The organism is Hyphomicrobium zavarzinii ATCC 27496 (assembly GCF_000383415.1).
In the GTDB taxonomy this organism is placed as follows: domain Bacteria; phylum Pseudomonadota; class Alphaproteobacteria; order Rhizobiales; family Hyphomicrobiaceae; genus Hyphomicrobium_C; species Hyphomicrobium_C zavarzinii.
Genome location: NZ_KB911256.1, coordinates 396,026 through 599,075, shown reverse-complemented (window position 1 = coordinate 599,075; position 203,050 = coordinate 396,026). Strand labels below are relative to the sequence as shown.

Sequence of the window (203,050 nt, the reverse complement as noted above, 5' to 3'; positions counted from 1 at the left end):
TTCACGCTTCGGACTGATAGGGTCCGAAGCGATCATGGTCTAAATCCCCTGCCCTTCCACCTCGACCTTGAGGTCGTCGCGCGCCTTCTTGGCGCCTGGCGCGTTGGGGTAGACCTTGAGCAGGCTCTCGTAAGCCTCGAGGGCCGCTTTCTTCTCCCCGAGGTGCTGCAGGATGTTGGCGAGCCCTTCGAGGGCCTTGAAGTGATGCGGCTCGAGAGCGAGCACGCGGCGGATGTCGCCGAGGGCGCGCTTGTAGTCGTCCTCCAGATAGAAGAGGTACGCGCGGCGGTTCCAGGCTTCCGCATAGTCCGGCTGAAGCTCGATCGCGGCATTGAGCAGCTTCATCGCGAGATCACGCCGCTCGGCTTCCGTTGCGGCCGTGGCGCGCGCAACCAGCAAGTCCGCCGTGGCGCTTCCCGAATGCTGCCAAAGCTGCTCGACGGCGGTCGCGATCTGCGCGGCGGTCGCTTCATCCGGCGCGCTCGCCAAACGGGCATAGAGCTCGGCCAGGAGCTTTTCGCGCTGCTCGGGCGTCGACTCGGTCCCTCCGGCGGCGCCCTTGCCCGGCGGCGCTCCGTTGTTGTCACCCTCGGGCTGCTTACCCGCCTGAGGCCGCTTCTCGGGCGCGGGAACGGGGCCCGTCACGGCGGGAGGGCCTTGATCGGGCAATGTGAGCTGGGGTGGAGCGACGCCCGGCTCCTGCTGGGCCAGGACGGCGGACGGGGCGGCCATTGCCGCGAGGCCCGCGCAGAGGAGGCCGCTCGCGCGGCTCAGGACGGTGACTGGGAAAATCTTACCTTTTGCCATAGGCCGAAGATAGGGAGGCGCACCAGCGGCGTCAAAGGGCTTCGGCGGAGAGTGCGCTCGCTGAAAAGGCTCCAGACAAGCGAAACCGCCCGTACACCTTGAGGTGCCGGGCGGATCATCCCCCACGCGAGAAATTCAGATATACGCGATCAGCCCTGGCGCGCCTTGAAGCGGCGGAGGGTCTTGTTGATCACGTAAACGCGTCCCTTGCGCCTGACGAGGCGGTTGTCGCGATGACGCGAGCGAAGAGACTTAAGCGAGTTTCTTACTTTCATTGTTCTCAACCGTTTGAGGGCACGGCGGACGGATGGTGGGCACTAGAGGGATCGAACCTCTGACCCCTACCATGTCAAGGTAGTGCTCTACCGCTGAGCTAAGTGCCCATCCGTGCCGAGAAAGTCATTCGGAAGCGCCTCCTATACTGGCATTGCCAGCGGTCCGCAAGGGCGGAAACCAATTATCCGCGAAGCGGTCGCAGGGGGGCGCCCCGGTTTGGCGAAAGACCCCGAAAATCGGGGCTCAAGCGCCGGGAGCTAGGCCGCCAGGAGACGCTCCACCTCGCGCACCAGGTCCTTGAGGTGGAAGGGCTTGGAGAGCACCCGGGCCTCCTTGGGCGCGGTGGCCTCGTTGTTCAGGATCACGGCGGCGAAGCCGGTGATGAACATGATTTTGAGCTCGGGATCGATCTCGGCGGCGCGCCGCGCCAGCTCGATGCCGTCCATGCGGGGCATGACGATATCGGTCAGCAGCAGCGTGAAGGGCTCCTGCTGCAAGCGCTCGTAGGCTTCCTCGCCGTTGGCGAACGAGATCACCTCATAGCCGGCCTTGCCCAGCGCGCGCTCGAGGAAGCCACGCATGGAGTCATCGTCCTCTGCGAGCAAGATTCTGCACATCGGAAGGCGGGAGGGCTTGGCGGTCATGGGATTTATTACTCGAAATATCCACTTATCGGTGATAGCGCCAGATGGCACGGGAATCTGACGCCAGTTTGGTAAACGGAGCGTGAAGCCTCGACAGTGTCCGGGTGGTTGCCCACATAACGGACAGCACAGCAAAAGGTGGGCCAGGATGTGCCGCGGGCGCACTCTAGCTCATTTTTCCACGGCGGGTATGCGAAATGCCTCGCGTGACGTGGACAGGGCCGTGCGGCATTGGCACACTATGCGTGCGTCGTCCTGTCGGCAGCGGCGCTGCGGTTCGATTGATAGACAGGTACGAGCCGTTCGGACGTGCCATCATGAGACGGTGAGGCCCTCGACGTGATCAGGACCAGATGACCGCGCAGAAACCTTTCACGCTGAGCCCCGAACTCGCGCCGCCGTTCACGATCCTGACGCCCAAGGTTCAGAGCGCGCCGTTCGTGCTGTGCTCGCCGCATTCTGGACGCGTCTATCCCAAGGAATTCCTCGCGCAGTCGCGCCTAGACCCGCTGACGCTCAGAAAGTCAGAAGACTGCTTCGTGGACGAGTTGTTCCAGGGGGCGGCGGAGCTCGGTGTTCCGCTCATTTCGGCGCAGTTTCCGCGCGCCTATCTCGACGTCAATCGCGAGCCTTACGAGCTCGATCCCGAGCTTTTCGCGGACCCGCTGCCGGACTACGCCAACAGCCAGTCTGTGCGTGTCGTCGGCGGTCTCGGCACCATCGCCCGCATCGTCGCCGACGGTGAGGAGATCTACCGCACGCGCCTCAGCGTGGACGACGCGCTCGGGCGTATCGAGCAGTTGTATTTCCCGTTCCATGCAGCGCTCGAGGAACTGATCGAGCAGACGCGCGCGCAATTCGGCTATGCCATCCTCGTCGACTGCCATTCGATGCCGTCGGCGCAGATGACCCAGAGCAGCGGTCCGCGCCCGGACTTCGTGATCGGCGACCGGTTCGGGGCCGCTTGCGATCCGCGGCTCACGCGCTATCTCCGCGACATGCTCGCGAGCGAAGGTTACGACGTGCAGCTCAACCGGCCTTATGCCGGCGGCTACATCACTGAGCATTATGGACGCCCGTATCGCGGCGTGCAGGCGGTTCAGGTCGAGATCAACCGCGCACTCTATCTCGATGAGCGGACATTCACGCCGTCGCGGCGTTTCCACAGGCTGAAGACGGATCTCACGCGCTTCGCGGCCATGCTGTTCTCGGCCATCCCGGCGATGATCGAGCAGCGCGCAGCCGCCGAATAGCGCGCGGGCGCGGGACCTCTCAAAAAAAAATCGGACGGAATAAAAAAAAAGGGCCGTCCAATGGACGGCCCAAGTCTAGGGAGGAAACGCCCAAGGAGGGCTTGTGATCACGCGGGGATGGCGAAAGCCATGGCCACGTTCTCACCCTTCAAATCTATGCTGCAGCGCCGCAATCCGCAACCCCCGCCCTCAGCTATTTTTGCTGCGATGCGCCAAGCGCGCTTATTGGGCCACAGTGAGGAAATAAGCCCAAACCGGCCAAATCCCAGACTCCGAAGCAAATCTTGACGAGGGAATTTCCGCTGTAGTTTCCATGCGCTACAGCGTCGCACGAGCGACAGAAAAGAAAAAAGGGCCGTCCGGATACGGACGGCCCAAGTCTAGGGAGGAAACGCCCAAGGAGGGCTACGACGGCCAAGCCTTGCTCGGCGATGTCGCACTGCAAAATATCGTCGGTGACCCCTGAAAAGGAAGTGCAAAAACTGCAGAGCTGCCATTACAGAGGCGTGGGGCACGTTGTGCCCAATCAACAGGCTGATTTATCTGCACAAGAGGCGCCGCGCGCCGGTCGAGATCTAGTATTGTCGCGGCGCCGACAGTAATCTCGGCTCGAAATCTTGCCCTAGCCGTCAAAAAGAGGCCGTTCGAGCGAGCGAACGGCCCAAGTCTAGGGAGGAAACGCCCGTAATGGGCTGCGGTGGCGAAGAAGTGGTCCCTCGAAACCGCATAATTTGTATGCGCCTGTTCGCTGAATGCAGCAACTTCACGCACGATATGTGGCTCTATTTATAGTGAATATGATGCGGCCCCGCAACACAACCGCCTCATCTAGACCTTTCTACTCTAAACAGGTGTATTTCTGAACACCGTTGCTGCACTTAGAATGCCCGAACATCGGCTTCAACTTAAGTCCCGGATATCCATTGTGACTTTCCCGAACAACGCGCAATTCAAAGAGCTTCTCGCCCTGGCCCATGATCTGGCGGACGCTTCGCGGGGGGTGATCCTTCCGCATTTCCGCAAGCAAATGGCGGTGGCCAACAAGGCGGGCGAGCAAGCCTTCGATCCCGTGACGAAAGCCGACCGGGCGGCCGAGCGCGCGATCGCGCGACTCATTCGCTCGCGCGCGCCGGAGCATGGGCTCATCGGCGAGGAATTCGGGCAGGAGCGCAAGGACGCCGCGTTTCAGTGGGTCATCGACCCGATCGACGGAACGCGCTCGTTCATCACCGGCACGCCGATGTGGGGAACGTTGATCGGCCTGCTCTACGAAGGCGCGCCGGTGCTGGGCCTGATGGACCAGCCGTTCACGGGCGAACGCTTCTGGGCCGCGAAGTCTGCCGCCTATACGCAGGGCACGGCCCAGAAGGCGCGTCGCATTCACACGCGCGGCTGCTCGCGGGTTGCGGATGCGCTCATGATGACGACGACGCCGGATCTCTTCGAGAAAGGCGCGGAGGCCAGCGGCTTCGAGCGCATCCGGCGCGAAGTGCGCATGACGCGCTACGGCGGCGACTGCTACGCCTATTGCCTGCTCGCGCACGGGCTCGTGGATCTCGTGGTGGAAGCGGGCCTCAAGAGCTACGACGTGGTCGCGCTGATCCCCATTGTCGAGCGGGCGGGCGGGCGCATGACGACGTGGGACGGACGCCCCGCCACATCGGGCGGGCGCATCGTGGCCTCCGGCGATCCGGCACTGCACGACAAGGTGCTGAAGCTGCTGAACCGCTGACCGGCCGCAATCTGGGCGGTCCTTTTTCTCAAGCCGCCGCTTCGTCGAGCCCCATGTAGGCGTCGAAGGCTGCCCAGAAACGAAGCCGGATTGAATCCGCCTCCTGCAGGATCTCGTGGCGTGCCGACGGCAGCAGAACATGCGTGCCAACCTTGAGGCCTACCGCGAAATCCTCGATGGCGCGCGACGAGACGATCTCGTCCTTGCCGGCCACGAACACCATCATCGGCACCCGCACGGACGCGGCGTAGCCGTCCGCCGATACGAGCCCCATGGACCTGTATGCCGCCCGCAGCCAGCCTATGGTGGGGGAGCCCAGCGCGAGGCTCGGGTCCGCATCCAGCACCGCCTTGTTGCGGAACCAGCGCTCACGATCGGAGGTCAGCTGGTTGCCTTCGAACGGTCCCTGCTCCACCACGTCGTCCGACCCGCCCTTGATGTAGCTGCGGCTGAAACCGAACAGGCAGCCAGCCTCGGCGTAGGCGCGTGCCAGCGTCTGCGGATAGCCGACCTTGGCGTCGGCAAAGGCGATCATGGGAGCGCAGAGGATCATCCTGTCGAACCAGGAGCCGGGGCGGGCCGCATTGCGCAGGAGGATGTTGGCGCCCATGGAATGGCCGAGCGCCATGAACGGCGGCGGACAATCCGGCAGCACGACCTCCTTCATGAAGAGCGTGAGGTCGCTGTCGTACTCGCTGAAGGAGTGGACATGGCCTTTGCGGGGATTGGCGAGAGGACGCGAGGACCCGCCCTGGCCGCGCCAGTCCATCGTCGCAACGGCAAAGCCGCGACGGCGCAGGTCCGCGACCACCTCGAAATACTTTTCCGCGAACTCACCGCGGCCGCCGAACAGACAGACCGTTCCACGCCGGGGACCACGCGTCGCCTCCCAGCGCACGAATCTCAGCCGCGCGCCGTCCCGCGTTTTAAGCTCTCCCGGTACAGCGCCGCCGGGCACGGGATTCTTGGCCAGCGCAACAAGCTTCATGAGAGACCCCGCTTCGCAAATCACCGGTGCGAACAATAGCACGGAGCGGCGTCGGTCGAGCGCGCGACGGCAGGTGAAAGCCGGCAGTGCGGCAAGCGGGTGATCCGAGATCGCGCCCGCCTGCCGACTGCCGCCTTAAGGAAATCAGTAACCGCGCTGCACCCAGCGCCGCTCAGGCCAATATCTGTCGCGATGGGCGAAGGTTCTCAGATAGTGCGGACGTGCTGCCAGGATCTCGCCCGAGCAACGATCGACGCGCAGCATGAACACCCGCCCCGAGTCGACGCGGCGAGCCCGCACGCCGACCTCGCGGCCGTCACCACCGACTGGCTGCAGATCGACCCAGCCGTCGCGGCGCAACTGGCGCTTGATCTGCCAGCGCTCGAGGCAGGCATACCGCTCAGGGCGCACGTCGCCATAGCGTGGGGGCGGCATGGGAACAGGATAGCCATCCTTGATGGATCCGCGCGGCGGCTCGATCGGCGGAGCGCGGTCGTAGGGCGCTGAATACCGGTCAGGAGGAGGCGCCTCGCTGTAGCGGCCCGGAGGCGGAAGGTCCTCGTCATCGTAAGGCCCGGGATCGCGCTCTTCGGCGTATCCTCGCTCGTCGTATGGCGGCTCGCTACCGTAGCCGTCCCCATAAAGGTCCGCAGCGGACGCCGCGCGCGACCCGACAACGTGTGACGAGGCAAGGACGAGGGCCGTCATCAGGCTCGCCGTGATGAATGACGCTCTCATAAATCTACTCCCGTGTTGGCCCGACTGGCGCCGGGTTGCACAGGGTCCGCCTTCGAACATGAATGCGAGATGAAGGGCCGCTATTTTCTCTTTTGAGAGCAGAGTTTGGGCGAAACGCCTGTGGCGGATTTCTCACGTTCACTCGCCCCCTCTTGAAGCCGCCTGAAGCGCTCCTAAATGCTGGAGTGCGCACGCCACGGAGTGGGTGCGCGTCCGGGGCTCGGACATCCGCGCCCCGGGAAAGTGAGGCTTTCGGCCATCGCTTCTCGAAGCTTGGCCGGGAGTTGCAGCCGGAGATCCGGCCCATTGCGGGCGGGTCCCATCAGTCGCTTCTTATGGAGGACTTAAGTCATGCGACACTTCGATCTTACTCCCCTTTATCGTTCGACCGTCGGCTTCGATCGCCTCGCGCAGCTTCTCGACAGCGTGACCGGCGCGGAGGTCGATGCGCCCTATCCGCCCTATAACATCGAGCGTCTCGGCGAGAACGAGTACCGTATTACGATGGCGGTCGCCGGCTTTACCGCCGATGAAATCCACGTAGACGTGAAAGAGGCCACTCTCTCCGTTCGCGGCGAGAAGAAAGCCGAAGCGAATGAAGGCGAACGGCGTTTCCTGCATCGTGGAATTGCCGCACGCAGCTTCGAGCGCCGCTTCCAGCTCGCCGACCACGTGGAAGTGAAGGGCGCCGATCTCAAGGACGGCCTCCTCAACGTGGACCTCGTCCGTAACATCCCTGAGCGGATGCGGCCGCGTTCAATCCCGATCGGCACCGGCTCCGAGCCGAAGCAGATCGAGCAAGCTGCGTAACTCCTAGACCTTCCCAATCCCTCCCAACGGCGGCGGCGGCTTTCGGGCCGCCGCCTATTTTTTAGGCATATTCTCTGCGTCGCATTGTTATCTTTGAGAGCTTCTAATCGCACTTGTGTTGCAGGGGAAAATCTGCAACATTTGATCGAAAGGTCAGCATTGCTGTCCTTTATGTCCAGTCCTTGCTTCCGACGCTACGAAAGCGAGGATGGGTTTTTTTGGCTTGGCGGCAGCCGACTGCGCGAGGATCGCGGGTCTGCTACTGTCGGCGGAGATCAATTGCGGTGGTCGCAAAGCTGTCACGTCTCGTGAGTGGGTGCCCCCCGGATGCCGGGGCGGCTTGCTTTGCGCAGGCTCTCGTTCAGCGCCGCTAAGTTCGGCGCGGGCGCACACGACCCGAAAGCATCGCCTACACGCTTATTGCGGCCCACGGCCCTGAGGCGATGCGTTACGATGCCGGCATTGCGATGCCGGTCCGGCGTTGACACCCGAGGACCAATTCCATGACCAACGACACGCCATTTCATGGCAGCTATGAGCGTCCCCAAGCGCAGGGTCTGTTCGACCCCAGCTTCGAGCGTGACGCCTGCGGCGTCGGGTTCATCGCGAATCTCAAAGGCGAAAAATCGCATCGCGTCATCTCCGACGCGCTCAAGATGCTGTGCAATCTGGAGCATCGCGGCGCGGTCGGCGCCGATCCGCACGCCGGCGACGGCGCGGGCATCCTGATTCAGATTCCGCACGACTTCTTCAAGGAGGACTGCGCGAAGCTGGGCTTCAAGCTTCCGGATCCGCGTTTCTATGCCGTGGGGCAGCTGTTCCTGCCGCAGGACGAGCGCCTTGCTGCGCATTGCGAGCGCGTGTGGGAACGCATCCTGCGCGAGGAAAAGCTAGACCTCATCGGCTGGCGCAGCGTTCCGGTGGACAGCTCGTGCCTTTCCGAGCTCGTCCGGGCGACGGAGCCCGTGCAGCGGCAGGTGTTCATCGCCCGACCCAAGGGCATGAGCGAGGACGACTTCGAGCGCCGCCTGTTCCTGGTGCGCAAGATCGTCTCGAACGCAATTCACAACGCCTACAAGGGGCGCGACATCGGCCACTACACCGTGAGCCTCTCGTCGCGCACCGTGGTCTACAAGGGGATGTTCCTCTCCTATCAGGTGGGCGACTACTACAAGGATCTCTCCGATCCGCGCACCGTGTCGGCGATGGCGCTCGTTCACCAGCGCTTCTCGACCAACACCTTCCCTTCGTGGAAGCTCGCCCATCCCTATCGCATGGTCGCGCACAACGGCGAGATCAACACGCTGCGCGGCAACGTGAACTGGATGGCGGCCCGTCAGGCTTCTGTCTCGTCTCCGCTGTTCGGCGGCGACATCGAGAAGCTGTGGCCCATCTCTTATGAGGGCCAGTCGGACACGGCCTGCTTCGACAACGCGCTCGAATTCCTGACCATGGGCGGATACAGCCTGGCGCACGCCGCCATGATGCTGATCCCCGAAGCGTGGGCCGGCAATCCGCAGATGGATGCGAAGCGGCGCGCGTTCTACGAATATCACGCCTGTCTCATGGAGCCGTGGGACGGCCCAGCCGCCATGGCCTTCACGGACGGGCGCCAGATCGGCGCCACGCTCGACCGCAATGGCCTGAGGCCGGCGCGCTATATCGTGACCAAGGACGGCATGGTGATCATGAGCTCCGAGGCCGGCGTGCTGGTCGTGCCGGAGGAGAACATCGTCAAGAAGTGGCGTCTCCAGCCCGGCAAGATGCTGCTCATCGATCTCGAGAAGGGCTGCATCATCTCCGACGAGGAGCTGAAGGCGGAAATCAGCGCGAAGAACCCTTACGAGACGTGGGTCAAGCGCACGCAGATCATGGTTTCGGACCTGCCGCTTTCCAAGAAGAAGGCGGAAGCGCGCCGGAGCAACGTGTCGCTGCTCGATCTGCAGCAGACGTTCGGCTACACGCAGGAGAGCCTCAAGTTCCTCATGACGCCGATGGGCGCCAGAGGCGAGGAGGCCGTCGGCTCCATGGGCAACGACACCCCGCTGTCTGCGCTCTCGTCCAAGCCCAAGCTGCTCCACACCTACTTCAAGCAGAACTTCGCCCAGGTCACCAACCCGCCGATCGACAGCATCCGCGAGGAGCTGGTGATGAGCCTCGTCTCGTTCATCGGGCCGCGGCCGAATATCCTGGATCTCGAAGGCACGTCGAAGGTGAAGCGGCTCGAGGTGTCTCAGCCCATCCTCACCAACGAGGACCTGGAGCGCATCCGCCAGATCGGCGAGGTGCCCGACAATCACTTCGCGTCGATCACGATCGACATCACCTTCCCTGTCGATGCAGGCCCGTCTGGCATGGCGTCAGCGGTGGACGTGGTGTGCGCGGAGGCCGAGGAGGCCGTGCGCTCGAAGGAATACAACATCATCATCCTTTCCGACCGGCGCACGGGTCCAGACCGGATTCCGATCCCGTCGCTGCTCGCGACGTCGGCGGTTCACCATCACCTGATCCGCCAGGGCCTGCGCACGTCGGTCGGTCTCGTGGTGGAGACGGGCGAAGCGCACGAGGTGCATCAGTTCTGCACGCTCGCAGGCTACGGCGCGGAGGCGATCAACCCTTACCTTGCGTTCGACACGCTCGCCGGAATGGCCCCGCAGCTCGGCGCCGGGCTCACGGCAGAGGACGTCACCAAGAAGTACATCAAGGCCGTGGGCAAGGCGCTGCTCAAGGTCATGGCCAAGATGGGCATCTCGACCTACCAGTCCTATTGCGGCGCGCAGATCTTCGACGCGGTTGGCCTGCGCTCGACGTTCGTCAAGAAGTACTTCACGGGCACGCACACGCCGGTGGAAGGCGTCGGACTGCGCGAGATCTCGCGTGAGACGTTCGATCGCCATGCGGCTGCTTTCGGCGATGCGCCGGTGCTGGCCAATGCGCTGGACGTGGGCGGCGAGTATGCCTATCGCGTGCGCGGCGAAGCCCATGTCTGGCGGCCCAACGTGGTGGCGGACCTGCAGCATGCCGTGCGCGCCACCGAGAACGCGGACGCGATGAGCGGCAAGATCCCGCAGAAGTATCGCGACTTCGCGAAGGCGATCAACGAACAGTCCGAGCAGCTTCTCACGCTGCGCGGCATGTTCCGCATCCGCTCGGCCGAGGGCATGGGGCGCAAGCCGGTGCCGCTCGATGAGGTGGAGCCCGCCGCCGAGATCGTGAAGCGCTTCTCGACCGGTGCGATGAGCTTCGGCTCGATCTCGCGCGAAGCCCACACCACGCTCGCCATTGCCATGAACCGCATCGGCGGCAAGTCGAACACGGGCGAGGGTGGCGAGGAGGCGGATCGCTTCAAGCCGCTTCCCAACGGCGACAGCATGCGCTCGGCGATCAAGCAGATCGCCTCGGGCCGCTTCGGCGTGACGACGGAGTACCTCGTCAACTCCGACATGATGCAGATCAAGATGGCGCAGGGCGCCAAGCCCGGCGAGGGCGGCCAGCTTCCCGGCCACAAGGTGGATGCCACCATTGCGAAGGTGCGCCACTCGACGCCGGGCGTGGGCCTGATCTCGCCGCCTCCGCATCACGACATCTACTCGATCGAGGATCTCGCCCAGCTCATCTTCGACCTCAAGAACACCAATCCCGAGGGCAAGGTCTCGGTGAAGCTGGTGTCGGAGGTCGGCGTCGGCACGGTGGCCGCGGGCGTCGCCAAGGCGCGCGCCGATCACGTGACGATCTCGGGCTACGAGGGCGGCACGGGTGCTTCGCCGCTGACGTCGCTCAAGCACGCAGGCAGCCCGTGGGAATTCGGCCTCGCCGAGACGCACCAGACACTGGTGATCAACAGACTGCGCGGACGCATTGCCGTGCAGGTGGACGGTGGCCTGCGCACAGGCCGTGACGTGGTGGTGGGCGCGCTGCTGGGTGCCGACGAGTTCGGCTTCGCGACGGCGCCTCTCATCGCGGCTGGCTGCATCATGATGCGCAAGTGCCATCTCAACACCTGCCCCGTGGGCGTCGCCACGCAGGACCCTGTTTTGCGCGCGCGCTTCACCGGCAAGCCCGAGCACGTCATCAACTACTTCTTCTTCGTGGCCGAGGAAGTGCGCGAGTACATGGCGCAGATGGGCTACCGCACCTTCGGCGAGATGGTCGGCCAGACCGAATGGCTCGACAAGGACCGCGCCATCAACCACTGGAAGGCACGCGGGCTCGATTTCTCGAAGGTGTTCCACGTGCCGCACGTTCCCAAGGGCGTCGCGATCCACCATTGCGAAGAGCAGGATCACGGCCTCGAAAAGGTGCTCGACAACCAGCTCATCAAGGTTGCGCTGCCTGCGCTCGAGTCCAAGAAGCCCGTCAAGCACGAGGTCTCGATCAAGAACACGGATCGCACCGCGGGCACGATGCTCTCGGGCCAGATCGCCAAGCGCTATGGCCACGCGGGCCTGCCCGAGGACAGCATCTGGATCACGTTCAAGGGCACGGCGGGCCAGAGCTTCGGCGCGTGGGCTGCGCGCGGTCTCACGCTCGATCTCGTGGGCGAGGGTAACGACTACGTCGGCAAGGGTCTCTCGGGCGGCAAGATCATCGTCCGTCCGAACGCGGTCTCCGGCATCGTGCCGGAGGAGAGCATCATCGTCGGCAACACGGTGATGTACGGCGCGATCACGGGCGAGTGCTACTTCCGGGGCGTCGCGGGCGAACGCTTTGCGGTGCGCAACTCCGGCGCCTACGCGGTGGTGGAAGGCACGGGCGATCACGGCTGCGAGTACATGACGGGCGGCTGCGTGGTGGTGCTCGGACGCACGGGGCGCAACTTCGCGGCTGGCATGTCGGGCGGTGTCGCCTACGTGCTCGACGAGGCCGGTGATCTCGAGATCCGTCTCAACAAGGAGATGGTGGAGATCGAGCCGCTCACGGGCGATGCCGCGCTGATCGAGAAGCTCGCCAAGGGCAACGGCGAGACGACGCGTCAACTCGCCGAAGTGATGCTCGACATGCGCGAGCAGGATCTCGAGCGGCTGCATGCGCTGATCGTGCGTCATGCGCACTACACCAACTCGACCAAGGCGAAGGCCATCCTCGCCGATTGGGCGAACACCGTGCCGAAGTTCAAGAAGGTGATGCCGACCGAATACCGGCGCGCCCTCACGGAGCTGGCGAAGGCGAAAGCGGCCGCCGCGGCTGTCGGTGCGCAGGCGTAAGCCACCTCAACTCATGCTCGCCCCGTCATTGCGAAGCGCAAACTTCTCGATGACGGGCGGGCGACGAAACCACGAGGCAGCGAGGGGCTGCCCTTTACCCTGACCCCTCCTCTGTCGGAGCGACGGAGAGGGAAGCAAGATGGAAAGAAGAGTCCACGATGGGAAAGCCGACGGGATTTCTTGAGTTCGAGCGCGCAGACCGCAAGTACGAGCCGGTCGAGACACGCATCAAACATTGGCACGAGTTCGTCGTGCCGCTGTCGGAGCCCGACGTCAAAACGCAGGCTTCGCGCTGCATGGACTGCGGCATCCCCTATTGTCACAACGGCTGCCCGGTCAACAACCAGATCCCGGACTGGAACGACCTCGTCTATCAGGGCGACTGGAAGACGGCAGCGGAGAACCTGCACTCGACCAACAATTTCCCCGAGGTCACGGGGCGTGTGTGCCCGGCGCCGTGCGAAGCCTCGTGCACGCTCAACATCGACGACGTGCCGGTGACCATCAAGACCATCGAGTGCACGATCGCCGACAAGGCTTTCGAGGCCGGATGGATCACGCCGAAGCCTGCCGAGACCAAGACCGGCAAGAAGGTCGCGATCGTGGGCTCAGGACCCGCCGGCCTCGCCGCGGCCCAGCAGCTCGCGCGCGCGGGTCATGAGGTTCACGTCTACGAGAAGAACGCGCGTCCGGGCGGCTTGCTCGTGTACGGCATTCCCGACTTCAAGATGGAGAAGAGCATCATCGCGCGCCGCCAGGCGCAGATGGAAGCCGAGGGCGTCGTGTTCCATTGCAACGTGAAGGTCGGCACGGACGTGTCGCCGCGCGATCTCGAGGAGAAGCACGACGCCGTGCTGCTGGCGATGGGCTCCGAAACTCCGTTCGACTTCTTCGCAACCTCACCGGGGCGCGATCTCGACGGCATCCACTACGCCATGGATTTCCTGACGCAGCAGAACCGCCGCGTCGCGGGCGAGGCGCAGCTTCCAGGCACGAAGGAGATCTCCGCCAAGGGCAAGCACGTGATCGTCATCGGCGGCGGCGACACCGGCTCCGACTGCATCGGCACCTCGATCCGGCAGGGCGCGAAGTCCGTGACGCAGTTCGAGATCATGCCGAAGCCGCCTGTGAAAGAGGACAAGGCACTCTCGTGGCCGAACTGGCCGCTGAAGCTCCGGATCTCGTCCTCGCAGGCCGAAGGCGCGCAGGTCGAGTACTCGGTTTCCACCACCGGCTTCTCCGGCGAGGGCGGCAAGGTGAAGAAGCTGCATTACGTGCACGTCGATCAGAAGCTCGCACCGGTTCCCGGCTCGGATACGACGCTCGATGCCGATCTCGTGCTGTTCGCCATGGGCTTCTCCGGCCCGAGCGACAGCGGCGTGCTTTCCGGTCTCGGGCTCGACGCCGTTGCACGCGGCCGCTTCAAGGGACTCAACGCGACCGAGCGCGACTACCGCCTGCCCGGCAACGGCAAGCTGTTCGCTGCAGGCGACGTGCGGCGCGGACAGTCGCTCGTGGTGTGGGCGATCCGCGAAGGCCGCCAGGCTGCCTCCTCGATCGACAAGTTCCTGATGGGGAAGACCACCCTGCCGCGCTGAGCGCGCAGGCGGCGCTTTCTAAACACCGCTTTCGGGCGATGAGACTTTTAAGGGCGTGCCGGATGGCGCGCCCTTTTTCTGTCTCCGGCATCGGCAAGGCTTCCCTAGGGGCAAGGCGGGAGGTTTTGCGTGACGCTGGACTTGGCATTTGAGTTGGATCAGCTTGGTATCGGGTCGAAGCGCCTACCCTTGACCCGGGACCTCACGATCCCCAGCTCCTTGAATGGGGGCCTAGAAACTAAACAACTTGGCTAACCAACTGGGAAATCAAATGAACACACCGCTCGAGATCTCGTTCAAAGGGCTCGATAAAAGCCCGGTCATCGAAGCAAAAATTTCGGAGCGGGCCGCCAAGCTCGAGAAGCATTTCGATCGCATGACCCACTGCCGGGTCGTGGTGGCCGCGCCGCATAAGCATTCTCACAAGGGGAAGACTTACGAGATCAAGATCGACATCGGAATCCCGGGAGCCGCGCCGCTGATCGTCACGCATGAGTCTGCGGTTGGTCAGGCGCAGGAAGATCTGAAGATTGCGCTCAGGGATGCGTTCGATGCCGCGGACCGTCGCCTGGACGAGCTGATCGACAAGAAGAACGGCGCGGCCCGCGCGGAGCGCTCGCGGCGCCGTCCGGCTCGCACCTCCGACGAGGAATAATCGTAAACCCGGGCGCTCGAGCCGAAAGCGGTTCGGGCGCCCGGACTCCGTCAGGCTGCAGAATTGCCGGATCCGCGCGGCCGATCTACTCGCGCGATTTACGCCGGTCCGAGTTCGCCGGCTGGCGCGGCGCGTCGGGCTTGGACGTGGTGCCGGTCTCGACCGGATCGGCCTCGGCCGGAAGGTAGGCTGCTTCCGGCGGCGGCGCGGGGCGCGGCCATGAGGCATCATCCGCCCTGCCCGGTTTCGGCGCCAGGCGCTCGCCCTTGAACAGGACCCTGAAGTACGGGGCTTGCGAGGGCGAGAGGCGGCGTCGTCCTCCGCCCGCCTGACCGCTGCCAGTGGCCAACGCCACCGTGCTCATGACGGTGAGCCCGCCGGAGATCTGATCGATGATGGCCTCGCCGAGCTGCGAGGGCCGATCCGGGCTTTCACGCCGCGTGACCAGCGCAATGACAGACGCCGGGATCGCCGGACGCACGATGTCGAGGGCCACCACTTCCTCGCGGCCTCCCTCGCTCACGATACGCAGGTTGATCTTGCCGTTGTCGGCCTTCTGGTCGCCCGCGCCATCGGTCTCAGCGTTCTTCGCCTTGGCAGCATTGGCAGCCGTGTCCGCGCTCTTGGCGGCAGGCCCTGCCGTGCCGCCCGCGGCGGGCGGCGAGAATTTCACGCTTTCCGGATTGATCTTCGCCTGCTCGGCCTCGCTGCCGTCCAGGGGTATAGCGCGATCGGCCTTGGCTTGCGTGATGTCGCGGCGCAGCTCGCGATCGACGAAGTAGGCGAGCTTGCGGTTGCCTTCCGCCGTGAAGTAGACGCCGTCGCCCGCGCGCAGCAGGCGGATTTTGCCGGTCACGTCCGGACCATAGGCGCTATAGCCGCCGTTCTCGTCGGCGAAGCCCGCGTAGGTATCGATGTACTTGGCGCCGTTCAGGTACACGCGCTCGCGCAGGATGTTGTTCATCATCTGCACGTCCTCGTTGGCGTCGTAGCGGCGCACGTTGGGGAGGCCGAGCCAGTAGACGGCGATGTTGCGCTTCTTCAAGAGCTTCAGCAGGCGGTCCGCGCGGGAGGCGTACTCTCGGCGCCAGCCCTCGGTGCCGACCAGCACGCGTTTGCCGGATTCGTCGCGCACGGATACGCGATCCCACGCGCCCAGCATGACGATGGCGATCTGCGGCGCCGCCGCCTTCAGCTCCTCGTCGAGCTCGACCATGCGCTGGTGGTACTCGTTGCGCATGAGCCCGCCGACGGAGATGTGGGTGTTGCGGATGATGACGCGCGGATCCTTCTGGAAGATCTCGAGCGCTCCGCCCAGAAGTCCTTCGGCGAGATCGTCGCCGATCATCACCAGGTTGTAGGTGTCGCCCGGGGGGAAGGGCGTGATGAAGCTCGTGCCGCCGGTATCCTCCTGCGCAAAGCCCGGCGCGGCCGCAGCGAAGAGGGCTGCGAGCAAAGCGATGAGCGGCAGAGTGAAACGAGCGTGCATGCCTTCCCGGCTCATGTGTTTCGACTTCGGCCGCCAGACGATCGGAAATCCGGATCCTATCGCGTGCCGGCTTTGCGTATGTGCTCAAGAACGGTATCGGACGGCCAGCAGTCAACCTTCAGCTTGTTGGCTCTCTCATAGAGACCAATCACCTTGCGGGTGTTCGAGCCGACCTTGCCGTCGATCTTCTCGACATCATAGCCCAAGGCCCTGAGTCGTTCCTGGATTTCCTCGATGTTCCGCGTCTTCTGCGGACCGGTGCCACCCCACGGCGTCACGAAATCGCCGCCGCCTGCGATGCGATCCGCGAGATTGCCGACAAAGACCGCATAGAGATCCGACATGTTGTAGCGGCGGATCACCTTGTAGTTCTCGAGCACCAGGAACGATGGGCCGTAACCGCCGGCCGGGCTCATGAGATAGGCGCTGAGGCCGAGTTGCGCGTCCGTCCATGGGCGTCCGTTGGCCCGTTTCAGGCCGAGCTTGGCCCATTCCGAGATGGGGCGCTCCTGAGTGGGGCCTTCGTAGCCGCAGTCGGCCTTGCTGGTGAGGATCACCTCGTAACCCCAGGTCTGGCCCGCAACCCAGCCCTTGCCCTTGAGCTGGCTCGCCGCGGAGGCCAGCGCGTCGGGGATCGAGTTCCAGATGTCGGTCTTGCCGTCGCCGTCGAGATCGTGGGCGTGCTTGAAGTATTCGCTCGGCATGAACTGCGTGAGGCCCATGGCGCCCGCCCAGGACGCGCGCATCAGGCTGCGCGGCACGCCGGATTCGAGCATCTTCAACGCCGCGATCAGCTCCGTGCGGAAAAGCTCCTTGCGGCGGCCGAGATAGGCTTGTGTGGCGACGACATTGATTGCGTCGTGGGGGAGCTTGTGATGACCGAAGGCGGTCTCGCGGCCCCAGATGGCCAGCACCGAGTAGCGGTCCACGCCCAGCTCGCGCTCGATCTTCTCGAGGGTGGCCTTGTGCTTGGCGGCCAGTTCCTTGCCGGTGGTGGCGAGGCGGATGAGATAGGCGCGATCCAGGTATTCGGCCGGTGCGCGGGTGAACTCGGCCTGGCCGGTCGAATCGTTGGAGGGGCGGCCGGGCAGATCGAGATCAGGGAGCTTGAGGTTCGGAGTGAAGTCCTTGAGCGCCTTGTCGAAGGTCGCCCGGGAGACGCCGGCCGCCTCTGCTTCCGGCCAGAGGCCCTCGATCCACGCATCGAGCTTGGCGTCGGCGGCCGCAGTGCCCGGCAGAGCCACGAGCCACGCCGCCATGGCCGTCATGCAGGCGAGAAACAGCGCAACTTTGCGAAAGGGCATCATTGGAGGCCGGGCGTAGACGGTTGGTTCATGCGGTAACTTCACGCCCACCCCGAAACTCCAGTACCTCGCGCCTCGGCCGGACCGGACCGCCAAGCGGGGGGCGGTGCTATCCACCCATTAACCGATCCCGGAGAATATCGCTCCTTCCCGTGTCTGCGATTCGGGGCTTTTTTACGACCCCTGTGCTCATTCTTCGCCGCTTTCCGGGGAACACTTTGGCTCCCCGCTCATTGTCCCGTCGCAATCGCACGGCACCCCTAGCAGGGCACGCCCGTGCGCGCTCCGCGATCGGCTATAATCGCGGTTCATCTTCTCGCCTTCCCTCCGGCTTATCCGGCCGGCCTCTCCACAATCATCGGTGTCCTGATGTCGAAACCCAAGCGCATTCGCAAAGCCGTCTTCCCTGTGGCCGGGCTCGGAACCCGTTTCCTGCCGGCCACCAAGGCCGTTCCCAAGGAAATGCTGACGGTCGTCGACCGGCCGGTCATCCAGCATGTTGTGAACGAGGCGCGGGCGGCGGGCATCGAGCATTTCGTGTTCGTCACTGGCCGCGGCAAGGCCTGCATCGAGGATCACTTCGATCATCAGTTCGAGCTGGAAGCGACGCTCTCCTCCAAGAAGAAGACGCGCGAGCTCGAAGACCTGCTTTCCGAGCTGCCCGACGCGGGGCGGACGAGCTTCACGCGCCAGCAGGCTCCGCGCGGGCTCGGACATGCCGTCTGGTGCGCCCGTGACATCGTCGGCGACGAGCCGTTCGCGCTGCTGCTGCCGGACATGCTCCACCACGGAAAGACGCCGTGCCTCGCCGAGATGATCGAGGCCTACGACAAGACCGGCGGCGGTAACTTCGTGGCTGTGTCCCCCGTGCCGGAGGACCAGACGCATCAGTACGGCATCGTGGGCGTCGAGGATGCGAAAGCGAAGGTGAGCCGCATCACGCAGATGGTGGAAAAGCCGCCGAAGGGCACCGCGCCTTCGAACCTCCACATCACCGGGCGCTACATTCTCGAACCCGAAATCTTCCCGCTGCTCGCGCGGCAGGAAGCCGGTGCGGGTGGGGAAATTCAGCTTACGGACGCCATGATCACCCTGAGCAAGGATGCCGGCCATCCTTTCCATGCCGTGCGCTTCGACGGCGAGATCTACGACACCGGCTCCAAGATCGGGTTTCTTGTAGCCAACATCGCCTACGGCCTCGAACGCGAGGACCTCGCACCCCAGCTCAGGGCTGCCATCAAGGACCTTCTCTAATGACGGCTGGCGCACAAAGCGCCGCCCTTCCACCCGCCTAAAAAAGGCCCCATTCCCCGAGCTTTGGCATCATGTTGCCGGTTTCCGGTGGCATGGCGTTCCGCTATGGTCGGGCGCGCGACGCTGCGCGCACGATCGACAGTGCATGGCCGGAGACTTTTGGAATGGCACGTAAGCGACCCGACCCGACCTCCGCCTCAGTGCACAAGTCACTGACGCCGCCCGGCGTTTTTCTGATCCGCATGCTCGTGTTCCTGACGCTGGTCGCCTTTCTCGCGGCGATCCTTCATGAGCAGCTTCTGGTCTCGCTGATGACGAACCCGGGCCTCAACGGCCTCATCATCGGCGTTCTGTGTCTCGGCATCATCTACGCCTTCCGCCAAGTCATCCGGCTCTACCCCGAGATCCGCTTCGTGAACGCGTTCCGCATTTCCGATCCGGGCCTCGTCGGCGCGCATCAACCCGTGCTGCTGGCCCCGATGGCGACCATGCTGCGCGACCGCACCGGCGCGCTTTCTCTCTCTACCGTCTCGATGCGGACGATCATGGACAGCATCGGCTCGCGCCTCGACGAAGCGCGCGACACGGGACGCTACATGGTGGGTCTGCTGGTGTTCCTGGGCCTGCTCGGCACCTTCTGGGGCTTGCTCGAAACCATTCAATCGGTGGGTCTCGCCATCAACACGCTCAACACGTCCGGCGAGACGGTCGCGGTGTTCGACGAGCTTAAGCAGGGCCTCGCAGCACCCCTCAAGGGCATGGGCACGGCGTTCTCGTCCTCGCTGCTCGGCCTTTCCGGCTCGCTGGTTCTCGGCTTCCTCGAGCTGCAGGCGAGCCACGCGCATAGCCGCTTCTACAACGAGCTCGAGGAATGGCTCTCCGGCATCACCGAGCTTACGCCGGGTTCCTCAAGCGCCACCGAGCAGGCGAGCCGCCAGCTCATTTCCGCCGTCTACGAGATGCAGCGCGCCGTCGAGGAGCTTTCAGGGCGGCTGAAGGCCGGAGGCAGCGCACCGTTTCTTCCCGCCTCGCCCCCGGGGGGTGCGGGGGGCGAGGACACCGTTCGCGATCTCGCACGCGGCGTGAACCAGCTCGTCACCCAAATGCGCGCCGAGCAAAAGGTGGTGCGCGAGTGGGTGGACGAGCAGGCCTCACAGCAGTCGGAAGTGACGAACGCACTCCGCGAGCTTGCTCAGACCATGCTCAAGAAAGGCGGCTAGCATGGCGCGTGGGCGTTCGCGGCGCGGCGGCGAATACGGCGAGTTCTGGCCGGGCTACGTGGACGTTCTGTCCACGCTGCTGCTCGTCGTGACGTTCCTGATGTCGATCTTCATGATCTCGCAGTATTTCGCGACGCAGGAGGCCAGCGGCAAGGATACCGCGCTGAAGCGCCTGACGCGTCAGATCTCAGAGCTCACCAATCTTCTCTCGCTCGAAAAGGGCAAAGCGCGCTCGGCTGCCGACGAGCTTGCCTCGCTGCAATCCACGCTCGCAGATCTCAAGGCGGAGCACAGCAAGCTTTCGGGCTTCGCACTCTCGGGCGATGAAAAGGCCAAAGCGGCCGAGGGCAAGATCCAATCTCTCACCGCGGACCTCGAGGCGCAGAAGAACATTTCCAACGAAGCCCTCGCCAAGGTCGATTTGCTGAACCAGCAGATGCTGGCGTTGCGCCGTCAGCTCGCCGCGCTGAACGAGGCGCTGGAAGCTTCCGAGAAGAAAGACAAGGACAGCCAGGATCGCATCAAAGACCTAGGCCAGCGCCTCAACGCGGCACTCGCCCGGCAGGTGCAGGAATTGCAACGCTATCGCTCCGACTTTTTCGGACGGCTTCGCGAGCTCTTGAAAGACCGCAAGGATATCCGCGTCGTCGGCGATCGTTTCGTATTCGAGTCCGAGGTGCTGTTTCCCTCCGGCCAGGCGACGCTGACGCCTGAAGGCCTCGCCGCTATGGATCAGCTCGCCATCGCCATCGTGGACCTCGCCAAGACCATTCCGCCCGAGATCAAATGGGCGCTTCAGGTGGACGGCCATACGGATATCCGTCCGATCGCGAGCGCGCAGTTTCCTTCCAACTGGGAGCTTTCGACAGCGCGCGCCGTTTCAGTGGTGAAGTATCTCGTCTCGCGTGGCGTGCCGGCCGACAATCTCGTCGCCGCTGGCCATGGTGAGTTCCAGCCGCTGGAATCGGGCGTGGACGAAGAAAGCCTGCGCAAGAACCGGCGCATCGAGCTCAAGCTGACGAACCGGTAGGGAAGAAAGGCAGGGGGCAGCCGGCAACTGGCAGCCCCCGCCAGACTGCGTGACGGAAGGCGGCGAGGGCGGATCAGCCGCCAGCGCGCGGGCGTGAGGTCGGGGCGAAATCTTCGGGCGCGGCTCCGAACAGCTCGTAAGGCAGCTTCCGCTGCTGCCGCCACCAGTCCCAGGCCACATCTGTCGGGCCGATGGCATACTCGACCAGCGTCCAGCCGTTGGGGCCTTCCTGCAGCAGGAACAGATTGTGCTCCGTCTCGAGCATGCCCTGCGCGAGATCCTCGGCGAACTTCGTCTTCCTCCAGTTGATCGGCTGGCCGCCGGGGCGTTGCAGCTTCACGTCTCCGTAGGCCCACTGCCCCCAGACGTTGAGAGTGCTCACCACGAACTCGATCGGGCCGCCGATCTCCTGCTCGAAGGTGGGACGCGCCACGTTCAGGAGTGTCGTGCGCAAGGGAGACCCCTTCGGCGGGCTTTCGATGTCGGCCGCCCACGAGGGGTTGGCGCCCGCACCCGTCAACAGCGTCGCGAGGCATAGGGCTAGAAAGGCAACGGCGCGCATACGGCTCTCCCCGGAAGGGCTTCGGAAGGCGAGCACTGTGCCTCTGTTCCCGCGCGGCGTCGACTGCCGCCGTCCAGGCGGGTCACCTCCCGGCGCGAGGGATGGGCCACGGATTATGGCTTGGCATCCGGTAGCGTGTGCGCCGGATCGACGGGATCGCAGTCTACCCTCGGACCACATGCCGAAGGCACGACAGTGTAAAACTGAAACGTGTTTCAAAATATTAGCTGAACAACGAGAATGGCGCGCGCCATATTCAAAGGATGAGAAAATAGAAACGCATCTTCGCGGCTTACTTTTGCGAGCAGCCCCCCAAAGGCCAAACCCACGCTTTCTGAAATGATATAACACGGCGAAGTCGGGGAGCCGGGGAGAAGGAACGGCCTCGCTTCGCGGCGTAACACCCAGATCAGATCTTAGCGTAACGGCCGGCCGGACGGCATGACCAGCGCTTCGCGACCCAGTTCGGATGCCCCTCGGTCCACTTCGCGATTTCAGCCTGGCTCTGCATCATGCACTGCATGGGCGTGACGCTCTCGGCCAAGTAGACCAAGCTTACATCCTTGCATCTTGTCGGATTGTCCACGAGGCAGACAGAGACGATGAGCTCTAGCATTTGCAAACCCCAGATCGAGTTATCCGCTTTCGGCGGTTCATAACCCTCGGGGCGCGTCGTCCCTTTTTCTTTTCTTCTTGCTGTAACGGTAGGCGGCGAATCAACGCCACACAAGAAACAATCCTAAGCAGCAAATGCTAATGTTTTGAGCTGAGACGTTTGCGCATCAATCGCGGCCAACTGAATTGGCCCGGTAAATTCACGGGGGGAACAAGGCATTTTCAGCGCCCAGACCGGTGCGATCTCCATTTCCGTCAGCTCATTTTTTGAGCATGGGGCGAGTTGTCTCATCGGAGACGTGACTTTCCGGTTCGCCCGAAAGCGTTTTCAGGAATGCCACCAGGGCGGCCTTTTCCTCTGCCGTCAGTTCGAGGTCGCGGACCACGGTTGCCGCGAGGGATGGGCGCTTGATCAAGTTGCCGGTGTAGTGGGCCACGACATCCTCCAGCGTCGCCAGGGAGCCGTCATGCATGTAAGGCGCAGTGCGCGCGACCTCCCTCAATGAGGGTGTCTTGAACTGCGGCAGGCCCTTCGCGCTGGCCACGAGAGCGCCGCGGCCGAGATCCTGGCTCGCCAAGCCGATGTCGTGGAAGTTGTCGTCGGTGAAGCGCCAGCCACCGTGACAGGATACGCATCCGCCTTTACCGACGAAGATGTCGAAGCCCTGAAGCTCGGTTTCGGTGAGCGCCGCGCCGTCCCCCGCGATCCAGCGATCGAAGCGGCTTTCGGCCGAGACGAGCGATCGCTCGTAGGCGGCAAGCGCATCCAGGATGGCACTCTCCGTCACGCCCGGAGCCTCCGGGAAAGCCGTGGCGAAGTGGGCCTTCACCGCCGGGTCGGCGGAGAGGCGTTGCGCGATGGTGGTGAAGTCACCGGCCAGCTCATCCTCGGCAAGGATGGGAAAGCGGGCTTGGGCGGCGAGCGTAGGCGCGCGTCCGTCCCAGAAGAAGGACACCGCCCAGGCGAGGTTGTAGAGCGCGGGGGCGTTGCGGGGGAGAACAGCCCCTCCCGGGCCAACGGCCGTGCGGCGTCCGTCGGTGAAGGCGTGGTCCGGATCGTGGCAACTGGTGCACGCGGCCTTGCCGGAGCCGGAGAGGCGCGGATCGCGGAAGAGATCCCGCCCCAGCTCGATCTGCGCCGCGGTGTCTCCGACGGCGCTGGCGGACACGCCATGCGGACGGGCAAAAATCGCGCGCCAGACAGCTTCGCGGCTGATCTCCGCGACGGGGGCATCGCGGGTTTCGCTGGAGGTCTCGGCCAGTACCGGGCCCGCCCATGCGAGCGCGCCCAACAGGGCTGCGGCAGCCCATTTCCTGGCGTGGCCAAAAGCTGATTTCTTCATGGGGTCATTATAGGCAGCTTGCCGAAGGCCTGCCCTCTGGCATGTGGGCGCGCCGCGCCTGACCTGCGGGCGGAGGTGCAACTTCCGGTGTCATTGTCCCCTTTTTTTGCGTGTCTGGCCTCGCCGCCGTGAAAAAACCGGGAACCGCAGCCACAACAACCGTGGCTCGCGCAGCACGCCCATCCGCCTGAAAGCAGGCTTCGCCAAACGCCCCCTTGACCCAGGGGGCAACCTCTTTCATCCAAGATGGGATAAATGTTCAATAGGGCCTGCCGGACATTCCGGTGGGCGCCGGTTCGGGAGCCGGAGGCGGCTGGATCATACTCTCCAGCCGTGTTGTGGGGGAAGTTCATGGCAATCAGTGTCGAGGATGCACAGTCAGTGCAGCGGACCTCTGTGCGGCCTGTGACTGTAAGGTGGTTTCTCAAGCGCACCCTCATCGGGATCGCGATCTTGATGGTTGCCATGGGCGGATTGGCCTGGCTCACCTATGCCTCGATCGATCCAGATCTCGACGGGGATTTGGCACCCAAGGCTGCCAAAGCCGTTCGCGGCACCGCGCAGAATATGGTTCCCGTCGAGCTTTGAGCTTGCCAGGTTGCGCAACCCGCATCCTGTGATTTAGGCTTGCAGCCAAGACCTTAAACTCCGGCCTCAGTGACCGGGGCAGCTCGCGCATTTCCGGATACCGCCATGTCCGCCTATGATCTCGTGCTCATCGTCCTCGTTGCCGGCGGCGCCTTTTTCGCAGGCTATCAGATCGGACGCTTCAAGGCGCTGAGCGAACGAGGCTCCGCGGCCCCCTCCGGCGCCGATCAGCCGCTTCCCGGCCCGAACCTCGACGGCCCGTTCTCCGATCGCTCCGAGGCCCCGTCACGGCCGCGCGGGCCCGCGCCGCCCGCCTCCGCCGGAAACGACGGCGGCTCATGGTCCGGCTCGGATGCGCCGGCTTCGGGCGGGCGCGGCCCGGTTCGCCGCTCGACGACGCCTCCGCCCGCAGCGGCCGGACTAATGAGCAAAGGCTCTGCGGACAAGCCGGACAAGGGACAAAAATAAAACTCAATTGCCCGGCGAGGTCCCCGCGATCCGCTGCTCCCATCTACCAGAGCGGGTTCATAGTTTTCGCGCCCAGCCCTCCCGGAGTGACCGGATCGAAGGCGTCGCTCGCAACAGGCTCCTCCCATGCGTCTCGTCATGCTGGCCCGCAATCCGGGCCTCTACTCGCACAAGCGCCTGATCGAGGCGGCGGAGGCGCGCGGGCACACGCTCGACGTGATCAATACGCTGCACGTGCACATGAACATCACGTCGAACCGGCCGGTGCTGCGGTTCGGCGGCAAGTCGCTTCCTCTCTATGACGCGGTGATCCCGCGCATCGGGGCCTCGATCACCCACTACGGCCTCGCGGTGCTCAGGCAGTTCGAGATGCAGGGTGTGTTCCCGCTTAACGAAAGCGTCGCGATCGGGCGCTCGCGCGACAAGCTCAGGGCGCTCCAGTTGCTTGCGCGCGCAGGCATTGGCCTTCCCGTGACCGCGTTCGCGCACGGCCCGAGAAAGGCCGAGGATGTCATCAAGGAGGTCGGCGGCGCTCCCGTCGTTATCAAGCTGGTGGAAGGGACGCAGGGGATGGGCGTGATCCTCGCCGAAACCGAAGCCTCCGCGAAATCCATCATCGAGGCTTTCAGCGCGGCCAACGCGAACATTCTGGTGCAGGAGTACATCGCAGAAGCCGAGGGCAGCGACGTGCGGGCGCTGGTGGTCGGCGGAAAGGTGGTGGCGGCCATGCAGCGGGTCGGTAAGACCGGAGAATTCCGCTCCAACCTGCATCGCGGCGGCATCGCGCAGGAGGCCCACATTACCGACGAGGAGCGGGCGACGGCGGAACGCGCCGCGGCTGTCCTCGGCCTCAATGTGGCGGGCGTCGACATGCTCCGCTCCAACCGGGGGCCGATGGTGCTGGAGGTCAACTCCTCGCCCGGGCTCAAGGGTATCGAGCGGGCAACCAACGTGGACGTGGCTGGAGAGATCATCGCCTTCATCGAGGCCTCGGCCGCACCTGGGCAGACCGCGACCAAGGGCGCCAAGGGCTAGCACGCCCGATTTTAAGGCTGCTGCTGTGTTGCAGCGCGGATTTATCGCTGATGCTTGATCGAGGCCGCGAAGCTCGACTATCCTTCGTGACCGGCAGCCTCTTACCTGTCCGCCCGACTAACGAGTGCGCGTTTCGGGGTGATACCGCCACTCCGCCATGATGTCCGGCGATGCTCGGACCTGCGGCGTCGGCGGCAAGGATTTTATCGGATGACGGAACAGCAAAAGCACTTTCCGGAATTCTACGTCACCACTCCGCAGCCTTGTCCGTATCTTCCGGGCAAACTCGAGCGCAAGCTCTTCACGCACCTGACGCACGACAAGCCGCTCGCGCTCGTCGACAACCTGCTCAAAGGCGGCTTCAGGCGAAGCCAGAACATCGCCTACATGCCCTACTGCGAGGGCTGCCACGCCTGCGTATCGGTGCGCATTCTGGTCGACGAGTTCAAGCCCGGCCGCACCATGCGCCGGACGCTCGAGCGCAACCGCGATCTCGTGAGCCGTCGCGTCTCGGCGGTGCCGACGTCGGAGCAGTTCTGCCTGTTCCGCAGCTATATCGACGCGCGCCATTCCGACGGCGGCATGGCGGACATGAGCGTGCTCGACTATGCGATGATGGTGGAGGACAGCGTGGTGCGCACCTTCCTCACCGAGTATCGGGCCAAGCCCGAGAATCCGCTCGACCGGCACATGGACACCTGGCCGCTCGCGGGCGTCGCGCTTTGCGACCGGCTCTCGGACGGCATCTCCATGGTGTACAGTTTCTACGAGCCGCTCGAGGAGGAGCGCAGTCTCGGCACCTACATGATCCTCGAGCACGTGGACTATGCGCGCCGGCTCGGCCTGCCCTACCTCTATCTCGGCTACTGGATCGATGGCTCACGCAAGATGAGCTACAAGACGCGGTATCAGCCGCAGGAGCGGCTGGGGCCCAACGGCTGGGTGCGCGCGCCGGAGCGGTGAGATTGCCCGTCTGCGGACTGCAGCGGCGCTACTTCGCGAGCTCGTCGTCCAGCTTCTTGAACATGTAGGCCCACTTCGAGCCCTGGGTCTCGATCAGCACGCCCATGAGGCCGCGCAGCTCCTGCAGCACGGCGCAGTTGGGCTCCTTGGCGTTGGCGCCTTCCTGGCCCATGGACGAGATCGACGCCAGAAGCTCGTTCGACTTGTCGTCGAACACGGTGATCTGGTCGTCTTTCACGAAGGGCGCGGCCTCCTTCATGAACTGGTCGTTGCTCCAGCCCCGCTTTTCCTTCAACTGGCGCAGCTTGACCTGGAACTCGGGGCGGTTGCGGTTGTTGAGTTCGCGCAGCTTCTCGGCGGCCTCGTCCACGGCGCTCTCGAACTGCGACTTGGCGCATGAAGCCTGATCGGGGGCGGGAGCAGGCGTCTCCTGCGCGGCTGCTGAGCCCGCAAAGCCGGGCGCGACCGCGGAAGCGGCGAGCGCCACGACGAGACCCAGGAAATATGCCGCCCCTAAACGCAACTGCCTCATCCTAGGGTGTTTTCGCTTCCCACTGAACCGCTGCAACACCCTAGCCCTTCACTCGACGAGCGCGCCTCTCCCCGTCGGATAAGCGCGCCACCCCTCCATGTCTCTTGTCCTACCGGGGCTCATCACCCGACGCAAGGCTCGCCCTCGCGCCCGAGACTTAACCCCTGAGTTTTTGAGCAAAAGTGCCTTGTCAGCGGAAGGCCGGCCCGAACTTGTTGGAGCGCGGGAAGCCCTTGGGCGCAATCTTGCCGGACTGCGAGCGCTGGCCTACCCACTCCTTCACCTCGGCCCACGGCAGCGTGAAGGTGCGGCTGGCTGCATCGAGCCAGGTCAGACCTTCCTTCTTGTGGAACACGACGGCGTCGGCCAGGGCGCCTTCCTTGAAGCGCTGGAGGATGGTTCCCTTGCCGCGGGTCATCTCGTTGACCTCATCGAGCGGGAACACGAGCATCTTGCGGTTCTCGCCGATGGTCGCGACGTAGTCGCCATCGACGGGCACGCAGACGCGCGCCTCCTCGTCCACACCGACGTTGAGCACCTGCTTGCCCTTGCGCGTTGCGGCGACGACCTCGTCCTCGGGCACGATGAAGCCGTTGCCGGCCGTGCTCGCCACCAGAAGCTTGCGCCCCGGCTCGTAGACGAAGCATTCGGCGAAATCCTGGTTCTCCTCCAGGTCGACGATGAGGCGCACCGGCTCGCCGTGACCGCGGCCGCCGGGAAGCTGGCTCGCCTCCAGCGTGAAGAACTTTCCGTTGGTGGCGAACAGGATCAGCTTGTCGGTGGTCTGCGCTTTGATGGCGCGCTTCAGGCTATCGCCCTGCTTGAAGTCGAGCTTCGAGAGATCGTCCTGGTGGCCCTTGAGCGCGCGGATCCATCCCTTGTCGGACAGGATGATGGTGATCGGCTCCTTCTCGACGAGAGCGGCTTCGAGATCGAGATCGACCTCGGGCGCGTCGGCGAAGCTCGTGCGGCGGCGGCCAAGCTCGGTCTTCTTCGAGTAGCGCTCGCGCGTCGCGCGTACCTCCTCGGAGATGCGCTCCCACTGAAGCTCGTCCGACTTCAGGAGCTGCTTCAGCTCACGGCGCTCCTTGGAGAGCTTGTCGTGCTCGGCCTTGATCTCGACCTCTTCGAGCCTCGAGAGCGATTTCAGGCGGAGGTTCAGGATGGCGTCCGCCTGCACTTCCGAAAGCTTGAATCGCTCGATGAGCTTGGCCTTCGGATCGTCCTCGAAGCGGACGATGCGGATCACCTCGTCGATGTTGAGGTAGGCGATCAGATAGCCGTCGAGCACCTCGAGCCGGTGCTCGATCTTCTTCAGGCGATACTCCGAGCGGCGCACGAGCACATCGATGCGGTGCTCCAGCCACTGGCGCAGCACATCGCGCAGCGAGAGCACGTTCGGGATCTGACCGCCGGACAGCACGTTCATGTTGAGGCCGAAACGGACCTCGAGCTCCGTCAGACGGAACAGGCTCTCCATAAGCAGCACGGCATCGACGGTGCGGGTCTTCGGCTCCAGCACGAGGCGCACCTGCTCGGCGGACTCGTCGCGGATGTCGCCGAGCAGCGGCAGCTTCTTCTCCGTCATCAGCTCGGCGATCTTCTCGACGAGCTTGGCCTTCTGCACCTGATAGGGGATCTCGGTGACGACGATCTGGTAACCGCCGCGCCCCGTCTCCTCCTTCTCCCAACGCGCCCGCAGGCGGAATCCGCCGCGGCCGGTGCGATAGGCTTCGAGAATGGATTCGCGCGGCTCGACCATCACGCCGCCGGTCGGGAAATCAGGCCCCGGGATCATCTCCACGAGCTTCTCGATGGTGGCGCCGGGATGCTTGATGAGATGCAAGAGCGCCGCGCACAGCTCGTCCACGTTGTGGGGCGGAATGTTGGTGGCCATGCCGACGGCGATGCCGGCAGCACCGTTGGCCAGCAGGTTCGGGAAGGCCGCAGGCAGAACGGTCGGCTCCTGCTCGCGCCCGTCGTAGTTGGGGCGGAAGGCAACCGTATCCTCGTCAATGCCGTCGAGAAGCTCCGCGGCAACGCTGGTCAGGCGGGCTTCCGTGTACCGGTCGGCGGCCGGGTTGTCGCCGTCGATGTTGCCGAAGTTGCCCTGGCCGTCCACCAGCGGATAGCGGACTGCGAAGTCCTGCGCGAGGCGCGCGAGGGCGTCGTAGATCGCCTGGTTGCCGTGCGGATGGTAGTTGCCCATCGTCTCGCCGACGATCTTGGCGCACTTGCGGTAGCCCTTGTCGGGATCGAGGCCCAGCTCGCGCATGGCGTAGAGAATGCGCCGGTGCACGGGCTTCAAGCCGTCGCGGACGTCCGGCAGCGCACGGTGCATGATGGTGGAGAGAGCATACGCAAGATAGCGCTCCTCGAGCGCATCCTTGAGCGTGACCGGCTCGATGGGTCCGGCTCCCGGCAGAATCGGTTTGTCTGTCATGGCGTCTGGTTACTGCTCCCGGCGGCGGCTCTCAAGTGCAGCCGCGCCACAAGGCTCTTTCAAGTTGCAACAACACACAAATCTCTGTTCGGGGCAACCTAAGGCGCCGATTTCCACAGCGGGCGCGCCATTTTGCGCAGCCATTTTCGTGTGGGCTTTCCCGGACCGCCGCCTTGTGTTCGCCGCTGTCGCGGACGATTTTGAGCAGGATCGTCATAACCCGCAGCGAGCCATGCCCGCCGTTCTTCCCGATACGCCGACCGTCGAAGCCGCAATCATCGAAATGACAAACGCCTATCGCGGGCGCCAGCAGCTCGGCTCGCTCCGGCAGAGCCCGGCGCTTACCCGCGCCGCGCGTGCCTATGCGGCCTATCTCGCGAAGAACGGGCAATTCTCGCATACCGCCGACGGCCGCCAGGCCGGCGACCGCATCACCTCGGCGGGCTACGACTGGTGCCAGATCGGCGAGAACCTCGCCCTCAACGAGGACAGCCGGGGCTTCGAGCCGCGGGCACTCGCGCAGCGCTCCGTCGAAGGCTGGATCAATTCGCCGGGCCACCGCGCGAACATGGTGGCTCCCAACGTCACCGAGATCGGCGTAGGCGTTGTGAGCGCGCCGGGCAAGTATCCGAAGTTCATCTCCGTGCAGCTCTTCGCGCGGCCGAAATCGCTCGAATACGAGTTCCAGGTTTCGAACACGACACGCCAGAGCATCGGCTACACGTTCAACGGCGAGGCGCACGAGATCAAGCCGTCGTATGCGGTCACGCACTCCTCATGCAATCCGAGCGAGATCTCGTTCGACAGCTACGGCGAGGGTTTCAGCGCCCAGCGGCTTTCCATGCGCTACGAGGCGCTGGACGGGCTTGTCTACATGCTCAAACCCGACCCAGCCAACGGCGTGCGCGTCGAGATCGCGCCGCGCGAGCGCATCCGGTAGCGGCGTCTCTGTCCGAGTGACACGTCGACAGGCCCGACAGCAACCCCTGCTTCAGGCATGTCTGGATCCCGATCTTCATCGGGATGACGTCGAAGGTGGGTATATGGCGCAGACAAATAACATCGTCACCTCGACGGAGGTCGGGGTCCAGACACGTATGCAGAAGGATCGGACTTCTCGCCCATCTCGTAGCAGCGCCGACACGAAATGAAGGCCTCCAAGCCTTCGACAGAAACTCTGCTTCCGGCGCGTCTGGATCCCGGCCTGCGCCGGGATGACGGTGTTTGTTGTCCGTGCCGCATGCCCATTTTCAACGTCACCCCGACGGAGGTCGGGGTCCAGACACGTATGCGGAATAGGATCGGGCCACAGTGCGCCATTCGGGAACGGCTTGCGGAGGCCGAGGGATGTGGCCTTCGGCAGGTTAGCAGTCTCACCGCGTGCCGTGGGGCTCGGCGAGGCGTTTCAGCAGCGCGAGCATACGGCTTCGGGCTTCCGGCATCTCCTCGTCTCTCTGGCGAAAGACGCGCGTTTCCAGGAAGTGGCCCGTCAGCGCGAACCCGCCTTCGATATCGCCCGGCCCGAGCGCCGACTGCCGGCCGGGGCGCAAAAACTGCGGGAGAGGCAGGAGCTTGTCGCGGTAGGGCTCTCCGGCGGACGCAGACACCGCGCGGCCGGTTTTGGGAGACACATAGATCAGATCGTCGTTGATGCCGGTTGCGGCGCATTGCGTGAGATCGAGGCCGAAGCCCAATTCGTCCAGCAGCGCCAGCTCCCAGCGCGCGAGCAGCGCCGGCCAGACGCTCACGTCATCCAGGTAGGCGAGCACGAACAGCGTCACCTCGTAGAGATTGGGATGCGGATCGCGTTCGGGCAGCAGGCGCGCCAACGCGCAAAGCGACGTGAGCCCGGCGAGGGCTGCCGCATCGTCCATGGCGGAGGCGGCATAGCCGCGGATCAGCTCGACGTTCATGTGGCCCAGATGATCGGCAAGACGCGCTTTCCAGGCGACATCCACGTGATTGCCGATCTGGAGCACGGGGCGCGTGCGACGCGAGCGCCCGCCGTGCACAAGACCCAGATGGCGGCCGTGCGCGCGCGTCAGGATCTCGACCACCGCCGCGGTCTCGCCATGGGCGCGGACTGAGAGAATCACACCTTCATCGGACCAGTTCATAGGCGGGTTATAGCCGACTTACCCCGTTTCGCAGCATTTCGCGCGTGGCGGCGGGCTCGCTCAGATGCCGATACGGTTCTTGCGCAGCTCGCGGCGATCGGGCGCCTGCTCGATGGTGCAAGGGGCGGCACGGGCCAGGCACTCGAAGGACCCATCGCTCCGCGGCAGACAGGCCAGCGTCTTCTCCGCCGCAAGCCGCCAGCTGCCATATTCCTCGCCGTGGGCGAGCGCCTTCGATTTCCAGACCGCCAGCGCTGCCGCCCGCGCGGTGTCCTCGGAGGTTCCGGTCACGAGCCCGCTCGAAACATGCGGCTCGCAAATGCGGACGGCCGCGCCCGCCTTCCGCGTGCCCGACACACCAGCCGCCGCCGTGATGAGCGCCAGGCCGAAAAGCGGCACGGTGCCCGGGCGGGGCGGCATCAATCCTCCTTCGGGAATTCGAGCCCCATCTCGCGGTACCGCTCAGGATCGCGATCCCAGCCTTCGCGCACTTTCACGAACAGAAAGAGATGGACCGGCTCGCCAACGATCTCGGTCAGCTCCGTGCGGGAGGCTTGCGAGATCTTCTTGATGGTCTGGCCGCCCTTGCCGAGCACGATGCTCTTCTGGCTGTCGCGCTCGACGTAGATCACCTGCTCCACGCGGACGGACTTGTCGCGCAGCGTCTTCCAGGACTCGGTCTCGACCGTGATCTGGTAAGGCAGCTCGTCGTGCAGGTAGTTGTAGATCTTCTCGCGCGTGACCTCGGCCGCGAGCTGGCGCACGGGAATGTCCGACAGCTCGTCCTCGGGATAGAGCCAGGGTCCTTCCGGCACCTGCTGTGCCAGATAGCGCTTGAGCTCTGCGACGCCATCGCCGTTCAAGGCCGCAATCATGAACACGCGCTCGAACGGGAGGCGGCCCGAGAGATCCTGCACCAGGGCGAGCAGCTTCCCCTTGTCCTCCACGCGGTCGATCTTGTTGAGGACAAGAATGGCCTTTTTCCGCGTCTCGGCAGCCAGCCTGGAGACCAACTGCTCCACGTCCTCGTCGATCCCTTTCGCGGCATCGACCAGAACAAGCACCTGATCGGCATCGGCCGCGCCGGCCCAAGCGCTCGCGACCATCGCTTTGTCGAGGCGCCGCTTCGGCGCGAAGATGCCTGGCGTATCGATGAGCACGAGCTGGCTCGCGCCTTCCATGGCGATGCCACGGATCTGGATCCGGGTCGTTTGCACCTTGCGTGAGATGATCGTGACCTTGGCGCCGACCAGCGCGTTGACGAGGGTCGACTTGCCCGCATTGGGCGCACCGATGATGGCGATCACGCCGCAGCGGTGCGGCTCATCCGTTTGCGGGGGCGCCGCGGCTTTGGGGGCATCAGCCAAGAGGACGTTTCTCCATCACACCTTCGCGCTCCAGTAGCGCAGTCGCGGCTGCCTGCTCGGCTGCCCGTTTAGAGGCGCCTTCGCCCCGGGCTGGCGCCTTGCCCTTGATGCGCACCTCGGCGGTGAAGCGCGGCGCGTGATCGGGCCCGGTCCGCTCCACCTCGACGTAGTTCGGAAGCTGCAGCCCCTGCCCCTGCGCCCACTCCTGCAACGCAGACTTGGGATCGGCGGCGGCATGGCCGAACGAGACTTCCTCATTCTCCCACAGACGGCGAACCACGTCGCGCGCCTTGTTGAAACCGGCTTCGAGAAAGATGGCGCCGAGGACGGCCTCGACGGCGTCGGCAAGGATGGTGCCCTTAAGTCGTCCGCCGCTCCCCGCCTCGCTTTCCGAGAGCATGAGATAGTCGCCGAGCCCAAGTGCGCGTCCGACGTTCGCACAGGTTTCGCCGCGGACAAGGCGATTGAGATGGCGGGCAAGCTCGCCTTCCGTCGCGGCCGGATAGGCGGCCTCCAGCATCTCGACGATGGCGAGGCCCAGCACGCGGTCGCCTACGAATTCGAGCCGCTCATTGTCCTCGCGCACCTTCTTCGCGCCGCGCAGGCTCGCATGCGTGAGAGCGCGCTCGAGCAGCGCTTCGTTCTTGAAGCGGTAGCCGAGCTTTTTCTCGAGATCCTTGTACTTGCGGGCTTTGAACATCGAGCCGGTATCCTGGCTCAGATCTCCGAGCCGAGCCTTCAAAAATCAGCGAACGAGATTAAAAAAGCGGCTCCAGCGGATGTCGAACGGCCACGTCCAAGGGGAGAGCCAGCGCATGGCGTCGGGCTCGTCCACGGCGGCCGAGAAGAAGATGATCTCGGCACGTCCGATCAAATTCTCGAACGGCACATAGCCCACGGACGCGCGGCTGTCGGCGGAGTTGTCGCGGTTGTCGCCCATCATGAAGTAATGACCGGGCGGCACCTTGAAGACTTCGGTGTTGTCGAAATCGCCGGCCGGCTCGAGATCGAGCACGGTGTACTTCAGACCTTCGGGGAGGGTCTCCTCGAAGCGCTTGTAGACCACGCGGCGGCAGTGACGGAAATACGGGTCGCACTCGGTGTTGGCGAATTCGTCCTTGTACACCTTCGGCACCGGAGTGCCGTTGATGTAGAGGATGCCGCTCTTCATCTGGATCTCGTCGCCCGGAAGGCCGATCACGCGCTTGATGTAGTCGAGGCTCTCGTCCTGCGGCAGGCGGAAGACGACCACGTCGCCGCGCTTGGGCTCGGCGGCGAAGATGCGGCCCGAGAACAGGTGCGGGCTGAAGGGGAACGAGAAACGGCTATAGCCGTACGACAACTTCGAGACGAAGAGATAGTCGCCGATCAGCAGCGTTGACTTCATCGAGCCGGACGGAATGTTGAACGGCTGGAAGAAGAACACGCGCACGACCATCGCAATGGCGAGGGCCTGTACGACGATTTTCGCGGTCTCAGCCCAGCCGGATCCCGCGCTGGCCTTGGAGTTCGTTTCCAGGCTCATCTCCTGCTCCCAAGAGCGCGATCATTTTTGATCGAAGCGATCCAACATGGTCGCGCTCTACATCAAAAGTTCCGGCCCCGGTTCACACATCGGAGTGATCGATCCGACGTGGCCCCAGTCTCGCCTTGCCAGCCACGCAGCAGGCGCCCGCAAAAGCCCTGCTCGCTATAGCGATTAAGCGAGCTCCGTGCAAACAGGGGTGCGGCGTGGTGACGCCCAGCCCCCAAGGACATCCCTGCTTCGCCCCCGAATGTCAGCCCGCCGTGTGGCTAAATCCAGCCGGGAGCGCAGATATGATGACGACGGCTTCCGCGAGCGGAAAATCGTCCGTTAGTGTCAGGTCGATCCGCGCGATGAATCCCGAGGGCGTAATACTGGCCAATTGCTGCGCTGCACCACCCGTCAGCGCCAGGGTCGGACGCCCAGACGGCAGATTGATGACACCCATGTCGCGCCAGTAGACGCCGTTATGGAATCCGGTGCCTAGGGCCTTGGCGCAGGCTTCCTTCGCGGCAAAGCGCTTGGCATAGGACGCTGCGCGGGTGGCGCGGCGGTCGGACTTGGCCCGTTCGATATCGGTGAAGACGCGCTCGAGGAAGCGCTCGCCGAAACGCTCCAGGGTGGACTCGATGCGACGAATGTCGACGATATCGTTGCCGAGTCCGATGATCACGCGCTGACCTGGCCCGAGACCTTGAGCCTCGCCTCGTCCATCAGAGAGCGCATACGCTTCACCGCGGCGTGCAGACCGCCGAAGATGGCTTCGCCGATGAGAAAATGGCCGATGTTCAGCTCGACCACCTCGGGCATACGGGCAAGGGGCGCCACGGTATTGAAGGTGAGGCCATGGCCGGCATGCACCTCGAGGCCCAGGGCCGCGGCGCCGGTCGCCGCTTTCGACAGGCGCTCGATCTCGGCGGCAACGCCCTTCGCGTCGTCGGCGGCCGCGTGCTCGCAATAGGTGCCCGTGTGCAGCTCCACGATGTCCGCGCCGAGGGCCGCGGAGGTCTCGATCGCGCGCATGTCGGGCTCGATGAACAGGGAGACGCGAATGCCCGCCGCCTTCAAGTCGCCGATGATGGGGGCGAGCGACGCCTTCTGGCCGACCACGTCCAGGCCGCCTTCCGTGGTGCGCTCCTCGCGCCGCTCGGGCACGAGGCAGCAGGCGTTCGGCACGTGGCGGAGCGCGATGGCGAGCATCTCGGGCGTTGCGGCCATCTCGAGATTGAGCGGGCGCGTCAGCTCCGATTTGAGGCGCGCGATGTCCGTATCCGAGATGTGGCGGCGGTCCTCACGCAGATGTGCCGTGATGCCATCGGCGCCTGCCTCCACCGCAAGATGGGCGGCGCGGAGCGGATCGGGATGACGGCCCCCGCGCGCGTTGCGGATGGTGGCCACGTGGTCGATGTTCACACCCAGACGTAGAACGTTATACGGACTCCGCGTCATAGCCCCTTCATCCTGGCTCTAGCTTCTCTCGCTCGTGGCGCATTCCACGGCCCTCCGGCGGGCCGGGGCGCATTATTCAAACACACGTTCAACCTTGCTGACCACCGCTTTTGCCTTGAGCCCGTTGATGATCTGGTTCAAGTGCGCCAGATCCCAGACCTCGAGACCGATACGGAGCTCGGTGAAATCCGATGCCCGGCGGATCATTTTAAGGTTGTCGATGTTACCGCCGGACTGGCCGATGACGTCGGCGATCTCGGCAAGCGTGCCGGGCCGGTTGGGAGCCGTCACGCTGATCAATGCCGGGAAACGCTCGGGATTTTCGGGGTCGATGTCCCAGGCCACGTCGATCCAGCGCTCGTGCTCGAACTCCTGGAGGCGGGGCGAGTGGATCTGGAACACGCGGATGCCCTCGCCCGGCGCCAGAACGCCCACGATGCGGTCGCCCGGCACCGCGCCACCGGCCTCGAACAGCACGGGCATGTCGTTCCTCACGCCGCGGATCGGAATGCCGCGGACCCGGCCGGTCGGTGCCGTGCCGGTATCAGAATCGGAGGAGCCGCCGAGGCGCAGCTTGTTGGTGGCGGCACGCGTGAGGCTGAGCCAGCCCTTCGCGGATTTCGAGGTGTCTTCCGCACGCGGCGGCGCCGCAAGCGCAGCGGCGGCGAGCTCCGGCGCGATAGCCCGCAGCACGTCTTCGATCTTCACCTCGTTGCGCGCCACAGCGGCCAAGGCATCCTCGAGACTTTTCTGGGAGAGGCGCGGCAGCGCCTTCTTCAGGCGCTCATCCGAGTAGGCCTCTCCGATGCGTTCGAAGGCGGAGATCAGAAGCCTGCGGCCAAGCTCTGCGTACTGGCGGCGAATGGCGTCGCGTGCGGCGCGGCGGATGGCGGAACGCGCGCGCCCGGTGACCGCGAGGCTTTCCCAGGCGGCAGGGGGCGTGTGGGTCTTCGAGGTTTGGATCTCGACCTCATCGCCGTTGCGCAGCCGCGTGTCGATCGGCACGTGGCGGCCGTTGACGTAGGCGCCGACGGCGGCGTTGCCCACGTCGGTGTGGACGGCGTAGGCGAAATCGAGCGGTGTCGCGCCACGCGGCAACGCGATGAGGCGGCCCTTGGGCGAAAAGCAGAAGACCTGATCCTGGAACAGCTCGAGCTTGGTGTGCTCCAGGAACTCCTCGGGGTTCGATCCTTCGAGCAGTGTTTCAACGAGATGGCGCAGCCACTGATACGGCCCGCTCTCCTTGTCGGAGAATGCGAGGGTCGCGGTGTTGCCGCCGTTCATCTTCTGCGCGTCCTTGTAGACGGCATGGGCCGCCACGCCGTACTCGGCCACGTTGTGCATGGCGCGGGTGCGGATCTGAAGCTCGACGCGCTGATGGCGGGGGCCGACCACGGTGGTGTGGATCGACTGGTAGTTGTTCTGTTTCGGCGTCGAGATGTAGTCCTTGAAGCGGCCCGGCACGGTGCGCCAGGTCGTGTGGGCGACGCCCAGAACGCGGTAACAGTCGTCGATGGTGCCGACGACGACGCGGAAGGCGTAGATGTCCGAGAGCTGCTCCAGGCTGATCTGCTTGTTCGCCATCTTGCTCCAGACGGAGTAAGGCTTCTTCTCGCGCCCCGACACCTCCGCATCGATGCCGACGTCGGCGAGCCGCTTCTGGAGCGCGTTGGCGATGTCCTCGACCAGCCCTTCGTTCTTGGCGCGCAGCTCCTCGAGCTTCTCCGTCACCGTCTTGTAGGCTTCGGGGTGCAGCCAGCGGAAGGCGTGCTCCTCGAGCTCCTCGCGAAGTGCCTGCATACCCATGCGGCCGGCGAGCGGCGCATAGATCTCGAGCGTCTCCTCGGAGTTGCGCTTGCGGCTCTCGGGCTTCATGTGCTCGAGCGTGCGCATGTTGTGCAGGCGATCGGCGAGCTTCACCAGAAGCACGCGGATGTCGCTCGAAATCGCGATCAGGAGCTTGCGGAAATTCTCGGCCTGCTCGGCCTTCTTCGAGACCAGATCGAGCCGCTTGATCTTGGTGAGCCCATCAACGAGGGCGCCGATCTCGGGCCCGAAGAGCTGATCGATCTCGGCGCGGGTCGCGTCGGTGTCCTCGATCACGTCGTGCAGCAGCGCGGTGACGATAGTGGCGTCATCGAGCTTGAGATCCGTCAGGATCGCAGCCACTTCGAGGGGATGGGAGAAATAGGGCGCGCCGGAAGCGCGCTTCTGGGATCCATGCGCGCGCATCGCATAAACGTAGGCACGGTTGAGGAGCGCCTCGTCTGCAGTCGGGTCGTATTTCTGTACTCGCTCGACGAGCTCGTACTGACGCATCATGGGCCGCACACACTCCCGGCGTCGAAGAGGGCGCCCTCAGGTCCGTCGAACCGGACCCGGGCGCCCTGAAGAGAGCCACTCACATCGGTGGTCGAGCGATATGCCCGCGATGCGGTTTTAGCGGCCGCGCTCGCGGGGACCGCCGCTGCCGCCGTTGGAGGACGGCTCGGACGGGGTCATGCTTTCAAGGCCGCGCAGAAGCTGCTCCTCGGTGAGCACGTCGACCTGGGTATCCGCGGACTGGTCGTCGCGGCCAAGGATCGGGCTGCGGCGCTCCTGCGGCAGAACGGGTGCCGCGGCCGCTTCCGGCTCGTCGACCTCGACGTTCTTCTGGATCGAGTGGATCAGAGACTCGCGCATGTCCTCCGGCGGAATAGTCCGCTCGGCGATCTCGCGAAGCGCCACCACCGGGTTCTTGTCGTTGTCGGGGTCGACGGTGATTGCGCTGCCGTTGGCAATCGACCGGGCCCGATGAGCCGCCAGAAGAACCAGCTCAAACCGGTTCGGAACCTTGTCGACGCAATCCTCGACTGTGACGCGTGCCATTCGCTAGCACCCCTCTCTCGTCTTGCTCATGATGCGGAATGAAATCCGATAGCTGCCAGGATCCTTAACAGGGTCCGGCGCGCCGCTCCAGCCCGCTTAAGTGACATGAAATCGGCAGGCTCGCAAGTCGGCGGCCAGAGATACGGACCGCGAACGCCCCTTGCGGATACAAAATGCGAATTAATCAATTGCAAACGCGCGCACGCACCCCATCTAGAAGTAGCATAAAGAAACTAAACACTGTGCGCGAACTTGGCGCGGCAGGTGTTCGTCGGGTGGGGCAATTTTTTCCGCCTGCCCAATGTCATTCGTGACAGATTGCGCTTAGTCTTCCGATCGTCGATGATGATCCGCTCTCGTGAGCTAGACTGGATGGCGCAGTCTCGCTTTTGCCGGCGCGCAGCGGACGCTGTGGGCGCCTGGTCCGTTCAAGGAACATAAGAAATGCACTTTTATCAAGGCGAACGCGTTGCTCTTTTCATTGATGGGGCCAATCTTTACGCCACTTCCAAAGCCTTGGGATTCGACGTCGACTACAAGCGCCTGCTCGCGCTCTTCCGTCAGAAGGCCCACTTGGTGAGAGCACTCTATTATACCGCCCTGTCGGAGGATCAGGAGTACTCCTCGATTCGTCCTCTGATCGATTGGCTCGACTACAACGGCTTCACCATGGTCACGAAGCCGACGAAGGAGTTCACCGACGCCTCGGGCCGCCGCAAGGTGAAGGGCAACATGGACATCGAGCTGGCCGTGGACGCCATGCGGCTCGCCGATACGCTTGACCACATCGTTCTGTTCTCGGGCGACGGCGATTTCCGCGGCCTGGTGGCGGCTCTTCAGCAGAAGGGCAAGCGGGTCAGCGTCGTTTCGACGCTGCAGACCCAGCCGGCCATGGTCGCCGACGAGTTGCGGCGCCAAGCAGACCAGTTCATCGACCTTGCCGACCTCGAACAGCTCATCGGGCGGGACGCGTCCGCGCGTGTGAGCCGCGAATCGCGCTCATCCTCGGGCCGTGGCCTGGGGCAGAGCCGTCGCGAGACCCACGCCTATCACGACAACGACGACGTTTCGCAGGAAGAGGTCTAACCGGCAGCGGGTATCCGGCATACGGCGAGCGGAGAGCCACAGGCTTCCGCTCGCCGCGTGCTTCCTGCCAGCCATCCAGGGCCACTCAGCTCGTTACTCCGGCACTCACGAACCCGGCCATGGCCCGCCCCTCTTCTCCCACGCTCCCCGACTATACTCCCGAGGCGCCCCGCGACTGTCCGCGGTGCCCGAGGCTCGTGGCGTTCCGCAACGAGGCCGCCCAGGCGCAGCCCTCGTGGTTCAACGGCGCGGTGCCCTCGTTCGGCAACGCTGACGCACGTCTGCTGGTCGTCGGTCTCGCGCCGGGGCTGCGGGGGGCCAATCGCACCGGACGCCCCTTCACCGGGGACTATGCAGGCGATCTTCTTTATTCGACGCTTCTCGCCTTCGGCTTCGCGCGCGGCACCTATCGGGCCGATCCCAACGACGGGCTTCGCCTCGTCGATTGCATGATCACGAACGCGGTGCGCTGCGTGCCGCCTGGGAACAAGCCGCTGCCGGAGGAAATCCACACCTGCCGCGGCTACTTCTCTGCCCGGCTCGCCGCACTTCCGAAGCTCAAAGCGCTGGTGGTGCTCGGCCGGGTCGCCCACGACCAGACCCTTTCCACGCTTGGCCTCCGCAAATCGCAGTTCGCGTTTCGGCACGGCGCACGCCATCAGGCGGGTACGCTGACCATCTTCGACAGCCTCCACTGCTCGCGGCTCAATACCAACACGGGCCGGCTCACCACCGAGATGTTCCACGCCGTCTTCCGGGACGTGCGACATTTTCTCGACGAGCTTCCGTAGCTGCCGCGGCCGCTTTCCTGCGCGTCTCCCCCTTCAACGCCGGGCGCTCAACGCTTATCATCGCGCCGGTCACATGCGGAGAGACCGGGAGACACGCTCTATGGCAGCCAAAGCATCGCTTGAAATTGCACCCGAGAAGGTGGCGCACGTCATCATCAAGGCACGCGAGCTGGATGCCAAAGTGGGGGCCTGGAACGCCTCCACCGAAGAGGGCGATGCCGACGAGGACCCGAGCGCCATTCTCGAAGATTTCGCATCTGATCCCACTCTCGCGGAGTTTGCGGGCTTCATCGATGCGCTGAACGACGACGAGCAGGCGAACCTGGTGGCGCTGGCCTGGATCGGGCGCGGCACGTTCGAGGCGGAAGAGCTGGAAGAGGCCGTCGAGACCGCGCGGGCCGAGAAGGTGAATTCGACGGCGAGCTATCTGCTCGGGCTGCCTTTGCTTTCGGATTATCTCGAAGAGGGCCTCGAGAAGCTCGGCTTCTCGGCAGGCGATATCGAAAGCGACGTGCTTTAGAGGCAGTAGGCAGTAGGGGATGCGAGTTTCGCTCGCTGAAGCGCAACAAGCCCCTCTCGTCCGCCGCTACCGGACGTCCAGCACCGCGAGCAGGTCACCGGCGTGTGTATGTGGCGGGTGCACGGGATAGATCGTGCGCTCGATCCTTCCGTCGCGCAGGACAAGCGTGAGCCGCTTCAAGTAGGTCACGCCACCCGTCTCGAACACCGGCAGACGAAGCGCTTCGCGCAGTGCGCCGGATGCATCCGACAGCAAGGGAAACGGCAGGCCCACGCGCGCCGCGAACTCCTGCTGATCGGCTGTCGTCTGTCCGCTGAGGCCCAGCACTCCGAAACCGGCGGAACGGAAATCCTGCCAACAATCACGGAACCCCTCGGCTTCCGGCGTCGAGCCGTGAGCACCCTTGATGTCGTCCCAGTGAGGCGGATTAGGGAGGCCGGGACGGCCGGTCCAGGGATAGACGAACAGGACAGTGCGCCCGCCGAGCTGTGCGAGATCGACGGCCGTTCCGTCAGTCGCGGGCAGCGGCAGGCTCGGCAGCGCGAGACCGGCTGCGAGATGGCGGGCGCCCTCATCGCCGTCGGGCGCGGGATAGGGCCAGGGTGCCGTCATTTCGGGTTGGCCGCGAGCCAGGCGAGAACGTCGCCCGCGTTCCGGTCCGGCGGGAATACGGGGTAGAACACGCGCGAAATGACGCCGTCATCGACGATCAGAGACATGCGCCGGATCATCGCTTTGCCTTCGACCTCCATTGTCGGGAGCATCATGGCACGCGTCAGCGCCAGCGCGTCGTCCGAGAGCAGCGGGAACGGAAGATGCAGGCGCTCGGCCGCCTCTTTCTGCTCGGCCACGGTCTGGGTGGACAGGCCGAACACGGCGGAGGCGCCCGCGCGTTTCAGCTCCTCGTGCAGATCGCGAAAGGCACAGGCCTGCGGGGTGCATCCGCGCGCGCCCGGAATGCCGTCCCAGCCGTCGGGAAGCGGGACGCCCGGTGTCGCCGTCATGGGATAGGCAAAGACGACTGTTCGCCCCGCCATGTCGGCAAGAGTGATCTCGCCGCCGGATGTCGAGGGAAGCGCGACGCGCGCGAGGCGGGCTCCGGCGAGATGGCTGGCCCCACCGTCGTCCACCGGAGGCGGCAGCTTGGACCAATCGATGCCTGGCAAGCCTGCGGCCTCAGCCATCAGCCCTTTTCCCGCATGATGCGGGCCTTCTGCCGGTTCCAATCACGCTTGGCGGCGGTCTCGCGCTTGTCGTGCAGCTTCTTGCCCTCGGCGAGCGCGAGCTTCAGCTTCGCACGGCCGCGTGCGTTGAAATAGAGCTCCAGGGGAACGATGGTCATCCCCTTGCGGTCGACGGCGTTTAGCAGCTTCGCGAGCTCGCTCTTGTGCAGGAGAAGCCGGCGCTTGCGGCGCGGCTCATGCTGAAAGAAGCGGCCCGCGTCCTGATATTCGGGGATGTACGCGTTGATCAGGCAGAAGCTGCCGTCGTCCTCGAAGGACGCGTAGCTTTCCGCAATGTTGGCCTGGCCCGAACGCAGGCTCTTCACCTCGGTGCCCTTCAGCTCGATGCCGGCCTCGTAGGAATCGGAGATGAAATACTCGTGGCGGGCCTTCCGGTTCTCTGCCACGAGCCGGCGGCCGTCGTCCTTCTTGGCCGACATTGTTCTTTCCTGCGCTCGGCTATTCGGCGGCAGCGGCCTGCAGCAAACCGACCTTGATCAGCACCGCATCCACTGCCTTCTTCGTCTGCTCCGAGACCGGCGTCAGGGGCAGGCGCATCTCGGCCGAGCAGATGCCCAGGCGCGAGGCCGCATACTTCACCGGACCCGGGTTGGTCTCGACGAACATCACGTCGAACAGCGGCATCAGCCGGTCCTGCATCTTCAGGGCGCCCGCGAAATCGCCCTTCATCAGCATGTTCTGGAACTCGGCGCAGAGGCGCGGCGCGATGTTCGAGGCAACCGAAATGCAGCCATGGCCGCCGTGCGCGGTGAAGGCCAGCGCGGTCGCGTCCTCGCCGGAAAGCTGGTTGAACTCGGGACCCATTGCGGCACGCTGCTGGGAGACGCGCGCGAGGTTGGCGGTGGCATCCTTCACGCCGACGACGTTCTTCAGCTCGTACACGCGCGCCATAGTCGATACCGACATGTCGACGTTGGTGCGGCCGGGAATGTTGTAGATCACGATCGGAATGCCGACGCGATCGTTGATGGCCTTGAAGTGCTGGTAGAGGCCTTCCTGCGTGGGCTTGTTGTAGTAGGGGTTCACGATCAGGATCGCATCCGCACCTGCCTTCTCGGCATGGGTGGACAATTCGATCGCCTCGTCCGTCGAGTTCGAGCCCGTGCCCGCGATCACCGGGACGCGTCCCCGCGCCGCCTCGATGGTGATATCGATCACCCTCTTATGCTCGTCGAAATTCAAAGTGGGGCTCTCACCGGTGGTTCCCGTCGGGACCAAGCCGTGCGTACCCTCGGTAATCTGCCAATCGACAAAGCGGCGCAGAGCCTCCTCGTCTACAAGGCCGTTCTTGAACGGCGTGATCAACGCCGTGATGGAGCCCTTGAACATGCGCTCTCTCGATGTCCTTCGCTAGCAACGGTCGCGGCAGGCGCGCCGATCGCGTTCGTATTGGTCTTGCCGCAGCCGTACGCCCCTGTGCGAAGCGGGGGATACCTTGAACGCACGCGCTCGAATTTGTACCCTCTCCCCGGATCGCCCGTCTCGGCCACGGCCCCTTGCGGCTGGGATGGTGGACATTATGCGCTCAGGCGGCAGCCTGCAAGCCAAGTGGCGTCCGGTTGGTGGTGGGGCCGCGTTCGCTATACTAATGCCATGAACGGGCCAAAAAGGGGCTGCAACTGCCTATCACTCTTGGATTGAACCGGCGCATTTCCCGCGCCGCGGCGAGGATAAGCGTGACGGGACGAACCTCAAACTGGATATCCGGGCTCAAATACCTGGGGGGCGGCACGGGCACAGCGATGGCCGGGCTTCCGCTCCTTCTTGCATTGAGCCTGACGGCCGCCACGGCCCCCGTGCAGGCCGACCCCAAAACGGCCGCGGCCACACCGGCCGCCGCTCATCCGGAGATGCCGAAGCCCGCCAAGCCCTCTAAGCCGGAGCGGGAGCACACGGCGCGGCTCGATGCGGCTATCGCGCCGCTCCGCTCCTACACGCTGAGCGCTGCGGATGCCCAGAGCCTGCGCGAGGCCGTGAAGGCAATTGCCGCCGGCCAGGGTGACGCCGACAAGGCCAACGCGATCAAGGGACAGATCGAGGATCCGGTGGCGCGGAAGCTGGTGGACTGGTTCCGCCTGCGCAAAGGCCTCGGACGGCCGGAAGAGTATCGCGCCTTCCTGGAAGCCAATCCGGCCTGGCCCGACCGCACCACCCTCAACCAGAAGCTCGAAGAGATCCTCTTCACCCAGGGCGGCAGCTCGGGCGAGATCAAATCCTACTTCAACGGACGGGAGCCTCAGAGCGGCGTCGGCTTCGCGGCGCTGGCCTCCGCCTATCTGGCCGAAGGCAACAGCGACGAGGCCCGCCGGCTCGCAGCGAAGGCTTGGCGCGAGAAGATGCTGCCCGCGAGCCTCGAAGCCGGATTTCTGACGCGCTTCGGCGCCTTGCTCACGGTCGCCGATCACAAATGGCGCCTCGACCGGCTGTTGATGGACGACATGCGGTGGGCGAGCGAGAAGACTGCGCGCGCTGCCATCGTGCGCCGGGTCATTCCGCTGCTGCCGGCGGGCGAGCAAAAGAAAGCGGAAGCACGGCTCGCCGTCTTCCTCGGCTCGAACGGCGCGAAAAAGGGGATCGAGGGCCTGCCGGCCGAGCGGGTGCCGGATTGGGGACTCGTGTTCCATCGCATCCAGGCGCTGCGCCGGTCGGGCAACAGCGAGGAAGCTTCGAAGGTTCTGCTCGGCGCACCGACGGAGGAAGCGCTGATCGTCTCGCCCGACGACTGGTGGCTCGAACGGCGCGCCAATGCCTACGAGGCGCTCAAGGCAAACAAGCCGAAGCTCGCTTACGAGCTCGTCCGCGAAGCGGGGCCGCTGAGCGCAAACCCGCTCAAGGACCAGTCGTTCATGGCGGGCTGGCTGGCGCTGCGCTACCTCAAGGATCCAAAGACGGCCGAGCGTCATTTCCAGGTGATGAACAAGGCGGCGGATGGCCCGCTGAGCCGCGCGAAAGCGCGCTACTGGCTGGGGCGCGCGGCGGAAGCCCGGGGCGACAAGGCGGCCGCGGACGAATACTACCGCCAGGCGCTCGCGGATCCCGACACCTTCCACGCCCTGCTCGCGCGACAGAAGCTCGAGCCGGGGCGGCTCGCGATCACCACCTCGCCGCCCGCCGAGCCGACCGCCGATCAGATCAACGCGTTCGTCAATATCGACGCTGCGAAGGCTGTCGTGATCGCCAAGAACGCCGGGCTCGATGTCAGCATCCCGCGCCTGTTCATCGTGCAGCTTCGCCAATACGTGAAGACGGAGGCCGAGAGCGCAATGGTCGCGCATCTGGCGGAGGCAATCGGCGACACGCAGTCGGCGGTGCGCGCGGCGAAGGCCGCAATCGCGCGCGGCCAGAATCTCTACTACTACGCCTACCCGGTTCATCCCTTCCCGGCCTACAAGCCACTCAGGAAACCGCCGGAGACGGCGTTCCTGCTGGGCCTTGCGCGGCAGGAGACCGAATTCAACACGCTGATCGTCTCGGGCGCCGGCGCCAAGGGCCTGTTGCAGGTGATGACCGTGACCGCGAAGCACGTTTGCCGCGACTACAAGATCAAGTGCGACATCAACCGGCTTCTCTCCGACCCCTCCTACAATGCGATGCTGGCCTCGGCCTATGTGGGCGATCGCATGGAGGAGTTTTCGGGGTCCTATATCCTGACGCTCGCGGGCTATAACGCGGGGCCGGGACGCGCCCGGCAGTGGATCCGCGAGTTCGGCGATCCGCGCAATCCGAAGGTCGATCCCATCGACTGGATCGAGCGCATTCCGATCCAGGAGACGCGCGAATACGTGGCGAAGGTTCTGGCCAACATCCAGATCTATCGCGCGCGCCTTGGCGAAGAGAAAGCGGCATTGAGGCTGGAGGAGGATCTGAACCGGGCCCGCATGGCGGCGCGGCAACCGGGCTCTCCGAGCGGGGGACGTTCGGACGGCTAGCAACACGACGCGAGTTTTTTTCATTCTCCACCGGGCTGGGCGGCCCGGCCGGAAATTTTCAGCGGGGTAAGTGGCATGACGCGTACAGCGCCGGCGCTTCGAGACATTTATTTCACAGCCCGCGACGGGCTCAGGCTCTACGGCCGGCACTATCCAGCCGCTTTCCATGATGGCGTCGTGCGCCGCCCCGTACTCTGCCTCGCGGGCCTCACCCGCAATTGCCGCGATTTCAACGTGATCGCCGAAGAGCTTTCGCAACGGCATGACGGGCCGCGCGACGTCTACACGTTCGACTACCGCGGGCGCGGGCTTTCGGAAGCCGATCCGGACTGGCGCAACTACGCCGTGCCGATCGAAGCGCTCGACGTGCTCGATTTCATGATCGTCACGGGCGTGAAGACGGCGTCCGTCATCGGCACCTCGCGCGGCGGTCTGATCGCCATGGCGATCGCCGCCATACAGCCCCGCGCGCTCGGCGCGGTCGTGCTGAACGACATCGGCCCGGTGATCGAGCAGAAGGGCCTCGGCCGCATCTCGGCCTATGTGGGGCGCATTCCCCTTCCGGGCACATGGGCGGAAGCAGGCGCGCTGGTGCACGATATGAGCCGCCGCGCATTTCCGGCCGTGCCGCCCGAGGACTGGGTCGAAGTAGCGAAGCAATGGTTCAACGAGCACAAGGGGCGCCCGGCACCCGGCTACGATCCCGAGCTTTCCAACGCGCTCTCCGTGCTCGATGGGCCCATTCCGGCGCTGTGGCCGCAATTCGAAGCGCTGAAACGGGTTCCGGTGATGGTGCTGCGCGGAGAAAAGTCCGACATCCTCTCGGCCGAGACCGTGGAAGAGATGCGGCGGCGCCATCCCGCTTTCACCTCGTTCGTCGTTCCCGGCCAAGGCCACGCGCCGCTTTTGAGAGATGCGGAAAGCATCGATCAAATCGCGGGCTTCCTCGGTGCCGCGGAAGCGTCCGAGTGGCAGCCCCGGCTCGCTTACGGCTGAGCGTCACCCGCTTCACTCCGGCGGCGGCGCGAAGGTGTCACCGCGCTCACGAGCAGCAGAGCGAGAAGACCGGCAGGCACGCCGAACACGGCGGAGGATGCGCGATCGACTCCCGCCCAGTTGGCGAGCCCCTCGCGCGAGGGAGTTCCGCCGATCAGATCCTGCAACGCCTTTGCCGCGATCTCCCTGGCCTCGTCATTCTCGCCCTCGCGCGCTTCCGTCTCGAGGGTCGAGAACTCCTCGATCGCTGCTTCTCCCGCATTCGAAAGCTGCGGCCAGGTCGCGTAGAACGTTGCGGGAAAGAACGTCGTCGCCACGATGTAATAGCCCGTCGTGCCAGCCCCGGCGATCATCGCTGCGACCACGCCCGCAGCCGTCGCCCGGCGCCAGGAAAGTCCCACCGATAACGCCGGGAACAATCCAGCGGCTGCAATGGCGAACACGCAAACGACAAGCGTGACCAGATCCTCACGCCGTAGCAAGGCCACGCCGACAGCGGCCGCAACCACCACCAGTGCCAGCAACGGATGTGAACGGCTTTTCTCCCCGCTCGGCGCGGCGAAGCCGAGGTCCGAAACGCTCCGGGCGAGGCTTGCTGCCATCACGACACCGGCGCATACGGCAGCAGCCGCAAAAAGGAGCGAGATCTCCGCCGGGTGCTCTGTCAGGGCGGGTATGGCGAACACCAGCCCGAGTGGCTCGATAACGAGCGCTGCCTGGGTGAGCGCTGCCGTCTCGTTTCCGGCCGCCGCGCTGGCCGCGGGGAGAACGCTCGTGAGGTAAATGGTCCACGAAGACGCCGAAGGCTCTGCGACGAGCGTGCGCGCGGACGCCACCATCGCCTCCTGAATCTGAGGATCGAGTGCCTGCCAACGGCCGAGCGCTTGCGTATCGGCGGAGAAAGCGCCCGCAATGGCATCCGCATTCTCGCTGCCCGCGCGCACGGCGTCCGTCACCTGATCGAGCAGATGCAGGGAGGTTCCGTAGAGATGCACGAAGCCCGAGCGCAGCGGAGCTTCGAGCCAGGCGGGTAGCTCCGCGAGGGGTGTCGCCTTTGCAACGAGCCCGTAGATCTCAAGCTTCACGAAGGCCACGAGGGCAGGAACGGTGACGAGGAGGAGCATCATGAAAAGTGCGGTCCAGGCGCCTGCGAGCCGTGTGACGGCGGGGCGCTTCCGCGTCGCGAGGGCAGCGAGAAGCTGGGGTAGCACCGCAACGCCGAGTGCGAGCGTCACGACGAGCGCAAACACGTCGAGCTGCGAGAGGCGGATGAAGGGTGCCGTGTGGGCGCTGAAGGTGTCGAAATCGACGACGCCCGCTTCGAGAAGCTGCTCCTCAATGCCGTGCAAGTCGGCCAGGGCGTGACCAAACGCGAAGTGCGGAAACACCAGGCCCTGTGCTTTTACCGCGATCAGGCAGAGGGGCACGATGAGGCTTGCCGCGAGCAGGAGATATGCGATCGCAGAGAGCACGCGGAGCGGCGCCTCCCCCAACGCGACCGTAGCTAGCGCGATGAGAAGCGCCATGCCGAGTACGGCCCAGGTCTCTGGAACGGCAACGGCGTTGGCCGCAACGCGCGCGATGAACGACACTTCCGCCCCGATGAGCGGAATGGTGGTGAGGACCAGGATGAGAGCCGCGACGGCTGCGGCGGTGCGTCCATGCCTCTCACGCAACGCCCCCGCCGCGCTCGAAGCACCCAGCGCGCTGAGCTTCGGCGCGATCAACAAGCCCGCCAGCACCACGCCCGCCAGAATGCCGAGGCCGTAAGCCAAATGATCGTAGCCCGCGAAATAGACGAGGCCGGGAAGTGCTGCGAGAAGCGAAACGGGAACCGCCCGTCCCGCCGCCGACAAGCCTGCGAGCGACAGCGGCGTCGATCTCTCCGCGACGGGATGGGCCGCGATGTCACTCATTGCCCGCCCCCTCCGCATCGATGCGGTTCTGCCGGCCGGCCCAGACAAACGCCAGAATGACGAGACCGATCAGACCGCCTTGGGCGGCGAGATAATAGCCGACGGGAAATCCTTCGAGGCGCAGCAGGTTGAAGGGCTCGGCGGCAAGCGGCAATCCCACCGCGAGGCTTGCTGCGCCGAGAAACGCCGCAGCCGTGAGGCGTGCGCTCCGGATGGTGTGGCGACGCTCGTGATGGCGCTGCATGGCCCTGCGGGAGAGGCCAGCCGCGATCAACAGTATGCCGAGAGCCAGGATGAACCCGGTGCCGCCATAGCCGAGCAACGGAAAAAAATCGATGTTCGAGAGACCGAGCGTATCTCCAGCACCCGTGAGGATGATGAACGCGCCCGCGACCAGCAGAAGCCCCAGAACGATCTCGATCATGCAGCACTCCCTACGACGCTGACGCCGACTATCCTCGCAGAAGCAGGCTCGCCGCAATCGCTATCGAGACGATCACGACGAGAGGGCGGATCAGGGGCGCGCCGCGCAGCATCGCGGTGCGGGCCCCGGCCCGGGAGCCCACGACCTGCCCGAGCGCCATCGCCAATCCCACCGTGTAATCGACGTTGCCCGCCGCGGCAAAGACGGCGAGAGCGACGGCGTTCGACGTCAGATTGAGGAGTTTGGTGCCCGCTGTCCCCTTCAAGAGGTCGGTGCCGAGCAGGGCAACGAAACCCATCAGGTACATGGAGCCGGCGCCCGGCCCCAGGAAACCGTCATAGGCGCCAATGGGCCCGGCAACGCCGAGCACGAAGGAAAGCGGCCCGAGACGGGCCTTGCGCGGGCCCGCGCCCAGATGCGGCGCGAGAGCGAAGTATCCGGCCACGACCAACAGAATGGCAGGCACCGCGAGGCGCAGCCTATCGGGATCGATCCACTGCACGGCGGCGCTGCCGAGCAGCGCGCCTGCGGCGACCGCCGCGATGGCGGGCGCGAGCGCACGCACGTCGATGTGGCCCGCGCGCCAGAAGGCGAAGCTCGACGCGGCAACGCCGAACGTTCCCTGCAGCTTGTTGGTGGCGATGGCCTGCACGGGCGGCATTCCCGCCATCAGCAGAGCGGGCAACGTGATCAGGCCGCCGCCGCCCGCGATGGCGTCGACAAATCCGGCGCACGCGGCTACGGCGACGAGCAGACCAAGGATCTCGAGTTCCAACGGAGCTTTTCCCTGCTCAGTCCCCGCACGATTTTCGCCCTGCCCTGCATACGGGAAGGGCGCAGCAAATCGGGGCGGCGCCCGTGGCACCACCCCGATGTCTTCTCCCTAGACTTGGGCCCTATTTTGCTTGTTCCGGTGCGGCTTGGCCCCTCCTCGCCCCGATAGTGCGCACAATGAAAGTACCGCTCCGGCCTGTCAAGGCGAAGCGGTCATGCAACGGGCTTCTCTGCCCTGGTAATTCTTTCGATGAGACTTGCCCGGCGGTCCGTTTTCTTGGGCGCTTCTCCGTTGGGAGCGCCCGCGGCCGACGCGGCGCCGTTAGCAGGCTCCGGGTTGCCGTTCGCCGTTGCGACCTGAGTGCCCGAGACGCCATCGAGGGCACGAAGGAAGCCGCTTACCCGCGCCTGATCGTTGCCATCCCGGCGCGCAGCGGAAGCGGCTGCCCCGACGGCGGGTTGAACGGGGCGGGGCGGACGCGGCGCATTGATGCGCTCGACGAGCGGTTGCGGGCGGCCTGTCGTCTCGCGGCGGGCGCCTGCCGTGGGAAGGGTTCCCGCGCCGAGGCGGCGCATCTCGTCCATGAAGTGGGCAGCCTGACGCGCGAGCTTCTCGTTCGCAGCGGCGATCTCGGCCCGGAGCCGCTGGATCGTGCCGCTCTGTTCCTCGGCCTGGGCCTGCAGCGCACTGACACGCGCGCGCATCGCCACCTTGCTGTCCTTCATCGTGCGGTCGTCGGCGTCCTCCGCCTCGTAGGTGGCGAGCGCCGCCTTGAGACGCGCGACCTCAGCCGACTGATCCTGGTTGGCCGAGGTGAGCGCGCGAATCTCGGCTTCGAGCGCAGCCTGGCCGGCATGGCCCGCCTCGGCCATGCCGCGCGCGGAGCGCAAGGCGTTCTCGGCGTCGGCAAGATCCTTGCGCAGGCGGGCAAGCTCCTCGGTGTGGTCGATGGCCGACTCGGAGGCGGGCGCCGGTTGAGCCGGTGCCTTCGGCGCGCTGGCGGCGGCCTGCGTCGCGGTTCCCGCATTCGACAACGCGCTTTGGAGACGGCTGATGACAGCCGACTGATCGCGCGTCTTGGTGCGCAACGCCTCGATCTCGGCCCGCAGCGCAACCTCGCCGTCGAAGCGCGGATCGGCCAGCGTCTCGCGGTTGCGCGCCGCGCGGGCGGCGAGCGTGGCGTTCAGGCGATGTATCTCGTCGCGCTGCTGAGCGTTGATCTGCGTCGCCTCCTCGAGCGCATGCGTCTGGCGCTGCGAGGACTGCGTGAGGCTGCCGATCTCCCGATCGCGGTTGAACAGGAGCTTCTTGGCTTCGTTGAGACGGAACTCCACCTTGGGCATGCGCTCCGCGATGGTCTGCTCCAGAACCCGGCGGGCGTTCTCGTGCTCCTCAAGCGCGCCTCTCAGGCGCTCGACCTCACCTTCGAGCTCGCTGATGCCAGCGTCGCGGCGATTGAGCTCGACGCGCTGGCGGGCGGCGAGATACGCGGCCTTCTCCACCTTCTGCTCGAGCTTATGAATCGTAAGGGCGTAGGTCGCGCGCAGGCGGTCCTTGTCGGCAGCGATCTCGGCAGACGACAGCGGCATCGTCGCGCGCAGCGCCTCGGTCGCGAGGCGCGCGGAACGCCGGCCGTAAAGCGGCGCCAGCAGAAAGCCGATGAGGCCTGCCGTGAAAAACCCGAGCGCCACCAGCATGGCGGATTGGATCGTGATCACCGGCGCATCCCCCGGGCCACTCCTCTCATGTCCATCCCCGCAGACGAAACAACACGACGTGGGCGACTAAAGCCGCCCCCGCTGTCCGGCGCAAGCGGATTGCTCCGGTCCGGATTCATCACCCACTTATAAAGGATTCCAAGTCGGTGTGCGGGTATACTTGAGGTATCCCACGTTGGCGCCCAAGCGCACGCCGACGCCGGAGCGGATCACGGCGAGTGTCACGTCTCCGTATTTCTGGAACTGCACGCTCAAGCCGCCCACGAGATAGGCAGCTCCCTGAACGCCTCCAAATCTATTATAGATTTCCGAGGGATCGCGGAGATTGTACACGAGCACCATCGCCTTCGAGCCTTCGGCGCCGGCATCGTAGCCGACGGAAGGCCCCTGCCAGAACACTTTGTGGTCACCCGCGTCTTTCGTGTAGAGGCGGCCCTCGCCGTAACGCAACCCAACGACGAAAGCGCCACCGGCGTCTTCGCCCAGGATGTAGCCGTTCGGACGTCCCTGGCTCTTGAAAGCGTATTCCACAGCCTGCGCGAGGTTCTGGCTGATGGCGCCGAAGAACCCGTGCCCTGCGGCGATGATCTCGTTCTGCTCGTAAGTCGAGCCGCCGCCTTGCGCGGGAGCCGCTTCGCGGTAGGGCTGGCCGGTGTCACCGGGGGGAGGCGCATAGGGCTCACCGTAGCCACCACTGTCCGCCGGTTGACCCGGGTCTGTGTAGCTGTCGCTGCGTCCCTGACGGCTCGGCGAATAGACGTCGCCGCCCCCGCCTCCGGAATAGGTGTCCTGGCGTGGCGGCGGAGCGTAGGCGTCGTTGCCTCCGCCATAGCCGCCCCGGCTCGGGGAGTACGCGTCTCCATTCACGCCGTATCCGCCGGAGTTGCCCCCCTGCGGATAGGCGCCACCGCCCTGGGAGTAACCGTTGCCGCTCTGGGGGTAGTTGCCTTGCGAATAGGTGTCGTTCGAGCGGGCGTAGGGATCGGCGCGCCCGTTCGAGCCGTAGCTCCCCGAATTGTAGTTCCCGGAATTGGTATTGCCCGAATAGTTCGATGTGCTGCCGCCGCTGCGGTAGCTGTCGACCGAGAACTCGCCGGACGGCGCTCTCCACGGCTGACTGTCCTGGGCACTGGCGGGGAGGGTCGCGAGAATAAGAAGCGCGGCTCCCGCGAAATGAGGCAGGCGGCGCAAGAGAGAAAAGGCGGTCATTGGTTTCCGACGTCCTCGGGGTTTCCGAAATCCTTGGATCTCGCGCATGAAGCGACGACGACGCAGATGCACGCAGACCGTACCGAACCCCCAAAGATACTTCGCTTAAAGTGTTACCAAAGTGTGGCCGCTTGGCCCGCATCGGAAGTCCGTCGCGGAGCTCATGCGAGCAAGCCTCCGGGATGACTCACGAATCCGCCGCGATCACAAATTGCGGGTATCGCGTGCTTCGTGGGACGGTTAGTCCTCGGCGCGCGGCGGGATCGGCTCCCGGCCCCAGGCGACGAAATTGGGATTGAGGTAGCCGTCGTCGGCATTGCCGCAGGTCAAGGGATGCCCGGCGAGCGTGGTGACCATGCCGCCCGCTGCTTCCAGAATGGCTTGGCCCGCCGCGGTATCCCACTCCTTCGTCGGTCCCAGGCGCACGTAGAAGTCGGCATCGCCTCGGGCGATCTGGCAGAACTTGAGCGACGAGCCGGCGCGCTTTACTTCCGTGATGGCGTAGCGTGACAGGAACGCCTCGATCTGCGGCGTGCGGTGGGAGCGGCTTTCGAGAACCGTCAGCGCATTGACGTTGGGCGTGCGCGTTCTGAGCTCCCGAAGCGGATAGCTCGCCAGCGGCTCGGCCTTGGCGGTGACGGGAATGTGCGTGCCGACCGACCTTCCCGGACCGAGCGTGACATAGAGCTCACCCAGAGCGGGCGCGTAGATCATTCCGAAAACCGGCGACTTTCCGACCACGAGCCCGATATTGACGGTGAACTCGCCGCAATGGTTCACGAATTCGCGCGTGCCGTCGAGAGGATCGACGAGGAAGAATGCGGTTCCCCTTGGCGGGGCCTCGCCCAGCGACACGCTCTCCTCGGCCACCACCGGAACACCGCGCGCGGCATGCCAGAGGCCGTCCAGCAGGAGCGCTTCCGCCTCGCGATCGGCAGCGGTGACGGGGGACGAATCGGGCTTCTGCTCGACCAGCACGCCGCATTCATAAAGGTGCATCTGGGCTGCGCCCGCCGCGAGAACAGCGGGCAACAGCTTGTCGGCCAATGCTGGGAAATCGAATGTTCTCATCAGAGCGTCCCGAATCGCCCGTTATTTCCCTTGGCCACAGCTCCACTCCAATCCGGCGTGGCCGTCGAGACTCATTCATAGCCCAAAATGGGCGTGCGTCCCGCTTGCCGACCGGCCAGCCTTTGCAGATCCACAGGTGGCGTGTATCAGAGCAGACAAGGTGTTTGCGAAGCAAGATCAACTGCGCGATCCGGCAGAAGACAAGGCGACCGGCAGGCAGACTACTGCGGGACATGGCCGCTGCCTAAAAACCGATCGCTCGTTAGGGGGCAAATTTCCATGACCGAGGCTACTCAGCGCGTCCATCCGACGGATCTCGAACTTGCCGCTCTGATCTCGAGCAAGATCTGCCATGACGTGATCGGCCCCGTGGGCGCCATCTACAACGGGCTCGAGATCCTGAGCGAGGACGACGACGCGGAGGCGAAGACCTATGCGCTGAGCGTCATCCGCAATGTCACGGAACAAGCCTCTGCGCGCCTTCAGTTCGCGCGCTTCGCATTTGGCGCGGCAGGCTCTGCCGGCTCGCTGATCGACCTCGGCACGGCCGAGCAGATTTCCCGCGGCTTCATCGGCCAAGGCAAACACAAGCTCGGCTGGCAGGGCTTGGGCGGCCACATGGCGAAGGACAAGGTCAAGCTGCTGTTGAACCTCATCGCGGTCGCGGTCACCGCGCTGCCGCGCGGCGGCGAGATCACGGTCCTGATGTCGGGAACGAACGAGGCGCCCAATTTCGTTCTGCGCTGCCAGGGCACCGGGGCGCGCCCGCCCCAGCATCTTGGCGAGTTCATCTCAGGGGAAGGCCTCCCCGCGCTCGATGCCATGACCATCCAGGCCTACTACACGTGGCGGCTTTCGCTGGCCGCGGGCATGACGCTCTCGATCGTGAAGGACGGGCCGGACATTCTTCTTTCCGCGCTCGGTTAACTCGATCCGCCGACCCCCTTTTACTTTTCGCCCCGCAGGCCGCGGCGCGGGTTCCGGCGTTATCGCGCATCAATTCCAAGGCTTCCAGCGCGGACACGCGTGCCGCCGACGCGCGTTCCTCAACCAGTCGTTAACTCCTTTAAAGCACAAATGACTTTGGAGACGCCCGCGCAGGTTGCGTGTCGTCTGCAACGAAAGTCGCGTGAGCGGATTTCACTGGTGCTACTCAATAGATAGGTCGGAGCCACGACATCCATGAAGCGGTGCCTGATTGCCGATCAATCCGAGGTCATTCGCAAGGTCGCGCGGCACTACCTCGAAAAGATGCAGTTCGAGGTGCTGGAGGCCGATTCCGCAGACCCTGCCCTGCTGCTCTGCCGCGACAAGGGCGTGGACGCCGTCATTCTCGACGCGCGCCTTCCCGGCAAGACCACCATCGAGTTCCTGTCCGCGCTGCGGTTTGCGGGCAGCGCCCAGCGGCCGCTGATCATCTATGCGACGACCGAAAACGATCCCGCTGACATCTCGCGCGCTTTCGCAGCCGGCGCCGACACCTACATGATGAAGCCGTTCGACCATAACGCGTTCGTCGAAACGATCACCAACACCGGCCTCGCCAGCTAACTCGGCCCCCGCGCTGACAGCGTCCCGGGAGGGGCAGCGCGCCGGCGATCCGCCCCCTTTCCGCAAATTCCGTTTTCAGTTCGATGAAAGCGCTCTATGCGTCCCTATCCGGCGCGTGCATGCGCGCGTGATTCTTCTTTTCCGGGCCCTTCCCCGGCGTGCGGATTTCGGCTGACGGTAGAGACCTGTCTTGCTTCGCGTTGAACATCTCAGAATAGGCGCCCTGCCGCCCCTTTCCTTTGCAGTCGCGGACGGCGAATGCCTTGCGATCGAAGGGCCGTCGGGCTCCGGCAAGACGCGCATCCTGCGCGCGATCGCCGATCTCGATCCGGTCGAGGGACAACTCTTCCTGGACGGCACCGAGCGGCGCGAGATGCCCGCCACCGAATGGCGCAGGCTTGCACGGTATGCTGCGGCCGAGCCAGGCTGGTGGGCCGACACGCCACGCGGGACGTTGCCGGCGGCCGCTGCGGTGCAGCCGCGCATCGTCCGCCTGCTCGCTGCCGTCGGCCTCGACGAAGATGTGCTGGACCGGCCGGTGAGCCTTCTTTCGACAGGCGAGCGGCAGAGAATTGCGCTCGTTCGCGCGCTCGTCGACGAGCCCCGGGTGCTGCTGCTCGACGAGCCGACAGGCGCGCTCGACATCGGCTCGACGGCGCTCGTGGAGGAGTTGATCCGGTTCCAGCTTCTCGCGGGACGCAGCGTGCTGATCGCGAGCCATGACACGGCGCTGATCGGCCGGCTCGCGCACGCGCGCCTTCAGCTTGCGCCTTCAGCAAGAACTCCGAAGACAGCCAGGATGCCGCCGCCATGAGCTATGTCGAGCTTTCGTTCTGGGATCTGGCGCTCGCCGCGTTGCTCCTGATCGCCAACGGCGTGGTGTCGGTCTGGTTCCGGCTCGGTCTCGAGCGCACGCTCGCGGTCTCGGCACTGCGCATGGTGATCCAGCTTTCCATCGTGGCGCTCGCGCTCAAGTTCATCTTCACGCTCGATGCGCCGATCTGGACCATTCTGTTTGGTCTGTTCATGACGGCCGCAGCGGCATTCGAGGTGGTCTCGCGGCAAGAACGGCGGATCATGGGGCCGCTCGCCCTGGCGCTCGGCGCAGGCGCGCCGTTCTTCGCGGGGCTCCTCGCCACGATGTTCGCCGCGATCGCGGTGATCGGTCCCGAGCCCTGGTATGCGCCGCGCTACGTGCTGCCGATCTTCGGAATGATGCTCGGCAATGCGCTCTCGGGAACGACACTTGTCCTCGACGCGATGACCTCAGGCGTGGTTCGCGAGCGGCCGGCGATCGAAGCTCGGCTCGCGCTCGGCGCGGGGCGATACGAGGCACTCGACGCAATCCTGCGGCGCGCGCTGACGACCGGGCTCATGCCGATCCTGACCGCGATGGCGGCAACCGGTGTGGTTTCGCTGCCGGGCATGATGACAGGACAGATCCTCGCCGGCATCGACCCGGTCTCGGCGGCGAAATACCAGGTGATGATCATGTTCCTGATTGCCGGGTCGACCGGGATCGCGGTGGTCGGCGCCGGGCTCGGGTCCGTGCTGCTGCTCACGGACGAGCGCCACAGGTTGCGGCTGGACCGGCTGGCGAAGGCGTAAAAGGAACGGCCTCCAAAAGAGAAAACGCCGGACGGAGCTTCTCCGTCCGGCGTTCTTGTTTTGCGTGCCTCTCGCCCGATGATCAGGGCGTCGGCGTGACCGGTGCGACCGGAGCGGTTGCCGCCGTGGCCGGAGGCGTCGCGGCAGCCGGAGGCGTTGCCTCGGCGGCAGGAGCCGGAGCCGCGGCTGGTGCGGGACGCTCGGCAAGAGCGGCAGCGGCCCGCTCGGCGGCCTGGGCAGCGCGTTCGGCAGCGGCGGCGGCACGCTCGGCGGCGGCGGCAGCGGCCTCGGCAGCGGCCGTTGCCTTGCTGTTGGCTTCGGCGTCGGCAGCAGCATCGACCTTCGCGGGTTCGACGGCGGCTGCCGGAACGCCAGCGGCCTCAGCCGTTGCGGCAGCGGCAGGCGCCACCGGGATCGTGCCCGTCTCGACAGGAGCCGGAGCGGCTGCCGGGGTTTCCGGCGGCGTCGAGTCCGGCTTCTCCTGACGCGGCGAAGCCTCAGCCGACTTCTGCTCTACGGCAGGGGTGGTGGCGGGAGCTTCAGCGGGCTTGGTCTCAGCCGACTTCTTCTCCTCGGGCTTGCTTGACCCGGACTTGTCAGCCTCGGTCTTGGCCGGCTCGGACTTCTCCGCCGTCTTCGAAGACGACTTGCCCTCGGAAGACGACTTGCTTTCGGACGACGTGTCGGCCGCCGCTTCCTTCTTCGCAGGAGACGACTTCGTGGACTTGGCGTCCTGCTGCTTCTGGATGTCGCCACCCCAGCAGACTGTCGCCGAGGCGGTGCAGGTGTGCTCGTCGAAGACGATCAGGTTGAGGTAGAGCTCGCAGCTCACATCCTTCTTGCCGACGCTGTACTTCTCGATGCCCTGCTCGGCGGCCCAGGTCGAGATGTGCTTGTCGAGCAGCTCCTGAGCGTCCTTGGTCGGGCCATCCTTGCCGTAGTCGTTGACCGTGAAGCCCATGCGCTTGCAGCCCGCCAGCGCCGGATGAGCGAAGGCAAGGGCACCGGTCAGCGCGGTGGCAAGGGCTAGCTTGGACACGAAACTCATCAAGTTTCTCCGTAACGGCCGAAAATCATTTGGTCTTCGTGCTGCTATAGCGGTGTCCAGCCAGCATGCCTAGACCGCTTGGCAACATTATGCGCAGCTTTACTAATAGAGCAAAAGTGACGCTGGTCAGGCCTGCAGCCCCGCGACCTGGTAAATTCCCCCGCGAGATCAGCCCAGAAGACGCGCATGTTCATGTCATGTCCCCGTGTCACAATAAGCGCGCATCGGGCAAAAAATCACCGCGCCCTTCAGTAAAGGACGCGGTGTTGAACTCCGTCGGTCTTTCGTCTGCTTGATCAGAGCTTGCAGATCGTGGCCGAGCCGCGGCAGGTCCAGCCCCAAGATCCGCCCTGCTTGCAGCTATAGGTGCGCGGACCGTAGGTGTAGCCCGGCAGGTTCGCCGCGGCGCCGACCTTGTTGTTCGATCCCATCCACGCAGCCCAGGCGCCCCAATCGACAGCCTGCAGCAGCGCTTCGTCGACCTGCAGCTTGGCATCCTGCTGGCTGCCCGCTTCGCCAATCGCACCCTTGCGCACACAGGTCTTGGCCTCGGCCGTGGTGGCCGTGACTGCGAGGCCCGCGACCGCCGCAAGCGCCATCACTGAACGCAGAGCTTTCATTGATTTTCTCCCTGGAAGAATGAACGCAGTTCCTGCGCGTAGCGGAACTGGAGGGACTCTGCCCCACTTGATGGACGCTCACCATCCGTCATTCACAGGAAAGCGAGAGCCCGATACGTTTTTCGGTTTCTCGTGGCGCGGGCACAACTCGCGCTTTCGCGCGATCGCAAACGGGCTGTGAAGCTTCTCCAGACGAGCGCAAATCACATCGCTCTAAGAAGACGTTATGCGCTCGCCCGTAAGCCATTCCACACGGCTTTCCGCACCCTTTGCCCGGGCTAGAACACGCGTGAGATAAGGAAGAAGCGTTCTAAGCTTGGCCTCGAGCGTGAACGGCGGGTTGAGAATCAGGAGCCCCGTGCCAGACAGCTCGCCTTCGCTGAACGGCGTGCGAACGAAGAGCTCCACCGACAGCATCTTGGGTATTGCGAGCGCCGCTGCATCACGCAGGAACGCGCGAACGGCGCGGGTGTCCTTCACTGGATACCAGACGATGACGGTTCCCGTGGCGAAGCGGCGATGCGCAGCGGAAAGCCCCTCGACGATACGGCGAAACTCTCCCGGCTCCTCAAACGGCGGATCGATCAGCACGAGGCCGCGACGCTCCTTCGGAGGCAGCACGGCCTTGAGTGCCGTCCATCCGTCGATCGCGAGCGTCTTGGTGGCAGCGTCCTTCGCGAACAGCGCCTTGAGGCGTGCGGCATCCTCCGGATGGGCTTCGTTGACGACGAGCGCATCGCCGGGACGCATGAGACGGCGTGCGACGCGCGGACTTCCGGGATAGCGCACGATCTCGTTGCGCCCTTCGTTCTCAGCGCGCACCACGTCGAGATAAGGTGCAAGGATTTCGGCGACCTCGGCCGGGGGCGTATCGGCGAGAATGCGACCGATGCCGTCGCGCCATTCTCCAGTCTTCTGCGCCTCCTCACTCGCGAGATCGTAGAGGCCGATGCCGGCGTGGGTGTCGACGATGCGGAACGGCTGCTCCTTGAGCTTCAGGTGCTCGACGACGAGAGCGAGAACGGCGTGCTTCAGGACGTCCGCGAAATTGCCGGCGTGATAGATGTGACGATAGTTCATGCTTGGGTCCAAACGATCCGGGGGACGGCCGAGCGGCCATCCCCCGAAGCTTGGTAGCATATTCTCTTGCTTCGTGCGGCCCCCCGGAGCCCCACGGTTACCGGCGTTGCGCGAGAGCTAGCCAGCCATCGGATGGATGTGGGACGGGATCGTCGCACCGCTGCTGTAGGTGCGGTCAACCTCGCCCTGGACGGGGCCTCCCGTGCGCTCGAGCTGCGGGGCGATCTCGGCGGGATCCTTCACGCGGCGCGAGCGGCCGTCGAATGCGGCGCCCTGCTCGATCGACAGCAAATGGCTGTGAATATCGCCCTCGACCTCAGCGCCGGCATGAAGAACGACGTGCTGGCCCATGATGGCGCCGTTGACGCGGCCGAACACGTCCACGGTCTCCGCGGCGATGGCGCCCTGGATGATCGCTTCCTTGCCCACCTCGAGCTGGCGGCTGTGAAGGTCGGCCTGGATGTTGCCGAGAACCTTGAGCGAGCCCTTGCAGCGGATGGTGATGGTCTGTCCCTCAATCGACAGATCGTTGCCGATCACGGATTGGGTTGGAGTGCCTGCCGATGCGACGGCGTGCAGATGCTGTTTCTCGACACCGGGACCGCGGTCCATTCTGCGCAACTGAGGTGCGGGGGCTTCGGCTGGAACGGGCTCGGGCTTGCGACTGAAAACCATACTCACTCTCCCTGACGCTACACATGATCCGCACGCGCCATGCTTGCGGCTTGAGTTCGTCGAATTCATGTCAAGACTTTTGCTCGCCGCGAGACCATGGCGGAGGTATGTGGAAAGCTCGCGAACGGCCCGTTTCGGATTGCGAAGATTCGATGCCATGATGCGGCGGGCTTCCCATCCGCGCCCGGCGGGTGGACGTTCGGAGGCCATGTTTTCATGACCGCCATCGACGAGGAGATGAGACCGGCGCGCGAGGCCATGGCGCGCGAGGTCGCGCGGCTGATGGCGGAGCTGGCTCCGCGCCTCAACCACAAAGCTCTCTCTGATCGCGTGCTCCGCGTTCTGGCCGACGTGCCGCGCCACCTTTTCGTTCCGCCCGATCGCATGTCCGAGGCGTATCTCAACCGGCCGGTGCCGATCGGATACGGCCAGACGATCTCTCAGCCTTTCATCGTGGCCCTGATGACGGACCTGCTCGACATCGGGCCGGACGACAGGGTCCTCGAGATCGGAACCGGATGCGGCTACCAGACCGCCATTCTGGCCGGGCTCGCCCGCTCGGTGTTCACGATCGAGCTTTGCCGGCCGCTCGCGGAGCGCGCGGCGAAAACCTTCGAGGCCATCGGACTTACCAATGTCACCACCCGCGTCGGGGACGGCTATCTCGGGTGGCCGGAGGAAGCGCCGTTCGACGCGATCGTGGTGACGGCCGCTCCGCCGAGCATTCCCGACGCCCTGCTCGACCAGCTCAAACCGGGCGGACGCCTGGTCGTGCCGGTCGGCGATCGCTCGCAGCAACTCATTCTCGTCGAAAAGAGGAGAGATCAATCGACGATCTTGAGAGAGATTATTCCGGTGTGCTTTGTTCCGCTGACGAGGCGGGACGACCGGCCGGGATAGGTCAGCGGGCTGAAACCTGGACCACAATCCGGCACCGCGACGGGCGCGCGTGGGGGAGCTTTTCAGGGAGACGACGGAATGGACGATCTCGACAGGTTCGAACCGGGGGTTCACAGCTTCAGCGGCACGGTGCGCACCTGGGCCATGAGCACGGCGGAACTCGTGACGGACAGCGGGCTGGTGGTGTTTCTCGATACGCGCGGGCAACAGCCCCTGCCGCCGGGCACGCGCGTCGCTATCGACGCGCGCAAGTACCGGCCCTGTCATTTCGTCACGAAAGTGACGCCGATCTAGTGTCTCTTCGTGTTGTCTTAGCTTCGTTTCAGATCTTGGCGACGAAGCTGTCGACGACGCGCTTCCGTCCGGCGTGATCGAACTCGATGGTGAGCTTGTTGCCGTCGACCTCGGTGACCGTGCCGGGGCCGAACTTCTGATGGCGCACGCGATTGCCCACCTTGTAGCCGGCGCCCTCCGCAGACGATGAGGCGATGAGCTGACCTTCGATGGTGATGGTCGGCTTCATGGGGCGCATGCCGGCCTGGCGCTGGCGGTCCGCGTCCCGCGACCAGTTGCTGCTCTGAGACTGCTCGTAGGATTTCGCGCGCTGCCAGCCCGGCGTGTCGTAGGTCGAACCAAAGCGGGGCTGGGCGTCGTCGAAGCGGCTCTTGCCATATCCGCCCCGGCCGAAATTCCCGCCTTCGAACGGGTTTCCGAAGTTCTGATAGGCGCCGCCGAAGGGGCTCTTCGTCTCCTGCACCTCGGTGTCGCCCTCGGGCAGATCGTCCACGAAGCGCGAGGGAATGGCGGACTGATAGAGCCCGCGCGTGCGGCGGTTTTGCGCGAACGAGACCTTTGCCCGGCGCCGCGCGCGCGTGATGCCGACGTAGGCCAGACGGCGCTCCTCCTCGAGGCCCTTCTCGCCGCTTTCGTCGAGCGAGCGCTGGTGCGGGAAGAGGCCTTCCTCCCAGCCGGGAAGGAACACGGTATCGAATTCCAGCCCCTTGGCGGCATGAAGCGTCATCAGGCTCACGCGCTCGCCGTCGTCGCCCTGCTCGGTATCCATGACGAGGCTGACGTGCTCCAGGAACCCTTCAAGCGTCTCGAACTCGTGCATGAAGCGCACGAGCTCCTTCAGGTTTTCGAGACGCGACTGGGCCTGCGGGCTCTTGTCGGCCTGCCAGTGCGCCGTGTAGCCGCTCTCGTCGAGGATGAGCTCGGCGAGATCGGTGTGCTTCATGGTCTCGATCAGGCCGCGCCAGCGCTCGAACTGGAAGACGAGGTCCGAGAGCGATTTGCGGGCCTTGCCGCCCAGCTCCTCGGTCTCGACAATCTCGCGGGCCGCGCGGAACAACGGGACGCCGCGGGCGCGCGCCAGGGTGTGAATACGCTCGACGCTGGTGTCGCCGAGACCCCGCTTCGGCACATTGATGATGCGCTCGAACTTGAGGTCGTTGGCGGGATTGTGCGCCACCTCGAGATAGGCAAGCGCATCCTTCACCTCCGCGCGCTCGTAGAAGCGCGGGCCGCCGATCACGCGATAGGGCAGGCCGGTGGTGACGAAACGGTCTTCGAAGGCGCGCATCTGGAACGAGGCGCGGACCAGAATGGCGATCTGGTTCAGCGAGTGGCCGTTCTTGCGCAGTTCCTCGATGGTGCTGGTGATGGAGCGGGCTTCCTCCTCGTCGTCCCAGACACCCATGACGGTGACTTTGTCGCCCGCCTCTCCGTCGGTGAAGAGGGTCTTGCCGAGGCGGCCCTTGTTGCGCGCGATGAGGCCGGAGGCAGCGGAAAGGATGTGCCCTGTCGAGCGATAGTTGCGCTCGAGACGGATGACGCGGGCGCCGGGGAAATCCTTCTCGAAGCGGAGGATGTTGTCGACCTCGGCGCCGCGCCAGCCGTAGATCGACTGGTCGTCGTCGCCCACGCAGCAGACGTTCTCCGAGCCCTGGGCCAGGAGGCGCAGCCAGAGATACTGCGCGATGTTCGTATCCTGGTACTCGTCGACGAGGATATAGCGGAAGCGGCGATGATAGTCGGCCAGCACATCGGGATGCTCCATGAACAGCCGTAGCGTTTCGAGCAGCAGGTCGCCGAAGTCAGCCGCGTTGAGCTCCTTCAGGCGCTTCTGGTAGGCCGCATAAAGCGCGGCGCCCTTGCCGCCCGCGAAGGCGAAGCTCTCGCCTGCCGGCACCTTGGACGGCGTGAGGCCACGGTTCTTCCAGCTGTCGATCAGGCCTGCGAGCTGACGGGCGGGCCAGCGGTCCTTGTCCAGCCCCTCGGCCTCGATCACTTGTTTCAGGAGCCGGAGCTGGTCATCGGTATCGAGGATGGTGAAGCCCGACTTGAGGTCCACCAGCTCCGCATGGCGGCGCAGGATCTTGACGCCGATGGAGTGGAACGTGCCGAGCCAGGGCATCGCCTCGACGGCCCCGCCGACCAGGCCGCCGATGCGATGCTTCATCTCGCGGGCGGCCTTATTGGTGAAGGTAACAGCGAGGATCTGATGGCTCATGGCCCGGCCGGTCGCCAGGATATGGGCAATGCGCGTGGTGAGAACGCGCGTCTTTCCGGTGCCGGCGCCCGCCAGAACGAGCACAGGGCCATCGAGCGCCTCGACGGCTTCGCGCTGCTCGGCGTTGAGGCCCTGGAGATAGGGCGGCATCATCGCGGCGCGCGCGCGCTCGGAGATCGACTTGCGCGGCGGCGCCGCGTCCGGCGCCAACGGCAGATCGAACGGCGGAAGATCGTCCTCTCCGCCTGCGTGCGAATGGCCCGGGGTCGCGTCCGAGTGCAAAGGACGGCGGGCAGCCTGTTTGTCGTCGTGCATGGGGGGCATCTATAGCACGTGCTCGGCGGCATCAATCGGGCGCGCAAAACCGCCCACATGACAAAAATATAGGATGTTCCTGGGCTTCCGCGAGGGAGGTTCGGAGCCGCAGCCATCGAATCAGTGGAATTCCCGGAAGCTCCGCCATTCTCGCGCTTTGTGCGGCGATCCGGTGTCCATATGCCGAAAAATGCTTTCGGGTGAGGCTCCTCCCCAGGAAAATGCCCCAATTGGGGGTCACACTTTTCTTCACTGTTGAGCTATGGTGTTGCGCAGTTGGCCGCCGCGTCGTTATGGCGGCCGCGCATCCGATCGGCCCCCTCTGCCCCGGACCAGCCGGCGGCGCACGGTGAGGAATGGCCGCCCGGCGCGCTTTCTGGAGCGTGCTTCGGCCCGGCAAGGGCCGGACGCTCCAAGTCATTTGCTTGTCGCATTTTCCAAGACGATTGGGGGTCTATTTCGTCGGAAAATGCCCAAGGGGAGCCAACCTCTACGGCGTCGGGGCCTTCGGGTCCCAGAGGCAGAGGTGCGAAACGGTTTTGAGCAGATAAGACGCGGATGAACAACGCCCTTCTCTATCTCGGCGGAATTCTCATCACGGCCTTGGCGGTTCTCTTCGCAGTTCCGCGTTTCGTCGATTGGAACAGCTACCGGGGCATCTTCGAGGAGGAAGCCTCCCGCATCCTCGGACGCGAGGTTCGCGTCGGCGGTGCCGTGAACGTGCGTCTCCTGCCCGCGCCTTACGTGAGCTTCGAGCGCCTCAGGATCGCCGACCTCGGCGACGACGGCGGCAACTCCATCATCCGCGTCGAAAGCTTCACCATGTGGCTCTCGGTGCCGCCCCTGCTCAGAGGCGTGCTCGAAGCGCATCGGGTGGAGCTGCGCCGCCCGGTCATCAACCTTGCCACCAACGAAAGCGGCAGCGGCAACTGGCGCACACTCGCTATCACGCCCGGCGCCTTCCGCTTCGCGCCGAAGGAAGTGGCACTGCAGTCGGTGCAGATCACCGACGGAGCCGTGATCATCGCTGGGCCTGCACGGAACGAACTGGCCCGCTTCGACGCCATCAACGGCGAGTTCAATGCCGAAGCGCTGGAAGGGCCGTTCCGGTTCAAGGGCGAGGTCAACTGGGACGGCGCGCCACGCAATCTGCGCGTCTCAACCGCGAAGATCGACAACAACGGCGATCTCAGGTTCAAGGCCGCCGTGGACGTGGTGGGCAGCGCAAACTCCTACGTGCTCGACGCGCGCCTGAGCGACATCAAGAACACGCCGACGCTCGACGGAGAGCTGACGGCGAAACTGGCGCTCGGTTCGGGCGCGCAGGCTGCCTCCACCAAAGGCGCCCCCTCGCTCGAACCGGTGGCGGCACCGGCTGCCGAGGCGCCACACGCGGGTGGCGCCGAGGCGATTCCTCCGCTCGCGCCTGCTTCCAAGACCGCGGCCTCCCCCGGCGGGGCCAGCGGCTTCGAGCTCAAATCCAAGATCAAGGGGACGACGCTCGGCTTCGAGCTTTCGGACATCGCCGTTTCCCTCGAAGCGGGCGCCACGCCCCAGCTCATCACGGGAGACGCCAAGGTCGGCTGGGCCGACAAGCTCAGGCTCGACGTGCAGCTCGCCTCGCGGTGGCTGGATCTCGATCAGCTCTCTCATGCGGCCGATCCCCGTATGCCGCTCGAAGCCGGGCGCAGCTATTTCGAAGCGCTGGCCTCCGTGCTTCCGGTGGAAGCCGATACCAATGCCCAGCTCGATTTCGACCAGCTCACGCTTGGCGGCGAGCCGATCAGCAACGTGCATCTCGCGGCTTCGCGTGCAGGCGGCCCTCTCGAACTCAAGGGCGTGCGGGCCGATCTGCCTGGCGGAGTGCGGCTCGAACTCGACGGCATCCTGACGCCCACGGGGAAAGTGCCGCGCCTCGACGGCGCGCTGTTCGTCTCCGGCAAGAGCCTCACACGCTTCCTCGCGTGGGGGTTCGGAGCCACCAACGTCGCGCGTGACCGCAACGACGGATCGTTCTCCATCGACGGCAAGTTCGCGCTCGGCGACGAAACGCTGGCGCTGACGGACACGGCGGTCGAGTTTGCCGGAACGCCGCTCACCGGCGAAGTGAAGCTCGATCTCGGCCAGCGCAAGAAGCTCGCCATGACGATCGAGGGACCGCGCGTGGACGTGGCGCAATTCGGATCGGGGCTCGTGGGGCTAAACGCCTTGCGCGGGCTGCTGTTCGGGGGTGACGCCCCGGCAGCTCCAGCCGATGCCGCAGCGGCTGAGCCGCAGGTGAAGTCCACGCTGTTCGACCCCGCGACCGCCGATCTCTCGCTCGATCTCAAGGTCGCCAAGCTGCTCGACGGGCCGCGCGTCCTCAAGGATGTCGACGCCGTGGTCCGGCTGGAGCGCGGCACGCTGTCGATCCCCCGCCTCCGGTTCTCGACGCCGGAGGGGCTTTACATCGAGGCGGAAGGCGAGGCGAAGGATGTTCCCGCCCGCCCGCAGGGTGCGATCCGCGGCCTGATCTCAGCGCCGAATGCCGCGGCAGGCCGCGCGTTTCTCACGCTTCTCGACGTGGAGGACGCCTCTCTTCCCACCTTCGACCGCTTCGCGCGGCTCGCGCCGTTTCGCCTTGCCGGTGCGCTCGAACTTTCCGGCGGCGCCGCAAACGCCAGCACGCTCGACCTCGACGGTACGCTCGGAGGCGGGCGCGTGAGCGCATCTCTGCGTCTGGATGGCGGCATCGGCCAATGGCGGACAGCGCCCCTCGACGTGCAGGCCAGCGCCGAGAACCCGGATGTCGCCGCGCTTGTCGCGACGTTGTTCGATACGCAGATCAAATCCACGGCCGCCGAGCCGCCCCGCAGCGGACGAGTCGTGATCAAAGCCACGGGCGTTCCTGCACAGGGTCTTCTTTCCCTTGCGGATGTGACGGCCGAAGGGCTGTCACTCGGCTATCGGGGGCAAGTGAAGCTGCCCGCTCCCGGCGACACGCAGCTTGCCGGCGATCTCAACGTTTCGGCTGCGGATGCACGCGTGGCGCTCGCGCTGGCAGGCGTCTCCGCAGCGGAAGGCGCCGCCGGTGTTCCGATCGGGGGCACGGTGCACGTTCGCCGCGAGGGACCTCTCCTGACGCTCGGCGGAGAAGCGATTACGCTCGGCGACAGCACCGTTTCGGGCGACGTGGCGCTCAAGAGCGAAAGCGGCAAGCAAACGATCGACGCGAAGCTCGTGGCCAACAAGGCCTCGTTCGCCGCCCTGCTCTCTCCCGTTCTCGGCAAGACGGACGCGCTCGCACTGGATGCGCTCAGCGAGCCCCCTGCTCCGCAACCGGCGATCCGTGGCCAGACCGGTAAGAGCGGGCAGGCGGCGCGGATGCAGGCGGGCGCGGAGACACAGGCTCCGCGCATCGTCTGGCCGGAGCAGTCCTTCGATCTCGCTCTGCTCGATCACCTCAGCGGAACGGTCGACGTCAAGATCGGCGCTCTGGCTGTGGAGCCCGGGCTTTCCATCGGCAACGCGCACGTGATTGCAGAGCTTCAGCCCGCCGCGATCAGAATTGCGAAGCTCGAAGGCGAGGCCGTCGGCGGACGGCTCACATCCGAGCTCGAACTGGGCAGGGCACCTGCGGGCGTGACGCTTACCGGCTCTCTCAGGATCGACGTTGCGAGCAAGTCGGCCCCGGCTGCGCCCGACGCCACCACTGCCCCGGCGCAACCGGGTGATGCGGCGGCGTTTGCCGTCTCCTTCACCAGCCGCGCCTTGAGCCCGGCTGCGTTGCTCTCCGCCGTCAGCGGCAAAGGCGAACTCACGATCGGCGACGCGACGCTCAACGGCAATTCGCCCGCAGCGGTCTCGGCGGTTGCACGCGCCGCGCTCACCGGGCAGGGGCCAAGCAGCGGCAACGCCCTTGCCGAGGCCGTGAAGGCCTCCCTCAAGCAGGGCGAGGTGAACCTCGGCAAGATCTCGATCCCGGTCGAGATCAGCGACGGTGCGTTGAAACTCGAACGGGTGCGCGTCGAAATGGGCGAAGGCCGCTCCACCTTCAACACCGCTGTCGAGCTTGCTACCATGAAGGTCGACAGCGAATGGCAGATCGAGCCCAAGCTCGACAAGGGACTGGCCGTCAATCCTTCGCGCGCCTTCCTGCCGGCCGTGACCGTCGTCTACACGGGCAAGCTCAGCGAGTTTGCAAACCTCATTCCGCAGGTGTCGACCGGCGCGCTCGAACGCGAACTCGTCGTGCGCAAGATGGAGCTTGACGTGGGCGAACTCGAACGCCTGCGCAAGCTCGACGAGGAGCGGGCGCGCCAGGATGCAGAGCGGCGCAAGGCGCTGGAGGAGGATCAGGCCCCGGTCCAGTCGGCGCCTTTCCCGCTCGAGCCGCCGCCGGGCGGCGCGTCTCAGATCCCCGACAACGGCGAGCTTCCGCAGGGCGCTGTGGCAGCACCCGGTGCGGAAGCTGCCGCGCCCGAGGTTGCGCCTTCGCCTGCAGCGCAACGTCCCGCGCCGCGGCGCAAGCGGCCAGTCGAGGAGAACTGGCGTCCATTCCAGACGCCTTACTGATCGTGGGAAGATCCAAGCCGGAGGCGCGCGATCAATCGCGGTTGCCGCCGTCGTAGCTGGTGACCGCACCGGCCATGCGCACATAGTCCAGGATCCACACGCGCACGGCACTCGAAAGGCCGGCGTCGCCGCGCCGCTCATCGATGCGTGCGATCAATCCAGCGAGCGACACGCGCTCACGGGCTGCCGCTTCCTTGAGGGCCTCCCAAAAGGCGTGCTCGAGCGAGATCGACGTCCGGTGGCCACGGATCGAGAAGGAGCGCTTGACCGGGCGGACCGAACTCTCGGTCATGAGCCGGCCCCGCCGCCCTTGCTGTCGTCATCGTCGGGGTCGCTGCCTGGACGCTTGTGCGCATCGAGCCGGCGAAGCGTGAGGGTCTTTTCCGTTTCCAGCCGCTCGCGCTCGGCCTTGGTGCGGCCGAACTTCACCCGGTTCTCTTCCGCCTGCTTCACCTTCGCCAGGCGATCGCGCGCCTTGCGGGCCTTGCGGAGGTTCACGATCTCTGCGGACATGGCGGTTGATCTCAGCAACGACAAGATCGGGTACGGCGCGAAGCTCAGGCTCTCCTGCCGCACCAGACCCTATCACGGATTCGACCTCACGCACCGCGACGGCCAGCGCGATGCTCCAACGCTCACTCCGGTCCGATCATCCGTTCCGGGCGCACGATGGCGTCGAAATCCTCGGCGGGAATGCCATCCGCGATGGCCTCCTCGCGCAGGGTCGTGCCCTTTTTGTGCGCCGTCTTGGCGATCTTGGCGGCGCGGTCGTAGCCGTACTTCTCCTTGAGCGGCGTAACCAGCATCAGCGAGTTCGCGAGGCCCTTGGCGATGTTGTCGAGGCGCGGCTCGATGCCGACCACGCAGTTGTCGGTGAACGACACGGCCGCATCCGCCAAGAGGCGCACGGACTGCAGGAAGTTGTAGGCCATCATCGGATTGAAGACGTTGAGCTCGAAATGGCCCTGGCTGCCCGCAAAACCGATGGCGGCGTTGTTGCCGTGAATGTGGGCCGCGACCTGCGTCATGGCCTCGCACTGCGTGGGGTTCACCTTGCCCGGCATGATCGACGAGCCGGGCTCGTTCTCGGGAAGCGCAAGCTCGCCGAGGCCGGCGCGCGGACCCGAGCCGAGGAAGCGGATGTCGTTCGCGATCTTGAAGCAGCTCATGGCAACGGTCGTGATTGCGCCGTGCGTCATCACCATCGCATCGTGCGCGGCGAGCGCCTCGAACTTGTTGGGCGCCGACGTGAACGGCATCTTGGTGATGGCGGCGATGCGCTGCGCCACAAGCTCGGCAAAGCCCTTGGGCGAGGCAAGGCCGGTGCCGACCGCCGTTCCGCCCTGGGCCAGCTCCATGAGCGCGGGCATCGTCATCTCGATGCGCTTGATGCCATTCTCGATCTGTTGGGTATAGCCGGAGAATTCCTGCCCGAGCGTGAGCGGCGTCGCGTCCTGCGTATGGGTGCGGCCGATCTTGATGATCTTGGCCCAGGCCTGCGCCTTGTCGTTCAGCGCATTGCGCAGGTACTGGAGCGCTGGCAGGAGGCGATGGTGGATCTCCTCCGCGCAAGCGATATGCATGGCCGTCGGGAAGGTGTCGTTCGACGACTGGCTCATGTTGACGTGGTCGTTCGGGTGCACGGGCTTCTTGGAGCCCATGGTGCCGCCCATCATCTCGATGGCGCGGTTCGAAATCACCTCGTTGGCGTTCATGTTCGACTGAGTGCCGGAACCGGTCTGCCAGACGACGAGCGGGAAGTGCGCGTCGAGCTTGCCCTCGATTACCTCCTGAGCGGCCTTGACGATCACGCCGCCGATCTGCTCGTCGAGCTTGCCAAGGGCCATGTTGGTCTCGGCTGCCGCCTGCTTCACGATGCCGAGGGCACGGATCACGGGTGCAGGTTGCTTTTCCCACCCGATCTTGAAGTTGCCGAGACTGCGCTGCGCCTGGGCGCCCCAATACTTGTCGGCGGGTACCTCGATCTCACCGAAGGTGTCGGTTTCGACGCGAACGGCTTGCTTGGCGGCGGTCTTTTTCTCGGTCATGAGCGGCTGTCCGTGATGGAGCGGTTAGCATTGGGCGTGGCCATAGCACGGGAGCGCGCCGGGAACCAAGGCGACATGGCGTGAAGAAGACATGTCGCATGGGGGGGGGGGGGTGAAGGGAGGAATGCGCCCGGGGCGGGCCGTTCAGCCTCATGCGGCGGCGGGCAGGGACGGCCCTCGAATTTCTCCCGCCACTGGCTTGCTCGGGCCTCCCGGGCGCGCACCGGAGATCAGCCGTTCTCTGAATATTTACAGGGTAGCGGATATAGTCCCCACGATATTTGTCCAATCGGCGCGCGGCGTATCAGCGTGATTCATTATGTCAGTTCTTGTTAAGATATTCGTCTCGGGCCGCTATCGGCGGCTCATCGATTTAACGCTGTGGCTGATCATCGCCGTGGCGTTGCTCGCGGCTGCCTTCCTCTTCGCGCGCCATCAGCTTCGTGACTCGCTCAAACGCGATGTCGCGGCCGATCTCGCTCAGCTCGACAAGCTTCACCAGGACGTGACCTCCGCCTTCGACGTGCTCGATAGCGAAGCGACGGCTCAGCCTTGCAGCGAAGAGTTCCTGCGCCAGCTGCGCCGCGTCGCGTTCAGGCCCGACGGTCTCAACGAGTTCATCTACGCGCCGGGCGGGATGGTGACGTGCTCAACCAGCATTTCGGGAACGCAGCGCCCTCTTCCCCTGGGAGAGCCGGACATTCCTCAAGTGTCGCCGGGTTCGATCTCCTACTGGATCGATACACGGCTCGAGCATGTCGGCCTACTCGGCATGTCCGGCATCGTCGTTCATCGCGATCCTTTCGCGATCGTGATCCCGCTGCAAACGTTCCGCGCCGGCATCGATGGAGCGGGGGAGAAAGAATTGGTCGCCGTCGGACCGAATGGCCACGTGTGGCATGTGAGCGGCACGCGAGATCTTTATCAGGAGGCCGCCGCCGCACCCGACGACGGGCTGATGACGGCGCGCGAAACGCTCTGCGGAAAAGACCACTCCTATTGCATCACCACGAAGTCGAACCTCGCCAGCATCATGGGAGAGTGGCAGGGTGAAATCCTGATCGCCATCTTCCTCATCGCCTTCTACGCCGTGTGGCCTGCCAGCACGCTTCAGCGCTGGCTCAACTCCTACTGGTCGCTTCCGGCCCGCTTCCGCCGCAACCTCAATATCGACTCCGTGATCTGCGCCTATCAGCCGATACTCGATCTCAGGACCGGACAGATTTCGGGCTGCGAGGTGCTTGCGCGCTGGCGGGACGTGGACGGCTCGGTCGTCGCGCCGGACAAGTTCATCGACATCGTCGCGCATTCCGGACAGACGCTTGCCTTCACGAAGATGGTGGCGGATCGCGCGCATCTCGAGCTTTCGCAGGCACTCCCTGCCGCGACGCGGCTGCAAGTGAACTTCAACATTTTCCCGCGCGACCTCGACAGCGAAGAGCTCAAGTCGGTTTTCAGCGCCTTCGACGGCGACCGCGAGCGGTTCCAGATCGCGCTCGAAATCGTCGAAAGCGACGCACTCAGCGTGGAGGTGGCCGAACGGGAGATCGAGGCGCTCGGACGTCTCGGATTCCGCACCTACATCGACGACTTCGGAAGCGGGTATTCCAGCATTCATCGCGTGGCGTCGCTCGCGATCCACGGCGTCAAGCTCGACCGCTCGTTCGCCATGGCGCCAAGCGAAAGCATGATGGCGCGCATGCTGGTTCATGCGCTCGACATGGTGGGAAGCTGCGACCGGGAGATCGTGGTCGAAGGCGTGGAAACACAGGAGCGGCTGGATCTTCTGCTCGAAAGCGGCAGGGTCGCCTACGCGCAGGGTTACCTGATCTCGCGTCCCCTGCCGATCGAGCGGCTGGCGGAATTCCTTGCCAAGCACGATCCGGCCGCGTTCCTTTCGCGCGAAGCCCGCGAGGCGGCCTAAGGCCGTGCGCGAGGCCGTATCGCCGCAAACGGGTCAAGGGCCGCAAGCGGCGCGGCCCTTTTCCGTGGTGAGCGGCAAATCAACCATCCCATCGAGGCTGGCCGATCAACTACGAGCGGTAGGCGCGGCGCACGAGCGCGGCGTGACGCTGCTCGGCATTGCGGATCTGAATGCGCTCGGAGAAGGTGAGCTTGCCGTCGCGCCAGGCGCGGGCTTTCAGGGCCGAGAGGTTGGCGGCGCTGCGCGCGATGGCAGCCCGCTCGAAGCCGGAAACGCCCTTGTGCTTCATGGCGTACTGCGGGCCCGGCTTATAGCCGTTGGTGTGCTTGTAGCTCGGCGCGGCGACCGATACGCCGGCGGTCATCACCAGCGCGGCGAACGTGAGAAGGGCAGTCTTGGTCTTCGTATGCATTTGTCGTCTCCACTCTGTTTCTGGCCCGGCTGCCGGTGGATGCCCCGGCTTCTCTCTCGGGCTTACAAAGAGAAGAACGCCAGGCACTGCGCGCTTCCGTCTCGAAAAAATGAAAAAATTTCAGCCACTTAGCTGCCATCTTCCTGAACATCCATTCATCTGCGCGATAGGCGCGGATCGCACCTAAGGAACCTTCCGGGCGAGTGCGTTTTGTCTTGTTGCGCCGGGTCGCATCTGCGCTCGGCCCAAGGAGATTCCGTCATGCGTATCTTCAAGATTTTCAGTCCCGCGATCGCAGTCTCAGCAGTCCTGATCTGTATCGCTTCATTTGCCTCCTCCTCCCTCGCAGGCCCGCTCGCTCCCGCTCAAGCCGCCGCCACGGCCGAGGCCCAGCGCGCAGGCGCCCTCCCCGTCGAGAGCATTGGTCATCGGCGCTGGTATGGTGGCGGCTGGGGATGGGGTGGCTATGGCTTCTACGGCCCGAGCATCTACATCGGACCCGCCTATAGATATGGCTACGGCTATTACCCGCGCTATTACGGCTACTACGGCGGTGGGTATTATCCCCGCTACTATCCGCGCTACTCCACCTACTACGATGACGGTTACTATTACCGGCCTTACCGCGCCTACCATCGCCGCTGGGCGCGCGAGCGCTTCGAGCATCCGCTCGGCCGCCGCTGAACGCAGTCGGGCCTCCGCACAAAACATAACGCTTCGGACCTTGGGGTCCGAAGCGTTCTCATGAGCGGATGCTCGCGATCTCTATTTCTTGCGAAACTTGTCGAGGCTGACGATCTCGGCGCCGCCCGATTTGGCGGGTGCCTCGGCATCGGCACCGCCCTCGCCGGCCTCATCGCTCGCGGCGGCCGGGCGCTTGGTCGCGGACTTGGCGGCCAGCGGTGTCGGCGAGGGAGGCGCTGCGTTGGCAGCAGACGTCTCGATGGATGCCGGAGCGGCCTCCTCCTCGGAGGCGGGCGACTTGGTGTCTGCCCCATCCTCGGCGACCTGAGATTTGCGTGCGCCGCGCGGCGTCTTGCGCGTGTGGCTCGCCCGTGTCGCGCCGGGCCGCGGTGCCACCATGCCGTCGAAGGAGTTGCCTTGCGCCTGTGCGCGGCCCTCAGGCGTGGCGTTCGGATCCTCGAACTGGAGGCCAAAACGCACGGACGGATCGAAGAACACCTTGATGGCCGCGAACGGCACCACGAGGCGCTCGGGGATGCCATCGAACGTCAGCTTCACCTCGAAGCGGTCCTCGGTCACGGCGAGGTCCCAGAAGCGGTGCTGAAGGACGATGGTCATCTCGCGCGGATATTTCTCCTTGAGGCGCTTCGAGAGCGAAACGCCAGGAGCCTCCGTGTCGAAGGAAATGTAAAAATGGTGGTCGCCTACCAAGCCGGACTTCGCCGTGCTTGCTATGACCTTGCGTACGACTCCGCGCATCGCTTCTTGCGCGAGTCCCTCATAGTCGATCGTCGACTCAACCGTCATGCCGTGCCGCTTCGTCCCCGATCGCGCCTCGCGTCCCCCAGGATCGCAAAGATGAGAGCGCAAAGAATGAGTGGGAGGCTTCTGTTGCCCGGTGCCCCCCAGACCGCGCCTTGCTCGGCTAGGAGCGAGGACTTTAGTAGTTAGGCATTTCGCGCCGCATTACGCAGCGAGAGCAGCCTCAGCATAGTTGTCATTGGCAACTATTCTGAATGACCCGATGACGGTGGTATCATGCCGGGCAAAAGCTAAACCCTTTACACCCTCGTCGATCCTAGTTCGCCCCCATCACCAGCTCACGGAGGAGGGTCCGTGGCCAAGTCCCAGGAGGCCTTTGAAACCCCATGAGCTTGTGGTGGAGGCGCCGGGTACTGCCCCCGGGTCCGAACGGCTTATTACGGTCGCGTTTATCGCCATAGCCGGACGAATCCGGCGATCTAAATATATGCCGGGAGGATTAGAAATAAAAGTGCCTCAAACCCGGCCCTTCCGCTGCCAAGTTGTCGCCGGATAGCAGCAAATGGCATAAGGCATCCCTCCCATCCACCTCGAGCCCTCACGCGCAAGGTATTCCCGCCATGTCCGACCCCACACTCGCCGACGGTGACAGCGCGACTTATCGGCCCGATACGCCGTGGCGGCCGGCGGGCGCGCTCCTGGTTGCACTCGTCGTGAGCCTTGCGCCCATCCTGGTCGGAATTGCCGGCGTGTTCGTCGAGAGGGCCGGTCTCCTGGGGGTAGACGGCGAAATCATCCCGCAGGGCGGAGCGTCTCTCGCCTCGCCGTTCCTGCTCGCGCAAATGATCATCGGCCAGCTTCTCTCGCTCGCCATTCTCTGGGGAGCTGCGGGCTGGCGCGGGGCCAGGGCGCAGACCTTGCGGCTCGCCACGCCGCCGACGCCGTGGCTTACAGCCGTCGGGCTCGGGTTGCTGCTCATCGTTCTCATCGGGCCCGTCGAGATCCTGCTCTACCGGCTGGCGGGGCTCGAGCTTTTCACGGACGGGCGGTGGCTTCTCGACGGCTTGCGCTCTCCCTACTGGTGGGGCGTCGCGATCGCGGCAGTCATTCTGGCGCCGCTGTGGGAGGAGCTGACCTTCCGGGGCTTCCTGCTTTCAGCGCTGGCCAAGACCGCGCTCGGGTTCTGGCCGGCAGCCGTGCTCTCCTCCCTGCTTTGGACGCTGCTCCATTGGGGGTATTCTTGGCCGGGCCTCGTGAGCGTGTTCCTGGCCGGTATCGGGCTATCGTGGATCATGAAGCGCACGGGGTCGATGCGGGCCGTCGTGGTGGCGCACGCCGTCATCAACGCGTTCTCGCTCTCGATCGTCTCTCTGTTCGCGCCATAGCGGAATCGGGCTAGGACGCCACCATGCAGCAATATCTCGATCTCCTGCGCCGCGTGCGCACCGAAGGCACCGCCAAGTCCGACCGGACGGGGACGGGCACGCTGTCGATCTTCGGGCATCAGATGCGGTTCGACCTCAGGGACGGGTTTCCGCTGGTCACGACCAAGAAGTTGCACGTCAAATCTATCATTCACGAGCTGATCTGGTTTCTCGCGGGCGACACCAACGTCGCCTATCTCAAGGCGAACGGCGTGCGGATCTGGGATGAGTGGGCACGCCCCGACGGCAGTCTCGGCCCGGTCTACGGAAAGCAGTGGCGAAGCTGGGCCGCGCCGGACGGGCGGACGATCGATCAGATCAGCGAGGTCGTGGAGACGCTGAAGACCAATCCCGACAGCCGCCGCATCATCGTCTCGGCCTGGAACCCGGCCGACATTCCGGACATGGCGCTCGCGCCGTGCCACTGCCTGTTCCAGTTCTACGTGGCCGAGGGGCGCCTCTCGTGCCAGCTCTACCAGCGCTCGGCGGACGTGTTCCTTGGCGTGCCGTTCAACATTGCGAGCTATGCGCTGCTCACGATGATGATGGCGCAGGTGACGGGGCTAGAGCCCGGCGAGTTCGTGCATACGTTCGGCGACGCTCATCTCTACGTGAACCACCTGGAGCAGGCGGACCTGCAGCTTTCGCGCACGCCGCGGCCGCTGCCCAAGATGTCGATCAACCCGGACGTTCGCTCGATCTTCGCGTTCCGCTACGAGGACTTCGCGCTCGAGGGTTACGACCCGCACCCCCATATCGCAGCACCGGTGGCGGTTTAGATGAACAGTGCTCCACAATCTACGTGCCTGGATCCCGGCCTTCGCCGGGATGACGTTAATGTCGAGGCAGGCCGCTTCTCCATCTCACGACGTCACACCGGCGGAGGCCGGTGTCTGGACAAGCATGATGTGGACGGTAGAGATGCTCTCCCCACAGCGCGGACAGCGGTTTAATCCATGCGCGTCTCTCTCATCGTTGCCGTGGCCGAGAACGGCGTGATCGGTGCCAACGGCACCTTGCCCTGGCGGCTTTCGTCGGACCTCAAGACGTTCCGGCGCCTGACGCTGGGCAAGCCCGTGATCATGGGCCGCAAGACCTTCCAGTCGCTCAAGAAACCGCTCGACGGGCGCGAGAACATCGTGCTCACCACGGACCCCTTTTTCGAGGCCCCGGCAGGTGTGAGCGTGGTCGATAATCTCGCCGACGCGCTGACCCTCGCCCGGACGCTGGCGCGCACCGCGCTGTCGTCCGCCGACGAGATCATGGTTATCGGGGGGGCGGACGTGTTCCGGGCCGCTCTCCCGCACGCCGACCGCATCTACTGGACCACGATCCACGCCCGTCCGGAGGGGGATGTTTCCTTCCCGGAGGTCGATCTTTCGGCCTGGAAGGAAGTGGAAAGCCAGCCGCTGCCCACGAGCGAAAAGGACGACGTTACGGCGACCCTCCGGATACTCGAACGCAACTAGACCCGGCCCGCCGAAAGAATTGGCGGAGCCCCGCCTTGACGGGCGGCCTGCGCAAACCAATTTCTACGCGGCGCATTTGCTTCGACCGGTCTCCTCCCCTATAAGCGAAGCGCAATCCCATCCGGGACTTAAGCGATCCAGGGCCCTTGGAAAGGGTCACCTCATTGCGCTTTCCCGGCCATCATCCACAATCGAAGGGCTGAGATCATATGCCTTGGAGCAATCAGAGCGGCGGCGGTGGAAACGGCGGCGGCTGGAAAGGCGGCGGCGGGGGCGGTGGTCCCTGGGGCCAGGGACCCGGCTCGCAACCGCCCGATCTCGAGGAAATGCTGAAGCGCAGCCAGGACCGCATGAAGCAGGTCATGCATGGCGGCGGCATTCCCGGTCCCCTGGCCTTCCTCGCGGCGATCGTCGCCTCGGCGGTCGTGGCCTGGTATGCCTTCTTCTTCCGCGTCGATCCAGATGAGCTCGGCGTCGTGATGCGGTTCGGCGAGTACGTGCGCCAGGAGCCGCCCGGCCTTCATTTCCGCTGGCCTTACCCGGTCGAGGAGGTCATTCGTCCCAAAGTCACGCGCCAGAACATCATCGAAGTGGGCATGCGCTCCGCAAGCTTCGATCGCGGTTTCGGCGGCGCGGGTGTGCAGGACGTCAAGGAAGAGAGCCTGATGCTCACCGGCGACGAGAACACGGTGGACATCGACTTCGTGGTCTACTGGCGCATCAAGGATGCCGCCCAGTATCTCTTCAACATCCAGAACCCCGACAACACCGTGAAGGAAGTGGCCGAGAGCGCCATGCGCGAGGTGGTCGGCCAATCGAACATCCAGCCGATCCTGACGGAAGCACGCCAGAAGACGGAAGCTGCCGTGTTCCAGCTCATGCAGCAAATTCTCGACGGCTATCAGTCGGGTATCCAGATCGACCAGGTGACGCTGCAGAAGGTCGACCCGCCGGGCGAGGTCATCGACGCCTTCCGCGACGTGCAGGCGGCGCGCGCCGACAAGGAGCGCTTGCAGAACGAAGCCTTCGCCTACGCCAACAAGGTGGTGCCCGAGGCCCGCGGCGAGGCAGAGCGCATTCTCCAGGGCGCAGAGGGCTTCAAGCAGCAGACAGTGGCGGAAGCGCAAGGCCAGACGGCCCGCTTCCTCAAGGTTTACGACGAGTACAAGAAGGCTCCGGAAGTCACGCGCAAGCGCATCTTCCTCGAAACCATGGAACGCGTGATGGGCGGCACCGACAAGGTGATCATCGACAGCAAGAGCGGCCAGGGCGTGGTGCCCTACCTGCCGCTGGATCAGCTCCAGCAGCGCCGCCAGACGACCGAGGGAGGCAACTGATATGCGCGCATTCCTCGCATTTCTCGTCGTCGTTCTCGGCGCCGCAGCCGCAGCCGTCTATGCCTCGGCCTTCATCGTGCACCAGAACGAGCAGGCGCTCGTGCTCGAGTTCGGTAAGCCGAAGCGTGTCGTCCAGCAGCCTGGCCTTCACTGGAAGCTGCCGCTGGTCGAGACGGTCGACATCTTCGACAAGCGCATCCTCGACCTCGACACCTCGACGCAGGAAGTCACCGCGTCGGACCAGAAGCGTCTGCAGGTGGACGCGTTCGCCCGCTACAAGATCGTCGATCCGCTCAAGTTCTATCAGACGCTGCGGTTCGAGGGGGCGGTGCGCTCGCGTCTCGGCCCGATCGTGGAATCGGCCATGCGCCGCGCGCTCGGTGCCGCGACCTTCCAGGACGTCGTGCGTGACCGCCGCGAGCAGCTCATGAAGCAGATCGCAGCCAACGTGAACGAAGAGGGCCGCGACTTCGGCCTCGAGGTTGTGGACGTGCGCATCAAGCGTGCCGACCTGCCCGAGCAGAACCTCAAGAGCGTGTTCGAGCGCATGCGCGCCGAGCGCCAGCGTGAGGCTGCCGAGTTCCGCGCGCAGGGCACGGGCGAAGCGAACCGCATCAAGGCGACGGCCGACCGCGAGGTCACCGTCATCAAGGCGGAAGCAACCCGCAAGGGTGAGGAGCTGCGCGGCTCGGGCGAAGCCGAGCGTAACCGCATCTTCGCCGAAGCCTTCGGGCGCGATCCGGATTTCTTCGCGTTCTATCGCTCGATGCAGGCCTACGAGCAGGGCCTGAAGCCGGGCGACACGCGCTTGGTGATCTCGCCCGACAGCGACTTCTTCAAGTACTTCTCCGACCCTGCCGGTGCGGGAGCGGCTCTGCCTAAACAATGAGCGATCTGGTCGTTGCCCTCGGATTGGTGCTCGTGATCGAGGGCTTGATCTGGGCGCTCTCACCCGATCTCGGGCGCTATCTTCTGGCGACGGCCGCCGCCACCCCTGAGCAAAGCCTGCGCAGAGCAGGCTGGGTGGCCGTCGCGCTCGGTGCGCTCATCGTCTGGCTGGTCAGGGGGTAAGCTTCTCCTGACCATCCGCCTCTCAGCCGCGTTGACAGGCTCACGGCGATCTCACACTTTGGAGCGGGCTGGACCTCGTCCTGCCCGCTTCATGCGCTCTAGCTTCGAGCAGAACAAGAAAAGCCCGGAGCCTAAGCGACTTGACGCGCCGGGCGAGGATATGAACGAACACAATTCCGGCCGGCTTGATCATGGGTTTCGGCCATGGATCGCACGCCAGAACCTAAAAGGTCTGCCCCGATCATGGTCTGAGAAGGAGTTCCCGATGACGACCACTCTTGGGCGACGCGTATTCGGCCGGCTCCCGGCCCTCGCCTTTGCGCTCGCCGCGCTCCAGGCCGGCAGCCTCGCTGCGGCGGCCCCGGCGGCGGCAGAGCAAAGGGGGCCGCAATCGGTCGCGCCGATCGCCGAAAAGCTGATCGACGCCGTCGTCAACATCTCCACCAGCCAGATCGCGAAGGGCCCGGAAGGCGTCCCGCTGCCGAAGGTGCCGAAGGGGTCGCCGTTCGAAGACTTCTTCGAGGACTTCTTCAACAAAAAGGGCGGGCGGACGCCGCCGTCGGAACGCAAGGTCTCCTCGCTCGGCTCCGGTTTCGTGATCGACGGAACGGAAGGTCTCGTCGTCACCAACAACCACGTCATCGAAGGCGCCGACGAGATCATCGTCAACTTCCACGACGGCTCGAAGCTCAAGGTCGACAAGGTGCTCGGCCGGGACACCAAGACCGACCTCGCCCTGCTCAAGGTCACGCCCAAGAAGCCGCTGGTCTCCGTGCCATTCGGCTCCTCGGCCAATCTCCGCGTCGGCGACTGGGTGATGGCGATCGGCAATCCCTTCGGCCTCGGCGGCTCGCTCACGGTCGGCATCATTTCCGCCAAGCAGCGCGACATCAACGCGGGCCCCTACGACGACTTCCTGCAGACGGACGCGGCGATCAACAAGGGCAACTCGGGCGGACCGCTCTTCAACATGGACGGCGAGGTGGTGGGCGTGAACACCGCCATCATCTCTCCGACTGGCGGCTCCATCGGCATCGGCTTTGCCGTTCCCGCCGATACGGTCACCGCCGTCATCTCGCAGCTCAAGGAGTTCGGGCAGGTCAAGCGCGGGTGGCTCGGCGTCAAGATCCAGTCGATCAGCGAGGACATCGGCGAGAGCCTCGGCGTGCCGGAGAACACGGGCGCGCTGGTTGCGGGCGTGACGCCCGACTCGCCCGCCGCCAAGGCCGGCGTCGAAGCCGGTGACGTGATCCTCAAGTTCGACGGCAAGGACGTGACCACGATGCGCGGCCTGCCGAAGCTCGTCGCGCAGGCACCGATCGGAAAGACGGTCGATGTCGAGGTTCTGCGGCAAGGACAGAAAAAGACGCTTTCGGTCTCCGTCGGCACGCTTAACGACGAGGAGGACAACCCGCAGCCTGCCTCGACCGACAAAAAGGAAGAGAAACCCGAGCAGCCTTCGACGTCGGTCCTGGGGCTCACGCTGAGCCCGCTCACGGACGACGTGCGCAGCCGCCTCGGCTTCGACGCCAAGGTCAAGGGCGTGATCGTTACCGACATCGACCCCTCGAGCCAGGCTGCGACCAAGAACATCAGAGCCGGCGACGTTATCACGGAGGCTCAGCAGGAGCCGGTGACGACGCCGGCCGATCTCGAGGCGGCCATCGAGAAGGTCAAGAAGTCGGGCGGCAAGAGCGTGCTGCTTCTGGTCGAGGACGTGAAGGGGGATACGCGCTTCGTCGCCATTCCATTCTAACGGCCCGTTTTTTCGATATTCTGCGGCGGACCGGTCCCCGGCCCGCCGCTTTGTGGTAATTTTCTCCCGCGCGGCTCGTGCGCGCTGGATGAGGGATCAGGAGGACGAATGTCCGATCGGCATTCATTGCTCGACACTATCACCGACAGCCTGGCGCCTGTGCACCGCGACGGTCACAAGTTCATCGTCATCGGCCTCGTCGCAACGCTGCTGCTGTTCTACATCTGGCCTGCGCTCGGATGGATCGCAGCGCTGATCACGGGCTGGGTGATCTACTTCTTCCGCGATCCCGATCGCGTGACGCCGCTGCGCGAGGGGCTGATCATCGCGCCGGCCGACGGCAAGGTCTCGCTGATCGAGAAGGTGCGGCCGCCCGCCGAGCTGGGCCTCGGCGACGAGGAGCGCGTGCGCATCTCGATCTTCCTGTCCGTGTTCGACGTTCACATCCAGCGCGCGCCGCTGGCGGGCCGTATCATCCGCTCGCTCTACATTCCGGGCGCATTCCTCAACGCCGCCCTCGACAAGGCGTCCGAGGAGAACGAGCGGCGCACGATCGTGATCGAGACGCCGACGGGAACCAAGGTCGCTGTCGTGCAGATCGCGGGCCTCGTCGCGCGCCGCATCGTGACGCTGGCGGCCGAGGGCGACAACATCGGCGTCGGCGAGCGGTTCGGGCTCATCCGGTTCGGATCGCGCGTCGATACCTATCTGCCGGTTGGTGCGTTCCCGGCGGTTGCCGTGGGACAGCGGGCCATCGGCGGCGAGACCGTGCTTTCAGACCTGCGCTCGACCGAGCCGGAACGCGAAGCACGCCGTCACTAAGTTCGTTGGACGTGAGGCTTGCTTCGGGCCCGCTGGGTCCGAAGCGCTCACTGGCCGGAGCGAGGAGGGCTGACATGGATCCGATCGTACCGCAGCTCGAGAAGGAAACGCGGCGCAGGCGCAGGCGGCGCATGTTCAGCCACGCGCGCATCCCGGTGCGCATGATGGTGCCGAACTTCTTCACTCTGCTGGGGCTATGCGCCGGCCTCACTTCGATCCGCATGTCCATCGAAGGACGCTACGACTTCGCGCTCGCGGCTATCGTGTTCGCTGCGCTGCTCGACGGGCTCGACGGGCGCATCGCGCGCCTGCTCAAGGCGTCCTCGCGGTTCGGCGCGGAGCTCGACAGCCTCGCCGACTTCGTCAACTTCGGCGTGGCGCCCGCCATCATGATCTTCACGTGGGGTCTCGGCGATCACAAGAGCCTCGGCTGGATCGCGGTGATGCTGTTCGCGCTCGCATCCGCGTTGCGGCTCGCGCGCTTCAACACGCTGATCGACGACGAGCGGCCGAAATGGCAATCGGACTTCTTCATGGGCGTGCCTACGCCGGCCGCCGCCATCCTGGTGCTGCTGCCGATCTATCTCGGGCACCTCGGCCTCGATCTCCGCTCCTCACCGGTGCTGCTCAACCTCGTGCTCGCCTACACGATCCTGATCGGCGTGATGATGGTCTCCATCATCCCCACCTACTCCGGAAAGCTGCTCGGCGAGCGGATCGTGCGCGACTGGGTGCTGCCCATCTTCATCCTCGCCATGACGCTGGTGGCCTGTCTCGTGACCTATCCGTATGCCACGCTGACGATCGCGACACTGCTCTACCTGGCGGCCATCCCGATGACGTGGAAGCGCTTCCGGAAGCTCGAGCAGCTCAACGCCGCAACGGCCGGCGGCGGCGCTCCGCAGCCGGCTCCGGCCGCGTCCCGGCCGAGCGAGGCGTCACACGCCGCCCCGGACGACGCCGAGGCGCGTGCGCAGGACGCCTCCAAGCGCGGCCCCATCGGAGAAGGCGCGCGCGTCGTCGAAATCCGGCCTGGCGAGCAAAAGCGATAGCCGATCTGCACGCGGCCGTTGCGCCGATGCTACGCCCCGCTTCCTGCCGGCGGTGCCTCCAAGCTTGCGCCGCGACATCCCGGCCGCTTTCCCCTAAAGTCCGCCCGTTGGGAGCAAGGTACTCGTACCCAGGGGGTGTTGCGTCATGGCCGAAGCCGCATCGAAGCCGACCGGAAGCTGGCGGCGGCGTCTCGACTACATCTTCGGGCGCAACACGCTGATCGGCGTCGCTTCTCTGATGCTGCTGTTCCTGTCAGGCTATGCGACCTGGCACGGCATGCGGGATTTCATCGTCGGCGTGTCGGCCACGCCCACCGGCCCCGAGCCGGGATCCATGTCGATCCCGAACGACATTCTCGTCATCGGCGTGGTGGTGTCGCTCACCTTCCTCATGTGGCTCGCACTGCGTGAAACCTTCGGGGCGGGTCGTGACTTCAGCGACCGCGTCATCATGTTCGTGCTCTATGTCTTCCTCGCAATCTGGTCGATCGGCTTCGGCTACGGCTTCTGGTGGAGCCTGATCTCCGGCCAGGAAGCGACACGCACCGGCCTCTCGGGGCTGCAGGAGGACGCGCGCGACGCGAGCGCGGTGGTGGCCGCACGCCTCGACGCGGTCCGCTCGCAGCTCGACAACGTCGTCTCGTGGTCAGAAAGCCAGATGGCTCGCGAGGAGACGAGCGGCGGGAGCTGCGGCACGGCATCGGGCGCAGGACGGGGGCCGCTCTACAATGCGCGGCGCGGGGTGCGCGATTCCGTGGCCACGCTGCGCGACGGAATGGTGCGGAGCTGGCTCGAGCCGGTGCAGGCCGAGGTGGAGCAGCTCCGCCAGAGCGCGCAATCGCTTGCTGGCGCCAGCGTCGAAGAGCGGCAGCGCAATTTCGAGACCATGGCCTCGCAAATCCGAGGCTCGGCCCGCAACATCGCGGCGCGCTCGAACGAGCTCGGAAAATCGACGGCCGCCGAGATGCGGGCACTCGCGGAAACGGTGTCCGTCGCGCCGGGACAGCCCGGCTTCTCATGCTACGATCCGACGCTCGCCCAACGCCTCACGCAGGCCGCCGACCAGGCGGGTCAGCCCGCGGATGTAAAGCTGCGCGATGCCGCGTTCAGCGAAGGGCCCGCGGGTGTCGCGAACGCGGTGAAGAACCTCTGGAAGAACATCGGCGCGTATTCGTACAGCCTCATGCATTACGTGGTCACGCTCGGCTCGGAGCCTGCGACGACAACGGAGGCGGGCGATCCGATCACGGGGCGCGACCTTATCGCGCTGCTCGCCTCGATCGGCATCGACTTCGGTCTTCTGGTGCTCGCCATTCTCAATCCTCCGGCGCGGCGGCCGGAGATGGCGGGCGACAAGCGGCGCGAAATCCAATCCGCGATCGCGACCGCCATTGCACGCGCGCCAGACGCGGACATCGAATGGGTGCGCCGCCATTTCATCTATCACAAGACGCACTCGTATCTCGTCATCCCGAACCTCTACAGTTGCGACACCGAGACGGAAGGCGCAAAGGCGCTGGCGATGAACCAGCTCGCGGGCGTGCTCGACGATCTCGATCTCGTGGAATGGCCGAAGCCGGGATGGGGCCCGCTAAAGAAGAGCGAGCTGCAGAAACTCAAGGACGAGGAGGCCGAAGGCAGCGATACGGACCTCACCGCCGTTCGCAAGGCTTGGCTGGACAAGCACGGCAAGACGAGCGGGCCCGATGCGGAGGCCCGTGATGCGGCCGTGCGCGATGCAGCGCCTCTCCGCAATCACGGCCTCTTTTCCAAGGCGGAACGGGCGCTCACCATCGCCGGATGGGGCGAAAGCGCGCGGCGCGACGTGGAGGTCTATCGCCTCGTGGATACGGAAGGGCTGACGCCGATTCTCGACGTGCTGAACGATTGGAGAGACGGCCCGGCCGACACCCGCAAGGCAGACGCGTGAGGGTTTTCCAGGCCGCTGATCAGCGGGGAATGGTGGGCTTCAACAGGCGTTCCCTGAGCGCGAGCCGAGGGTTGCTCGGTGCGGAGGCGGCATCTGCCTGAGACAGAGACGGCGGCTCGTTGCGCGACAAGAAGCCGGACGATGCCGGCGCGGTGCGCGGAACGTCCGACGGCGAAAGCGGCCGGCGCAGCTCCACACGCGGGGCGGCCATGGGCTCGCGCGGCGCGCTCGCGACCGGGTGCCCCTGAGGCTCCGGCGCCGGAGCGCGGCGCGTATCGAACTCGTGGCCCTGCCGATCGACGTGGGTTCGCTCGGGGGCGGGTTCAGGCTGGGCTCTTTCAAGACCGAACCGCTCCGTGAGCGCGGGCTCGGCGCGGCGCGGCAATCCAACGGATGCCGGAAGGCTGACGGATTCGGCGAAGAGCTGGGCCTGGCTCGCAGCGTCGAGCTGTCCGCACACGCCGGCTGCGCGCCAGCGCTCGACGACCGCTTCGAGGAACGCCTCGTCGCCTAGCGACTCCTGCCATTTCTCCGAGAAGCGCGCCGTCGTGGAGCGCGGAAGCGCATTGGCGGGCAACTCGTCGAACTTGATGCGCACGGGGATCGGCACGCCGTCGCCGAAGGCGATGGCCTCGCGTGCGCCGAGCGCGGGAAGGAACTCGATCATGCCGGTGCCCGTATCGGCGACTGCGGACTGCACGATCGCCTGGTCACGCTCGTTCGACATGCGGAGCGCGAACACGGTGTTGCACTGGGAAAGGATGGTGGGGTCGATCTCGGCGGGACGCTGCGTCACGATGCAGAGCGAGGCGCCATACTTGCGGCCTTCCTTCGCAATCTTGGCGATGGCCCGCTTGCAGGGCTCGAACCCCATCTGGGAATTGAGAGGGACGTAGCGGTGAGCTTCCTCGCAGACCACCGTGACCGGCACCTTGCCTTCACCCCACAGCGCGAAGTCGAACGCCATGCGGCAAAGCACGGACACGACGACGTTGACGACCTCCGGCGGCAGTCCGGTCAGCTCCAGAATGGTGATCGGCTTGCCGTTCACGGGCACGCGAAAGACGCGGGAGAGCACCTGCGCCATGCCGTCGTAGACGGTGACTGAGCCGAACATGAAGGCGTAGCGGCCGTCCTGAACGAAGGTCTCGATGCGGGTCTTGAGCTGGCGATAGGGCGCGAGATCCCTGCGGTTCTCAAGCTTGCCCATGCGCTCGTCGATCAGATTAGTGAGATCGGAGATGCGGTAGGGAACCGGCGTATCGACGGTGAACTTGCTGCCGTCGAGCCCGGGCTTGCGCAGCTTCTGCGGATCGCTGTTGCGGCCGGCGCTGTAGCGGGCCTTCGCGAGCGGGATCAGATCCTGAAGGATCTCGATCTCGCCCTTGCGCTCGGTGTCGCCGACGAGAACCTCGACCGCCTCCTCGAAATTGAGAAGCCAGAGCGGGAGCTGGAGCGTGCGGGGCGAAATGACCTCGGCGCGATCGCCGAATGCGGTGGCGTACTCGTTGTGGGGATCGAGCAGAACGATATGGGCGTTCGGATTGCGCTCGAGGATGGCGCGCAGGATCAGCGCCGTCGAGCAGGACTTGCCTGTGCCGGTGGTGCCGAGGACGGCGAAATGCTTGCCCAGGAGATCGTCCACGCGGATCATCGCCGGAATGGCGCTGTCCTGGCGGATCGAGCCGATGCGCACGCATTCCTTGTCGTTGCCGGCATAGGTGAGCTGAAGCTCGTATTTGGTGGCAAAGCGAACCCGGTCTCCGAGCGTCGGATAGGTGGTGGTGCCGCGATTGAAGCCGACGGGGCGGCCGTCCGGCGCCTTCTTCAGCTCGCCCACGAGGCCGAGCTCGGCGATGCGGATCTCCTGCTCGGTGCCATGGGCGGGAACGGGAACGCTCAAGGCCGACACGGTCGCGAGCACGGTCGTCGCACCGGCGTCGATGGCGAGAAGCGTCCCCATCTCCGGGCGATCAGCACGGCTCTTGGGATCGTTCTCGTGCGTGACGTCGAGCAGCAGAATAGCCTTCGAGCCCGTGACCGAGGCGATGCGGCCGATCGAACGCGGCAGCACGTGGTACTGGGGTTCCTTTGGTGTGGCCGCGGATTGCATAATCTTGCTCTACTCGATGATTAAACGACGGCGCCGTTGCCGAACACGGCATCACGTCCGCCGAGGGGCGAAACCTGATGGGCCGGCGGAAACGTGACGGTTACGTCGGTTCCCTTGTCCTTGACGCTGGTGATCACCAGCTCGCCGCCGTGCAGCTCAACTAGGGACTTGGCAATGGTGAGGCCCAGTCCGGCGCCCTCACGCCAGCGGGTGCGTGCGCCATCGACCTGGCCGAACGGCTCGAGCGCGATGCGGATCTCATCGGGTGTCATGCCGATGCCGGTGTCGCGGACGGAAATCATGACGCCGCCGTTGCCTTGCGCCAAAGCCTCGGCGGTGACCGTGCCGCCGCGCGGGGTGAACTTCACGGCGTTGGAAATGAGGTTCTTGAAGATCTGGGCGAGCTTGTCGTCGTCGCCACGGATCGGAGGGATCGAGAAGGCCGCGCGCGTCGAAAGCTCCACGCCGGCTTCCGCGGCAGCCGGTGCCGCCTCCTCCATGCAATCGCGCAACACCGCGCCCACGTCGACCTCGAACGCATCGAGCGCGTAGGTGCCGCTGCGGAGCTTCGAGATGTCGAGAATGTCGTTGATCACAGTGAGAAGCCGCTCGGCGGAATCCTGGATCAAGCCCGCGTATTGAACGATGTCGGCGTCGGAGAGCTTGCGCTCGCCGTGCTGTCGCAAAAGCTTCGAAAAGCCCAGAACCGTGTTGAGCGGCGTGCGCAGCTCATGGCTCATGTTGGAGATGAATTCGGATTTGACGCGGTTGGCGAGCTCCGCCTCCAGGCGAGCCTGACGTTCGGCAATACGAGTCCGCTGGCGGAGCACCGCGTCGCCGATCAGCGCCGAGTACTCCTGCAGCAGTGTGTTCGTCTTGCTCTTACCAACGCCACCAGGGAGCATGTCGAAGGAACGCCAAACCTTTCAATCGTGTTCGATACGGTAGTATCCATTGGATAAGACGTGGTTAATTGGCATCTATCGTCGGAAGACACGGTAAGGGGGGCCTGTTCCGTGGCTCCGGGCCGTTGTTTTCGGGCCTGGGTTAGGCTTTGATGCAGCCCAATCGCAGCCTGGACAGCAGACTGGAGACTGGCCGATGGATCGTCGTGAGTTCCTCATCACCAGCGGTGGCGCCGCAGTTGCAGCCGCATCCCCGGCCGTTGCCCAAGCCGAACAAGCGGCCTCCCCGCCTGCCGAGAGGCTGACCGGTGGCGCGAGCCTCCTCAGGTTGTCGATGCCTTGGGCGGACACGCCTCAGGGGCCCGCAGACAGCGCCCGCCGTCTTGCTGCCCGTATCGAGGCCATGACGGCCGGGCGGTTCCGGATCGAGATTGCTGCCGGACCGGGCGGCCTCCAGGAGGAGGCCGATCTCGTGCACGGCACGGCCCACGATTTCTCACGCCTTCACCCTGCCTTCGCCTATTTCGCCGGTCTCCCCGGCGCGGCAGGGCTCTGCGCCGGGGATCTTGCGCACTGGATGACGGTGGGCGGCGGACAGATGCTCTGGGACGACCTTGCCGCGCAGCATGGCTGGAAGCCTCTGCTGGCCGGGCATTCGGGCGGTACCCCTGCGCTCTGGTCGCGCGATCCGATCATCGGCCTCGCCGACCTTTCGGGCCGGCGGGTAGCCGCGATGGGTCTCGGCGCCGACGTTGCACGCGCCCTCGGTGCCGAAGGCCATGATCTTATGCCGGAGCGGGTGGCTGCTTCCCTTCAGGAGGGATCGCTGGACGCGGCCGAGGTTGGAGGGCCCGTCACCAGCCTTGCGAGCGGCGTCGCCCGGTCCGCCCGGTATGCGACGGGGCACGGTCTCAACGGGCATGGCACGGCGCTTTCTCTCAGCATCCGCCTTTCCGTCTGGAACGGCCTATCCGAGGCCGATCGCGCCATCTTCGCGGCGGCGGCGGGCGAGGAATACCAAGCCTCGCTGGCGGAAGCGCGCGTGCACGACCGGCTGGCCCGGCGGGTTCTCGAAAGCTCGTTCGGGGTTCGCTTCGCACCCTGGCCCGCCGAGATCGCGGAGGCGCTGGATCGCGTTGCAGAGGCGACGATCGCGCATGTGGCCGGCTTCGACGCCGACGCGGCGCGTATCGACCAGAGCTACATGGCTTTCCGTAGTGCGGTGCTCGGCTCGGAAGCTCCGCTGCGGCGCGCCTCGCCTCCCCTCGCCTGAGACGTCATCGGGTAACCGGCCGGACAGTCCGGCCGGCTACGCCTTCGCTTCGCTATTTCTTCACCAGCGCGTCGCGGATTTCGCGCAGGTAGATCTCCGACGGCGGCGGGGGCGGGGCCTCGGCCGCGGCGGGCTTCTTGAACTTGTTGATGGCGCGGATGAGCAGGAAGATTGCCGCCGCCGTGATCAGGAACTTGAGAACGGCGTTGAGGAAGAGGCCGTACTTGATCAGCACGCCGTCGCCCGTGGGGGTCGGGAGGGTGATCGCGAGGGCGCTGAAATCTATGCCTGCCAGGATATAGCCGATCGGCGGCATAATGATATTCTCGACCAGCGTGGTGACGATGGGGGAGAACGCGGCACCGATGATCACGCCGACAGCGAGGTCAATAACATTCCCCCGCATTGCAAATTCCTTGAATTCGGACAGTATCGACATCGTAGAATTCCTCTAGACACCTAAAATCCCGACTCGCTCTGAGCCGATGGCCGGATGCTAGGTGAGCAGTTGACCGAGAGCAAACAGCCAGTTGGTCTGAGGCCGGCTGATCCAATAGCGTCTTCAGGCCTCTGCCTCATTGGAACCACATCTGCCCCGCACCTGATGGCGGGACAGGAACGGGGAGACTGAACACCGTCATGATCGAACGGCGCGAGAGAAAACCCTACTGGCGGCACACGAAGTGGCAGATGCTCGCGAGCCTCTTGCCATTTCTCGCGGTGATGCTGGTGCTGCCGCTCTATGCGGACCGGCTGAACTCGTCCAAGTTCATGGGGTTCCCGCTCGGCTACTTCCTCAGCCTGCACGGGCTCGTGCTGATCGCCGTCGTCACGGTCGCGAGCTTCGTGAACCGGCAGGACGCCATCGACCACTGGCACGGCGCGCACGAGGATGCGTAGCGTGCGCCTCGCCCGACCGGCGCCCTCGCGGGCACGGGACATCGCTCGCATGGAGCGCTGAGGCCATGCCGTTCTCGCATCGGACCGGATACGTCAATCCGCGGCTCGGCACCTATTTCGGCATCTTCATGAGCGCGTTCGTCGCGCTCACGCTGCTCGTTCTCATCCTCGAGGGCCTGGGCGTTTCCGACAGCACGCTGCGGCTTGCCATGTTCCTCGGGCCGATCGCGTTCTACGCCATCATCGGACTGGCCGCCTACAGCAGCGAGCCGATCGACTATTTCGCGGCGGGCCGTCGCGTGCCCGCGTTCTATACCGGCCTTGTGCTCGCGCAGACGGCGCTCGGCGCGACGGGGCTCGTGGCGCTGACAGGCGCATTCTTCCTCATTGGGTTCGATGCGCTCTGCATCGTCATCGGCGGGTTAGCCGGCTTCGTGGTGATGGCCGTGCTGCTCGCGCCGTTCTTCCGCAAATTCGGCGCATTCACGGTGCCGAGCTACCTCGGAAAGCGGTTCGAAAGCCGGGCGCTCCGGCTGGTGGCGGGCGGCATTCTCGCCGTGCCGATGCTGCTCGTCATGGCGGCGGAACTCAGGATCGGCGCCCATGCGGCCGTCTGGTTCTATCCGATGCCGTCTGGGCTCGCGGTGATGCTGCTCGTCGCCGTCATCGTGCTGACGCTCGCGGCGGGCGGAATGCGGTCGTTCGCGTGGTCGTCGTCGGCCCAGAGCATCGCGGCGTTGATCGCCCTCCTGGTGCCGATCGCCATCGTCGGTGTGATCGTGACCAACCTGCCGCTGCCGCAGCTTTCGAGCGGGCCGGTGCTGCGCATGATGGGACGCGCGGAAGCTGCCCAAGGCCTGCCCATCATTCTGCCCCCCGCGCTTGCCTTCGACATGCCGGGCGAGGGGCTCGCGCCGATTGCCAAGCGCTACTCGGACGCGTTCGGCAGCGTGGGACCGCTGGCTTTCGTCATCATCATCCTGACGCTGCTCTCGGGGATCGCGAGCGCGCCGTGGCTGTTGCCGCGCGTCGCGGGCACTCCCGGCGTGTATGAAGCCCGCAAGTCGCTCGGATGGGCGACCTTCCTGTTCGGCATCGCAATGCTGACGATCGCCTCGGTGGCCATCTTCATGCGCGACTACCTCACCGATCTCGTGACGGCGGTGGGGCAGGTGCGCTTTCCGGAGTGGTTCGACGCTTTGCGGGAGCGCGGCATCCTGAGCGTGGCCGGCGATGGCCGCCCCACGCTCTCGAGCTTCAACGTGAGCCGCGACGACGTACTCCTCAGTCTGCCCATCGCAGCCGAGATGCCGGCAGCGCTCGTCTATCTGGCGGCAGGAGGCGTGGTGGCGGCAGCGCTGGCGACCGCGGGGGCGGTGGCGCTCGCGCTCGGAAATATCCTGGCCGAGGACATCGTCTACGGGCTGAGCTGGTCGCCGGCACGGACGGGCCCACGCCTCATCGTCTCGCGGCTCGCGCTCGGAACGGCGGCGGCGGTCGCGGGCCTGATCGCGCTCGCAGCCCCCACAGATCCGCTGAAGCTCGTGCTCTGGGCCGTGGCGCTCACCGGCGCATCGACCTTCCCCGTGCTCGTGCTTTCCATCTGGTGGAAGCGCCTCAATGCCTTCGGTGCGGTCGCAGGCATGGCGACGGGGTTCGGCGTCACTGTGCTTGCCATCATCGCGGGTGAAGCGGGGCTCACCGGAACGGACAGCGCCCTCGCGGCGGCCATCGGGCTTCCGGCGGGCGCTGTGGCGACCATCGCGGTCGCGCTCGCAACGCCCGGCCCTCAGAAAACTCTGCTCGAGCTCGTGCGCGATATCAGAGTACCGGGCGGCGAAATCCTCTACGATCGCGAGATGCGCCACCAGCGGCGCAAGAAGGCCCAGCGCACCTAGCCGCCCTGCGGGGCCTTGCGCGCTCAGGGCACCGCAAGTGAATTGGAAAGCCGATGTCGTCCCGAGAGCGTCTTACACTCTATCCGCCGCGCGACCTGTTCAACGACGGGTTTCTCGAAACGGGCGACGGGCACACGCTCTATTACGCGGAGTGCGGAAACCCGCGCGGCGCGCCGGTGCTGATCGTGCACGGAGGGCCTGGCGGAGGGTGCAATCCCGCCATGCGCCGCTTCCACGACCCGAGACACTACCGCATCATCCTGCTGGATCAGCGCGGCTGCGGCAAATCCCGGCCCAACGCCTCGATCGAGAACAACACGACCTGGCATCTGGTCGCGGACATGGAGCGTCTGCGGCACCACCTCGATATCGAGCGCTGGCAACTGTTCGGCGGCTCGTGGGGCTCGACGCTGGCGCTGGCCTATGCCGAAACGCATCCCGCGCGCGTGACCTCGATGGTGCTGCGCGGCATCTTCCTGTTGCGCAAGAGCGAACTCGACTGGTTTTATCAGAACGGCTGCAGCCACCTGTTTCCCGAGGCGTGGGACGCTTTCGAGCGCATCATTCCGCCGGAGGAGCGCGGCGACATGATCGCGGCCTATTACAGGCGCCTCACCGATCCCGATCCGCGCGTCCACATTCCCGCCGCCGAAGCCTGGAGCGTGTGGGAGGGGACGACGCTTTCGCTCATCGAGGATCCGATCCGGGTGCGCTCGTTCGCCAATCCGGCCTATGCCCTCGCGTTCGCCCGCATCGAGTGCCACTACTTCTTCAACCGCGGCTTTCTCTCAGAGGACGGCGCTCTTCTGAAGCAGGCTCACAAGGCAGACGGCATTCCAGCCGTTCTGGTGCACGGGCGCTACGACGTGGTGACGCCTGTCCGTAATGCCTGGGACCTCAAAAAAGCGCTGCCCTCTGCCGAGTTGCGTATCGTAGCCGACGCGGGACACGCCATGACCGAGCCCGGCATCATCCACGAGCTGGTGCGGGCCACCACATCTTTTCGCGAGCCAGGCGCCTGAGATTGACCGGGGATCGCCCGCGGGCCGACGACTCATGCTTAATCCTGCGTACAGCTGACGCGCGGCGCATTCGCCATACCGGCGGTTCGCGCTGGCTCCGGCGCAGCTTGGGCGGATAAAGTAACCATCATGCCGACAGAGAGCCGCCGCAACATCGCCATCGCCGACAAGAACCCCGTCGTTCGCACGGGGCTCGTCGATATCATCTCGCGAGACGGACGTTTCACGGTGGTGGCCGCCGTCGCAACAGGGGCGGCCCTGCTCAACCTCATGGAAAGCCAGGCCGTCGACATCGCCATCATCGGCTGGCAGCTTCCCGACATGATCGGAGGCGATCTGCTGTCCGAGATCAAGAAACGCGACCTCTCAGTCCGCTCCATCGTCTACACGGGCGAGCCGGGCACCGAAGTGCTGCGCCGCACCATCAAGGCGGGCGCGTGGGGCTTCATGTCGAAGAGCGACGAGCCCGAGGTTCTGCTCGAGGCGATCTCGACCGTTTCGCACGGGCGTGTTTCGTTTCCGTACGTAGACATCGATGCAGCGAGCAAGGATCCGCTCGACGTGCTCACTGTGCGCGAGCGCGAGCTGCTCGCAGCGCTGGCGGACGGCTGGTCCAATCTTCAGATCGCGGCCCGTATCGGCATCTCGCGCAATACGGTGAAGTACCACCTGAAAAACCTGTACGATAAGCTCAACGTCAACAATCGCGCGATGGCGGTCGCGCTGTTCATGGCACGGCAATCCGTGCGCGATGACCGTTGATACTTCCCGCGTCTTGTCGGATAACCGGTTTGGGTTTCTGCTCGAAGCACTTAAGCCGCAGGGTGGGTAGGCCTAAAACTACCCAAGTGGGCAATTCCCACCGCAGGCAACACCGCTCATAAGCCTACCCAAGAGATTTTCTGACGTCGCCCCTCCGGGTGTTGTGCACCGTTAAGAGGATGCTTACGAGTTGCCTTCAAGGCGCTCAGCGCATCCAACCGGTAGCTCATCCGGAGACCAATCACGACGCACAGTGAACTCAACGCTCTCGCAATGAAGGACACGGACCTTTTTTGCGCGAGCCGCGCTAGTTTGACCTTTTTGCGCGACGCCCGGCCGCTATGGGCTGACGCTTCGCAACCAAGAAGCTAAGATTGGGGCAAAAAACTCGAAGCTCGACTCTGGAGGAGACGACTATGACCATGGTGACGCCGCACCTCTTCATTCCTGGCCCGACCAATGTTCCCGATGCCGTCCGCATGGCGATGAACATCCCCATGGAGGACATGCGCAGCCCCGAATTCCCGAAGTTCACGCTGCCGATCTTCGAGGACCTGAAGAAGGTCTTCAAGATGAAGGACGGCCGCGTTTTCATCTTCCCCTCGTCCGGTACGGGCGCCTGGGAGTCGGCCATCACCAACACCCTCGCCGTCGGCGACAAGGTTCTGATGAGCCGCTTCGGCCAGTTCTCGCTGCTCTGGGTCGACATGGCAGAGCGCCTCGGCCTCAAGGTCGTTCTTTGTGACGAGGAGTGGGGCACGGGCGTTCCGCTCGAGAAGTATGCCGACATCCTCGCCAAGGACACCGCGCACGAGATCAAGGCCGTGTTCGCGACGCACAACGAGACCGCGACGGGCGTGTCCTCCGACATCGCCGGCGTGCGCAAGGCGCTCGATGCCGCCAAGCACCCCGCGCTCCTCTTCGTCGACGGCGTCTCGTCGGTCGGCTCGCTCGACATGCGCATGGGCGAGTGGGGCGTTGACGCTTGCGTCTCCGGCTCGCAGAAGGGCTTCATGCTTCCGACGGGCCTCGGCATCCTCGCCGTCAGCCAGAAGGCTCTCGACGCCAACAAGAGCCTCAACGGCCGCATGAACCGCTGCTTCTTCTCCTGGGAAGACATGATCAAGACCAACGATCTTGGCTTCTTCCCCTACACGCCGGCCACGCAGCTCATCCGCGGCCTGCGCGCTTCGCTCAACCTGATCTTCGCCGAAGGCATCGATAACATCGTTGCCCGCCACACGCGTCTCGCCTCGGGCGTGCGCGCTGCGGTCGACGCCTGGGGCCTCAAGCTCTGCGCCAAGGAGCCGAAGTGGCACTCGGACACGGTGTCCGCGATCGTCGTGCCTGAGGGCATCGATGCCAACAACGTGCTGAAGACGGCTTACTACCGTTACAACACGTCGCTCGGAACCGGCCTCAACAAGCTCAACGGCCGCGTGTTCCGCATCGGTCACCTCGGCGCCCTCGACGAGGGCATGATCGGCAGCGCCCTGTTCAACGTCGAAATGACGCTCAAGGATTGCGGCGTGCCGATCAAGTTCGGCTCGGGCACCGGTGCTGCGGCTGAGTACTTCAGCAAGACGGCGACCAAGCCCGCTCTCTCCAAGGCTGCTTGATCTTCAAGGCGGCGCGCATCTCGCGCGCCGCCTTTCCTCAATCTCCACCACACATCGACGTGTCCCCCGGTCTCGGGCCGTTTCGGACCGTTCCGCTTTCGTATCCAGAATAAACGTCTTACTCAGAGGAAACGCCCCCATGAGCTTCACTCTCTACCCCACGCGTAAGCAGCGCTTGCAGCGTTCGTATCTCGCCGTTCCGGGCTCGAACCCGACGATGATCGATCGCGCAATCAAGAGCGCCGCTGACTACGTGTTCCTCGATTGCGAAGACGCCGTCGCTCCGCCCGAGAAGGAGCAGGCCCGCAAGAACATCATCCAGGCCCTCAACGATCTCGACTGGAAGGGCGCTGGCAAGAGCGTCTCCGTCCGCATCAACGGCCTCGACACGCACTACATGTATCGCGACGTCGTCGACATCGTGGAGCAGGCCGGCTCGAAGCTCGACACCATCCTCATCCCGAAGGTCGGCGTCCCGGCCGACGTCTACACGGTCGAGTGCATCGTCAGCCAGATCGAGGTTGCCAAGGGCCTCAAGAACCAGATCGGCACCGAAGCCCTCATCGAGACCCCGCTCGGCATGGCCAACGTCGAGGCGATCGCGTCGGCCAACAGCCGCCTCGAGTCCATGCACTTCGGCGTTGCCGACTACTCGGCCTTCAACAAGGCCCGTACCGTCGTCATCGGCGGCCTGAACCCCGACTATCCGGGCGACCAGTGGCACTTCCCGCTGTCGCGCATGACGGTCGCCTGCCGCGCGTTCGGCCTGCGTCCCATCGACGGCCCGTTCGGCGGCATCGACGATCCGGAAGGCTATAAGGCCGCTGCGCGCCGCGGCGCCGCTCTCGGCATGGAAGGCAAGTGGGCCATCCATCCCTCGCAGATCGAGCTCGCCAACGAGATCTACTCGCCCACCGCGAAGGAAGTGGAGCGCGCCGAGCGCATCCTCGTCGCCCTCAAGGAAGCCGAGGCTCAGGGCAAGGGCGCTGCTTCGCTCGACGGCAAGATGATCGACGCCGCCTCAGAGAAGATGGCGAAGAACCTCATCGCCACGGCCGCCGCAATCAAGGCCGCGGAAGCAGCCCGCGCAAAATAAGAACAGGCAGCCTGCAGGAAACACCCAAGGAGGTCCGAAATGGACATTCACGAGTACCAGGCAAAGGAGCTTCTTTCGAAGTTCAACGTGCCCGTTCCGCGCGGTGGCCTCGCCTACAGCCCGGAACAGGCCGTCTACCGCGCCAACGAAATCGGTGGATCGCGGTGGGTCGTCAAGGCCCAGATCCACTCAGGTGCGCGCGGCAAGGCCGGCGGCATCAAGGTCTGCAAGTCCGATAGCGAGATCGAGAGCGCGGCCGAAGGCCTGCTCGGCAAGAAGCTCGTTACGGTGCAGACCGGGCCCTCGGGCAAGCTCGTCTCGCGCCTCTACATCGAGGAAGCGACCGACATCGACAAGGAGATCTATCTCTCCTTCGTGATGGACCGTGCCGCCGAGCGCATCGTCGTCGTCTCGTCGGCGGCTGGCGGCATGGACATCGAGGAAATCTCCCACAGCCAGCCCGACACCATCATCAAGGTGCAGGTCGATCCCGCGGTCGGCATGCAGGGCTTTCAGGCTCGTGAAGTCGCATTCGGTCTCGGCGCAGAGCCGGAGATCATCAGCAAGCTCGAGCGTGTCATCCTCGGCTGCTACCGCGCCTTCCGCGACCTCGACGCCTCGATGCTCGAGATCAACCCGCTCGTCATCACCAAGCAGAAGCAGGTCGTCGCGCTCGACGCGAAGATGAGCTTCGACGAGAACGCGCTCTTCCGCCGTCCGCAGATCGCGGAGCTGCGCGACAAGAGCCAGGAGGATCCGCGCGAGACCTACGCCAACGACCGCGGTCTTTCCTACGTCGGCCTCGATGGCGACATCGGCTGCATCGTGAACGGCGCCGGCCTCGCCATGGCCACGCTCGACATGATCAAGCTGGCCGGCGGCGAGCCCGCGAACTTCCTCGACATCGGCGGCGGCGCAAGCCCCGAGCGCGTGACGAAGTCGTTCAAGGCGGTGCTGCGCGACAAGAACGTGAAGGCGATCCTCGTCAACGTGTTCGCCGGCATCAACCGCTGCGACTGGGTGGCCAAGGGCGTCGTCGACGCCATCAAGGAGCTCGACATCAAGATTCCGATCGTCGTGCGCCTCGCTGGCACCAACGTCGAGGAGGGCCGCAAGATCATCGATCAGAGCGGCCTCACCATGATCAGCGCGGAGACGCTGGCAGACGCCGCGAACAAGGCTGTGTCCGCAGCCAAGAATGCCGCGTAGGGAGGAACGAGAATGGCCATCTTCATCAACGAAAATACGCCGATCCTCGTGCAAGGCTTTACGGGGCGCATCGGTACTTTCCACGCGCAGGAGATGATCGACTACGGCACGAACGTGGTCGGCGGCGTGACGCCCGGCAAGGGCGGCAGCACTCATCTCGGCCGTCCGGTGTTCAACACCATGAAGGGCGCCGTGGACGAGACCAAGGCGGAAGCCTCCATCGTGTTCGTGCCGCCGCCCTTCGCGGCGGATGCGATCATGGAAGCGGCCGACGCGGGCATCAAGTACTGCGTCTGCATCACGGACGGCATCCCCACGCAGGACATGATCCGCGTGAAGCGCTACATGCGCCGCTATAAGAAAGAGAACCGTATGGTTCTCACGGGTCCGAACTGCGCCGGCACCATCTCGCCGGGCAAGGCCATGCTCGGCATCATGCCCGGGCACATCTACATGCCCGGCCGCGTCGGCATCGTCGGCCGCTCGGGCACGCTCGGCTACGAGGCCGCTTCCCAGCTCAAGGCGCTCGGCATCGGCGTCTCGACCTCGGTCGGCATCGGCGGCGACCCGATCAACGGCTCGTCGTTCAAGGACGTTCTCGAGCACTTCGCCGAGGACCCCGAGACCGACGCCGTGATGATGATCGGCGAGATCGGCGGTCCGCAGGAAGCCGAGGCCGGTGAGTACATCCGCGACCACTTCAAGAAGCCGGTTGTGGCCTACATCGCGGGCCTTTCGGCCCCGAAGGGCCGCCGCATGGGCCACGCGGGCGCCATCGTCTCGGCGTTCGGCGAGTCGGCTTCGGAGAAGGTCGACATCCTGGCGAATTGCGGCGTCGCGATCGCTCCTACTCCTTCCGAGATGGGCGCGACGGTGCAGAAGGTCCTGGCAGCGCGCAAGGCCGCGTAGGGCCCTGCGCTTACGTGCTCATTCCTGAGAAGCGGTTCCCACTTCTCAGGATGCACTTTAGGTCAGAGCTGGCGCTGCGCCCGATGGCAGATCCGGCTCAGACGACCCGGCGGTCCGAAAGGCCGCCGGGCCCCTCTCCCTGCCTTGGGACTCTCGAGATGCGAGCCCCGCTATTCCGGGGCGGATGTGGAGAACACGATGTCAAACAAGCCGTCCCCCGGCTATTCCAAGATCGACGAAACCGCCCTTCGCGCCGAGCTCAAGGCGCTTCGCTCGCAAATTCCCGATCAGCCGACGCTCAATCCGATCGTGGCGATCGCCTTCGACCTTTCCAGAAAGCTCGAATCCGGCGCGATCAGCTTCGACGATCTCAAAACGCTCGCAACGCGCCTGATGGACAGCGCCTGCGTCCACCGCGCGCTCCTGCTCAAGGAGCAGATCGGCGTGGAGAGCGAGGCTGCAACCCGCAAAGAATTCTCCGACTTCGTGGCCCAGACCGCAGCGGGCAAGGATTTCGAGGCATTCAAGGCGCGCTTTGCCCGCGCCCGTAACGGCATTGTGTTCACCGCGCATCCGACGTTCGGACTGTCGGAAGCCCTTTCGAACCGGATGGCCGAGATCGCCATCTCCGGCTCGGCCGAGGGCCAGACCATCGGGCTACCGCATCGCCCCGATCCGAACCTGACGCTCGAGTACGAGCACGCACGCGTCCAGAGCGCGATCCGCAGCTTGCGGGATGCCTATTTCGACCTCCTGACCGACTTCTTCGACACCGCCTACGCGAGCTATGGCGCCCAGGCGCTCAAGGCCGACCCGCAGCTCGCAACGTTCGCGTCGTGGGTGGGATACGACCTCGACGGGCGTACGGACATCAAGTGGTCGTTCTCGTTCATCGTGCGCCTCAAGGAAAAGATGGCGGCGCTCGCGGACATCCGTGAGCGCTTTCTCGCGCTGAAGCCCCTGCTCGGCGAGGGCGGCGAGATCCAGCGGCTCACGCGCCAGATGACCGGCAAGCTCGATCTCGCGATCGCGGCAACGGAAGCGCAGATCAAAGCGCTGAGCGCCGTCGGCAAGGACGGGTTCACGCTGGCGCAGGCCGCAAACGTCATCACGCAAAGCGACGGCCACGCCATCACCAGCGCCAAGCCGCTGCTCGCGCTGTTCGAGCAGATCGTGGACACGGTGGAGGACAAGAAGGCCAAGGTCGCCGTGACGGCGCTCGCCGGCCTGCTGCGCGCCACTGGCCTCGGCATGAGCCACATCCACGTGCGCGTCAACGCGGTGCAGATCAACAACGCGTTCCGCGCCTTCGTGCACGAGAGCTGGACGCGCAATCTCACGGAGCGGCAGGCGCAGGCCCGCATCGTCGAGATGATCAACACGGTGAAGCCGGAGGATGTGAACTTCGAGACGCTCGATCTCGAGAACGCCACCGCGATCCGCCAGTTCGCGATGGTCGCCCAGATCGCCAAGCATCTCGACGCCGACACACCCATCCGCTACCTGATCGCGGAGTGCGAAAGCCCGGCCACGATCCTGATCGCCGTCTATTTCGCCAAGCTGTTCGGCGTTTCGGAGATCGTCGACATCTCGCCGCTATTCGAGACGCCGGCCGCGCTCGAGACCGGCCCGCGCCTCATCGAGCGCCTGCTGTCGACCGACGCCTATCGCGAGTACGTCTCGAAGCGCGGCCGCCTTGCCGTGCAGACCGGCTACTCGGACGCGGGCCGCTTCATCGGCCAGATCGCGGCCGGCCTCGCGCATGAGCGCCTGCATCACGGACTTGCGGAAGTGGTGCGGAAGGCGAACGTTCCGGGCGTCGAGACGCTCATCTTCTCCACGCACGGCGAAAGCATGGGCCGCGGCGCGCATCCCGGCCCGCTCCGCCGGCGCCTGCGCTACGTGTTCCCCGGCGAATCTCGCTGGCGCTTCTTCCGGCACGGCCTGCCGGTGAAGCACGAGACGAGCTTCCAGGGCGGCGACGGCTATCTCTATTTTGCCAACCGCCTGTTCGCACAGCGCGCGCTCGCCACCATCGTCATGAGCGGCAAGGACCCGGGCGAGGGCGAGGATCCGTTCTACACGGACACCAATCTCGCGCTCGACTTCCAGCTCCGTCTTCGCGACTACCAGCAGGAGCTCTTCGCGCATCCGGGCTACCGGGCGCTGCTCGGCGCGTTCGGCGCGAACCTGCTGTTCAAGACGGGCTCACGCCCGGTCAAGAGGCAGGGCGAGCATCACTCCGATCGCGGCGATCCCGCCCGCATGCGCGCCATTCCGAACAACGCCATCCTTCAGCAGTTCGGCTATGTGGCGAACGTGGTGGCCGGGCTCGGCGCGGCAGTGGGAAGTGATCGCGAGCGCTTCGTCGAAATGGCGAAGAGATCGCAGCGCCTGCGTCCGTTGATCGAGATGATCGCGCGTGCCAAGCAGCTTTCGAGCCTCAACGCGGTCGGCGTCAACGCCATCGTGTTCGATCCCGGCTTCTGGGCGCAGCGCGCTTCCTGGGCACGGGAGCCGCATCTCGACGGCGCCTTCAAGTTCCTGGCCGAGCACCTGCTCGACGACGACCGGGCCCAGAAGATCAACGGCCTTGCCCACTATCTTCGCCTCGACGCCATCGAGTTGCATGGCATTCTGGAGGAGATCGGCCTCGAAGGCGGCAAGCTGCCCGACGATCATCGCATGGAGCTCGATCTGCTTCAGGCGATCCGCGCGGCGCTGATCATGCGCATCTTCATTCTCACCGCGCAGCTTCCGCGCTTCACGCCGACCAACGAGGTCACCCACGACCAGATCATTCGGCAAGCTCTCGGGCTCGAGATCCCCGAGGTGATCAACGTGGTGCGCCAGGCGTTCCCGCGGCGGGCCTCGGGCGCTTACGACGACGCCGCCTTCAACGAAAAGGCGACGTATCTTCCGAAGGGCATCGACGACTACGGCCGCATCGAGACGGAAATCCTGGAGCCGATGGAGAAGGCCTACGAGCTCGTGCGCGAGATCGGCACGGGCATCTCGCACCACTGGGGCGCATTCGGCTGATGCATCCCGTTACGGACAGACAGCGCCCGGAACGATGATGGTTTGAAATCCTGCAGGGAGGGCGCAAGCCGCGGCACAAGCGGCTGCCTCTCATCCTAACCCTCTCTCCGCAAAGGCGGGGGGAGGGTTTTTCTATCGCATCATGCCGAGCCAGCGCGGCAGCGCGAGCGAGAGGTCCGGCCAGTAGGTCACCAGGAACAGGAAGCCGATCATCGTCACGAGCCACGGAAGAACCGCGCGTGACATGGTGGTGAGGCCAAGGCGCGAGATTCCGCTCGCGACATAGAGATTGAGCCCAACGGGCGGCGTCAGCATGCCGATCTCCATGTTGACCACCATGATGATGCCGAAGTGAACCGGATCGACGCCGAGCTGGGCTGCGACCGGAAACAGGATCGGCGCCAGGATCAGCGTCACCGAAGCGGGCTCCATGAAGCAGCCGGCAACGAGCAGCACGACATTTACCACGGCAAGGAACGAGATCTTTCCGAAGCCTTGCGCCACCAGCCAATCCGCGATCGCTTGCGGGATCTGCTCGTGCGTCAGCAGGAACGAGAACAGTACGGCATTGGTGATGATGTAGAGAAGCATGGCGCTCATGCTGGCCGAGGCGAGCAGCACGCGCGGAACGTCGGAGAGCTTCAAGTCCCGATAGATGTAAACCGCGACGATGAAAGCATAGACCGCGCTTACGGCCGCCGCCTCGGTGGGTGTGAAGACGCCGCCGTAGATTCCGCCCATCACGATCACGATGAGTGCCAGCCCCCAGAAGCAATCCGCCAAAGCCGAAAAGCGCTCACTCCAGGATTCGCGCTCGCTGCGCGGATAGCCGCGCCGCCAGGCGAGCCACACCGTCGTCAGCGCCAGAATGGTGGCGAGCATGATGCCCGGCACCACGCCTGCCATGAAGAGATCGTCGACGGAGGCGGCGTAGACACGCTCTCCGCCGGGACCCTTCACCGCCATTCCGGAGGTTGCGACGGCATAGAGCACCATCACGATCGACGGCGGAATGAGAATGCCGAGGGCGCCCGAGGAGGCAACCACGCCAGCGCCGAAACTTTTCGGATAGCCGCGCGCCACCATAGCCGGGATCATGATCGATCCGATGGCGACGACGGTCGCGGGCGAGGAGCCGGACACGGCCGCGAAGATCGCGCACGCCACCACGGCCGCGAGGCCGAGCCCGCCCGGCCAGTGTCCCGTCATCGCGGTCGCGAAGCGGATCATGCGCCGCGCCACGCCGCCGTGGGTGAGGAAGTTGCCGGCCAGGATGAAGAACGGCACGCACATGAGCTCGAAGCTCTCGATGCCGGTGAAGAGCTTCAAGGCCACGGCGTCGAGCGGAACGTCGGTCACCACGAACAGGACAGTGAGAACCGTGAGGCCGAGCGCGATCGAGACGGGCATGCCGACGAGGAGCAGGGCGATGAGGGCGAGGAATATGAAGGCCGCTGTCATCGGGCGGCCTCCGCGTCGGGCGCCGTTTCAACGCCTTCGACCTTGCCCGGATCGTGATGCGGCCGCTCTCCGGTGTGCCAGAACGTCCAGGCGACCTCGATAAAACGATAGCACATGAGGTATGAGCCCAGCGGAACCGCGAGATAGACGATCCACATCGGCACCTCGAGCACCGCGGATGTCTGGCCCGTCCTGGCGATGTGCCAGACGAGATGCGCACCGAGCGTGCCGATGATCACGGTGAACAATGCGCCCGCGAGCAGCCCCGCCACGATCAGGATGCGCTTCGATTGCCCGGTGAGCCGTTCCACCAGGAGATCGACGCCCACGTGGATGCCGGTGCGAACGCCATAGGCGGCGCCGAACTTCGCCATCCAGACGACCATGAAAATGCAGAGTTCCTGCGCCCAAGTAAGGCGCACATAAGCGATGGTGAAGAACAGGCTGCGCGAGAACCCCGTCAGCCACTCGATCCCTTCGGCGCGCGACCATCGATAGACAGACGCCACACCCGACAGGCCATAGCGCTGCGCCACCGCAACGAAAATGAGCGTCGTTGCTGAGGCGAGCAGCGTCGCGATGATAATTTCCTCGAGCGAATCCAGAATGCGCGCGGGCTTGGCCCTACGTTCGCTCATCGCTTCCCCCTGGCGGCCTTAGGTGACCTGGATTTCTTCTCTCTAGCGAAACCGCTATCGCACGAGTTCGCCGCCGCGTCACGATCCATCCGTGGCCGTGCGAACCCGCCCCTCGGTATTTCACTATCCCTGGCCATCCGGCACGCCGTTTCCTACTTAGGGAACGAAGCAAAAGAGCAAAGAAAGGAAGCGCTATGGCCTATGTGGATGGTTTCGTGCTCATCGTCCCCAAGAGCAACATCGAGGACTATCGCAAGATCGCGAAAAAGGCCGGAAAAGTCTGGCGCGACCACGGCGCGCTCGAATATCGCGAATGCGTGGGCCAGGATCTCGACATGCCGTTCGGCCGGCCGTTTCCCAAACTGCTCAAGCTCAAGCCGGACGAGACCGCGGTCTTCTCATGGATCGTCTATCGCTCGCGCGCTCACCGCGATCAGGTCAACGCGAAGGTGATGAAGGACGAGCGCCTCGCCGGCATGGATCCCAAGACGATGCCGTTCGACATAAAGAAAATGTCGATGGGCGGGTTCGACGTGCTGGTCAGCGCATAGCGGGCTGCCGGGCCGTGTGGCCGGTCGCGGCGTAGATGCGGTCGATCAGATCGCGGCCCACGCGGCCGGCCATCTCGTCGTGAACCGGCAGAAGTGCGGCTCGCCATGCTGCCAGCTCGGCGGGTGTGGGCTCGTGAAATGTGGTGCGGCCGGATTTCCGCATCTGCTCGAGTGCCTGCTCGTTCTCCTCGTGCGCGAGCGCATTGGCAACTGGCGTCGTCTCCGCGATGGCTCGTTCGAGAGCCGCGCGAATATCCGGCGGCAGGCCTTTCCAGAAGGCCGCGTTCGAGATCACGGCATAGCCGAGATAGCCGTGGTTGGTGAGCGTCGCGTGCTTCTGAACCTCGAACATTTTCTGGTTGTACATATTGGCTGGCGTGTTCTCCGTGCCATCCACCACGCCGGACGAGAGGGCCTGATAGGCTTCCGAGAAGGCGGTGACCTGGGGCAGCGCGCCCAGAGCCCACATCTGCGCCTCGATCACCTTCGAAGCCTGGATGCGCATCTTGAGCCCCAGCACGTCATCGGGACCTAGAAGCTTGCTGTTCGCCGAAAGAATCTTGAAGCCGTTGTTCCAGTAAGCGAGGCCGATCAGGCCCTTGCTTTCAAGCTTGTCGAGAAGCTCGCGCCCTACGGGTCCCTGCGTGACGGCGGACAGCTCCTCGTATCCGGCGAAGATGTAGGGCAGATCGAAGACCTCGAAGGCCTTGATGCCGAGGGGGCCGAACTTCGAAACGGAGGGCGCCAGCATCTGCACGGCTCCGAGCTGAAGCGCCTCCAGCTCCTCCTTGTCCTTGTAAAGCTGGGAGTTCGGGTAAAGCTCCACCTTCACGCGGCCGTTGGTGTAGCTCTCCGCGAGTTGCTTGAAGTGCTCGGCTGCGCGGCTTTTGTGCGCCTGCGGGGCCGCCACATGGCTGAACTTGATGACGATGGGTGCGTCTGCCGCGCGGAGCGCAGACCCGGGCGCGAGAAAGCTCAAAACGAGGCTGATGCCCAGCAACGCCGCGAGCCGCGAGCCGAATTCGAGACTGCGCGTCGCGATGCTCATGTGCGTGTGTCCGGCGTTATGAGGGCGCGCTCATGAGCTTCGCGCTCCTTGTCCCAGGCGCGGATGACCTTGCGGGTCAGGCGGAACACGCGCCGCGCGCGGCGCCGATCCTCCCTCGGAAGGCAGACGCAGCAACAGCAGAACCCTGGCCTGCGTGCCACCTTCAACATCAGCTCGCGATGCTTCCAGGCGGTTTCCTGCGGGATGTCGTGGTTCATTGCCGTCACTCCGTCCGAGCGCCAATCTAGACCACGATTCATCCGCGCTATGTCAGACTTATCGCGATCCGCGGCCGATCCGCTTCAGGGCTTCGGCCGGGAGGGCGAACACCTCGCCCTCACTTTGCTCCGTATCGAGCCAAAGAAACGGCAAATCGGGGTATTCGGTTTCAAGCGTATCGCGCGCCATGCCAACTTCAACGACCAGAACCCCCTCGGGAGTGAGATGCGCCGCGGCCTCCGTCAGTATGCGACGCACCAGATCCATGCCGTCCTCGCCGCCCAAGTGGGCGAGCTGAGGCTCGGCCTTGTATTCCGGCGGGAAGGCGTCCACGGCGGCGGCCGTCACATAGGGTGGGTTCGAAATGATGAGATCGTAGGTCTTGCCCGCGAGGCCGGAAAACAGGTCGGAGCGATAGAGGGTCACGCGATCGGCGAGGCCGTAGCCGGCGACATTGCGCTCGGCAACCTCCAGAGCGCCGGGCGAAATGTCGACAGCGTCCACGGCAGCCTCGGGGAAGGTCAGAGCCGCCAGGATGGCGAGGCAGCCGGAGCCCGTGCAGAGATCGAGAACGCTCTCCACACCGTCCGGATCCGAAACCACCGTCGACAATGCATCGTCCAGAAGCTCGCCGATGTAGGACCGGGGCACGATCACCCTCTCGTCCACATAGAAGCGCCGCCCCTTTATCCAGGCCGTATTCACGAGATAGGGAGCCGGTTTGCGGGAAGAGATGCGCTCCTCCAGCACGGCCGAGATCTTGCGGCGCTCCTCGCGCGTCAGGCGGGCTTCGAGCCAGGGCTCGAGCTGGTCGACCGGGAGATGCAGAAGGGTGAGAATGAGGAAAGCCGCCTCGTCCAGGGCGGTTTCCGTGCCGTGGCCGAAAACAAGGTTCGCCTCGCTGAACCGGCTGGTGGCATAGCGAAGCCAATCGCGCACGGTCACGAGATCATCAATGTCGGTATCTTTCGCCGTGCTCGCCATATCCTGCCGTCTTCGCAAATTTTGCAATTTCGTGCCGCCTGCCTACCCGGGCTTGCAAACCGTCCGCGCCATATAGAGCGCTTGGACCGGTCCCTGCAAACGCCGGAACGAGGCTTGCCCGCCGCAAGCCCGGGCAATGTTCACCTTCATTCAACTATCGCACCTGCGAAGTGAAGATTGCGTCGCGTCATCGTGTCCATTTTTTAGTGAACCGCTTGGCGAAGCGCGCGCAAAAAGCCAATATCGCGGCTTGCTCCGGCCCGCATAAAAAGCGGGCCGCATCTACACAGAAACGTCCAATCGGAGGGACCCCCGTGACGGTGAAATCAGATATCGAGATCGCGCGCGAAGCCAAGATGAAGCCGATCACCGAGGTGGCGGCCAAACTGGGCATTCCGGCCGACGCGATCATCCCTTACGGGTCCACGAAGGCCAAGCTCTCATTCGATTTCATCAATGCGCTGAATACGCGCCCCGACGGCAAGCTGATCCTGGTTACGGCCATCAGCCCCACCCCGGCCGGCGAAGGAAAGACGACAACAACAGTCGGTCTTTCCGACGGCCTTAACCGTATCGGCAAGAAGGCCATGTGCTGCCTGCGCGAGCCCTCCCTCGGGCCGTGCTTCGGCGTGAAGGGCGGCGCGGCGGGCGGCGGCTATGCGCAGGTCGTGCCGATGGAGGACATCAACCTCCACTTCACCGGCGACTTCCATGCCATCACCAGCGCCCACAACCTGCTGTCCGCGCTGATCGACAACCACATCTATTGGGGCAATGCCGTCGGCCTCGACAGCCGCCGCGTGGAGTGGCGCCGCGTGCTCGACATGAACGATCGCGCGCTCCGCTCGATCGTGAACTCGCTCGGCGGCGTCTCGAACGGCTTCCCACGCGAGGACGGCTTCGACATCACGGTCGCCTCGGAAGTGATGGCCATTCTCTGCCTCTCCTCGGATCTCAAGGATCTCGAGAAGCGGCTCGGCAACATCATCGTCGGCTATACCCGCGACAAGAAGCCCGTGCGTGCGCGCGACGTGAAGGGCGACGGCGCGATGACCGTGCTGCTCAAGGACGCGCTGATGCCGAACATGGTGCAGACGCTCGAGAACAACCCCGTGTTCATCCACGGCGGCCCGTTCGCGAACATCGCCCACGGCTGCAACTCCGTGCTTGCCACGAAGAGCGCACTCAAGGTCTCCGACTACGTCGTGACGGAAGCCGGCTTCGGCGCCGACCTCGGCGCCGAGAAGTTCTTCGACATCAAGTGCCGCAAGGCGGGCCTGCAGCCGGCTGCGGCCGTTATCGTCGCGACCGTCCGCGCTCTCAAGATGCACGGCGGCGTGGCGAAAGAGGACCTCAAGCACGAGAACGTGGCCGCTGTGGCCAAGGGCTGCGAGAACCTCAAGCGCCACATCGAGAACGTCGGCAAGTTCGGCGTGCCGGCCGTGGTTGCCGTCAACCGCTTCATCACCGATACCGACGCCGAGATCCAGGAGGTGATGAAGGCCGCGGAGAGCATGGGCACGCGCGCCTTCATGTGCACGCACTGGGCTGACGGCGGCAAGGGCACGGAGGCGCTGGCGCACCACGTCGTCGAGGTTGCGAACTCTGGCAAGGCCGCATTCAAGCCGCTCTATCCGGATTCGATGCCGCTGCGCGACAAGGTGAAGACCATCGCGACGGAGATCTACCGCGCGGCCGACATCTCGTGCGACGGCGCGGTGGAAACGCGATTCAAGGAGCTCGAGGCCATGGGCTTCGGGCACCTGCCGGTCTGCATGGCCAAGACGCAGTACTCGTTCTCGACCGATCCGACCAAGCGCGGCGCGCCCACCGGCCACATCGTTCCGGTCCGCGAGCTTCGCCTTTCGGCGGGCGCGGAGTTCGTGGTGGTCATCACCGGCGAGATCATGACCATGCCGGGCCTGCCCAAGGTGCCGAGCGCCGACTCGATCCGTCTCAACGAGAACGGCCAGATCGAGGGCCTCTTCTAAAGGCTCGCTCAACGATCAAGGGCGCCGGATCCATTGGATCCGGCGCCCTTTTCTATTTCCGCAACCGCTCGCTTTCGAAAAAACGCGTCTCAAGCCGCAGGCTTGCCGGGCTCCTCGCCGGTCGCGGGAGGAGGCGTATCCATCGTCGCAGGCGTTTGCTGTTGTCCGGCGGCGGCCGCCCGCTGCTCATCGCGCGCCGAGCGTAGCTCGCGCAGCTTCTGCTCCTGCTGGGGCTTCTTGATGAAAACCTGATAGGCATGAAAGGCGATGCCTGTGCCCCAGCCCAGAATAACCCACTGAATCCAGAAGGCGTCTCCCGAAATCAGATTGATGATCGCAAGGACGGCGATAACGGCGATAAACACGATGAAGTGCGTGTAGAAGCCGTTGATCGACTTGTCGCGCTCACTCTCCATGAGGTGTTCAAAGAGGTCATCCATGGCGAACCTCCCGGTTCCTGATCCAACCTAAAATTCCGGCCACTCTACACCGAACGGCGCGGAGTGACATGTTTCCTACGGAACACTTTGCGGTTCTGTGCTGCCGTCACAAGGACAGCTCGAGCACGGCCGTGGCGGGGCGCATATCCTCGAAGCCTTGTGCCACCAGTCTGCCCTCTGCCGCGTCCGACACCATCACAACACGTGTGGTTGGGTTAAGGATCGGTGGTTTCAGCCAGGAAAAATCGGGAACCACCTCCGGCATGATGCAGTGCATCATGGATGCACGCTCGCCACTCTGCGCGCCACGGGAGCGGCCTCGCCAGCCGGGAGCCTCCCAGTGATTGGCCGCCACGTTCGGCCCGACGTGAACGCGGGCGTCTGTCTCCGTGCGCTCGATGACGACGGTTTCGCTCGCTCGCGTGCCGGCGAGTGAAAAGATCGCCGGGGTCGAGATGGGCTCTGTCGTCAACCGCACCCGGGCTTCGGAGAAATCGGCCGCCGTTTCGAACACCGAACGCAGGAGGTGCGCGGGCGTGGGATGGGGCATCGTCCAGACCCGCCTGCGGCTCACTGCCCAGTCGAGCACATAGAAGCCGATCGCCTTGCGCATCGGCGCCTGATTGAGCGCGGCCGAGAAGCGGCCAGGCGCCATGCCGGTCAGCACGCCGGTGTAGCCGGGCCAGGTGAGAGTCACGAACGGCCCCTTCTCACCCTGCACGTGCGCAGCCAAAACGTGGCGGCCAAGACCTGGCGTGCGCCAATCGAGCACGCGCACGAGGCGGGCGCTCTTGCGGCGCGAATCCGGCGCGACGCGGCAGGTGCAGGCCCATTCGTAGTTCACGGAAAGAAAGTAGGCGCCGGGTCGCGCGAGACGCGCGGCGATGGCGTCGATCTCCGCCAGGTGGACGTTTTCCCATTTGGCAAGCCAGCGCCGGGAGACCTTGTCGAGCTGGCGAAGGGCGGCAGACGGAAGCGGTCCCGTTGCGAGATCGAGGAGCGCATGTGCCCGCGTCTCGTGCGCGACCAGCGTTTCCATCGCGAACGAAGGGCCGGTTTCGAGCACCGGGATCGGCTCGAGCGTGCTGTGCGCTGTGGCGGAGGAAAGCATGGAACGGCGGCCTCCGGCCGCATGTCCTGGTGTTGCAGGGCGAGCGCTAGAGGTAGGCTTTAAACAGCGGCCGTCAAGACAGGATTGTTGCGGTGCACGGAGAAGGCAGGCTGCGGCTCATGCTCCGTCGCGCGGCATGATGAGCCAAAGCAGGAGATAGGTCAGGATTCCCGGAAAGCCGATCGAGGCGACGGTCGCCACGATGTAGACGAGACGCGTGATCGTCGGGTCCCAGCCAAGCCAGCGCGCGAGACCGCCGCAAACGCCGGCAATCATCGCACCTTCGCGCACGCGCCGAAGCGGGGGAGAAGAATTCGACACTGTGGGGTCTGCCATCGGGGGTGCTCGTCTTGTCTCGATTTTGGGTTCATTCCTCAGCCGGACGAACGCTCGGCAGCCGGTCGGGGTTCCGAGGCGCCAAAGCTCGACACCGGCAGGTTGTAGGGCGCATCTTCCCCAACAGATTGACTTTGAACGGGCTTTCCATCATAAGAGCGCCAGCGCGGCAGGCTTTTGGGCTTGCGGCGTCAAGAGCGCTGCCCGAGGCTCAGGTTGCAAATTTTGCAACCCCTTGAAAGTGTGCAGGTAATTGCACCGCCACAGGGCGCGGACGAGACCCAATGCGCTTAAAGCGCGAAGAGAGGCAAATCATGTACGCTGTCATCAAGACGGGCGGCAAGCAGTATCGCGTCGCCAAAGACGACGTTCTCACGATCGAGAAGCTCGACGGAGACGCCGGAAGCAAAATCGAATTCACGGATGTGCTGCTGGTCGGCAGCGGGGCTGACGTCAAGGTCGGCAAGTCTCTGCCGTCGGGTGCCAAGGTCACCGCGGAGCTCGTCGAGCAGACGCGCGGCCCGAAGCTCATCGCCTTCAAGAAGCGCCGCCGCAAGAACTCGCGCCGCAAGCGCGGTCACCGGCAGGACCTCACCACCGTGCGCATCACGGGCATCACTGGCTAAGCAGCATCACGGAGCGCGGCATACGCTGCTCCCAATCGAGGAACTCTCGCTATGGCACAAAAGAAAGCTGGCGGCTCAACCAAGAACGGCCGCGACTCACATTCGAAGCGTCTCGGCATCAAGAAGTACGGTGGCGAGCACGTCATTCCCGGCAACATCCTCTGCCGCCAGCGCGGCACGCAGTGGCATCCGGGCACGGGCGTCGGCATCGGCACGGACCACACCATCTTCGCCGTCGAGGAAGGCACGGTGCAGTTCGACACCAAGAAGAACGGCCGCGTCTACATCTCCGTGCTTCCCGAGAAGCTGGCAGCGGCCGAGTAACGGCCCGCGCTTAACCAACAGCCGAGGGGGGATGGGCACCATCCCCCCTTTTTCGTTCTAGCGACCCGCAGGGTCCGGTACACTCCGCGTCGAGGGCACTCGATTTTCTCAGCTTCCGCCACCAATTTCGCGACGAAGGCCAATTACTCCGTCGACCATCCATGCTGACGAGCACAAACCATCGGACCGTTCTGGCCAAGCCGATCAAAACCCGGCGGTTGGTTCTGCGCGAGCTTACGGATAGCGACACGCCGGAGTTCGCGCATCTGGCGGGTGATTGGGATGTGGCGCGGCAGACCGCCCGGATTCCCTATCCCTACTCGGAAGAGCTCGCGCGCGAGTGGATGGACACGCTCGGCCCCGAAGAGTTCGTGCGCGCGGTCGTGCATCACGGCACGCTGATCGGCGCCGTCGGCTATGTCGCGAACGAGGACCGATCGGCAGAGATCGGTTACTGGATCGGCAAACCCTGGTGGGGGCTCGGCTTCGCCACGGAGGCGGCCTCGGCGCTCGTGCGCCATTGTTTCACGACGGCCGGCTTCAAGCGGCTGACGTGCTGTCATTTCGTGGACAACGCGGCCTCGCGGCGCGTGATTCAGAAGCTCGGCTTTCGCGCGAACGGGCTCTGCACCGCATGGTGCGATGCGCGCCGCGCCGAGTTTCCCACGCAGTCCTATGAGCTCAACCGACCGCTTACGGCGATGTTCTGGAGACGTACCCCATGAAGTTTCTCGATCTCGCCAAGATCTATGTGAAGGCCGGTGACGGGGGCAACGGATGCGTCGGCTTCCGGCGTGAAAAGTTCATCGAGTTCGGTGGCCCGGACGGCGGCGACGGCGGCAATGGCGGCGACGTGGTGATCGCCTGCGTCGACAATCTCAACACGCTGATCGACTATCGCTACCAGCAGCATTTCAAAGCCCAGCGCGGCATCAATGGCATGGGCAAGAACCGCGCTGGCGCGAATGGCGAGGACATCATCGTGAAAGTGCCGCCGGGAACCGTGGTTCTCGCGGAGGACCAGGAAACCGTGCTCGCGGAGATGACGGAAGTCGGACAGCGCTTCGTGGTGGCCCACGGCGGCAACGGCGGCTTCGGCAACGCCCATTTCAAGAGCGCGACCAATCAAGCGCCGCGTCACGCCAATCCCGGACTGCCGGGGGAGGAGCTGACGATCTGGCTGCGCCTCAAGCTGATCGCGGATGCGGGCCTCGTGGGCCTTCCGAACGCGGGCAAATCGACATTCCTCGCCGCCGTGTCAGCGGCAAAGCCCAAGATCGCCGACTATCCGTTCACGACGCTGCATCCCAATCTTGGCGTCGTGCGCGCGGGCGAGCGGGATTTCGTGCTGGCCGACATTCCGGGCCTGATCGAGGGCGCGCACGAGGGCGCGGGGCTCGGCACGCGCTTCCTCGGACACGTGGAGCGCACGCAGGTTCTCCTCCATCTCGTCGATGCGACGCAAGAAAACGTGGGAGAGGCCTATCGCACCGTGCGGCGCGAACTGAAAGCCTACGACGGCGATCTCGCGAAGAAGAAAGAGATCGTCGCGCTTTCGAAGTGCGATGCGCTCGACGAGGAGACGCTCGCGGAGCGCGTGGCCGAGCTGCAGAAGGCGGCGCGAAAGAAGCCGCTCGTGCTCTCTGCGGTTTCAGGCGTGGGCGTGAAAGAGGCGCTTTTTGCCGTCACGCGCGAAATAAACCGTGCACGGACGCATGAAGCCGAGGCTGCTGAAGCGCCTCAGAAGCCCTGGCGCCCGTAAGCGCGGCTACCTCCGGTAATTTCGTCGAACGGTTTTCGGTTTTTCTGCGAAACGCGGCCCAGTCTGCCGCGTTCAGTCCATGATGTGCGCCCATTGTGGAGGTTCGAGACCGCCCACGCGCAAATTTCGGAACAAGTGGAGATAATTCGATAACCGATGCGGGGTAACCTATTGAAGTCTAAATCGTCATGATCCACAAATTAACCGTTGCATGGGGCACTTAGGGTTGCCCAGCCACGGTTTTTCAAGGGCCTTCAGGGGGTACACGGTGCTTTATTTCTCGTCCCATCGCACTCGGGCGAATTTCATGTTTTCCAAGATTGCCTGCGCCTCTGTCGCGCTGGCTTTGTTCACCCAGGTCGCAGTGGTGCCCGCAGAGGCCCAGACCTCAGAGCGCAGAGCGAGGCAGTCCACCCGCGCACCTGTCGAGCAGGCCAAGCCGCTCCAGGCCGACGGTCCGCTGCTCATGCTCGTCTCGCTCAACCAGCAGCGGATGTTCGTGTACGACAAAAGCGGCTTCGTCGTTCAGACGCGCGTCTCGACCGGGCGGCCGGGCCACGAGACGCCGGTCGGCATCTACAGCATTCTCGAGAAGAAGGTCGATCACACGTCGAACATCTATCTCGACGCCAAGATGCCCCACATGCAGCGCCTGACGATGACGGGCATCGCGCTTCACGGCGGCGTCATTCCGGGCTATGCGGCCTCGGGCGGCTGCGTGCGCCTGCCGTTCGACTTCGCCCGCAAGTTCTTCAACCTCACCGACCTCAACCAGCGCGTCGTGATCGCGCCGGATGTGCAGTCTCCGGTGCAGTTCGAGCATCCGTTCCTGTTCACGGCGCTGCCGTCGGTCGGGGCTGAAAAGCCGATCGGCGACAAGGCCGAGACCACCGGCGAGAAGGCGGTGAAGATGGGTGTGGACGTTGCGGAAACGCTGCTGGGCGTCAGCTCGGCCCATGCCGCGACCGAGCCTGCTGGCCGCACACTGGAAGGTGCTGCCGAAGCCCGCCGCGCTGCGCGCCAGGGTCTCGTCGATGCCGTGACGAAGGCCGGCGAGCGCCGGACTGCGGCCACGGCCGGTGAGAAATCCGCCAGCCAGGCGCTGGCCGACGCACGGACAGGCGCGAAGCAGGCCCGCGCGACGGCGAGCAGCGCCGCGCGCGCCGCTTACAAGGCCAAAACCGCACTCGACTCGCAGGAGCGTAAGCTCAAATCCATCCTCTCGCGCATTCCGAAGGACGAAGCGAAGATCCGCGCCGACAAGCTGCAGGAGCTTCGTGCTCAGGAAGCCGCAGCGCGCGAGCGCATCGCCCCGCTCACGGCTGAAGCCCAGAGCACCGCCGAAGCCGCCAAGAGCGCGGACGAGGCTGCGAAGGCCGCCGAGAAGGCGATCGCGACGGCTCAGGAGAACCTGAAGGCCGCGAAGGCTGAGATCAAGGAAGCCGCAGTCGCCGAGACGTCCGCGAAATCGGCGGTGGCGACCTTCGATCGCCAGGAGGCTAACCGCGAGTTGCCGGTTTCCATGTTCATCAGCTCCAAGACCGGCATGATCCACATCCGCCAGGGCTTCGAGCGGGTGCTCGAGCTGCAGGCCACGATTGATAACCCGGACGTGCCGCTCGACACGTTCGTGTTCACCGCGACGGGCTGGAAGGATGAGAGCAAGACAGCGCTCACCTGGACGGCAACGGAGGTGAACGAGTACTCGACGCGCCTCAGCAGCCTCGACGACGACCTCGGCTCGCGCAAGAAGACCCGCAAGGCGGAGCAGATCCCGCAGCCGCAGCAGACCGACACGGCAAAGGCTGCACGCACGCTCGACCGGATCAAGCTGCCGAAGGAGGCATCCGACTTCATCGCGGAAGTGATGAAGCCCGGCTCCACGCTGATCGTCTCGAGCTACGACATGGCCCGCAGCGAGACGCGCTATGCCGGCACGGACTTCGTGGTGCAGATGCCGGAGGTGGTTGCGAAGATCTCGAAGCCCACTCCGCGGCCCAAGCCCGAGGTGGTCGAGGAATCGAGCGGCGGATGCTTCTTCTTCTGCTCGTCGTATTCGTCATCGCCGGCGAAGAAGCGCAAGGTCGGCGGCGCCAAGTCTACCGTCTGGTAGTCGCTCCAAACGCCAGACCCAGATCGACAACAAAGACCCCTGTCAGAGCTCTGACGGGGGTCTTTTCAATTGCACCGGCGGCGGCCGGCTTCAGATGTCCTGATCCTTGGCGGTCAACTGCAAGGAGCCGAGCACCGTGCCGCTCCACCGCTCGACCTTCTCCGGAAGGAAGGTGAAGCTCTGCAGCTTGTAAACGAGACCGTCCTTCATGACGGTCTGCTCCTTGCCTGGAATTGCGAGAACCGGGAGGTACGGCGCGCAGGACTGCTTTGCCACGCCCTTGTTGACTTCATTCGCAGCGATGATCTCCGTCTCGCCCCGCGCTTTGAAATTGAGGAAGGCGATCTGATCGGCCTTGGCGTCACAGAAATAACCACGAACTCGCTCGGCCTGCTCACCGCCAGCCGAAGCACCCTGCGCAAGGCACGCCACGCCGAGCGCAGCGAGAAGAGCCGACTTTTTCAGGGAAAAAGGACCGTTAACGAAGCCACCAGGCATTTGGACCTCCAAGGGTTCGAGACGGATCACGGCGTTGGCCGCGTGCCCTTCCTCGACGTGTCCGTCCCTTTGCAGGCCGTTTCTTATTTTTCCCGATAGGCTAAGTGAAACTTTGCAACGTCACAAGGATGTATTTTCAATACGCGCAGATTTTCGGCAAATGCGGGCCTTCCGTAACTTTATTGCATTGCAGCATAATATGCTGCAGCACAGCACGCGATGCGACACGGCGCTACGTCACGCAATTCGATCCGGGCGGCGCAGTCCGCCGAAGAGAACGCCAAGCACCAGCCCCGCAACGAAGCCGCCGACATGGGCCATGTAAGCGACGCCGCCAGTCTCGGTCTGGGCGGTGTCGGCGATGGAGCCCACGCCACTCACGAGCTGCAGGACGATCCAGAAACCCAATACGATGAAGGCGGGCATCGCGACGACTTGGCGGCCGAGCAGCACATCCACGCGCGCCTTCGGGAACATCAGGATGTAAGCGCCGAGCACGCCTGCGATCGCGCCGGAGGCGCCGACGTTCGGGATCGAGGATGCGGGATTGACGGCGTACTGCGCGAACGAAGCCGCGAGGCCTGCCGCAATGTAAAACAGCAGATAGCGCACGGATCCGAAGCGATCCTCGACATTGTCGCCGAAGATCCAGAGGTAGAGCATGTTGCCGCCGAGATGCAGCCAGCCGCCGTGCATGAACATGGCTGAGAAGAGCGTTGCCGCATCGCTGGCCGGGTCACCCGAGAAGCGCGCGGGGATGAAGGCCCACTTGCGAATGAAGCCTTCGCCTTCCTGCAGCTCCAGCAGGAAGACCAGAATGTTTATGGCGATCAGCGCGTAGGTGACCACGGGAACGGAGCGCCGGGCGCTGTTGTCGTCACCAATCGGAAACATCTACACTCCCCGCAGAGTAGTCTAGGTCCTCAGTGCACCACGATTCACCCAGGAAAATAAGAGACGTGTGATATTTCAGCAGAGATACGGCGTGCATTTGGCACACGCTGTCGACGGCAAGTCACACACGGGTGCGGGAAAGGCGCAATGCGTTTTTGCGCGCTCTAGACGAACCCGCGCCGCAAAGCCTCCGTCATGGTGCCGATGTGGCCTCTATCGACATACGACACCTCGGCCGACGGCAGAACGCGTTGCACCGCGCGCACGAGGCCTTCGCGTCGTGCCTTCGGCAGGAACTCGTCTCTGAGACCGACCACGAAGCGGCTTCCGGGCGCGAGATTGGCAAGATTGTCCACGGTATGCATGCCTTGGAGCGACTGTGTGAAGTCGCTCAAGCGGTAGCCTTTGGCCTCCGCCCGCTCCTTTACGTGACGTGCGGCCGGGCTTTCCCAAAGCGTTAGGTCGCCGCGATCGGCCGAGGCGATGGAGCAGAGACGGGCGCCCAACTTGTTGGCGAGCAGGGTCGCGGCTGCGTTTCCGATGCTCAAACCGACAACCAGAAGCTCACGAGGTGGAATTTTCGCGCGCACGGCAACCTGTGTGGCGTCCTCGATTACGCCGTTGAGCGCGCGAATGCACAATTCTGGCTCCGAGCTGACGATGGCGCGTGGCATCTCATAGCAGGCGAGAAACGGCTTCGGCACGATGCGGGCGGCCTTCGCAAGCCGGTACGGCATCTGCCAGGGGAGGCATACGATCGTCGCCGCGTGCTGGTCGCCGTCCACGCGAACGAACTCGGTGGAAGTGTCATCCCCCGCGAAACGCTCCCACAACGCATCTTGACCCACAGTATCGAGCATGGCCTAGCAAACGCCGGGACGCAGCGTTTGTTCCGGCCTCTCGCGGGTGCCGGCTACGTCAGGTTTCCGTCACCTCGATAACGCCCGGGACGGTCGTCATGCGACCTATGGTTTTGGCCGACAAATCGTATCTCCCTCTCGGAGAAATCGGCACGGGGCGCTCGTAGTCGCGGAGCTGGAGCTCGATCTTGAGCTCGGCCTTGCCTGGGCTGAGGAGAGCCTTCACCTGCTCGATGAGGGCAGGATTTTTCGCGAGCGCGTCGCCATCGAGGATCGCTTTCACGGATCGCGGGATCTGCTCAACCGCCTCGTCGAGCGATTTCACATCCTGAACGCGCATTTTCAACGCGTCGCCGTCGCGCTCGCCTTCGACGTTCAGGAGGACTGCGGTTCCTGCCTCCAGGAGGCCGCGCGAATTGGCCAGCGTCTCGGAGAAGATCACGGCCTCGAACTGTCCGCTGGTGTCCGAGAACATGGCGAAGGCAAACTTGTTGCCTTTCTGCGAGCGGCGCTCGCGCGCAGAAATGACGATGCCGGCGAGACGGCCCGCAGTGACGCCGCGCGCGCTCGCGATCTCGAAGTCCACGTAGCGGTGCACGCCCATTTTCGCGAGCGCCTTCTCGTACTGATCGAGCGGATGGCCGGAGAGGAAGAAGCCGATTGCGTCGAACTCCTCCTGAAGCTTCTCCATGGGCGTCCATGCTTCGGCCGGCTTGAGCTTCAGCACAACGGGCGTTGCGTTCGCCTCCATTCCGCCGAGCAGGCTTCCCTGCCCCGTGCTCTCGTCGTCGGCCTTCTTGCCCGCTTCCGTCATCATCTGCTCGACGTTGGCGTAGACGAGCGCGCGGTTCTTCTCGAACACGTCGAAGGAGCCTGCAGCGGCAAGCGTTTCGAGCGCGCGCTTGTTCACGGCCTTTGTGTTGATGCGGGAGGCGAAATCGGCGAGCGAAGTATAGGGGCCCTTCTTGTTGCGGCTCTCGACGATGGTCTCGACGGCGCTGGCGCCAATGTTCTTCAGCGCAGCCAGCGCGTAGCGGATGGCGCCATGGGCCTCGCCCTTCTTGGGCGCTTCCGCCAGGAACTCCACGCCCGAGGCGTTGACGCAAGGCGGCAGCACGCGAATGCCGCTCTTCTTGGCTTCGGCCGCGAACATGGCGAGCTTGTCGGTGTTGCCCGCGTCGAGCGTCATGGAGGCGGCCAGGAATTCCTCGCGGAAGTTGGCCTTCATGTAGGCCGTGTGATAGCTGACGAGCGCGTAGGCTGCGGCGTGCGATTTGTTGAAGCCGTAGCCTGCGAACTTGTCCACCAGCTCGAAGATGTAGACGGCGTCCTCTTTCTTCACGCCGTTCTTCAGCGCGCCATCGACGAAGCGCGCCTGCTGCTTCGCCATCTCATCCTTGTCTTTCTTACCCATGGCGCGGCGCAGAAGATCTGCATCGCCGAGCGAGTAGCCTGCCATCACCTGAGCGATCTGCATGACCTGCTCCTGATAGATGATGACGCCGTAGGTCTCCTTCAGAATGCCCTCCAGCATCGGATGCAGGTAGTCGACCGGCTCCTCTTCGTGCTTGCGGTTGATGTAGGTCGGGATGTTGTCCATGGGGCCGGGGCGATAGAGCGCCACCATGGCGATGATGTCCTCGAAGCGGTCCGGCTTCAGGCGCTTCAAGCTTTCGCGCATGCCCGTGCTTTCGAGCTGGAACACGCCCGCCGTATCGGCCTTGGCCAGCAGCTCGTAAGATGGCTTGTCGTCGAGCGGCAGTCCGAGCAGGTCGATCTCGATGCCGCGGCCACGCTTCACCAGCTCCACCGCCTTGGTAAGCACCGTCAGCGTCTTGAGGCCCAGGAAGTCGAATTTCACGAGGCCTGCCGCCTCGACCATCTTCCAGTTGAACTGGGTGACGGGCATGTTCGATTTGGGATCTCGATACAGCGGCACCAGCTCGTCGAGCGGCCGGTCGCCGATCACCATGCCGGCGGCGTGCGTGGACGCGTGGCGATAGAGGCCTTCGAGCTTCTCGGCGATCTCGAGAAGGCGCGCGACCAGTGGATCGGCGTCGCGCTCCTCTTGCAGCTTCGGCTCGCCGTCGATCGCCTCGCGCAGCGTCACCGGATTGGCCGGGTTGTTGGGGACGAGCTTGCAGAGCCGGTCGACCTGGCCGTACGGCATCTGCAGCACGCGGCCCACGTCGCGCAATACGGCGCGGGCTTGCAGCTTTCCGTGCGTGATGATCTGGGCTACGCGGTCCGTGCCATACTTTTCCTGCACGTAGCGGATCGTGCGGTCGCGCCGCTCCTGGCAGAAGTCGATGTCGAAGTCCGGCATCGAGATGCGTTCGGGGTTCAGGAAGCGCTCGAACAGCAGGCCGAACCGCAAGGGATCGAGATCGGTGATCGTGAGCGACCAGGCGACGAGCGAGCCCGCACCCGAGCCGCGGCCCGGACCCACCGGCACGCCGTTGGCCTTCGACCACTTGATGAAGTCCGCCACGATCAGGAAGTAGCCCGGGAACTTCATGCGGGCGATGATGTCCAGCTCGTAGGCCAGGCGCTTCCTGTAGTCCTCCTCAGTGAAGCCCGGCGCGATCTCGTTCACCGCGAGGCGCGCGCGCAGGCCCTCCTCGGCCTGGCGATTGAGCTCGGCGGCCTCCGCCGCGAGCATCTCTTCATCACTCATGCCCACAGCGTCGGCGGCAGCAACGAAGCGCGGCAGGATCGGCTTGCGCTTCATCGGGCGATAGGCGCAACGCTGCGCGATCTCGATGGTGCTTTCCAGCGCCTCCGGCAGATCCGCGAACAGCGCCGCCATCTCATCGGCGCTCTTGAAATAGTGGTCCCGCGTGACGCGGCGGCGGTTGTCCTCGGTCACCATGCGCCCGTCGGCGATGCAGATGAGTGCATCGTGGGCCTCGTAGTCGTCGGGCGTTGCGAAGTAGACCTCGTTGGTCGCGACCAGGGGGATTCCGAACTCGTAGGCGAGCGCGATGAGCTGCGGCTCGATCTCCTCCTCCGACTTCAGGCCGTGGCGTTGCAGCTCAACGTAGAGGCTGCCGTTGAAGATGCGCTGGAGCCGCATGAGGCGATCCCGCGCTAGATCGGCCTGCCCTTCCGAGAGCGCCCGGCCGATGGGACCGAGAGGACCACCGGTGAGCGCAATGAGACCCTTGCTGTGCTCGGCGAGCGCATCGATCTTGATGTGCGTGGGATCGACCGGATCGGGTAGCAGGAAGGCCTGGCTCGCGAGCTTGATGAGGTTGGCATAGCCATCGGCATTCGAGGCAAAGAGGGCGAGCGGCCCCGCCGGGCGCACCGGCGGCTCGTTCTGCCCCACCCGCATCAGAGCGGCTGCTCCACCCGCCGGCGTGCCGTCGCCGAAGTCCGTATCGAAAGCACCGCCAGAGATGGGCTGGATGCCTGCGCTCGAAAGCTTGTCCGAGAACTCGAGCGCGCCGAACAGATTGTTGGTGTCGGTGAGGCCGATGGCCGGCATGCCGTTGGCTTCGGCGAGCTTCGCGATCTTGCCGATCGGCAGCGCGCCCTCGAGCAGCGAATAGGCCGAGTGCGTCTTCAAATGGATGAACTTCGGCAGCTTCGGCTCGGCGGTCATTCGTGTCCTTGGGTCTCGTCGCGCACTGTCGGCGCCGTGAACAAAATTCATGGGCTTCAAGGCTTTCTAGCCCGATTCTGGACGCGCCCCCGACTGCTGCAGATCAAGAGTTGTATCATCCCCGTGATCCACAATGGAAATATCGGCAACTCTGTCCGACGAGGCGGCTTGCCAGGGGCGGGCGGGCCAAGTACCGCTTGGGCCAGCATGGCAAACGCAATCACCAATCTTTGGCGGCTTTCGCGGGCGGGCCTGGTGCTCGCCCAGCATGGGGTGCGCTTCGTGCCCAAGGGGCAGCCGGTGCCGCTTGCGCTCCGGTTCGCGCGCCTCCTCACGCTACCGGTCCAGATCGTGGCCGCTCCTTTCAACATGGGGAAGCCGAAGCAGCGCCGCATCTCCTCCGCGCTCGCGGCGCTCGGCCCCTCGTACATCAAGCTCGGCCAGTTCCTCGCGACGCGCGGCGACGTGATCGGGCCGGAGCTGGCTGGCGATCTCGGCCATCTCCAAGACAAGATGCCGCCCTTCAGCATGGCGGAAGCGCGCCGTGCCGTGGAGGAAGCGCTCGGCGGCAAGCTCGAGGATCATTTCGTCGAATTCGGCCCGCCGGTGGCTGCCGCGTCGATCGCGCAGGTGCACAAGGCCGTGACGCTGGACAAGGGCCAGCGGCGCGAAGTGGCGGTGAAGATCCTGCGCCCCAATGTCGAGAAGCGCTTCAAGCGCGACCTCGACAGCTACTTCTTCGCAGCGCACCTGATCGAGCGGTTTCATGCTCCGTCGCGGCGGCTCAAGCCCGTCGCCGTGGTCGAGAACCTGGCTCGCACCACCGAGCTCGAAATGGATCTGCGCCTCGAAGGCGCGGCCATGTCCGAGATGGCGGAGAACATCGGCGAAGGCGAGAAGTTCCGTGTTCCCTCCGTCGACTGGAAGCGCACCTCCAAGCGCGTGCTGACGACCGACTGGATCGACGGCATTCCGATCTCCGACCACGCGCGCCTCAAGGCGGAGGGGCACGACCTCAAGCAGCTCGGCCTCACCGTGCTCCGAAGCTTCCTCACGCACGCCATGCGCGACGGCTTCTTCCACGCCGACATGCACCAGGGCAACCTGTTCGTCGACAAGGCGGGCAACGTGGTGGCCGTCGATTTCGGCATCATGGGGCGGCTTGGACATAAAGAGCGGCGCTTCCTGGCGGAGATCCTTTACGGCCTCATCACGCGTGATTATCACCGGGCGGCCGAGGTGCACTTCTGGGCGGGCTATGTTCCGCCGCATCATCCGGTCGAGGTGTTCGCGCAGGCGCTCCGTGCGATCGGCGAGCCGATCCATGGGCGTACCGCCGACGAGATCTCGATGGCCGACCTTCTCGGCCAGCTCTTCGCCTACACCGACGTGTTCGACATGGAGACGCGGCCGGAGCTGATCCTGCTGCAGAAGAGCATGGTGATCGTGGAAGGTGTGGCGCGTGGTCTAGATCCCTCGCTCAACCTCTGGACTGCCTCGGAGCCGGTTGCGGCAGAGTGGGTACAGGCCAACTACGGCGCGCGTGGACACCTCAAGAGAGCGGGCGAAGGCGCGACCACGTTGGCGCGCGTCTTGGCCGAGGTTCCGGCCATGCTGTCGGAAGCCGAGCGGGCCTCCTCGGGCCTTGCCGAGATGGCGCGCCATGGCGTGCGGCTCGACCCCGCCACGATCGCCAGCATTGCGCGCGAAACCAGCCGGCGCAATCGCTTCAGCCGCGTCGCAACGTGGATCGGCGCGTTGAGCCTCGCCGCGCTCGCGGCGAAGTATACGGGGCTCTTCTGATCACCGTTCCCGCTGACGTGTCGTGGATCCCGGCCTGCGCCGGGATGACGTTGAGGGTGGGCAGCGGCTTCCACAAACACACCGTCACCCCGACGCAGGTCGGGGTCCAGATACGTCGAAGGCATGTCTCTTGTAGGCGACGCGCCTATCCCGCGATCCGTCTATCTGCGTGCCGTGGATCCCGGCCTCGCCGGGATGACGTCCTTCGAGATACCGCTGTGGTCCGGCACAGAAAAGGCGGCGCAGCCTATCCGGCGCGCCGCCTGTTCGATAGTCAAAGTTTGACGAGCTCTACTTCCCGGCGTTGTCGCCCTTGCATTCGAAGTCGAGCTTCACCCAGGGCAGGTCCAGCTTGCACTTGCCGTCCTTCTTGGTGAACACGTCGCCGAACTTGTCCTTGAGGTCGCTGAGGTCGGCGCCCTCTTCCTTCTCGTTCGAGGCGATATCCTGCTGATCGGACTTGGGAGCGGGAGCGGCCTTATCGGCCGGCGCAGCCTGCTGCTTGTTGGCTTCGGGAGCCGGAGCGCCATCGGCCTTGGGTGCCGGCGTAACTGCCGCTTCCTGCGTGGTGCAACGGGTGAGATCACCCGGGGCCTTGGTCCAGATCATCGTCTTCGACAGGAAGCTGATGCCGGCATAGCCTTTGACCTTGAGCGTGCCATCCTTCAGCGGCGTCAGCTCGACGTTGTATTTCTTCTTTTTCTCGGGGCTGTAGATCCAGGCGGAATCGCCGCCCCAGACGCCCTCGCCCGCGCTTGCGGCCTCGCCGATGATCTGGCGGCCGCAGCCGTTGGCGTCGCTGGCATCCTTCACCCAGACCACGTGGCCGCAAAGCTTGCCGCCGCAGTCCTTGATCTCGATGGCGCCGCGGCCGGTATCATTAACCCACACGCCATAGGGCTCGTTGGCCGCAAAGGCGGTGCCGGAAACCAGGAGTGTGGCCGCGAGCGCGGCGGAGCGAACAACGTGTCTCTCGAACGGCATAGCTGCCTCCTCATCTCGTCTCGATTTCAACGGCCGTGCAGGGAACTGCGTTCCCTGAGCTCTATCGTGCTTCTTGAGCGAGCATGCGCACAGCAAGTCCGTGAAACCGGACCCAAGGTCATCATCGCGCGTGCGCCCATCAGGCGCTGTTCCCCCGGAAACAAGCCTCCGAGGGAAGAAACAGGGATGTTTAGGCGCCGATTGTTACACGGCTTGCGGCGAAATTTCGACCAGATGACCGCTGTCGAGCACCACGACGCGGTCCATTCGTCGCGCCAAGTCCAGGTTGTGGGTGGCGATAAGGGCCGCCACGCCCTCGCTGCGGAACAGGCCGATCAACTCGTGGAACACCAGCTCCGAGGTTCGCGGATCGAGGTTGCCCGTGGGCTCGTCGGCCAGGATGAGGCGGGGCCGGTTGGCGAGCGCCCGGCAGATCGCCGTACGTTGCTGCTCGCCGCCCGAGAGCTGCGCGGGGCGGTGATCGAGACGCTCGGCGAGGCCCATGGAGGAGAGCAGCTTGCTCGCCCGCTCCTCGCCCTCGCGCCGCGAGCGGCCGAGCAACATCTGCGGCAGTGCGACGTTCTCGAGCGCCGAGAACTCCGGCAGCAGCTGATGGAACTGATAGATGAAGCCCATCTCCGCGCGGCGGATACGGGTTCGGTCCTGATCGTCGAGCGTTGCGCAATCGCGTCCGGCGATAACAACATGCCCCGCGTCCGGCGTCTCGAGCAGGCCCGCGATGTGCAGTAGCGTGGACTTACCCGTGCCCGAGGGACCGACGAGGGCCACGCACTGGCCGGGCCAGACGTCGAGGGAGGCACCGGCCAGAACGTTGATCTCGCGCGTGCCCTGGTGGAAGGTCCGCTGAAGGCCGATCAGGCGGAGGACGGGGATGTGCTGTGCGTTCATGTCCAGCATGGCGCCCTCCTCACTCGTACCGAAGCGCTTCGACGGGATCGAGCCGTGAAGCGCGCCACGAGGGATAGAGCGTGGCGAGCACCGAGAGCGTCATGGCCATGGCGACGATCGACGCCGTCTCAACCGGATTGATGTCGGCCGGCAAGCGCGTGAGATAGTAGACGTTGGGATCGAACACCTTCGTGCCTGCCACCCAGGCGACGAACTGGCGGATCTCCTCGATGTACGAGCAGAACACGACACCGAGGACGAGGCCCGCGAGGGTGCCGACGATGCCGATGGAGGCGCCGGTGATCAGGAACACGCGCATGACGGCGCCTTTTGTGGCGCCCATCGTTCGCAGAATCGCGATGTCGCGCCCCTTGTCCTTCACCAGCATCATGAGGCCGGAGATGATGTTGAGCGCGGCGACGAGCACGATCAGCGAGAGAATGATGAACATCACGTTGCGCTCGACTTCGAGCACGGTGAAGAACGTCTCGTTGCGTTGTCGCCAGTCCGTCACATTGATGGTGGGGCCCGCCTCGGTGCGTATACTTCGCGCCGCCTCATCCACCGCCTCGGGGTCCTGGATGACGACCTCGAGGATATCGACCTCGCCCATCTTCGAGAAATACCGCTGGGCTTCCGACAGCGGCATGAAGATCATGGTCCTGTCGTATTCCGACATGCCGAGCTCGAAGATCGCCGTCACGGGATAGGTTTTCGAGCGGGGCGCCGTGCCGAAGGGCGTCGCTGCTCCGCGCGGCGAGATGATCGTAATGCTGTCGCCCACGTTGATCCGCATCGAGTTGGCGAGGCGCATGCCGATGGCCAGTCCGCCGGACTGGTCGAAGCCATCCAGGGTGCCGTAGCGGATGTTGTCGGAGACGAGTTTCAGCGCCTTGAGATCGCCCTCCGTGATCCCGCGCACGGCGGCGCCGGCCGCCTGCACGGTCGAGGACACCATCACCTGGCCTTCGATCAGAGGGATGGCGCGCTCCACGCCCTTGGCCTTCGCAACGGCCTTGGCGATGTCGGGGTAGTCGTTGAACGGCGCGCCGATCTTGTAGACGACCACATGGCCGTTGAGGCCCAGGATCTTGGCGAACAGATCCTTGCGGAAGCCGTTCATCACCGCCATCACGATGATGAGCGTGGCGACACCCAGCATGATGCCGAGAAACGAGACGGCGGCCGTGACGGAGATGAAGCCTTCCTTGCGGCGCGCCCGCAAGTAGCGGGAGGCGAGCAGCCACTCGAACGGCGCGAAAGGCTTCGTGTCGATCGATGCGGCCATGCGGCGCCCCCTCCTTTTTTGCGTCGCTCTCAGGCGAGAACGCGTTGGTCTATGACGCTTCGAATGGTGCGCTCGAGGCCGACCTCGATCGGCAGCGTCTCGCGCGCGCCGGTCTTGCGGTCCTTGATCTCGATCTCACCCGCCTTCACGCCCTTGGGACCGACGATGACCTGATAGGGAATGCCAATCAGGTCCATGGTGGCGAACTTGGCGCCCGCCCGCTCGTCGGTGTCGTCGTAGAGCACATCCACTCCGGCCGCTTCGAGGCGTGCCTTCACGTCGAGGGCCGCCGCATCGGTTGCCTCGTCACCAGCCTTGAGATTGACCACGGCGACCTCGAACGGCGCGACGGGCACGGGCCATACGATGCCCGCGTCGTCGTGGCTCGCCTCGATGATCGCGCCGACGAGGCGCGACACGCCGATGCCGTAAGATCCCATCTCGAGCGTCACCTGCTGACCATCGGGCCCCTGCACCCGGCACCCCATGGGCTCCGAATATTTGGTCCCGAAGTAGAAAATGTGGCCGACCTCGATGCCGCGGGCGGAGACACGCTTATCGGCCGGCACCTCGCTCTCGAAGCGCGCGGGATCATGCTTCTCCTCGGTGGCAGCATAGAGGGAGGTCCACTGGTCGAAGATCGGCGTCAGATCGCCCGTGAAATCCGTATGTGCGCCGGGGATCTCTCCCTCGATCAGGTCCTTGTGACAGAACACCTGGCTTTCGCCGGTTTCCGCCAGGATGATGAACTCGTGCGAGAGATCGCCGCCGATGGGGCCGGTGTCGGCCTGCATGGGAACGGAGCGCAGGCCCAGGCGCGCGAACGTGCGCAGATAGGCGACGAACATGCGCCGGTAGGCCGCGCGCGCCGCATCCTTGGTAAGATCGAAAGAATAGGCGTCCTTCATCAGGAACTCGCGGCCGCGCATCACGCCGAAACGGGGGCGGATCTCGTCGCGGAACTTCCATTGAATATTGTAGAGGTTCTTGGGCAGGTCCTTGTAGCTCTTCACGCTGTCGCGGAAGATCGTGGTGATGACCTCCTCGGCGGTGGGGCCGAACAGCATGTCCCGATCGTGGCGATCGGTGATGCGCAGCATCTCCTTGCCATATGCCTCGTAGCGCCCGCTCTCGCGCCAGAGATCGGCGGACTGGATCGTGGGCATGAGCAGCTCGACGGCACCGGCCCGGTTCTGCTCCTCACGAACGATGTTCTCGATCTTCTTCAGAACCCTGAGACCGAGGGGCAGCCACGAGTAGATGCCGGCAGCCGACTGGCGAACCATTCCAGCCCGCAGCATCAGCTTGTGCGAGAGGATCTCTGCTTCCTTGGGGTTGTCGCGGAGGACGGGCAGGAAAAAGCGCGAAAGATGCATGGGCCATGTCTTAGGTTGCGGCGCAAACGCGGCCGGGAGGGCGCACGGAGGCCCTTGCGGGCCGCCAGCGGGGCTCTCGAAAGCTCCGGGGCCGTCAATAGCCAGGATTGGGGTTAAGGGCAATCAAGCATCTGAAAACCGCCCGTGGATTGCCCAATCGGACGGCAAATCCCGAGGGAAGCCAAATCGCGAGCAGGGGTCCGCATCAGCTTTGGGCATCTGCGTTTTTTTGTACCTTGCCCCGTGACATAGCGCCGCCGTTCGGTTATGGTGCGCTCGTTCACGTGACAGGGGCGAGGCCAAATGATCCAGATGGCTCGGGGCCCAAGTCTAGGGAGAAAAAAGGCCTGAGGGCCGGAGCTAGTCTCTGGGAACTTCGAGCCAGAAAAGAGCAGACGGCGCGAAAAGCGCCGCCGAGTGGCAAGAGCAAGGCAGTCGCCTTGCTCTTTGCATTTCAGGCCCCCGAAACATGAGCGTAAAGCGTCAGCGAATGACGCCGCCGGGCACGTTCATCTCGCCGGGAATGTAAAGCCCGAGCCAATCATACTGCAGGCCCCACCACACCGCGGCGAATGTGATTGCCGCGACGATGGTGTTGATGAAAAGCGTGCGCAGGATGCGCGGCGTGGCCGGGGCGCTGGCGGGCGTTCCCTCCACCACCTCGCCGACCTCGCCCTGGGTCTTCACGCCGAAGGGAAGCACGGCGAACAGCGTGAGCCACCAGATCATGATGTAGAGCGCGATACCGAGGCTAACGGTCATCTCAGTCTCCCTTCCAGGGCGGTGGTGCTGGGTCTGCCCGGAGCCTAGACCTGCTCCAGCTCCGTCAGCGTTCCGCAGAAGTCCTTGGGGTGCAGGAACAGCACCGGCTTGCCATGGGCGCCGATCTTCGGGTTGCCGTCGCCGAGCACGCGGGCGCCCTGCTCCTTCAGTTTATCGCGCGCGGCGAGAATGTCCTCCACCTCGTAGCAGACGTGATGGATGCCGCCGTCGGGGTTCTTCTCGAGGAACTTGGCGATCGGCGAGTTGGCGCCGAGCGGCTCGAGGAACTCGATCTTAGTGTTGGGGAGCGTCACGAAGACGACCGTAACGCCGTGCTCCGGCTGCGGAAGCGGATCCGTCACCACGGCTCCGAGGGCGTTCTTGTACACCGCAGTCGCGGCGGCCAGGTCCTTGACCGCGATGGCCACGTGGTTCAAGCGTCCAATCATCTCCGACTTCCCCGATCTCAGTAACCAAAATAGGAGCCGAGCCGCGCTCAGCCCTTTCCTTCGATCACGCTCACCAGCACCTTGACAATAGGCTTCTTGCCCCAGGCATCGGCCACTCCACTCCGCACGGCCCGGCGCACGGCCTCGGCGACCATCTCGATGTCGCGGCGGCGATCGCGGGGGATGCTTTTCAGAGTGCCCTCGACAGTTCCGAGCACGATTTCGCCCATGGGCTCGCCGTCCGCGTCCTCGGCGGGCACGCCGTCGATGGCGATCTGCGGCTCCGCCATCAGCTCGCCGCGCCGCGACAGCGCGAGCGCTACGACCACGATGCCGACGAAGGCCAGCTTGCGCCGTTCGCGCACAGGGCCGTCGCCCGAGGGGACGATCAGATTGCCGTCGCGGAACAGGCGCCCCACGGGCGCGTCATCGACGATGCGCACCGGGCCGGGCGAGAGGCGCACGATCTCGCCATTGTAGGCAACCTGAACCTCCGCGACACCGGCTTCGCGCGCGAGCTCAGCGTGCGCCTTGAGATGGCGCGCCTCGCCGTGCATCGGCACGGCGATCCGCGGGCGCGTCCAGGCATAGAGCTGGCGCAGCTCGTCGCGGCGAGGATGGCCCGTGACGTGAACCAGGGCCTCGTTGTCGGTGAGGACCTCGACCCCCATACGCACGAGGCTGTTCTGAATCCAGCCGACGGCCTTCTCATTGCCTGGGATGGTGCGCGAGGAGAAAATCGCGAGATCGCCCTTGTCGAGCGAGATGTCGGGGTGCTCGTTCTCGGCGATACGCGCCATGGCGGCGCGCGGCTCGCCTTGGCTGCCGGTGCAGAGGCAGACCACGTTGGAGCGCTTGTACTCCGAGAACTGCTGCTGATCGACGTAGCGGAAGCCTTGCGGCAGGTAACCAGTATCGATCGCAACGTCGATGACGCGATGGAGGGCGCGGCCGGCGACAACCAGCTCACGGCCCGCGGCGCGGGCGGCATCCGCCACGGCCTTCACGCGCGCAACGTTGGACGCGAAGGTCGTCACCGCGACGCGATGGGGCGCCTCCTTCACGATAGCGGTCAGCGACTTGGCGACATCACGCTCGGAGGGCGACTGGCCTTCGCGCATGGCGTTGGTGGAGTCGCAGATCATGGCGAGCACGCCTTCATCGCCCAACGCGGCCAGGCGTTTCTCATCGGGCGCGCCGCCGATCAGGGGGGTGCGGTCGAGCTTCCAATCGCCGGTATGGAGCACGAGACCCGCGGGCGTACGAATGGCGAGGGCGCTGCTCTCCGGAATGGAGTGCGACATCTCGATGAACTCGACGTCGAACGGACCGGCCTGGAAGCGGCCGTTGAGCTTGACCTCGCGGATCGGGATCGCATGTTTGCCGCCGTACTCCGCGAGCTTCGCCTTCAGCATCCCAGCTGTGAAGGGCGTGGCGTAGACCGGCACGCCGAGGCGCGACCAGAGATCCACCACGGCGCCGATATGATCCTCGTGCGCGTGCGTGATGACGATGCCGGCGAGCGCGCTCCGCTCCTCCTCGATGAAACGGAGATCCGGGAAGATCACGTCGATGCCGGGGTCGTCCTCGCCTTCGGGAAAGGTGATGCCGAGATCGACCATCAGCCACTTGCGCGCGTCGGGCGGTCCGTAGCCATAGAGATAGGCATTCATGCCGATCTCGCCCAGGCCGCCGAGGGCCAGGAAGACCAGCTCGTCCTGCCCGTGAGGCCGGCCCCGTTTCGTGCGCTCTTCAGGCATTCGCCGCCTTCTGTCTTTTCTTTCTTGAACCGCGATCCCGATCAGCGCGAAAGCGAGACGTCTCCGAACGTAAATCGCCGTACGCCGCTTTCCGTTTCGAGCGTCAACGCACCTTCCGGGTCGAGACCAAGGAAGGCGCCGGAAACCCGCTCCGAGCCGGTGTGGATACTCATGCGTTCCCCTATAGGATGGGCGCGATTTAGCCAAGCCTCCCTGACGGCGGCAAAATCAGCGCCTTCGTCCCACGTTTCGAGCCAGATCTGGGTGGCGGTGGCGATCGCGGCAAGCAGCACCTCGGGAGACGGCGACAGGCCATGGGCGGCCAAACTGGTCGTCGGACGGTCCGGCAGCTCAGGAGAAGAGCGGATGTTGATCCCCACGCCGATGATAGCGGCGAGGCCAGCGGGGACGGCGCTGCTCTCGATCAGGATGCCACCAGCCTTCTCGCCCCCGATCAGGATGTCGTTGGGCCACTTGAGGCGCATGCCGGATGGCGCGCCTTTCATATCGGCCGCGCCGATGGCGTCGAAGACGGCAACGCCCGCAACGAGGGAAAGCTGGTAGGCTTTGGGTGCAGGCGCCTTGAGCGTAACTAGCAAGCTGGCTTGGAGATTTCCCGGCTCGGACGACCAGCTTCGCCCTGAGCGACCCCGGCCAGCCGTCTGGCGATCGGCCGCGATCCAGAGGGGGCCTCGCTCGCCCGCCACCGCGCGCCGCATGGCCTCCGCGTTGGTCGAATCCGCCTCTGCGAGGTGCTCGATCCGAAAAGCCGTCATTAGGTTGAGATCCGTCCGCGTGCGCGGCTGAGACCTGACGGAATGCGACATCTCATCCCGTCCCCTCGGTAAGCCGTCATTAAACACCTGAAATATATCATATATGACATCGATCAAGAATTAGGGCTGGCAGGCAAAAAATGGTGGCCGCCCAAAACGACAGCGCATCTCAGGAAGCACTATGTCTATCACGGCCCGCGCCGCATCTCGCAAACCTACAAACAAAGCCGGCCTGATCCAAGTGAGCGGCCGCGAGCATACCGTCGTACTGCGGGACGTATCGAAAGTCGGCGCGCGCCTTCGCCCCGTCGGCAATCCCGAGCTTCCCGACCGGTTCAAGCTCATCGCGCCCATGGAAAAGCTCGACGTCGAGTGCGTCGTGATCTGGCGCAAGGGCTACGATGTCGGCGTGAAGTTCGAGGTCTGATCCGCGCGCGATCGCGCCCGGCTCACACCGGCGATGGCTGCGCGGCCGACTCGTCGCGTCAGAAGCTGAACGATTTGGCTGCCGCTGCGGCAGCATCGATCAGCGGCGACGGATAGATCGCATACAGCAGAACGAAGAGGCCTGCGCCGATCATCACCACGCGGACATACGGCGCTGTCGTGGTGAAGGCTGGCTTCGCGTCGTCAAAGAACATCACCTTCACGATGCGCAGATAGTAGAACGCGCCGACGACGCTCGACAGGACGCCGATGATGGCGAGCCCGTAGAGCTCCGCCTTAACGGCCGCCGCAAAGACATAGAACTTGGCAAAGAAGCCCGCGAGCGGGGGAACGCCTGCCAGCGAGAACAGCAGCATGGCCAGAGTGAAGGCCATCGGCAGGTCCGTCTCTGCAAGGCCGGACAGCTCGCTGATCTCCTCTACGGGGCCACTCTCGCGACGCATCGCAAGGATGCAGGCGAACGAGCCGAGCGTCATGACGAGATAAATCGCGAGATAGATCAGCAGGCTTTGAATGCCCTCCTCGCTGCCCGCCGCGAGACCGACGAGCGCGAACCCGACATGGCCGATGGAGGAATAGGCCATCAGGCGCTTGATGTTGGTCTGGCCGATGGCGGCAAAGGCACCGAGCAGCATCGACGCGATGGCAAGGAAGATGACGATCTTCTGCCACTGCACTTCCATGCCGCCGAACGGCTCCGACAGCACGCGCGCCAGAAGGGCGAGTGCGGCCAGCTTGGGCGCTGCGGCGAAAAAGGCGGTGATGGGCGTCGGCGCGCCTTCGTAGACATCAGGCGTCCACATGTGGAAGGGAACGGCCGAAATCTTGAACGCGAGGCCCACGAGCAGGAACACGAGACCTGCGATCAGGCCGAGATTGGTGGCGGCTCCCGGCGCGGCGGCGGCCGTGGCAATCCCCGCGAACGTGGTGGTGCCGGTGTAGCCGTAAAGCAGCGAAGCGCCATACAGCAGCATGCCCGACGACAGCGCACCGAGAACGAAATACTTCATGCCCGCCTCGCTCGAGCGGACATCGTCGCGGCGGATGGCGGCCAGCACGTAAAGCGCGAGGCTCTGCAGCTCGAGGCCGAGATAGAGCGCGATGAGATCGTTCGCCGAGATCATCATCATCATGCCGACGGTGGACAGCAGAATGAGCACCGGCGTCTCGTAGCGGTTCGCGTGCGCGCGGCGCATGTCGTCAAACGAGAGCACGATGGCGGCACCCGAGCCCACGAGCACGAGCAGCTTCACGAAGCGGGCGAAGGGATCGGAGATGAACGCGTCGTTGAACGCGCGCTCGGTGCCCGTCTGGGACAGAAGCGCGACGCCCGTGACGAACAGGACGAGAATTCCGAGCCAGCCGACGCGATCCGCACGCTCGTCCGCCTCGGCACCGAAGGCGCCAAGCATGAGCAGGACCATTGCGCCCGCGGCGAGGATGATCTCGGGAAGGGCGGCGGTGTAGCTCGTCAGCTCAACAGGCATGTGGCCTAGTCCTTGGTGCTCTAGTTCGCAAGCGCTGCGGCCTGGCTCGCGGCCTCGAGCGAGGTCACGAGCGCTTTCACGGATACGGCCGTCACGTCGAGAATGGGTGCCGGGTAGAAGCCGAACAGGATGGTGAGGATGACGAGCGGCGCGAGGATCGCGATTTCACGCGCGTTCACATCCTTCATGGCCTTGAGGGACGGCTTTTCCAGCGGACCGAAAACGACCCGCCGGTAGAGATAGAGTGCATACGCCGCCGACAGGATCACGCCCGTGGTGGCGATGAAGGCCACATAGGTGTTCACCTTGAACGACGACAGCAGGGTGAGGAACTCGCCGACAAAGCCAGAGGTGCCGGGGAGGCCGACGTTACCCATGGTGAAGACCATGAAGATGACGGCGTAAATCGGCATCCGCTCTACCAAGCCGCCGTAGGCCTTGATCTCACGCGTATGCAGACGGTCGTAGACGACGCCGACGCAGAGGAAGAGCGCCGACGAGATGAGACCGTGCGACAGCATCTGGAAGATGGCGCCGTCGATGCCCTGCTGCGTGAAGGTGAAGATGCCCATGGTCACGAAGCCCATGTGGGCGACGGACGAGTAGGCGATCAGCTTCTTGATGTCCTCCTGCACCAGCGCGATGAGCGAGGTGGCGACGATTGCGATCACCGACATGGCGAACACAAGCGGCGCAAGCGTCGCGCTGGCGTCCGGGAACATGGGAAGGGAGAAGCGCAGGAAGCCGTAGCCGCCCATTTTGAGCAGGATGCCTGCAAGAATGACGGAGCCCGCAGTCGGCGCCTCCACGTGAGCGTCCGGAAGCCAGGTGTGAACCGGCCACATCGGCATCTTGACCGCGAACGAAGCGAAGAACGCGAGCCACAGCCAGAACTGCATGTCGGCCGGGAACTTCGTCGTCATCAGGGTCGGGATGTCGGTGGTGCCCGCGTGCCAGTACATGGCCATCATGGCGAGCAGCATCAGCACCGAGCCGAGGAAGGTGTAGAGGAAGAACTTGAAGCTCGCGTACACGCGGCGCGGACCGCCCCAGACGCCGATGATGAGGAACATCGGAATGAGGCCGCCTTCGAAGAACAGATAGAAGAGCACGAGATCGAGCGCGCAGAACACGCCGATCATCAGCGCTTCCAGCACGAGGAAGGCGATCATGTATTCCTTGACGCGATCCTCGATGGATTGCCAGCTCGCCAGGATGCAGAGCGGCATCAGGAACGTCGTGAGGATGACGAACAGCATGGAGATGCCGTCGACGCCCATCTTGTACTTGATGGGGCCGAGCCACTCGCGCTCCTCCACGAACTGGAAGCCTGCCGTGTTCGGATCGAAGTTGATCCAGATGAGCAGAGAGATCGCGAAGGTGATGAGCGTGGTCCAGAGCGTGGCGTAGCGGATGTTCTGCACAGCCTCACGCGAGAGGAGTGCCACGAACAGCGCGCCCGCCAACGGCAGAAACGTCACGACAGATAGAATGGGAGCTCCTGCGATGCTCATGGGGCTCCCCCGCCGCCTGCCAGGATGAAGTACGTCAGAATGGCCGCAACGCCGATCAGCATGGCGAAGGCGTAGTGATATACGTAACCAGTCTGCAGCTTGATGATGCGGCCCGTTCCCCACAGCACGCTTTTCGCGGTGCCATCGATGGTTCCATCGATGACGGCGCCATCGACACCCTTCCAAAGGAAGCGGCCAATCGCAAAGGCGGGACGCACGAAGATGAAGTTATAGAGCTCGTCGAAGTACCACTTGTTGAGAAGGAACAAGTAGAGCGGACGGAAGGTGCGGGCCGTGGCTTCCGGGAGCCATGGGGCCACGATGTAGTAGAGGACCGCAAGGCCGAGGCCGGAGAGCATGGCCACGGTCGGCGCAAGGGGAACCCAGCCCGGAACCTCGTGCATGTGGTGACGGATGTCCTTGCCCGGCGCCTCGAACAACGCGGAGCGCCAGAAATCGGCATAGCCTTCGCCGAGGAAGTAATGCTGGAAGGCGATACCCGCGAACACGGCGCCGGTGGCGAGGACGAACAGCGGGATCAGCATCACCCACGGGCTTTCGTGCGCGTGATCATAGGTGTGATGATCAGCGCGCGTCTGGCCGTGGAACGTGAGGAAGATGAGCCGCCACGAGTAGAACGACGTCATGAAGGCCGCGATGACCAGCACCCAGAAGGCATAGTTACTCGGGGTGTGACCGGCATAGGCCGCCTCGATGATGGCATCCTTCGAGTGGAAGCCCGCGAAGCCGCCGACATGGGGAATGCCAACGCCGGTAAGCGCGAGCGTTCCGATCAGCATCATGATCCAGGTGATGGGCAGCTTCTTCGCCAGTCCGCCCATGCGGCGCATATCCTGCTCGTGGTGCATGCCGTGAATGACCGAGCCGGCGCCGAGGAACAGAAGCGCCTTGAAGGCGGCGTGCGTGAAGAGGTGGAAAACGCCTGCGCCATACGCGCCGACGCCGCAGGCCACGAACATGTATCCGAGCTGCGAGCATGTCGAATAAGCGATGACGCGCTTGATGTCGTTCTGCACGAGGCCGACAGTCGCGGCGAAGAAGGCCGTGATGGTGCCGATGAACACGACCACCTCGAGCGCCGCCGGTGCCAGCTCGAAGAGCGGCGACAGGCGCGCGACCATGAACACGCCGGCGGTCACCATGGTGGCGGCGTGAATGAGGGCCGACACCGGGGTGGGGCCTTCCATGGCGTCCGGCAGCCACGTGTGCAGCAGGAACTGCGCGGACTTGCCCATCGCGCCCATGAACAGGAGCAGCGAAATCAGCGTCAGGATGTCGAGATCGTAGCCGAGGAACGACATCGTCTTGCCGACGAGCGCAGGCGCAGCCGCGAACACAGCGTCCAGGTTGATCGAGCTCGTCATCGCGAACAGGCCGAAGATGCCGAGCGAGAAGCCGAAGTCACCCACGCGATTGACGACGAACGCCTTGATGGCAGCGGCATTGGCCTCCGGCTTCTTGTACCAGAAGCCGATCAGCAGGTAGGAGGCGAGACCCACGCCTTCCCAGCCGAAGAACATCTGAAGAAGGTTGTCGCTGGTGACGAGCGCCAACATGGCGAAGGTGAAGAGTGAGAGATAGGCGAAGAAGCGCGGACGGCTGTCGTCCTCGTGCATGTAGCCGATCGAATAAAGATGCACGAGCGCGGAGACGGTGGTCACCACGACCAGCATCACGGCGGTGAGCGTATCGATGCGGAGCGCCCAGCCGGTATCGAGCTCACCTGAGGTGATCCAGCGGAAGAGCGGTACGCGCGCCGTCTCCCCATCGAACCCAACACGGACGAAGACGACCCACGACAGCACGGCCGTGATCATCATAAGGCCGGTGGTGATGATCTCGGAGGGGCGCGGCCCGAGCAGGCGGCCGAAGAGCCCCGCGATCAGCGCACCCGTGAGCGGCAGAAGAACGATTGCGGTGTAGATCATGCGGTTCTCCGAGGCAGCGGGCAACCAGCAGCCAGCGGCAATGCCGCCTTGTGCCCAAGCCTCGCGCGTACGGTGTTGGCTGCTGCCTGTTTCCGGGTGCCCATCGCCCTCACCCCTTCATCATGTTGATGTCCTCAACCGCGATGGAGCCGCGGTTGCGGAAGTAGACGACGATGATGGCAAGCCCGATCGCGGACTCGGCGGCGGCGACGGTCAGCACGAAGAGTGCGAACACCTGCCCGATGAGATCCGCGTGAAAGTGCGAGAAGGCGACGAGGTTGATGTTCACGGCCAGGAGCATCAACTCGACCGACATCAAGATGATGATCACGTTCTTCCGGTTGAGGAAGATGCCGAACATGCCGAGCGTGAACAGGCACGCCGCGACAGTCAGGTAATGTGCGAGCCCGATCTCCATGCCTTCCCTCCGTTCCCCCTGTTGCTCTCGCGTGCGCTAGTGGTCCGACTTCGAGTCGGGAATAGCGCTGCCGCCCGAGGCAACCTTGACCATCTTGACCGCGGTAGCGGGTCCGCGCGCGACCTGATCGGCGATGGACTGGCGCTTCACGCCTTCCTTGTGCCGCAGCGTCAGCACGATCGCGCCGATCATGGCGACCAGCAGCACGAGGCCCGCGCCCTGAAAGAAGTAGATGTACTTGGTGTAGAGGATCCGCCCGAGCGCTTCGGTGTTGCTCAGATCCTGCGGGATCGGCTGGGCGACCAGAGTGCTCGCGACCGGGCCGATGCCGCGCGCCGCGAGAAGCGCCACAAGCTCGGCCAGCACCACGCCGCCCACCAGCAGCCCCACGGGCGCGTTCTTGATGAAGCCCGCGCGCAGCTCCGCGAAGTCGACGTCGAGCATCATGACGACGAACAGGAACAGCACCGCCACCGCGCCGACGTAGACGATGATGAGCAGCATCGCGAGGAACTCGGCGTTGAGCAGAATGAACAGTCCCGCCGCATTGAAAAACGTCAGGATGAGGAACAGCACGGCGTGCACCGGGTTCTTGGCGACGATGACCGTCGCCGCGGAGGCCAGTGCCAGGACCGCGAAGAGATAGAAAAAGATCGCCGTCAGTGCCATTCCACGGTCCTTCGCGTTTCCACGCGTCCCAACCGCCTCCTTCCGCCCGCGGAAGGAGGCCAATCCCTCACCGATACCGGGCGTCGAGCGCGATGTTCTTCGCGATCTCGCGTTCCCAGCGGTCACCGTTCGCGAGCAGGCGCTCCTTCGAGTAGTAGAGCTCCTCGCGCGTCTCGGTCGCAAATTCGAAATTCGGTCCCTCGACGATGGCGTCCACCGGGCAGGCCTCTTGGCACAGGCCGCAGTAGATGCATTTCACCATGTCGATGTCGTAACGGGTCGTGCGGCGCGTGCCGTCGTTGCGGCGGGGGCCAGCCTCGATGGTGATCGCCTGTGCGGGGCAGATGGCCTCGCACAGCTTGCAGGCGATACACCGCTCCTCACCGTTCGGATAGCGGCGCAGCGCGTGCTCGCCACGGAAGCGCGGCGAGAGGGGCCCCTTCTCGAACGGATAGTTCAGCGTCTTCTTCGGCGCGAAGAAATAGCGCATGGCGAGGAAGAACGCCGAGACGAACTCCGCCAGAAACAGCGATTTCACCCCAAGGGCCAAACGCATGGGTGAGCTCTCCTATGCCGATCTCAGGAACTGCAGCACACCGGCGACGACGACGACCATCGCGAGCGACAGCGGAAGGAACACCTTCCAGCCGAGGCGCATCAACTGGTCGTAGCGATAGCGCGGGACCATGGCTTTGGCCATTGCGAACATGAAGAACATGAACACGACCTTGGCGGCAAACCAGAAGATCCCCGGAACCATGTTCAGCGGCCAGATGTCGAGCGGCGGCAACCACCCGCCGAGAAACAGGATGGTGGCGAGCGCGCACATGGTGGTGATGGCGACGTACTCGCCGAGCATGAACAGCAGGTAGGGCGTCGACGAGTATTCGACCATGAAGCCGGCGACGAGCTCGCTCTCCGCCTCGACAAGGTCGAAGGGCGGGCGGTTGGTCTCGGCCAGGGAGGAGATGAAGAACACCACGAACATCGGCAACAGCGGCAGCCAGTACCAATCGAGCGCGGATGCCGGGAGCCCGAGCGAGGTGCCGATGCCGGTCGTCTGCGAGGTCACGACCGTGGTCAGGTTGAGCGAGCCCACGATCAGGAGCACGGTGATGATGACGAAGCCGAGTGACACCTCATAGGAGATCATCTGCGCGGCCGAGCGCAGTGCGCCCATGAAGGGATACTTCGAGTTCGAGGCCCAGCCGCCCATGATGACGCCGTAGACGCCGAGCGAGGAGATGGCGAGCAGGTAGAGAATGCCCACGTTGAGGTCGGAGATGACCCAGGTGCCCCAGCTGTTCTGGTTCATGGGGATCACGGCCCACGCGGCGAGCGCGCAGGTCGCCGTCGCGAGGGGGGCGAGCAGGAACACGCCCTTGTCGGCACCCGCGGGAATGACGGCTTCCTTGAACACGAACTTCAAGAGGTCGGCGAACGACTGAAACAGGCCGAAGGGGCCGACGACGTTGGGACCGCGGCGCATCTGAACCGCCGCCCAGACCTTGCGGTCCATGAGCAGCAGGAACGCGATGCAGACCAGGAGCCCCACGATGACGAGCAGCGACAGGCCTACCGCGATGGCGAGCCAGATGGCGTAGTCCCAGAGCATTGTGATGGTTTCGCTCGACATGCCGGTCGCTTGCTCCTTATTCCGCCGCTGCCAAGCCGGCAGCCTTACCGGCCGCCTTCTTGAGCGCGCTCATCTCGGCCATGACGGCCGAGGCGCGCGCGATCGGATTGGTGAGATAGAAGTCCTTGACCGCGGAGCGGAAGGGCTCGTCCTTGACGGCTTCCTTGGTGTCGGCCAGTGCCGCGACAGCCTTTGCGTCGGCCGGCGTGACACGGTCGAGCGCGGCCAGGACGGGCGCGTGCTTGTAGAGATCGGCCCTGAGCACGTTGATCGAGTCGTAGGGCAGCGTGTGGCCCACCAGCGGTGAGAGAGCGCGTATGATTGTCCAGTCCTCGCGCGCGTCGCCCGGCGGGAACGCGGCGCGCGCTGTCATCTGCGCGCGGCCCTCCGTGTTGACGTAGGTGGCGCTCTTCTCAGCGTAAGCCGCGGCCGGGAAGATCACATCTGCCCGGTGCGCACCGGCATCACCATGGCTGCCCTGGTAGACGACGAACGCCTTGCCGAGACGGCTCATGTCGATGTCGTCGGCGCCAAGCAGGAACAGGAAGTCCAGCGCACCGCTCTCTGCTGCCGCAACGAAGGTATCGACGCCGGTCGTGACCGGCTTGGCGGGCACGAAGCCGATATCGAGAGCCGCGACACGCGAAGCCGCCGTGTGCAGTACGTTGAAGGCGTTCCAGGAGGGATCCTTGCCCTGGGTGGCAGCGGCGGCGATCCGGGCCGCCGCGGCGAGCACCGCGCGTCCGTCCGCCCGCGCGATCGCACCGGCGCCCACGATAACGAGCGGCGTGCTCGCACCCTGAAGCTTGGCGGCGAAGGGGTGCTTGCCGTCGGCCAGCTCCCGCAGCGTCTGACCGCCGGAGCCAAGATAGTCATACGGATAAGCGAGATCCGTCTGCTCGCCGACGAGGCCGATGGCAAGGCCACCCTGGCGCCAGCGCTTGCGGATACGCGCGTTGAGCACGGCGGCTTCGAGGCGCGGATTGGTGCCGATCAACAGGATGGCGTCCGCCCGCTCGATCCCCTCGATGGTGCTATTGAAGAGATAGCTCGCGCGGCCAAGCGCGGGATCGAGCTTGGCGCCGTCCTCGCGGGCATCGACGTTGGTCGAGCCGAGCCGCGCGAACAGATCCTTGAGGGCGAACATCTCCTCGGCACCGGCGAGCGGACCGGCGATGGCCGCCATGCGGTCCGGTGACGTGGCCTTGATCTTCGCCGCAACCGCCTCGAGAGCCTCGGTCCAGGTGGCGGGAACGAGCCGGCCGTCCTTGCGAACGTACGGCTGGTCGAGCCGCTGCGTTCTGAGGCCATCGGCGACGTGACGCGTCTTGTCGGAAATCCATTCCTCGTTCACCGCGTCGTTGTTGCGCGGCAGGATGCGCATCACCTCGCGGCCGCGCACGTCAATGCGGATCGCCGAGCCGAGCGCGTCCATCACGTCGATGCTCTCGGTCTTGCGCAGCTCCCAGGGGCGCGCGTTGTGCGCCCACGGGCGGTGGGTCAGCGCGCCGACGGGGCAGAGATCGTTCACGTTGGCGCTCATCTCGGAGAGAATGCCGCGCTCGAGATAGGTGGTGATCTCCATGTCCTCGCCGCGGCCGATGGCGCCGAGCTCCTCGACGCCCGCGATCTCGGTCATGAAACGGACGCAGCGCGTGCAATGGATGCACCGGTTCATGGAGGTCTTGATCAGCGGCCCGAGGTATTTGTCCTCGACGGCGCGCTTGTTCTCGACAAAGCGCGAGCCGCCGGAGCCGTAGGCCATCGCCTGATCCTGGAGATCGCACTCGCCGCCCTGATCGCAGATCGGACAATCGAGCGGATGGTTGATCAGCAGGAACTCCATCACGCCTTCGCGCGCCTTCTTCACGGTCGCGCTCTGCGTGCTGATCACCTTCGGCGAGTTATCGCGGTTGGGCGGCAGATCGTTCACGCCCATGGCGCACGAGGCGATGGGCTTGGGGCTACCCTGCACCTCGACGAGGCACATGCGGCAGTTGCCGGCGATGGAGAGGCGCTCGTGGTAGCAGAAGCGCGGGATCTCGGCGCCCGCCTGCTCGCACGCCTGGAGCAGCGTGATGCCGTCCTCGACCTCGATCAGCTTGCCGTCGATGATGAGTTGCTTCGGCATGTGGGCTTACTCCGCCGCCTCTTTGTGCGCAGCCTGATAGGCGTCGATCCGGGCCTCGATAACCGGCCGGAAATGGCGGATCAATCCCTGCACAGGCCAGGCGGCCGCATCGCCCAGCGCGCAAATGGTGTGACCTTCGATCTGCTTGGAAACGTCGAACAGCTTGTCGATCTCGCTCTTCTCCGCCTCGCCCCGCGCCATACGCTCCAAGACGCGCCACATCCATCCCGTGCCTTCACGGCAGGGGGTGCACTGGCCGCAGCTCTCGTGCTTGTAGAAGTACGCGATGCGCGCGATGGCCTTGATGACGTCGGCCGATTTGTCGAGCACGATAATGGCCGCCGTTCCGAGACCCGACTTGAGCTTCGTCAAGCTGTCGAAGTCCATGGTCAGCGTTTCGCAGAGATCGGCCGGAATGAGCGGCATCGAGGAGCCGCCCGGGATCACCGCGAGCAGGTTGCTCCAACCACCGCGCACGCCGCCGCAATGCTCGTCGATCAACTGGCGGAGCGGAATGCCCATCTCCTCCTCGACGACGCAGGGGCGGTTCACGTGGCCCGAGATCTGGAACAGCTTGGTGCCGGTGTTGTTGGGCAGGCCGAGGGCCGCGAACCAGTGGCCGCCGCGGCGCAGAATGTCCGGGACGACAGCGATGCTCTCGACGTTGTTGATCGTGGTCGGCGCGCCGTAAAGGCCGACGTTGGCCGGAAACGGCGGCTTCAGGCGCGGCTGGCCCTTGCGGCCTTCGAGGCTTTCGAGAAGCGCCGTCTCCTCGCCGCAGATGTAAGCACCGGCACCGTGGGCGATGTAGAAATCAAAGTCCCAGCCGTGCACGTTGTTCTTGCCGATCAGCTTGGCCTCGTAGGCCTCGTCGATGGCGCGCTGGAGACGCTCGCGCTCGCGGATGAACTCGCCTCGGATATAGATGTAGCTCGTGTGGGCGCGCATCGCGAAGGCCGCAAGGAGCGCGCCTTCAATCAGAAGATGGGGATCATTGCGCATGATCTCCCGGTCCTTGCACGATCCCGGCTCGCTTTCGTCGGCGTTGATCACGAGATAGGACGGGCGCGGATCGGCCTTGGGCATGAAGCTCCACTTGAGGCCGGTGGGGAAGCCCGCACCGCCGCGGCCGCGCAGGCCCGAGGTCTTTACCTCGGAGATGATCCAGTCGTGTCCCTTTTCGATAAAGAACTTCGTGCCATCCCACGAGCCGCGCGAGATGGCGCCTTTGAGGCCCGAGTCGTGAAACCCGTAGATGTTACGGAAAATGCGATCCTTGTCCTCGAGTAGCATCCTGATCTACCCCTTGGATTTGTCTGCGGGCTGAGAGCCGGCTGCGGCTCCCTCGTCCTGCAACTCGGGAAAGCGAGCGCGCCACGCGCCGATCTGCGAACCGTCGTACAGCGCCGGATCCACCAGCGTCGTGACGGCGCCTTCGGGGGCCGACGTCTTGCGGCCGATCTGCGATCCCGCCTTCGGCTGAGCCCCGCGCGCGAACGCAGCGAGGATCTTCTCGAGCGCCTCCGGCGTCAGATCCTCGTAAGTGTCTTTCCAGATCTGCACCATGGGAGCGTTGGCACAGCAGCCCAGGCATTCCACCTCCTCCCACGAGAACTGGCCGTCCTCGGACAGCTCATGGGGATGCTCGGAGATGCGCCGCTTGCAAACGTCGATCAGCGCTTCCGCACCGCGCAACATACAAGGTGTCGTGCCGCATACCTGGACGTGGGCCTTGGTGCCCACAGGTGCAAGCTGGAACATCGTATAGAAGGTCGCGACCTCGTAGGCGCGGATGTAGGCGACGCCGAGCATGTCGGCGACGTATCTCAACGCGGGCTCCGGGAGCCAGCCGCCCGACTGCTCCTGTGCGCGCCACATCAACGGAATGATTGCGGATGCCTCTTTGCCGACCGGATACTTGGCGATGGTCTCCTTCGCCCACGCGAGATTTTCGGGCGTGAACGAGAAGCCATGCGGCTGGTCGGGATGAAGGCGGCGGACGGCCATGCTGGCTCCCCTCTACGGATCACCCGCGGGGTTCCGAGGCAGCACGACGCGATCTGGGCCGAGAACGCCCGATCACGCGCTACCTCTTCATGCAACACCCCCGCAGCAGCTTAGTGTTCCACTACGTCTATCGCAGCGCGAAAGCAAGCACACACGGCGTTGCTCCCACGCGCAATCGCATGAACATCACAGGGAGATTCGACGCACTGACTAAGGTCAAGAAATCCGATCTCTGGCGTCAGAGATGATCGCGGAGATCGCAGATTGGAGAGGCAATCGTCGCAAATCTTTCACGCGAGCGGCGAGTTGAGCCAGCCGGTGATCAGAAGCACGGTCGCGACAGGTGCGAGGAAGAGAGAGATCTGCGATCCGACGCGCAGAAATCCCGTCCAGAAGACGGCGAGCAGTATGCCAAAAAGTACGATGACCCAACCGCCTGCCTCGGTGCCGCGGGTGGCGGCGAACCAGAGCGCGTTCGAAATCGCGAACAGCCCGATCAAAACAGGCACGGCGGGGAAGTCGATCTGGAGTGCTCCCATCGGCCATTCCTGCCGCCGGGCAACGATGCTGTAGGTCGCGAGCGAGAGGCCCCAACCCAGCGCGGCTACCGCCAACAGAAACAAATTGTCGATCATGTGGAGCAACTCCCCCCTCAATGCGTCCACAGATTGTGCCAGGATTTCCGTCGTTTCACCAGTATCCGTTAAGAACCCGGTTAAGGCTCGTGCCGCCCGGGGACAGGCCAGCCAGGGATAATCCTGACGGCAAGGCTTGCCACCCCCTCGGCAAGACGCCATATTCCGCCCGGAGGCTGGCGGCGGACGAGTACGTCGCCAACCGGGTCAGGTCCGGAAGGAAGCAGCCCTAACGACAGGTGCACGGGTCGTTCGTCAGCCTCTTTATTCGCTCACGGGCCTGTCGCCCGACGCGGCCAAGCCGCGCCGGTTGGCCCTCCGCGGGGGCGCGGCTCGCCGCGGGCCACCTTGTGGCCTGGGCCCTTCGGGCCGAAGCGATGTCCCCCTGCTTCTACAATTGAGCGCAGAGTGGGCGGGGCGGATGGCCAAGAAGAAATCGGACAATGACGTGACGACGGGCAGCGGCGAGGCAACGGCGCCGGCCAAGCCTTACGTCGTGCTTGCGCGCAAATACCGTCCGCAGACGTTCGATGACCTGATCGGCCAGGAAACGATGGTGCGGACGCTGCGCAATGCGTTCCGGTCCGGGCGCATCGCGCACGGCTTCATGCTGACGGGCGTGCGCGGCGTCGGCAAGACGACGACGGCCCGCATTCTGGCGCGCGCGCTCAACTACGAGACCGACACGATCCATGCTCCCACCATCGACATGCCGGTGCCGGGGCGGCACTGCCTCGAAATCATGGAGAGCCGCCATCCCGACGTGATCGAGATGGACGCCGCATCCAACACCGGCGTCGACAACATCCGCGAGATCATCGAAAGCGCGCGCTACCGGCCTCTTTCCGCGCGCACGAAAGTGTTCATCATCGACGAGGTCCACATGCTCTCCAAGGGCGCGTTCAACGCGCTCCTGAAGACGCTCGAGGAGCCGCCGGGGCACGTAAAGTTCATTTTCGCGACGACGGAAATCCGCAAGGTGCCGGTTACGGTGCTCTCGCGCTGCCAGCGGTTCGACCTGCGCCGCGTGGACGTGCCACGGCTGTCGCAGCACTTGAAGTCAATCGTCGCGAACGAGGGCGCGGCGGCGGACGACGACGCACTGACGCTCATCGCGCGCGCGGCCGAAGGATCCGTGCGCGATGCGCTCTCGATCCTCGATCAATCGATCTCCACCTCGTTCGGCCCGAGCGAGGACGACGGCGGCGTGGTCACGGCCGCCTCCGTTCGCGCGCTGCTGGGCCTCGCCGACCGGGGACGCATCTTCGATCTTCTCGAAACGCTGGTGGCGGGCGAGATCGCGCAGGCGCTCAAGGCGCTGGACGGCCTCTTTCACGACGGCGCGGATGCGAGCCAGGTGCTCGCGGATCTCGCCGAAGCCGTGCACATCACCGCGCGCATCAAGGCCGTGGGACCGGACGCGGCGGGCGAAGCGCTGGCACTGGAAGAGAAGCGGCGCGCGGGTGCGCTTGGCGAACGGCTTTCCATGCCGCTGCTGGCGCGGCTGTGGCAAATGCTGCTCAAGGGGCTCGACGAAGCCGGAAAGGCGCCCAATCCCCTGGCTGCGGCCGAAATGGTGCTGATCCGCATCGCGCACACCTCGGACCTCCCTCCGCCCGACGAGATCATTCGCGCCCTCGGAGGGGCACCGGAGCGGCGGCGCAGCGAGCGTCCGGCCGCCTCCGACGCCGCCCGCAACGGCGCGGGCGCGACCGCCGAAGCAGAGGGTGGGCAGCAACCCCGCGCAACAGCGTCTCCGGAAATGGACCTCGACCTCCTGCCGGAGGAAGACCGGGATTTCGATTTCCCGGCTGAGCTTCTGGATGAGGAGGGGAGCGACGACGAGGGCGACCGCATCGCCCCGTCAGCCGGCGGGACGGTGCTCCGCCCCCTCAACACGTTCGCCGACGTCGTCACGCTGGTCGGCGAGCGGCGCGACGCCAAGCTCAAGGTCTCGCTCGAAGAGCAGGTGAGCCTCGTGAAGTACGACGGCATTGCAGGCGCAATCGATCTCTTCCTGCTGCCGGGCGCCTCTCCCGACATCGCCAACGACCTGCGCGAGAAGCTCAACAAGTGGACCAGCCGCCGTTGGGTGGTGGTGCTTTCCAAGACGCCGGGCGAACGGCCGATCGGTCAGGTGCGGCGTGAGCGCGAGGCCGAGGAGATCGCAGCGCTGAAACGCCATCCGGCCGTCGCGGCCGTGCTCGGCGCCTTTCCGGACGCAGAGGTTTCGCCCGTGAAGCCAATCGCGCGCCGGGACGACGACAGCAAGGCGGGATGACGAGGGTCGTCGGGTGGAGTGAGGCCGTGGGCAGGAGGCAGTAGGGGTAGGGGTAGGGGTAGGGGAGATGCGCTTGCGTCTTACTTTCTGCGATGCCGCACTGCTTATGGCGTCGGCCCTAAACGGGAAATGATCCCGATTTTTGCTGGCGGGAAACGCTCCCCTGCCCCGACAAATGTAACAATGTTATAGCGCGCGCCTCTTCGCCGGTGATCGCACCGGCGACTGTTCAGGGAGATATGCATGCGCTCACTCGCACTTTCGGCCACCGCGTTGCTGCTCGCGGCTGGGCCTGTTCTCGCCGCTTCGGAGGGCAAGTTCTCCAAGGCGACCGTTGACGGGATCACCAAGTCCCTCGAAGCCGACGGGTGCAAGCTCGGCGAGATCCACTCCGGTGATGGCCGCTACGACATTTCCGGAGCGCAATGCGCGGACGGCGTTTACACGGTCTCCGTCGACACCAACTTCAAGATCATCGAAAAGAAGAAGAAGCCGGAGCCGCCCAAGTAGGCGCGCACGCTCAGCGACATCCGATCGGGAGGATGGCCGGGGATCGCCCGGCCGTTCTTTTCTGGGCGATGGAACCGGCTGGCACTCTCCGGCACTACCTTCGGCAAAGGAGGAGCCGCCCGCATGGATGACGCCTTCGATCTGCAGCGCTTCGTCGATGCCCAATCGCTGGTCTACGAGACCGTGTTGCGCGAGCTTCGCGCGGGGCGGAAGACCACGCACTGGATCTGGTTCATCTTCCCTCAGGAGACCGGGCTCGGCCGCAGCGCCATGTCTGAGCGCTACGCGATTGCCTCCCTGGATGAAGCACGCGCCTATCTCGCCCATCCCATTCTCGGACCGCGGCTCAAGGCATGTACGGACCTCGTCCTGTCGCACCGCAACGTGCCGCTCGAGGACATCCTCGGCGAGCTCGACGCCAAGAAATTCAGGTCGTCGATGGACCTCTTCCGGCGGGCGGGCGCGGAGTGGGCGCGGTCGCCCGGAGATCCGACATGACGCGGTGCGGGCCGAGAAGAAATGATCTAGGATTCAGGTTCGGGCAGTAGGGAGTGAGGCAGTGGGCAGTCGTGATGGCGCCTTGTCTTCCCCTGACTGCCTCACTGCCAACTGCCTTTACTGCCGGCCGAGAGGAGCACCGATGAAAGACCTGATGGGCATGATGAAGCAGGTCAAGGACATGCAGGACCGCATGCAGCGCCTCCAGGAGGAGCTTGGCGCGCTCGAGGTTGCAGGCTCGGCCGGGGGCGGCCTGGTGTCGGTCACGCTCAGCGGCAAGGGTGACATGAAGCGCGTCCGCATCGACCCTTCCCTGCTCAAGCCCGAGGAAGCCGAGATCGTCGAGGACCTGATCGTGGCCGCCACGTCGGACGCCAAGTCCAAGGTCGAAGCCAAGCTCCAGGAGAAGATGAGCGAAGTCACCGGCGGGCTTCCGCTGCCGCCCGGCATGAAGCTTTTTTGACGGTTTCCCCCTCCAGCACTCCGGTTGCTGAAAAAAAACTTCGCCTCAAAGGTCACGAAAGGCCTTTGAGCTGTTGTATTTCGCGAAGTTCTGCCCTATCTGCGCACGCTTGCTCAAAGTGCGGGTGCACGCGAGCTCTTTGGTTAAACTCTCATCCAGGAAGGGAGCTTCGCCTTGGACAGCGTTCTCATCATCGGTGCCGGTGCGGCAGGTTCGGTCACGGCGCAGAAGTGCGCCATGAACCGCGACGTGTTCAAAAAGGTGCACCTCGCCTCGCGGCGGCTCGAGAGCTGCGAGAAAGTCGCCAAGCAGTGCAAGACGCCGATCGAGATCTCGCAGGTTGACGCCGACAAGGTGGACGAGGTCGTCGCGCTGATCGAGCGCGTGAAGCCCGATCTTCTGATCAACATGGCACTTCCCTACCAGGATCTGCCGATCATGGACGCGTGCCTCAAGACCGGCGTGCACTACATGGATACCGCCAACTACGAGCCGCGCGACGTCGCGAAGTTCGAGTACTCCTGGCAGTGGGCCTATCAGGACCGCTACAAGGACAAGGGCATCATGGCGGTGCTCGGCTGCGGCTTCGATCCCGGCGTCTCGAACATCTTCTGCGCCTACGCGCAGGAGCACCTGTTCGACACCATCGACACCATCGACATCATCGACTGCAACGACGGCAGCCACGGAAAGTCGTTCGCCACCAACTTCAATCCGGAGATCAATCTCCGCGAGGTGACGCAGCGCGGCAAGTACTGGAAAGACGGCAAGTGGATCGACATCGATCCGCTGTCGATCTCGTGCATGATCGACTATCCGGAAGTGGGCCAGCGCAAGAGCTACCTCATCTATCACGAGGAGGAGGAGAGCCTTGTCCAGAACATCAAGGGTCTGAAGCAGATCCGCTTCTGGATGACGTTCTCCGACAACTACATCAAGCACCTCGACGTGCTGCAGAGCGTGGGCATGACGCGCATCGACCCCGTCATGTACAAGGGCACGCCGGTGATCCCGATGGAGTTCCTGAAGGAGCTGCTGCCGCCGCCGTCCTCGCTCGGCGAGAACTATACGGGCCGCACGTCCATCGGCTGCATCATCGACGGCAAGAAGGACGGCAAGCGCAAGACGGTGCTCATCTATAACGTCTGCGACCATGCCCAGTGCTACAAGGAGACGGGCGCGCAGGCCGTCAGCTACACGACGGGCGTTCCGCCGGTCGTGGGCGGCATGATGGTGTTCAAGGGCGCATGGGAGGGCCGCGGCGTGTTCAACGTGGAGCAGCTTCCCTCGAAGCCGTTCCTCGACGAGCTCGGCAAGCAGGGCCTGCCCTGGCACGTGAAGGACATCACGCCTGCCGACCAGGCCGAGCTGTTCGCGGTCAAGACCTGATCCGCGGTTACTGCGAGGTATTTGTTCGAATGGGCGGCTTCGGCCGCCCATTTTTTTATTCACATCACACGCTTTTCCAAGTGAGATGGCCGGCGGCCGAGGCGGGTATGGCTCGGCCGAATTGGGGGATCAGCTCGATGCAGGATACCGTGCAGGCTTACTTCGCGGCCGGGACCGACGCCAACGCGGCGCCGGTCATCGTGACCGTGCACGGGACCAACGACGCGCACCCCGACGACGAGGGCCAGCGCTGGTGGCAGCGCGGCTCCAAGTTCACCCAGCGTCTCGTCGACAGCCTGGCGGCGCGAGGCATTCCGCAGGCGGAAATCCTGCCGCTCCACTGGTCGGGACAGAACTCGGACTTCGATCGCCTCAAGGGCGCCGAGGATCTCGCGCGCACGCTACGCCGCCTCGACCGCGAGGGACGGCAGCACGCGGTGATCGCCCACAGTCACGGCGGCAACGTCACTGTGGAGGGGCTCACACGCGTTCCCGCCTCGCCGCGCCGGGGCGGCATCATCTCGTTCGGCACGCCATTCTTCCTGCGGCGCCTCAAGACGGTGCCGATGCTGATCGCACTGTTCCAGACCGTGCTCGGGCTCATCATCCCGCCGATCATGGCGTGGTACCTCGCGGAAGCGCTCTCGTCCGACACCAACAAGAAGATCGAAGCGGTGGTGCTGTTCGGCGGGCTTGGCGCGCTCGGGCTGTGGAGCCTCGCCAAGGGCGTGCGCAAGCTCGGGCGGCGGCACTTCGCCAACCGGCTACTCGCGCGCTCGCTCGCGCCGTCGCAATGGCTCGTCGTTCACAGCCCGCGCGACGAAGCCATGCAACTGCTCGAAACGGCCGCGCAGATCTCGCCCCAATACGTGAAGGCCAGTGCGGCGCTGCGGTCGCTCACGGCGTTCGCCTCGCTGGCCGGCGTTGCCGTCACGGTGGCGTTCTTCGCTTGGAACGCGCGCTACTTCCTCGATCCGATCATCACGAAAGTGCAGGCGGGCGAATTCGGGCTCGGGACGGCCGCGGACCTCACGTTCCTTCTGCTCGTTCCGGTGATCTACGGGCTGGTGTTCTTCACGGTGTGGGCGATCGCGCGGGCGGGCGGCGCGTGGCTCTATGCGAAGATGCTCACCAGCGCCATCCATGGCGGCGTGATCGGCGCGGCTTTTGGCGGCGACGGGCATTACAAGCTCGTCGGCGTGACGCGGCTTCCTCCCTATGTCGGCCAAGCCAAGGAGCAGCGGATCGAAGCCGTCGATCTCGGCGGTATCGACGATGCGGCGCTGTTCGTTGCCGCGCAGAGCCTTTACAACAGCGTCGTCGCCAGCGACGGACCGGAAGGCGGCATCGCCAATCCCGATCAGATGTGGAAGCGCCTTTCCGACGCGCTCTATCACAACGCCTACATGCGCGACGACGGCGTCATATCCTCCGTCGCAGACCATCTCGCGGGCACCTGGCAGAGGCGGGAACGCTGAACGCACACCAGCGTCGAGACGGAAAAATCAGCAGAGGCATGGAATAAAATATCGCCCTCGCAAGGCCGTCTTGCGGGCGATTGTGGCTTCGCACGTCCTCATTTGAATCACAGAATCGCAGGATCTTTCTTCATGTGATTCGACTCGTGCCCGCGTGGAACAAGATCGGGCACATACGCCTTTGACGTAGGTCGCATTTTTCAAAGACGAACCCTGTGTGCGTTTCGTCCCGTTGCTCGCAGCCCTGTGGCGTCAGGGGAGCCGGATCGAATTTTCGTCGAAATGCTCTTTAGAGACGGGGAACAGCCAATGGCTCATCTTTCAGAAAAACTCGCGGAAATGCACCGCCGGCTTGCCGAGAACACCCAGGAGGAGCAGGCGCTCGTCCGGGCCCTCAACGCGGCACTCAATCACGTGGACGAGAAGCTGCTTTCGGAAATCCGTCACGTCACTGCGCAGCACGAAGCGCGGCGCGCCGTGATCATGAACGAACTTCAACTGCTGGCGACGCGGCTTTGCGCCTTCCCGGTCACCGCCGCCGAGCCCATGGCCGCGATCGAGGACGATACGCATGCCGCGCGAGCCGCTGCCAACGGGCACGCGCACAGGAACGGGGCCGCCACGCACGCGCCCGGCAACTGGCGGATCGCGGCGCAGAACATCCAGGACGACCTGGATTTCTTCACCGACCCCCAGCCGTCGAGCCACTGACGGGCACACGCCGCCCTTTGCGGGCGGTTGATACCGAAGCCGCGGGCCGTTACACACCTCGTCCCAGGTGTGTTTGAAAGGCTCGCGGTTTTTTTCATGTTGTTTCGTACTCGCGTTCTCGGCGCAGCGGCGGCCTCGCTGCTTTCCGTTCTGCCCTGCGGCCTCCGCGCCGCCGACATCGATCTTTACGCGTGGCAATTTTCGGAGAATCTGGACCCCGCGGACCCGAAGGCGGCCTCCGCGCAGCTCATCTACGGCATTCCCGAGACTGACGACATTCAGGTTGCAGGCACCTGCGCGGCGGCGAGTGCCGACGACGCCGTGCCGAGCATAACCTTCGGCTTGGACGTCAGCGCGCTCCAGTCGGGTGTCGAGACCGACTTGAAATTCACGACCGGCACCGTGGAGCACACGGTCAAGGGCCGCGTTCAGCTTGCCGAGTACGAGGAAGGCCTCGATGGCGTCGTTGCATCTCTCGCGCCATCCGACCCGCTCTGGACGCTGATGTCTCAAAAGACGGAGTTTTCGTACTCCGTGGCGGGAGCGAGCCCGGCCAAGGCGTCGCTCGAGCGGGGCCGTGAGAATATCGGCAAGTTTCTCGATACTTGCCGCAGATACGCGGCGCGGGCGACGCCTCCGGGCGAGAAGGGCAAGCCATGAGCGAAGGCGAAATCCTCTCCATCCGCAACGAATTGACGGGGCTCGTTATTTCAGTCGTCTCCGTCAGCTTCGGCATGATCTCGGCCTACATCGTGGGCCTGTGGCTGTTCCTCAAGAACGCGCCGCTGATCCTGCGCCTCCTGGCCTTCCTGCTCATGTCCTGCGGGCTCGCCTTCATGGGCGTGCTGACGGGCGGCCTCAACGCGCTGCTGCTCGGCACCGAACGGGCCTGGAGCAAGCTCGGCACCACCTCCGTGGGCATTCCGAGCTTCGGGAGTGAGAGGCCCGAGTTTCTCTATGGCCTGTCGATGTACGAGGCTTCCGCCGCCCTCGGCTGCATCGCCTTTCTCGCGATCTATATCACCCTCTTCTTCATCACGTTCTTCTACCGCTGGCCGGAGGACGAGGGGAGGAATTAGCCAATTACGGGCTAGGCTCTGGAGCATACGATCCGAAGCCTCGGATCGTATGCTTCTGGTTTTTGACCCGTCGCATTTTCTTGCGACGAACCGAGGGTCCGCTTCGCCGGAAAATGCTCTAGAAGTCGTCATACGGCGATGCCATATAGCGCGCTCGACTTTGTCCTTCGCCAGATTGGTCAGCGCATGAACCCTCAGTTTCCCGATGACATCCGCACGCCCGCCTACGTCCTCGACGTGGCCGCCTTGAAGCGGAACCTCGCGACCGCGACCCGCATCAAGCGCGAGGCGGGCGTCAGGATCCTGCTCGCCACCAAAGCCTGGGCCATGCCGGCGGCGTTTCCGATCCTGCGCGATGGGCTCGACGGCACGACGGCGTCGGGAGAGTACGAGGCGCGCATGGGGCGCGAGGAGTTCGGCAAGGAGGTGCACGTCTACGCTCCCGCCTACGGACCGGGCGAGGTGGAGCGCCTCACGCACATCGCCGATCACATCTATTTCAACTCGCCCGAGCAGATCGCGCTCGGCCTGCCGCTCGCCAAGGCCGCTGGGCGCGAAGTCGGCATCCGCATCAACCCCGGCTACTCGAACGCCACTGTGGGCGGGGCGCTGTACGATCCCTGCGCGCCCTGCTCGCGCTTCGGCACGACGGCCGAGGACATCGACCAGCTTCCGTGGGACGAGATCGACATCTTTCACGCACATGCGCTCTGCGAGTCGCTGGCGGACGGATCAGCCGGCCTTATCGCGCACGTGGCGCGCAACTTCGCGCCCTACCTCAGGCGCGTAAAGGCGGTGAACTTCGGCGGCGGGCACTTCATCAACAAGCCGGGCTACGACGTCGACAAGCTGATCGCGGCGCTCAAGGCGTTCCGGGCGGAGTTCGGCATCGAGGTGTATCTCGAGCCGGGCGCGGGGCTGGTGGTCGACACTGGCTATCTGGTCTCGACCGTAATCGGGCTCGCGCGCAACGTGAAGGATATCGCCATTCTCGACGCGTCCGCCTCGACGCACATGCCGGACGTGCTGGAAGTTCCGTATACGCCGCCGGTGCTCGGCGCGGAGAAGCCGGACGTGCTGGCACACAGCTACATCCTGGGCGGCAAGACCTGCATGACGGGAGACGTGATCGGCGAATACTCGTTCTCCGAGCCGCTGAAGCCCGGCTCCCGCGTCGTGTTCGGCGACATGATGCAGTACTCCTTCGTGAAGAACACGACCTTCAACGGCACGCCGCTGCCGGATCTCGCCATGCTGCACGAGGATGGGCGCTACGAGGTGGTGCGGACCTTCGGCTACGAGGATTTCCGCAGGCGGCTCGGATAGCGCTTCACCTCGGTACTTTTTTGCGGCGCGCCGGACGGCGGCATCGGTTGCAGAGCCGTCCGGCCCGTGTAACATTCCAGACGGTGGGACATAACTCGTTCGGGGGCTCGACAAACAGGAGGCCCGTGCATGTCCACGTCTGCGAAATTCGAGCGAAGCGTCCTCAGCCACGACGAGTTTGAAGTCGTCAAAGGCACGCATCATCCGGCGATCTACCAGCTCGACGATCTGAAAGCGCTTCAGGACCTGCAGGGGCGGCTGCGAACCCTTCGTAGCAAGGAGCGCACGCTCGCGCGCCAGAAGCGGCGGGAGGTGCGTGGCAAGGCCGACGCGCGCGGCAAGAGTTTTCCCGCGACCGCCGAGCAGCCGCTCAAGCGCAAGCAGATATTCGCGGCGGCGCTGAAACGCGTGAACAACGAGATCCGTCGCGTGCGGGTTCTCGATGCGCGCGCCCAGCATGTGGACGCTGCTCACAAGGCGCTGCGCCTGCGCCGCGAGGCCAACTTCATTCATCATCCGGTGGAGAAGACGGCGAGCGAGGGGATGAACCCGCTGCCGAATAAGCGGCGGCGCTCGCACATTCCGGGTAGCCAGGTGGGCAGCGTCTCACAGGCGACGAAAGTCGCGCAGGCGAAGAAAGACGGACGCGCGAGCTGATACAGCGTGCCTCAACGTAGAAGAGGGCCGCCTCTCCTTTCCGGAGTGGCGGCCCTCGTCGCTTGCGCCGCGCGGGCTCCGCACGAAGCGAGCGACCTATTTCTTCTTCTCGGCCTTCTTCACCTTCTTGGCCTTTGCCTTTTTCGCCTTCTTGGCTTTCTTGACCTTCTTCTTGTGCTCGGCTTTGGCCTCGTGCTTCTTCGCGTGTGCCTCGCGCTTCAGCGTCACCTCGGAGACGGCGCTCTCGCCATGGTGAGCAGGTACCTTCGGCAAGGCAACGGCCAGCGTGCTCGCCGCGGCCAAAGCAACCAGGGCAGCGCCGACGGCCGCCGACAACTTCAACGTCTTCATGATCTCTCCTTCACTGTGAACCGATGCCAGCCTGGAGAGAACGGCATCGGCCCCCGCCCTGCTCGCCCCCTCCATGCCGCGAATGCCTGGGGCCTGATCTTCAATCCCCCAAATCCTTCGCAGGACCGATGATCACGCTTCGGACGTACGAGATCCGGGAGCGACCATGGCCGCAGGTGAAGCTATTGAGGGGTTCGAACGGAGGGAAAGATTAAAAGCTCATAAGCAGCGCAACGCGTCCGCGCAGGAGACCATCCGGCTGCGGAGGAAATAACGTGCGACGGTGATTGAAGCGATAGCCGCGCTATCGCTGAGCGCGGCAGGACTGGAGGCAGCGCGTCAGCTCGGCGCCGCAGCTCGGGCTGTCCTTGGTGGCGCGGCGGCAGGAGTTCTCCTGCGCATAGCACCGCTTCGCGCAATCGTTGGCGACCGTCACGGATGGCAGAAGGGCCGAGAACGCGCCCAGACACAGGGCGGCGATCGCATATCGAATAGTACGGCTCATCAATCGACCTCCCTGCTGGAAAACCTTCTGTCACATTGGACTGCGCCCGCCCCGTTCCGCGCCCCTCGCGCAGGAACATGGTTTACGCTCCGCACGATGAACGCCACCTGAACCGGACGTCAAGTGACGGGCTCCATTTAGGTTGCCGAGACATGGTGGAAAGGGCGCCGGGAGTGCCGCCCACCTGTTCATAAGCGGGCTCGGCAGAAGCGGCCACGACCGCGGATTAGAACGCAAATTCCTCGAAGATATGATCGATGTTGCCGTGCCAGGGGCCCTCGAAACGTTCGATCAGCTCGTCGGCCACCGTGCGGCCCGCCGCGACCAGGCGCTGGAGCGGCGCGAGATAGATGGTTTCGTCCTGGCTTTTTGCGTTGATCTGGCGCCTGTTCTTGAGGCCCATGTGCGAAATGCGAAGCGCGGTACGGGCAAGCTCCTGCACATTGGTGTCGCGGAAGGGCGCGGCGAGCGCCAGCCGGGGCACGGCCGCTCGCAGCTCGTTGCGCTCCTCGGCGGTCCAGGTCTTCACCATGTCCCAGGCCGCGTCGAGCGCTGCCTCATCATAGAGCAGGCCGACCCAGAAGGCGGAGAGCGCGCAGATGCGCGGCCAGCGTCCGCCGTCCGCGCCACGCATCTCGAGGAAGCGCTTCATGCGGACCTCGGGGAACAGCGTCGTGAGGTGATCGGACCAGTCGTCGAGCGTGGGCAGCTCACCGGGTAGCGCTGCGAGCCTGCCCTCCATGAAATCGCGGAACGAGGCGCCCGCGACATCGATGTAACGGCCGGCGCGGTAGACGAAGTACATCGGCACATCGAGCGCGTATTCAACGTAGCGCTCGTAGCCCATTCCATCCTCGAAGACGAAGGGCAACATGCCGGTGCGGCGCGGATCCGTTTCACGCCAGACCTCGCTCCTCAGCGACTTCATGCCGTTGAGGCGGCCCTCGGTGAACGGGGAGGACGCAAAAATCGCGGTGGCGATCGGCTGCAGCGCGAGGCTGACGCGCAGCTTCTTCACCATGTCGGCTTCGCTGCCGAAGTCGAGGTTCACCTGGATGGTGGCCGTGCGATACATCATGTCGAGGCCGCGCTTGCCGACCGTCGGCATATAGCGCGTCATCACGGCGTAGCGCTGCTTGGGCATATGCGGCGTCTCAGCCAGCGTCCACTTGGGCGAGAAGCCTACGCCGAGAAAGCCGATGCCGAGGTCCTCGCCCACGTCCAGCACCTCGTTCAGGTGCTGCTGGGTTTCATCGGCCGTCTCGTGAAGCGTGCGAAGCGGTGCGCCCGACAGCTCGAATTGCCCGCCGGGCTCCAGGCTGATCGTGCCGCCCGCCTCTCCATCGGGCCGCTTCAGGGCGATGATGTTGTCGCCTTCCTTGATCGGGTCCCAGTCGTAGCGCGCCATCATGTGCTCCATGAGGGCGCGGATGCCGCGATTGCCCTCATAGGGCACGGGGCGCAGCGTTTCGGTCTGGAAGACAAACTTCTCGTGCTCGGTGCCGATGCGCCAGTCGTCCTTCGGCTTCTCGCCGGCCGCAATCCAGGCGACGAGTTCGTCGCGGGATCGCACGGGCGGGCTCTTGGCCCCATCCTGGGCCCCATCCTGGCGGGTCGACATGTGTGGGGCCTCTGGCAGTCAGAAGGATAGGCTCGGTACTCGGCACGAGTTATGGCGAGCCAAGCGCGGCGAAACAAGGGGGGTGCGGCGGCCGGGGATCTTCCCGAATCGCACCGTCAGACCGATCAGCGCACGCTTGCAGGCGGAAGGCAGGCCTCGACCTCGCGCGGATTGTCCGGAATGGCTTCCGAACGTACGCAGGCTTCGAGGCGCCGGATCATAACCGAGCCGTGGTTCGGGCGCAGACAGTCGACGAAAAGGCGAACGCCGCGCGAGGCACAACCCTCGATCTCCGCCATGATGAATTGGGGTGCATCGACATCCGGACGCCGGTCGCGCGAAATGAAGATATTCGGCTCGATGATCACGCCGGGGCGCCTGTTTGGGCGATCGTGGTCCGGGCGGCCGGGTGCCGGGCGATCAGGCCCTGGGCGGTCCGGGACGCCCGGACGGTCCCAGCCTGGACGCGTATCGCCCGCAGCCGGAAGCACCGCGGCCACGCAGGCCACAGCCGCGCACAGGGTTCGCAGGAACAAACTCGCCTTGGCTTGCATGACCATCCATCCGCAAGATGCGCGTAAGCCTGCCCGCAGGCTTCGCGCCAGCCCGCCATGATAGGGAGGAATACGTAAACGAATCGCTCCGGGGGCCGAGCCCGGCCCCTGCGGCTGGTCGCGAGAGGGAGGTCCGCGATGAAAAACGAGGCGCTCCTCGCCGGTGGCATCATCGTCGCTGCGATCGTCGTGGCGGCATTCACGCTCGATGGCGAGACCGTTCCGAACAAGAAGATCGCCGGCGGATCGGAGGCCTGCACCTATCACGCAGGACCGATGGACGCCGAGCTCATCGACAAGGGAGGGGACGCCGGCCAGCGCATCCTGCGCGAAATTCTGGCTCTCGATCGCAAGTGCGAGTACGTGACGCTCGCGCTGCCGGATGGGACGCGCCAGATCATGAAGCTCGGCAAGGAAGGGCGGAAGCCGGGCGAGCCCGGACCGCCCAGCATCACCGTCTTCTAGCCCCTGCTCGGGGCCTGCGGCTCGGCGGCGAGGATCTGGCGCGCCTTGGCACAATCGGCCTCCATCTGGCGCACCAGCTCCTCCGAGGTCGCGAACTTGCGGTCGCTGCGGACCTTCTCCACGAAGCTCACCTCGATCTCGTGGCCGTAGATCTTCTCGTCGAAATCGAAAAGGAACACCTCGAGCACCGGCTTGCCGTCATCGAACGTCGGCCGCGTGCCGAGATAGGCGGCGCCTTCGAGCTCCTTGCCGTCGAGCTTCACGCGGACGGCGAAAATGCCATGCCCCAGCCCGGTTCCCTTGGGCATGGCGACATTCGCCGTCGGAAACCCTAGCCCCGTGCCCCGCTGAGCCCCGCCGATCACGGGGCCCCTCACCCGCCACTGACGCCCCAGCGCGTGGGCCGCGCCGCGAACGTCTCCTTCGGCGAGCAGAAGGCGGATGGCCGTCGAGGAGAACGGCTCGCCGCGCTCGGCAACCGGCTCGACCACAGTCACTGCAAAACCATGCGCTTTTCCGGCTTCGCGCAGCGTCTCGGCCGAGCCCGTGCGGTTGCGGCCGAAGAAGAAATGGTAGCCGACCACCACGTGCGAGACGAAGAGCGCTCCGACCAGAATGTCCTCGATGAAGCGGCCTGCATCGAGCCCCGCGAGCGTGGCATCGAAGGGAAGGACGACCGCGAGATCGAGGCCGAGCTCATCGAGTACGGCGAGCTTCTCCTCATGGGGCGTGAGGTGGAAATGCTGCTCGTCCGGCGCGAAGAACTCGCGCGGGTGGGGCTCGAAGAGAAGCACGCCAGCAGGGCGGCCGATGCGGCGCGCCTCCTCCTTGGCTCGCGAGATCAGGACCTGGTGGCCCCGATGCACGCCGTCGAAATTGCCAAGCGCCAGCACGGCGCCCTTGGCTTCGGGCGGCACGGAGCTGGAGCCGTTGACTATGAGCATGTCGTGTTCTCTCGTGCGCGGCGAGCTTCTCCGCCCGCGCATCACGCAGGGCGGCTCGGAACCATGAGCTGGGCTTCGCCGGTGAGGACGGCCTTGCCGTTCACGGCGCACACCGTCTCGAAGCGCGCGCGCTTCTTTTCCGGAATGAGCTCGACGAGCTTAACAGTGGTCACCACCGTATCGCCGATCTTGACGGGTGCCTTGAAGGCCAGCGTCTGGGAGATGTAAATTGCTCCAGGGCCCGGGAGCTTCATGCCGAACACGGCAGAGATGTAAGCCGCCGACAGCATGCCGTGCGCGATGCGCTCCTTGAAAAGGGTCGTCGCTGCATAGGCCGCATCGAGATGAACCGGATTGCGATCGCCCGAGATGTCGGCGAACGCCGTGATGTCCGCATCGGTCACCGTGTTGGTCACAGATGCTTCCTGGCCAACCGCAAGGTCCTCGAAATACGTGATGTTGTTAACCGTCATGTGCTCATTCCTGCCGCTGACCTCGGTTCCGGCCTTTGTCTACCGGGCAGGCGGTCCGTGTGCAACTCGCGGAACTGCGGGCCCCGGTGCGTAAAAAGCAGACACGCAGGTGTTGCAGCCGACGGAGGGATCGCGCTATAAGGCGTAATCCCCAAATTCCTAATCCCACTATTGGCCTTCGCAGCCTGTCGCCGCGAAAGCCCGGAGAGAGCCGCTATGAGCGATCGTAAACCCCTGATGCCGAAGGCCACAGCCGTTTGGCTGGTGGAAAATACCTCGCTCTCGTTCGAGCAGATCGCCGTGTTCTGCGGCTTGCATGTGCTCGAGGTCAAGGGCATCGCCGATGGCGACGTGGCGCAGGGTATCAAGGGCCTCGACCCCGTCACCTCGAACCAGCTCACCCGCGACGAGATCGAGGCGGCCGAGAAGGATCCGAGCCGCCAGCTCCACATCGCCGAGCCCAAGGTGGTGATGCCCGAGACGGCGGTCTCCAAGCGCGGCCCCCGCTACACGCCGGTCTCGCGCCGTCACGACAGGCCGAACGCCGTGCTCTGGCTGCTGCGCAATCATCCGGAGCTGAAGACGAGCCAGATCATGCGTCTCGTCGGCACCACGAAGCCGACCATCGCCCAGATCAAGGATCGCACGCACTGGAACTCCGCGAACCTCGTGCCGCAGGATCCTGTTACGCTCGGCCTCTGCTCTCAGACCGACCTCGATAACGAAGTGAAGAAGGCGGCGCGCCGCATGGAGCGCGAGCAGCGCGAAGCACACCGCGAGGCGATCCGCGCCGGCACTCTGCTGCCGACGGAAGAGACGACCGCCACCGCAGAAGGCGAGGAGGGCTTCCGCCCAACGGCCGAGATCGTGCAGCCGAAGGAGACTTCGGAAGAGCGCGAGGAAACGCCCGCCGAGGAAGAGGCCCGCGTGTTCGCCAAGCTCAAGGAGCTTTCGTCGGGCAGCGAGGGCAAGGACGAAGGCGAGGACGACTGAACTCGTCTGCAGCGCCAGCACCGCTTGGCCTTCTAATTCCACGTACTCGAGCGCGGCCGGTTGCAGTCAACCGGTCGCGCTTTTGTTTTCGGTAAAGTGATTGGTCCAGCTCAGCTCAGCCCGGCCCACCACGACAGCAACGTGTCGGTCACCAGGGCGAGGAAGATCGCGGCGCCAACATCGCGATTGGCGCGGAAACGGCGCAGGCAGTTCTTGGCATCCGAAATGTCCAAGGTCGAGACCTGCCAAGCCATCTGCAGGCCGACGAGGGCGACGCCGAAGAAGAACATCAGATGCGTGCCCGCGAGGAAGCCGGCGGCGATCCACAGCAGCAGCGCGCCCACATAGAAGCTGCCGACCCAGAACGGCGTATCCTCTCCAAACGAGAGGGCGGTCGACTTGAGGCCGAGCATCAGATCGTCCTCGGTGTCCTGGTGGGCGTAGATCGTGTCGTAGCCGATGGTCCATAGGACCGAGCCCATGTAGAGCAGGATGGCCGGGAGAGCGAGCGAGCCCTTGACGGCCGCCCAGCCCATCAGCGCGCCCCAATTGAACGCGAGCCCGAGCACCGCCTGCGGCCAATAGGTGAAGCGCTTCATGAAGGGGTAGATCGCAACCAGCGCCAGCGAAGCGATACCGAGCGCAATCGTGAACAGGTTGAACCAGATGAGGACGAAGAAGCCGACGAGCGCGAGCGCGAACGTGAAAAGCAGTGCGGCTTCCGGCGTGATCTGGCCTGAGGGAATCGGCCGGCTCGCCGTGCGCTGGACGCGGGCGTCGAAGTCGCGATCCACGTAGTCGTTATATGCGCAGCCCGCTCCCCGCATGACGACCGCGCCGATGGCAAACATGGCCAGCATCCAAGGGTCCGGATAGGGGTGGCCGATCGAGACCTCGGCCAGGGCCACCGACCACCAGCACGGAAACAGCAGCAGCCACGTGCCGATAGGACGGTCCATGCGCGCGAGCCGCAGATACGGGCGCAAAGGGGCGGGCGCGAAGCGGTCCACCCAGTTGCCTTCGGCGGCATCCGCAACAGCCGCCGTGTCTCCGTCGATCGGGGGCTCGGCATCGGGGGTCGCCGCCTGCGCCGTCATTTTCGATTGATCCTCGTCTGCCATTTCCGAGCCATCCGTTGCGCGGGGGAAATTAGCCGCCGCCGCCCTCCGGGGCAACTTGCGGCACTGCCGCAAGGAGAACATCGGCCACATCCTCCGAAAAGCGCCTGCTCGTGCCCTCCATGACAACGACGCCGGAGCCTTGGGGGCCAGGATGGGCCGCCGGCAGACCGTGCGCCACGAGGGCCTCGGCGCAGCCGGGCCAGTCTCCGCCCTCGACAGGCTCGTTGCACGAGGCCCACGACAGCGTGCCGCAGACGTTGTCGCCAAACCCGTGCTGCTCCCTCCAGCTCGCCCCATGATCGAGGAGGAAGCGTGCAAGGCGGGAATCGCCCCGGAAGACGGCGTGGTTCAACGCCGAGGCGTCCCAGTCGCCGCCACGTGTGGCGACCGGCCATCCCAGCCGCACCATGAGGCGCACGGTCTCGCCCGCATCTTGCGCCGCCAGCTCCGGCAGGAGCCGAAGCTCCGACGCGGAGAGCGCCGCAAGGCTGCCCGGCCGCTCAGCCAGGAGGCGGCGTGCGGCAGGCTCGTCACCTCTCGTGCAGGCGGCCACGAACTCCTCCTGCTCGGAGAGCCCGCTCACGCTGCCGCCTGCCTCGCGCACCAGCTCGGCGACATGCGGAAGCCCGAACTTGAGGGCCAGCACGTAGGCGCTGTTTCCCTCGGGCGTCCTGGCTGACGGATCTGCGCCCGCGGCCAGCAGGGCACGCACATGCTCCGCGGACCTTCGCCGCCTGATGGCCCATAGCAGGGGCGAGCCCCACGCCGATGTGGGCGCGCCGGGCGGGCGCTCGTTAGGATCGCCTCCGTGCGCGAGCAGCAGGCGCAGCGGCTCGGCATCGTCGAGATCGAGGGCGCGATAGAGCGCGTTGGTGCCGGTGACGCGCGCTCCCGCCTTCAACAGAAGGCGCGTGCAGGCCGGGCTTTCGAGCGCGTGATAAAGCGACTCGCCATCGTTCGGGTTCGCGCCCCGCTCCAGCAGAAGCTGCGTCAGCTCGGGGTCGCGGTTCTGGCCCGCCGCACCGTAAAGTGCAGACAGCGGATACTCTTTCGACGGCGCTTTCGGGGAGGCCGCCCAGCGGCTTTGCACGCTCTGGCCAGGATCGGCGCCCGCATCGAGCAGGAGACGCGCCGCCGCCATGAGACGCTCGCGATAGGCAGGCAGGCGCAGCAGGCTCGAATGCGTGACCGCGACGAGCGGGGGAAGACCCAGCGCCCCGCCCGGGCGATCTTTCCAGGCAGCGTCACGCCGCAACTCCTCGCGCAGGGCGGCGACGTCACCAACCGCGCAGGCGAGGTATGGGTCTTTGCCCGCGATCTCGGGGCTAGCTTCCAGGAGCCTCGCGGCGACCGCGGGCCGGGCGCGGTTCATGCCGCCCGCAATGTCGCCTGCATAAATGAGGCGCATGAGGGTTAGCGCCGTCGCGGCCGGATCGGACGACTGCGCCTCGCGCGCGGCAACGAAGCTCTTCAGCTCCGCCCATGATGCGAAGCCATGCTCCCGCGCGACGCACGATTGGGCGTCATGCAAGCGCAGATCGAGAGAGGCGATGGTCCGGTTATCGGCGTTGGCGGCGATGGGCAAGGCTGCGCGGAAACGCGCGAACGCGGACGCGTCGCCCTCTCTGTAGAGGGCCAGCAGGTCCTTGGCCTGTTTCTTCAAATGGCCGATATTCGGCCGGTCGGGCAGCCGCTTCATGGAAACCTCCGTGCATGGAGCGCCGACGACCCGCAAATCCGGCTGCACAAAGGTTGAAAATCTGCGTGCGAAAGCAAGTGGGCTCTGCCCTTCCCGCGGGTCCGGATGCGGCTTGCAACCGCGCGGCGGATGCTAGGGGAGAGACCGTTCCAGGTCAACGGAGCGCCAGGGCCAGCGTTTGGGGACGGTGTTGGATCGGCGGGCCGCATCGGATATGGAAACGCCATGGCGGTCCATGACTTCACCTCTCAGCGGCTTTTTGTCGATCATCCCCTCGGGGAGGGCGCGCGCATCCCGTGCACGCCCGAGCAGGCGAGCTACCTCAGGAGCGTGCTGCGGCTCGGAGAGGGCGACGAGATCCTCATCTTCAACGGCCGCGACGGCGAATGGCGGGCGCGCCTCTCGGAAGCAGGCAAGCGAGGCGCGGCGCTCGAAGCGCAGACCCTCACGCGGGCGCAGGAAGGCGGGCCGGATCTCCACTACCTGTTCGCCCCCCTCAAGCGCGCCCGGCTCGACTACATGGTGCAGAAGGCAGCCGAGATGGGCGTAGCGCGGCTGGTGCCGGTGCTCACGCGCCATACGGTGGCCGAGCGCGTCAATCTCGAGCGGATGCGCGCCAACGCCATCGAGGCGGCGGAGCAGTGCGGCATCCTGCGCGTGCCAGAGATCGCCGAGCCGGTGAAGCTCTCGAGCCTTCTCGGCACGTGGGACGCCTCCCGCAGGCTGATCTTCTGCGACGAAGCGGCCGAGCAGACCAGCCCGCTCGCGGCGCTCGGCGGTGTCGCCCCCGGTCCCCTCGCTGTGCTGATCGGACCGGAGGGTGGATTTTCGCCGGATGAGCGGGAGATGATCCGCGCTCGGCCGGAGGCGATCGCACTTTCGCTCGGTCCCCGGATCATGCGGGCCGATACGGCAGCCGTCGCCGCGCTCGCGCTCGTCAACGCGGCGCTTGGAGACTGGCGCTAAAGGCTTTCGGCAGGACGAGGCTCGACCCACGTACGCGTCATATTCCGTCATGCCGCCGTAGGCCGGCATCCAGATCGCGTCGCAATTTTCCTAGGAGTTGCCTGGACCCCGACCTTCGTCGGGGTGACGTCACAATGTGACACTGAGATAGCGCCAATACGACGGTGTCGGAATGGGAACCAGAAGAGGCATGTCATGCTCACGCTCTATCACAATCCGCATTCGCGCTCGACGATCGTGCACTACATGCTGCACGAGCTGGGCGAACCGTTCGAGATCGTGCCGGTCGACCTCAAGGCGGGCGATCACAAGACGCCGGAGTTCCTGAAGCTCAATCCCATGGGCAAGATCCCGGTGCTGGCCGACGGCGATACGATCGTGACTGAGGCCCCCGCGATTCTCGTCTATCTGGCCGACAAGTATCCGAAGGCGGGGCTGGCGCCGAAAATCGAGGATCGGGACCGCGCCGCCTATCTGCGCTGGATGTTTTTCTACGGGAGCTGCTTCGAGCCTGCCTCCATCGACTTGTCGATGCAGCGGGAAACGCCCGCCTCGACCGCGGGATGGGGCAAGCCGGCCGACATGCTCGACACGCTCTCGGCAGGCCTCAAGCCCGGTCCCTGGCTGCTGGGAGACCGCTTCTCCGCCGCAGACGTTCTGCTCGGCTCCGGCATCGGCTACATGCTCAGTTTCAACGTATTGCCTAAGCGCCCGGAATATCTCGACTATGTGGCCCGGATCGCGGCGCGTCCGGCGCATCAGGCGGCGGTTGCGGCCGACAAGGCCCGACTTTCCGGCTGAGATCGGGGCTGCCCGGCGGGCGGGCTTTGCGTCCCGGCGCCCAGGTTGGTAGAACCCCTGCAAATCATGGGCGCGGGGCGCCCTCTCCTGACATGAAAGACGGCGATTATGGCGAAGGGCAACGGCGTGGCCGACAACGATCAGACGGGCGCCGAAACATCGGGGCGGGACTGGAGCCAGACGCTCAACCTGCCGCAGACCGATTTTCCGATGCGGGCGGGCCTCCCGGACCTCGAGCCCAAGATCCTCGCCCGCTGGCAGGAGCGCGACCTCTACAAAGAGCTGCGTGAAGCGTCCAAGGGCCGTCCCAAGTTCGTGCTGCACGACGGGCCTCCCTACGCCAACGGGCACATCCACATCGGGCACGCGCTGAACAAGATCCTGAAGGACCTGGTGGTGAAGAGCCAGCAGATGCTGGGCTTCGATTCCAACTACGTGCCGGGCTGGGACTGCCACGGCCTGCCGATCGAGTGGAAGATCGAGGAGCAGTACCGCGCGAAGGGCAAGGAAAAGCCGAACTTCTCCGATCCGGCCGCCATCAATGCGTTTCGCGACGAATGCCGCCGCTTCGCGGAGACGTGGGTGGACGTGCAGCGCGAGGAATTCAAGCGGCTCGGCGTGATCGGCGACTGGGCGAACCCGTACCTCACCATGAGCTATGCCGCGGAGGCGACGATCGCCTCCGAGCTGATGAAGTTCGCCGCCAACGGCCTGCTCTATCGCGGCTCGAAGCCCGTGATGTGGAGCGTTGTCGAGAAGACCGCGCTCGCGGAAGCGGAGGTCGAGTACCAGGACTATCAGAGCGACATGGTGTGGGTGAAGTTTCCGGTGAAGTCCGGCGATCTCCCCAAAGACGCCAACGTCGTGATCTGGACCACGACGCCCTGGACGCTTCCGGGCAACCGCGCCATCAGCTTCTCGTCCAAGATCGACTACGGTCTCTATGAAATCACGGCCGCGCCGGAGGGCAACTGGGCGAAGGCCGGCGACAAGCTGATCCTTGCCGACAAGCTCGCGGCCGACGTGATGAAGGCCGCAAAGGTTGAAGCTTTCGAGCGCCGCAGCGCCGTTGCTGCCGATGATCTCAAAGGCCTCGTTGCGAAGCATCCGCTAGCCGCGCTCGGCTATGACTTCGACGTGCCGCTGCTCGACGGCGATCATGTGACTGACGACACGGGTACCGGCTTCGTGCACACGGCGCCCGGCCACGGCGCGGACGACTACAACATCTGGATCGCGAACCAGAAGGCGCTGCGCGATCGCGGCATCGACACCACGATCCCATTCACCGTCGATGCCGATGGCGTGCTGACGAAGGAAGCCCCCGGCTTCACCGGCAAGCGCGTACTGAAGGAAAACGGCGACAAGGGCGACGCGAACGACGCGGTGATCAAGGCGCTCAGCGAAGCGGGCAACATCATCGCGCGTGGCCGTCTCAAGCACCAGTATCCGCACTCGTGGCGCTCGAAGAAACCCATCATCTTCCGCAACACGCCGCAGTGGTTCATCGCGATGGACAAGGGCTTCGGCGCGGACAAGCGCACGCTGCGCCAGGTCGCGCTCTCCGAGATCCAGGCGACGGAATGGGTGCCGGAGACGGGCGAGAACCGTATCAACGGCATGATCGCCAACCGTCCCGATTGGGTCGTCTCGCGCCAGCGCGCGTGGGGCGTTCCGATCACCGTGTTCGTCTCGAAGCGCGATCACGACGGCCACAAGGAAGGCGACATCCTGCGTGACGAGGCCGTCAACGCCGCCATCGCCGACGCCTTCGCCAAGGAGGGAGCCGACGCGTGGTTCGCGGCCGGGTCGGCCGAGCGCTTCCTCAAGCCTAAGTACGATCCCGCCGAGTGGGAGCAGGTGCGCGACGTGCTCGACGTGTGGTTCGACTCGGGCTCCACGCACGCGTTCGTGCTGGACGATCCCGAGCAGTTCCCCGGCCTCGCGGGCATCGAACGGGTTCGCGACGGCGGACAGGACCGGGTGATGTATCTTGAGGGCTCGGACCAGCATCGCGGCTGGTTCCACTCCTCGCTGCTCGAATCCTGCGGCACACGCGGGCGCGCGCCCTATGACGTGGTGCTGACGCACGGCTTCATCCTCGACGAGAAGGGGGATGAGAAGATGTCGAAGTCGAAGGGCAACGTGCTCTCGCCCCAGGACGTGATGAAGACCTCGGGCGCGGACATCCTGCGCCTCTGGGTAGCGTCCGCCGACACGACGAACGACATCCGTTTCGGACCGGCCATCGTGCAGTCGGCCGCGGAAGCCTATCGCAAGCTTCGGAACACGCTCCGCTGGATGCTGGGCGCGCTGCACTACTTCTCTCCGGAGCTGCAGATCGCCCGCGCAGAGCTGCCCGAGCTCGAACGTCTCATGCTGCACAGGCTGTGGGAGCTCAACCGCGACGTGCGCGCCGCCTACGCGAGCTACGACTATCGCGGTGTCGTGGCCGCTCTCTCGCCGTTCATGAATACGGACCTCTCCGCCTTCTACTTCGATATCCGCAAGGACACCCTCTACTGCGACGCCTATTCGAGCGTGAAGCGGCGGGCCTGCCTGACGGTGATCGACCAGATCTTCGGCTGCGTGACCTCCTGGCTCGCGCCGATCCTGTCGTTCACGGCCGAAGAAGCCTGGATCCACCGTTACGGCGCGGAGCGCAGCGTGCATCTCGAAACCTTCCCGGAGGTGCCTGAGTCCTGGCGCGACGACGCGCTCGCCGAAAAATGGGAGCGCGTGCGTGCCGTGCGCCGCGTGGTGACGGGCGCGCTCGAACTCGAGCGCGCGGCCAAGCGCATCGGATCGAGCCTCGAGGCGGCGCCCGAGGTCTTCGTCACAGACGTCGCCACGCTGGAAGCGATCCAGGACGTCGACCTCGCCGAGATCTCCATCACCAGCAGCGCGACGCTCGTTCGCAAGCTCGCCCCGGAAAACGCCTTCACGCTTCCCGACGTGCCGGGCGTCGGCGTCGTGCCGACGCGCGCGGAAGGGCGCAAGTGCGCGCGCTCATGGCGCATCACGACGGATGTCGGGTCCGACCCCAGCTATCCGGATCTCTCAGCCCGCGATGCGGCCGCCGTGCGTGAACTCGATGCGCGGGGCGCGGCATGACGGCACCGGCTGGCGGCTTCTCGCGCTATCTGTGGGGTCCCTACTCGTCGCTCGCGCTCAAGATCGCGGCGGTGACCTTCGTCATCGACCAGGCGCACAAGTGGTGGATGCTGCTGGTCTACCAAATCGCCGAGAAGGGGCGGGTGACGGTCACCCCGTTCCTCGATCTGGTGTTCGTCAAGAATACCGGCATCAGCTACTCGATGCTCGACCAGTCCACCTACACCTGGCAGATCGTTCTTGCTTTGTTTGCGGTGGTGGCCTCGGCGGCCCTGTGGGCGTGGCTGGCCGCAGCCGGGACGGGACGCCTGATGGCGTGGGCGCTCGGCCTCATCATCGGCGGAGCCCTGGCCAACGGGCTCGATCGCATACTTATCGGAGGGGTTGCAGACTTCTTCTCTCTGCACGCATTCGGATTTTACTGGTACGTCTTCAACATCGCCGACGTGGCGATTGTTGCCGGGGTTGTAGCGCTCTTGTATGACTCGTTCCCAGGGAGTCGCAATGACGCCGCAAACCCGCGGTAGCCCGGCGTATCAGAAGCGCGGATTTGCATGGTTCATCAAAGGGACTAAGTCCAACTCGGTGAATGGGCGCAACAAGGGGCGAGCGATCTATCATGATCACGAGCTTGATCAGCAGGCGAGCCGTTAAGCGTTGGGCGGGAGCCATCGTCGTTCCTGTCGCGCTGAGCCTCGGCGCCTGCTCGGCCGATGACGTGGAGCTCAATGGCAAGCTTTTCGACGCCGTGGGCCTCAACAATCTCAAATCCAAGTCCGCCGAGCCCAAGATGGCGGAGCGCGCACCGCTCGTCATGCCGCCCAATCTGGAGCGCGTGCCCGAGCCCGGCGCACCGGCCGAAGCCGTCGCCAACGACGTCACGGCATTGGTGGACGATCCCGACCGCAAGGCGAAAACCAACCGGGCAGAGCTCGAGCGGCAGCAGGCCGAGTACTGCAAGAAGAACTACGACGAGGCGAAGGCGCGCGGCGACGACAACGCGGATCTCGCGTCGGGTCCGCTGGGACCGTGCCGCGGCTCGGTGCTCACGGCTATCCAGCAATGGAATAAAGGGAGCGAGGACGACGACGAGTAGCGCGTCCGTCCGCTTTTCTCCTTCCGCGCCGCCCGCACGCGCGGCGACCGCCTCAATTTGCTATTTTTACCAGATCTTTATCAGCCAATCACATGCGGCTGTTCACCGGCACATGAACGGGTTGTCATTTGACAACAGAGCCACGAATGCCGAGATCTCGTGCAATCGTTTTTCTGCTCATTCCGGTCGGCGCCGGATGGCCAGATTGCCCCGCGATCTCTCGCCACCGAGGATCATATGATGCATTCACCGGGCGTTTCGCGCCTTCTTATCTGGGTCGCCTCGATCATGCTTGCCATCGTGCCTTCTCAAATCCAAGCCCAGCCGCGCACCAGCGAGTTCAAGCTCGCCAACGGTATGCAGGTGGTGGTCATTCCCGATCACCGCGCGCCCGTCGTCACGCACATGGTCTGGTACAAGGTCGGCGCGGCTGACGAGCCGAAGGGCGTGTCCGGCATCGCGCACTTCCTCGAGCACCTGATGTTCAAGTCCACCGACAAGATCCCGCTCGGTGAGTTCTCGAAGATCGTGGCGCGCCTCGGCGGCAACGACAACGCCTTCACCGGCCATGACGTGACGAGCTACTTCCAGCGCATCTCGAAGGATCGCCTCGAGACGGTGATGGAGATGGAGGCCGACCGGATGGTCAACCTCAAGCTCACCGAGAAAGAGGTTCTTACCGAGCGCGACGTGATCCTCGAGGAGCGCCGCAGCCGCATCGAGAACAATCCGGCCGCGATCATGGACGAGCAGATGAACGCTGCGCTCTACTACTCGCATCCCTACGGCATCCCGGTGATCGGCTGGGAGCACGAGATGGCGAAGCTCTCGCCCAAGGACGCGATGACCTTCTACAAGCACTTCTACGCGCCCAACAACGCGGTGCTGGTGGTGGCGGGTGACGTGACGGCGGAAGAGGTGAAGGCCCTCGCCGAGAAGACATACGGAAAGATCCCGGCCAACCCACAGGTCGGCGCCACGCGTGAGCGGCCACAGGATCCCCCGCAGCGCGCAGCGCGGCGTGTCGAATACTCCGATCCGCGCGCAGGCAAAGCGTCGTTCCATCGCGACTACGTCGTGCCGAGCTATACGACGGCCAAGCCCGGCGAGGCGGAAGCCCTGGATCTCCTGATGAAGATCGCCGCGGATGGCGCCACGAGCCGGATCTACAAGCGGCTCGTCGTGGAGGAGAAGATCGCCTCCTCCGCCGGCGGCAGCTACTCGGGCTCGGGCCTCGACAGCGGATCGATCAGCCTCTACGCGGTAGCGGCCAAGCCTTCGGATCTGCCGAAGATCGAAGCCTCGATCGACAAGGTGCTGGAGGAGCTGCGCGACAACGGCGTCACCGATGCCGAGCTGACGCGTGCCAAATCCAGCTACATCGCCGACTACATCTACGAGAACGACGACCAGGCTTCGCTCGCGCGGCGCTACGGCTGGGGCCTCGCGCTCGGCCGCACGGTGGCGCAGATCGAGGGCTGGCCGGATGCGATCTCCAAGGTGACGGGCGACGACATCAAGCGGGTGGCCAACACGTACCTCGACATCCGCCGCTCGGTGACGGGCTATCTCACGCCCTCGCCGGAAGCGGGTGCGCACGCGGAGCAGCCTGCCTCCAAGAGCCGCTCGTAGGTTCGCGGGTGCTTCCTGTCGATAACCGCTCTGCACTTTACCAGAAGCAGTTCTAAGGACCGCTCAATGGCTATGCTTCAGCGTTCAATCGTGCGTGTTGGCAGGATCGACATCGCGCTCTCGTTGACCGTGCTCGTTCTCGCCCTTGTCCTCACATTCTCCAGGCCCGCTCACGCCATGAAAATCGAAGTCGTAAAAAGCCCCGGCGGCATCCAGGCGTGGCTTGTGGAAGCCCATGAAAATCCGCTGCTCGCCCTCAAGTTCTCGTTCGAAGGCGGCAACTCGCAGGATCCCGAGGGCAAGGACGGCGTCGCGAACTTCGTCTCCGCCATGCTCGACGAGGGCGCTGGCGACATCCAGGCGAGCGACTTCCAGGAGCAGATGGAAAGCCTCGCGATGCGCATGCGCTACGAGGACAGCCGCGACGCGTTCTACGGGAATTTCGAGACGCTGACGCAGAACCGCGACGAATCCGCCAAGCTGCTCAAGCTGGCGCTGACGAAGCCGCGCTTCGATCAGGATGCGGTGGAGCGTATTCGCGGTCAGTTGCTCGCCAACCTCGTCTACGCCGACCGCGATCCCGAGAAGGTGGCAGCCAAGGAGTGGTTCGCCGTTGCCTTCGCCGGTCACAGCTATTCCCGCCCCTCGCAGGGTACAGAGGCAACCGTCAACGCGATCACGCGCGACGACCTCGAAGCCTATCGCAAGCGCATCTTCGCCCGCAGCAACCTCAAGGTCGTCGCCGTCGGCGACATTACGCCGGAGCAGCTCGGCAAGCTTCTCGACGACGTCTTCGGCGATCTGCCGGAGAAGGCGAGCCTCGCGCCGGTGCCGCTGACCAAGCCGGCGGCGGGCGGCAAGGAAAAGTGGATCTCGATGGATGTGCCGCAGTCGGTCGCCGTGTTCGGCCTGCCTGCCATGCCGCGCAAGGACCCGGACTTCATGGCCGCGTTCGTGCTGAACCAGCTCATCGGCGGCGGCGGCTTCGCCTCGCGGCTGATGGAGGAGGTGCGTGAGAAGCGCGGGCTTGCCTACTCGGTCTACAGCTACATCCAGCCGTTCCGGCACACGTCCATCCTGACCGGCGGCGTCGCCACCCGCGCGGACGCGATCCAGCAGTCGCTCGACGTGATCCGCAAGGAGCTGAAGCACGTCGCCGACGAGGGGCCGACGCCAACCGAGTTCGAGAACGCGAAGAAGTATCTCATCGGCTCCTATGCGCTGCGCTTCGACACCAACTCCAAGATCGCGAGCCAGCTTCTGGGCCTGCTCGAGGACGACTTCGGCCCGGAGTACATCGACAACCGCAACAAGATGATCGAGGCGATCACGCTGGACGACGCCAAGCGCGTGGCCAAGCGGCTGCTCGACACCGACAATATGATCGTGACGATCGTCGGCCAGCCCGCGACCGCCACCGCCGACAAGAAGGGCTGAGGGCGCTCGCCCCTACTTCCTGCAAGAATATCGACGCCGCTCCGATCCTACCGGGGCGGCGTTTTCGTGAAAGGCTGCCGAACCGCCAATCTTTCGGCATATGCCTCACCGACCATCTTGGCGCGGGCTGCGAAACCGGCTACGCCTCCCGCGGAACTCACGCTCGCTCGAACGGTTATGCGGGATGCCATGACAAAGCCCAGCTCCTCCTCCCCCTCCTATCGCCAGTCAATTGCCGGGTGCCTTTCTGGCGCCATCGGCGAGAACGGATTGTCCGAGGCCGAGCTTGGAAGCTGGCTCGAGAAGCTCGGGCCAGCGCTCCACGATCTCAAGGCGGATCATGCGAGCGGGCGTCTTCCGCTGCTCAAGATCTCAGAGGAGACGGCCGATCTCGATGCGGCGGAGGCAGCGCTCGCCAAGCTGTCCGAAGGCGCGGAGACGATCGTGTTCTTCGGCACCGGCGGCTCTGGCCTTGGCGGCCAGACGCTCGCCCAGTTCGGCGGGTGGGGGCTTCCCGGCGTCTCCTGCTGCGCGACTGGCGACAAGGCACGCCCGCGTACGCGCTTCTACGACAATCTCGATCCGCTGACGCTGTCGGCTGGTCTCGCCCGGCTCGAACTCGACAAGACGCGTTTCGTCGTCACGTCGAAGTCGGGCGGCACGACAGAAACCATTGCGCAGCTTCTCGCGACGTTGTCGGCAGTGAAAGCCGCAGGCCTCGAAAGCCGTATTCCTCAGATGTTCCTCGGCATCACGGAGCCGGACAAGCCGGGCAAGAGCAACGGCCTGCGCGCGCTGCTCGGCAGCCTCGGCATTCCCATGCTGGAGCATCACACCGGTATCGGCGGGCGCTTCTCGTGCCTGACGAACGTCGGCCTGCTGCCGGCGCTGGCGCGCGGGCTCGATGCCCGCAAGATCCGCGCGGGTGCGCAGGAGGTGATCGACAGCCTCGTCTCGGCGTCCTTCCCCGCAGCCTTCGCTCCGGCGATCGGCGCTGCGACGGCGGTGGGCCTCTCGAAAGAGCGCGGCATCCGCACGCTCGTCATGATGCCCTACAACGACCGGCTCGGCCGCTTTTCTGAATGGTACGTGCAGCTTTGGGCGGAGAGCCTCGGCAAGGGCGGCGAGGGCACGTCGCCCATCCCGGCCCTCGGGCCGCTGGACCAGCACAGCCAGCTTCAGCTCTTCATGGACGGTCCGCGCGAGATCGCGGTGACCGTGGTCCGGGTCGCGAGTGCAGGCGAAGGCGCTCTGCTCGACGCGGAGATGGCCAAGCTCGCGGGGCAGAGCTTCCTCGGCGGCAAGACGATCGGCGACGTGGTGGATGCGCAGTCGCACGCCATCGCGGAGGCGCTGACCCAGGCTGGCAGGCCGGTTCGCACGTTCGATATTCAGAAGCTCGACGAGCGCGCGATCGGAGCGCTGCTCATGCACTTCATGATCGAGACCATCCTGGCGGGGCGGCTTCTGAACCTCGACCCGTTCGACCAGCCCGCGGTGGAGCTTGCGAAGACGCTGACGCGCGAGCGGCTCGCGCGCTGAGGGAGCCGCCTCCGCTTACCGGATGCGGCGCTCGACGCTGAGGCGGATGAGATCGGCGGTGCGCTCAACGCCGAGCTTCTCCTTGAGGCGGCTGCACGAGTTCGCCACCGTCTTGTAGGCGATACCGAAGGTTGCCGCGATCTCCGCGAGGCTCTTGCCTTCGCCGAGCAGGCGCAGAATCTCGACCTCACGGTTCGACAGCTTGTGCAGCGGATCCTCGGTGAATGCGGAGCTGAACACCAGCTCGCTCGCCATGGAGCGGTCGAGATAACGATCGCCGGATGCAATCTTCTTCACCGCCGTGACGAGTTCGCCCGCTTCGGCGCTCTTGCTGACATAGCCGGCCGCACCTGCCTTGAGCGCACGCATGGCGTAGCTCGGCTCGGAGTGCATGGTGAACATCACGATGCGGGCCGCGACATTCTCCGCCTTGAGACGGCGAAGCAGCTCTAGCCCGCTCGATCCGTCGAGATTGATGTCGAGCACCACCACGTCGGGATTGACCGTTCGAGAGAGGTTCATCGCGTCTTGCGCATTCGCCGCTTCGTGGATCTCCGCTCCGGAAATCGTCGCGAGCAGGCGACGGATCCCCTCCCGCACCACCGCGTGATCATCGACCACAAGAATTTTCATCGGCTCAAGTCTCCTCGCGACGCAGGATAACACCCCCGTCGCGCCTCATATAGTTGTAACGATATCACTTTCCCGATACGCCCGGCACTATGGCTTAATGGCAATGCCCCACGGAAGGCGCCCTACAGGCACGGAGCGGAGCGGCTTCAGGGTGGCCGTATCGATCACCGTCATGTCGTTGGTGAGGCCGTTGGCCACGAAAAGCTGCGAGCCGTCCGGGTGAACGGCCATGTGCCAGGGCCGCTGACCCACGAGAACGTACTGCTTGATCTCGTAGGTCTCGGTGTCGACCACGGCGACGCGATTGGCGTGGCTGAGGGCGACGAAGGCGTGTTTACCATCCTTCGACATCTCGATGCCCACGGGCTGGATCAGCTCCGGATTGACGCCCGGAATCGTGAAGCCGAACTTCTTCACCACCTTGTAGGTCTTGGCGTCGATGACGGAGACGGTGCCACCGATCTCGGCCGAGACCCACACATGGCGGCCGTCCACAGTGAACTGAGCCTCGCGCGGGCGGGTATCGACCAGGATGTTCTGGAGCACGTCGAACGTCTCGTTGTCGATGACGTGCGCCATGCTGGTCTGCTCGGACGTGGCGACGGTGATCTTGTTGTCTGGCGAGACGGCCATGCCCTCGGGCTCGACACCGATCATCACCTCCGCCAGCACCTTGCCGTCGGCCCGCTCCATGATGGTGACGTAGCCCTCGTCCTCGTTGGCGATGTAGATCCGCTTGCCGTCCGGCGAGACATCGAGGAGCTCGGGATCAGGCCCCGAGTTCAAGGTGCGGGTGATTTCCAGCGTCTCGGTATCGATGACGTCGAGGCGGTTGTCGTCTCCGATGCAGACGAGCACCTCCTTGAAGTCCGGCGTGATGCGGATGCCGCGCGGCCGCATGCCGGTCTTGATGGTCTTCACGATCTTCAGAGACTCGTCGAGCACCGTGACCGTGTTCTCTTTCTCGTTCGTGACGAAGATGGTCAGCGCGCTGGCCTCTTTCGGCGCCGCCGTGAGCAGAAAGGGCAGAGCGAGCGCGGCAGTCACGATCTTGTTGCTGGTCACCATTGCGAACCTTCTGTTGTGGCGGCGCGTTCTCAATTCGGCAGGGCGGGCGGCGTATCGTGGGCCTTGCCGCCCACGGGCCGCGACACGAGGCGCAGAGCGCCGACAGCGGCATCGAAACCGGCGCTGGTCGCGATATCGAGCGCAGTCTGGCCCGTGGTTGACTTCACGCCGAGATCCGCTCCCGAACCGGCGAGAAGACCGATCATCGGCGCGTTGTTGTGGCCCGCCGCGATCATGAGCGCGTTGACGCCGTCCTTCGACAATGCGTTTACGTTCGCGCCCTTTTCGATGAGGAGACGGGCGAGATCGAGCGGCTGCGGCCCTTGCGCGAGGTTGCCGGACCGCGTCTTGGCGGCAAGCTGGGTCGCGAGCACCATCAGCGGCGTCACGTTCTCCACCCCCGAGGTGGCATTCACATCCGCTCCGAGATCGATCAGGGCCTTCGCCGCAAAATACTTGCCATCGCCTAGTGCCCAGGAAAGCGGCGTGATGCCCTGCTTGTTCTTGAGCTCGAGGTTCGCGCCCTTCTTGGCCAGCATCTCGATGGAAGGGACATGATTGCGATTGATGGCGTGCAGAAGCGGGAAGAAGCCATCGGCATCAGGCGCGTTAGGATCGGCGCCCGCCTCCGCCAGAATGCCGATCAGCGTGGTGCCGCGGGTGCGGGCAGCGGTGTCCAGCGGGGTAAAGCCGCCGGAATCGCGCTTGTTCACATCCGCGCCCTTCTTGATGAGGAAGCGCACGCGCTCCGCATCGTTGCCGATGATCGCGTTGACCAGCTCCTGATCGAGATCGGCGCCTTCCTTCAGCCAAGCTTCGAGGCGCGCTTCCGTCACGATCTGGTGCTCGGCCGCCTTGTCCGTATGCTCGATCTTGGGTGCCTCCTTCAGGAAGCGGTCCTGCGAGACGTTGCGGAGGCGCTCGTAGTAGGAGCCGTGGGCCGGCAGATCGCCATCCACCGCGCACTTCGAGCATTTGACGAGGGGGACGCCGTAGTCCTTGAGGACGGCGGCGATCTCATCCTTCTTCCGGGTGAGCGCCCAGTCGATCATGTACTTCAACATGACCTGGTTGCGCTGCATGCCGATGGCGAGATCGAACTCCATCGGCACCTCGTTCTCCCAGAGGTTCACCGGCTGAATGACGATCGGCGCATTCTTCTGCGTCTTGAGCCACCCCGCGAACGGCCCCCACACACCGGCCACGTCCAATTCACCGTCGATGACCTTCTGCACCTGCTGCCACGGCTGATGCTCGGGCTTCAGATCCGCGTCGTAGGCGATGACGTGGAGGTCGAGGTTCTTGAGCCCGCGGCGCTCGAGCGCCTCGCGCAAGCCGGAATGCTGGAACACACCGATGCGCAGATCCTTGAGCGCAGGATCGTCGAGGCTCTTGATGTCGAGCTTACGGTCCTCCCGGTGGGCAAAGATGTAGGTCGTTCGATAGATCGGCTCAGTGGTGAGCAGCTCCTGAAGCGCCGTCGGCATATCCATCAGGATGTCGCACTCGTCGTTCTGGAACGTCTCGCGGGTAAGGCCGCGCTCGTGATAGGGGCGCCAGAAGAAGCTCGCGTGGCCGCCGAGATCCTCGGCGATGATCTTCGCGATCTTGTTCTGATAGCCGTCCTCCTTCGAGGAGGAGAGCGGCATGTTGCCCGGATCGGCGCAGACACGCAGCACGTCGAGCTTGCGGTGACGCGCCTCCTGACGCGTTGCCGTGTGCTCGGCCGCGGTCAAATCGTCGAACGACTTGTTCTTCGTGAACGAGCGCAGGTTCTCCGCCGCGATGGCCGGGCCACAGAGACCGGCAAGAACGGCACCCAACGCGAGCGTGTGCGACAGCTTCCTCACACCACACCTATTAATGTTATAATGTTGCTTCTAATGATCAGAGCGCGGCGCGGCAAGTCCGGATCTCTACGCGGAGCAATCACAGTTTCGCGCGCCAAACCAGGGGCCTAGCCCGATCCTGCTTCGAGCGAATCCGGCCGGACCGGCTGCCACTGTCGCGGCTTCTTCCAAAAGCCGCTCCGCCTCACCGAAAGAGCGGCCCCAACGGCAAACGCCCAGTGCCGTGAGGCACCGGGCGTCCGTTTCATGCTCCTTGCCGATCACTCGCCAAGGCTGAACGTGTAGAGCTCGCCGCCCTGCGGGATCTTGTCGAGGCCGGTGGCCTTCGCCATTGCCGTCGCACCGATCGCGCCGAACTTGTCGTTCATGTCGAGACCAGCGGTGACGGGGATGCCGATCCAGCCGCCGAGACCCGAGAAGATCGAGACGTACTGCTTGCCCTTGATCTTGTAGGTGATCGGGTTGCCGATGATGCCGGAGCCCAGCTTCTTCTGCCACAGCACCTTGCCGGTCTTGCGATCGACTGCGCGGAAGTGGCCGCTCTTCGAGCCGTAGAACATCAGGCCGCCGTCGGTGACCATGGTGCCCGACCAGTTCGGATAGGGATCCGGAATCTCCCAGTCAGCCTTGCCCGTCACGACGTCGAACTTCTTGATCTTGCCAGAGATGCCCGGCTTCTCAGGATACATGTACACGTTGGCGAACACGTAGACCGTGCCCTGCTGCGTGTGCGTGCGCTCCTGCGGCTCGTCCTCCATGCACCAGTTGTTGGTGGGGCAGTAGAACTTGTTGGGCTCCTTGGGGTCGACAGAGCAAGGCTGCTGGTCCTTGCCGCCCATGGCCGAGGGGCAGGCAGCGACGTTGCGGCCGACCTCGAAGGGCGAGTGCTCGTAGACCTTGATCGGACGGCCGGTCTTGAGATCGACCTTCTCGGCCCAATCCACGGTCACGAACTTGTTGGCGCGCAGCAGCGTGCCGTCGACGCGATCGAGGACGTAGGCGAAGCCGTTGCGGTCGAAGTGGACGAGAGCCTTGTGCTTCTTGCCATCGACATCGAGGTCGTTGACGAGAATGTTCTCGTTCACGCCGTCATAGTCCCACTGGTCGAAGGGCGTCATCTGGTAGGCCCAGACGACCTCGCCGGTGTCCACCTTGCGGGCGAAAATGGTCATCGACCACTTGTTGTCCCACTTGCCGGTGTTGCACTCGTCGTGGGTCTTGTCGCCGCAGCGATAGCTGGGGCTCCAGTGACCGGGGTTGCCGGTGGACCAGTAGACGAGCTTCAGCTCGGGGTCATAGCTGCCCCAGGCCCAGTAAGCGCCGCCGCCGATTTTCCACTCGCCGCCGTTGGTCGAGGGATACGACGTGATGCCGATGTCGGTGCCGGCCGTGCCGTAGTGCGGGTTGGCCTTGTTGGTGTCCGGCGTGAGGCAGACATCCTTGTCAGAGCCCGTCGAGTGGCACTTCCAGACCACTTCGCCGGTCTCGATATTGTAGGCGGTGAGGCGTCCGCGGGCTGCGAACTCGTCGCCGCCGAAGCCTGCGATCACGAGGTTCTCGGCCACGAGAGTGGGACCCGTGATGGTCTCGCCGTGCTCAGGATAAGCGTGCTTCACGACCCACTTCTCGGCGCCGGTGGTGGCGTCGAGCGCGATCACGAAGCCGTCGAGCGTGTGGTAGATCACCTTGCCGGCGGCATAGTTCACGCCGCGGTGAACGGTGTCGCAGCAGGCGCGCGGAACGGCCGACTCATCGCGGTCGGTCTTCTTGACGTAGTTCCAGACCTGAACCGGATTGTCCGGATCGCTGAGGTCGAGTGCCTGCAGGATGTTGCACTGGGCCATGTTCGGGCAGCCCGACGAGAAGTACATCATCGGCTTGCCGTTGTGCTCGACGACGACCGGCTGGCCTTCGTGGCCGCGCAGAGCGCCGGTCGACTGCGACCAGGCGAACTGAAGCTTCTTTACGTTCTCGGTGTTGATGTCCTTCAACGTCGAGTGACGCGTGAGCTGGTTGTCGCGGCCCGGGGCGGGCCACAGGTTCTCGTTCTTGGTGTTCTTCTCGATCTCGGCATTGGCCAATACGGGGCCACTCATGCCGAGCAGGGCGGCCAAAACACCGCCAGCTACAAAGGCTAACCTCTGTCTCATTCTGCTTCCTCTCCTAGTACCAGGCGAGTTTCCGCAGGCAATTCCAAACCATGCCCTTCCGAAAACCCACGTCCTCTCGCAAATCCGGCTTTGCCGAAAAAACGAGATCCCGCATTACGCAAAACGGCATCTCCGGCCTTCCCGGCCGTGATCGTCTTGCGCATTCAAAAAATCTCGATCGTGGAGTGCTGACCTCCGATGGAGGCAGATGGCTTTGCTATGCTGGAAAAAGCTGGGCGCCGGGAGAACCCAAGGAGGAGAGCGGTTGTCTCGGCGCCCCAGCCATCCTGCAAGCCCGCGAACCATAGGCAACGCCAATAAGTTGCACTATGGGATTAGCTCCCGATGTGGTTTGCCAAGTTTCCCAATCACACAGTCGTGATCGCCGGTTCGATTTCGCCGAATAAGCCCGTAATTCCGTGCCAAATTGTAGGACGATTTCCCGGGATACATTTTCCTTGAAAACAATAGTCCTGTTCCGAAGCGGCGGAAGCGGAGAAGGAGACCGGCTTCGCGTAGCGCCAAAATCTCTTCACTTCGCAGTGCTGCGTTCAAACGGAGATATCGCGCTTCGGATCGATCGGATCAGTTGCGGCGGTTTTCGATGGAAAAGCGAATGAGGTCGGATGTGCGCGGTAAATCGAGCTTTTCCTTGATGCGCCCGCACGAGTTGGCAACCGTTTTGTAGGCGATGCCGATCGCATCGGCGATGCCTTGCAGGCTCTTGCCTTCGCCCAGCATACGCAGGATCTCGATCTCGCGGTTGGTGAGCTTGCGCAAAGGGTCCTCGGCGCGCACGCTGCTCATTACCAGCTCGCCCGCCATGGTGCTGTCGAGGTAGCGCTCGCCGTCGGCAACGCGCATCACCGCGGTCGTCAGCTCCTCGGCACCCGCGCTCTTGCAAACATATCCGTAGGCGCCTGCCTTGAGAGCCCGGTTCGCGTAGATCGGCTCGGCATGCATCGAGAACATCAAGACGCGCACGGCCGGGCTTTCGATCCGAAGACGGCGCAGCAATTCGAGGCCGCTCGCGCCTTCGAGATTGATGTCGAGGACCACGACATCCGGGTTTTCCTTGCGCGCCGTCGCCAGCGCCTCGTGGGCCGTCGCCGCTTCCAGCACAACCACGTTCGGCATGGCGGAGAGGAGGCGTTGCACGCCCTGGCGCACCACCGCGTGATCATCAACGACGAGGACCTTCATGCATCACTCCCCAGATCGGCGGATCCGTCGAATGCAGCATAGCTTTCCCGGATCGGGAGCCGGACGTCCACCTTAACACCGGCTCGATCTTCCCTGTTGCCAATATCAATCGTCCCACCGAGAGCGGTCACCCGCTCGCGCATGGCGATCAGCCCGAAGCCGCTCGACAGGCTAGACGGCTTCAATCCGCCTCCGTCGTCACGGACCAAAACACGGACGTCGTCGTCCTCGTTGCGCGTCACCTGCACATCGATCTCGGTCGGCTTCGAGTGCTTGAAGGCGTTGCTGATGGCTTCCCGAACGATGCCGTGGATCACCGCGTCGAGCTTCTGGCCGCATCCGCGATCCGTCACGTCGACGTTGAAGACCACATCGGGATTGCGGAGCTGCCAGGAGGCCACGAGCGTTTCGATGGCGTTGGCGAGACCCAGCTCCAGATGCACCGTGGGGCGGAGGCGGCCGAGGATCGACTTCACATGCTTCTTCATATGCGCCACCGCTTCGCGTATGGCGTCCGTGCGGGCGATCAGCGCGTCCGTCTCGGGCGCCTCCGCCATCTGGCGAATGGTCGAGGCGTCGACGTCGACGGAGAACAGGAACGGGCTCACCTCGTCATGAAGGTCGCGGGCCAGGTCCGCGCGCTCCTCCTCCTGCACGGTCGCGAGCTGCTCGTTGAGCTGCTGGTTGCGCCTCTCCATCTGGCCAAGACGATCGGCCATCTCGTTGAAACCGGAGCAGAGCTTGGCGAGCTCGGTCGGTCCGCTTTCCGCGACGCGCACGCCATAGTCGCCTCCGCCGAGCCGCTCGAACGCGGCGGAGAGCTTCGGCAGAGGCTCCAGGGCGCGCCCGACGGTGAAGTAGACGAGCGTGGAAACCAGCGCGCAGAAGAATGTCAGGATGGCGAGCTTCAACAGGAAGTCGTCCCAGACCTCTCCCACCTCTCCGCGCTGCTCGGTTTCGAGCTCGAACGCGCCGTAGTTGGTGAGACCTTCCGGCAGGGCGATGCGGATGACCTGGGGCGGTCCTGCCATCAGCGCGTAGAACCAATCCGGCAATTCCTCGGCCGGCGCGACGAAGCTCGATATGCGTGCGCCGATCGGCTCGGGCTCGATGAAGGTCGCGCGAACGTGACGGTTGCCGTCGAACACGCGGACGAGACGGACGAGTTGCAAGCGCGGCTCATCGTCGTGAGCAATCTCCTGGACGACCTTGCGCACGGTCTTCTCGGCAATCGAGAGCGCGGCACCGACCTCCGTCTCCACCTTGTTCGCGGCCTGCCAGTAGGTGATCGCGCCGCTCATCACGAGCGTAAGAATGAGAACGATGGAGATATTGCGGATGATGGTCGCGGAGAGCGACTCCGACTTCTTGGGTCCCAAAGACCCATTGAGATCGATGTATTCGCGCATCGGCATGGCTCTATCCCGCTCCGGCTCTCATGGTGCTCCGCTGCCAGGCGGGAGATCGCGCGCGACGCGAAAGCCCACGCTGAAATTGCGGAAGCCGGGAATGTTGCGCACGCGCATGGCTGACCGCATCGCCTTCACCGGATAGAACGCCGAGCCGCCGCGCAGACTGTAGACGCCGCGCGCCGCGGGGCGGTCTCCCTGTGGGGCGCAATCATCGGTCACGCGGGGAGAGCCGTCCTTCGGGCCGGACGCATAGTCCTCGCAATAGAGGTCCGCCGTCCATTCCCACACGTTGCCATGCACGTTGTGCAAACCCCAGGGATTGGCAGGGAAGGCGTCTGCGGGCGCAGGCGACTTGCTGTCCCATTCGCTTCCGCAGCCCACGCATGCCGCGCGCGCGACGCCGTCCGCCGGGAGCGAGTCGCCCCACCAGAAAGCCGTTTTCGTGCCCGCGCGGGCTGCCATTTCCCACTCCGCTTCCGAAGGCAGGCGATACGCATGTCCGGTCAGCTTGCTCAGCCACTTGGCGTAGTCCGTGGCATCGGTGTGGCTCACGCCCACGATGGGTTGGCCCGGGCCGGTCAGCGCCTCGCCCAGGTTACGATAGTAGCGGCTGGAGCCGGTCTCGATGTTGTGCTGGCCGCCCGGCTCGAGCCATTCGGGCGGCTTGCATCCGCCTGCCGCCACGCAGGCCTTGTATTCAGCCACGGTGACAGGATGCGCCGCCATGGCGAAGGCGCGGATGGTTACCGGCGTCAGCGTCTCGTCGTCCGAGCGGTCTGCCTCGTCCGGAGGCGAGCCGATGGCGAAGTCCGGCGGAGAGGGCGGAACGACCAGCATCGGCGGGCAGACGGCAGGGGCATCGCAATCGGCAAACGGTTTGCCGCCTCCGGCAACCCGCGTCTCGCTGCGCTCGGCCTTGCCGGTTCCGATCCGAACATCGATCAGAACCAGGCTCAGCGCGGCGGCGCGCGCCGCGACGGCCTCCTTCGTACCGGGATCGCGATCTAAAATTTCCTGCAAGGCCCGTGGGCTGGCCGCAGTCGCCACGGCTTCGGCGTCCGGGGCCGCGAAAGATGGCTCCGCCGTTCCGGCCAGAACCGCGAGCATGACTGTAAGTACCCGGGCGAGCGGGGAAAGATCGGGCGATGCCTGCATGGAAACTTTCAGTGTAACAAGGTAACATCTCCTATGTTATAAATTGTCGCATCGCGCAAGGGCCAGCCAGCAGATTCGCCGGCGCCGCTGAGCGCACACGCTCCGGAATGCCTAAAACGGAAAGGGCCTGACCATGGTTAGCCGCTCCATTTCCCGCCGTTCCCTGATCATTTCCGCCCTCGCTCTTCCGCCGCTCGCGGCCGGGCTTTGGCCGGGTTTCCTTCACGCCGCCGAAGAGGATCCGTGGCCGGGCCTCCGGGAGGAGGTGTTCGGAAAGCGGGAGATTGCGGAAAACGACGGTCTGGTCACGCTCTATGCGCCGGAGCGAGCAGAGGACGCGGCACTCGTGCCTATCAGCATCCGCATTCCCGGCACCGTGGCCCGGAACGCGGTCGCGCTTACGCTGCTGATCGACCGGAACCCTGCGCCGGTCGCCGCCGCCTTCCGCTTCGGTGAGGGCTTCCGCGACGGTCCCGATATCGGCGAGCGGCAACTCGCAACGCGCATCCGGCTCGACTCCTTCTCCAAGGTGAGAGCGGTGCTCGAAACCGCGGACGGACGACTTCACATGTCCGCGAAGTTCGTCTCCGGCGCGGGCGGATGCTCCGCAACGCCCTCGAAGGACATCGAGGCGGCCCTCGCCGGCCTCGGGAAGATCGACATCAAGGCGAAGACCGAGCCCGCGCGCGGGGACGCGTTCCGCGAGGCGCAGGTGATGATCCGCCATCCCAACTTCACCGGCCTGCAACTCGATCCCGATACGCGCGGCTACGTGCCCGCGCGCTTCATCAACACGCTTGAGGTGAAGAGCGCCGGGCAGGTTCTGTTCCGCATGGAAGGCGGCATCTCGATCTCGGAGAACCCGAATATCCGCGTGAGCTACGGCGGAAGCAGCGCCGACGAGCTCATCGAGGTGAATGCCAAGGATACGGACGGCGCATCGTTCTCTCTGCGCTCGGACGCGCGGGGTTCCTAGAGCGTATTGCGATCCGACAGGCTCGGATCGCAATACGCTCTAGATTTCTGATTGTCGTATTGTCTTGCGACGAACCGGCCTGCACTTCGTCTGAAAATGCTCCAGCGAACGGCAAGCCGCTCACTCGCGGGCGAGACGCAGCAGATCCTCTGCGAGCGTATCCATGCCTTCCGGCACGTCTGTATTGACGAGGAGCGTGACGGACGTCCAAGCGCGGCGTCCCTCGCCCGCCGCGATCATGTTCAAGGCCGTATAGCCCGGCACGAGACCCGAGTGGGTGAAGAGATCGTAGTCCGCGCGGTGCTCCACGAACCACCCCATGCCGTAATAGAGATCGGGCGTCACGCGGGCCCCGTCCGAGACCATCAGATCGACGAGCTCGACGGGCAGGATGCGGCCGCCCATCAAAGCGGCGTTCCAGGCATAGAGGTCTCCTGCGGAACTCGCGACGTCGGCGCTGCCCTTGAGCCAGTCCGGCTGATCGAACACCGGGCGGCGCCTGTATATCGGGGGTGCCACGACGGCGCCGGCCGGGTAGTCCCCGATGAATCCCGTCTCGCGAAGATGGGCGCGCGGAAAGATCGTCTGCCGTAGATAGGCGTGATGGGAGTGCGGCATGGCCTCTCCCGGCAACAGAGCTTCCTCGATTGTCTCGGCCAGCAGGAAGTAACTGGTGTTCGAATATTCGAATGTGTTCGGCCATCCGGATGGCCGGAGCTTCTTCAGCTCCGACAGCAATTCGGGCGCGCCGATACGCCCCCACGGATTGGTGGTGGCCGGCGGCAGGCGCGTGAAGTTCGGAAGGTTCGACGTCATGGTGAGCAGGGTGCGGAGCGTGACGGGTTGCGTATTCGACGCCGCATCCTGTCCCGGCCAGTGCTCCACACCCTTGAAGACGCGCGCGAGCGCGAGATCGAGGGTGACGGCCGTTCCGTCGCGCAGCGTCGCATCGCGGCCGATGAGATCGAGCACAGCTGAAGCCGTGAATTGCTTCGCAAGGGAGCCGACGTGAAAAACCGTGCGCTCCGTCGCCGCCACGCCAGGGGCGCTCTCACCGTAGCCTTTCGCCATCCCGAGCGCGCGCTCGGTGCCGATCGCGAGCGCGAACGAGACCTTGGGTAGCGCGCCGCGTGTCGCGTCCAGTCGCGCCAGGAACTGTTTGACGAGCGTATCGGCTTGAGCGGCCTTGCCGGCTGTCCATTCGGCCGCGACGGCCTGCGTGACCGATAGCGCGAGCACGAGTGAGACCCACGCCGCGCGCGAGGCAAATCCGGGCTTGGGCGCGCCGCGCTCTCCGGCTGCTTGAGAAATGCGAACCCACCACATCAAGCTGGGTCAACACCGCGTTGGAGCCAAGACAAGAAGGTCACGAGACAACAAGAAACCGTTTGCCATCATCTTGAGTAGGCCGTTCCGGCGAGTCAAGCAAAGGGGCTACCGAAATCTTGCGTGAATGGGCGCAAAAACCCCCGGCGCCTTCGGGCGCCGGGGGGCCGACTTCCCCGCGTCGACAATTCGGTGACTGCGCTTAGTCGCGCGATCCGTCGGTCGGCACGCGAGCTGCCGGATCCGATCCCGCGGCCGGGTCGGTCGGCTTGCTCGCGCCCGGACCCGGCTGACGGTTCTCGACAGAATTCGGATCGGCCGGAATGCCTGCAGGCGTCTCGTAGCCCGAACCGCCCGAGCTTGCGCCCTCGCTCGCGGAGCTGCCTGAACCCGTGCCTGCCGGAGCGGTCGGCATGCGCGCGGAAGGCTTCGAGCCAGCGGCCGGATCGGACGGCGTCGTGGCGCTCGGGCCGGGCTGCTTGTTCATGGTGGTGCTGGGATCGGCCGGACTTCCGCCCGAGGATTGGGCGAGCGCAGATGTTGCACCAAGAGTAATGGCAAGGGCGGCAAAGACAGGAAGTGCTCTCGTCATGATCATTCCTTTTCTCGTTTGTGGTTTCCTCCCACCCGGAAGAAAACCCACGCCTTGCTCATCGGTTCCGATTATTGCGGACGCCGCTTTGACGCGCTCGGCCTCAAGCGCCAGGCTCCGCGCTCTCTTGCGACGGCTGTGCAGCAGGGCTGGGCAGTGCGGCGCGAGCTGCAAGCTCCGCCTCGGCGCGCTTCAGGTTGTCGAGCACCGCGACCATCTCGCGCGGCAGCGACGCCTCGTCCGGCTCATAGATGCGCTTCAAGCGCACGCCGAAGGTTCTAACCATTTCCGATCCGAAATCTCGTTCCATTATTCTCGTCTCCGGCGTGCTGCACTCCTTCCCAAGCACACAAAAAGTCAACCGTTCAGTCCGAGCGCAGTTCCATTGGAAACGGTTACGGACAGGTATTTTCGGTCAGCCCGAAGCCGCCCAGGGGAAGACCTGGTCCTCACGCCTCACTCGACATGGAAGGGAGCTTCGCGCTCTCGGTGGGTAACCATGATCGGCATTCGCCGGTTCCGCGCGTTCAGACGGACATCTTAGCGCAGAGGTTTGCTGATGCTTCCGCGACGCTCTAACGCGTGAAGCGGAAAAAAAACAACCGGAGAGCTTTCGCTCTCCGGCGTTTCCCGGCCGCAGCTCTCAGCCGGGGATCGCGCGGAAATTCCGCGCTTTGCCGTTAATTGGTGGTGGACGGCGACTTCGCGGCCGGGCCGCTCTTGTTGCCCGGCATACCTTCCACGCCGCTCGAATCCTGGCTCGGCTGCGTCGTTGCGCCGGACCCGCTTGCGCCCGAAGACGCTCCTTCGTTTGCGGTACCGCTCTCCTCGCCGCCGGGGGCGCGCGTCGCGGGACCTGTGCGCGTATCAGGCGCACCCTGCACGCCGGGGCCGGAGTTCGGCTTGCCCTTCGCGTTCACGGAATTCTGGTTGTCGATGACGTCTGCGGCGTGCGCAACGCCAACGCCCGCAGCCATAGCAACAGTGGCCGCGGCGAGGGTGAGAGTGGCCATATGCTTCTTGATGGTCATTTCTTGCTTTCTCCTAAGTCTCAGTGCTCGTCTCCCTGCCAACAAAACTCCGAAGAGCGCACGCAGTTCCTCTGCGAGCCGCAATAGGCGCTCACGCGACACAGGGCGCGCCGCCCCGCGATTCTCATGAAACAAAAGCCGCTGCCTCGCGGTTTATGGAACAAAGCGGCCGCAACTTCCAATTCAGCGGCCGCGCACAAACACTCGTGAGGAGGAGTTGAAATGGCCCGCGCCACAGCACATCCCGACCATTCGCTGATTTCCAGCGAGGACGTTCACGGCACCGACGTGATCGGCGCCGACGACGAGGTCATCGGCGAGATCGACCATCTGCTGATCGAGAAGACGAGCGGCCGCGTTGCCTATGCGGTGATGAGCTTCGGCGGCCTCCTGGGGCTCGCCCACAGTCACTATCCCATCCCGTGGTCTGCGTTGAAGTACGACAAGAGCGTCGCCGGCTATCGGACCGGCATCACTGTGGACCAGCTCAGGAATGCTCCCGAGTTCAGCGACGATTCCTGGACGGATCGCGATTGGGAAACCCGCGCCCATCAGCATTTCGGCGCACAGACTTACTGGGCCCGATAAGCCTCAAAGCGACTGCGGGCCAATAGCTCCAGCCACAAGAGATCAGAGGGGCCCGTGCCGTCATCGCGACGGCGCGGGCCTCTCCTACGCTTATCTCCTTCCGTCGAGGCATCATGGCCCACCCTGCCGACCCTGCCATCTCCGACTGGACGTTCGTGCGCCGCGTGCTCATCGTGCTCGCCATCGGCGCGCTGGCGCTCGCGCTTTGGGTGTTGTCCGATCTGCTGCTGCTTATCTTCGCCGCAGTGCTGTGCGCCTTGGCGCTGCGCGCACTCACTGCCCCCTTGATCAACGCGACCGGGCTCAATCAGGCGGTGGCTCTTGCGCTCGTCGTGTTGCTGATCGTCGCTCTTTGCGCGGGGCTCGTGCTGCAGTTCGGATCGCGCCTCTCCGATCAGATCTCCTACCTCATGCAAAACGTGCCTCAGGCGCTGCAGTCGCTCTCCCATCAGCTCGACCTCGGCTCCGTCTCGAAGGAGGCCGGCGGGTCGGCGATCGGTGCGCTGGCCGCGCGTGCGCTCACGATCGGCTCCAGCATCGTGGGGGCGGTTGCAGGCTTCGTGCTGGTGATCGTCGGTGGCATCTACTTCGCCGCTTCGCCCGGGCTCTACCGGCGCGGCCTCATCGCGCTTGTTCCTGAGCGGTGGCGAGCGGCTGTGACCTCCACGATCGAGGACAGCAATTTCGCGCTGACGCGCTGGCTCAGAGCGCAGCTCATCGCCATGGCGCTCGTGGGCGTGATGACGGGGCTCGGCATGTGGCTCGCGGGTGTCCCCTCCCCGCTGGCGTTGGGACTGATCGCAGCAGCCACGGAGTTCATCCCGATCGTCGGGCCTATCGTCGGCGCGATCCCGGCTCTTCTGCTCGCCTCGACCCAAGGCTGGGATCTCACCCTCTGGGCGCTGGCGGTCGCCGTCGTCGTGCAGCAGCTCGAGAACAACGTGATCATGCCGTTCGTCGTGGGCAAGGTGGTGGAGCTCCCGGCCGCCGTCGGCCTGTTCGCCACGGTGGCGATGGGCCTGCTGTTCGGCCCGCTGGGATTGCTGCTCGGCTATCCGCTCGCCATCGTGGGCGATGTGGCGGTGCGCCGGCTCTACGTGCGGGAGGCACTCGGCAAGCCGGTGGACATCCCCGCCGAGCGGGAGCGCCACGCCAACGCCGAGGATGCGGCGGAGTGAACCGGCGCAAGCGGCCCGCGGATGATCTTGCGGAAATGACGTGAAAGTTGGAGCGGGCGACGAGAATCGAACTCGCGACATTCAGCTTGGGAAGCTGACGTTCTACCTCTGAACTACACCCGCAAAACGCATTTATTTCAATGCGTTAAATGAAAACGCGCCGCGTGGAGTCAGCCATGCGGGCCGGGCATGTTTGTAGAGCGTTTGCGCCTGCTTGTGAAGCCGATGATGCGTGCGGCACGCGTGCACGCCGCCCTCCCTGCCGTCCGGGACTACGGTGCTTCACCTATCTGTATTGCATTGGGGGCATGTTGCAGGCATGACCGGCGCGCTTACATTTCCCTGCCTGCTCTCACGCGACCGGCCTAGCTGAGGACTTCCGCTTCATGACCGAGACGACGACGATCGTACCCGCCGAATGGGCGCCCCAAGTGGCGATCTGGACGGCGTGGCCCGCAGACGCCAGCGAGTGGAACGACGACCTCGCATCTCCGCGCCGGGACGTGGCCGCGCTGGTCAAGGCGCTCAGCGAGAGCAACAAGGTGTACGTGCTCGTCAACGGCGATGAGGCGGCCGAGACCGCGCAGGTCGCGCTCGGCACTGCGGCCGAGCTCGTCTCCGCGAAGTACGGCGACATCTGGCTGCGCGACACCGGCCCGATCTTCGCTCATCGCGGCAACGACCGCGTGGCGCTTCGCTTCAAGACCAACAGCTGGGGCGGCAAATACGACCTGCCCGACGACTCCACGGTCGGCGACCGCGTCGCCGACCTTGCGGGCGTGCCGATCGATCGCTTCGACTTCGTGCTCGAAGGCGGTGCCGTCGACCACGACGGCGAGGGCACCATCCTCGCGACGAAGCAGACGCTTCTCAATCCCAATCGCAACGGCTGGTCCGCCGAGCAGGCGGAGGCCGCGCTGCGGCACGCTTTCGGAACCAAGAAGGTGATCTGGGTCGACGAAGGGCTGATCGGCGACCATACGGACGGCCACATCGACAACATCGCGCGGTTCGTGGCGCCGGGGAAAGTGGTCTGCCAGGCGCCGTCCGGCGGCGACGATCCCAATGCCGCGATCCTCGATGCCATCGCGGACAAGCTCGCGCACTCCACCGATGCGGCCGGGCGCAAGCTCCAGGTGATCCGCATTCCGGGCGTCGGGCTCTATCGCAACGCGTTGGGCGAAGTCTCCCCGGCCTCGCACATGAACTTCATCATCGCCAACGGCGTGGTGGTGGTGCCGGTCTACGGAACGCCGACGCAGGACGCGGCGCTCAAGGCCCTGCAGGCCGTGTTTCCGGATCGCAAGGTGATCGGCGTTTCCTCGCGCGGGCTGCTCGGCTGCGGCGAAGCGGGCGGCGGCTCCTTCCATTGCATCACCCAGCAGGAACCCCTCTGATGAAAAAGCGCACCATCACCGTCGCGGCCCTTCAGACCTCCTACGGGCACGATCTCGACGAGAACATCGAGAAGACCGAGAAGCTGGTGCGGAAAGCGGCCGAGCAGGGCGCCGAAGTCGTGCTGCCGTCGGAGCTGTTCGAAGGCATCTATTTCTGCACGAAACAGGACCCGAAGTGGTTCGAGACGGCGCATCCGGTCGACGAGCATCCGTGCGTGCGTGCGCTGAAGAAACTCGCCAAGAGGCTCGAAATCGTCATTCCGATCTCCTTCTTCGAGAAGGACGGGCCGCGATACTACAACAGCATCGCGATCGCGGATGCGGATGGCGACATCCTCGGCATCTATCGCAAGAGCCACATTCCGGATGGCCCCGGCTATCAGGAGAAATACTACTTCCGCCCGGGAGACACCGGCTTCAGGACGTGGAAGACGAAGCGCGGGCACATCGGCGTCGGCATCTGCTGGGACCAGTGGTATCCCGAGACGGCGCGCGCGATGGCGCTGCAGGGTGCGGAGGTGCTGTTCTACCCGACCGCTATCGGCTCAGAGCCCTACGACGCCGCGCTCGACACGCACCTTCAGTGGCAACGGGCCATGCAGGGGCACGCTGTCTCGAACGCCATTCCGATCGTGGCGGCGAACCGCATCGGCCTCGAGGACAACGAGGGCGTGCAGCAGAAATTCTACGGACATTCGTTCATCGCCGATCATCGCGGCGAGCTGGTCGAGAGCTTCGGCGCGACGGACGAAGGCGTGCTCGTGCACACATTCGATCTCTCTCTGATCGAGAGCTATCGTGCCGACTGGGGCTTTTTCCGCGACCGGCGGACGGATCTCTACGCGAAGAGCATCATCTAGAGCTGCGTCCTCGAGAAAGGCCGCATTGGCGACTTCATATCGCGTCGGTGACGAGCTGACCGATGGCCAGTGCAGCCAGCCCGCCCTCTTGTCTTGAACGGTATCTTCCCTCTCGCCATCCCTGCGCAAAGATGGCGTGTCGTGCGCTCGTTTCTTATTCCGCCGGTGCGACGGTCGCGGCTGCCGGATCCGCGGCCCCATTCAGAGCGGCGGCCATTGCCTCGGGAGCAACCTCGACCTCCACGTCCGCCTCGGCTGCGGCCGGCTCGGGCTCGGATGCTGCTTCCGCTGCGGGTGCCTCCTCGGCGGCAGCGGCTTCGGCGGCAGGTGCTTCCTCAGCGGCGACTTCCGCTGCGGGTGCTTCTTCCGCAGCCGCTTCGGCTGCCGGCGCGGCAGGCTCTTCGGAGGCGGCCTCCACCACGGGCTCTTCACCCACAGGCTCTGCCGCTGCTTCCTCAGCTACCGCCTCGGCGGGGGCCTCGGCTGCTTCGGCGGCAGGCGCTTCCTCCGCAGCCGCTTCCATGGCGGGTGCTTCGGCTACAGGCTCCTCGGCCGGCGCGGCTTCGGCTGCCGCCTCGACCACGGCTTCCGCTTCGGCGACGACCTCCTCGGGGGCGGCTTCCACGACCTGCTCGTCCGCAGGGGCTTCTGCCGCTTCCTCGCTCACCTCGGCTACCGGTGCCGCCTCGGCCTCGGCAATAGCCTCCTCCACCGCTGCTTCCGCTTCGACGGCTTCGGCGGCCGCTTCAGGGGCCGACGCCGCCTCGACGGCTTCCGCTTCCGTCTCCGCTACCGTTTCCTCTGCCGCTACGGCTTCGTCTGCCGCCTCCTCCGCCACCGGCTCGGCGGCGGCCTCAACGACCGGCTCCTCCGCCGGCTCACTAGCCTCGGCCGCGAGAACCGGCTCGGCAAGGGCCGTCCCGCACGCCGCGATGGCGTCGCGAGGGGCTTCCGGTTCAGCTTCGACCGCGGCGACGGCGGCGACCGGCGCGGCGGGAACTCCTTCTATGAACTCACTCATCTCTCTTGCGACGCGCACGATGGAATCGGCCTTGCAGCCGAGCTCCATCGCCATCCGCAAGCAGGCAAATCTCTGCTCTTGGAGGTTCATGAGAACTCCATTTTTGGGGTTTGCGATGTCAGTGGCGTTGCTTGGTGCGATGCAAACAACACAAGCATCATACTGCTTCGTTTAACTTGAGGCCACACTTGAAAGACTAGATAAGTACAATATTTCCAAGTAAAATCATGGAGCTATCGTAGATCTGATTTAGAGTGCGCGATGCTTGGCTTAGGACGTTTGCGTGAATCAATTTGTGAGGACGGGACCGATTTGGATCGTCTTGATGGCGCGAAACAGAGAGCCCAGCGCATTCGAAATTCCCATTTTCGCCCTACCCATTCGCACCTTCCGAATGGAACAAGTTCCCGGCAGATCGCCAGACTATCCCGCGCCTCACGCTCCCTCACAAAATCGTCAGAAACGGCAGCGCTTTACGCTCTTCTCGCGCCGAACTCGCCCGTGCCAGAAGGGAGCAAACGCCGATATGCGTGCCCCCATTTGGAGATTGCCCATGATCCGCCGGACGCTCGTTCTCGCCGCCGTTCTCATCGGCGCCGCTGCGCCGCTCGAGGCCAAAACGCTCGCCTACGAGGACAACAAGCTCAACTTCAAGAGCTGCAAGGGCGAGGACGTGACCGCTCGCTGGTTCGGCGGCAACGTCTCGCTCAGCCAGGCGGGCAAATCGCCGGGCGATCCCTCACCGTCCGCCGAGTTCCAGACCTGGGACGGCAAGTGCGGCACCTTCGAATGGAGCTCCGACATCGGCGCCCTGGTCATCAAGCTCGACGGCCAAGTGCAGTCCGAGCGCATCCTGCATTTCGTGGCCTGGGACGGCTCGCGCTGGTCGGCGACCCGGACGGGCGGCGGCTTCTATCTGGCCCGCATCGCCGATAAGGACGACGCCGACCCGAAGAGCCGCATGAAGGCGGCGGGCGAATGGGTGGCCAAGAACAACAAGCTCGGCGTGCCGGCCGCCGACATGCTGGCCGAGGGCCTCCAGGGCACGTCGAAAGAGTAAATTCAGCGGCCTTCCCTGACCGGGAACGGCTCATGTTCGGGAGGATGGCGCTGCGAAACGCCATCTCGCCCGAAGCACCCGGCGTATGCTAGGAGAGCGCCACGATCGCCCTGCCGGTCGATTTTTGGCGCTTTTCTCCTGCTTTTCCGATGTCCCAGCCTGCTGCCACTGCCGAATCCCTTGCCGCCCGCCCGGAATGGACGCGAGCGCGCCGGATCGTGGTCAAAATCGGCTCGGCGCTGCTCGCGGACCGGGAGACGGGGACGCTCAAGACCCAGTGGCTCGCCTCCCTGATGGAGGACGTGGCGGAGCTGGTGCGGCAGGGCAAGGACGTGGTGCTGGTGTCGTCCGGCTCGATCGCGCTCGGACGGCACAAGCTCGGCCTTCCCAAGGGAGCGCTCGAGCTCGAGCAGTCGCAGGCCGCCGCCGCCGTGGGGCAGATCAGCCTGGCGCACGCCTATCAGGAGCTGGCCGCGAAATCCGGGCTCACGGTCGCGCAGATCCTGCTTACGCTCGGCGACACGGAACAGAGGCGGCGCTATCTCAACGCGCGCCACACCATCGAGACGCTGCTCGAGCTGAAGGCGATCCCGGTCGTGAACGAGAACGACACGGTGGCGACCGCCGAGATCAAATACGGCGACAACGACCGGCTGTCGGCGCGCGTCGCCGGAATGGTGTCGGCCGACTGCCTTGTGCTGCTGTCCGACATCGACGGCCTCTACACCGCCCCGCCTGCGAGCGATCCCACGGCCCGCCACATTCCGCTCGTGACCGAGATTACGGCCGAGATCGAGGCGATGGCCGGCGACGCGGGAACGGAGCTTTCCAAGGGCGGCATGAAGACCAAGATCGAGGCGGGGAAGATCGCGCTCGGCGCGGGCACCAATATGGTGATCACCACGGGCAAGGTGCTCAACCCGCTGCGCGCCATCTCAGAGGGCTCGCGGGTCTCGTGGTTCCTCGCCAAGCAGGATCCGGTGACGGCCAAGAAGCGCTGGATCGCGGGCCAGCTCGAGCCGCGCGGCACGCTGCACGTCGATGCGGGCGCGGAGAAGGCCCTGGCCGCGGGCAAGAGCCTGCTGGTGGCGGGTGTAAAGCGGGTCGATGGCGAGTTCGAGCGCGGAGACGCGGTGATCATCCGCGCCCCGGACGGACGCGAGCTGGGGCGCGGACTTTCCGCCTATGCGCGCGGCGACGCGGAACGCATCCTGGGACGTAAATCCTCCGAGATCGCGGACATCCTGGGCTTCGAGGGCGGGCCAGAGCTGATCCACCGCAACGACATGGCGCTCAACACCCGCAAGTGACGCTCATCGTATATGTCCCTGGCGCGCGGCGCCGGGATTGACCTCACCAGCCAAAAGCCCAAAGTTACGCCCCATGCAGAAAGCAACCTCCACTGACCAGTCCATCGGCGCGCTGATGCGCGATATCGGCATCGCCGCGCGTGATGCCTCGCGGAAGCTCGCGCTCGCCCCGCGTGAGACCAAGGATCGCGCCTTGCTGAAGGCCGCCGCCGTGCTTCGCCGCGACGCGAAGCACATCCTGGCCGAGAACGCGAAGGACGTGGCGGAGGCCCGCGCCGCGGGCCGGGCCGAATCTCTCGTGGATCGGCTGGTGCTGACGGATGCGCGCATCGAGGGCATTGCACGCGGGCTCGAGGAGGTGGCGGCGCTCGCCGATCCGGTCGGCTCGGTTCTTGCCGAGTGGACACGGCCCAACGGCCTCAAGTTCCAGCGCGTGCGCGTGCCGATCGGCGTGATCGGCATCATCTACGAGAGCCGGCCGAACGTGACGGCGGACGCCGGCGCGCTGAGCCTCAAGTCGGGCAACGCCGCCATCCTGCGCGGCGGCACGGACAGCTACAATTCGAGCTCCGCCATCTACGCGGCGCTCGCGGAGGGGCTAGCGGACGCCGGTCTCCCGGCAGGCTGCATCCAGTATGTCGCGACGACCGACCGCGACGCGGTGGGCTACATGCTGACCGGCCTCGACGGCAACATCGACGTCATCGTGCCGCGCGGCGGCAAGAGCCTCGTGCAGCGCGTGCAGGACGAGGCGCGTGTCCCCGTGTTCGCGCACCTGGAAGGCATCTGCCACACCTATGTGGATGCCAAGGCCGATCTCGACATGGCGCAGAGCGTCGTGCTCAACGCGAAGATGCGCCGCACGGGCGTATGCGGGGCGACGGAGTGTCTGCTGGTGGACCGCAACGCACCGGCAGAGACGCTGCCGAGGCTGGTCAAAGCGCTCATCGAGGCGGGCGCGGAAGTGCGCGGCGATGCAGCCACGCAAGCTGTCGATGCCCGCGTGAAGCCCGCCGCGCCGGAGGATTTCGGGCATGAGTTCCTGGACGCCATCATTGCGGTGAAGACCGTTGACGGTGTGGGCGAGGCGATTGCCCATATCGGCCGCTATGGCTCGCAGCATACGGACGCGATCATCACCTCCGACGAGGCGACGGCGCAGCGCTTCCTCGCGGAGGTCGATAGCGCCATCGTGCTGTGGAACGCCTCGACCCAGTTCGCGGACGGTGGAGAGTTCGGCTTCGGCGCCGAGATCGGAATCGCGACCGGCAAGCTGCACGCGCGCGGGCCTGTCGGCGTGGAGCAGCTCACAAGCTTCAAGTACGTGGTGCGCGGTAACGGGCAGATCCGGCCTGTCTGATCGGCCGAGGGCTCTGATCAGGCCACAGCGAGCGTGACGAAGCCGCTCGCTGCGAGAACGCTGTCGAGCGTCTTCTCGAGCACGTCGAGCTTGAAGGGCTTGAGAAGGTAGCCGCTGGCGCCGGCCGCCTTGGCAGCCAGGATGTTCTCGGGCTTCGATTCCGCCGTCACCAGGATGAAGGGGGTTTCCCGGGTCTCGGGGTCGGCGCGGACGACCTTCAGGAGATCGAAGCCGCTCATTCCGTCCATGTTCCAGTCGGAGAGGATGAGGTCGTAGCGCTTCTGGCGAATATGCTCGAGCGCCTGCAGGCCGTTGGCGGCCTCGTCCACCTTCGCGTAGCCGAGCTGCACGAGCAAACGGCGGATGATCTTCAGCATCACCTGCCGATCCTCGACGATCAGCACCTCAAGCTCGCTGCGTGCACTCATAGTCTGCCCCCCGCGCGGACCGGTTACCGCGAGAGCGGGGCCGTCCGTTTCGTTGCCACGCCTCCAACCTTTCCCGAGAGCAATTACTAAATCGTGTGTGAGCGTGCGTTTCCGGCCGGGTTGCATGAGCCCAACGAAACATTTGCTTTCGGTTGACGCGGCGATCGGCGGGGTCAGCGGGCTTTTTCGGAACGGGCGGCTTCGCTGGCGATACCCGCGGCATCGCGCAGCTCCGCGTATTCGAGCGCCGCGTTGTCGACGAATGCGCGCTCGCGAATGAGAGGGGCGTGCGCAGGGCCGAGCGCTTCCAGCGCAGAGGGGCCTTCCGATCCCACGAAGAAGCCGTGGAGCACCACGCCCTTCTCCCGATAGGCGGGGTCCTCCAGCATCAGCTCGTGCAGGCGCTTCAGATTGTAGTGAGGGACGGACGCCATGAGATGATGGGGCAGATGGTAGTCCATGCCCCACGGAAACACTGCGTAGCGAACGAGAGGTCCGGTGAGAAACACGCGGGTATTGGTATAGCGCCCGCGGTCCGCGTTTCCGTGCTGCACCCACTGGCGCAGCATCATGAAGAGCGGAAACGAGGTGAACAGCGGGATGACCCAATAGAGGTTGAAATACCTCCAGGCCGGGGCGATGCCCGAAACGGTGAGAGCCGTGAGGGTGCCGTAGAGGAGCGCGAAGTAGACGACACGGCTCACCATGGTCGCGCGGTGCGAGATCACTGGCGCGAGGCGGGTTTGGGTGAAGGCGCGTTCGGGCGCCAGAAGCAGGTAGGCGATCGAAGCAAGGGTCGCGAGCGCGAGAAGCCCGCACCCGATCGCGGGATAGCCGAAACGGATCGTCTCGACCGTGGCGATGGGGGCCGCGACCGCATAGAGGATCCCAACGCGCAGCGGCCACTTGGAGCCCTGGCTCTCGGGATCGATGTAGGCATGCTCGTCGAAACCGACGGCAGAGTATTTGGCGCGGAAGAGCGTGAAGAGAAACAGCTTCACCGGCGAGAGGCGTTTCAGGAACGCCCATAGCAGCTCGACGGAGGGCACCGGAAAATCGAGCCAGTGCCCGCTCTCCTTCAACTGGGCGATGTCCGGATCGCGCTCCGGGTCGTTCACGAATTGGTGGTGCGCCAGATGATGAAGGCGGAACTGATACGTCGACGTGTAGATCGGGAAGGCCGCCAGCCAATCCGAGGCCAGCTCGTTGAGCATCCGGTTCTTGAAGAGCAGAAAGTGCGTGCCCTCGTGGATAGCGCCGCCGAATTGATGCTGGGCCGCGCCCAGAACCAGCGCCGCGAGGGCGTTGACGCCCAGCGTCCAGCCCCAGCCGAAGCCCTCATCCGCGATCCACTCATTGGCCTCGATCGCAAGGGCAATGGTGATGGCGATGACGGCGTAAACCTGGGCCAGGTGGACCCAGTTCGTCACGTTGTCGCGAGACTTGAGGGCTTTGACTGCTTCGGCGTCAAATGACGATCTGCCGACGGACGACGCGGGCTGTGCCGGAGACGCCGCAACGCGCAGCGGATCCGGCGCCGCCAAATCGGAAACGGAATTCAACCCCGCACCCCCGAGCAGTCACAAAAAAGGCCTCTGGAATCAGAGACCATTCCTGAATACTGAGGTGTTCTTACCGAGGCATCAAGCGATTCCCCTGGTATGGTTACGTTTTGCGTGCACCGCATGCCGCAGAGGCAACAGCGCGGGTTTGCGTTTAAAGCCTGTGACGCGCCTTCGAAGGCCTTTGCCGTTTGACAGACCTAATGCGAAGGAGCTGAAAAAGTGACGATGCTGGAAGACAACACGCCTCCTCTCGACATCGCGCCAGCCCTTCCCACGGAGCGCGCCCAGAGCGACCGCGCCTATCGAATCCGGCGGCTGTTGCGCTACACGGGGGTCAATATCGCGAGCGTGACTCTCGACTACGGCATATTTCTCTCGCTCACCCACGCCTACGACATTCCGATCATCGCGAGCATCATCGCCTATGCGATCGCGCTCTCGCTCAACTACGATTTGTCGAAGCGGTTCGTGTTCGGAACGGACGGCAGCCACAAGAGCGAGAAGCGGCTCTTCACGGAGTTTCTGGCGACGGGCTTTCTAGGCCTGGTGCTGACGGCGGTCGCGACGGGGATCGGAATCCATACGTTCGGCTTGAGCCCCACTATCGCGAAGACTGTGGCCGTGCTCATCTGCTTCGTGACGCTCTATATCATCCGCAGCCGGCTGGTCTTCACACGCATCGAGTGAGAGGCACGCTTGCCGGTCCGGGCCGGGCTCTCCTCTGCTTTCTAGGCCGAACTCTTCGATTGGAACCGATGTCCGCCCGCCTTCTCTCCAAAAGCTTCGGTTCCCTGGCCGTGCGCACACCTCATACGGCGGCCGGGCAGCGGATCGGCTTGCTGGGAGGATCCTTCAATCCTCCGCACAGAGCCCATGTCGCGATCTCGGAAGCCATTCTGAAGCGGCTCGATCTGGACGAGGTGTGGTGGCTGGTCTCGCCCGGAAATCCGTTGAAGAGCCACTCCGATCTCGCGCCTCTCGCGGAGCGGCTCGAGGCTTGCGAACGCATCGCGACCCATCCGCGGATCAAGGTCACCGCGCTCGAAGCAGATCTCAAGAGCGCCTCCACGGTAGTGACGCTGTCGTTTCTCAAGCGCCGCTTCCCCGACGTCCATTTCGTCTGGATCATGGGCGGCGATAATCTGGCGGGGTTTCACCGCTGGACCGCGTGGCGGCGCATCGCCACACTGATGCCGTTCGTAGTTGCAGATCGCCCCGACTGGCGGTTGCGCGCCCTCTCCTCACCCGCTGCACGGGCTCTCGCGCGCTTTCGCCTCGACGACAGCAAGGCGGCCTCTCTCGCGCTGCAGCAGGCGCCTGCGTGGAGCTATCTCACGCTGCGTCTCTCGCCCGAGTCCTCGACCGAGATCAGGGCCGGGCGGGCCAGCATTTCCGCCTCCCGCACCGCAAAACCTCGTTAATGCGCGGCTTGTGATGCTTTTTCTAAAGAATGACGCAACGCGTGCGGAATAAAGAACACGCTGCGTCTCCCGCTCCGGGTGCGACAATCCGGACAAGACCCTATTGCTGGGGGGCCGGGCGGCGGCTATCCTACGCAGTGCTTGCGGCGTGATGAGGCGCCGCGGTGGTGGATCATACCGGCCATTGATGTGACGCGGGTCGGCCGGTGCAGTTTCTTGTAAATCCGCCTTGTGCCTTGTGGCCGATAGAAGGATGGCCTCTCAGGTGCTCCAACGGAAAGGATATTTCCCAAAAGATGCGAACCGCCATTGAGGGCGCCCGCAAGGGTGTGCCTCCCGCCGAGATCGTGCCAGCGCGCGCAAGCTCGGAGACACTGCTCAAAGAGGTCATCCATTGGCTCGATGAAGCCAAGGCGGAAGACATCGTCACGATCGACCTCAAAGGGAAGTCGTCGCTTGGCGACTTCATGGTGATCGCCACTGGGCGCTCTGACCGCCACGTGGGTGCTATCGCCGAACAGCTTCGCAAGCATCTCAAGGACAAGGGTATCGGCGGCGTCCGGGTCGAAGGTCTCGACACCTGCGACTGGGTTCTGGTCGATGCCGTGGACATTCTCGTGCACGTGTTCCGTGGCGAGGTTCGGGATTTCTACAATCTCGAGAAAATGTGGTCGGCCACGAGGCCGGGCGAGCAGACGTCGCACTAGCGGTTCTCAAGACCGGCGAAAGCGTCGTGCTCGAGCGTATGCTCACGTTGCCAGTGATGGCGCCGTTCCGGGTGCCGTCACGGAGAGGATTGTGGGCGCTCCCGGGCTAGAGCACCAATGCCTAGCGGGAGCAGGTTGAATGCGTCTTTCCATCGTCGCGGTGGGGCGTCTCAAGGACGGACCCGAGCGCGAGCTCTATCTCAAATATGCCAAGCGGATCGACGATGCGGGGCGCGCCGTGGCGCTCGGCCCCCTTACGCTTTCCGAAATCCCCGAAGCGCGCCAGTCGAGCGCCGCGCAACGCAAGACGGACGAAGCCCAGCGCCTGATCGATCAGGCTTCGGGAGCCGATCTTCTGGTGCTTCTCGATGTGGCGGGCAAATCCTTCACCAGCGAAACGTTCGCACGCTGGCTCGCAGGGCGCCGGGACGACGGGCATCGCACGATAGCGTTCCTGATCGGAGGGCCGGACGGTCACGGAGAGAGCGCGCTCGCACGCGCCAACCTCAAGATGTCCCTCGGCCCGCTGACAATGCCGCACGGGCTTGCCCGCATCGTGCTGGCCGAGCAGCTCTACCGGGCAACCACCATCCTCTCGGGCCATCCCTATCATCGCGCATAATTATCCGCGCGCCTGCGGGCCGTTCGTCAAATTGCTGAACCAGAGCTGACCTAGGGTCGCGAGCGGTCACGCACGTTTGCGAGCTCCGGATTTTCGTGATCCTGAGCTTTGTTAACCACGGGCAGAGGCTGGACCATGGACGGTTGAGGCCCTATCAATCGACGGGCCTCGGGCGTTTCAGGCCCTGATTTCAGAGGCGAGCCGGCACAGGGACATGTTTGGCCGGCCAAAGGATTTTCGAACCCGTGCAAGGCTCTCATGGAAGAGCCTGCTCGTGGCTTCGAGATGTGAGTGAAGGGGAGGAAGCGGGATGGCGGCTCAGGATGTTGTGTTGCCGACACCGGGAGCATCCGCAGCTCCCCAGGAGGGCGACACCATTCTTTCGCTTCCGAGCGCGGATCTCGTCGCGCCGGATGCGGCACGCCCGCGCGAGCGCTTCATCCCCGTTACGACGTACGCGCTGATCGACCGCCTGACTGCGCCCCAGACCTGGCCTGCGGGAAAGGCCAAAGCCGCGCGCCGCTTCTTCCGCTACCTCGAATACTGGCGGCGCCAGCAGCACAGCGTCGGTCTCAGCACGCTGCTGCAAGCCTACGAGTCGTTCAGCCCCGACAGCGATCTTCTGGTGACGCGCACGTTCACGCCGGAAGAGCGTAACAACATGCAGAAGCGCGTGGTGCGCGATATCGAGAGGATTCTCGTTCAGGCCAACTACGTCCGCATCGATCCGTCGGACGTTGAGATGATCCTGACGAAGGAATCCCACTACGGCCTCGACCTGCACGTGGACTTCACCGCGTTCGAGGAAATCCTGGTCTACTACCGCGGCGCCTCGAACCGGCGCGACCAGCGGCGCACGCTGCGCAAATTCATGCGCAAGGAAGAGTTCGACGTTCCGATCTTCCAGCGGCTGTTCCTGCTGTTCAAGCTCAAGCCGTTCGAGACGCGTGTCGTGGAGATCATGAAGGAGCTGCGCCTGCCGCGCCGCGAGGCGGAGAAGGCGGTCAGGAACCTGCGCGCGATGATCCCGTCGTCGGTCAACGACAGCAACATCTACCTCAAGCTCTTCAAGAACATCCCGCGCAGCGACGTGGAGATGGTGTTCCCCAA

The 203,050-nt window shown here is 64.7% G+C and carries 189 protein-coding genes, 2 tRNA genes and 2 other RNA genes (1 of these 193 only partly in view); 92 read left to right on the top strand and 101 right to left on the bottom strand.

What is annotated here, in order from left to right:
* Positions 1-39 precede the first annotated feature (39 nt).
* From F812_RS0106850 to cpdR, 4 genes are all read right to left on the bottom strand, one after another.
* A complete protein-coding gene (locus F812_RS0106850) occupies positions 40-732 on the bottom strand; it encodes a tetratricopeptide repeat protein (protein WP_020085223.1) in 693 nt (230 codons plus the stop codon).
* Between the two features lie 224 nt (positions 733-956).
* Positions 957-1,082: a type B 50S ribosomal protein L36 gene (ykgO, locus tag F812_RS0106845; protein WP_020085222.1), complete on the bottom strand. Its 126-nt coding sequence runs from the start codon at positions 1,080-1,082 to the stop codon at positions 957-959.
* Between the two features lie 33 nt (positions 1,083-1,115).
* Positions 1,116-1,190: transfer RNA gene (locus F812_RS0106840), tRNA-Val, on the bottom strand.
* Between the two features lie 150 nt (positions 1,191-1,340).
* Positions 1,341-1,700 carry a cell cycle two-component system response regulator CpdR gene (gene cpdR / locus F812_RS0106835; RefSeq protein WP_026867911.1) on the bottom strand — a complete coding sequence of 120 codons (360 nt, stop codon included), beginning with the start codon at positions 1,698-1,700 and terminating at the stop codon, positions 1,341-1,343.
* A 380-nt stretch (positions 1,701-2,080) separates the two neighbouring features.
* Here cpdR and F812_RS0106830 point away from each other — a divergent pair, with 380 nt between their 5' ends.
* Together F812_RS0106830 and hisN are read left to right on the top strand one after the other, a co-directional pair.
* Positions 2,081-2,980, top strand: coding sequence for an N-formylglutamate amidohydrolase (locus tag F812_RS0106830; RefSeq protein WP_020085220.1), 900 nt, complete (start codon positions 2,081-2,083; stop codon positions 2,978-2,980).
* A 925-nt stretch (positions 2,981-3,905) separates the two neighbouring features.
* Positions 3,906-4,712, top strand: coding sequence for a histidinol-phosphatase (gene hisN, locus F812_RS0106825; RefSeq protein WP_020085219.1), 807 nt, complete (start codon positions 3,906-3,908; stop codon positions 4,710-4,712).
* 28 nt (positions 4,713-4,740) lie between these two features.
* Here the strand turns inward: hisN and F812_RS0106820 are convergent, their stop codons facing one another.
* Positions 4,741-5,700: an alpha/beta fold hydrolase gene (locus F812_RS0106820; RefSeq protein WP_020085218.1), complete on the bottom strand. Its 960-nt coding sequence runs from the start codon at positions 5,698-5,700 to the stop codon at positions 4,741-4,743.
* Between the two features lie 144 nt (positions 5,701-5,844).
* Complete coding sequence (locus F812_RS0106815) at positions 5,845-6,438, bottom strand: hypothetical protein (protein WP_156827290.1); 594 nt, start codon at positions 6,436-6,438, stop codon at positions 5,845-5,847.
* Between the two features lie 351 nt (positions 6,439-6,789).
* Between F812_RS0106815 and F812_RS0106810 the strand changes: the two genes are divergently transcribed.
* From F812_RS0106810 to F812_RS0106795, 4 genes are all read left to right on the top strand, one after another.
* The gene (locus F812_RS0106810; protein WP_020085217.1) at positions 6,790-7,248 is read left to right on the top strand and encodes an Hsp20 family protein; all 459 of its coding nucleotides are present in this window, start codon (positions 6,790-6,792) and stop codon (positions 7,246-7,248) included.
* 503 nt (positions 7,249-7,751) lie between these two features.
* A complete protein-coding gene (gene gltB / locus F812_RS0106805) occupies positions 7,752-12,452 on the top strand; it encodes a glutamate synthase large subunit (RefSeq protein WP_020085216.1) in 4,701 nt (1,566 codons plus the stop codon).
* A gap of 158 nt (positions 12,453-12,610) precedes the next feature.
* Positions 12,611-14,050, top strand: coding sequence for a glutamate synthase subunit beta (locus F812_RS0106800; RefSeq protein ID WP_020085215.1), 1,440 nt, complete (start codon positions 12,611-12,613; stop codon positions 14,048-14,050).
* Positions 14,051-14,321: 271 nt separating this feature from the next.
* Complete coding sequence (locus F812_RS0106795) at positions 14,322-14,705, top strand: HPF/RaiA family ribosome-associated protein (protein ID WP_020085214.1); 384 nt, start codon at positions 14,322-14,324, stop codon at positions 14,703-14,705.
* 85 nt (positions 14,706-14,790) lie between these two features.
* Here F812_RS0106795 and F812_RS22910 read toward each other — a convergent pair whose 3' ends face one another.
* Entirely contained in the window at positions 14,791-16,194 is a 1,404-nt protein-coding gene (locus F812_RS22910) for an SGNH/GDSL hydrolase family protein (RefSeq protein WP_245257636.1), read from the bottom strand.
* Positions 16,195-16,250: 56 nt separating this feature from the next.
* Positions 16,251-17,501: a lytic murein transglycosylase gene (locus tag F812_RS0106785; protein WP_020085212.1), complete on the bottom strand. Its 1,251-nt coding sequence runs from the start codon at positions 17,499-17,501 to the stop codon at positions 16,251-16,253.
* Between the two features lie 366 nt (positions 17,502-17,867).
* Here F812_RS0106785 and F812_RS0106780 point away from each other — a divergent pair, with 366 nt between their 5' ends.
* From F812_RS0106780 to F812_RS0106770, 3 genes are all read left to right on the top strand, one after another.
* Positions 17,868-18,752: a UTP--glucose-1-phosphate uridylyltransferase gene (locus F812_RS0106780; protein ID WP_040498034.1), complete on the top strand. Its 885-nt coding sequence runs from the start codon at positions 17,868-17,870 to the stop codon at positions 18,750-18,752.
* A 164-nt stretch (positions 18,753-18,916) separates the two neighbouring features.
* Positions 18,917-19,972, top strand: coding sequence for a hypothetical protein (locus tag F812_RS0106775; protein ID WP_026867906.1), 1,056 nt, complete (start codon positions 18,917-18,919; stop codon positions 19,970-19,972).
* A 1-nt stretch (position 19,973) separates the two neighbouring features.
* On the top strand, positions 19,974-21,002 hold the full coding sequence (locus F812_RS0106770; protein ID WP_020085209.1) for a peptidoglycan -binding protein: 1,029 nt from the start codon (positions 19,974-19,976) through the stop codon (positions 21,000-21,002).
* A 73-nt stretch (positions 21,003-21,075) separates the two neighbouring features.
* On the opposite strand, the gene F812_RS25335 is transcribed toward F812_RS0106770, so the two are convergent.
* From F812_RS25335 to F812_RS22900, 3 genes are all read right to left on the bottom strand, one after another.
* Positions 21,076-21,564 carry a hypothetical protein gene (locus F812_RS25335; protein WP_020085208.1) on the bottom strand — a complete coding sequence of 163 codons (489 nt, stop codon included), beginning with the start codon at positions 21,562-21,564 and terminating at the stop codon, positions 21,076-21,078.
* A 409-nt stretch (positions 21,565-21,973) separates the two neighbouring features.
* Positions 21,974-22,117, bottom strand: a complete 144-nt coding sequence (locus F812_RS0106760) for a hypothetical protein (RefSeq protein ID WP_245257635.1) — start codon at positions 22,115-22,117, stop codon at positions 21,974-21,976.
* A gap of 322 nt (positions 22,118-22,439) precedes the next feature.
* Complete coding sequence (locus F812_RS22900) at positions 22,440-23,522, bottom strand: cytochrome-c peroxidase (protein WP_083929102.1); 1,083 nt, start codon at positions 23,520-23,522, stop codon at positions 22,440-22,442.
* A gap of 351 nt (positions 23,523-23,873) precedes the next feature.
* Between F812_RS22900 and F812_RS0106750 the strand changes: the two genes are divergently transcribed.
* From F812_RS0106750 to F812_RS0106735, 4 genes are all read left to right on the top strand, one after another.
* Positions 23,874-24,110, top strand: coding sequence for a hypothetical protein (locus tag F812_RS0106750; protein ID WP_156827289.1), 237 nt, complete (start codon positions 23,874-23,876; stop codon positions 24,108-24,110).
* A gap of 105 nt (positions 24,111-24,215) precedes the next feature.
* Complete coding sequence (locus F812_RS0106745; protein WP_020085204.1) at positions 24,216-24,578, top strand: hypothetical protein; 363 nt, start codon at positions 24,216-24,218, stop codon at positions 24,576-24,578.
* Positions 24,579-24,704: 126 nt separating this feature from the next.
* Positions 24,705-25,613: a 30S ribosomal protein S6--L-glutamate ligase gene (rimK, locus tag F812_RS0106740; protein ID WP_020085203.1), complete on the top strand. Its 909-nt coding sequence runs from the start codon at positions 24,705-24,707 to the stop codon at positions 25,611-25,613.
* 210 nt (positions 25,614-25,823) lie between these two features.
* On the top strand, positions 25,824-26,576 hold the full coding sequence (locus tag F812_RS0106735) for an arginyltransferase (RefSeq protein WP_020085202.1): 753 nt from the start codon (positions 25,824-25,826) through the stop codon (positions 26,574-26,576).
* A gap of 28 nt (positions 26,577-26,604) precedes the next feature.
* On the opposite strand, the gene F812_RS22895 is transcribed toward F812_RS0106735, so the two are convergent.
* Together F812_RS22895 and parC are read right to left on the bottom strand one after the other, a co-directional pair.
* Positions 26,605-27,108, bottom strand: a complete 504-nt coding sequence (locus F812_RS22895) for a hypothetical protein (RefSeq protein ID WP_020085201.1) — start codon at positions 27,106-27,108, stop codon at positions 26,605-26,607.
* Positions 27,109-27,298: 190 nt separating this feature from the next.
* Entirely contained in the window at positions 27,299-29,551 is a 2,253-nt protein-coding gene (parC, locus tag F812_RS0106725; RefSeq protein ID WP_020085200.1) for a DNA topoisomerase IV subunit A, read from the bottom strand.
* 232 nt (positions 29,552-29,783) lie between these two features.
* On the opposite strand from parC, the gene F812_RS0106720 reads away from it, so the two are divergent.
* On the top strand, positions 29,784-30,491 hold the full coding sequence (locus F812_RS0106720) for a CAP domain-containing protein (RefSeq protein ID WP_020085199.1): 708 nt from the start codon (positions 29,784-29,786) through the stop codon (positions 30,489-30,491).
* Positions 30,492-30,924: 433 nt separating this feature from the next.
* Here F812_RS0106720 and recO read toward each other — a convergent pair whose 3' ends face one another.
* The 9 genes from recO to rpoZ all read right to left on the bottom strand — a co-directional run bounded on the left by recO (position 30,925) and on the right by rpoZ (position 38,877).
* A complete protein-coding gene (gene recO / locus F812_RS0106715) occupies positions 30,925-31,668 on the bottom strand; it encodes a DNA repair protein RecO (protein WP_020085198.1) in 744 nt (247 codons plus the stop codon).
* A gap of 60 nt (positions 31,669-31,728) precedes the next feature.
* Positions 31,729-32,088 carry a hypothetical protein gene (locus F812_RS0106710; protein ID WP_020085197.1) on the bottom strand — a complete coding sequence of 120 codons (360 nt, stop codon included), beginning with the start codon at positions 32,086-32,088 and terminating at the stop codon, positions 31,729-31,731.
* Complete coding sequence (era, locus tag F812_RS0106705; RefSeq protein ID WP_020085196.1) at positions 32,088-33,035, bottom strand: GTPase Era; 948 nt, start codon at positions 33,033-33,035, stop codon at positions 32,088-32,090. The genes F812_RS0106710 and era overlap by 1 nt, the downstream gene beginning before the upstream one ends.
* Entirely contained in the window at positions 33,028-33,735 is a 708-nt protein-coding gene (gene rnc, locus F812_RS0106700; RefSeq protein WP_026867905.1) for a ribonuclease III, read from the bottom strand. Before rnc ends, era begins: the two co-directional genes overlap by 8 nt.
* A gap of 45 nt (positions 33,736-33,780) precedes the next feature.
* Positions 33,781-34,560: a signal peptidase I gene (lepB, locus tag F812_RS0106695; protein WP_020085194.1), complete on the bottom strand. Its 780-nt coding sequence runs from the start codon at positions 34,558-34,560 to the stop codon at positions 33,781-33,783.
* Between the two features lie 253 nt (positions 34,561-34,813).
* The gene (gene acpS / locus F812_RS0106690) at positions 34,814-35,233 is read right to left on the bottom strand and encodes a holo-ACP synthase (protein ID WP_020085193.1); all 420 of its coding nucleotides are present in this window, start codon (positions 35,231-35,233) and stop codon (positions 34,814-34,816) included.
* Positions 35,230-36,009: a pyridoxine 5'-phosphate synthase gene (locus tag F812_RS0106685; RefSeq protein ID WP_020085192.1), complete on the bottom strand. Its 780-nt coding sequence runs from the start codon at positions 36,007-36,009 to the stop codon at positions 35,230-35,232. The genes acpS and F812_RS0106685 overlap by 4 nt, the downstream gene beginning before the upstream one ends.
* Positions 36,010-36,081: 72 nt before the next feature.
* Positions 36,082-38,331, bottom strand: coding sequence for a RelA/SpoT family protein (locus tag F812_RS0106680; RefSeq protein WP_020085191.1), 2,250 nt, complete (start codon positions 38,329-38,331; stop codon positions 36,082-36,084).
* 117 nt (positions 38,332-38,448) lie between these two features.
* Positions 38,449-38,877 (bottom strand): DNA-directed RNA polymerase subunit omega, encoded by a 429-nt coding sequence (rpoZ, locus tag F812_RS0106675; protein WP_020085190.1) that lies wholly within the window; start codon positions 38,875-38,877, stop codon positions 38,449-38,451.
* A gap of 444 nt (positions 38,878-39,321) precedes the next feature.
* On the opposite strand from rpoZ, the gene F812_RS0106670 reads away from it, so the two are divergent.
* From F812_RS0106670 to F812_RS0106660, 3 genes are all read left to right on the top strand, one after another.
* Complete coding sequence (locus F812_RS0106670; protein WP_020085189.1) at positions 39,322-39,963, top strand: LabA-like NYN domain-containing protein; 642 nt, start codon at positions 39,322-39,324, stop codon at positions 39,961-39,963.
* Between the two features lie 119 nt (positions 39,964-40,082).
* A complete protein-coding gene (locus tag F812_RS0106665; protein ID WP_026867904.1) occupies positions 40,083-40,754 on the top strand; it encodes a uracil-DNA glycosylase in 672 nt (223 codons plus the stop codon).
* 100 nt (positions 40,755-40,854) lie between these two features.
* Entirely contained in the window at positions 40,855-41,274 is a 420-nt protein-coding gene (locus F812_RS0106660) for a DUF3775 domain-containing protein (protein WP_020085187.1), read from the top strand.
* Positions 41,275-41,340: 66 nt separating this feature from the next.
* Here F812_RS0106660 and F812_RS0106655 read toward each other — a convergent pair whose 3' ends face one another.
* The 4 genes from F812_RS0106655 to dapA are packed head-to-tail and all read right to left on the bottom strand — an operon-like array spanning position 41,341 to position 43,847.
* Complete coding sequence (locus F812_RS0106655) at positions 41,341-41,886, bottom strand: peroxiredoxin (RefSeq protein ID WP_020085186.1); 546 nt, start codon at positions 41,884-41,886, stop codon at positions 41,341-41,343.
* Entirely contained in the window at positions 41,883-42,458 is a 576-nt protein-coding gene (locus F812_RS0106650; protein WP_020085185.1) for a peroxiredoxin, read from the bottom strand. Before F812_RS0106650 ends, F812_RS0106655 begins: the two co-directional genes overlap by 4 nt.
* A complete protein-coding gene (gene smpB / locus F812_RS0106645) occupies positions 42,458-42,937 on the bottom strand; it encodes an SsrA-binding protein SmpB (protein ID WP_020085184.1) in 480 nt (159 codons plus the stop codon). The genes F812_RS0106650 and smpB overlap by 1 nt, the downstream gene beginning before the upstream one ends.
* Positions 42,938-42,956: 19 nt before the next feature.
* Positions 42,957-43,847 (bottom strand): 4-hydroxy-tetrahydrodipicolinate synthase, encoded by an 891-nt coding sequence (dapA, locus tag F812_RS0106640; RefSeq protein WP_020085183.1) that lies wholly within the window; start codon positions 43,845-43,847, stop codon positions 42,957-42,959.
* Positions 43,848-44,194: 347 nt separating this feature from the next.
* On the opposite strand from dapA, the gene F812_RS0106635 reads away from it, so the two are divergent.
* Complete coding sequence (locus F812_RS0106635) at positions 44,195-46,447, top strand: lytic transglycosylase domain-containing protein (protein WP_156827287.1); 2,253 nt, start codon at positions 44,195-44,197, stop codon at positions 46,445-46,447.
* Between the two features lie 75 nt (positions 46,448-46,522).
* The gene (locus tag F812_RS0106630; protein ID WP_020085181.1) at positions 46,523-47,443 is read left to right on the top strand and encodes an alpha/beta fold hydrolase; all 921 of its coding nucleotides are present in this window, start codon (positions 46,523-46,525) and stop codon (positions 47,441-47,443) included.
* On the opposite strand, the gene F812_RS0106625 is transcribed toward F812_RS0106630, so the two are convergent.
* From F812_RS0106625 to cysQ, 6 genes are all read right to left on the bottom strand, one after another.
* Positions 47,434-49,359 (bottom strand): sodium:solute symporter family transporter, encoded by a 1,926-nt coding sequence (locus F812_RS0106625; RefSeq protein ID WP_020085180.1) that lies wholly within the window; start codon positions 49,357-49,359, stop codon positions 47,434-47,436. The genes F812_RS0106630 and F812_RS0106625 overlap by 10 nt on opposite strands.
* Positions 49,352-49,783 carry a DUF4212 domain-containing protein gene (locus tag F812_RS22890; RefSeq protein ID WP_020085179.1) on the bottom strand — a complete coding sequence of 144 codons (432 nt, stop codon included), beginning with the start codon at positions 49,781-49,783 and terminating at the stop codon, positions 49,352-49,354. Before F812_RS22890 ends, F812_RS0106625 begins: the two co-directional genes overlap by 8 nt.
* A gap of 28 nt (positions 49,784-49,811) precedes the next feature.
* Positions 49,812-50,558 carry a TSUP family transporter gene (locus F812_RS0106615; protein ID WP_020085178.1) on the bottom strand — a complete coding sequence of 249 codons (747 nt, stop codon included), beginning with the start codon at positions 50,556-50,558 and terminating at the stop codon, positions 49,812-49,814.
* A 212-nt stretch (positions 50,559-50,770) separates the two neighbouring features.
* Positions 50,771-52,276, bottom strand: a complete 1,506-nt coding sequence (locus F812_RS26450; protein WP_020085177.1) for a coiled-coil domain-containing protein — start codon at positions 52,274-52,276, stop codon at positions 50,771-50,773.
* Between the two features lie 126 nt (positions 52,277-52,402).
* Positions 52,403-53,485: a DUF1134 domain-containing protein gene (locus tag F812_RS26040; protein WP_020085176.1), complete on the bottom strand. Its 1,083-nt coding sequence runs from the start codon at positions 53,483-53,485 to the stop codon at positions 52,403-52,405.
* Between the two features lie 240 nt (positions 53,486-53,725).
* Positions 53,726-54,556 (bottom strand): 3'(2'),5'-bisphosphate nucleotidase CysQ, encoded by an 831-nt coding sequence (cysQ, locus tag F812_RS0106600; RefSeq protein WP_040497929.1) that lies wholly within the window; start codon positions 54,554-54,556, stop codon positions 53,726-53,728.
* 279 nt (positions 54,557-54,835) lie between these two features.
* Here cysQ and F812_RS0106595 point away from each other — a divergent pair, with 279 nt between their 5' ends.
* The 4 genes from F812_RS0106595 to F812_RS0106580 all read left to right on the top strand — a co-directional run bounded on the left by F812_RS0106595 (position 54,836) and on the right by F812_RS0106580 (position 57,715).
* Positions 54,836-55,483: a histidine phosphotransferase family protein gene (locus F812_RS0106595; RefSeq protein WP_020085174.1), complete on the top strand. Its 648-nt coding sequence runs from the start codon at positions 54,836-54,838 to the stop codon at positions 55,481-55,483.
* 255 nt (positions 55,484-55,738) lie between these two features.
* Positions 55,739-56,107: a response regulator gene (locus tag F812_RS22880; protein ID WP_020085173.1), complete on the top strand. Its 369-nt coding sequence runs from the start codon at positions 55,739-55,741 to the stop codon at positions 56,105-56,107.
* 190 nt (positions 56,108-56,297) lie between these two features.
* Entirely contained in the window at positions 56,298-56,921 is a 624-nt protein-coding gene (locus F812_RS22875) for an ABC transporter ATP-binding protein (protein WP_020085172.1), read from the top strand.
* A complete protein-coding gene (locus F812_RS0106580; RefSeq protein WP_020085171.1) occupies positions 56,918-57,715 on the top strand; it encodes an ABC transporter permease in 798 nt (265 codons plus the stop codon). The genes F812_RS22875 and F812_RS0106580 overlap by 4 nt, the downstream gene beginning before the upstream one ends.
* A gap of 82 nt (positions 57,716-57,797) precedes the next feature.
* Here F812_RS0106580 and F812_RS22870 read toward each other — a convergent pair whose 3' ends face one another.
* The 4 genes from F812_RS22870 to F812_RS26035 form a co-directional block, all read right to left on the bottom strand.
* Entirely contained in the window at positions 57,798-58,763 is a 966-nt protein-coding gene (locus tag F812_RS22870) for a hypothetical protein (RefSeq protein WP_020085170.1), read from the bottom strand.
* Between the two features lie 296 nt (positions 58,764-59,059).
* The gene (locus F812_RS0106570; RefSeq protein ID WP_026867902.1) at positions 59,060-59,383 is read right to left on the bottom strand and encodes a hypothetical protein; all 324 of its coding nucleotides are present in this window, start codon (positions 59,381-59,383) and stop codon (positions 59,060-59,062) included.
* Between the two features lie 213 nt (positions 59,384-59,596).
* Positions 59,597-60,463: a 23S rRNA (adenine(2030)-N(6))-methyltransferase RlmJ gene (locus F812_RS0106565; RefSeq protein WP_020085168.1), complete on the bottom strand. Its 867-nt coding sequence runs from the start codon at positions 60,461-60,463 to the stop codon at positions 59,597-59,599.
* A gap of 117 nt (positions 60,464-60,580) precedes the next feature.
* Positions 60,581-61,138 carry a bactofilin family protein gene (locus F812_RS26035; protein WP_198011146.1) on the bottom strand — a complete coding sequence of 186 codons (558 nt, stop codon included), beginning with the start codon at positions 61,136-61,138 and terminating at the stop codon, positions 60,581-60,583.
* Positions 61,139-61,354: 216 nt separating this feature from the next.
* Between F812_RS26035 and F812_RS0106555 the strand changes: the two genes are divergently transcribed.
* Complete coding sequence (locus tag F812_RS0106555) at positions 61,355-62,038, top strand: protein-L-isoaspartate(D-aspartate) O-methyltransferase (protein ID WP_245257634.1); 684 nt, start codon at positions 61,355-61,357, stop codon at positions 62,036-62,038.
* Positions 62,039-62,116: 78 nt separating this feature from the next.
* Positions 62,117-62,332 (top strand): hypothetical protein, encoded by a 216-nt coding sequence (locus F812_RS0106550; protein WP_020085165.1) that lies wholly within the window; start codon positions 62,117-62,119, stop codon positions 62,330-62,332.
* A gap of 28 nt (positions 62,333-62,360) precedes the next feature.
* Here the strand turns inward: F812_RS0106550 and F812_RS0106545 are convergent, their stop codons facing one another.
* Positions 62,361-64,865: a UvrD-helicase domain-containing protein gene (locus F812_RS0106545; protein ID WP_020085164.1), complete on the bottom strand. Its 2,505-nt coding sequence runs from the start codon at positions 64,863-64,865 to the stop codon at positions 62,361-62,363.
* A 558-nt stretch (positions 64,866-65,423) separates the two neighbouring features.
* On the opposite strand from F812_RS0106545, the gene F812_RS0106540 reads away from it, so the two are divergent.
* Positions 65,424-69,419 (top strand): AsmA family protein, encoded by a 3,996-nt coding sequence (locus F812_RS0106540; RefSeq protein ID WP_020085163.1) that lies wholly within the window; start codon positions 65,424-65,426, stop codon positions 69,417-69,419.
* Positions 69,420-69,450: 31 nt separating this feature from the next.
* Here F812_RS0106540 and F812_RS0106535 read toward each other — a convergent pair whose 3' ends face one another.
* The 3 genes from F812_RS0106535 to fumC form a co-directional block, all read right to left on the bottom strand.
* On the bottom strand, positions 69,451-69,711 hold the full coding sequence (locus tag F812_RS0106535) for a ribbon-helix-helix domain-containing protein (protein WP_020085162.1): 261 nt from the start codon (positions 69,709-69,711) through the stop codon (positions 69,451-69,453).
* Positions 69,708-69,932 carry a DUF4169 family protein gene (locus tag F812_RS0106530; RefSeq protein ID WP_020085161.1) on the bottom strand — a complete coding sequence of 75 codons (225 nt, stop codon included), beginning with the start codon at positions 69,930-69,932 and terminating at the stop codon, positions 69,708-69,710. Before F812_RS0106530 ends, F812_RS0106535 begins: the two co-directional genes overlap by 4 nt.
* Positions 69,933-70,054: 122 nt before the next feature.
* On the bottom strand, positions 70,055-71,467 hold the full coding sequence (fumC, locus tag F812_RS0106525) for a class II fumarate hydratase (protein WP_020085160.1): 1,413 nt from the start codon (positions 71,465-71,467) through the stop codon (positions 70,055-70,057).
* Positions 71,468-71,786: 319 nt separating this feature from the next.
* Between fumC and F812_RS0106520 the strand changes: the two genes are divergently transcribed.
* A complete protein-coding gene (locus tag F812_RS0106520) occupies positions 71,787-73,391 on the top strand; it encodes an EAL domain-containing protein (RefSeq protein ID WP_020085159.1) in 1,605 nt (534 codons plus the stop codon).
* A gap of 109 nt (positions 73,392-73,500) precedes the next feature.
* Here F812_RS0106520 and F812_RS0106515 read toward each other — a convergent pair whose 3' ends face one another.
* Positions 73,501-73,803: a hypothetical protein gene (locus F812_RS0106515; protein WP_020085158.1), complete on the bottom strand. Its 303-nt coding sequence runs from the start codon at positions 73,801-73,803 to the stop codon at positions 73,501-73,503.
* Between the two features lie 261 nt (positions 73,804-74,064).
* Here F812_RS0106515 and F812_RS25325 point away from each other — a divergent pair, with 261 nt between their 5' ends.
* Positions 74,065-74,487, top strand: a complete 423-nt coding sequence (locus tag F812_RS25325) for a hypothetical protein (RefSeq protein ID WP_020085157.1) — start codon at positions 74,065-74,067, stop codon at positions 74,485-74,487.
* 81 nt (positions 74,488-74,568) lie between these two features.
* On the opposite strand, the gene F812_RS0106505 is transcribed toward F812_RS25325, so the two are convergent.
* On the bottom strand, positions 74,569-75,294 hold the full coding sequence (locus F812_RS0106505; protein ID WP_020085156.1) for an SspB family protein: 726 nt from the start codon (positions 75,292-75,294) through the stop codon (positions 74,569-74,571).
* Positions 75,295-75,363: 69 nt separating this feature from the next.
* Positions 75,364-75,764: a transfer-messenger RNA gene (gene ssrA, locus F812_RS26030) on the bottom strand.
* A gap of 105 nt (positions 75,765-75,869) precedes the next feature.
* Here ssrA and F812_RS0106500 point away from each other — a divergent pair.
* The 10 genes from F812_RS0106500 (at position 75,870) to F812_RS0106455 (ending at position 86,110) form a co-directional block, all read left to right on the top strand.
* Complete coding sequence (locus F812_RS0106500) at positions 75,870-76,634, top strand: CPBP family intramembrane glutamic endopeptidase (RefSeq protein WP_020085155.1); 765 nt, start codon at positions 75,870-75,872, stop codon at positions 76,632-76,634.
* A 23-nt stretch (positions 76,635-76,657) separates the two neighbouring features.
* A complete protein-coding gene (locus F812_RS0106495; RefSeq protein WP_020085154.1) occupies positions 76,658-77,452 on the top strand; it encodes a thymidylate synthase in 795 nt (264 codons plus the stop codon).
* 177 nt (positions 77,453-77,629) lie between these two features.
* The gene (locus tag F812_RS0106490; protein WP_020085153.1) at positions 77,630-78,142 is read left to right on the top strand and encodes a dihydrofolate reductase; all 513 of its coding nucleotides are present in this window, start codon (positions 77,630-77,632) and stop codon (positions 78,140-78,142) included.
* Between the two features lie 209 nt (positions 78,143-78,351).
* Entirely contained in the window at positions 78,352-79,479 is a 1,128-nt protein-coding gene (gene hflK, locus F812_RS0106485) for an FtsH protease activity modulator HflK (RefSeq protein ID WP_020085152.1), read from the top strand.
* A gap of 1 nt (position 79,480) precedes the next feature.
* Positions 79,481-80,368, top strand: a complete 888-nt coding sequence (hflC, locus tag F812_RS0106480) for a protease modulator HflC (RefSeq protein ID WP_020085151.1) — start codon at positions 79,481-79,483, stop codon at positions 80,366-80,368.
* Entirely contained in the window at positions 80,365-80,550 is a 186-nt protein-coding gene (locus tag F812_RS0106475) for a DUF2065 domain-containing protein (RefSeq protein ID WP_020085150.1), read from the top strand. The genes hflC and F812_RS0106475 overlap by 4 nt, the downstream gene beginning before the upstream one ends.
* Positions 80,551-80,815: 265 nt before the next feature.
* Positions 80,816-82,306 carry a Do family serine endopeptidase gene (locus tag F812_RS0106470; protein WP_020085149.1) on the top strand — a complete coding sequence of 497 codons (1,491 nt, stop codon included), beginning with the start codon at positions 80,816-80,818 and terminating at the stop codon, positions 82,304-82,306.
* A gap of 108 nt (positions 82,307-82,414) precedes the next feature.
* Positions 82,415-83,128 carry a phosphatidylserine decarboxylase gene (locus F812_RS0106465; RefSeq protein WP_020085148.1) on the top strand — a complete coding sequence of 238 codons (714 nt, stop codon included), beginning with the start codon at positions 82,415-82,417 and terminating at the stop codon, positions 83,126-83,128.
* 74 nt (positions 83,129-83,202) lie between these two features.
* A complete protein-coding gene (pssA, locus tag F812_RS0106460; RefSeq protein ID WP_020085147.1) occupies positions 83,203-84,180 on the top strand; it encodes a CDP-diacylglycerol--serine O-phosphatidyltransferase in 978 nt (325 codons plus the stop codon).
* A 145-nt stretch (positions 84,181-84,325) separates the two neighbouring features.
* Positions 84,326-86,110 (top strand): hypothetical protein, encoded by a 1,785-nt coding sequence (locus F812_RS0106455; protein ID WP_020085146.1) that lies wholly within the window; start codon positions 84,326-84,328, stop codon positions 86,108-86,110.
* 19 nt (positions 86,111-86,129) lie between these two features.
* Here the strand turns inward: F812_RS0106455 and F812_RS0106450 are convergent, their stop codons facing one another.
* Positions 86,130-88,184 (bottom strand): ATP-binding protein, encoded by a 2,055-nt coding sequence (locus tag F812_RS0106450; protein WP_020085145.1) that lies wholly within the window; start codon positions 88,182-88,184, stop codon positions 86,130-86,132.
* Between the two features lie 59 nt (positions 88,185-88,243).
* On the bottom strand, positions 88,244-89,128 hold the full coding sequence (locus F812_RS0106445; protein ID WP_020085144.1) for a sensor histidine kinase: 885 nt from the start codon (positions 89,126-89,128) through the stop codon (positions 88,244-88,246).
* 196 nt (positions 89,129-89,324) lie between these two features.
* Here F812_RS0106445 and F812_RS0106440 point away from each other — a divergent pair, with 196 nt between their 5' ends.
* On the top strand, positions 89,325-90,401 hold the full coding sequence (locus F812_RS0106440) for a type 2 periplasmic-binding domain-containing protein (RefSeq protein ID WP_020085143.1): 1,077 nt from the start codon (positions 89,325-89,327) through the stop codon (positions 90,399-90,401).
* Between the two features lie 52 nt (positions 90,402-90,453).
* Here the strand turns inward: F812_RS0106440 and mscL are convergent, their stop codons facing one another.
* The gene (mscL, locus tag F812_RS0106435; RefSeq protein ID WP_020085142.1) at positions 90,454-90,840 is read right to left on the bottom strand and encodes a large-conductance mechanosensitive channel protein MscL; all 387 of its coding nucleotides are present in this window, start codon (positions 90,838-90,840) and stop codon (positions 90,454-90,456) included.
* A gap of 200 nt (positions 90,841-91,040) precedes the next feature.
* Between mscL and F812_RS0106430 the strand changes: the two genes are divergently transcribed.
* From F812_RS0106430 to F812_RS0106390, 9 genes are all read left to right on the top strand, one after another.
* Positions 91,041-91,301, top strand: a complete 261-nt coding sequence (locus tag F812_RS0106430) for a DUF4212 domain-containing protein (RefSeq protein WP_020085141.1) — start codon at positions 91,041-91,043, stop codon at positions 91,299-91,301.
* A 65-nt stretch (positions 91,302-91,366) separates the two neighbouring features.
* Complete coding sequence (locus F812_RS0106425) at positions 91,367-93,199, top strand: solute symporter family protein (protein ID WP_020085140.1); 1,833 nt, start codon at positions 91,367-91,369, stop codon at positions 93,197-93,199.
* A 53-nt stretch (positions 93,200-93,252) separates the two neighbouring features.
* Positions 93,253-94,221 carry a prolyl aminopeptidase gene (gene pip, locus F812_RS0106420; RefSeq protein WP_020085139.1) on the top strand — a complete coding sequence of 323 codons (969 nt, stop codon included), beginning with the start codon at positions 93,253-93,255 and terminating at the stop codon, positions 94,219-94,221.
* Between the two features lie 129 nt (positions 94,222-94,350).
* Positions 94,351-94,983 (top strand): response regulator transcription factor, encoded by a 633-nt coding sequence (locus F812_RS0106415; RefSeq protein WP_020085138.1) that lies wholly within the window; start codon positions 94,351-94,353, stop codon positions 94,981-94,983.
* Between the two features lie 416 nt (positions 94,984-95,399).
* Positions 95,400-96,602, top strand: coding sequence for an aminotransferase class V-fold PLP-dependent enzyme (locus F812_RS0106410; RefSeq protein WP_020085137.1), 1,203 nt, complete (start codon positions 95,400-95,402; stop codon positions 96,600-96,602).
* A gap of 139 nt (positions 96,603-96,741) precedes the next feature.
* On the top strand, positions 96,742-97,698 hold the full coding sequence (locus F812_RS0106405; protein ID WP_020085136.1) for an HpcH/HpaI aldolase/citrate lyase family protein: 957 nt from the start codon (positions 96,742-96,744) through the stop codon (positions 97,696-97,698).
* A 39-nt stretch (positions 97,699-97,737) separates the two neighbouring features.
* Entirely contained in the window at positions 97,738-98,907 is a 1,170-nt protein-coding gene (locus F812_RS0106400) for a malate--CoA ligase subunit beta (RefSeq protein WP_020085135.1), read from the top strand.
* 12 nt (positions 98,908-98,919) lie between these two features.
* On the top strand, positions 98,920-99,816 hold the full coding sequence (gene sucD, locus F812_RS0106395) for a succinate--CoA ligase subunit alpha (RefSeq protein WP_020085134.1): 897 nt from the start codon (positions 98,920-98,922) through the stop codon (positions 99,814-99,816).
* A 198-nt stretch (positions 99,817-100,014) separates the two neighbouring features.
* A complete protein-coding gene (locus F812_RS0106390) occupies positions 100,015-102,858 on the top strand; it encodes a phosphoenolpyruvate carboxylase (RefSeq protein ID WP_020085133.1) in 2,844 nt (947 codons plus the stop codon).
* A 132-nt stretch (positions 102,859-102,990) separates the two neighbouring features.
* Here the strand turns inward: F812_RS0106390 and F812_RS0106385 are convergent, their stop codons facing one another.
* Together F812_RS0106385 and F812_RS0106380 are read right to left on the bottom strand one after the other, a co-directional pair.
* Positions 102,991-104,319 (bottom strand): TRAP transporter large permease, encoded by a 1,329-nt coding sequence (locus F812_RS0106385; protein WP_020085132.1) that lies wholly within the window; start codon positions 104,317-104,319, stop codon positions 102,991-102,993.
* On the bottom strand, positions 104,316-104,957 hold the full coding sequence (locus F812_RS0106380) for a TRAP transporter small permease (protein ID WP_020085131.1): 642 nt from the start codon (positions 104,955-104,957) through the stop codon (positions 104,316-104,318). Before F812_RS0106380 ends, F812_RS0106385 begins: the two co-directional genes overlap by 4 nt.
* A 194-nt stretch (positions 104,958-105,151) precedes the next feature.
* Here F812_RS0106380 and F812_RS0106375 point away from each other — a divergent pair, with 194 nt between their 5' ends.
* Positions 105,152-105,508 carry a DUF1428 domain-containing protein gene (locus F812_RS0106375; RefSeq protein WP_020085130.1) on the top strand — a complete coding sequence of 119 codons (357 nt, stop codon included), beginning with the start codon at positions 105,152-105,154 and terminating at the stop codon, positions 105,506-105,508.
* Here the strand turns inward: F812_RS0106375 and F812_RS0106370 are convergent.
* The 3 genes from F812_RS0106370 to prmB are packed head-to-tail and all read right to left on the bottom strand — an operon-like array spanning position 105,498 to position 107,759.
* Positions 105,498-106,556, bottom strand: a complete 1,059-nt coding sequence (locus F812_RS0106370) for a TRAP transporter substrate-binding protein (RefSeq protein WP_020085129.1) — start codon at positions 106,554-106,556, stop codon at positions 105,498-105,500. The genes F812_RS0106375 and F812_RS0106370 overlap by 11 nt on opposite strands.
* Complete coding sequence (locus F812_RS0106365; protein WP_020085128.1) at positions 106,553-106,774, bottom strand: hypothetical protein; 222 nt, start codon at positions 106,772-106,774, stop codon at positions 106,553-106,555. The genes F812_RS0106370 and F812_RS0106365 overlap by 4 nt, the downstream gene beginning before the upstream one ends.
* Before the next feature lie 58 nt (positions 106,775-106,832).
* Positions 106,833-107,759 carry a 50S ribosomal protein L3 N(5)-glutamine methyltransferase gene (prmB, locus tag F812_RS0106360; RefSeq protein WP_020085127.1) on the bottom strand — a complete coding sequence of 309 codons (927 nt, stop codon included), beginning with the start codon at positions 107,757-107,759 and terminating at the stop codon, positions 106,833-106,835.
* A 356-nt stretch (positions 107,760-108,115) separates the two neighbouring features.
* Between prmB and F812_RS0106355 the strand changes: the two genes are divergently transcribed.
* Entirely contained in the window at positions 108,116-109,750 is a 1,635-nt protein-coding gene (locus tag F812_RS0106355) for a formate--tetrahydrofolate ligase (RefSeq protein ID WP_245257648.1), read from the top strand.
* 89 nt (positions 109,751-109,839) lie between these two features.
* Here the strand turns inward: F812_RS0106355 and F812_RS22855 are convergent, their stop codons facing one another.
* The 3 genes from F812_RS22855 to F812_RS22850 all read right to left on the bottom strand — a co-directional run bounded on the left by F812_RS22855 (position 109,840) and on the right by F812_RS22850 (position 111,637).
* Positions 109,840-110,190, bottom strand: a complete 351-nt coding sequence (locus F812_RS22855) for a 2TM domain-containing protein (RefSeq protein WP_020085125.1) — start codon at positions 110,188-110,190, stop codon at positions 109,840-109,842.
* 106 nt (positions 110,191-110,296) lie between these two features.
* Entirely contained in the window at positions 110,297-111,301 is a 1,005-nt protein-coding gene (locus F812_RS0106345; RefSeq protein WP_020085124.1) for an Ntn hydrolase family protein, read from the bottom strand.
* 117 nt (positions 111,302-111,418) lie between these two features.
* The gene (locus tag F812_RS22850; RefSeq protein WP_040497928.1) at positions 111,419-111,637 is read right to left on the bottom strand and encodes a PspC domain-containing protein; all 219 of its coding nucleotides are present in this window, start codon (positions 111,635-111,637) and stop codon (positions 111,419-111,421) included.
* Between the two features lie 314 nt (positions 111,638-111,951).
* Here F812_RS22850 and rplU point away from each other — a divergent pair, with 314 nt between their 5' ends.
* The 5 genes from rplU to F812_RS0106315 all read left to right on the top strand — a co-directional run bounded on the left by rplU (position 111,952) and on the right by F812_RS0106315 (position 116,462).
* Positions 111,952-112,263 (top strand): 50S ribosomal protein L21, encoded by a 312-nt coding sequence (rplU, locus tag F812_RS0106335; protein WP_020085122.1) that lies wholly within the window; start codon positions 111,952-111,954, stop codon positions 112,261-112,263.
* A gap of 51 nt (positions 112,264-112,314) precedes the next feature.
* A complete protein-coding gene (gene rpmA, locus F812_RS0106330; protein ID WP_020085121.1) occupies positions 112,315-112,587 on the top strand; it encodes a 50S ribosomal protein L27 in 273 nt (90 codons plus the stop codon).
* A 161-nt stretch (positions 112,588-112,748) separates the two neighbouring features.
* Positions 112,749-113,312, top strand: a complete 564-nt coding sequence (locus F812_RS0106325; protein WP_020085120.1) for a GNAT family N-acetyltransferase — start codon at positions 112,749-112,751, stop codon at positions 113,310-113,312.
* A complete protein-coding gene (gene obgE, locus F812_RS0106320; RefSeq protein WP_020085119.1) occupies positions 113,309-114,349 on the top strand; it encodes a GTPase ObgE in 1,041 nt (346 codons plus the stop codon). The genes F812_RS0106325 and obgE overlap by 4 nt, the downstream gene beginning before the upstream one ends.
* Before the next feature lie 307 nt (positions 114,350-114,656).
* Positions 114,657-116,462, top strand: coding sequence for a L,D-transpeptidase family protein (locus tag F812_RS0106315; protein WP_020085118.1), 1,806 nt, complete (start codon positions 114,657-114,659; stop codon positions 116,460-116,462).
* A 90-nt stretch (positions 116,463-116,552) separates the two neighbouring features.
* Here the strand turns inward: F812_RS0106315 and F812_RS22845 are convergent, their stop codons facing one another.
* The 4 genes from F812_RS22845 to dnaE all read right to left on the bottom strand — a co-directional run bounded on the left by F812_RS22845 (position 116,553) and on the right by dnaE (position 122,321).
* Positions 116,553-116,960, bottom strand: a complete 408-nt coding sequence (locus F812_RS22845) for a hypothetical protein (protein WP_020085117.1) — start codon at positions 116,958-116,960, stop codon at positions 116,553-116,555.
* Positions 116,961-117,197: 237 nt separating this feature from the next.
* A complete protein-coding gene (locus tag F812_RS0106305; RefSeq protein WP_020085116.1) occupies positions 117,198-117,854 on the bottom strand; it encodes a rhomboid family intramembrane serine protease in 657 nt (218 codons plus the stop codon).
* Positions 117,855-118,018: 164 nt separating this feature from the next.
* Entirely contained in the window at positions 118,019-118,714 is a 696-nt protein-coding gene (locus F812_RS0106300) for a hypothetical protein (RefSeq protein ID WP_020085115.1), read from the bottom strand.
* Between the two features lie 58 nt (positions 118,715-118,772).
* Positions 118,773-122,321, bottom strand: coding sequence for a DNA polymerase III subunit alpha (dnaE, locus tag F812_RS0106295; protein ID WP_020085114.1), 3,549 nt, complete (start codon positions 122,319-122,321; stop codon positions 118,773-118,775).
* 207 nt (positions 122,322-122,528) lie between these two features.
* On the opposite strand from dnaE, the gene ubiB reads away from it, so the two are divergent.
* Entirely contained in the window at positions 122,529-124,124 is a 1,596-nt protein-coding gene (gene ubiB, locus F812_RS0106290; RefSeq protein ID WP_020085113.1) for a 2-polyprenylphenol 6-hydroxylase, read from the top strand.
* 291 nt (positions 124,125-124,415) lie between these two features.
* Here the strand turns inward: ubiB and F812_RS0106285 are convergent, their stop codons facing one another.
* The 8 genes from F812_RS0106285 to F812_RS0106250 all read right to left on the bottom strand — a co-directional run bounded on the left by F812_RS0106285 (position 124,416) and on the right by F812_RS0106250 (position 132,428).
* A complete protein-coding gene (locus F812_RS0106285) occupies positions 124,416-125,108 on the bottom strand; it encodes a DUF2147 domain-containing protein (protein ID WP_020085112.1) in 693 nt (230 codons plus the stop codon).
* Positions 125,109-125,312: 204 nt separating this feature from the next.
* Positions 125,313-126,026, bottom strand: coding sequence for an ABC transporter ATP-binding protein (locus F812_RS0106280; RefSeq protein ID WP_020085111.1), 714 nt, complete (start codon positions 126,024-126,026; stop codon positions 125,313-125,315).
* A 10-nt stretch (positions 126,027-126,036) separates the two neighbouring features.
* Entirely contained in the window at positions 126,037-127,305 is a 1,269-nt protein-coding gene (locus F812_RS0106275) for a lipoprotein-releasing ABC transporter permease subunit (protein ID WP_020085110.1), read from the bottom strand.
* A 29-nt stretch (positions 127,306-127,334) separates the two neighbouring features.
* Positions 127,335-128,681, bottom strand: a complete 1,347-nt coding sequence (gene proS, locus F812_RS0106270; RefSeq protein WP_020085109.1) for a proline--tRNA ligase — start codon at positions 128,679-128,681, stop codon at positions 127,335-127,337.
* 483 nt (positions 128,682-129,164) lie between these two features.
* Entirely contained in the window at positions 129,165-129,443 is a 279-nt protein-coding gene (locus tag F812_RS0106265) for a DUF1467 family protein (RefSeq protein ID WP_020085108.1), read from the bottom strand.
* A 44-nt stretch (positions 129,444-129,487) separates the two neighbouring features.
* Positions 129,488-129,892 carry a methylmalonyl-CoA epimerase gene (mce, locus tag F812_RS0106260; protein WP_020085107.1) on the bottom strand — a complete coding sequence of 135 codons (405 nt, stop codon included), beginning with the start codon at positions 129,890-129,892 and terminating at the stop codon, positions 129,488-129,490.
* A 47-nt stretch (positions 129,893-129,939) separates the two neighbouring features.
* Entirely contained in the window at positions 129,940-131,652 is a 1,713-nt protein-coding gene (locus F812_RS0106255; protein WP_020085106.1) for a ribonuclease J, read from the bottom strand.
* A gap of 41 nt (positions 131,653-131,693) precedes the next feature.
* The gene (locus F812_RS0106250) at positions 131,694-132,428 is read right to left on the bottom strand and encodes a biotin--[acetyl-CoA-carboxylase] ligase (protein ID WP_026867893.1); all 735 of its coding nucleotides are present in this window, start codon (positions 132,426-132,428) and stop codon (positions 131,694-131,696) included.
* A 181-nt stretch (positions 132,429-132,609) separates the two neighbouring features.
* On the opposite strand from F812_RS0106250, the gene F812_RS22840 reads away from it, so the two are divergent.
* Positions 132,610-132,855 (top strand): PilZ domain-containing protein, encoded by a 246-nt coding sequence (locus F812_RS22840; RefSeq protein ID WP_020085104.1) that lies wholly within the window; start codon positions 132,610-132,612, stop codon positions 132,853-132,855.
* Positions 132,856-132,913: 58 nt separating this feature from the next.
* Here F812_RS22840 and nuoN read toward each other — a convergent pair whose 3' ends face one another.
* From nuoN to F812_RS0106190, 11 genes are all read right to left on the bottom strand, one after another.
* Positions 132,914-134,362, bottom strand: coding sequence for an NADH-quinone oxidoreductase subunit NuoN (gene nuoN / locus F812_RS0106240; protein ID WP_020085103.1), 1,449 nt, complete (start codon positions 134,360-134,362; stop codon positions 132,914-132,916).
* A 20-nt stretch (positions 134,363-134,382) separates the two neighbouring features.
* Positions 134,383-135,876, bottom strand: a complete 1,494-nt coding sequence (locus tag F812_RS0106235; RefSeq protein WP_020085102.1) for an NADH-quinone oxidoreductase subunit M — start codon at positions 135,874-135,876, stop codon at positions 134,383-134,385.
* Entirely contained in the window at positions 135,873-137,825 is a 1,953-nt protein-coding gene (gene nuoL, locus F812_RS0106230) for an NADH-quinone oxidoreductase subunit L (RefSeq protein WP_020085101.1), read from the bottom strand. Before nuoL ends, F812_RS0106235 begins: the two co-directional genes overlap by 4 nt.
* 109 nt (positions 137,826-137,934) lie before the next feature.
* The gene (gene nuoK, locus F812_RS0106225; protein WP_020085100.1) at positions 137,935-138,243 is read right to left on the bottom strand and encodes an NADH-quinone oxidoreductase subunit NuoK; all 309 of its coding nucleotides are present in this window, start codon (positions 138,241-138,243) and stop codon (positions 137,935-137,937) included.
* Between the two features lie 36 nt (positions 138,244-138,279).
* Positions 138,280-138,912 carry an NADH-quinone oxidoreductase subunit J gene (locus tag F812_RS0106220; protein WP_020085099.1) on the bottom strand — a complete coding sequence of 211 codons (633 nt, stop codon included), beginning with the start codon at positions 138,910-138,912 and terminating at the stop codon, positions 138,280-138,282.
* A 67-nt stretch (positions 138,913-138,979) separates the two neighbouring features.
* The gene (gene nuoI, locus F812_RS0106215; RefSeq protein ID WP_020085098.1) at positions 138,980-139,468 is read right to left on the bottom strand and encodes an NADH-quinone oxidoreductase subunit NuoI; all 489 of its coding nucleotides are present in this window, start codon (positions 139,466-139,468) and stop codon (positions 138,980-138,982) included.
* Positions 139,469-139,480: 12 nt separating this feature from the next.
* Positions 139,481-140,527: an NADH-quinone oxidoreductase subunit NuoH gene (gene nuoH / locus F812_RS0106210; RefSeq protein WP_040498021.1), complete on the bottom strand. Its 1,047-nt coding sequence runs from the start codon at positions 140,525-140,527 to the stop codon at positions 139,481-139,483.
* A gap of 37 nt (positions 140,528-140,564) precedes the next feature.
* Positions 140,565-142,679 (bottom strand): NADH-quinone oxidoreductase subunit NuoG, encoded by a 2,115-nt coding sequence (nuoG, locus tag F812_RS0106205; protein ID WP_020085096.1) that lies wholly within the window; start codon positions 142,677-142,679, stop codon positions 140,565-140,567.
* 6 nt (positions 142,680-142,685) lie between these two features.
* Positions 142,686-143,972: an NADH-quinone oxidoreductase subunit NuoF gene (nuoF, locus tag F812_RS0106200; RefSeq protein ID WP_020085095.1), complete on the bottom strand. Its 1,287-nt coding sequence runs from the start codon at positions 143,970-143,972 to the stop codon at positions 142,686-142,688.
* A 6-nt stretch (positions 143,973-143,978) separates the two neighbouring features.
* Entirely contained in the window at positions 143,979-144,686 is a 708-nt protein-coding gene (gene nuoE, locus F812_RS0106195; RefSeq protein WP_020085094.1) for an NADH-quinone oxidoreductase subunit NuoE, read from the bottom strand.
* Positions 144,687-144,976: 290 nt separating this feature from the next.
* Positions 144,977-145,321, bottom strand: a complete 345-nt coding sequence (locus tag F812_RS0106190) for a hypothetical protein (protein ID WP_020085093.1) — start codon at positions 145,319-145,321, stop codon at positions 144,977-144,979.
* A gap of 171 nt (positions 145,322-145,492) precedes the next feature.
* Between F812_RS0106190 and ffs the strand changes: the two genes are divergently transcribed.
* The 12 genes from ffs (at position 145,493) to F812_RS0106135 (ending at position 155,713) form a co-directional block, all read left to right on the top strand.
* Positions 145,493-145,588: signal recognition particle sRNA small type (gene ffs, locus F812_RS26025), an RNA gene on the top strand.
* Between the two features lie 154 nt (positions 145,589-145,742).
* Positions 145,743-147,602 (top strand): DNA polymerase III subunit gamma/tau, encoded by a 1,860-nt coding sequence (locus F812_RS0106185; RefSeq protein WP_020085092.1) that lies wholly within the window; start codon positions 145,743-145,745, stop codon positions 147,600-147,602.
* Between the two features lie 243 nt (positions 147,603-147,845).
* Complete coding sequence (locus F812_RS0106180; RefSeq protein WP_020085091.1) at positions 147,846-148,112, top strand: hypothetical protein; 267 nt, start codon at positions 147,846-147,848, stop codon at positions 148,110-148,112.
* A gap of 123 nt (positions 148,113-148,235) precedes the next feature.
* Complete coding sequence (locus F812_RS22835; protein WP_020085090.1) at positions 148,236-148,610, top strand: DUF1810 domain-containing protein; 375 nt, start codon at positions 148,236-148,238, stop codon at positions 148,608-148,610.
* 142 nt (positions 148,611-148,752) lie between these two features.
* The gene (locus F812_RS0106170; RefSeq protein WP_020085089.1) at positions 148,753-149,073 is read left to right on the top strand and encodes a YbaB/EbfC family nucleoid-associated protein; all 321 of its coding nucleotides are present in this window, start codon (positions 148,753-148,755) and stop codon (positions 149,071-149,073) included.
* 174 nt (positions 149,074-149,247) lie between these two features.
* A complete protein-coding gene (locus F812_RS0106165) occupies positions 149,248-150,462 on the top strand; it encodes a saccharopine dehydrogenase family protein (RefSeq protein ID WP_020085088.1) in 1,215 nt (404 codons plus the stop codon).
* A 137-nt stretch (positions 150,463-150,599) separates the two neighbouring features.
* Positions 150,600-151,940: a lipase family protein gene (locus F812_RS0106160; protein WP_020665366.1), complete on the top strand. Its 1,341-nt coding sequence runs from the start codon at positions 150,600-150,602 to the stop codon at positions 151,938-151,940.
* A gap of 309 nt (positions 151,941-152,249) precedes the next feature.
* Complete coding sequence (locus F812_RS0106155; RefSeq protein WP_020085087.1) at positions 152,250-152,651, top strand: hypothetical protein; 402 nt, start codon at positions 152,250-152,252, stop codon at positions 152,649-152,651.
* A 96-nt stretch (positions 152,652-152,747) separates the two neighbouring features.
* On the top strand, positions 152,748-153,311 hold the full coding sequence (locus F812_RS0106150) for a hypothetical protein (protein WP_020085086.1): 564 nt from the start codon (positions 152,748-152,750) through the stop codon (positions 153,309-153,311).
* Positions 153,308-153,730 carry a hypothetical protein gene (locus F812_RS0106145; protein ID WP_020085085.1) on the top strand — a complete coding sequence of 141 codons (423 nt, stop codon included), beginning with the start codon at positions 153,308-153,310 and terminating at the stop codon, positions 153,728-153,730. The genes F812_RS0106150 and F812_RS0106145 overlap by 4 nt, the downstream gene beginning before the upstream one ends.
* A gap of 186 nt (positions 153,731-153,916) precedes the next feature.
* Positions 153,917-155,056 carry a carboxynorspermidine decarboxylase gene (gene nspC / locus F812_RS0106140; RefSeq protein ID WP_026867891.1) on the top strand — a complete coding sequence of 380 codons (1,140 nt, stop codon included), beginning with the start codon at positions 153,917-153,919 and terminating at the stop codon, positions 155,054-155,056.
* Positions 155,057-155,185: 129 nt separating this feature from the next.
* Positions 155,186-155,713 (top strand): hypothetical protein, encoded by a 528-nt coding sequence (locus tag F812_RS0106135; RefSeq protein WP_020085083.1) that lies wholly within the window; start codon positions 155,186-155,188, stop codon positions 155,711-155,713.
* A 96-nt stretch (positions 155,714-155,809) separates the two neighbouring features.
* Here the strand turns inward: F812_RS0106135 and F812_RS22830 are convergent, their stop codons facing one another.
* From F812_RS22830 to F812_RS26785, 4 genes are all read right to left on the bottom strand, one after another.
* A complete protein-coding gene (locus tag F812_RS22830) occupies positions 155,810-156,064 on the bottom strand; it encodes a hypothetical protein (RefSeq protein WP_040497927.1) in 255 nt (84 codons plus the stop codon).
* A 304-nt stretch (positions 156,065-156,368) separates the two neighbouring features.
* Positions 156,369-156,569 carry a hypothetical protein gene (locus F812_RS26445; protein ID WP_156827286.1) on the bottom strand — a complete coding sequence of 67 codons (201 nt, stop codon included), beginning with the start codon at positions 156,567-156,569 and terminating at the stop codon, positions 156,369-156,371.
* A 226-nt stretch (positions 156,570-156,795) separates the two neighbouring features.
* Positions 156,796-158,190, bottom strand: a complete 1,395-nt coding sequence (locus F812_RS0106125; protein ID WP_020085081.1) for a glutamate--cysteine ligase — start codon at positions 158,188-158,190, stop codon at positions 156,796-156,798.
* Positions 158,191-158,315: 125 nt separating this feature from the next.
* Positions 158,316-158,744: a hypothetical protein gene (locus F812_RS26785; RefSeq protein ID WP_198011145.1), complete on the bottom strand. Its 429-nt coding sequence runs from the start codon at positions 158,742-158,744 to the stop codon at positions 158,316-158,318.
* A gap of 138 nt (positions 158,745-158,882) precedes the next feature.
* Between F812_RS26785 and F812_RS0106115 the strand changes: the two genes are divergently transcribed.
* On the top strand, positions 158,883-159,209 hold the full coding sequence (locus F812_RS0106115) for a hypothetical protein (RefSeq protein WP_020085079.1): 327 nt from the start codon (positions 158,883-158,885) through the stop codon (positions 159,207-159,209).
* Here the strand turns inward: F812_RS0106115 and F812_RS0106110 are convergent.
* Positions 159,206-160,153 carry a bifunctional riboflavin kinase/FAD synthetase gene (locus F812_RS0106110; RefSeq protein ID WP_020085078.1) on the bottom strand — a complete coding sequence of 316 codons (948 nt, stop codon included), beginning with the start codon at positions 160,151-160,153 and terminating at the stop codon, positions 159,206-159,208. The two genes, F812_RS0106115 and F812_RS0106110, sit on opposite strands and share 4 nt — an antisense overlap.
* A 41-nt stretch (positions 160,154-160,194) precedes the next feature.
* Positions 160,195-160,626 (bottom strand): MaoC family dehydratase, encoded by a 432-nt coding sequence (locus F812_RS0106105; RefSeq protein ID WP_020085077.1) that lies wholly within the window; start codon positions 160,624-160,626, stop codon positions 160,195-160,197.
* A gap of 216 nt (positions 160,627-160,842) precedes the next feature.
* Between F812_RS0106105 and F812_RS0106100 the strand changes: the two genes are divergently transcribed.
* Positions 160,843-161,619 carry a DUF1013 domain-containing protein gene (locus F812_RS0106100; protein ID WP_026867890.1) on the top strand — a complete coding sequence of 259 codons (777 nt, stop codon included), beginning with the start codon at positions 160,843-160,845 and terminating at the stop codon, positions 161,617-161,619.
* 110 nt (positions 161,620-161,729) lie between these two features.
* Here the strand turns inward: F812_RS0106100 and ubiA are convergent, their stop codons facing one another.
* Together ubiA and F812_RS22825 are read right to left on the bottom strand one after the other, a co-directional pair.
* Positions 161,730-162,740 carry a 4-hydroxybenzoate octaprenyltransferase gene (gene ubiA / locus F812_RS0106095; RefSeq protein ID WP_020085075.1) on the bottom strand — a complete coding sequence of 337 codons (1,011 nt, stop codon included), beginning with the start codon at positions 162,738-162,740 and terminating at the stop codon, positions 161,730-161,732.
* Positions 162,741-162,768: 28 nt separating this feature from the next.
* Positions 162,769-164,439 (bottom strand): ankyrin repeat domain-containing protein, encoded by a 1,671-nt coding sequence (locus F812_RS22825; protein WP_020085074.1) that lies wholly within the window; start codon positions 164,437-164,439, stop codon positions 162,769-162,771.
* A 225-nt stretch (positions 164,440-164,664) separates the two neighbouring features.
* On the opposite strand from F812_RS22825, the gene F812_RS0106085 reads away from it, so the two are divergent.
* The 8 genes from F812_RS0106085 (at position 164,665) to F812_RS0106050 (ending at position 175,027) form a co-directional block, all read left to right on the top strand.
* On the top strand, positions 164,665-165,405 hold the full coding sequence (locus F812_RS0106085) for a 16S rRNA (uracil(1498)-N(3))-methyltransferase (protein ID WP_020085073.1): 741 nt from the start codon (positions 164,665-164,667) through the stop codon (positions 165,403-165,405).
* 195 nt (positions 165,406-165,600) lie between these two features.
* On the top strand, positions 165,601-166,206 hold the full coding sequence (locus F812_RS0106080; RefSeq protein WP_020085072.1) for a glutathione S-transferase family protein: 606 nt from the start codon (positions 165,601-165,603) through the stop codon (positions 166,204-166,206).
* A 108-nt stretch (positions 166,207-166,314) separates the two neighbouring features.
* Positions 166,315-169,320, top strand: coding sequence for an isoleucine--tRNA ligase (gene ileS, locus F812_RS0106075; RefSeq protein ID WP_020085071.1), 3,006 nt, complete (start codon positions 166,315-166,317; stop codon positions 169,318-169,320).
* A complete protein-coding gene (lspA, locus tag F812_RS0106070; RefSeq protein WP_020085070.1) occupies positions 169,317-169,847 on the top strand; it encodes a signal peptidase II in 531 nt (176 codons plus the stop codon). The genes ileS and lspA overlap by 4 nt, the downstream gene beginning before the upstream one ends.
* 92 nt (positions 169,848-169,939) lie before the next feature.
* On the top strand, positions 169,940-170,416 hold the full coding sequence (locus tag F812_RS0106065; protein ID WP_020085069.1) for a hypothetical protein: 477 nt from the start codon (positions 169,940-169,942) through the stop codon (positions 170,414-170,416).
* Between the two features lie 237 nt (positions 170,417-170,653).
* Positions 170,654-172,048 carry a M16 family metallopeptidase gene (locus F812_RS0106060; RefSeq protein ID WP_020085068.1) on the top strand — a complete coding sequence of 465 codons (1,395 nt, stop codon included), beginning with the start codon at positions 170,654-170,656 and terminating at the stop codon, positions 172,046-172,048.
* A 66-nt stretch (positions 172,049-172,114) separates the two neighbouring features.
* The gene (locus tag F812_RS0106055) at positions 172,115-173,485 is read left to right on the top strand and encodes a M16 family metallopeptidase (RefSeq protein ID WP_040497926.1); all 1,371 of its coding nucleotides are present in this window, start codon (positions 172,115-172,117) and stop codon (positions 173,483-173,485) included.
* A 189-nt stretch (positions 173,486-173,674) separates the two neighbouring features.
* Positions 173,675-175,027 carry a glucose-6-phosphate isomerase gene (locus F812_RS0106050; RefSeq protein WP_026867886.1) on the top strand — a complete coding sequence of 451 codons (1,353 nt, stop codon included), beginning with the start codon at positions 173,675-173,677 and terminating at the stop codon, positions 175,025-175,027.
* A gap of 15 nt (positions 175,028-175,042) precedes the next feature.
* Here the strand turns inward: F812_RS0106050 and F812_RS0106045 are convergent, their stop codons facing one another.
* The 8 genes from F812_RS0106045 to F812_RS22810 all read right to left on the bottom strand — a co-directional run bounded on the left by F812_RS0106045 (position 175,043) and on the right by F812_RS22810 (position 184,498).
* A complete protein-coding gene (locus F812_RS0106045; protein WP_020085065.1) occupies positions 175,043-175,660 on the bottom strand; it encodes a response regulator in 618 nt (205 codons plus the stop codon).
* An 87-nt stretch (positions 175,661-175,747) separates the two neighbouring features.
* Positions 175,748-176,728 carry a PQQ-dependent catabolism-associated beta-propeller protein gene (locus F812_RS0106040; RefSeq protein ID WP_020085064.1) on the bottom strand — a complete coding sequence of 327 codons (981 nt, stop codon included), beginning with the start codon at positions 176,726-176,728 and terminating at the stop codon, positions 175,748-175,750.
* A 29-nt stretch (positions 176,729-176,757) separates the two neighbouring features.
* On the bottom strand, positions 176,758-178,578 hold the full coding sequence (locus tag F812_RS22820) for a quinoprotein dehydrogenase-associated putative ABC transporter substrate-binding protein (RefSeq protein ID WP_156827285.1): 1,821 nt from the start codon (positions 178,576-178,578) through the stop codon (positions 176,758-176,760).
* A 260-nt stretch (positions 178,579-178,838) separates the two neighbouring features.
* Complete coding sequence (locus F812_RS0106030) at positions 178,839-180,728, bottom strand: PQQ-dependent dehydrogenase, methanol/ethanol family (RefSeq protein WP_026867884.1); 1,890 nt, start codon at positions 180,726-180,728, stop codon at positions 178,839-178,841.
* Positions 180,725-180,892 (bottom strand): hypothetical protein, encoded by a 168-nt coding sequence (locus F812_RS26435; RefSeq protein WP_156827284.1) that lies wholly within the window; start codon positions 180,890-180,892, stop codon positions 180,725-180,727. Before F812_RS26435 ends, F812_RS0106030 begins: the two co-directional genes overlap by 4 nt.
* A gap of 421 nt (positions 180,893-181,313) precedes the next feature.
* Positions 181,314-181,931: a response regulator transcription factor gene (locus F812_RS0106025; RefSeq protein ID WP_020085061.1), complete on the bottom strand. Its 618-nt coding sequence runs from the start codon at positions 181,929-181,931 to the stop codon at positions 181,314-181,316.
* Entirely contained in the window at positions 181,928-183,346 is a 1,419-nt protein-coding gene (locus tag F812_RS22815; protein WP_020085060.1) for an ATP-binding protein, read from the bottom strand. The genes F812_RS0106025 and F812_RS22815 overlap by 4 nt, the downstream gene beginning before the upstream one ends.
* A 21-nt stretch (positions 183,347-183,367) precedes the next feature.
* Positions 183,368-184,498 (bottom strand): formylglycine-generating enzyme family protein, encoded by a 1,131-nt coding sequence (locus F812_RS22810; RefSeq protein ID WP_020085059.1) that lies wholly within the window; start codon positions 184,496-184,498, stop codon positions 183,368-183,370.
* Positions 184,499-184,631: 133 nt separating this feature from the next.
* Here F812_RS22810 and F812_RS0106010 point away from each other — a divergent pair, with 133 nt between their 5' ends.
* The gene (locus F812_RS0106010; protein ID WP_020085058.1) at positions 184,632-185,474 is read left to right on the top strand and encodes a quinoprotein dehydrogenase-associated SoxYZ-like carrier; all 843 of its coding nucleotides are present in this window, start codon (positions 184,632-184,634) and stop codon (positions 185,472-185,474) included.
* 120 nt (positions 185,475-185,594) lie between these two features.
* Here F812_RS0106010 and F812_RS0106005 read toward each other — a convergent pair whose 3' ends face one another.
* From F812_RS0106005 to F812_RS25315, 4 genes are all read right to left on the bottom strand, one after another.
* Positions 185,595-186,800, bottom strand: a complete 1,206-nt coding sequence (locus tag F812_RS0106005) for a serine hydrolase domain-containing protein (RefSeq protein ID WP_020085057.1) — start codon at positions 186,798-186,800, stop codon at positions 185,595-185,597.
* Between the two features lie 202 nt (positions 186,801-187,002).
* Positions 187,003-187,392 carry a hypothetical protein gene (locus tag F812_RS25320; protein WP_083929121.1) on the bottom strand — a complete coding sequence of 130 codons (390 nt, stop codon included), beginning with the start codon at positions 187,390-187,392 and terminating at the stop codon, positions 187,003-187,005.
* A 103-nt stretch (positions 187,393-187,495) separates the two neighbouring features.
* Positions 187,496-187,678 (bottom strand): hypothetical protein, encoded by a 183-nt coding sequence (locus F812_RS0105995; RefSeq protein WP_020085055.1) that lies wholly within the window; start codon positions 187,676-187,678, stop codon positions 187,496-187,498.
* A 394-nt stretch (positions 187,679-188,072) separates the two neighbouring features.
* A complete protein-coding gene (locus tag F812_RS25315) occupies positions 188,073-188,423 on the bottom strand; it encodes a hypothetical protein (protein ID WP_020085054.1) in 351 nt (116 codons plus the stop codon).
* 222 nt (positions 188,424-188,645) lie between these two features.
* Here F812_RS25315 and F812_RS0105985 point away from each other — a divergent pair, with 222 nt between their 5' ends.
* Both F812_RS0105985 and F812_RS0105980 read left to right on the top strand, forming a co-directional pair.
* On the top strand, positions 188,646-189,011 hold the full coding sequence (locus tag F812_RS0105985; protein WP_020085053.1) for a PRC-barrel domain-containing protein: 366 nt from the start codon (positions 188,646-188,648) through the stop codon (positions 189,009-189,011).
* Positions 189,012-189,124: 113 nt separating this feature from the next.
* Positions 189,125-190,189 carry an AI-2E family transporter gene (locus F812_RS0105980; protein WP_020085052.1) on the top strand — a complete coding sequence of 355 codons (1,065 nt, stop codon included), beginning with the start codon at positions 189,125-189,127 and terminating at the stop codon, positions 190,187-190,189.
* Between the two features lie 48 nt (positions 190,190-190,237).
* On the opposite strand, the gene F812_RS0105975 is transcribed toward F812_RS0105980, so the two are convergent.
* Positions 190,238-190,312 (bottom strand) — tRNA-Gly (locus F812_RS0105975).
* Positions 190,313-190,575: 263 nt separating this feature from the next.
* Here F812_RS0105975 and F812_RS0105970 point away from each other — a divergent pair.
* Together F812_RS0105970 and aguB are read left to right on the top strand one after the other, a co-directional pair.
* On the top strand, positions 190,576-191,586 hold the full coding sequence (locus tag F812_RS0105970) for an agmatine deiminase family protein (RefSeq protein ID WP_020085051.1): 1,011 nt from the start codon (positions 190,576-190,578) through the stop codon (positions 191,584-191,586).
* Positions 191,586-192,446 carry an N-carbamoylputrescine amidase gene (aguB, locus tag F812_RS0105965; protein ID WP_020085050.1) on the top strand — a complete coding sequence of 287 codons (861 nt, stop codon included), beginning with the start codon at positions 191,586-191,588 and terminating at the stop codon, positions 192,444-192,446. Before F812_RS0105970 ends, aguB begins: the two co-directional genes overlap by 1 nt.
* Positions 192,447-192,600: 154 nt before the next feature.
* Here the strand turns inward: aguB and F812_RS22795 are convergent, their stop codons facing one another.
* The gene (locus F812_RS22795) at positions 192,601-193,557 is read right to left on the bottom strand and encodes a hypothetical protein (protein WP_156827282.1); all 957 of its coding nucleotides are present in this window, start codon (positions 193,555-193,557) and stop codon (positions 192,601-192,603) included.
* A 463-nt stretch (positions 193,558-194,020) separates the two neighbouring features.
* On the opposite strand from F812_RS22795, the gene F812_RS0105955 reads away from it, so the two are divergent.
* From F812_RS0105955 to F812_RS0105945, 3 genes are all read left to right on the top strand, one after another.
* Positions 194,021-194,527 carry a hypothetical protein gene (locus tag F812_RS0105955; protein WP_020085048.1) on the top strand — a complete coding sequence of 169 codons (507 nt, stop codon included), beginning with the start codon at positions 194,021-194,023 and terminating at the stop codon, positions 194,525-194,527.
* Positions 194,528-194,676: 149 nt separating this feature from the next.
* The gene (gene proB, locus F812_RS0105950; protein ID WP_026867881.1) at positions 194,677-195,837 is read left to right on the top strand and encodes a glutamate 5-kinase; all 1,161 of its coding nucleotides are present in this window, start codon (positions 194,677-194,679) and stop codon (positions 195,835-195,837) included.
* Positions 195,838-195,910: 73 nt separating this feature from the next.
* On the top strand, positions 195,911-197,197 hold the full coding sequence (locus F812_RS0105945; RefSeq protein WP_020085046.1) for a glutamate-5-semialdehyde dehydrogenase: 1,287 nt from the start codon (positions 195,911-195,913) through the stop codon (positions 197,195-197,197).
* 17 nt (positions 197,198-197,214) lie between these two features.
* On the opposite strand, the gene F812_RS0105940 is transcribed toward F812_RS0105945, so the two are convergent.
* Together F812_RS0105940 and F812_RS0105935 are read right to left on the bottom strand one after the other, a co-directional pair.
* A complete protein-coding gene (locus F812_RS0105940) occupies positions 197,215-197,625 on the bottom strand; it encodes a response regulator (RefSeq protein ID WP_020085045.1) in 411 nt (136 codons plus the stop codon).
* Between the two features lie 173 nt (positions 197,626-197,798).
* On the bottom strand, positions 197,799-199,187 hold the full coding sequence (locus F812_RS0105935; RefSeq protein ID WP_020085044.1) for a fatty acid desaturase family protein: 1,389 nt from the start codon (positions 199,185-199,187) through the stop codon (positions 197,799-197,801).
* Between the two features lie 228 nt (positions 199,188-199,415).
* Here F812_RS0105935 and F812_RS0105930 point away from each other — a divergent pair, with 228 nt between their 5' ends.
* The 5 genes from F812_RS0105930 to F812_RS0105910 all read left to right on the top strand — a co-directional run.
* Positions 199,416-199,877, top strand: coding sequence for a GtrA family protein (locus F812_RS0105930; protein ID WP_020085043.1), 462 nt, complete (start codon positions 199,416-199,418; stop codon positions 199,875-199,877).
* Between the two features lie 68 nt (positions 199,878-199,945).
* Positions 199,946-200,611 (top strand): nicotinate-nucleotide adenylyltransferase, encoded by a 666-nt coding sequence (locus F812_RS0105925; protein WP_020085042.1) that lies wholly within the window; start codon positions 199,946-199,948, stop codon positions 200,609-200,611.
* A 296-nt stretch (positions 200,612-200,907) separates the two neighbouring features.
* Entirely contained in the window at positions 200,908-201,318 is a 411-nt protein-coding gene (rsfS, locus tag F812_RS0105920; protein ID WP_020085041.1) for a ribosome silencing factor, read from the top strand.
* 139 nt (positions 201,319-201,457) lie between these two features.
* Positions 201,458-201,940 (top strand): 23S rRNA (pseudouridine(1915)-N(3))-methyltransferase RlmH, encoded by a 483-nt coding sequence (gene rlmH / locus F812_RS0105915; protein WP_020085040.1) that lies wholly within the window; start codon positions 201,458-201,460, stop codon positions 201,938-201,940.
* 310 nt (positions 201,941-202,250) lie between these two features.
* Positions 202,251-203,050 carry the 5' portion of a TMEM143 family protein gene (locus F812_RS0105910; protein ID WP_020085039.1) on the top strand. 658 nt of this gene lie beyond the right edge of the window, so only the first 800 of its 1,458 coding nucleotides appear in the window; the start codon lies at positions 202,251-202,253; its stop codon lies beyond the right edge, outside the window.

Bases quoted from the DNA above. Each gene is read 5' to 3' on its own strand.
- F812_RS0106285 (WP_020085112.1), bottom strand. From the start codon at position 125,108: ATGCCGTTCGAGAGACACGTTGTTCGCTCCGCCGCGCTCGCGGCCACA.
- F812_RS0106625 (WP_020085180.1), bottom strand. From the start codon at position 49,359: ATGAGTGACATCGCGGCCCATCCCGTCGCGGAGAGATCGACGCCGCTG.
- F812_RS0105955 (WP_020085048.1), top strand. From the start codon at position 194,021: ATGATCCGCCGGACGCTCGTTCTCGCCGCCGTTCTCATCGGCGCCGCT.
- ubiA (WP_020085075.1), bottom strand. From the start codon at position 162,740: ATGGCAGACGAGGATCAATCGAAAATGACGGCGCAGGCGGCGACCCCC.
- F812_RS26435 (WP_156827284.1), bottom strand. From the start codon at position 180,892: ATGCGCAAGACGATCACGGCCGGGAAGGCCGGAGATGCCGTTTTGCGT.
- mscL (WP_020085142.1), bottom strand. From the start codon at position 90,840: ATGTCGATACTGTCCGAATTCAAGGAATTTGCAATGCGGGGGAATGTT.
- hflC (WP_020085151.1), top strand. From the start codon at position 79,481: ATGCGCGCATTCCTCGCATTTCTCGTCGTCGTTCTCGGCGCCGCAGCC.
- F812_RS0106665 (WP_026867904.1), top strand. From the start codon at position 40,083: ATGGCCCGCCCCTCTTCTCCCACGCTCCCCGACTATACTCCCGAGGCG.
- F812_RS22850 (WP_040497928.1), bottom strand. From the start codon at position 111,637: ATGGCAGACCCCACAGTGTCGAATTCTTCTCCCCCGCTTCGGCGCGTG.
- F812_RS0106535 (WP_020085162.1), bottom strand. From the start codon at position 69,711: ATGACCGAGAGTTCGGTCCGCCCGGTCAAGCGCTCCTTCTCGATCCGT.
- F812_RS0106540 (WP_020085163.1), top strand. From the start codon at position 65,424: ATGAACAACGCCCTTCTCTATCTCGGCGGAATTCTCATCACGGCCTTG.
- F812_RS0106520 (WP_020085159.1), top strand. From the start codon at position 71,787: ATGTCAGTTCTTGTTAAGATATTCGTCTCGGGCCGCTATCGGCGGCTC.
- F812_RS0106455 (WP_020085146.1), top strand. From the start codon at position 84,326: ATGGCCGAAGCCGCATCGAAGCCGACCGGAAGCTGGCGGCGGCGTCTC.
- F812_RS22895 (WP_020085201.1), bottom strand. From the start codon at position 27,108: ATGAGGCAGTTGCGTTTAGGGGCGGCATATTTCCTGGGTCTCGTCGTG.
- cpdR (WP_026867911.1), bottom strand. From the start codon at position 1,700: ATGTGCAGAATCTTGCTCGCAGAGGACGATGACTCCATGCGTGGCTTC.
- F812_RS0106060 (WP_020085068.1), top strand. From the start codon at position 170,654: ATGATGCATTCACCGGGCGTTTCGCGCCTTCTTATCTGGGTCGCCTCG.
- F812_RS22845 (WP_020085117.1), bottom strand. From the start codon at position 116,960: ATGCCTGGTGGCTTCGTTAACGGTCCTTTTTCCCTGAAAAAGTCGGCT.
- F812_RS0106775 (WP_026867906.1), top strand. From the start codon at position 18,917: ATGGCACGTAAGCGACCCGACCCGACCTCCGCCTCAGTGCACAAGTCA.
- F812_RS0106045 (WP_020085065.1), bottom strand. From the start codon at position 175,660: ATGAAAATTCTTGTGGTCGATGATCACGCGGTGGTGCGGGAGGGGATC.
- F812_RS0106660 (WP_020085187.1), top strand. From the start codon at position 40,855: ATGGCAGCCAAAGCATCGCTTGAAATTGCACCCGAGAAGGTGGCGCAC.
- F812_RS0105995 (WP_020085055.1), bottom strand. From the start codon at position 187,678: ATGGTTAGAACCTTCGGCGTGCGCTTGAAGCGCATCTATGAGCCGGAC.
- F812_RS0106160 (WP_020665366.1), top strand. From the start codon at position 150,600: ATGCAGGATACCGTGCAGGCTTACTTCGCGGCCGGGACCGACGCCAAC.
- rlmH (WP_020085040.1), top strand. From the start codon at position 201,458: ATGCGTCTTTCCATCGTCGCGGTGGGGCGTCTCAAGGACGGACCCGAG.
- F812_RS22830 (WP_040497927.1), bottom strand. From the start codon at position 156,064: ATGAAGACGTTGAAGTTGTCGGCGGCCGTCGGCGCTGCCCTGGTTGCT.
- nuoN (WP_020085103.1), bottom strand. From the start codon at position 134,362: ATGCCTGTTGAGCTGACGAGCTACACCGCCGCCCTTCCCGAGATCATC.
- F812_RS0106445 (WP_020085144.1), bottom strand. From the start codon at position 89,128: ATGCTCCCTGGTGGCGTTGGTAAGAGCAAGACGAACACACTGCTGCAG.
- F812_RS0106565 (WP_020085168.1), bottom strand. From the start codon at position 60,463: ATGAACTATCGTCACATCTATCACGCCGGCAATTTCGCGGACGTCCTG.
- nuoE (WP_020085094.1), bottom strand. From the start codon at position 144,686: ATGGCCGTCCGCCGCCTTCATCCCGACCAGCCGCATGGCTTCTCGTTC.
- F812_RS0106085 (WP_020085073.1), top strand. From the start codon at position 164,665: ATGGCGGTCCATGACTTCACCTCTCAGCGGCTTTTTGTCGATCATCCC.
- F812_RS0106040 (WP_020085064.1), bottom strand. From the start codon at position 176,728: ATGGTGACCAGCAACAAGATCGTGACTGCCGCGCTCGCTCTGCCCTTT.
- F812_RS0106490 (WP_020085153.1), top strand. From the start codon at position 77,630: ATGCGCGTCTCTCTCATCGTTGCCGTGGCCGAGAACGGCGTGATCGGT.
- F812_RS22840 (WP_020085104.1), top strand. From the start codon at position 132,610: ATGTCTATCACGGCCCGCGCCGCATCTCGCAAACCTACAAACAAAGCC.
- F812_RS0106670 (WP_020085189.1), top strand. From the start codon at position 39,322: ATGCACTTTTATCAAGGCGAACGCGTTGCTCTTTTCATTGATGGGGCC.
- F812_RS0106745 (WP_020085204.1), top strand. From the start codon at position 24,216: ATGTCCGCCTATGATCTCGTGCTCATCGTCCTCGTTGCCGGCGGCGCC.
- F812_RS0106100 (WP_026867890.1), top strand. From the start codon at position 160,843: ATGAGCGATCGTAAACCCCTGATGCCGAAGGCCACAGCCGTTTGGCTG.
- F812_RS0106630 (WP_020085181.1), top strand. From the start codon at position 46,523: ATGACGCGTACAGCGCCGGCGCTTCGAGACATTTATTTCACAGCCCGC.
- proB (WP_026867881.1), top strand. From the start codon at position 194,677: ATGTCCCAGCCTGCTGCCACTGCCGAATCCCTTGCCGCCCGCCCGGAA.
- F812_RS0106400 (WP_020085135.1), top strand. From the start codon at position 97,738: ATGGACATTCACGAGTACCAGGCAAAGGAGCTTCTTTCGAAGTTCAAC.
- F812_RS25315 (WP_020085054.1), bottom strand. From the start codon at position 188,423: ATGACCATCAAGAAGCATATGGCCACTCTCACCCTCGCCGCGGCCACT.
- ileS (WP_020085071.1), top strand. From the start codon at position 166,315: ATGGCGAAGGGCAACGGCGTGGCCGACAACGATCAGACGGGCGCCGAA.
- parC (WP_020085200.1), bottom strand. From the start codon at position 29,551: ATGACAGACAAACCGATTCTGCCGGGAGCCGGACCCATCGAGCCGGTC.
- F812_RS26785 (WP_198011145.1), bottom strand. From the start codon at position 158,744: ATGCAAGCCAAGGCGAGTTTGTTCCTGCGAACCCTGTGCGCGGCTGTG.
- F812_RS25335 (WP_020085208.1), bottom strand. From the start codon at position 21,564: ATGCGCGCCGTTGCCTTTCTAGCCCTATGCCTCGCGACGCTGTTGACG.
- F812_RS0106545 (WP_020085164.1), bottom strand. From the start codon at position 64,865: ATGCACGACGACAAACAGGCTGCCCGCCGTCCTTTGCACTCGGACGCG.
- F812_RS22815 (WP_020085060.1), bottom strand. From the start codon at position 183,346: ATGCCGATGCGCGAATACATCGATCTCAATGGGTCTTTGGGACCCAAG.
- F812_RS0106050 (WP_026867886.1), top strand. From the start codon at position 173,675: ATGACAAAGCCCAGCTCCTCCTCCCCCTCCTATCGCCAGTCAATTGCC.
- F812_RS0106055 (WP_040497926.1), top strand. From the start codon at position 172,115: ATGGCTATGCTTCAGCGTTCAATCGTGCGTGTTGGCAGGATCGACATC.
- F812_RS0106180 (WP_020085091.1), top strand. From the start codon at position 147,846: ATGCGCTCACTCGCACTTTCGGCCACCGCGTTGCTGCTCGCGGCTGGG.
- F812_RS22795 (WP_156827282.1), bottom strand. From the start codon at position 193,557: ATGAACCTCCAAGAGCAGAGATTTGCCTGCTTGCGGATGGCGATGGAG.
- F812_RS22810 (WP_020085059.1), bottom strand. From the start codon at position 184,498: ATGCAGGCATCGCCCGATCTTTCCCCGCTCGCCCGGGTACTTACAGTC.
- F812_RS0106810 (WP_020085217.1), top strand. From the start codon at position 6,790: ATGCGACACTTCGATCTTACTCCCCTTTATCGTTCGACCGTCGGCTTC.
- F812_RS22880 (WP_020085173.1), top strand. From the start codon at position 55,739: ATGAAGCGGTGCCTGATTGCCGATCAATCCGAGGTCATTCGCAAGGTC.
- F812_RS0106280 (WP_020085111.1), bottom strand. From the start codon at position 126,026: ATGCTGGACATGAACGCACAGCACATCCCCGTCCTCCGCCTGATCGGC.
- F812_RS0106345 (WP_020085124.1), bottom strand. From the start codon at position 111,301: ATGCTTTCCTCCGCCACAGCGCACAGCACGCTCGAGCCGATCCCGGTG.
- F812_RS0106780 (WP_040498034.1), top strand. From the start codon at position 17,868: ATGTCGAAACCCAAGCGCATTCGCAAAGCCGTCTTCCCTGTGGCCGGG.
- F812_RS0105970 (WP_020085051.1), top strand. From the start codon at position 190,576: ATGACCGAGACGACGACGATCGTACCCGCCGAATGGGCGCCCCAAGTG.
- F812_RS0106125 (WP_020085081.1), bottom strand. From the start codon at position 158,190: ATGTCGACCCGCCAGGATGGGGCCCAGGATGGGGCCAAGAGCCCGCCC.
- F812_RS26445 (WP_156827286.1), bottom strand. From the start codon at position 156,569: ATGAGCCGTACTATTCGATATGCGATCGCCGCCCTGTGTCTGGGCGCG.
- proS (WP_020085109.1), bottom strand. From the start codon at position 128,681: ATGCATCTTTCGCGCTTTTTCCTGCCCGTCCTCCGCGACAACCCCAAG.
- nuoI (WP_020085098.1), bottom strand. From the start codon at position 139,468: ATGCGTTTGGCCCTTGGGGTGAAATCGCTGTTTCTGGCGGAGTTCGTC.
- F812_RS0106185 (WP_020085092.1), top strand. From the start codon at position 145,743: ATGGCCAAGAAGAAATCGGACAATGACGTGACGACGGGCAGCGGCGAG.
- F812_RS0106325 (WP_020085120.1), top strand. From the start codon at position 112,749: ATGCTGACGAGCACAAACCATCGGACCGTTCTGGCCAAGCCGATCAAA.
- F812_RS0106750 (WP_156827289.1), top strand. From the start codon at position 23,874: ATGGCAATCAGTGTCGAGGATGCACAGTCAGTGCAGCGGACCTCTGTG.
- F812_RS0106530 (WP_020085161.1), bottom strand. From the start codon at position 69,932: ATGTCCGCAGAGATCGTGAACCTCCGCAAGGCCCGCAAGGCGCGCGAT.
- F812_RS0106135 (WP_020085083.1), top strand. From the start codon at position 155,186: ATGTCCACGTCTGCGAAATTCGAGCGAAGCGTCCTCAGCCACGACGAG.
- F812_RS0106800 (WP_020085215.1), top strand. From the start codon at position 12,611: ATGGGAAAGCCGACGGGATTTCTTGAGTTCGAGCGCGCAGACCGCAAG.
- F812_RS0106025 (WP_020085061.1), bottom strand. From the start codon at position 181,931: ATGAAGGTCCTCGTCGTTGATGATCACGCGGTGGTGCGCCAGGGCGTG.
- F812_RS0106770 (WP_020085209.1), top strand. From the start codon at position 19,974: ATGGCGCGTGGGCGTTCGCGGCGCGGCGGCGAATACGGCGAGTTCTGG.
- F812_RS0106815 (WP_156827290.1), bottom strand. From the start codon at position 6,438: ATGAGAGCGTCATTCATCACGGCGAGCCTGATGACGGCCCTCGTCCTT.
- F812_RS22910 (WP_245257636.1), bottom strand. From the start codon at position 16,194: ATGCACGCTCGTTTCACTCTGCCGCTCATCGCTTTGCTCGCAGCCCTC.
- F812_RS0106425 (WP_020085140.1), top strand. From the start codon at position 91,367: ATGCCGTTCTCGCATCGGACCGGATACGTCAATCCGCGGCTCGGCACC.
- F812_RS0106500 (WP_020085155.1), top strand. From the start codon at position 75,870: ATGTCCGACCCCACACTCGCCGACGGTGACAGCGCGACTTATCGGCCC.
- F812_RS0106110 (WP_020085078.1), bottom strand. From the start codon at position 160,153: ATGCTCATAGTCAACGGCTCCAGCTCCGTGCCGCCCGAAGCCAAGGGC.
- F812_RS0106385 (WP_020085132.1), bottom strand. From the start codon at position 104,319: ATGACAGCGGCCTTCATATTCCTCGCCCTCATCGCCCTGCTCCTCGTC.
- hflK (WP_020085152.1), top strand. From the start codon at position 78,352: ATGCCTTGGAGCAATCAGAGCGGCGGCGGTGGAAACGGCGGCGGCTGG.
- F812_RS0106250 (WP_026867893.1), bottom strand. From the start codon at position 132,428: ATGACGGCTTTTCGGATCGAGCACCTCGCAGAGGCGGATTCGACCAAC.
- lspA (WP_020085070.1), top strand. From the start codon at position 169,317: ATGACGGCACCGGCTGGCGGCTTCTCGCGCTATCTGTGGGGTCCCTAC.
- rplU (WP_020085122.1), top strand. From the start codon at position 111,952: ATGTACGCTGTCATCAAGACGGGCGGCAAGCAGTATCGCGTCGCCAAA.
- mce (WP_020085107.1), bottom strand. From the start codon at position 129,892: ATGATTGGACGCTTGAACCACGTGGCCATCGCGGTCAAGGACCTGGCC.
- nuoG (WP_020085096.1), bottom strand. From the start codon at position 142,679: ATGCCGAAGCAACTCATCATCGACGGCAAGCTGATCGAGGTCGAGGAC.
- cysQ (WP_040497929.1), bottom strand. From the start codon at position 54,556: ATGAGAACATTCGATTTCCCAGCATTGGCCGACAAGCTGTTGCCCGCT.
- F812_RS0106265 (WP_020085108.1), bottom strand. From the start codon at position 129,443: ATGACCGTTAGCCTCGGTATCGCGCTCTACATCATGATCTGGTGGCTC.
- F812_RS0106735 (WP_020085202.1), top strand. From the start codon at position 25,824: ATGACGGAACAGCAAAAGCACTTTCCGGAATTCTACGTCACCACTCCG.
- F812_RS0106145 (WP_020085085.1), top strand. From the start codon at position 153,308: ATGAGCGAAGGCGAAATCCTCTCCATCCGCAACGAATTGACGGGGCTC.
- pssA (WP_020085147.1), top strand. From the start codon at position 83,203: ATGGATCCGATCGTACCGCAGCTCGAGAAGGAAACGCGGCGCAGGCGC.
- F812_RS0105945 (WP_020085046.1), top strand. From the start codon at position 195,911: ATGCAGAAAGCAACCTCCACTGACCAGTCCATCGGCGCGCTGATGCGC.
- F812_RS22870 (WP_020085170.1), bottom strand. From the start codon at position 58,763: ATGAGTTTCGTGTCCAAGCTAGCCCTTGCCACCGCGCTGACCGGTGCC.
- F812_RS0106505 (WP_020085156.1), bottom strand. From the start codon at position 75,294: ATGACGGTTGAGTCGACGATCGACTATGAGGGACTCGCGCAAGAAGCG.
- F812_RS0106190 (WP_020085093.1), bottom strand. From the start codon at position 145,321: ATGATCGACAATTTGTTTCTGTTGGCGGTAGCCGCGCTGGGTTGGGGC.
- F812_RS22900 (WP_083929102.1), bottom strand. From the start codon at position 23,522: ATGAAGAAATCAGCTTTTGGCCACGCCAGGAAATGGGCTGCCGCAGCC.
- F812_RS0106720 (WP_020085199.1), top strand. From the start codon at position 29,784: ATGCCCGCCGTTCTTCCCGATACGCCGACCGTCGAAGCCGCAATCATC.
- F812_RS0106030 (WP_026867884.1), bottom strand. From the start codon at position 180,728: ATGAGACAGAGGTTAGCCTTTGTAGCTGGCGGTGTTTTGGCCGCCCTG.
- gltB (WP_020085216.1), top strand. From the start codon at position 7,752: ATGACCAACGACACGCCATTTCATGGCAGCTATGAGCGTCCCCAAGCG.
- F812_RS0106785 (WP_020085212.1), bottom strand. From the start codon at position 17,501: ATGATGCCCTTTCGCAAAGTTGCGCTGTTTCTCGCCTGCATGACGGCC.
- recO (WP_020085198.1), bottom strand. From the start codon at position 31,668: ATGAACTGGTCCGATGAAGGTGTGATTCTCTCAGTCCGCGCCCATGGC.
- F812_RS0106300 (WP_020085115.1), bottom strand. From the start codon at position 118,714: ATGCTCGATACTGTGGGTCAAGATGCGTTGTGGGAGCGTTTCGCGGGG.
- nuoL (WP_020085101.1), bottom strand. From the start codon at position 137,825: ATGATCTACACCGCAATCGTTCTTCTGCCGCTCACGGGTGCGCTGATC.
- aguB (WP_020085050.1), top strand. From the start codon at position 191,586: ATGAAAAAGCGCACCATCACCGTCGCGGCCCTTCAGACCTCCTACGGG.
- rpmA (WP_020085121.1), top strand. From the start codon at position 112,315: ATGGCACAAAAGAAAGCTGGCGGCTCAACCAAGAACGGCCGCGACTCA.
- F812_RS0106550 (WP_020085165.1), top strand. From the start codon at position 62,117: ATGGACGATCTCGACAGGTTCGAACCGGGGGTTCACAGCTTCAGCGGC.
- prmB (WP_020085127.1), bottom strand. From the start codon at position 107,759: ATGGCGAGCACGGCGAAAGATACCGACATTGATGATCTCGTGACCGTG.
- F812_RS0106150 (WP_020085086.1), top strand. From the start codon at position 152,748: ATGTTGTTTCGTACTCGCGTTCTCGGCGCAGCGGCGGCCTCGCTGCTT.
- F812_RS0106465 (WP_020085148.1), top strand. From the start codon at position 82,415: ATGTCCGATCGGCATTCATTGCTCGACACTATCACCGACAGCCTGGCG.
- rsfS (WP_020085041.1), top strand. From the start codon at position 200,908: ATGCGAACCGCCATTGAGGGCGCCCGCAAGGGTGTGCCTCCCGCCGAG.
- F812_RS0106305 (WP_020085116.1), bottom strand. From the start codon at position 117,854: ATGTTTCCGATTGGTGACGACAACAGCGCCCGGCGCTCCGTTCCCGTG.
- F812_RS0106710 (WP_020085197.1), bottom strand. From the start codon at position 32,088: ATGCCGCCCCGCCCGGGCACCGTGCCGCTTTTCGGCCTGGCGCTCATC.
- dapA (WP_020085183.1), bottom strand. From the start codon at position 43,847: ATGTTCAAGGGCTCCATCACGGCGTTGATCACGCCGTTCAAGAACGGC.
- ubiB (WP_020085113.1), top strand. From the start codon at position 122,529: ATGGCAAACGCAATCACCAATCTTTGGCGGCTTTCGCGGGCGGGCCTG.
- F812_RS22890 (WP_020085179.1), bottom strand. From the start codon at position 49,783: ATGATCGAGATCGTTCTGGGGCTTCTGCTGGTCGCGGGCGCGTTCATC.
- F812_RS25325 (WP_020085157.1), top strand. From the start codon at position 74,065: ATGCGTATCTTCAAGATTTTCAGTCCCGCGATCGCAGTCTCAGCAGTC.
- F812_RS0106475 (WP_020085150.1), top strand. From the start codon at position 80,365: ATGAGCGATCTGGTCGTTGCCCTCGGATTGGTGCTCGTGATCGAGGGC.
- F812_RS0106115 (WP_020085079.1), top strand. From the start codon at position 158,883: ATGAAAAACGAGGCGCTCCTCGCCGGTGGCATCATCGTCGCTGCGATC.
- F812_RS0106555 (WP_245257634.1), top strand. From the start codon at position 61,355: ATGACCGCCATCGACGAGGAGATGAGACCGGCGCGCGAGGCCATGGCG.
- F812_RS0106405 (WP_020085136.1), top strand. From the start codon at position 96,742: ATGAGCTTCACTCTCTACCCCACGCGTAAGCAGCGCTTGCAGCGTTCG.
- F812_RS0106430 (WP_020085141.1), top strand. From the start codon at position 91,041: ATGATCGAACGGCGCGAGAGAAAACCCTACTGGCGGCACACGAAGTGG.
- nspC (WP_026867891.1), top strand. From the start codon at position 153,917: ATGAACCCTCAGTTTCCCGATGACATCCGCACGCCCGCCTACGTCCTC.
- F812_RS0106685 (WP_020085192.1), bottom strand. From the start codon at position 36,009: ATGACGCGGAGTCCGTATAACGTTCTACGTCTGGGTGTGAACATCGAC.
- F812_RS0106795 (WP_020085214.1), top strand. From the start codon at position 14,322: ATGAACACACCGCTCGAGATCTCGTTCAAAGGGCTCGATAAAAGCCCG.
- obgE (WP_020085119.1), top strand. From the start codon at position 113,309: ATGAAGTTTCTCGATCTCGCCAAGATCTATGTGAAGGCCGGTGACGGG.
- F812_RS0106375 (WP_020085130.1), top strand. From the start codon at position 105,152: ATGGCCTATGTGGATGGTTTCGTGCTCATCGTCCCCAAGAGCAACATC.
- F812_RS0105985 (WP_020085053.1), top strand. From the start codon at position 188,646: ATGGCCCGCGCCACAGCACATCCCGACCATTCGCTGATTTCCAGCGAG.
- nuoH (WP_040498021.1), bottom strand. From the start codon at position 140,527: ATGCTCTGGGACTACGCCATCTGGCTCGCCATCGCGGTAGGCCTGTCG.
- dnaE (WP_020085114.1), bottom strand. From the start codon at position 122,321: ATGACCGCCGAGCCGAAGCTGCCGAAGTTCATCCATTTGAAGACGCAC.
- F812_RS0106580 (WP_020085171.1), top strand. From the start codon at position 56,918: ATGAGCTATGTCGAGCTTTCGTTCTGGGATCTGGCGCTCGCCGCGTTG.
- F812_RS25320 (WP_083929121.1), bottom strand. From the start codon at position 187,392: ATGACGAGAGCACTTCCTGTCTTTGCCGCCCTTGCCATTACTCTTGGT.
- F812_RS0106220 (WP_020085099.1), bottom strand. From the start codon at position 138,912: ATGGCACTGACGGCGATCTTTTTCTATCTCTTCGCGGTCCTGGCACTG.
- F812_RS0106315 (WP_020085118.1), top strand. From the start codon at position 114,657: ATGTTTTCCAAGATTGCCTGCGCCTCTGTCGCGCTGGCTTTGTTCACC.
- F812_RS0106370 (WP_020085129.1), bottom strand. From the start codon at position 106,556: ATGAGCATCGCGACGCGCAGTCTCGAATTCGGCTCGCGGCTCGCGGCG.
- F812_RS0105930 (WP_020085043.1), top strand. From the start codon at position 199,416: ATGCTGGAAGACAACACGCCTCCTCTCGACATCGCGCCAGCCCTTCCC.
- F812_RS26035 (WP_198011146.1), bottom strand. From the start codon at position 61,138: ATGGTTTTCAGTCGCAAGCCCGAGCCCGTTCCAGCCGAAGCCCCCGCA.
- F812_RS0106390 (WP_020085133.1), top strand. From the start codon at position 100,015: ATGTCAAACAAGCCGTCCCCCGGCTATTCCAAGATCGACGAAACCGCC.
- F812_RS0106470 (WP_020085149.1), top strand. From the start codon at position 80,816: ATGACGACCACTCTTGGGCGACGCGTATTCGGCCGGCTCCCGGCCCTC.
- F812_RS0106680 (WP_020085191.1), bottom strand. From the start codon at position 38,331: ATGATGCGTCAGTACGAGCTCGTCGAGCGAGTACAGAAATACGACCCG.
- nuoK (WP_020085100.1), bottom strand. From the start codon at position 138,243: ATGGAGATCGGGCTCGCACATTACCTGACTGTCGCGGCGTGCCTGTTC.
- F812_RS0106515 (WP_020085158.1), bottom strand. From the start codon at position 73,803: ATGCATACGAAGACCAAGACTGCCCTTCTCACGTTCGCCGCGCTGGTG.
- F812_RS0106410 (WP_020085137.1), top strand. From the start codon at position 95,400: ATGACCATGGTGACGCCGCACCTCTTCATTCCTGGCCCGACCAATGTT.
- F812_RS0106105 (WP_020085077.1), bottom strand. From the start codon at position 160,626: ATGACGGTTAACAACATCACGTATTTCGAGGACCTTGCGGTTGGCCAG.
- rimK (WP_020085203.1), top strand. From the start codon at position 24,705: ATGCGTCTCGTCATGCTGGCCCGCAATCCGGGCCTCTACTCGCACAAG.
- F812_RS22835 (WP_020085090.1), top strand. From the start codon at position 148,236: ATGGATGACGCCTTCGATCTGCAGCGCTTCGTCGATGCCCAATCGCTG.
- F812_RS0106155 (WP_020085087.1), top strand. From the start codon at position 152,250: ATGGCTCATCTTTCAGAAAAACTCGCGGAAATGCACCGCCGGCTTGCC.
- F812_RS0106380 (WP_020085131.1), bottom strand. From the start codon at position 104,957: ATGAGCGAACGTAGGGCCAAGCCCGCGCGCATTCTGGATTCGCTCGAG.
- sucD (WP_020085134.1), top strand. From the start codon at position 98,920: ATGGCCATCTTCATCAACGAAAATACGCCGATCCTCGTGCAAGGCTTT.
- F812_RS0106495 (WP_020085154.1), top strand. From the start codon at position 76,658: ATGCAGCAATATCTCGATCTCCTGCGCCGCGTGCGCACCGAAGGCACC.
- F812_RS0106080 (WP_020085072.1), top strand. From the start codon at position 165,601: ATGCTCACGCTCTATCACAATCCGCATTCGCGCTCGACGATCGTGCAC.
- lepB (WP_020085194.1), bottom strand. From the start codon at position 34,560: ATGAGCCTGGAAACGAACTCCAAGGCCAGCGCGGGATCCGGCTGGGCT.
- F812_RS0106820 (WP_020085218.1), bottom strand. From the start codon at position 5,700: ATGAAGCTTGTTGCGCTGGCCAAGAATCCCGTGCCCGGCGGCGCTGTA.
- F812_RS0106365 (WP_020085128.1), bottom strand. From the start codon at position 106,774: ATGAACCACGACATCCCGCAGGAAACCGCCTGGAAGCATCGCGAGCTG.
- F812_RS26040 (WP_020085176.1), bottom strand. From the start codon at position 53,485: ATGACCGCCTTTTCTCTCTTGCGCCGCCTGCCTCATTTCGCGGGAGCC.
- F812_RS0106065 (WP_020085069.1), top strand. From the start codon at position 169,940: ATGATCACGAGCTTGATCAGCAGGCGAGCCGTTAAGCGTTGGGCGGGA.
- F812_RS0105980 (WP_020085052.1), top strand. From the start codon at position 189,125: ATGGCCCACCCTGCCGACCCTGCCATCTCCGACTGGACGTTCGTGCGC.
- fumC (WP_020085160.1), bottom strand. From the start codon at position 71,467: ATGACCGAGAAAAAGACCGCCGCCAAGCAAGCCGTTCGCGTCGAAACC.
- F812_RS0106235 (WP_020085102.1), bottom strand. From the start codon at position 135,876: ATGAGCATCGCAGGAGCTCCCATTCTATCTGTCGTGACGTTTCTGCCG.
- F812_RS0106170 (WP_020085089.1), top strand. From the start codon at position 148,753: ATGAAAGACCTGATGGGCATGATGAAGCAGGTCAAGGACATGCAGGAC.
- F812_RS0106440 (WP_020085143.1), top strand. From the start codon at position 89,325: ATGGATCGTCGTGAGTTCCTCATCACCAGCGGTGGCGCCGCAGTTGCA.
- F812_RS0106650 (WP_020085185.1), bottom strand. From the start codon at position 42,458: ATGGCTGAGGCCGCAGGCTTGCCAGGCATCGATTGGTCCAAGCTGCCG.
- F812_RS0106830 (WP_020085220.1), top strand. From the start codon at position 2,081: ATGACCGCGCAGAAACCTTTCACGCTGAGCCCCGAACTCGCGCCGCCG.
- ykgO (WP_020085222.1), bottom strand. From the start codon at position 1,082: ATGAAAGTAAGAAACTCGCTTAAGTCTCTTCGCTCGCGTCATCGCGAC.
- F812_RS0106010 (WP_020085058.1), top strand. From the start codon at position 184,632: ATGGTTAGCCGCTCCATTTCCCGCCGTTCCCTGATCATTTCCGCCCTC.
- F812_RS0106570 (WP_026867902.1), bottom strand. From the start codon at position 59,383: ATGAAAGCTCTGCGTTCAGTGATGGCGCTTGCGGCGGTCGCGGGCCTC.
- nuoF (WP_020085095.1), bottom strand. From the start codon at position 143,972: ATGCTACTCGAGGACAAGGATCGCATTTTCCGTAACATCTACGGGTTT.
- F812_RS22825 (WP_020085074.1), bottom strand. From the start codon at position 164,439: ATGAAGCGGCTGCCCGACCGGCCGAATATCGGCCATTTGAAGAAACAG.
- F812_RS0106415 (WP_020085138.1), top strand. From the start codon at position 94,351: ATGCCGACAGAGAGCCGCCGCAACATCGCCATCGCCGACAAGAACCCC.
- F812_RS0105940 (WP_020085045.1), bottom strand. From the start codon at position 197,625: ATGAGTGCACGCAGCGAGCTTGAGGTGCTGATCGTCGAGGATCGGCAG.
- F812_RS22855 (WP_020085125.1), bottom strand. From the start codon at position 110,190: ATGGATGACCTCTTTGAACACCTCATGGAGAGTGAGCGCGACAAGTCG.
- smpB (WP_020085184.1), bottom strand. From the start codon at position 42,937: ATGTCGGCCAAGAAGGACGACGGCCGCCGGCTCGTGGCAGAGAACCGG.
- F812_RS0106655 (WP_020085186.1), bottom strand. From the start codon at position 41,886: ATGACGGCACCCTGGCCCTATCCCGCGCCCGACGGCGATGAGGGCGCC.
- F812_RS0106595 (WP_020085174.1), top strand. From the start codon at position 54,836: ATGACCGAGGCTACTCAGCGCGTCCATCCGACGGATCTCGAACTTGCC.
- F812_RS0106850 (WP_020085223.1), bottom strand. From the start codon at position 732: ATGGCCGCCCCGTCCGCCGTCCTGGCCCAGCAGGAGCCGGGCGTCGCT.
- F812_RS0106005 (WP_020085057.1), bottom strand. From the start codon at position 186,800: ATGTGGTGGGTTCGCATTTCTCAAGCAGCCGGAGAGCGCGGCGCGCCC.
- F812_RS0105925 (WP_020085042.1), top strand. From the start codon at position 199,946: ATGTCCGCCCGCCTTCTCTCCAAAAGCTTCGGTTCCCTGGCCGTGCGC.
- F812_RS0106355 (WP_245257648.1), top strand. From the start codon at position 108,116: ATGAAGCCGATCACCGAGGTGGCGGCCAAACTGGGCATTCCGGCCGAC.
- rnc (WP_026867905.1), bottom strand. From the start codon at position 33,735: ATGTTCAAAGCCCGCAAGTACAAGGATCTCGAGAAAAAGCTCGGCTAC.
- F812_RS0106275 (WP_020085110.1), bottom strand. From the start codon at position 127,305: ATGGCCGCATCGATCGACACGAAGCCTTTCGCGCCGTTCGAGTGGCTG.
- F812_RS0106255 (WP_020085106.1), bottom strand. From the start codon at position 131,652: ATGCCTGAAGAGCGCACGAAACGGGGCCGGCCTCACGGGCAGGACGAG.
- rpoZ (WP_020085190.1), bottom strand. From the start codon at position 38,877: ATGGCACGCGTCACAGTCGAGGATTGCGTCGACAAGGTTCCGAACCGG.
- pip (WP_020085139.1), top strand. From the start codon at position 93,253: ATGTCGTCCCGAGAGCGTCTTACACTCTATCCGCCGCGCGACCTGTTC.